The sequence below is a fragment of the Mucilaginibacter rubeus genome, from assembly GCF_014643835.1.
Classification (GTDB): domain Bacteria; phylum Bacteroidota; class Bacteroidia; order Sphingobacteriales; family Sphingobacteriaceae; genus Mucilaginibacter; species Mucilaginibacter rubeus.
In genome coordinates this window covers 1-230686 of the sequence record NZ_BMKD01000005.1, presented here as the reverse complement: position 1 = coordinate 230686, position 230686 = coordinate 1, and the positions used below count along the sequence as shown (strand labels likewise).

The window sequence follows — 230686 nt, the reverse complement described above, 5'->3', positions numbered from 1 at the left end:
GTAGGAAATTTTCCAGATCTTTCCTTCCTCTGTTTCGCTGATGTATAAGGAGCCATCCGGCCCCATGGCCAGCCCCATTGGCCGGTAAGCCGCGTCACTTACGCTTACTACCGTGTTTTTTCCGGTAAAGCCATCGGCAAAAATTTCCCATTGCCCAAAAGGTTTGCCGTTTTTAAAGGGTACAAAGCATACAAAAAAGCCAGCCTGTGGGTAAGGCGATCTGTTGGTTGAACCATGAAAAGCAATAAAAGCCCCGTTTTTATATCTTGCCGGGAACTGATCACCGGTATAAAAAAACAGGTCGTTGGGGGCCCAGTGCGCGGGGAAAGCCATGATAGGCTGGGTGTATTTAGCGCCGTTGCCGGCTTTTATGCCATCGCCGCCATATTCGGGGTTCAGAAGTTTTTTCTTTTTAATGGGATCATAATAGTAGTAGGGCCAGCCTACATCAGTGCCCTTTTTTACTTTTATAAACTCTTCAGCAGGCAGCACCGCGCTTTGCCAGGCGCTGAATATTTTAGGAAACTGCAGACGCAGGTCGTCGCGGCCATGGGCCACCACGTACAGGCAATTGTCGGCAGTATTCCAGTCCATAGCAACAACGCTGCGCATACCTGTGGCATAGCGGATCCCATCAGCCTGTACTTGATTAGGTTTAGCCTCATCAAATTGCCAGATGCCCCCATATTGCTGCAGCAAGGGGCAACTCTTGATCCCTTTTGAACCGGGCACCCTGTTTTGCTCCTGGCAGGCGTTTGAGGGTGCGCCAAATGCCACGTACATGTGCCCGGCATTATCAAAGGCCAATGGCTTAGCGTCATGCTCATGCGGGGCGGTAGCATCATGTAAAATCAATTCGAGCGGGGCATCGGGTACCAATGTTTGCGGATTTAATTTGGTTCGATAAACATTTGCCTCCGAGCTGAAGTACAGGTATCCTTTATGTACGCGCATGCCTGTACCATAGGGGCCTTTATCTTCGTAATTGGCAAACTTTTTAATGATGTCTGCCCGGCCATCGCCGTTAGTATCACGCAGGGCAACGTTGCCGCCGATAGAATCGGGGAAGCGGAGTTTTACATAAACATCGCCATTGGTGTTCACCGCGATATGACGTGCGCGGCCTTCCAAACTATCTACCACCACAACCGCTTTAAATTTGCCGGGCAGGAATAAGCCGCCATTGGTGGTGTCAGCAGCAGGCGGTACAGTGTTATGGCCTATATTTTTAAAACTGATAATCAACAGTGCACACAGCACCAGCATCACGCCGGTCAGAGTTTTTTTGCTTTTCATTTGAGACGAACAGGTTATCTAAATGCAGGATTGGTATTAAACGGCAATGTCCTGCTATAAAAGCGATTTTGCAGGTAAATGTTTAGGAAGATTCATTTTTATTGCCTGAGAGACTAAATATTATAACATGGGCCGGATGTAAGGATATCATATTATCCCAAAAAGTCCTATCTTTTCAACAAAACAAAAGATCCATGCCCGAAACACATCCCGAAAAAAACAAATTAGGCCTGTGGACCAGTACTTCGCTGGTGATTGGCAATATGATTGGCGCAGGTATTTTCCTGATGCCGGCGGCTATGGCTTCGTTCGGGAGTATTGGTTTGCTGGGCTGGGTGTTCTCGGCAATAGGCTCGTTCTTTTTAGCCCGGGTTTTCAGTAACCTGAGCAAGCTGTTGCCCCATGCTACCGGCGGGCCGTATGCCTACACCCGTGACGGGCTGGGCGATTTTATTGGATTTTTAGTGGCCTGGGGATATTACCTTGCTGTGGCCTGCGCCAACGCGGCCATTACTATTTCGTTTGTGAGCGCCTTAAGTACCTTTTTTCCAATATTGGGAAGCAGCAGTGTTATTGCTGTGATTACCGGTTTATGTTCTATCTGGTTATTAGCTTATATCAATACATTGGGCGTCGTTACCGGCGGCAAGCTGCAATTGGTTACCACCATTTTAAAGGTGTTACCACTGTTGCTGGTAGCTATCGGCGGTTTGTTTTTCATTAAGGCGGCCAACTTTAAACCTTTTAACGCCAGCGGGACAGGCATAGTCAGCGCCCTGCAGGCAACCGCTACCATGACTATGTTTGCGTTTATTGGTATTGAAAGCGCCACCGTACCGTCGGGCAGCGTGGCCAATCCCGAAAAAACAGTGGCCAGGGCAACCATGCTGGGGCTGCTCATCACCACCTTTATCTATATACTGGGGAGTGTAAGCGTTATCGGTATTATCCCGGCGGCGCAGCTGCAAAAATCACTTACGCCCTATGCCGATACCGCGGTGATCATCTACGGCAGCAGCGCCCGCTACTGGGTAAGCGCAGGTATTGCCATCGCCGCTTTCGGCTCGCTGAACGGCTGGACGTTATTGCAGGGGCAAGTGCCTTATGCCATTTCAAAAGATCAACTTTTCCCGCCGATATTCAGCCGCACTAATAAAAAGGGTGTACCTTATATGGGTATTATCATCAGCAGTATCATGGTATCACTGTTCATGACCATGAATTATACCAAAGGCCTGGTAACACAATTTAAATTCCTGCTGCTGCTTTCGCTGTTGAGCGTTTTGATCCCCTATTTGTTATCGGCAGCGGCTTACCTGGTTATCCGGGTACGAAAAAGCCCAAAGGCAGGGGGCTGGGCCGGAGCTATAGCACTGGCTATGCTGGCTTTTGCCTATGCGCTTTGGGCTATTGCGGGAGCCGGGCAGGAAGCTGTATATTACGGCTTTTTACTGCTGATGGCCGGGATCCCGTTTTATGTTTGGGCCGCATTCACAAAAAATGCGAATTAGTTTTTCTTAAATATTATAAGGCCCCTGCCTTGATCTCGTCAACTACTGCCGGATCAAGCAAGGTACTGGTATCGCCCAGGTTTGAGGTATCCCCCTCGGCTATCTTGCGCAAAATGCGGCGCATGATCTTGCCCGAACGGGTTTTTGGCAAGCCGGTTACAAACTGGATCTTATCCGGTTTGGCTATCGGGCCAATGATACGGGATACCGTCATGATGATGTCCTTGCGGGTAATGTCCTCATCGCCATGCTTATCGGGGCTCACCACATAGGCATAAACACCCTGGCCTTTAATATCGTGCGGATAGCCAACCACCGCCGATTCAACTACGCTACTATGCATGTTGATGGCATTCTCCACTTCGGCAGTGCCTATACGGTGGCCGGATACGTTCAGTACGTCATCCACGCGACCGGTAATGCGGTAATAGCCGTCCTCATCGCGCAGACAGCCATCCCCGGTGAAATACATGTTTTCGTAAGTGGCGAAGTAAGTGGTGCGGCAGCGCTCATGATCGCCATAAGTAGTGCGCAGCATGCCCGGCCACGGAAATTTGATACACAGGTTGCCGCTTACACCGTTGCCTTCAATCACTTTGCCGTTTTCGTCAACCAACACGGGTTGCACGCCTGGTAACGGCAAGGTAGCATAACCCGGTTTGGTTGGGGTAATGCCGGCGATAGGAGAAATCATGATACCGCCATTTTCGGTTTGCCACCAGGTGTCAACAATCGGGCAGCGGTTTTTGCCGATATTGTCATCAAACCAATGCCATGCTTCTTCATTGATAGGCTCACCTACAGAGCCTAATTTTTTGAGTGAGCTCAGGTCTTTATTATTTACATTGTCCAGCCCAAAACTCATCAGAGAGCGGATAGCTGTCGGCGCGGTATATAATATATTTACTTTGAATTTATCTACAATCTCCCAGAAACGACCGCAATCAGGATAAGTTGGGATCCCTTCAAACATCAGCGTGGTAGCGCCCTGCGAAAGCGGGCCATATACGATATAAGAGTGACCGGTGATCCAGCCGATATCGGCAGTACAGAAATATACCTCGCCCTGGTTGTACTGGAATACGTTGGCAAAAGTATAACCGGTATAAACCATATAGCCGCCACAGGTATGTACCACTCCTTTGGGTTTACCGGTTGAGCCAGATGTGTACAGGATGAAGAGCATATCTTCGGCATCCATTACCTCGGCAGGGCAGCTTGGGTTACCTTGTGTTTCCACTTTTTTGATCTCATCTTCCCACCAAACATCGCGGCCTTTGATCATGGATACCGGCGTGCGGCTGCGGGTAAGCACAATCACTTTTTTAACCGAACGGCATTGTACCAAAGCATCATCAATCACAGTTTTGAGCGGCACTTCCTTGTTGCCGCGTTTGCCGCCATCGCAAGTGATTACGATAGTACATTCAGCATCATTGATCCTATCGGCAATGGACTGTGCAGAAAAACCACCAAACACTACCGAGTGGATAGCACCGATACGCGCACAAGCCAAAACAGCAATAGCCAGCTCGGGGATCATGGGCATATAAATACAAACACGGTCACCTTTTTTTGCGCCGTTATTTTTAAGTACGTTGGCAAACTGGCAAACCTTATCATGCAACTGGCGGTATGTTAAAATGCGGTGATCCTCTTCCGGGTCGTTAGGTTCCCAGATGATGGCCGGTTTATCGCCAAGAGTTTCGAGGTGACGGTCGAGACAGTTTTCGGTAATATTGAGTTTTGCACCCTGGAACCATTTGATCTTAGGCTCCTTAAAGTTCCAGTCCAGTACGGTGTCCCACTTTTTTTGCCATAAAAAATTATCGGCAATGCCGGCCCAAAACTGCTCGGGCTGCTCAACACTTTGCTGGTAAACTTTTTTGTACTCTTCAAATGATGTAATTTTCATCGGTTGGTTGTTTGGTTGATGAAGCTGTTCCGGGTTTAAATTGTTTTTTTTTTTGTTGCCCCGCACCAGTTTCATGCTGGTTTAAATGGTGGGCGTAATTTAATAATTTATGTGTGATGTATATATTAAAATTCTTACTTTTTAAAATATTTTAAAAAGTAAGAATTGGACTATTGCAGGCTTTAGATTTTGGTATTGTTATTGGTTTGTGCAGGAGGCGCGTTAGGGATAGAAGTGGAAAGCCCGCAGCGAACGAGGGGGAGCGTAGGGGCAATGCGAGGACTTGCAACGGATAGCCCGGGCCGCAGGCAACGCCCATGTTATAAACCCGATTGGGAGGGCCATCTCCTTGCATTGGATACCCGGCATGTGGGGCACCGATAAATCCGGCATGGCTTCCTGTTTTGACTGGCCAATAATACACAACCGAATATGCTATGATAATGCGCACAGCCGCCTAAAATTTTGTTACTTTTGCTCATATTGCTATACTAATTTATGAGCGAAGAAAGATCACTGAACTTTATAGAGGAAATTGTTGAAGAAGATTTGGCTGCCGGTAAAAACGACAACCGTGTACTTACCCGTTTCCCGCCCGAACCTAATGGTTACCTGCATATTGGTCATGCCAAGTCAATTTGTCTTAACTTTGGTTTGGCAAAAAAATACAATGGCCTTACCAACCTCCGTTTTGACGATACCAACCCCGTTAAGGAGGATATTGAATATGTTGACAGTATTAAGGAAGATGTAAAATGGCTTGGCTTTGATTGGGCCAATGAGCTTTATGCTTCTGATTATTTCGATCAGCTATACAACTTCGCTGTCGAACTGATCAAAAATAACCTGGCCTATGTTGATGACAGCACAGCCGAAGAAATAGCCGCCCAGAAAGGTACGCCTACCGAACCGGGTACGCCCAACCAGTACCGCAGTCGCTCAGTAGAAGAAAACCTGCAGCTGTTTGCCGATATGAAGGATGGCAAATACCCCGACGGCGCGAAAGTACTGCGTGCTAAGGTTGACCTGGCATCGCCCAACATGCACCTGCGCGACCCATTGATGTACCGTATTAAACACGCTCATCACCATCGTACAGGCGATAAATGGTGTATTTACCCCATGTATGATTTTGCTCACGGACAATCGGATGCTATTGAAGAGATCACACACTCTATCTGTACGCTGGAGTTTGTACCTCACCGTCCATTGTACGATTGGTTTATTGAAAAACTGAATATTTTCCCGTCAAAACAATACGAGTTCGCCCGCTTAAACCTTAATTATACGGTAATGAGCAAGCGCAAATTGCTGCAGCTGGTTAACGAAAACTATGTTGATGGCTGGGACGATCCGCGTATGCCTACCATCAGTGGTTTACGTCGCCGTGGTTATACTCCTGCTTCTATCCGTGAGTTTTGCGAGCGTATTGGCGTTGCCAAACGCGAAAACATGATAGATGTTGGCTTGCTGGAGTTCTGTATCCGCGAGGACCTGAACAAAACCGCATGGCGCCGTATGGCTGTGCTTGATCCGGTTAAGCTGATCCTGGATAATTATCCCGAAGGCGAAACCGAAGTGATGCATGGCGAAAATAACCCCGAAGTTGAAGGCGGTGACGGCGGCAGGGATATCCCTTTCGGCCGTGAGTTGTGGATAGAGCGTGAGGATTTTATGGAGGTTGCACCTAAAAAGTTCTTCCGCCTGGGTATCGGGCTGATGGTTCGCCTTAAAAACGCTTATATCATTAAAGGTGAAAGCATTGTTAAAGATGCCGATGGTAATATCACCGAAATTCATTGCAGCTACCTGCCCGAATCAAAATCGGGCCATGATACCAGCGGCATTAATGTAAAAGGCACCATCCACTGGGTGAGTGTTGAACACGCCAAAACTGCCGAGGTGAGGTTATACGACCGTTTATTCCAGGTTGAAGACCCTTCAAATGAGGATGGCGACTTTAAAGATTATATCAACCCTAACAGCCTGCATGTATTATCAACCGTATACATTGAACCAGATTTAGTTAATGCCGAGTTAGGCAAGCCGGTTCAGTTTATGCGAAAAGGCTATTTTACTTTAGATAAAAACTCGACTGATGATAAACTGGTGTTTAACCGCACCGTTACATTGAAGGACGGTTGGGGTAAAAAGTAATCACCCCTGGCCCCCTTAAAAAAATCATGTCATTGCGAGCGTAGCGTGGCAATCGCACGGAAGAATATCCGCCCTGTATAGCATGCGATTGCTTCGTCGTTCCTCCTCGCAATGACATGTTTTTTGTGTTCCGGACACCCGTGACGACGACAACGGCATAGCCTTGAGTTTTCAGCTTTTAGCTTCTATTCTCCTTTAAATTCAGCCTTCCGTTTTTCCATAAAGGCTGCTACGCCTTCTTGAAAATCTTTTGTGCCGAAGCATTTCCCAAATTCGGTTATTTCAGTTTCGTAGCCGTTAACGCCATCGGTATAAGCGGCATTGATACTGCGGATAGCTGCCGCAAGGGCTAAAGGGGCACGGGATAATATTTTATTCAGGATCTCTTCGGCTTTAGTTAATAGTTCTTCGGGGTTAACTACGTGGGTAACCAGGCCATATTGCAGGGCATCGCCCGCGGTGATCATATCTGCGGTCAGGATCATTTCCATCGCTTTGCCTTTACCAACCAGTTGGGTAAGGCGTTGTGTACCACCATAACCAGGAATCAGCCCCAAAGTAACTTCAGGCAGGCCCATTTTAGCATTGTCAGATGCTATGCGGATGTGGCAGGCCATGGCCAGTTCGAGCCCACCGCCCAAAGCAAACCCATTTACCGCTGCTATTACAGGCTTGCTGCCGTTTGCTATTAAATCAAAAACTGCGGTGTGGCCAGTACGCGAAAGCTGTGCCCCCCCTTCAATATTCAGCGCTGCAAACTCACTGATATCAGCCCCGGCAACAAATGCTTTTGGTCCGGCTCCGGTAATGATGATACCACCTACCTCCGGATTTTGGAAAGCTTCAGTAAAAGCGCTATGCAGTTCGGCCAGCGTATCTTTATTAAGAGCGTTCAGTTTGCTTTCGCGGTTAATGGTGATTTGTTGAACGCGGCCCTTGTTTGCTATCAGTAAATTTTGAAATTCCATAGGTATTAGAAATTGCGGTGTTCATGTACCCAACCGGTTATATATTTTACAATATCCTGCGTACTGGTGCCGGGCGGAAAAAGCTCGCCAACACCCAGCTTTTGCAGCTCAAGCATATCTTCATGCGGAATAATACCACCGCCGGTAACCAAAACATCATCCATTTTTTTCTCTTTAATGAGATTAATGATGCGCGGAAATACCGTCATGTGCGCGCCCGAAAGTATAGAAATGCCAATGGCGTCCACATCTTCCTGCAGGGCTGTATTCACCACCATTTCGGGGGTTTGGCGTAGCCCGGTATAAATAACTTCCATACCTGCATCGCGCAGCGAAGTGGCAATAATGCGCGCGCCGCGGTCATGGCCATCGAGCCCTACTTTGGCAACTAAAACACGGATTGGTCGGTTAAAGGTATTACTCATGAATAACCTATTGGTTTTTGTAAAAGTAATAAGAAAATTATGGAAGTTTATTTATGTTTCATGCAATGTAGGGAAACCTCATAATTCGATCCGTTTTACCAATTTTATATTAAAAAATTTCTACACAAATGCTTTATAAGATCTCCACAATTAATCGAATTACACGAATATAAAATTGATTCAATTCGATTAATACGTAAAAATTAGTGTAAAATTTTTCATTTATTGTTTAATAGCCGGCAAATTCTTCACGGCCTCTAACAATGCGGCTTCTGTAGCTGCGTTAACGTTTACCAGGTAAAACGGCTTGGCTCCTTTTGCTGCTGCCCATCGCCATTCAAACTCATTGATTGATTTCATGTTACCATTATCAAACCACCAGGCAGCGTAAATCTTATCCTTTGCCTTGGTAAGCACTCCTAAATAAACCTGCCGACCGGCAATTACTTCCTTTTTTATCGTACTGAAAATATAACCGCTTCCCTGCCAGCAAATCATGGGGTCATGTTCGGGGCAATAAAATCGAGAGGGTTTCACATAAACCAGCGCACCGGTATTTTCAAATTTAATTACCCCGCTTTCCAGTACCGATTTTTTATAACCGGGTAAGGATACGTTACTTACGCTTTTGTCCTCCAGGTCATCTATCGATTTGATGTTTATAGTTATTACAACCAACGCCACGGCCAAAGCAAGGTGTATCAGCGGGAAGCGCAGTTCATCCGGCGCCAGCCTGATGGTTTTATAAAATCGGAGGTCGATGTACGGCTTTTCGGTTCGTTTCAATACGAAAGAAGAAAGGAACAATAAAGGCAATACCACGTAAATGAGCAGGCAGATAATCCCGGTCAGGTCATGCATCGTTGTACCAGCCGGTATTTTGAAAAAAACCAGCAGCAGGATACGGCAAAGGTTGCACAGGATGTTGAGCGCAAAAGTAAGCACCAACAAAAACAAGATCCACACCAGGTGCAATTGCTTTGCCGCCTGCCGCTGGTAATGAGCTATTATAAACAGGCAGATCATGAACGAGGTGGCAAGCATATGCAAACCTGCGCAGGCCTGGTCCACAGAAAATTCGAAACCTTTAAACCGGATGATGTTGCCTGCAGCGCTGGCTTCCATTCCCATAGATGCAAGCAGAGAGGCTGCTACTTCACTAAGCCAGATCCTTAAAGGAAAGCTGAATGTATTACTGACATATTCGAACGCGGGTGAAATGAGCAATAACAACAGGAACAATACCAGGCTTATTTTTCCTTTTAAGTTCTCAAAGAAAAGCAGTGCAGAAAACAGCAAGGCCAGGAACAAATTTGTTTTAACCGGAAAATAAATGGCAACTGTTGTAAAAACAATGGCCGGGACGAGGTGCCTTAATGAAAGGCTCCCACGCTTTACCTTGCAGATATAAGGCAGCAGCGCCAGGCCAAGCACCGTATTGGCATCCCACTTAAAATAAATGATACCTAACCTCGCTGCAATGCCAATGTATATTAACCAGCAGCTACTGATGATTAGCCTGCTGCCGGTTAATTTAAATGAGATATACTCCTGCAAATTATAGCTCCGGCTGAACATGCTTGCTCTTATATACTAAGAAATTTATCACCGCTATTACAACCAGGATCAACAACCACTCACCGGGTTCGGGTACTGCGCCCGATGATTTTGCAGAAGCGTTTTGAAGGCTGTTCTTATTTTCATCAATCCCGAAGCGTTCATAATCTTTTTGAGTTTCGAGTACAATAAGGCTCGAAACAGGCGAGGCTATAAAAGCCTGGTTAGCCTCATCGATAATATCCGGCTGCACATAGGTTTTATCAAAATAATGCGGACCAACCTTTTTCATAATATCGTTATAAGCAAACAGGCGTAGCAGGTGGTCAGGCGCATTGCCTGCTTTTAAAGTATCGCCAGTTTGTTCAATAACTAAACCCGATTGAGCGAGCACAACATGAGTTGAATCTTCCTGCGAATGGCTAAATTCATGTTTTGTGAGCTTACTTTGCAGCGTTGCTACATCTCCTTCGTTATAAGTGAATACCCGCATCTCTTTCAATGCCTTTAAATAAGGTGTTAGGTTGGTGCCGATATTGTATAACTGCAATTGTTTTGCACCCGGCAGATAGCTGGTTAATGCTTTGCCAAACTCCGATTCGTCAAGGTCGCGCAGGTTAGGAGAGGTTTCGGCGCATTTGGTAATCAGCAATGAACTTTCGGGGTGTTTGATCTCATTAACCGGGAACATACTGAAGTTGAGTTTGCCCATCCTGCTGTAAACATTGTCACGGTTATCTTCAGTCAAAGCCTCAAGCTTGCCATCGTAATAGTAAACTTTTTTGGTTTTGATGGCCGGCCAAAGCTCGTCCAGTTCGCTGGCCGACCAGCTTGCGTTAAGGTCGAGGTAGACGGCTTCCGGGTTAAAGTTTGTGGTTTGAGGCACATAATCTTTCAGCTGATAGCCTTTGCCTGCAAATGCGAACGGCATATCGGCAAGCGGCGGGGCTTTAAATGTGATCTGCTCATCCGGTTGATAAGGCCGGTCGGCAGTATAAACGCCTTCGCTGATCTCATCAAAGTTTGGCATGTGGAGGCTTTCAGGTTTCTTCGAAAAAGATACCTGGATGGCTTCGGTTGCGTCTTCGGGCGATGGGCCATCGAAATAACCGCTTTCATAGGTAAACATATCGCCCTGTTTGCGCAGTGGACTGGTGATCCCCACCCTGAATTTGCGGTTTTCTTCGGGAGTACATGGAAAAATTCGTGCCGTTACTGTATTGCCCTCCTGCCAGTGAATTACCGATGGGTCATGCTGCTCAACACCCACAATCTCACGATAAGCCGATTCGACTTTACCTTTAGTGGTTAATCTTGATTGCTGTTCTTTACCGTCTATCCATAATGATAAAGAACTAACCACCGAACCCTCCGGAACATGGAATGTATAGATGGCTTCTTGTTTGCCCGCCCAGGCCCGTACTCCTCCTTTTTCGGTGTTATGTACGGTTAGTGTTTTTTCGGTATAAGCTAAGCGGTATTCAGGAAAGATTTTAACATTGGTGATCACGTTAGCCGTTTTTAGCTTATCCCCGCTCCAAAGCCGTTCCTGCGCCTGGTGGCGGGAATCATACATGGCTTCTAATATTTTTATCCGCTCCTTTTCGTCAAGGTTTAAGTCGCCGCCAAACAGGCTTGCTATCACTATAAAAGGATCATGCTGCATTGGTTCATCGAATGAGGCTTTATTCCAATCGCCCCAATACCAGCTATCACTAAGGTTGGCAGTTTTATACACGATGCCCGCTTTGATGATCCGTTGCGCTATAGCGTTTTTAGGGATATTTTGACTGATCACCACCCAGGTCGGCAGTTTGCCTTCAGACAGTGTATTGTGATTGATAGCAAGGTTAACCTGGTTATTGATGCTTTTCCATTGCCATATAAATATGCTGCATGCAATGACAGGCACTAACAGGCCAGCCCCCAATGCCATTTTTAAGGACTTGCTGCCCCTTACTGTTCTTTTAATGGTGATAAACGTTACTATAGCCAAACCCATCGGCACAAAAACATGCAGCGAAAGCCCCAGCGCGATAGCTGCAAAAATGCCGATGAGATACATGGAGGTAAGGTATACGCTGTAATAAATAAAAAGCAGGAAAGCCATCCCCAGGAAAAATGTCACCACGTGTTTCATTTTTGAACTGAGCTCATTCATAAATACAGAAAGTATAATGCTGATTGTGGAGATACAGATAACAACCGACAGCCAGGTAACCGAAGTGTTGAAAACAGGGATGCTCAGGTTAAGTGCGAACGCGCTGATGAACCAAAGTGCCAGGAGGAGCACCCAATAATGTAAGCGCCTGAATCCTTTATATATCACCACAAAGAAAAACACAAGTGAGGCGGAGTAATTGAAGCAAAAAGCACCAAAAGCAGTTCCTTCGGTAAGTTCAAAAAGGCCGGACCCCTCCATAAGGAAGAATCCGGCAGATATAGTGATTAGGATTAGGCCAAGTTTAACAACACTATCTTCAAATAAAATTGCTTTAAGGTTTTTCATATTTTATAAATTAAAAGTACTTTGTATTTCAAAGTTTATAGATAAAAAAAATTACAGTTTTTGTTGTTTGATCAAATTTTCGAGGGCAAGGAGGTGCAATTTGAAGGCGGCCCGCCCTTTTTCGGATGCCAGGTAACGTGTATTGGGTTTGCGGCCTATGAAAGTTTTCTCCACCTGGATGTATTCTTCCTTCTCCAGCGCTTTCAGGTGCGATGCCAGGTTACCGTCGGTAAGGTTAAGCAATTCTTTAAGCGAGTTAAAGTCGTAGCTTTCATTAGCAACCAATACGCTCATGATTTGCAGGCGAATGCGGTTTTCAAAGGCTTTATCAAACTGATCTAATGATATCTTCACTTATCGTATCTAAAATGCATTACTGTACCATAAATAATGTGGAGCAGGCCGAAACCCAGACTCCAGAAAATTAAGCCGTAACCCGGCATTACAGCACACAGCAAACCTAATAAAATCTCCAATATCCCCAAGCTTCTAATACCCGAATATGTATAATGGCTGCCTGCAACTAACGACATGCCATAAAATATCAATGTAGCAGGTGCCACAACACCATAATAACCACGATAAACAAGTATAATAGTAAATAAACCGCCGCTTACCAATGGGATTGCCATATTAATGAGCAGGCGTTTGCTTCCGGCGCCCCAAAAAGGCTGACTGTTTTTTTTAGCCTTGCGTACCGATAACCAGATCCCTGTGCCAATAGACAATACAAGCACCGCGATTGCCACGATAAATAATTTTATGATCAGCAATTCTTCATTGTAAGTATGGCGCTCCCTGAGGGTAGTATACTCGCCCTGCAGCAAACTGTATCCTATGCCGGCGCCGGCGAAGGCATAGATGCCTGCCATCACACCCGAAAGGCCGCTAAGCGAAATAAACTTGGCCGAACGCTCCATCAGGTCGCGGATGGAACTTAACTCTGCATGAATATCTTGTTCTTTCATCAAAAGTACTTTGTTGTTCAAAGTTAAATATAAGATTTGATTTTGCAAGAGGGGGATTGAGTTTTCTCAAATTATTTGCATCGCGCATAGTTAACTCACCCGGTCTGCGCTTCGCTGGACCACCCTCTCTTCGCCTTCGGCGGAAAGAAGGTAAGAAAAATAAAAGAATAAATCCCCTCTTTACGCTTGCGTAGAGAGGGGTGACAAGCGCAGCGATGTCGGGGTGAGTTAACACGCCGGCATACTTAATTTAATTTCAGTATTTATTGAAAGTTTAAAATATATTGTATATTTGTTTCAGAAAACACTGAAAATTATGAAAACGCTCAAGAACCACATGATCCTGTTTGATGCAGAATGCCCCATGTGCCGTGCTTATACCGGTGCCTTTGTAAAAACAGGGATGCTTGATGCTGATGGCCGCGCTGCGTACCAGGAAGCACATGCAGGTACCTGCCCTGTTTATGACAGGCAACGGGCTGTTAACGAAATAGCCTTAATTAACCTGAAAAGCGGCGAGGTTACCTACGGTGTTAAAAGCCTTTTCAAAATAATTGCCAATACCTGGCCTGTATTTACTCCCTTATTTGCTTTTAAACCATTCATCTGGCTCATGAGCAAGGTTTATGCTTTTATATCATACAATAGGAGGGTAATTATCCCTGCTGCCGAAACCGGCTTCGAATACCAGCCTGCGTTTAAGCTGCATTATCGTTTATTGTATTTGCTTTTCACCTGGTTTTGTACAGGGTTTATCCTTACCGCTTATGCACATCTGCTTAGGGGGATTGTTCCTTTAGGCAGCCCCTATCGTGAGTACCTGATTTGTGGCGGGCAGATCCTTTTCCAGGGAGCAGCTATATGCAGCTTTGACCGCCGTAACCTGTGGACCTACCTCGGCAACATGATGACCATCTCTTTTGCCGGCAGCTTATTACTGCTGATGGGGTTGGTTGTAAATCACTTTTTTCAATTCGGCCCGCTGATTTACACCCTGTATTTTATGGCGGTAGCAGGTTTAATGCTCCTTGAACACGTCCGCCGTACCAAATTGCTTGGGCTTGGCTGGGTGCTCACCGTTACCTGGGTAACTTATCGTATTGTTTTATTATTACTTATTTTAAACCTTAACTGATCATGAAAGCTTATAAAAAAATCGTACTGGCCGGCGGCAACGGTTATCTCGGTACCGTGCTGGCCAAATACTACCGCGATTTGGCAGACGAGGTGATCATCCTGGCCCGCAAACAAAAACCTGTTGATGGCAATGTACATACCGCTGTTTGGAATGGTGAAACCGAAGGGGGATGGACGGTTCACCTTGCCGGTGCCGATATGCTGATCAACCTGTGCGGCAAAAATGTAAACTGCCGCTATACCGAAAAGAACAAGCGGGAGATCATCCGTTCAAGGGTGGTACCTACCGAACTATTAGGCAGGGTGATCCATAAGATGGAAAACCCGCCAAAGGTTTGGATCAATGTAACTTCTGCCACCATCTATCGGCATGCTGAAGACCGTCCGCAGGATGAGGATACCGGTGAGATTGGTTATGGCTTTTCTATTGATGTTTGCAACATCTGGGAAAACACTTTCTTTAAAACAGATACGCCCCATACCCGTAAAATTGCCCTGCGCATGGGCATTGTGTTAGGCCGAAGCGACAGCGTTTTTCCGCGGTTGCTTAACCTGGTTAGGTTTGGCCTCGGCGGCAAACAAGGCGATGGGCAGCAATACATAGCCTGGGTGCATGAGCATGATGTAGCCCGGAGCACCCAATGGCTGTTAGACCACCCCGAATTAAATGGCATATTTAACTGCACTGCCCCTGAAGCCGCAAAGAATACTGATATGATGCAGATTATCCGCAAGGCTTATGGTGCGCCTTTCGGTTTACCTGCCCCTCAGTGGCTGCTGGAAGTCGGCGCGATGGTAATCGGTACCGAAACCGAACTGATATTAAAAAGCCGGTGGGTAATGCCCAAACGCTTACTGGATAGCGGGTTTATATTTCAATACCCAAAAGCGGAGCATGCGGTGCATGATATTTTGAGTTTGAAGAGGTAGCAGGTTAATAATATGGCAACGCGTGATGAATTTCTTCAACACGGACGCTGCCGGGAGTCTGGGCTTTAAATAGCGAAACTTAATAAGCAGGTATTGGTAAGAATAGTTTTTACTATGAACTAAAACTACTTCAGCCCCCGATATACTTCGCTATCCAAAGTCGGAGACTTCAGCAGTGCAAACATTGCTGAAACATTTAGGGCTATGAACCATCAACTATGATCCATGAACTAAAAATTACTTGAGCCAATGGTATACGATAAAGCTCGCCGTATAAGCCAGCGCGGTCATATAGGCAAACTGGGCAGCGGGCCAGCGCCAGTCTTTGGTTTCGCGGTAAACAACGGCCACTGTACTGGCACATTGCATGGCGAAGGCATAAAACATCATGAGGGAGAAAGCCACCGCTAAGGTAAATACCGGCTCTCCGGTTTGCGGATTTTTAGCCTCGTGCATTTTTTGCTGAACCGATTGCATCTTATCGGCATCGCCCTCCACGCTGTAAATGGTGGCCATGGTGCCCACAAATACCTCGCGGGCAGCAAAGGAGCTGATGAGGGCTATACCTATCTTCCAATCGAAGCCAAGGGGTTTAATAACGGGTTCAATAACATGACCAAATACGCCGGCGTATGAGTTTTCCAGTTTTTCGGATGCGATAACTTTGCTGAGGCTATCCGGCGTCATGGTTTTGGTATATTGAGGCTGGGCGTATTGTTTATCTATCTGGGCAAACCTGTCGCCGGGGCCATATGATTTCATTACCCACAGGATCACCGAGACCGCAATGATCACTTTACCGGCCTGCAGTACGAACGTTTTTGAACGGTCATACATCGTAAAGATCACGTTTTTCCACCTTGGCATGCGGTACACGGGCAGTTCCATAATAAAATAGCCGCGTTCGCGGGCTTTGAGGATAAACTTCATCACAAAAGCCACAATAATAGCCGAAAAGATGCTGAGCACATACATGGCAGTAAGCGCGAGGCCCTTCATATTAAAGATCCACCAAACGTTGCGGTTGGGCACTACCAATGAAATAAGCAAGGTATAAACCGGTAAACGGGCAGAGCAGGCTACCAGGGGGGTAACCATAATGGTGATCATCCTGTCCTTCCAGTTTTCGATAGTACGGGTACTCATGATAGAAGGCACCGCGCAGGCAAAACCGCCGATAAGGGGTACTACCGATTTGCCGTTAAGCCCTACCTTGCGCATCACCTTATCCATCATAAAAGTAACGCGCGACATGTAGCCTGTATCTTCCAAAATAGAAATAAGCGCGAAGAGGATGGCGATCTGCGGGATAAATACCAATACTCCGCTCAGGCCGGCCAATACCCCATCGATGATGAGGCTGCTCAGCGGACCGGCAGGCAGTATTTTAGCGGCGCCGGCCTGCAGCCAGATAAACAGGTTTTCGATGAGCGACATCGGGTATTCCGACCATGAAAAGATAGCCTGGAATATGAACAGTAAGATGGCGAAGAAGATCACAAAGCCAAACACTTTATGGGTAAGGATCTTATCTATCTTGTTGCTTATGGTTTCGTCGTGCGCCGTTTCAGCTTTTTTAACCGTATCGTAAAGCAGGTCGTTGATGAAGTTGTAACGGGCGATGGTTTCCGTAGCCTGCGCCTTTTGCGAGTGGAAAGAATGCTCACGCTCCAGTTGTTCAATCCGGTCGCTTTCGGCTGCTGAAAGGTAGCTTAGCGTTTCGTGCTGGTGGGCAAGTTGCAAGGCTATATATGGATTTTCAACCTGCATCTCCCCTTTTATTTGCGCTATGATGCCCGGCGCGATGCTTTCGATATCAATAGTATCCTGCTGCAATGGTACGCTGTTGGCAAAAGCAATGGCGCTTTTAAGCTTGTCAATGCCTGTATTTTTCCTGGCGGAGATAGGGACTACCGGAACGCCCAGTTTTTTGGCAAAAAGATCAATATTGATTTTGATGCCCGCCTTGTCCGACACATCTACCATGTTAAGCGCCACCACTACGGGGATCTTGAGATCTGCGACCTGGGTATAAAGCAGCAGGTTGCGTTTTAAATTGGATGCATCAAGGATCACCACAACCAAATCGGGCACCATGCCTTTTGATTTATCGGCCAGTACCGAAAATACGATGGATTCGTCTTTACTTTTGGGATAGATGCTGTAAGTACCCGGAAGGTCAATTATTTCGGCTGTGCGGCCGTCAGGCAGGGTACAAAAGCCTGTTTTTTTATCAACAGTAACCCCCGGAAAGTTTCCGATTTTTTGATTTAGCCCGGTTAGTATATTAAAGAGAGTTGATTTACCGGTATTTGGATTTCCTACAAGTGCAACTCTTATATTGGTTTTCAACGCTTACAAACTACTGCAAAATGATGGTGGATGCTTCAAACCTGCGTAAGCTAAGCTGATAACCAGATACGCTGATGGCAATAGGATCGCCAAGTGGAGCGATACGCGAAATGCGAACCTCTTCGCCGGGTAAACAGCCCATCTCCATCAGTTTTACTGACATTTCAAGATCGGTAAATTCCTTTACAATACCAGTTTCGCCTATTTCCAGTTGTGACAGCTTCATCATTTATAATATAAAACGTAGCAAATGTAAGCTTATTTATATTAAATCCAAATAAGATTTGCTATGATGTGCAGATTTTAAATAGGCAGTTGTACAAATGACTTTAGTATGAAGCTTGTACGTATACAGGGGGGGCAGACAGGCAGATTTAGGATATGCAAACAGGTTTTAAATTGTATTGACAATGCTTTACTGACACGATTATGTCAGTGTTCAATTTTTAAAAAGCGGGTGTTCAACGTTTAATTTCTAAAAAAATGCAAGTCGCTGATTATCAATGATGATGTGTTCATGTTGGGTGCTTTGCTAATAGTTAGTAAAATTAAGTATCTGATTATCAGCGATGTTTTTTTTGAAAATAATTCCAAGTGTTTACACTTTAAAAAATTGAACACCCGTAATTGATAGTAAATGTGCTTTGCTGATATAGATTTACCTGGCTAAGCCATCATTTGCACATCTGCACATCTGGAATCGGCAGATTTAATTTCCCCGAAATGCGGACAGCCGCAACCCTTATGGAAAATGCCGCATGATGAACCTGCTGTTAACAGCAGCGCGCCTAATAAAATGACCAGTTTATTTTTTTTCATTTTTTTCCAATTGCCTCAACAGTTAGCATTACACTAAAAATCCCCATACACGCTCCAAGTACATCGCAAAAAAGATCGTTCCAGTCGCCGCTGCGCCAGGTAAAAACAGATGCCTGCAGCACTTCAATAAGCGCCCCGAAAAATACACTGGTTGCCCATATCACGAATGCCCTTGTATACGTAATCTGCCGTGGTTTTTGTTGCCTGATAACGCCAAAACAAACCAATACAATAAGGGTGAAAAACAAACCGCAGTGCGTGAGTTTATCAAAGCCCCTAAAAAACAGCGGGGATTTATCAACAGAATCAAGATGTACCGAGCAAATAATTAAAACAAATAAGGCCCACAAAATAGCGGGCCCATGATATTTTAAAAACAGCTTCATCTTATACGCCGATAACCGTTTTATAATCGCCGGCAGATAAAAGTGAGTCAGCATCGGCAGCATCAGCTACGGTGATCTTTACCATCCAGCCTTCGCCATATGGGTCGGTGTTAACCAGTTCGGGTTGGTTATTTAATGCCGGGTTAACTTCTGTTACGGTGCCGGCAACAGGCATAAACAGGTCTGATACCGTTTTTACTGCTTCAACGGTGCCAAAAACTTCGTCTTTAGCAACCTCTTTACCTAATGAAGTAATATCAACATACACAATGTCGCCCAGTTCGCTTTGAGCAAATTCGGTGATGCCTACGGTAGCTACATTGCCTTCAACCTTAATCCACTCGTGGTCTTTGGTGTATTTTAATTCAGCCGGAAAATTCATGTCGTTAAATTTTGTGTGCTCAAAAATAGTAAAACTTTGGCTTTCGCAATTATTGATATGTAAATTATAAAATCATCATTTTCTATATGGCATAGCAATGATTTATCAGCGATAAATTTGTAATTAAAACTTTCTTTCGGCAGATGCCATCCAGTCATCCAGGGCCTTCCGTTGGTCTGGGTTGTTTTGCAGCCACTTTGCTCCCGCTGTTTTATCGGCGCTTAAGCTAATTAATTTAACTGCTGTTGAAAAGCTTTGAGATTGGGCCAGCTTATAAAAGAAAGCCGCGTAATAATCCCAAAAGAAGGATTGCCTGCCCGGCTTTTCGCCAAGTTTGCCAACCGCCGTAAAAATGTTTTTCAACTGGGTTTCCAGCTGACCGTCAGAAACCGAAACGGCGGCGCTTAGGGTTTTATTTAGTAACAGGGTTTCCGGATCCGCTTTAGCTGCTTTCAGGTCGCCGCCTTTTAGTAAACTTTGCAGGTTGGTATAGGCTTCATCTGCACGGGGTCCCTCCGGGTCAAGTAAAAGGAAACTACACAAACCCATTAATGCCGGTACCCTTTTGTTTTGGTGGAAAGTTACCAGCCCGTATAAGCGTTGGCTATTAGCATGTTTAGGATCGAGTTTAATGGCTTCAATGGCAGCCAGCTCGGCATCGGCATATTTTTGCGCGCGGAAATAGGCTATCCCCAGGTTAAAATACAGCGGCTGATACCCCGGCTTCAATTTAATCCCCTCTTTATAAGCGTCGATGGCCTGTTGGGGTTGACGTGCAGTATCATAAATGCTGCCCATTAATTCATAAGCAGGCCCAGTTAGGTCGCCACCTGTTTTTATCACTTTGTTGAGATAAGGCACCGCTTCCGTACCCTTGCCTGATGCAGCAAGGCTGAAGGCCAGCTGATAGTTGGCCTGCGCGTTATCTGGCTCGGCGGCAAGTGCCTCTTTATATTTTTCAATAGCCGCCGAATAATTTTTTTCGCTGTTAAGTTTGATACCCTCCTTAATAATACTATTGACATCCGTATTTTGAGCATGCGCCAACCCTGTGCTAAGCACGAGGGCCATAATAAACAAGCCTTTTTTCAACAAAACCATACTTAAACATACTAATTGTGCTAACTAACAGAAAATTTTAAAACTTTAATCAATACCTGCTGTATAATTTCTAATTTTCGCATTCGTTTAGTGTGAGATAAATTGATTTATGAGATTAGTGTACAAAAGCCTGGTAGTGTTTGCTGCCCCCCTGTTACTGTTAGCCTGTTCATCCAAAAATAAAAACAAAGACCAATCGCAATCGCAGGTTGCCGCCAGGCCGCTTGATACCACGGCGTTGCTGGCCTACAATCCTAAAAATGCTGATAAAAAGATAGACGCCGTAATGCAGGAGCTGCATCGTACCCGCGGTTTTAACGGTAATGTGCTGGTGGCAAAAAAAGGAAAAATAGTTTATGAAAAAGCCATTGGCTGGGCCGACTACCTGCATCGCGACAGTCTGAAAATAGGCTCGCAGTTTGAGCTGGCTTCGGTAACTAAAACTATGACATCAACCGCCATCCTCCTGCTGATGGAACGCGGCAAATTGAAGCTTGACGATGACGTTAAAAAGTTTTTCCCTGATTTTCCCTACGATGGTGTAACCATTCGCTTGTTACTTACCCACCGCTCGGGTATGATGAATTATGTATATTTTATCGACGATATTTACCGGAAAAATCACCTGAACCAGCGCAAAGGACTTACCAATGCCGAGGCTATGAAAATGATTGCCGATTATAAGCCAACACGTTTCAATGAACCGAATAAACGCTTCCTGTATAACAACTCCAACTTTATGGTGCTTGGTTCCATCATTGAAAAAGTGAGCGGAATGAGCTATGCCCAATTTATGCAGGAAAATGTGTTTAAACCAGCCAGTATGGCACATACCCATGTTTACTCAAAAGCGGTTTATGATAAAATCCCGGTTGATGTGGTGGGGCACGACCGCGGCCAGTGGCGTTATTCGGTAGTGCAGAACTTTTTGGACGGCCCGGTGGGTGATAAAGGCATTTACAGCACGGTTGGTGACCTGTTCCTGTTTGATCGTGCTCTGCGCGCGGGGTTGTTATTAAAACCGGCCACGCTTGATTCGGCCTATGTGCCGCGCAACCCGATGGTGCACGGACATTTCAACTACGGCTACGGCTGGCGTACATTTACAGCACCGGGCGAGGAGGTAATTTATCATACCGGCTGGTGGCATGGGTTCAGGCATATTTACCTGCGGGATATGAAACACGACATTACCATAGTATTGCTTACCAACCTGGCCAACGGGAGTTTATTAAAGCTCGATGACTTGTTTAAAGCTGCTGGCATGCCTATTGTACGTAAAAGCGCATACAATGGTAATGGCGATACCAGTGATGATTAATTTTTTTGGTGAAAGGTTTATTGAGTTGATTTGGTGAGTGGTTTTAATAAACCGATTGATCACCTTTCCTCAATCCGTATTCCAACCATTCACCTAATCAACCACTCACTAAAAACTAGAAAATCATGTTTGATAAATTAATGGAAGCCCAGCAAAAGGCTGGCGAAATGAAAAAACGCCTTGATGCCATCAGTGTATCAGGCACAGCCGAGGGCGGCAAAATAGTTGTGAACGCTAATGCCAATAAAGTGATCCAATCGGTACAGATAGATCCTGATTTTTTAGCCGGTGCCGACAAAGAGGAACTGGAAGAGTTATTGGTTGTTGCGATCAACAAGGCTCTTGAACAAGCCGAAAACATCAGCCAAAGCGAAATGGCTGCCATGACCCAAAGTATGTTTGGTGGTTTAGGCGGCTTGGGTAATATGTTTGGCAAATAAAATTATACCATCCATCTTAAAAATGTCATTTCGATGAGCGAGGGCGGGCAACACCGGCTGTGCGAAGAGAAACCTTATACGCCATGCATAACAAACTGTGCTAAGTGAGTTTACAAGGGCGTACAGGATTTTCTCCCTATTCTGCATGTGCAAGTCTTCCCGGGCTCGGTCGGAATTGACATTAACTTTAAAGCTGCCCCTTGCTTTTTTTTGTTCAAAAAACTGCTGTAACTTTTCTGCCAATAAATCAAATCGGGATTATAAGTGTTTACTTTTGAATTAGGTTAATAAACTATTTTCTATGAAAACTACTTACTATGGCCAGTCGGCCCTTGAGATTGTGACTGGTGGAAAGAAATTACTTTTCGATCCGTTTATAAGCCCTAACCCGCTGGCAAAGGATATTGATATCCACAGCTTGAAGCCCGATTATATTCTGGTATCGCACGGGCACGGCGACCATGTGACCGATTTGTTGGAAGTTGCCAAAAGCAGTGGTGCAAAAGTAGTTTGCATTGCCGAAATTGCCGGATGGCTTGGTACTAAAGGCATTGAAAATGTACATGGCATGAACATTGGCGGTGGCTTTAACTTTGATTTTGGCAGGGTTAAAATGGTAAACGCTATACATTCAAGTACCTTGCCCGATGGCTCGCCGGGTGGTAATCCTGCGGGTTTCTTAATTTATGCAGAAGGAAAAGTGATCTATTTTGCAGGCGATACTGCGCTTACCTATGATATGAAACTCCTGGCCGATGAAAATCTCGACTGGGCATTTCTGCCTATAGGTGATAATTATACCATGGGTGCGGATGATGCCATTAAAGCGTCGGCGTTTATCAATTGTAAAAACATCATCGGCATTCATTATGATTCATTCCCGGTTATTAAAATTGACAAGGATGAAGTAACAGAGAAGTTTATCAAAGCAGGCTTGAATTTGAAGTTGCCGGCTATTGGCGAAACTATTGAGTTGTAAAAAAACACATCAAATAAAATAATCGTCATTGCGAGGTACGAAGCAATCCCCATGAAGCAGAGCGGCTGTACAAGTCTCTCTGTAAAGTTTGGGATTGCTTCGTACCTCGCAATGACGGTTGGAGATATTTTCAAACGTAAACAGCCCCGGCATTTTGCCGGGGCTGTTTACGTTTGATACCACCGGACTTAAACTTCCGGCTTCAGACTAAAGACTTATTTTCTCTTCATCTTCATGGTGTCTTTTTTCATGATGGTATCTTTTTTCATTTTTTTCGTTTTCTTCTTCTTGGTAGTATCAGTTTGCATAATGCCTTTTGAGGGGCGAACTACTGTACCGTGAGCGAAAACGCTGCTGAACGAGATCGCTGCTAAAGCGATCATACATAGTGCCTTTTTCATAGTTGATTATGTTTTAGATGGTTAGTTCTATCTATAACAAATTAACTATGGTTTGTTTTTTTTATTTTTTAATTAAATAACCGTGCCGCTTGGTATTATAGCCCGTTTCTTAACTACAACAATGCCATCCTGCACGGTATGGGTTCCATAGTCACCGTCTTCAAGTTTTTCGCCGCAGTTGATGGTTACGTTATTACCGATGTAAGTATTTTTATCAATAATGGCGTTTTGGATATGGCAATTATCGCCTATACCCATAATTGGCGAACCGCTTTCTTTACATTCGGCAATTTCCTCAAGGGTTTGATAATTGTCGCTGCCCATTACGTAACAGTTTTCGATAATGGTATTAACTCCAATGCGGGTACGAATCCCTATTATAGAATGGATGATCTGTTTGGCATTGATAATACAGCCGTCGGCAACAATAGATTTTTCCATCAGCGTGCCTGATATTTTTGACGGCGGCAACATGCGCGCACGGGTGTAGATCGGGTTTTTATCAAACAGGTTAAACTTGGGGATGTTATCGGTTAAACCCAGGTTGGCCTCGAAAAATGAAGGGATAGTACCAATATCTGTCCAGTAGCCTTCGTATTGATAGCTGGCTACGCGATGGCCTTCAATTGATTGTGGGATGATCTCTTTACCAAAGTCGGTACGCTCGTTGCCTTCAAGCAATTCATATAGCAATTTTCGATTAAAGATGTAGATACCCATTGACGCCAGGTATACACGGCCTTCAGCTTCCATCTCCGGACTAACCTCTGACGCCCAACTTTCAAAATTGCTTTTAGGTTTTTCGATAAATGAGGTGATCATGTTGTTTTCGTCAGTTTTCAGGATCCCGAAACCCGGAACGTCAGCCGCATCAACAGGGATGGTAGCTATCGAAATCTCGGCATTGGTTTCGATATGATGGTTGATCATATCTTCAAAATCCATCTGGTACAACTGATCGCCCGACAGGATCAGCACATACTCAAACTCATGGACCGCCAAGTGGTGTAAGCTTTGCCTCACAGCATCGGCCGTACCCTGAAACCAGGCCACGCTTGATGGTGTTTGCTCTGCCGCAAGAATATCAACAAAAGCATCACTAAAACTGCTGAAGTGGTAGGTGTTTTTGATGTGCTTGTTTAACGAGGCCGAGTTAAATTGCGTTAACACATAAATACGCGTAATACCCGAGTGCAAACAGTTTGAAATGGGAATATCCACCAAACGATATTTACCCGCAATTGGAACTGCCGGCTTTGACCGCGTTGCGGTAAGCGGTGATAAACGGCTGCCCTGGCCGCCACCGAGCACAATGGAGATTACTTTGGATGTCATAAAGTTAGTTTTAAGCTTTCGTATAGTTCAGTGTATTGTTGTGTTGAGCGTGCCCATGAAAAATCAAGGGCCATCATTTGCTTGCGGAGCTGCTGCATTTTTGCGCTATCCTGGTAAAGTTGTTTTGCCCTGAAAACCGAGTGGCAAATATCTTGTACGCTGGCCTGTACAAAGCGGATCCCGTAGCCTCCCTCATCGCCAAAATCAATGACAGAATCTTTCAATCCACCAGTAGTACGTACAATTGGCATGGTGCCGTAACGCAGTGCATAAAGCTGATTAAGGCCGCAGGGCTCTACCCGCGATGGCATCAGCAGGAAATCGGCCCCGGCATAAATCAGGTGCGCCAATGACTCGTCATAGCCAATAAAAGCATTACAATGTTCAGGATATTTATTTTTAAGCTGAAGCAGCGCCAGTTCATTTTCCTTATCGCCGGCCCCTAATATGATAAAGTTTACTTCGCCTTCGTTTTCGAGCAGGCTGCGCTCAATGGCGGCTGGCAACAGGTCGGCCCCTTTTTCAACAACCAGGCGACCGATAAAAGTGAATAACGGTTTTTCGGGATCGAGCTCAAAGCGTTTGCAAATAGCTTCTTTATTAGCCCTTTTGCCTTTGGCCAATGTTTTAGCCGAAAATTTGGTTGGGATCATCGGGTCGGTTTGCGGGTTCCAAACCTCGGTGTCGATGCCGTTCATGATACCGTAGCCCTTTGCCCGTTCAATGTAAAACAGGTACTCCAAACCATTGGAGTTATAAGTAAGCTCCTCCAAATAAGTTGGAGACACCGTTGTATAACGCCAGCTGCATTTAACCGCGGCGGCAAGTGGGTTGATCCCGCCCGCCCAGTCAAGCAAGCCCGTTTTGGTCAGGTCAATTTCAGGTAATAAGGATAGCCTGTCCCAGCCGAAAGCGCCGTGGTACTGGCCGTTGTGTATGGTAAATATGGTTGGGGTATTGGCCAGCCTTGTATATAGTTTGGAATGATAAAGTAAAAACGGGACTAACCCGGCGTGGTGGTCATGACAATGGATCAAATCAGGCGTTTGCTGTGAATAACTGATCCAATCTAAAAATGCCAATTGAAAAGCCATGAACTGGTCGCGCTCATCAGGGTAACTGTAGATATTTTCCCTGTCGAGCAAGCCAGGAATTTTTACTAAATAAAGTTCAAAACCAAGTTTATTTGTTTTCTCTTTCAGTATCTCGAAGAAAAGACGGCGGTTGCCAAGCAAGGTTGCTGCGGCAAAAATAATTTCGAATTCGTTTTCCTGGGTAAACTTACGGTCGTAAAAAGGCATGACAACTGCAGCCTGCAAACCTGCAAGGTTCTGGTACTTAGGCAATGCGCCAACAACATCGGCAAGCCCGCCAACTTTAGCAACGGGATAGCACTCGGCACTCAAATGGTATATTTTCATTCAGGTTTTATTGGCTCAATTTAAGCAAAGATTACCAAAAGAGAAACCCGCGGCAATTAATATAGTTTTGTAAAATTTAGATTAAAAGCGCTGAAATTTTATTACCGTTAAGATGTTATAGTTGTAAAAATGATAGGGAAAAAGGAAAGGGATAAGTATAGGTTAGTGTATTATGAAGAGGGAAAAATAGTCTTATATTGCAAAATGCATCATAAATTATAAATATGTCATTGCGGTGTCCGCCAGGATAGCCCGAAAAATCGTGATGGCGTGTAAAATATATTTAGCGATATTGTGTGTGGGCCGCGTTAGGGATTGCAGTGAAAAGCCCGGAGCGTGCGCCGGACTTGTATGCGGGTAAAGCGAGGACTTGTAGCGGAAAGCCCGGGCCGCAGGCAACGCCCATGTTATACAATCGTTCAAAAGTACAATTAATAATCAGTAGCTTACAGTCATGTAATTATAAGCGAAGCGTGGCAATCACATACTATATAGGTTCGCTCTGTACAGCATGCGATTGCTTCGTCGTTTCTCCTCGCAATGACATTTTAGTCACTTTAACAACGGGCGCTTAATGCGCTTCCAGCCAGTTTAAGCCAGTTCCAATCTCTACCATGATGGGTACCTCGGTTTTGATGGCGTTTTTCATGTGGTGCATAATGATCGGTTTCACGATCTCTACCTCATGATTAGGCACGTCAAACACCAACTCGTCATGTACCTGCATGGTCATACGGGCATCCAGCTTTTGCGCTTTAAATTCCCGGTGAATATTGATCATGGCTATTTTGATCATATCGGCAGCCGAACCTTGTATGGGCGCATTGATAGCATTTCGCTCGGCAAAACCGCGAACGGTTGCATTGGCCGAATTGATATCGCGCAAATAGCGGCGGCGGCCCATCAGCGTGCACACGTAGCCATTTTCGCGGGCGAAGTTCATGGTATCGCTCATGTATTGTTTAATGCCGGCAAACTGCACAAAATATTGCTCGATGATCTCGGCAGCCTCTTTACGCGGAATCCCCAGGCTTTGTGATAAGCCAAAGGCCGACTGGCCGTAAATAATGCCGAAGTTAACCGCCTTGGCGTTGCGGCGCTGATCGCTGGTTACCTCATCAAGCCCGATACCGTAAACGTTGGCAGCAGTAGCCGTATGAATATCATGGTTATCAATAAAAGCCTGCATCATGTTAGGATCCTTGCTGATCTCGGCTATAATGCGAAGCTCGATCTGTGAATAATCGGCAGATACAATGGTATGGTTGCTGTCGCGTGGGATAAAGGCTTTCCTCACCTCGCGGCCGCGCTCGGTACGGATTGGGATATTTTGCAGGTTGGGGTTAACGCTGCTCAACCTGCCTGTCGCGGCGACGGCCTGATTGTATGAAGTATGTACCCTGCCTGTTTTAGGGTTTACCATCTGCGGCAGCGCATCTACGTATGTTGATTTTAATTTTTGCAGCTGGCGGAAATCCAGGATATCGCGCACAATATCACTCTTGGCGGCTAATGAAAGCAATACATCCTCGCCGGTCTGATACTGGCCGGTTTTGGTTTTTTTAGCCTTAGGATCAAGCATCAGTTTTTCAAACAGCACTTCGCCCAATTGTTTTGGCGAGGCAATGTTGAATTTAACGCCCGCCTTTTCGTAAACCGTTTTTTCGTACTGAGCGATATCGGTTTCCAGTTGCTTGCTAAAATCGCGCAGTGTATCGTGGTCTATTTTTACGCCTTCGTACTCCATATCGGCCAGTACGTAAATAAGCGGGTGCTCTATTTCATTCACCAGTTTTTCGCCTTCAACCTCTTTTAGTTTAGGCTCAAAAACATCTTTTAGCTGCAGGGTGATGTCGGCGTCCTCGGCGGCGTATTCTTTTATTTTTTCAAAATCCACATCGCGCATATTGCCCTGGTTTTTGCCTTTGGGGCCTATGAGCTCGGTTATGGAAACCGGTTTGTAGCCAAGGTAATTTTCCGACAGGATATCCATATTGTGGCGGGTATCCGGATCAAGGATATAATGCGCCAGCATGGTATCAAACAGGGTGCCTTTTACTTCAATGTTGTACCACTTCAGCATCAGGATATCAAACTTGATGTTTTGCCCTATTTTGCCGATATTTTCATTTTCAAGCACCGCTTTAAATTCGGTAACAATGCTTTGCGCCCCTGCCTGGTCAGCAGGAACGGGTACATACCAGCCCTGGCCAGGTTTAACAGAAAACGACAGGCCTACCAGTTCGCAATGATTAGGATCGGTACCGGTGGTTTCGGTATCAAAGCAAATGGTTGGCTGCTGCGCTAATATTTTGATCAGTTCGGCCCGTTTTTCAAGGGTGTCGGCCAAATGATACTCATGCGGCGTATTGTTAATATTTTTGGCAGCGATGATCAGGTCCTCACGAATATCTTCCACATCAACCGTCATGGTGGTACGACCAGTTGCCGTTGGATTGCCAAAAAGATCTATCTGGGTTCCGGCAGGCTTTAACTCGGTTATGCTGAAATCATCGCCAAAAACGCGCTTGCCTAAGGTACGGAACTCCAATTCGGCAAAAAGCGGCTCTAATAGTTCCTTACTTGGAGCGCATACTTCGAGGCCTTCTTCATCCAGTTCAACCGGTACATTTAGCAATATGGTGGCCAATTTTTTCGACATCAGGCCCTGCTCTTTAAACTGTTCAACGTTTTCGCGCTGTTTGCCTTTAAGCTCGTGGCTATGCTCAAAGATGTTTTCCATCGAGCCATATTGTTTAATAAGGGCTTTGGCCGTTTTTTCGCCGATGCCCGGAATGCCCGGAATGCCATCTACCGCATCACCCCATAGGCCTAAAATATCTATCACCTGGTCAACACGCTCAATTTCCCATTTCGCCAATATCTCTTTAACGCCCTGTATTTCCATCTCGTTGCCCATGCGGGCCGGTTTGTAAATGAAAATATTATCTGATACCAGTTGGCCAAAATCCTTATCAGGAGTCATACAATAAACAGTGTAGCCCTTTTGCTCAGCTTTTTTTGCAAGGGTACCGATGATATCGTCGGCCTCGTATCCATCGGAGGTGATAACCGGGATGTTAAAACCCAATATGATTTTTATAACATAAGGTAAAGCCTTCGCCAAATCTTCGGGCATGGCTTCACGATGGGCTTTGTAGCCTTCAAAATCGGTATGTCGTTCGGTTGGTGCTTCGGTATCAAAAACCACGGCCATGTGGGTGGGGGCCTCCTTTTTCAAAACGTCCAGCAGGGTGTTGGTAAACCCCATCATTGCCGAGGTGTTTAGCCCGTTTGAGGTAAACCGTGGTGTTTTACTTAAAGCAAAATGCGCCCGGTAAATAAGGGCCATGCCATCCAAAAGAAATAGTTTTTTCATAATATCATTGACACTAATTGCACGAATTTAAGCTAATTGACTCGAATTTTTTGATGCCGGTGTTTATGCAAAGAACACGATTTTTAATGAATTGCATGGTTTTAATTTCATTATCAATTTGTGTAGTTCGGTCACATTCGTGAAAATTCGTGTTTGTTTTATTTGAAGCTGCAATCAGGAATATGATCATTTACCATACCGGTAGCCTGCATGTGGGCATAACAAATAGTACTGCCGAAAAACTTAAAACCCCGCTTTTTCATATCCTTACTGATGGCGTCAGATTCGGGGCTGGTTGCCGGTATTTTGTGCCAATGATTTACGATGGGTTTTCCATCGGGCATAAAGCTATACAGGTATTTATCAAACGAACCAAATTCTTTTTGTATACCGATGAACAGTTTAGCATTGTTGATAGCGGCTAATATTTTAAGTCTGTTACGGATGATACCCTCATCGTGCATTAAGCGCTCAACATCTTCATCGGTAAAAGCTGCCACTTTTTGCACATCAAAATTGGCAAATGCCTTGCGGTAGCCTTCGCGGCGGCGTAATATAGTGATCCAGCTAAGCCCGGCCTGTGCAGATTCTAATATCAGAAATTCAAATAAGGTATGATCGTCATGAACTTCTTTGCCCCATTCCTCGTCATGGTATTTGATATATAATTCGTCGGTGCCTGCCCAGGAGCAGCGGGTTAAGTTGTTAGTTTGATTGCTCATTATATTGTCTTAGGTAGGAATAAATGATTGAAAATTTGGTGATTTTTTGCTGGCCTAACATGTCTATTACATTTTTGATCTCGGGGTAAGGGGTTTCTCCGTCGGCCATAATAAAAATACGTGTTAAACTATTATGTTTTTCGAAGGTAGCTTTGCGCGATTCTTTTATCCATTCGGCTAATTCATCGAGCCTTAATCCCGGTTGATTGTAATAGTCTGTAGCGTTGTAGTAACCCGAAATATATTTTTTGATTTGAGCCAATGGCGTTCCGATCACATCCGTTTCGCCAAATTTATTTATCTCAGCTGGTGTGAAATCAGTGTTGTATTTATTTCCTATTTGTTTGAGTGTTGCTTCGCGTATATCTGGAGCATCAAGCTTTAGCATTAACTTTTTTTGTCCGATAAGTATAGTGGTAATGGTGAAGTAGCTATCAGGATCTGCAGTATTAAAAGAAGACCCCGTTGGCAAATTGATCAAAATAGGATAACGTATTGCGGGACGACCACTCAGCATGAGAAATGATAACACGATCAATAATAAATTGAACATCGGAAACATGTCTACGTCAAAATGCTTTCTGCGGAATTTAGGTCTGTACATGGTGTGAAAAGGTTAAGTAAAGGATTAAACAACGGCATTACAAGGAGCGAATCCTATACTGCTAAACAGGAACTCGCTTCACTCCTTATAACGACGTTGTTGCGTACTTATTTCACTTCATTTAACTCATCCCAATACTCAACAGCCCTGCGGTAATGCGGAATAACTATTGATCCGCCAACCAAATTGGCAATCATAAAGATCTCGTTCATTTCATCATGGTTGACGCCGGCTTCGTGGCATTTGCCGAGGTGGTATTTGATACAATCGTCGCAGCGTAAAACCATACTGGCTACCAGGCCGAGCATTTCTTTGGTTTTAACATCCAGTGCACCTTCGGCATAGCTGGTGGTATCAAGCGCAAAAAAGCGTTTAATGTTGGTATTGGCGGTTTCCATGATCCTGTCGTTCATTTTAGAGCGATAGGCGTCAAATTCTTCTACAAGTTTTCCCACGGGGTGTTGTGTTTGTTAATAAAAATTTAAGCTAATTAAGCTAAAATATTTAGCATTTAAAAGATTGGATCGTTATTTTTATGGCGTTAACCAAATTCTTTACACACTAATTATGGAAAGTTTATCACCTAACATTTTTGTAAACGATATTAATGCAACCATCAGCTTTTATGAACTGCTTGGTTTTAAAGTGGCAATGAGTGTTCCCGAAACCGGGCCCGATCTTGTTTGGGCAATGATGACCAATGGCAGCGTTACCATGATGTTCCAAACGTTTAGCAGTTTAGCCGATGACCTGCCTGAGATAAGCCGAGTTGATGGCGGCTCATTACTGTTGTACATCAACCTGAAAAATATCCGTACCTTTTTTGAAGAGATAAAGGATAAAGTAACCGTATTAAAAGTACTTGAAGCAACCTTTTATGGTGCAACCGAATTCTCGATAAAAGATAATAATGGTTATGTGCTTACTTTTGCCGAGCATGAATAATTAACTTATTGATTAACAAATCGTCATTGCGGAGACGAAGTAATCCCCAAACAGCAGAGCGACTAAGCAAGTTTCTCTGTATAGTTCGCGATTGCTTCGTACCTCGCAATGACGCCTTTTTCATAATATGATCAACTTTAAACGCGCCGACCATATCCAGGTTTGTGTTCCGTTGGAACGGCTGGAAGAAGCAAGGATTTTTTATACCGACGTTGTGGGTTTGCAACGGATAGAACGACCAGCCTTTAATTCAAAGGGCTACTGGTTTCAGATATCAGATATCCAGCTTCATTTAAGTACTGAAGATGCTTTACCGCGCACATCGCGACATACCGCCTTTGAGGTTACTGATATTGCAGAAGCGCGCCGCCATTTGGAAAGCTATGGCGTTGAGTTTTGGGAAGAACCTGTTCTTCCGGATCGCACGCGGTTTTCATTTATCGATCCGTTTGGGAACAGGATGGAATTGCTGCAGTTTACGGAGTGAATTAAATTAACAGATGATGAGATAAAAATATGTCGTTGCAGTAACCATCAGGGAATCCTGGAAAAAAACTAAATGACGTCTCCGCGTTGGTATATTTAAGGTATGGTGCGTAGGGCAGCGTTAGGGATAGTAGCGGATAGCCCACAGCGTGCGGAGACCTTGTGTGTGGGCAAGGCGAGGACTTGTAGCGGATAGCCCGGGCCGGAGGCAACGCCCACATTATCATTAAAAACCAAAATTCACTTTTGATAATCAATAACTTACAATCACGTCATTATAAGGAGAAACGACGAAGCAACCACATATACAGGGCGGTTATGCTTCCGTGCGATTGCCGCGCTGCGCAATGACATGGTTAAATGAGTTTAGCGGGAGTTTACAACGCCAGCTCCACCATCGGGTCCCAAAAATGCGATTTGAAATCCTGGATCTGATCATCAACTACTTTTACTCCTTCACTTTCCAGCATTTCGGCCATGCGGTTACCGCCAAAGTGGGCTTTTGCTGTCAACAAGCCCTGACGGTTTACTACCCGGTGCGCTGGCACCGGAGGTTTTACGTTCCCGGCTGCTGCCTGCATTGCCCAGCCTACCATCCGCGATGAGCCTTTGGTACCAAGATAGGCTGCAATAGCGCCATAGGAGGTTACCCGTCCGGGTGGAATGAGCCGGGCTACCTGGTATACTTTTTCAAAAAAATTAATGTCCTCCATCAGGCGTTTTCAGGAAATGAAAACTTAAGGTAGTTAATGTTTTTGTTATCCTTTAAATATTTTTTCTCGTAGTAAGTTTTGATAGAAAGCACATCGTCTGCATATTCCGAATGATAAAGGTCTTCGGTTCTGGCGTGAAGGTTTAGCTTTAGCTCGTCAATTTTTTCGACGGTATAGGCGTGTAAGCCATCATTATCCGTTTTAAGGTTAACACAGCCGCCCGGCTTTAGCGTGATGATGTATTTATCCAAAAACCGGGGCGATGTCAGTCGCTTTTTTTCGCGGCTTATCTGCGGTTGCGGATCTGGAAAGGTGATCCAGATCTCATCTACTTCGCCGGGAGCGAAATAATCGAGCAGGTTCTCGATCTGAATGCGCAGGAAAGCAACATTGGGCACACCATCTTCAATAGCTGTTTTTGCACCGCGCCAGATGCGGTTGCCTTTATAGTCGATACCAATGAAATTTTTATCAGGGAACATGCGGGCAAGGTTCACGGTATATTCACCTTTGCCGCAGGCCAGTTCAAGCACTACCGGGTTGTCGTTCTTGAAAAATTCGCGGCTCCATTGGCCTTTGAAAGGTTTGCCGGCATCTAATTGCAATACATTACTAAAGGTTTCAACCTCGGCAAAGCGCCTTAACTTATCTTTTCCCACTTTACGTTTTTAAAATAAAGCGCAAAAATATTGAAATTATTTTAACACGAATGATTTGCGTGCTGTAGAGCAATTAAATCGGATTACACGAATTGGTTTAATGGATCTGTATAGCAGGTTTGAGAAATTCGAATAATTGGAAAAATTCATGTAGAAATTATTAACACGAATTGATTTGTTTATCGCTGAACAATTAAATCGAATTGCACGAGTTAAAAAAATGAATTTAATTCTAATTCGTGAAATTCGTCTCAATTCGAAAAATTCGTGTAAAAATTATTATACTACTGCCCCGCCCACCGGCTTAACATAGGGCGCGGGCTTATATTCAGCATCTTCTTTCTTTTTAGTGAACTTGGCGAAAAGCGCTTTTGCTTTGTCCCAAATGCTGCTCACGGTATCCTCATTAACATAATTTGAAGCTTTTTGTGATACCAGGCCAACCAGTGTTTTTACCAAAAAGTTGGAGTGTTTAAAAAGCGTTTTATTCAAGGTAAGCGGAATCACGAACCTGGAGATGAGGTTGAGAATATCGGGATGAAAAAAACTGGTATTTTTTACACCATCAGTATCATTTGAACGCGGGAACAGCGTAAGCACAGTTGAAAATAAAGCAGAAGGACTGTTAACGCGCGCCTTCAAAGCCACCGATTGCTGTTTTTCAAGCGTTTTTAACCTGAATATTTCGGCTTGCAGATCGCTGATGTTGGTGATATGAAGATCCATGGTTTATCTTTTAAATATTTTTTGAATAAAGATGTTGATAAGCGGCCTTTCAAGGTGTCGTTTAAATATCTTGATAAACATGGCTATCAAAAAGTAAAGCACGGCAATACATCCAAAACCCATCCAGTAAGAGTGTAAAATATCGGCAAGAAAAAAGCCTAAAGTAACACTTGCAAAAAGAAAAGCCAGTACCATGCTTATTACAGTCACCAGATCGGCAATGATGCTTGCTAATATGGAGGTACCACCTTCAATAGCTTCGTATTTTAAAAGCTTAAACCGGGTTTCGGCATATTCCTTTAACTGATCAACTATTGGGGGTACTGGTGGTTGAGTCTCTTTTTTATCTTCCATGAGTAAGGTTATATATCCCGGATGTTTTATCCGCATCCGGGATTGGTGTTATACATGCTTATGCGTGCTCCAGGTCGTCCTGGTATTCTTCTTCGGCACCTTTAATTTTCGACTTGATGTTTTCAACAACTTTGTCTTTTAAGCCAACCAGATTGTCAATTTCGGCAGCGGCAGTATCTTTTATCGACTCTCCAAGGTTTTTTAATGATTCGGTAAGCTTGTCGCGGGTTTCATTGCCTTTATCAGGTGCAAACAAAATACCTAACGCTGCCCCTGCTGCTAAACCGGCAAGCAATGCAACAACTACTTTTGAGTTATCATTCATTGTAATATAATTAAAAGTTGAACATTTTATTAGTTACGTGTAAATATCCTGCCAAATATGTGCATTTGGCACAATTATTTTTATTTAAGTATAAATTAACTTTTATCAGTCAAATAAATTTTACCCTGTGTTCACAAAACTATTCAGGGCTGTACGATATATTTTATATGCTGTTAATCCGTTCAAGCCTGTCGGCCGCCATGCGGTTTGTTTCATAAATTTCCATCAGCAGCAGGAAATAGGATAGCAGTACCGGGCCAAACACCAGGCCCAGGATCCCGAAAAGGGGCAGGCCTATAAAAACGCCTATTATCGAAATAATAGGGTGTGTGTTGGCAACGCGTTTATTAATGATCATGCGCAAAAAATTATCAATATTGCCAATGAACAATAAACCGTAAGCCAGTAATGCTACTCCCTGCCAGTTGTGCCCCTGTGCAAACAATACAATGCTTGCCGGGATACATAGCGTTGGTGCTCCTACAACGGGTAAAAACGAAATAAAGATAGCGATAACCCCCCAAAAAATCGGGTCGGGAATGCCAAATATCCAAAATCCGTTGGCGAGTAGTATTCCCTGTGTAAGTGCTATAATTCCTTGGCCTAAAACGTTTGAATAGGTAGAATCGCGCAGGGCATTGGCAAATTTCAATGCGTGCTGCTCCCTGAATGGCGCATATTTCAACAACCCGGCCTCAAATTCACGTATTTGGGTAAACATGAAATACAGTATAATATACAATACCAGCAGGGTCAATATGGTGTTGGCCGCGCTGCCCAGTATAGACGGGAAAAGACCGGTGGCAAAAGTGCCTAATTTTTGTAATGTCTCTTCGGCAAAATGAGGTTGATTAAGGTTTGCGCCGGCAAATGCGTCAATTTTTGAGATCCATTGGTCAATCGGGAGATCTTTAAGGTTGATGCTTGAAATTTTGCCCACAACCATTATGCTTAGTGTTAAGAAAGGGATCACGATAACAATAAGCGATATAAAAATAATAAGCAGGGCCACCAGCGAGCGGTTCCACCCTTTGTTTTCGGCAAGATTAATGTAAAGGGGACGAAAAATGGTGAACAGCACTACTGCGCCAAGAATTGAGCTAAACAAGCTGCTGAGCGCATATAATAAGAAACAGCCAAGTATAATGATACTCGCCAGGATAATATTGTTGCGCTGCTTATAATTGAAGACTGACATGTAGGCTGTTGATTGATACTTGCTTAAACAAAAAAACGCCAAAAAGTTTTAGCGTTTCAAGCATTAATTGCAACGCCTTTAATTGGTATCGTTAAGCAGGGTATTGATCCGGATTGAACTTATTTCTATGGTATCCATGTAAAACAAACAGTCTGATGTTGGATTGGGTATTTCATACCGTAATTGCTCAAGCGCCAGGTGAATGTTTGATAATTGATTTTTTATATCGTGCCTTAATTTGCGCATGGCCTCAGCATCGTCCTTTTCTTCATGAGCACCCATTTTACTTAAGGTTAATGGCCTTCATTTTATTATAGAGGGTTTTGCGGTCGATATTCAGGATCTCGGCAGCTTTGGTTTTGTTGAAATTAACTTCCCTTAATACCCTTATAATTGTTTCATATTCGGCCTCGAGCGCGGCATTTTTAAGGTCATGACGGGGTTCTTTAGCCTCGGGCGCTTCTACCGCATGTGCTGTGGTATGATGATGCTGCGTATAATGATTAGCCGTTTCGTATGATAATTTATAGGTCGACATTTCAAGCGGCAATGCTTTAAGCGTGATCTCATTGCCCTCGGCCAAAAGTGCTGCACGGCGGATCACGTTTTTAAGCTCGCGGATATTGCCCTGCCAGCGGTAATTCATAAAGCAATCCACAACCTCCTGCGAAAACGATTCAACGTTGCGCCCGAGCTCCTGGTTGGCTATTTTTAAAAAATGTTCGGCCAGTAAGATAATATCATGGCCGCGCTCACGTAATGGCGGCATGTAAATGCTAAACTCGTTAAAGCGATGATAAAGATCTTCGCGGAAACGGCCCTTCTGAATCCCTTCCTGCAGGTTCTCGTTGGTGGCTATGATAATGCGTACATCAAGATCTATCTCTTTGGTACTGCCTATTCTTTTGACTTTACGTTCCTGTACGGTACGAAGTAAAGCTGCCTGGATCTCGTACGAAAGGTTGCCCACTTCATCTAAAAATAAAGTGCCTCCGTTAGCCATTTCAAAGTGGCCTATTTTAGTATATAAAGCGCCGGTAAATGAACCCTTTTCGTGACCAAAAAATTCACTTGCCGCGAGCTCCTTGGTTAAAGAGCCGCAATCCATGGCTATAAAAGGCTGGTTATGCCGCGGACTGTTGAGGTGAATGCTTTTCGCTACGGATTCTTTTCCGGTACCACTTTCGCCTAAAATAATAACACTGTAGTTTGTTGGCGCCACCAGTTCTATCTGCCGGGCAAGCTCTTTTGACGCGCGGCTGGTGCCGGTTACAAATTCGGCTGCAAAAACGGTTTTTTTTACAGTGTTAACTTTAGTTTTCTCAGGTAAAATAGTCGCCTGGGGCTCCTCGTCAATTTCAACCAGGGCATGGTGTGTTTCAAGGGCCTTATTAATAGTATTTAATATTTCATCGGGATACAGCGGCTTGGTGATATAATCATAGGCCCCCATTTTAATAAGCTCAACCGCCATTTTAATATCTGAATAGCCGGTGATGATGATAACCCCTGTTTTAGGATATTGAATTTTAATATTGCGGAGCATTTCGCGGCCGTCGGTATCTTCGAGCCTGAAATCACATAGTACAAGTTGATATTCACCATTTTTCAACGCTTCCATCCCCCCGGTACCGCTTGATGCCGTACTAACGTCAAACCCATTCCGCGTCAAAAACTTCGATAGCAATAACGCCACATTAACTTCATCATCAATGATGAGGATCCTTTTCATATTCAGCAATTATTGTGCGGTAAATGTAATATTACGTGTCAAAATACAAACAATGTGCTAATTTATACGATTTATTTAATTATAAAGGTTCATATCAACTAAAAAAACATAATAAAAAAGGGGAGCCCGAATGAACTCCCCTTTTGATATCAAGGTATGTGTAGGGCCATATATTAAAAGCCGTACGCTACACGTAAACCTATAAAGTTAACCTTGCTTGCGTCAACGCCGGTAGCATATTTGGTAGTTGCTTCGTAGCGGATACCAGCATCAATAAAGCTGCTTGCACTTACCGGGAACTGAACACCAATTTGCGGAGCGTAAACAAATGCAGTTGATTTATTGGCACCAACGTCAGATTTGTTTAACAGGAATGCAGCACCGGCTTCACCTTGTACGTAGAAGTTGCTGATCGGGAAGTATTTCAAACCTGCTTTAACCGGGATCAAATGAAAATCGGTAGGGCTAACAGTTGTATTACCTACAACCACATCATTTTTACCAAAGATATTGTTGTAACCTGCGTTAACAGTAACAAATAACTGGTTTGAAACCACCGGGATATCAGCTTGTACCGAACCGCCTAAATTCCACTTGTAGTTATCTTTGAAATCGCCAAGAGGAATGCCTGCGTCAACACCGATGCTGTAACGGATGCCGCTTTTAGTTGTAGTTGATGTTGTAGTAGTGGTGGTAGGTGTAGATGTTTGTGCTTTTGCACCAAATGCTAAGCCTGCAAATGCAAGGGCTAATGCTGAAACTTTGAATAAATTTTTCATAACTATTGTTGTGTTTTTGATATATGTTGTTTTAAACACACAGCAAATTAACAACACAAATCAGATGCGATTTTTCATCCAAAAGTCATGAATATTTAATCGATTGATTAATAGTAATTTATTTTTTGACCCTATTGGTATTTTAGTCAGGGCAGTGTAAAATGCCGTCGTAATTGCTGTTTTTCTGTCAAAATTAACATTGGCTTAACATGTGTTTTTGACCCGAAAAATGATGAATTCTGCGTGAAATTGGGCGAAACGATTAAATATCGAAAAAAAATCCTGTGAATTTAATGTACAATGTGCATCCGGTAATCATTATAGAACCGCCAAAACAAAAAGGGCTTAAGCAAATGCCCAAGCCCTTTAGTTGCTAAAATAATAGCGGATATTATTCTTTATTCTCCAATTCGGCAGCAGCCGGTTCGTCGAGGAACCATTCTACTTCGCCGGATATGGAATCAATAAGCTGCGCCGGATAAAGCTCAATGTCCTCATCATCTTCCAGGATGTGTTTTACAGCTTCGGCCTTGCCTGCGCCGTAAACTAAGAATGCTATTTGAGCAGCATCATTAATAAGCGGTGCGTTGAGGGTAATGCGCCATACCTGCTGGTCTTCAAGCCATACTTCCTTTACGCCGGGTACACGGTCATGCAGCACCGGTGTATAAGGGAATAATGATGCGGTGTGCGAGTTATCGCCTAAGCCTAACAGCACGAGATCAAAGCTTGCTTCGCCATCATCAAAAAACGCTGAGATCACTTCCCAGTATTTGGCAGCGGCTTCGGCAGGGCCAAACGATGTCTCAACCGGGAAAATCTGCGCCGGACTGATCATCAATGGCTCAAACAAGGCCTTTTTTGCCATCAGGTAATTGCTATCCTTATGGTCATGAGGTACGTTGCGCTCATCGCCAAAAAAGAAGAAAACTTTTTCCCAGTTCACCTGGTCGGCGTATGTTGTTGAAGCTAATAGTTCGTATAGCTTTTTAGGTGAGCTGCCGCCCGAAAGCGCCACACTGAACTTCCCGTTTTTGTTAATAGCTTCGGTAGCCAGGGTAACAAAGTGATCTGCCAGCCCGGTTAAAACTTCACCTTCCGTGTTATAGATATTCAGTTTCATCAGCTTTTTATTTTTTACCGTTTACAGGTAAAGTAAACCAATTATAACCATCACGGGCAATTAAAGCTTCTGCAGCTTCAGGGCCCCATGAATCGGCCGAATAATTAGGGAAGTTAAGGCTCTTTTTATTTTGCCATGTGTTTAGTATCGGCATTACCAGTTCCCATGCTGCCTCAACCTGGTCACCACGCATAAACAGGGTTTGATCGCCCATCATGGTATCCAGGATCAGTGTTTCATAAGCTTCAGGCGCCTGGTTGGTATAAGTACCTTTATAGTCAAACACCATATCAACGGCGTTTAATACCATATCGATACCCGGGCGTTTAGCCTGAACCTGCAAACGGATGCTCATCTCTGGCTGAATGCTGATGATCAACCTGTTTTGCTGCCAGCTTTCAGTAGCTTCGGCCGGGAAAATCTGGTGAGGGACATCTTTAAACTGGATAGTGATAACTGAAGATGACTGGTGCATTCTTTTACCTGTACGCAAGTAGAATGGTACACCTTGCCAGCGCCAGTTGTCGATGAAGAACTTAATTGCTGCAAAAGTTTCGGTATTTGATTCCGGATTAACTTTTGGTTCTTCGCGGTATCCCGGTACTTCTTTACCTTTCATCCATCCGCTGCCGTATTGGCCCCTAACTGTTGAGTTACGTACGTCTTCAGCGGTAAACTTGCGCATTGCTTTCAATACGTCAACTTTGCGGTCGCGTACTTCGTCGGCGCTAAAACTGATAGGAGGTTCCATAGCCACGTGGCAAAGCAATTGCAGCAGGTGGTTTTGGATCATATCCCTCATCGCACCTGAGCCATCATAATAGTCGCCGCGTTCTTCAACGCCCAATTGCTCGGTAACTGAAATTTGTACGTGCTCAATATGGTTACGGTTCCATAACGGCTCCATAATGGAGTTGGCAAAACGGAAAGCCATGATATTTTGAACAGTTTCTTTACCCAGGTAATGATCGATACGATAGATCTGGCATTCATCAAAAATGCTTTTCAATAACTGGTTCAGATCTTTTGCAGTTTCCAGGTCGTGTCCAAATGGTTTCTCAATGATGATCCTTACACGTTTTTTATCATCGGCCAATTTAGCTTTTGATATGTTTGAGGCAATGATCGGGAAGAAATTAGGCGCTACCGCAAGGTAAAACAACACGTTTGCCTTAGTTTTCCACTCGGCGTTGTGTTTCTCAATGCGTTTGCCAAATTCTTTGTATGTTTCAAAATCAGTAGCGTCAGATACCTGGTAATAAACGTTTTTTACAAATTCGGCCCATTGTTTATCGTCCGTTTTACCGCTGCGCGAAAACTGGTTGATATCTTTATATAGGTTTTCTCTGAACTGCTCGTCGGTTAGCTTGGTACGACCGGTACCAATAATGGAAAATTGTTTGGGCATCCATCCATCTAAAAATAGATTATATAGGGCCGGCGCAATTTTCCGGGAGTTCAAATCTCCCGTTCCACCAAAAATGATAAATATGGTAGGGTCTGATTTAGCTGTTGTGCTCATTGTTTTGTTTTAATTAATAGCGTCAATTAGTCGTTTGCCGGAGCCCATTGTGTATGGAAGGTGCCTTCTTTACCAATCAGCTCATAAGTGTGCGCGCCAAAATAATCACGCTGGGCCTGGGTAAGGTTTGAAGGCATTCTTTCGCTGCGGAAAGCATCAAAATAGCTCAGTGCTGAAGCATAACCGGGAGCAGCAACACCAGCAGCAATAGTAGCCGATAATACTTTCCTGATGCCTGGTAAAGTACCGGCAACCAATGCCTGTATATCACTGTCAAGCAACAGGTGAGGCAGTGCCTGATCTTTATTGTAAGCATTGTATATGTCATTCAAAAATTCTGAACGGATGATACAGCCGCCTCTCCAGATCTTGGCAATTTCGCCCAAATGAAGGTCATATTTATACTCTTCAGATGCTTTGGTAAGCAGGTGCATACCTTGTGCGTAAGTAACGATGCTGGTGAAGTAGAAAGCCTGCTCTAAAGCAACCAATAACTCTTCTTTATCGCCTTTAAGCTCGATAGGATCATTATAAAGTGTTGAAGCTTTTTCACGCAGTGATTTGTATTTAGACAGGTCGCGCATTGATACAGATGTATCGATGGTTGGGATTGGGGTTACCAAATCCATAGCCACCTGCGACGTCCATTTACCTGTACCTTTAGCTTTCGCTTCGTCTTTAATATCATCTAACAATAAATGATCGGTTCCAGGTGCTTTGTATTTGAAAATATCTTTGGTGATATCTAACAGGAATGACTGTAAACGGCCTTCGTTCCATTTGGTGAATAAATCGCCAATTTCGTCGTTACCTAACTTTAAGCCTTTTTTCAGGATCTCATAAGTTTCGGCAATTACCTGCATGATACCGTACTCGATACCGTTGTGCACCATTTTAACAAAGTGACCTGATGCGCCAGGGCCAATGTAAGTAACACAAGGTTCGCCGTTAACTTTAGCAGCAATTGCTTCAAAAATAGGTTTCATGACAGCATAAGCATCCTTATCGCCACCCGGCATCATGCTTGGGCCACGACGGGCACCCTCTTCACCGCCCGATACGCCCATACCGAAGAAATGCAGGCCTTTAGCCTCCAGTTCCTCAACACGACGGTTTGTATCAGTAAAGTGCGAATTACCGCCATCAATCAGGATATCGCCTTTTTCTAATAAGGGGGTTAATTCCTCAATTACAGCGTCAACAATTTTACCGGCAGGCACTAGCATCATGATAGCCCTTGGTGTGGTAAGGCTCTGTATAAATTCTTTAACATCGGCAAAGCCCTTTGCGGCCCTGTCACCAGCTTCCTGGTTCAATGAATCTACTTTACCGGTATCTTTATCGTGCCCGGCCACCGCGAAGCCATGATCGGCCATGTTCAGCAGCAGGCTGCGACCCATAACACCCAGGCCTATCATACCAAAGGCGTATTTATTTTCTGTTGCGCTCATGTTGTTTTGAGGTTTTCTTTTTTAAGAGTTTCTAAAATTTTCTTAGTGTTTTCGAGGCTGGTGTGCTGAAAAGAACGGATACCTAATTTTTGCGCGGTATCGACAAACATTTTCCTGTCGTCGAAATAAACGCATTGCTGAGGCGATACCTGGGCTATACCCATAGCTAACTGCCAGATACCCGGATCAGGTTTACGCATTTTCACTTCGCATGATGATACAAAGGCATCAAAACATTCATGCAGCTTAAACTTACGTACCCTATAATCGTTCAGTTCCTTGCCCTCGTTGTTCACTGATATAATGCGGAAGCCGCAATCTTTTTTCCAATCTTTCAGGAATTGCAGCATGGGCAATTCAACAGATGTAGAATAGATAAAATCCTTAAAATCTTCGCGTACAAAATCCCTCGGGTGGTTAAATATCACCGTATCAAGGTATTCGTCGAGCGTGATGCTACCAATTTCATATACGTTAAAAATGAAATTATGCAGCGCGTTAACTTCGTCGTAATCAAGGTTAAAACGTTTGGCCGCTTCTTCGCGCGCCTCATGCCCCCATCCGTTCGACAGCAAAATGCCGCCCACGTCAAAAAAAAGGATCTTCAGATCAGCAACTTCCATAGATGTATTTTGTATTAAAGTCGTTAGTCTAAAGTCCTAAGTTCAAAGTCAAAGAGATAATCCCGACTTCGAACTTGGACTTTCGGCTTAAGACTTCGAACTTGATTACTTATTTTTCTGTGTTTCGATAGCGTTCAACAACTTTTCAAATGGTTTGTTGAATTTCTCGATACCTTCGTCTTCCAGTTGCTGGGTTACAGCAGCAAGGTCGATACCTAAAGAAGGTAGTTTGGCTAAGATCTCGGTAGCTTTATCTAAACCGGTTTCTAACGTGTTTGCAGCAACACCATGATCACGGAAAGCGTCAACAGTTTCCAAAGGAACGGTATCAACTGTGTCCGGGCCAATTAATGCCTCAACATATTTGGTATCTTTAAAAGCAGGGTTTTTACTGCCTGTACTTGCCCATAATAAACGCTGTGGTTGTGCGCCTTGCTCGGCAAGTTTTTTCCACCTTTCGCTGCTGAATACCCTTTTATAAATTTCGTATGCTTTTTTAGCTGATGCGATTGCGACCTCACCATACAGCTCTTTTTCGCCTTTTGCTTCAATGATCGGGTCTACAATAACATCAATACGGCTCAGGAAGAAACTGGCTACTGACGCGATGTGGGCAATTTTATGACCTGCAGCTAAATGTTCTTCCAGGCCTGCAATGTAAGCTTCAGTTACTTCTTCGTAACGCTCTAAACCAAACAGCAGTGTAACATTGATGTTGATACCTTTTGCAATTGATTGCTGAATAGCAGCCAAACCTGGTTTAGTACCAGGGATTTTGATCATTACGTTTTCGCGGTTAACTTTTTTCCAAAGTTCTTCTGCTTGTTTAGCAGTACCTTCGGTATCTAAAGCCAGGAACGGAGAAACTTCAAGGCTTACGTAACCATCAACTTTGTTTGATTCTTCGTAAATACCTTTAAACAGGTCGGCAGCAGCCTGGATATCTTTAACAGCTATTTCAAAAAATAGCTTTTCGTTGTCGCCTTCAGATTTAAGAGCAGCGATATCAGCATCGTAATCAGAACTGCTGCTGATAGCCTTTTCAAAAATTGCAGGGTTTGAAGTAACGCCGCGTACGCCGTCAACGTCAATTAATTGTTTAAGTTTTCCTGATGAAATGATCTCACGGTCAATAAAATCAAGCCAGATACTCTGACCAAAACCATGTATCTGCGCTACGTTATTAGTTGCCATAATAGGGTTTGTTTTTGTGTTTGTTAATTATTTTGTTAAAAGCGCGATGAAGGTAGTAAAAATTGCTACCAAATCGGTCTATTATGTAAAGTTCTTAATAAGAATGTCAGTAATTGTAAGATTTATATCATACTTTGTTAACATTTCCGGGGTAAGTCTGCAGTTTTTACCAGTAAATGCCGGTTTTTAGTCTTAAATTAGAATTAGCAAATCAAAAGTCTCATTTTCTTTAAGATTTCGGACTAAAGATGTCGACTTAAGGCTAAATCTAACTGTTCGAGGCCATGATAATATTTACATCAAAGCCGATAAAAAGCCCGCTTTCAATTACACCTGTTATCGATTTAATATCCCTTTCAAAACTTTTACCAATTTCATCGAATTTGCAATCCAATACAAGGTTGCCATTTTCTGAAATTATTGGGCCGTCTTTACCTTTTGCCGGACGGATAGCTATTTCGATGGCCCCTAAACTTTTCAGCTCCTTTTCCACATAAGGCAATGCCTGCGGGAAAACCTCGATAGGTACCGGAAATTTCGAGCCTAATTTATCAACCATTTTCGACTCATCAACTATAATATAACTTACTTCACTTGAGCTGATGAGCAACTTCTCTTTAAACATAGCCCCGCCGCGCCCTTTGATCAGGCTTTTGTCGGGGTCAACCTCATCTGCTCCGTCAAAAAGCCAATCGGGTTTATATTCATACAGTGTTGTAACAGGCAAACCTAATTTGGCGCAAAACATAGAAAGCTCTACCGAAGTAGGGATAGCCTTTACATTCAGCTTTTCATCTTTTACCCTTTGGGCAATGGCCACCAAAGCCAGGTATGATGTTGAACCCGAGCCAACACCTATAATATCGCCATCCTTAACTTTTGCCGCTATTTCGGCAGCTACCTTTTGTTTGCCTTCGATATTGATAATCTTATCGGCCCACTCCAGGTTATTTATCAGGTTGCTGTTCCAGTTCATTTTGATTAGAATCAAGAAGTCAAGAACCAAGAGACAAGAAGAAAAACTTATCTTCTTACCGTTTGATTCTTACTTGTATATTTTTTAAATCAAGAGCCAGGAAAATCTTGATTCCTGACTCTTGATTTCTTGCCTCTATAAAAGAGCTTTTGCTTTTTTAACAACGTTATCAACAGTAAAGCCGAAATGTTTGTAAAGGTCTTCGGCAGGGGCCGATTCACCAAAGGTGGTCATGCCCAGCATATCGCCTTCGTCGGTGATGTATTTGTGCCAGCCCATTGGTGATGCCATTTCAACTGCTAAACGTTTTTTGCTTGCTTTAGGGAATACCGACTCTTTGTAAGCCTCATCCTGTTTTTCAAACAGCTCCCATGACGGCATACTTACCACGCGGGTTGAAATGCCTTCAGCTTCCAGTTTTTCCTGTGCCTGCATAATTAAAGCGACTTCAGATCCGGTAGCGATCAGGATCAAATCAGGGCCTTTGCTGCCTTCTGAAAGGATGTAAGCACCTTTTTCCAGGTTTTCGGCTTTGCCATATTTGTCCTGATCAAGGATAGGTAAGCCCTGACGGGTGAAGATCAGCACAGTTGGGCCGCCTTTTTTCTCGATGGCAACACGCCATGCATGCGCGCTTTCGTTGGCATCAGCCGGACGGATCACGGTTAAGTTTGGTATCGAACGTAAAGAAGCCAATTGCTCAATAGGCTGGTGAGTAGTACCATCCTCGCCCAAGCCGATACTGTCATGGGTATAAACAAAAATCGGGTTTATTTTCATGATGGCTGCCAAACGGATTGGCGGGCGCATATACTCAGAGAACATCAGGAACGTAGCACCAAATGGCAATAAGCCTTTGGTTAAAGCCATACCATTTAAAGCCGAACCCATGGCATGCTCACGGATTCCGAAGTGGAAGTTGCGGCCTGCACGGTTTTCTGATGTAAACGAATCGTACTCTTTCAGGTTGGTTTCTGTTGATGGGGCAAGGTCGGCCGCACCGCCAATAAGGTTTGGCAATGCCGGCGCAATAGCGTTTAATACTTTGCCTGAAGCCTGGCGGGTTGCCATTTTAGGATCTGAACCTTTAAATACCGGCAATTTATCTTTCCAGCCCGCAGGTAGTTCGCCTTTCGCGGCAGCTTCGTATTCGGCTGCTAATTCAGGGAATTTTGCTTTATAATCTGCAAATAATTTGTTCCATTTTTCTTCAACTGCAGCGCCGCGTGCACCTTTTTTGTGATAGTAATCCAGCACCTCGTCGGGTACGTTGAATGATTTTTCAGGATCGAAACCGAAGAATTGTTTTACCAGTTTAATTTCATCGGCGCCAAGCGGCGAACCATGTGAACCTGCAGTGCCCGACTTATTAGGGCTACCATAGGCAATCAGCGAGCGAACGCGGATAAATGACGGTTTCTGAGTTTCGGCTTTGGCATTGATCAAAGCCAGCTCAAGCGCGTGGGTATCGTTTACGTCAGTAAGGTCCTGCACGTGCCAGCCGTATGCGCGGAAACGGGCGCTTACATCTTCATTAAAAGCAATATCAGTGCTGCCTTCAATAGAGATGTGGTTGTCATCATATAAATAGATCAGGTTACCCAATTGCAGGTGACCAGCCAATGATGCCGCTTCGGAAGTTACACCTTCCATCAAGTCGCCATCGCTACAGATGGTGTAAATATTGTAATTGAATAGCTCGAAACCTGGCTTATTGTAACGTGCGGCCAAATGTTTTTGCGCGATGGCAAAGCCCACAGCATTGGCAAAACCCTGCCCCAGCGGACCGGTAGTTACTTCAATGCCCGGAGCCAATCCATATTCGGGGTGACCGGCCGTTTTGCTGTTTAGCTGGCGAAATTGTTTGATGTCATCTAACGAAAGATCATAGCCCATTAAATACAAAAAGTTGTACTGTAAAATACAAGCGTGGCCCGCCGAAAGGATAAACCTGTCGCGGTTTGCCCAATCAGGGTTTTTAGGGTTGTAATTTAAAAACTTTGTCCATAAAACGTGGCCCATTGGTGCCAGCGCCATAGCTGTACCAGGGTGGCCTGAGTTTGCTTTTTGCACAGCATCGGCTGCCAATACCCTTACGGTATCAATAGCCAAGTTTTCTATGTCTTGTTGGTTTTCCATTTTGTTATCAGGTATTGTAGTTAGTGTTAGTTTTTAATTTACTCGGTAGGTGTTGCAATTTTGCGCTTGGTTTTACTTTCGTCCTCGCTGAGCCAAAGCCTCGCGCCACCTTTGATACCATCGGCATTGGTAACTATTTTCATGTTTTTATCAAGCTTAAAAGTAAGCTCATCTGAATTGCCGCCGCCAATGTATAAAGTATCGTAATTGAATACAGTTTTCAATATTTTGAAAACCTTCTTCATTCGTTTGTTCCATTTCTCTTTGCCTTCTTTCTCCAAAGCCTTCTCGCCTATATAGTTATCATAGGTAATACCTTCTTTTATCGGGAGGTGCGCCAGTTCAAAGTGGGGCAATAAATGACCATCCATTAACAAAGCAGTACCAAAACCTGTGCCCAGGGTTATCACCATTTCAAGGCCTTTCCCGGCAACAACGCCAAGGCCCTGCATATCGGCATCGTTTACAACCTGTGTTGGTTTGCCTAATGCTTTTTCCAGTTTTTTGCTTAAATCAACATCAGCCCAATAATCGGTGCCCAGGTTAGGCGCGGTTTTAACAACCCCATTTTTTACATAGCCCGGAAAACCAACCGATATTTTATCATATGCCGGAAAATCCTTCACAAGGGTGTTGATAGCTTTTATAACGTTTTCGGGATTTGCAGGAGCGGGAGTAGGTATCTTGTCGTACTCCATTTTTAAATCCCCTTTTTTATTCAGGATAGTGGCTTTAATGTGTGATCCACCGATATCGATTGAGAGAACCCTTAATTGGGATGGTGTTTTTTTCATTTAGCGTAATTTATTTAGCTGGTTAGCAATTTGGTGAACCCCTTAGTTCCCAGCGCATAAATATCACATTTTAATAATATCAAATTGTTAAATAATGCGATAAAATCAATTTATCCCATTGAAGCAACAAAGGTAAAGTTAGCGTTGCTTTTATTTAACGAGTCAATATTTAAAAGTATTTTACTTATGCGTGGCAAAATCAGTGCAATTAAGGTAAAATGTAAATACCCCGGTTATTTTTTTCAAATGCTTAAACTGTTATTACCTGTTTTAAGTGTAAAAGTTTTTCCTTTCCACACAAAAATGCCCGATGTGTTTTTGGGGAGCGCTATGTTGATACTCCATTTTCCTTTATCGAACACATATTTGGCATAAACTTTTCCGTTAGGGTGAGGCACTTCACCGCTGATATTTCTGATCTGGCCCAAATGCGGCTCAATTTTTATTTTGCTGAAACCCGGCGCGTACGTATCCACGCCTAAAACAGTACGGTAAAATTCAATATTCGGACTTGCACCCCAGGCGTGACAATCGGAGCGGTTATGGTCAAGGTCGGAGATTTCGGCCCAGGTGGTTAAGCCCATTTTGATATTATCCCGCCAGATGTTAAGCCAGTTTAAATAATCATCGCCGAAACCGCCTTTAACCATGGCCTGGTGCAGGTAATATTTAAAGTAGATAGTGCATTTGGTGAGTGTGCTGTCATTCAATAATTTTAAGCTGATGTTATGCGCTGTGGCATTGGATACCATACCTGCTAATATTGCTATAGAATTGGTATGCTGCGAAAATAATTGCTTGTCCTCGGTATCGGCATAAAGTTTTTTGCCAGCATCCCAGTATTTACTTTGGATAGCGGTTTTTAATTGCGCTGCTTTGGCCTTGTACATTTCAGCAAACGCGGGCATTCCCATTTTTGCTTCTATTTCGGCGGCCTGCCGATAGGCCCACATCAACTGCAGATCTAATATAGCCGAAGTGCCTTTGGCGCTTTTAGGGGCCTGGCCAAAATCCCAGCCTTTGTCATTAACCCAGTCAACAAATGTCCAGTACGGGGTATCTTTTAAGGAGCCATCGGCTTGCTGATACTTGCTGAAAAAATTGAGCACATCGCGCATGCCGGGCAGCTTGTCTTTAATAAATAAACTATCGGGCCGGTACATCCAGTAATCATGCAGCATGCCGATATACCAGAGCGAAAAGGTGGAAATAATTTGGGGCGAGAATGAGGGGTGGCGGCTCAGTGTGATGCCCTCGGCCAGACGGGAATGATCCATCTGGTTGATGGCGTTGCGCACCAGGCGGTCATCGCCGCTATTATAAAAAGATACCAGCGCCTGGATGCGGGTATCGCCAACGTATTGCAGCTGTTCGTAGTATGGACAGTCGGTATAGGTTTCACCAGCGCAAAGGCGGGCGGTGCGCCAGCCAATATCCAGCATCTGCTGCATTTCGGGGTTGGAAGTTTCCAGTTTAGCATTCATTTTAAATGGATACCCGGTGAATGTTCCATAGATATCGTCAATAACCAATGGCTCATCTTTGGTGGTTATTTTTACTTCGATATACCTGAAAGTGCGCCATGTTAAGGTAGTAAATGAATTGCCGGAGGCGCCGTCAGCAACTATGCTGTCGCGCCTGCCAACAAAGATCTTTCCATCCACATCATTCCGGTTACCTTTAACCGGGCCTTCCGGGCCACTTAAACTTTTAAAAAGCGATTCGGTATAAGTAATGCCAATACCGGCGTTTTTGCCCTTGCTGAAATTGAGGGTTAAAAACGCGTTAGTTAAATAGGTTTGATCGAGCAATAAAGTAGCCGACGTATTAGCCGGGATAATACCCGCTGTTTTTGTTGCCGGGAATGTAGATGAAACAGTTACCCCATCCGCCTTCCGTAAAACCGGGATCCTTTGCAAGGTCATTTCCATGGCGGGTATTGACGATGGAACCAGCATCCAGCCAAAGGCATTGGTTACGCCTTTGGGATTTCCGTTGTCAATACGGATAGCATTTTTCCAGCTACTGTCATCAAGCCCGGTCGTGTTCCAATCTTTTATAGAGAGGTTTAAATCTATCCGCTCGCCCGGCCCGGCAACATAATAGGGATGCCAGCCTATACCGGTGATAGGCTTAAATGATTTATCACGGATACATTTCCAGGTTTTATTGGTATTGATTATTTCTTCATTTGGCGTATCGCCCTGCATAATGAAACCTGTTTGCAGCGAGATCTGCGCTTCGGGGCGATAATCGCCATCGTTCCAAACCACAGCAGCGATGATATTTTTGCCCGGTTGAAGATATGGTGCCAGATCAACCGTTTCATAATTCCAGTAATAAGTATCTCCGCGTGCAGGGCCTAATGAAACCAAGGTTTGGTTAACATAAAGCTTATACCGGTTATCGGCAGATACATGAACAATAAAGGATGAAGGTTTAGCGGCAAGGTCAATGTTTTTCCTGAAATAATAAACCCCGTATTCCTTTAAAGATTCCTGCGGAACGGTGATCCAGGAGGCTTTCCACTGATGTTTTAAAAGCGCCGGACTGATGGTTTGCGCATAAGCTGATGCTGTAATAAACAGAAAGACTGCAAAAAAGCTGCGTTTTAAGAAAAGCCTCATGAAGTAGCGTGGTTTATAGGTGATTGGCAATTGCCTGCACAGCTAAATTACAATTAAAGCGGGATTTTTGTACACCTGATCAATTTTCGGTTCTTGAAGAAACAGGTAGAAATTTTCACACAAATTTTTTCGAATTAATCGAATTACACGAATTTTTTATTGATGTCGATTTTAAATTCGTGTAATTCGATTAATTGTGGCCGATTTGAAAATCAATTCGTGTAAGAATTTTTCGCCCCAATTTATTCACAAGTCTGATCATTTTAAGGGCCATATCCCCTGCCGTTATCTATCCCGATAGTGGATTGTTTCATAATTCCGTTATCTTTATTTTTTACAAACCTAAAACTATGGATGTATTAGCCGTCTTTTTATTAGTGGTTGTCATTATCATGATGCTGAACCACAAGGGCAGTTTAAACAATAAGATCAAAGAACTTGAATTTAGAATATTCGAACTAAAAGGTATTATTGAACAGCTTAAGATAACCCGGCCGGGTGCTGAAGATGTCAAAAAAGCAGAAGAACGGGCACCTGCAATCATAGCTCCGCCACCTGCACCTTTTATACCAGAACATCCTGTTGAAAAACCGAAAGCTCCTGTTGAGGCAGAGATAAAACCAGAACCTATTACACCTCCAAAAATTGAACGGCAGCCCGAAGTTATTGAAGACAGCCAGTCGATTATCAATCGCCCTATAAAAACACGCGATTTTAGGCCCGCGAAACCTTTGCAGCCCAGGCCGTCTTTCTTTGAGCGCCATCCCGACCTGGAAAAATTCATTGGCGAAAATCTCATCAATAAAATAGGCATAGCCATCCTGGTGCTGGCCATTGGCTTCTTTGTAAAATATGCTATCGATAACGATTGGATAGGCTTAGTAGGCCGCGTGGGCATAGGTATTGTTTGCGGCGGTATTTTGATTGGTGTTGCACACGCACTCCGCAACAGTTATAAAGCGTTCAGCTCAGTATTGGTGGGCGGTGGTCTGGCTGTGTTTTATTTTACCATAACGCTGGCCTATCAACAGTTTAACTTGTTTAATAGCCAAACAACAGCATTCATCATTTTAATTGTGATCACCATTTTTGCAGTGGTACTCTCCTTATTATATGATAAGCAGGAACTGGCCGTAATTGCTTTGGTTGGCGGTTTTGCCAGTCCTTTTATGGTGAGCAACGGAAGCACCAACTATAACGGCCTGTTTATTTATCTGCTGATATTAAATACCGGGCTGCTCATCATTGCGTACTATAAAGCATGGAGGGTGCTTAACATTGTTTCGTTTGGTTTTACGGTAATTGTTTTTTCAACGGTGCTGTATACACTTAAACCTCCTACCTACCATTTCGGCTTTATTTACGCCAGCATTTTTTACGCGCTTTACTTTGTTATCAATATAGCCAACAACGTACGCGAAAACAAAAAATTTATCGCGTCCGATTTCAGCATTTTGCTTCTTAATACCGGGTTATATTTTGCTACCGGCCTGTACCTGTTAACCATGATGCATGCTGAGCAATACCGGGGTTTGTTTTGTATTTGCCTGGCTGTGGTAAACCTGGTGCTTTCATACGTCCTGTTCCGCAATCGTAAGGTGGATACTAATATTTTGTACCTGCTTATCGGCATTACGCTCACGTTTATTTCGTTAGCTGCTCCTATTCAGTTGCATGGCAATAACATTACCATTTTCTGGGCTTCAGAAACGGTGTTGCTTTATTGGCTGTACCTGCGCTCTGGCATTCAGCTCATGAAATATACAGCTGTGTTTTTATGGATAGCCATGTTGCTAAGCTTGCTAATGGACATGTACCAGACTTATAGTAACTACAGTTTGAGTTTAACCATAATTGCAAATAAGGGTTTCATCACTACGCTATTTGCTGCTGTGAGTTCATTTTTACTTTCGGTATTAGTTAAAAAGGACTCAACCAAGGTGGAGCACACCAATGTTTTTACTGAGCAGCTTTTTGGGGTAGCCGCACTTGTGCTTCTTTATTTAAGCGGCCTGCTGGAGATCAACCACCAGTTCCTGAACCATTACCCGGATACCAACCTTAATATTTTATATGCGATGGTGTATACGCCTGTGTTTGTATTTATCTACTATACGTCATCGCCCAAAATACAAGTTATCAATTTTAGCAGCAACACAAAATTTGTGATACTGTTCATCTGCCTGGTTGTTTACCTGTTACTTACACCACAATATTATTCCCTGCAACATTTGATGCTCGAAACTAAGAAGCCGTCGACCAGTCATTTTATGGCACATTGGATTGGTGCTGTATTTATCGGTCTGTTGTTTTACAGGGTGATCCGCTTATGTCAGCAAAATATGAACGAAGGCCTGAAAAAAGCGTTTACCTGGGTATTAAGCGCGGGCGTTGTATTGTTTTTAAGTTTTGAGGTGAGCCTGATGAGCAACCTGCTATTTTTTAGTAAAGCTAATTCTATCGATCAAATAGAAACCGTATACGTAAAAACCGGCTTACCCGTATTATGGGGACTGCTTTCCTTCGCATTGATGTGGCTGGGCATGAGGTACAAACTGCGGGTGATGCGTGTAGCTTCGCTAACGCTGTTCTCGCTCACACTATTAAAATTATTTTTGTTCGATATTAAAAACATCCCGGTTTGGGGTAAAATAGCTGCTTTCTTTTGTTTGGGAGTACTATTGCTTATTGTGGCCTTTATGTACCAGCGAACAGCAAAAAGATCCATTGCCGATGATGAAGCTAAAAAAAATGAATAAGCTAATACTTTTAACACTGCTGCTTTGCGGGGCTATATTACCGGCATCGGCACAAAAAAATTTTAAATATAAAGCCGCGCTGCACAAGATTGACAGCACCGGTTTTTACCGCATTGGCTTACAGCCGGAATTGGTAGCAAAGGCCAAACCCGACCTGTCGGACATTCGCATTGCAGACGCGAAAGGCGACTTTGTGCCTTACATCCAGGCTGGCAGCCTGCCGCAAAGAAGCCAGCAAAGCTTTGTTGTTTTCCCGGAGATCAGTAACACGCCAAAAACCGATACCAGTACTGTTTTTATCATAGAAAATAAAACCGGACTGGTACTCGACCGCCTTTGGATCAGGCTGCAAAACACAGCCGTAAAACGTAAAGTGAACCTGCTGGGCAGCGATGATCTGAAACAGTGGTTTGCCATCCAGGAAGAGATCCCCTTGCAGGAAGCTGTACAAAACAGTGAAGGCACCTACCTGCAATCGTTATCGTTTCCGGCGAGTAATTATCGCTATTTAAAAATCCAGGTAAACGATAAAAACAAAAACCCGGTTAAGTTTTTGGAGGCCGGCATTTATACAGAGTACGCATCAACAGTTCAAAGTTACACGCCTGTTGCGCCTTTAAATATCACCCGTACCGATAGTAATAAAACTACCTTTATCGACATTAAGCTGAACGATAATTACCAGGTAAATAAGTTGCACCTCAATATCAGCGCGCCGAGGTATTATAAACGGAGTGTTACCGTTTACCAGTTTGTAAACAATGGCAGGGAGCTCTTGAGCGAAGCCGAGCTGTCATCAGATAAAACGCCTGATCTGTTAATTGCTGCAAAAACCAATCACCTGTTAATAGAAATAAGCAATGGCGATAACCAACCGCTGAGCATCGGCGAGATCAAAGCGTTTCAATCCGACGAATATTTGATCAGCTACCTTGAAACTAAGCAAAGCTACCGGTTCCTGGTCGGTGACCCCTCGGCTCAGGTCCCGGAATATGATCTTAAGTTTTTTGCTGATAGTATTGGAGGGAACACCCCGGTTATTAAACATGAGGCTGTTGTTAAAAATACCGGCTATGCAGTGGCAGCAAAACCTGCCGGGAAAGATTACACTGTACTGATTTGGGTTGCTATTATTGTTTCGTTAGGGTTGTTGTTGTTGTTGACTTTGAAGATGACCAGGGAGGTGAAGAAAAAGGAAGGGGAAAGATAAAATTTACACCCTTTAAATTTAGGATGAGATTGGATGTAGAGGTTTGCCCATCCCGGCAGACTTATACTTTAGAGCAAATAACCGTCAGCAGAAGCTTAGAGAGTAAATCAAAGTTTTACAAACCATCGACTATGGTTTATGGACTATCAACCACAAATTCTTACATTTGTATTGAGGTAAAAATTGGATAAAGTAAAAGTTTTAGAGAAATATCTACCGGCAGAAGCGGCCCCGCTCATTGCCCGGTGGATTGACTACTTCAAATGTGAATTTAAAATTTCGCGCAACCGTAACAGTAAATTTGGCGATTACCGCTCACCTTATGGCGGCAAAGGTCACCGTATCTCGGTTAATTACGACCTTAACCCCTATGCTTTCCTGGTAACTACAGTGCATGAGTTTGCACACCTGCATACCTGGAACGAGCATAAGCAAAAAGCCAAACCTCACGGAACAGAATGGAAAAACAATTTCAAAAAAATGATGCAGCCATTTTTTGAAAAAGAGATTTTCCCGGCAGATGTTAAAAAGGCTATTGTAAACTACCTGGATAACCCGGCGGCGTCAAGCTGCTCAGATTTGAACCTGTACCGCTCGCTGCGCAAATATGATCCCCCCAAAACATCCGAAGCAATTTTAACGGTAGAAAAGATCCCGCTTAAGGCATTGTTTAAGCTAAAGGACGGTAGAGTGTTCCGCAAAGACGAAAAGCTGCGTAAGCGCTTTAAATGTACCGAAGTAGCTACTAAGCGTATCTATCTGTTTAGCCCGGTAGCGGAGGTGGAGTTGATTGAAGGGGCAACGGCGGCGTAGCATACTTTTTTATTTAAGCCGTTTTAACTAAATTAGCATAAAAGTATTTACAACATGAGTCCTACCATCCCTGCAACTGCTGTCGATATATACCGGAGGCTGCCCGAGGGTACCAGATGCGAAGTGTTGTACAACCAACTCATCATGACCCCGGCACCCAACACCGACCATCAATTCATTTCCGTAAAACTTTCGGCCCTGCTTTATAATTTTTTGGAAGAAACAGGTAAGGGCGTAATACTGCATGCTCCTGCTGATGTTTATTTCGAACAAGAACAATCCGTTTTACAGCCGGATGTACTGGTGATCCTGAATGAAAATAAGTCAATTATCCAAAAGGATGGCATTCATGGTGCACCTGATGTTGTTTTTGAAATACTATCCGGTAATCGTATTCATGACACTTTAAAAAAGAAAAACCTGTACGAAAAAGTGGGGGTAAAGGAATATTTCATTATTGATCCTGAAGATAAAAAGGTGGTCATGTTCGCTTATAATGAAGCGCACCAATACGAACTGGTATATGAACTAACCGGCAAAATCACCTCTGAAGTTTTAGGGTGTAGTTTTAATTTGTAACCGTCGGTATTTGCGTATATGATTCGCTTCTACGGATCGTACTTATCCCAATCAATTTATTCCGTACTTTTACCGCATGGCAAAAGTTATATCATTTGTAAATAACCCTTACCAGGAAAATACTTATGTTTTGTATGATGAAACCGGCGAATGTGTGATCATTGACCCGGGCATGTATACCGCGCCCGAGCAAAACACTGTTGTTAGCTTTATCAAAAACAATAACCTGAAGCCTGTTATGCTGCTCAACACCCATTGCCATATCGATCATGTGCTGGGCAATAAATTTGTGTTCGACCAGTATGGCCTTAAGCCCCGTTTCCACGTTGGCGAGTCGGAAGTATTGGCAGCCGTAGTAGCTTATGCACCATCTATGGGCTTCCGTTACGATGTATCGCCTATGCCAGATGAATTTTTGCCTGAAACCGGCAGTGTTCACTTTGGCAATACTACGCTGCATCTGATATTCGCACCCGGCCATTCACCCGCTCACTTGTGTTTTTATGATAAAGAGGCTAAGATATTGATAGGGGGCGATGTCCTGTTCAGGCAAAGCATCGGTCGCACGGATTTGCCGGGAGGTAACTTCACCCAACTGATTGATAACATCGAAACCAAACTGTTTACCCTGCCTGATGATGTTACCGTTTATCCTGGCCACGGTCCCGAAACAACCATCGGCTACGAAAAACAAAACAATCCGTTTTTAACTTAGTTAACATCATAGCAACGTTTTACTGAGCATAAGCAAAACCTGAACGCATAATTCCCACACAATTGAACACCTCCATTTACATAGCAAAGCGTTACCTGTTCTCGGGCAAAAAAATGCATGCTATCAACATTATTTCGGGTATATCCATGTTGGGGGTGCTCATTGGCAGCGCGGCTTTGCTTATCATTCTTTCGGTGTTCAATGGTTTTGAAAAATTTATCCTTTCGCAATACAGTAATTTTACGCCCGAAATAAAGATAGAAGCCAAGGTTGGCAAAACCTTCAATCCCAATACATCTTATTTCGCCTCTTTGCATAAAGATGCGCGCGTATTTTCATTTACCGAAGTATTGCAGGAAAAAGCCCTGATCAAATATGGCGATAAACCATTTTTAGGTACCGTAATGGGCGTGAGCGATGATTTTTTGAAAAACAACCAGCTCGACAGTACCATAGCCAGCGGCTCATTCACGCTTAAAAGCGGCGATCAAAATTTTGCCGTTATTGGCGCTACCATACAGGGGAGCTTAAGTATTAATGTTCATGACGAGCTTTCGTCCATGCAGATCTATTCGCCGCGGCGCGATGCGGAAAACTCGGCTAATCCTTTAAATGAATTTGTTGTACGCAGCATTAACCCATCGGGCGTATTCGACACACAACAGGAGTTTGATGATATAGCCATAACCCCCATAGAGTTTGCCCGCGACCTGCTTGACCAGCCGGTAAATGTTTCTTCACTACAGCTTAATTTTAAGCGCGGCACCAATATCGATGCCATGCAAAAAGACATCCAGGATAAAATAGGGAAAGACTTTACCGTAAAAAACCGCAAGGAACAAAACAGCGAACTTTACAAAACCCTTAATTACGAAAGCTGGGCGGTTTACATGATCCTTACCTTTGTGCTTATCATCGCAATATTTAATATCATTGGCTCGTTAACCATGCTGGTTATTGATAAGCGCAAGGACATTGCCATTTTAAGCGGACTGGGCGCCAATAAAAATATGATCCAGGGGATTTTCTTTTTTGAGGGAATGATGATCACCGCTATTGGCTGTATTATCGGCATAACGCTGGGCACCATTTTTTGCCTGTTGCAGCAGCATTACGGATGGATAAAAATGGGGGCCAAAATGTCGGTGTTAGACTCGTATCCTATCGACCTTAAAATTAAGGATTTTGGCCTGGTGCTGCTAACCGTTGGCGGCATTTCGGTAATAGCTGCCGGCATCAGCGCCCGTTTAAGTATTAAAGGATTGGATGAAATCAAACAGGATTTGTAAATTTGTTAAATGGGTATGAGGTATATCAAAGTTTTTGTTCTGCTGCTTGTTGTTATTGCTGTTTACGCATGTAATAATGATGCCCATAAAAAAGACGGGGTTACGCTTTATAAAGGCTTGTATAGTGCAGGTCCTGAAATTAAATCATTTAAAGATTGCGATAGCGGCCAGGAGTTTTGGGCTGTTGACAGTTCGGCCCAACTGGAGCTTCAGTATTCGCAGCTCAATTTCGAAAAACCCTACGAACCGGTTTACGTTGAGGTTGAGGGCATCAAATCAAAATCGGGCGATGTTGGTCGCGGGTCTGAATATGACAGTACACTCGTTGTAAAAAAAGTAGTAAAAATAACCAAAGAGATCCCGCAGGACGTATGTAATTAACCCCCTGCCGCCATTGTTAATAAAAGCCTAAAACAATAACTTAGGCTTTTGCATTAAGCATTAAACACTCATCTGCCTTATCGGCGTAACTAACAACCCATGGAATCAAAACGTCAGCAAAAATTTGCCGGAGTAATACAGGAAGACCTTGCAGCTATTTTTCAGCGCGAAGGCATGAATTATTTGCCTAATACACTGGTAACCATAACCAAGGTACGCGTAACGCCCGATTTGGCCATAGCCCGTATATTTTTAAGCTTTTTGGGCAATCCCAATGTGCAAACCGCTTTGCATACCATCAAATCGCACGCTTCGGAAATCAGGTACAAACTGGGCGCCCGCATCAAAGACCAGGTAAGGATCATTCCGCAGCTTGAGTTTTTTGTTGATGACACCAGCGAATACGTTGAGCGTATGGACAAGATCTTTGATAAGATCAGTAAAGAGGAACGCCAGCCCGATACCGAAGAAAACTAATAGTCACTGATGGACCGGCACACGCTGTTTGCTAATTACGTTAACAATCATCCCGAAGCCATTGGCAAAGTGGTTGATTTTGATGCAGATCATGACCGCCTTTACCATTTTGACCTTACCGCCGCCAATAAGGAATTGACGGCTGAGGTTATTAACAAGCCGTGGATGTTTAGCCAGTTAGTAAACGAAAAGCTGCATGACAACCATTGCCGTTACGGTATTGGCGGGTATATGGAACACCGTACCATTTATGCCTTTAGCAGTCATTTTGACACAGATGATGAGCCCCGGCGCCTGCATTTGGGTGTCGATATCTGGAGCGACGCCGGAACGCCGGTATATGCCCCGCTTGATGGCATGGTACACAGTTACCAGGATAATAATACCATTGGTGATTACGGCCCAACCATTATTTTACAACACGACCTTGATGGCTTAACACTTTATAGCCTGTACGGGCATTTAAGCCGTAAAAGCCTGAACGGGCTTTCTAAAGGGGTGCCTGTGTCTAAAAACAGCCAAATAGCAACCATTGGCAATGCCGATGAAAACGGCCATTGGCCACCGCATTTGCATTTCCAGCTGATGTTTGATATGGAAGGTAAACAAGGCGATTATCCCGGCGTAGCTAAGTTTTCGGAAAAAGAGATCTGGCGGAAGAATATACCTGACCCCGGCTTGATATTGAAGTTTCCGAGAGCGGTAAATGTAAGGTAGGCCTCATAAAGACGCATAATTGCGTCTTCCCCACCACCCCATCTGGCGCAAGTTTTTCGTAATTGCCGGTGCTGGGATAACTTTTGCTTCCTGCTGTCATTTTTCCGTTAATACCGTAAACTTAAAATCAAGCGGTTCAAACAGGCGGATAAGCTCATCAATAAAAGTTTGCCCCCATTTTACATACATGAGGCCGAAGTTTTCAGAACGCTCCTGCAGGCTGTCTTTAGGGAAGAGCTCGGCTTTGACAGCGGTTAGCTGCTCCAACCGTACACTGTAATTTCTTTTTTCGGCACGGATCAGCTTCTTTTCAAGGTTATCCATTGCCTTTTTAAGGCGGGCCTGTACAGCCGCAGCTGATGGTGAAAGCGTAGGGTCGATCTTGTATGCGCGGAGTTTTATTTTCTCAAAAAGGTTTTCCATTTCGCGCCATTCTTCGGCAATGCTCAGGTTATGGCCGCTGTGCTTTTTGATCCAATAGGTTTGCAGGGCATCGCTTTGTTTAAACAAGGCAAGTGCATCCAGATCCATACGTGATATCTTGGCAGCTTGTTCTTTCTTGATTACCAAAGCCGAGTTGCGAAGGATGAGGATAGGGAAATCAATTTTGTAATGATCAAAATTGGATTTCAACTCGAGCCAGTAAACTACCTCTGCACCACCACCGATGTAGGCAATGTTTGGTAAAATACATTCCTGGTACAGCGGGCGCATCACCACATTAGGGCTAAAGCGTTCGGGATATTCGGCGATCTCCTTTTTCAGCTCAGCTTCAGTAAACCTGATTTCGGCATTGAGCACATGATAGCTGTCATTCTCGAAAACTATCCGCTCGCGAAGCTGATCTTTCAGGTAAAAGAAATTGATCTCGCGTGGGTTAACCTGGATGTGTACACCAAGCTCATGCAGCTTTTGGTTAGTTTCGGTAATGTTTTTAAAACTATGCTGACCGATGATGTCCTGCTCCATAAAAGGCGCGAACTCTTTTTTAAACTCATGGTCATCGGCATCGATGATCACCAAACCGTACTGCCCAAAAAGTGAGTTAACAAGATATCTTGTAGCGTCGGCAAGCTTATCAAATTTGGTATAGGCGGTTTCAACAATTTCGGCCAGCTCGGTTGCATGGCCTTCCATACCTAAAACGCCTTTGTACTGGTTAAGTGCCTGGCGCATGCTCACCGGGTCGATACGGCCGGTTGCCCCCGAGGCTTCATACCACCAATGTACTTTTTTACCGCCAATGTTGGTATAGTTGATCTCGGCAAAGTCGTGGTCTTCGCTGGCCATCCAGTAAACAGGCACAAAATTTTTATCGGGATGGGCGGTTTTCAATTGCCGAGCCAGTTTGATAGCCGTTGCAATTTTATAAAGGAAATATAAAGGCCCGGCGAAGATATTAAGCTGGTGGCCGGTTGTAATGGTAAAGGTATTATCCTGCTTTAACAGCTCCAGGTTTTGGGCTGTAAGGGCAGTTGAATAAGTACATAATTTACCCGGCTCTTTGCTTAAACACTCATATTGCTTAGTTAAAACACGTACCAGCACTTCGCGGTCAGCAACTACCTTTTTGTTTTTCAGAAATTCGGCAAAACCGGCCATATCCGGACGGTAACCATAAAAAGGGCGTAGTTCGGGTTTATTGTCGATATATTCGGCAACTGTGCTTGAAAAAAAACCGGTGTCTTTATAACTTATACAGGATGCGTCCATTGTTGATTTCGGGTTTTGGATGCTCAGTTCAGATTTCCCCTAAAACAAAACATCAGCAAATAAAATTAAATGCTGATGTCGAAATTAGATTATAAATCGCAAATCGCTTTACAGCCGACCGCAAATTAACATTATTTTACAATTTGTCCATAAAGGTCAAAGTCTTCTGCACTGTCTATCTTTACGTTAACAAAGCTGCCAACGGTAGCATAATCAATGCTTGCATCAATCAAAACTTCGTTATCAACCTCGGGCGAATCAAATTCTGTACGGCCAACAAAATAGCCGCCATCCTTTTTGTCAATCAGCACTTTATAGGTATTGCCGATCTTTTCCTGGTTTTTATCAAAAGAAATGCCCTGCTGGATTTCCATAATGGCATCGGCACGCTCCTGTTTTACTTCTTCAGGTACATCATCAACCAAAGTATGAGCGTGGGTCTTTTCCTCGTGCGAATAGGTGAAACAGCCCAAACGGTCGAACTTGGTATCCTCAACCCATTGTGCCATCTCTTCAAAATCCTGCTGGGTTTCGCCCGGGTAACCGGTGATTAACGTAGTACGCATAGCAATGCCCGGTACACGATCGCGGATCTCGTTCACAATATCAATGGTTTTTTGCTTGGTAATACCACGGCGCATCGATTTCAGCATGTTATCGGTGATGTGTTGCAAAGGCATGTCAAGGTATTTACAGATGTTTTCGCGCTCGTTCATCACATCCAGGATCTCCATCGGGAAACCTGAAGGATAAGCATATTGCAACCTGATCCATTCGATACCGTTCACATCAGATAAACGGCGAAGCAGCTCATCCAGATTGCGTTTGCCGTAAAGGTCGAGACCGTAATAGGTTAAATCCTGTGCAATCAGGATCAATTCTTTTGTTCCGTTTTTAGCGAGTTTTTTTGCATCCTCAACCAATTGTTCAATCGGCGAACTCAGGTGTTTACCCCTCATTAAAGGGATGGCACAAAACGAGCACGGACGGTTACAGCCCTCAGCAATTTTAAAATAAGCAAAATGCGATGGCGTTGTTAATAAACGCTCGCCAATAAGTTCGTGCTTGTAATTTGCACCTACAGAAGCCAGCAGGTTTTGCAGATCATTGGTACCGAAATAGGCATCAACGTTGGTGATCTCGGCTTCAAGCTCAGGCTTGTAACGCTCGCTCAGGCAGCCGGTAACAATTACCTTACCTACTTTGCCCTGCTCCTTAAGTTCGCTGTATTGCAGAATAGTATCTATCGATTCCTGCTTGGCATTATCAATAAAGCCACAGGTATTAATTACTATAATATCATTTTTGCCTACCTTCTCGGCCTCATGCACCACATCAAACTGGTTGCCCTTCAGTTGGCCCATCAATATTTCCGAATCGTAAATATTTTTTGAACAGCCTAACGTAACCACGTTTACACGGGGTTTGGCCTGCTTAACAGATGGACGGGAAATTTCTTTTGTCTTCATTATTTCCAATTGATTTCAGTGATTTTTTTGATTTCACTGATTCCATTTATACAGACAGTCTTTTAATTGAACAACTTACATTGCCAAAGTTAATCAATAAGCCTGTCTTGATTTTACTTGCTTTTAAATAGGATAAGAGTTGCTTTTGGAAAATTATCGGTAAAAAAGGGCCGGTCACTGCTTTTAGTTCAACAATAACTTTGCCTTCAATAAAAAAATCACATCTAAATTCTCCAACACACTTTTCCTTAAAATATAATTCGAATTTCTTTTCTGTTTCGAAAGCTAAACCTTCTATTTGTAACTGATGTTGTAAAGCTTTTGAGTATACTTTTTCGATAAACCCTGGCCCTAAATGTTTATGAACTTCAAAGCAACAGCCTATTATTCTCTCTGTTAATGAATCGTTTTCATAACTTGCCATGGGTAATCGGTGAAATCAAAAAAATCACTGAAATCAAAAAATCAAGCTTTAAACAAGCTGTCAACAAACGCCTGCCTGTCAAACAGCTGCAGGTGATCCATTCCCTCGCCAACACCTATATATTTAACCGGAATCTTAAACTGATCTGATATTCCTATAACCACACCACCTTTAGCTGTACCATCCAATTTGGTTAGCGCCAGGGCGTTTACATTGGTAGCTTCGGTAAACTGCTTGCATTGCTCAATGGCGTTTTGCCCGGTTGAGGCGTCCAGTACCAGCAGTATCTCATGCGGAGCACCGGGGATCACCTTTTGCATCACGTTCTTGATTTTGGTTAGCTCGTTCATCAAACCAACTTTATTATGCAAACGGCCGGCAGTATCTATAATAGCTACATCATCGCCATTGGCCACAGCCGAACGAAGGGTATCATAAGCAACTGAAGCAGGATCGGAACCCATAGCCTGAGCAACAACTTTTACACCAACACGTTCACCCCAAAGTTTAATCTGGTCAACCGCGGCTGCACGAAAGGTATCGGCAGCGCCTAAAACAACCTGGTTGCCAGCCTGCTTAAGCTTATGGGCCAGCTTGCCTATGGTGGTGGTTTTACCTACGCCGTTAACGCCAACTACCATAATTACGTATGGCTTATGATCGCCATATTCAAAATTGCGGAAGTCGTTACTGTTGTTTTCGGCAAGCAGTTGTTGAATTTCATCTTTTAACAGGGTGTTCAGCTCGTTGGTGCTTACATATTTATCCCGGGCAACACGGGCCTGGATCCTGTCAATGATCTTGAGCGTGGTGCTTACGCCAACGTCGGATGTAACCAGGATCTCTTCCAGCTCATCCAGCACATCATCATCAACGGTTGATTTACCGGCGATGGCTTTGGTGATCTTTGAAAAAAAGTTATCCTTGGTTTTTTCCAAACCGGTATCAAGCGCCTGCTGTTCCTGCTGCGTGTTTTCCTTTTTCTTAAAAAAATCAAATAATCCCATGTTCGTTGATATGCAAATGTGCTAATTTCAGATGTGCAGATTGTTTGTTCAATGTACTAATTTCAGTATTCAAATATGTTGCCATATCAAATCACCTTTCTTCATCTGCGCATTTGCACACCTGAAATTTGCACATCTAATTTCATTCAACAAAAAAAGCCCTCTCGTTAAAACAAGACGGCTTCAATATTTTAATCAAAGAGTGATTATATAGTTTTACCTGCAATTGCATCCTTAACTAAATCGTTAGGGACAATTTGCTCTTTGAATGAATAAGCACCAGTTTTAGGTGATTTATTCATGGTGATCACTTTTGAATATTCTTTGCCTTTACCTGCTACTTTCAGCGTTGCAACTACTTTCTTTGCCATGTTGTTTAATTATTGATTTAGTGAATTATTGAGTTGGCTATATCAAGATAAAACTTAATGAGCCAATCAATCCGGTCAACTAATTATTTAATCTCTTTGTGAACGGTTACTTTCCTCAAAACAGGGTTGAATTTTTTCAACTCTAATCTTTCAGTTGTATTTTTTTTGTTCTTAGTGGTGATATAGCGAGACATGCCTGGCATACCGCTTGTTTTGTGTTCGGTGCACTCTAAAATCACCTGAACCCTGTTGCCTTTTTTTGCCATTTTCTTTTTATGTTGTACGTGTCACCTCACGGCTTACGTAATTTTTCAATTTATTATACTGCTAAACTTGAAAGTCAACTACTAAATGTAGCCTTTTTTAACAAATTTATTGATGCAGGCGGTAATACCGTTTTTGCTGATAGTTTTTACAGCAGAAGTAGATACCTTTAAGGTAATCCATTTATCTTCTTCAGGAATATAAAACTTTTTAAGTTTCAAGTTAGGATGAAACCTGCGTTTTGTTTTAACGTTTGAGTTTGAAACGTTGTTACCTACGATAGATCCTTTTCCTGTTAGATCACAAATTCTTGACATGACAAATATTTTTAATTATCAACCCTTTATCCAAAAAGAGTTTGCAAATATCAGACTTTTAAATCAAATATTCAACAGGGATTAAAAAAAATTTCAAAAAAGATTTGCAGTAGTGCCAGGCGCTTATCTATTTAGCTAATAACAGGTTATTCTTACCTGTGTTGCTGTCGTCTGAACTCGAATTGATGGAATTTGATCAATTAACAGAATGCTAAGCAAATTCGATGAATTCTTTTAATTTCATAAATTCGAGTTCAGACAAAATCGGCGAGTAATTTACCGGGTTCTTGAAAATCAATTACTTACGAATTAAGTAACAACTCTGCCACTTCCTCGCCCACCAAACTCCCCATGGCCACGCCCATGCCATTGCATCTCACAGCACAGAAAATATCAGGCTGCACTTGTTTTACTATCGGGCTGATCTCCTGCCCGAAACCCATGATGCCGCTCCACCAATAATCAATCTCTACATTTTGGCCGGGGAGGATCACCTGGTTCAGATAGTTTATCAACTGCTGTTTAACTTCATCGGTATGGCCAAAATTCCAGGTTTCTTCAGCTTTATAATTGAGGTTGCGGCCGCCGCCAAACAACACCCGCCCATCAATATTGCGGAAGTAGTAATAACCCTGGTTAAAATGATAAGTGCCTTTAAGTTTTAAACCGGAAACCGGCTTGGTAACCATTACCTGTCCGCGGCCGGGTACTACATCAAGCTGAGGATATAGCTGGCTTGCAAAAGCATTTGTAGCCAGGATCACTTTGCCCGCTTTAAAAATACCTTGCGAGGTACTTAGCCTGATGTGCTGATCTTCCTGCCCGATAACGGAAATGCCACAATTATTAAGTACCAATACGCCGAGTTGGTATGCTTTATATAATAGAGCACGCATCATTTTGCCGGTGTGAATCTGTCCTTCAAAAGGGTTGTATATGATATGCTTCACTTTATTGAAGCCAAAACCTGCAATTTTTTCATCGGCTACTGAATAAATGTCAGCATGGCCTATAGCATGTTTTAATAATTTGTTAAGGTGATCTATTTGATCAATACACTCACGTGCGTGGCTTTCCTCATGATCCATAAACAGTTCATGCCCGCCATATTGATAATAATCGATGTTAGCATCACCCAAATTTTCCCTTAAACGTTGCAGTCCTTTCCACTTGTAAGCTACCAGGTGCATGGCCTCCGTTTCTGATGAATGATTTATTGCTTCAATTTGCTCCGAAACTGTACCAAAACAGGCAAAACCAGCGTTTTTAGTACTGGCGCCCGATGGTAAGAAGCCGCGTTCCAACACTAAAACTTTTAAGGTTGGTTGCTGTTTTTTTAACTGAAGGGCGGCGCTAAGGCCAACAAGTCCGCTGCCAATAATGATAACATCGGCGTTATCGGTAAAGGCTGTACGCTCCCAGTATGAAAATGATGGCTCCAACATGTTCAAAAATAGCTATTCGGGAAGCAAAAACTTTGAGGTAACCTAATGCTTTTAAACTTTTTGCTCAAAGCGGAATAGTTTTTGAACAAGCGCTGTAACGTTTGTAAGGTTTCAACCTACTTAGTTTTAACTTATATTTATCAATATCATATGAATCACATATCATTAATTATGGGATACATCGCGCCGAACTCGGCCTGGTTCCTGATGATTATTGTTGCCCTGGTAAGCTTTATTGTACAATGGCGGTTCAGGAGTAAAATTAAGCAGTATTCTGAAATTGGCTTAATGTCTGGCTTATCGGGACAGGAAGTAGCCGTGAAGATGCTGCGCGCCCATGGTATCTTTGATGTACAGGTAATTTGTGTTGAAGGACAGCTTACGGATCATTATAACCCCGAAACAAAAACAGTGAACCTGAGTACCGATGTTTTTTACAGCCGCAGCATTGCCGCTGCCGCTGTCGCCGCACATGAATGCGGCCATGCTGTGCAACATGCCGAAGCTTACGGCTGGTTAAGTTTCAGATCGGCTATGGTGCCCGTTATCAACGTGGCATCAACTATTACCCAGTGGACTTTGTTCATCGGCATTATGCTGTTATTCTTTTCAGGTAGCCCTTATGTTTTGGCAGTTGGTGTTGCCGCGCTTGCACTGGTTACATTTTTTAGCTTTATAACCCTGCCGGTTGAGTTTGATGCAAGTCGCCGGGCGTTGGCGTGGCTGGATAACAATTATGCTGTGGTACAAACCGGACAAGAACATGAAATGGCAAAAGATGCCCTCTGGTGGGCTGCCATGACCTATGTAGTTGCCGCGTTGAGCGCTCTGGCTACGCTGGTTTACTATGCATCGTTTTTATTTAACAGGAGGAATTAACCCCCTAACCCCCTAAAGGGGGAAGGATTGTTGTAATTATAAAGGCCTGTTTCATTCGGAAACAGGCCTTTGTGTTTTAAAATGACACTTGCACTCCCCCTTTAGGGGGCCGGGGGGCTTTTAATCTTCATGATCTGTTCATTTAACAGGCCGAAACTTAATGTAATGTTCATGTTACACGGGTAGGTTTGGGTAAAATCATATATCATGAAAAAAATAGCAAGTGTATTTATGGTGCTTTTGATAGTGTCAGCAGCATCCGTTAAAGCCTATGCACAAATCAGTATAGGTGTTTCTGTAAATATAGCACCGCCTGTATTGCCTACCTATACCCAGCCGCCCTGCCCTGTTGATGGATATTTATGGACACCCGGTTATTGGGCTTATGACCAGGATGGCGGATATTACTGGGTTCCGGGAGTGTGGGTGAGTCCACCCAGGGTGGGTTATTTGTGGACGCCTGGTTACTGGGGATACGATGGTGCAGTATACGTTTTTCATGAAGGCTACTGGGGCCCGCACATCGGATTTTACGGCGGTGTAAACTACGGCTACGGTTATGTTGGAACCGGTTATGTTGGCGGACGCTGGGCCGGCAATTCATTTCAGTACAATACCGCTGTTGTGAATGTTAATAACACGGTTGTGCATAATACCTATGTCAACAAAACTGTTATCAATAACAACGTTACCGTTAATAATAACAGTTTTAACGGACCGGGTGGTGTGACCGCAAAACCACAGCCGCAAGAGCAGGCTGCCGAAAAGGAAAATCACATACAGCCTACTGCTGATCAAATTACCCACCGGCAGGTTGCGGTAAAAGACCCAAGCCAATTTGCGAAAAATAATAACGGGCATCCGGCAACCGCTGCCATGAACAAGGTCAACGGAAGCCGTTTTACACCGGAAGGAAGCAGGGCACAACCCTCAGTAAGAGCAAATGCAGCAGCTAATCCGGCTCATGCTGGTAATGCTGCACCATCTGCCGACAATTCCGCTAACAGCCATTCTCCAGCCAGGAGGACAAATGTCGCGGCAGTAAATAATGGTGCCGCAAGGGCTGCCGCTCAGCATAGCAACAGAGCTCCCCGCAGGCAAGCTTTGGCTCCGCGCGAAGAAAGACCGCATAGGGAAAGACAACGATAGCCCCAATCTTAAAACCATATATAAAGAAAAGCCCTAACGGAGTGATTCCGTTAGGGCTTTTCTTTATATTTTTGATTTGTCTTTCTTGTTTCTTGAATCTTGCCGTCTTGACTCTCAATTCAGCCTGTATGGCGCTATCAGATAAAACTCCGGGATTTGTACATTGAAGTTGGCGTTATCCAACAGCCGGACCATGTGGTATTCGCCTTTCATGTTGCCCATGTCGGTTTTAAGGTTACAGCCTGATACATACTCATGGGTATGGCCTGGCTCAATAACAGGCTGCTGGCCTACTACACCTTCGCCTTCCACTTCGCGCTTTGCACCGTTTGAGTCAAATATATACCAGTGACGGCTCATCAACCTGATGGCGTAGTTGGTCATGTTTTCGATGCTTACCTTGTAGGCAAACATAAAATGATCGTTTGCCGGGTTTGAATACTCCGGCTGATATATGGTTTCGATGGAAACCTTAACACCCTCAGTTATAGTGGTAACCATGTGACAAGTATCGTTTATTTCAAATATATGGAAAGGGAGCAAATATTAAGCCATTTCGATGGCATATTTTTCTTCGATCTCGGCCAAAATCTGGTCAACTGCTTCAAGATCAGGGGCGGTAACAAAACGCATCCTGAACTCTTTGAAATGATCTATCCCTTTAAAGTAGTTAGAGTAATGCCTGCGCATCTCGAAAATGCCCGTTTTAGGGCCTTTCCACTCTATTGATTTGTATAAATGGGCCCGGCAGGCTGCAACGCGCTCGGCAATTGTTGGCTTATCCAGGTATTCGCCGGTTTTAAAATAATGCTTTACTTCACGAAAAATCCATGGATAACCAATCGCGGCACGACCGATCATCATGCCGTCAACCTCATATTCCATACGCCACGCGGCGGCCTTTTCGGGCGAATCGATGTCGCCATTGCCGAAAATGGGGATTTTTATCCGCGGATTTTTTTTGATATCTCTGATCAACGACCAATCGGCTTCGCCTTTATACATCTGCGAGCGGGTACGGCCGTGTATAGTAAGTGCCTTGATCCCCACATCCTGCAGGCGTTCGGCAACTTCGTAAACATTTTTAGTGTTATCGTCCCAGCCCAGGCGGGTTTTTACGGTTACCGGTAAATGTGTGGCCTCAACAACCGCTTTGGTCATGGCTACCATTTTATCAATATCCTGTAAAAGGCTTGCGCCGGCACCGCGGCAGGCCACCTGTTTTACCGGGCAGCCATAATTAATATCCATTAAATCGGGATTGGCCAGCGTAGCTATTTCGGTAGCTTCGCGCATGTGGTCAATATCACTGCCGAAGATCTGGATGCCGATAGGCCTTTCGTATTCAAAAATATCCAGCTTTTGCCTGCTTTTTGCCGCATCGCGGATAAGGCCTTCGCTTGAAATAAACTCTGTATACATCATATCCGCGCCGTTTTGCTTACACACATAGCGGAAGGGCGGATCACTCACATCCTCCATCGGCGCCAGCAGCAGCGGGAACTCCCCTAAATCAATATTTCCTATTTGTACAGACATCCTTATCTTTAGCCTGCAAAAATACGAATTTTACATCGAATGATAAAAGCCTCATATCAAAGCCCTCAGCCACAGGGAAGTCAAATAACGCCGTTTTTACAATTTATAATACTGATTGCGCTAACTATAGGGATGCTGATTGTGTGCGGTTTAATAGCTGCCGGGATTATCGGGGTAATATTCGGATCACAAACACTTACGGATACATTTACTTTTAATACCCGAAATCCGCATGTTGGTGCCGCTTTATGGACGTTGCAAATCATCAGTACTACGTTGCCCTTATATCTTGCCCCTGTAATTTTTGCGCGCTTTATAGTAAGGGAACCTGTAGATTATTTGAAGATTACCCCCAAATTTCCACCGGTGCTGTTATTGCTGATCCTCTCTATCATGATCTGTTCATCCCCGGTTATGGAGGTATTAGTAAATGTTAACCAGAAACTGGTTTTGCCGGCCCCATTAAAAAGTTTGGAAGATGCGTTGCGCGCAATGGAGGCCCAGGCCCAAAAAGCCACCGAAGCCATGCTTCAAATGAAGACCATATCCGACATGCTTTTTGCGGTTTTAGTAGTTGGGTTGTTAACTGCCATTGCCGAAGAGTTTTTATTCAGGGGGTGTTTGCAAACCATCATGATCCGGTGGACAGGAAATCCGCATGCAGCTATCTGGATCACGGCTATCCTTTTCAGTGCTTTTCATATGGAGTTTTTTACCTTTTTACCGCGTGTGGCGCTGGGCGTGTTTTTTGGCTATTTTGTAATGTGGAGCGGCAGTATCTGGACAAGTGTTTGGGCGCATTTTTTAAATAATGCCACCCAGGTTGTGATCCTGTATCTGTATTCGCAAAAGCGCATTACGCTTGATCCTAACGATCAGCACGTTTTTAATTACCAGAGCTATGCATTAAGCCTGATAATTATTTTAATTTTGCTTTTTATGTACAGAAATACTGCTAAAGGAAAAAGCCCGCTGTTGAGTTAAATGGAAAAAAACTGGGTCAAAATTTTTACTTCAACTAATTTTTACCAATCAGAAATTGTTAAGCAAATGCTTACCGGGAATCATATTGATACCGTTTTGCTGAATAAACAGGATTCATCGCACCGGAGCTTTGGCGAAATAGAAGTTTACATTCACCAGGAGGATTTTAGTAAGGCTATTGAGATCATGATCCTCAATCAAATTAATATATGAAACAACGCGCCATCACTGGCTTATTTTTTATTATCGTAATGATCGGGTCTAATTTGTTAGGCCCGTATGTATTTAGTGTTTTTTACCTGTTATTGAGCCTGTTTTGCTTGCTGGAGTTTTACAAGCTGGTTAAACAGGGCGGTATGCAGCCCGAGCGTTTTACTGGGGCACTTGCCGGCGTAATCATGTTCTTCTTTTTTGCGGCTAACTGCTATTTCTCGGCATATAAATATATTATCCTGCTGCCCATACTGCTTAGCTTTATTCCGATAGGCGAGTTATATAAAAAATCTACCGCGCCATTCACTAATATTGGCTTCACTTATTTGGGTTTGCTGATGGCTGTTGTGCCGTTCATGTTTTTCCATGCCATGGCTTTTACGCGGGGAGATGGTGTTTTTAACTTTCACGTGCCGCTTGGCTTTTTAATTATGCTGTGGAGCAATGATACCGGGGCTTACCTGGTGGGCAGCAAATTTGGCCGTAACAAGTTGTTTGAAAGACATTCGCCTAAAAAATCATGGGAAGGCTTTATCGGGGGCATCCTGATCTGCGCTTTGGCGGCATATATTTTGAGCCGTTTTTATACAGAATACAATTGTTTTGACTGGATCATTATGTCGCTTATCATCTCAAACTTTGGTACCATGGGTGATCTGGTTGAATCCATGTTCAAGCGCAGCCTTAACGTAAAAGATTCGGGGGGCATATTACCAGGCCATGGCGGCCTGCTCGACAGGTTTGACGGCTTGCTGATGGCCGCGCCAATTGTATATGCATACCTGTACTTAATTTCAAATTAGTAGTTTTGTATTAAACACAATAAATAATGACCATACATAAAGAAGGCTATACCTCACTCGCTATTACTATCCTGTTCATTTTTGTTTTAAATGCGCTCATCCAGTTTTACATGCCAACTGCGCATACGCTGAAATGGATAGTTTATATTTTTTCGGGTGCTTTATTTTTGATCATCCTGCAGTTTTTCCGCAGTCCATTCTTTGATATTGAAACCGCCGAAAATACTATCCTTTGCCCTGCCGATGGCAAGGTTGTAGTGATTGAAGAAACTGAAGAAACCGAATTTTTAAAAGATAAACGTATTCAATTATCGGTTTTCATGTCGCCGGTTAATGTGCACGTGAACCGTAACCCTATTGCAGGTGTGGTAAGTTATTTTAAATACCATAAAGGTAAATACCTGGTGGCCTGGCATCCTAAATCATCAACCGAGAACGAACGTACAACTATAGCTATTGAAAACAGCAAAGGTGTAACTGTATTGTTCAGGCAGATAGCCGGTGCACTGGCCCGCCGCATAGTTTGGTATGTTAAACAAGGGGATATTGTTGAGCAGGGCCAACAGTTCGGTTTTATTAAGTTTGGCTCGAGAGTGGATGTTTTCCTGCCGCTGGGTACTAAGATCCTGGTAAATATTGGCGATGTAGTAAAAGGCGGTCGTACGGTTTTGGCTGAGCTGGTTGATCCGGAGCCTGTAAAAGAAGCTGCAAAGCCTGATGCAATTGTTGTTCCTGAGCCGCCTGCTGCTCCAGTTGAGCCAGCCGTTTTGGTAGAGGAAACACCTACTATGAACAGTATTACTCCTGCTCCGTCACTGGTAGTTGATCATCCTGAGACAGCTGAAAATCCGGCAGTGGAAGAAAGCGCCGCAGAGAAACCTGTTAAGAAAAAAACAGCATCAAAAGCTAAAAAAGTTGATAGTGGTGATGCGGCAAAGGAAGCGGATAGCGAATAATTAGCGTACGTTTTATATAAAGAAAGGCAGATGGGGAACTCATCTGCTTTTTTTGTGCTTTTTCGAAAAGCTATTTAAAATGCGTCATTGCGAGGTAAGAAGCAATCCTCTATTAGTATAGCGGCTATGCAAATTCGCTCTGTAAAGTTGGGGATTGCTTCGTACCTCGCAATTGACGTGGTTTTTATGGGTGTTGCACTGTCGCAGGTTTAGTGGCAGCGTAATCTGTGATTCGATATCGTTGAAACTGAAAGCTTAAGCCATGGTTCACCAAGGGTTACAAACCCGCGGTAGTTTACTTTGATAGCTTGCCTTTGCCTTCGTGTTTGAAAATCAACAGATTAAGAGGATCGTTTTTCAAAAAACATCACATAGCAAAAGGCCTTACCGAAATTATTTCAGAAAGGCCTTTTAATCTTTTATATACCGCTAAGCGGTTGGGTAAATTAAACGCGTTTTGATTTGATACGAGCTGCTTTACCAGTAAGGGCACGCAGGTAGTATAGTTTAGAACGACGAACTTTACCAACGCTGTTAACTTCGATCTTGTCGATGTTTGGAGAGTTAACAGGGAAGATACGCTCAACGCCAATGCCATTTGATACTTTACGCACAGTAAAAGTTTCGCTTACACCAACGCTGTTACGCTGAATAACAACACCTTGGTAAACCTGAACGCGTTCTTTATTTCCTTCTCTGATTTTATAGTGAACACTTACAGTATCACCAGCTTTGAAGGATGGAAGCTGCTTTTTTTCTACTGATTGCTCTTCAACAAATTTTACTAAATCCATGATTTTAAGCTCTTAATGCGATTTTTAGCCCGTAAAAATCGGATTGCAAGTATAGGGATTATTTTCAATAAAAGAAAGCCAAATTTAAAAATTTCCACATTTAGTTTTTTTATTAACAGTAGGTTGTGGTTTTAGCAAAGATAAGGGGATGTTTGCGTGGGTTAACCACCCCTTTTTAAAATTGGACAGCAATGTTAAACCTATTGCCGCTTTGGCGATGTTATTAAACTCATGTTTTTGATTAAATTGCCAATGCTAACCAAGCCTGACATGCGCAACTCAATTGATTCAATTATTGCAAGAGCCTCCAATATTGCCAGGTGGTTATTCTTTATCAACCTTATACCAACAGTTATTGCGGGAGGCGTTATTTTTATCACCTTTAATAAGTTGGAACAAAACTCTTTTAGAAATATTTACGATTGGATAGTCCTAAGCTTAATGTTATCTGGTATAGCATTGCAATATATTTACTATCGACAGACGACTAACACAGACAATGTCCTCAACCCGGTTGGGTGGGTTTTCTCAATAATTGTCAATGCAATTTTTATTGTTAGCTATCTGGTTAGGTTTTTCAGCGCGCCGTCCTTCGGCGCATTGATGATCGTTTATCCTGCTGCTTTTCTTGTTTGCAGCGTAAAAGGGTTAAGATTGATAAGGCATTTCGAATCATCGTATATTTCGTAATGCCATAAATCGGCTTTTTATTTTTCAATAATTCCCAGCACGGGTCTCTTCTCGGTGAAGTAAGCTATAAGTGTGTAGATCAGTCCAATTAAAAGCTGGTTAAATGCAAAATTGATGAGCGTATCGCTGCAGAGTGCGAGTGTTTATGGTTGCCTTTTAACAAAGCGTTGAATTTTGAATAATTATATCCGGAGATAGGCTATAAATTGGTATCATTGATACATGCCATATCATATGCGTTTTAATGTAAAGCAAAACCCCTATTTCCTGTTTTCACCGTTCCTTGTTTATTACGTTTATCGTGTATTGAAATTTAAATATCCTGTGTTGTATGGCGATGAGCCCAGGTACGTAGGTTTTGCATCTAACTTAATTCATGGTTTTTATTCGCCCCCCGCGCCTGATATCAATTTATGGAGTGGTCCGGGTTATCCTGTTGTACTCATGCCTTGTGCCGCCTTGCATTTGCCACTTATTTGGTATTCCTTATTAAACGCGCTTTTCTTTTACCTGTCGGTAGTGTTTTTTAATCAGGCCCTGCGTTATGTGGTTAAGGAAAAACTGGCGATGCTATTTGCCGTTATATGGGCATTTTATATTAATCTTTACCAGTTTTTACCCGCTATTTATACCGAGGTTTTTACTTCATTTTTAATAGTAAGTATTGTATACAGCATCACCTTGTATTATGTGAAACGTAAAACAAGGTACCTTGTACTTTCAGGTTTTCTGATTGGTTTCCTGGCCTTAACCAAAATCATTTTCGGTTATGTAATATTACTTTGTTTGATTATCTGTTTGCTGTTAAGTATCATAAAGGCGATAAGAATATCTTGTATTAATGCGGTATATATCTTCGCTATAGCCTTGCTTACCACGGTACCTTATCTTTCCTATACCCAACACCTTACCGGAAAGATTTTTTACTGGGGAAATTCCGGAGGGATGAGTTTGTACTGGATGAGTTCGCCTTATGATTTGGAATATGGCGACTGGAAGGCTCCCTATCTGTCTAACTCCATACTCCCGATGCCGTTTAAATCAACCGAAGGCGATTCGCTGCTGCAAGCAAATCATGCCAAAGAGATATCTTTTATCATGGCGCATCAAGGTGTTGAGCAGGATGAGCTTTTTAAAAAAGCGGCAATCAGGAATATTAAATCCGCACCTAAAAAATTTGTAAAAAATTACTTCTACAACATCTCGCGAATGCTTTTTGATTTTCCTTATTCATATACCTACCAGGTTACTCAAACAATAAGTAACATTATTACGGGATCCTTGCTTTTGTGGGCTTCCGTTATATGTTTAGTTATAAGTGTAATTAACCGAAAGCAGATCATCTATCCGGTTAAGCTAACAATGCTGCTTTTTACGGTTTACTTTTTGCTTAGCGGCTTTGCAAGTGCTTACGTGAGGCAATTAGACGTTGTGGTGCCGATACTGCTTTTTTGGATAGCCTGTACTATTGATAAACTTCCAAAAATGAGCCTTAAGTTTAAAGAAACGGCTGTTTAATCTTTATCCAAAAGATCCGGCCGTCGTGCTTTTGTGCGCTCTAATGCCTGCTCGTGGCGCCATTTTTCTATTTCGGGAGTATTACCTCCTAAAAGGATCTCGGGGACCTTGTGCCCGTTCCAGTCGGCCGGACGGGTATAAACAGGGGCATCCAGAAGGTCATCCTGGAATGAATCAGATAATGCGGATGTTTCATCACTCAACACGCCGGGGATTAGCCTTACTACGGCATCAACCAGTACGGCGGCGGGCAGTTCCCCGCCCGAAAGTACGTAATCGCCTATCGAGATCTCGCGGGTAACGTAAATGTCGCGGATGCGTTGATCGATACCTTTGTAATGACCGCAAAGGATAATGATATTTTTTTTGATGGAAAGCTGGTTAGCGATAGCCTGATTGAGGGTTTCGCCATCGGGCGACATGAAGATGATCTCGTCATAATCACGCTCTGATTTTAGCTTTTCGATGCATGCCGCAAAAGGTGGAATGGTCATCACCATACCGCTGCCTCCACCGTAAGGATAATCATCCACGCTTTTTTGCTTATTGGTGGCATAATCCCTCAGGTTATGAACAACAATTTCAGAAATCCCCTTTTTCTGTGCACGCTGTAAAATAGAATGTGCAAAAGGGCTTTCAAGCAAACTGGGCAATACAGAGATGATATCGAAACGCATATTTTCTTCAGACTCAGGATAAAAGAATCAGGATGCAAGATTACTGAAAAATGTCCTCTCTCCGAAATTGTCTTGATTCCTGAGTCGTGCAATCTTGCTTCAATGACTATCCTCTATGCTGATAAATTCCCCATAAATTACCCGCCGGGTCAGTAAAATGTGCGGTAATTTCCGGGAAATCCTTGCCAATTGGTTGAACAATGATACCTCCATTAGCCTCTATCAGCTTAAGTGTTGCTTCTGCATCATCAACCATAATAGAGATCAGCAACCCTGCTTTGCCCATCGGTTCGCGACCTGTTACCCACATACCGCTTACTTCGCTTACCCCGTCATCAAACGAGGCGGAGCCGTGATTATCCGTACGGATGTGCCAGCCGAAAACAGTTTCAAAAAACTTTGTGGATATGCTGATATCAGTAGCTGGAATCTCGATATAACATATTTTGCCGTTGCCGTAGGTGGGTTGCTTTGCCATGGGGTTATTGGGTTAAAGTTTTAAAATCTACGCAAAAATTATGTCATTGCGAGGAGAAACGACGTGGCAATCGCATGCTATACAGGGCGGCTATGCTTCCGTGCGGTTGCCGCGCTACGCTCGCAATGACATGGTTTATAAAAGTATTTTGTTTAAATAACCTTCTCAATCATCCACCGATGCCCGAAAGGGTCAATAAAGTCACCCTGGCGGTAACCATAGTCCCAATCTGTTACTTCCGAAGCTATTGTTGCGCCTGCCTGCCTCGCAGCTTCCATCACAGCATGCACATCATCAACAAAAAGACCGATGGTTACAGTGGTAGCCTTTGTAGTATCGGGGCAAAGCACAGCCGTTCGTTCGGTTTCTTCATGCAGGTGAAAAATAGTTCCGTCTATCGAAAGCTCCGATACATGGATGCTGCCATCATCATTGCTAAAACGCCTGAGTTCTACCGCGCCCAAAGCTTTAATGTAAAAGCTGATATCGGTTACACCATGCGGAATGGCTAACTGCGGTGCGAAGCTTGGTTTTGTTGCCATGGTTATATTGGTTTAATTAATCCTCTTCGTCTAACGAAAAAATATCTTCAACAGGTTTGCCAAATACACGGGCTATTTTTAAAGCCAGCACGGTAGATGGCACGTACCTGTTGCTTTCGATGGTATTGATGGTTTGCCGCGACACCCCGATAAGCTCTGCAAGCTCGGCCTGGGTTATGTTTTTGATGGCGCGCTCAACCCTAATGTTATTTTTCATGCCTGCCCCTCTTCCTTATTGATGAGGCGGTTGTTCTGAAAAATTTTCCACCTGAAACGCACAATGAAAAACACAAGCGGTACCAATAAATTTAAAAACAAAATATGTTCGGTGTCTTTACTTAATATTAAACTCACAACCAAAAGTATATAATTTACATAAATGGCCCATTGCAATGAGTCGAGCCGGAGTTTAAAGATCTGTTCGTCTTCAATGCGTTCTTTTGCGAAAGCGATAAAGAATAAACCTATGGCCATGAGCAGTGTGGTAGTCATGAAAAAGATATGATGGCTGTTAAACAGGTCGTCGCTTACAGGTTCTTCATGCATGCTAAAGCCCATCTCTTTTTTAAACATTACGATGGGGATATGGATCAGGAAAAGTGCAAGTCCCAAATATCTAAACCAGTGCGGAAATAAGAAGTGTGATTTCATGATTGTAAAGTTTGCTCGAAACACAGGATGGCTGTATTCTGAATTTTTCTTATTGAATCAAGTATAGTTTAATTTGATTCTTTTGCGAGGCTTCTATTTAATAAAAAAACCTTCCATCTAAACCGGATGATAAAGAATATCAAAGGAGTAATGACATTGTAGGCTACAATTTCGAGAAATTTAAAGCCATGTATCAAAACGACTAAGATCAGAAAAAGGCAATAGTTTACATATATCGCCCATTGTAATGAGTCCAATCGCAGCTGTGAAATATGCTCATCTTCATCTTTTTCTTTGGAGAAAGCTATAAGCAATAATCCGATGATAACGATGATAATATTAAAGTCGTTTGTGATATTCATCCAGATATTGGGAGTATCTCCTGTTTGGGCGAAGCCCTGGGGATAAATAAATTTTAAAGCAACGGCTTTTAATATATCTATGACAAAACACAAGTAACCGATTAGCCGACAATAATGCGGAAATAAAAAGCGTGATTTCATAATTGTAAAGTTTGGCTTACCAAAAGTAAAATAAACTTTACAAATGTCAAATATTTTTGACAAGTATTTTTTAAAATTCCGTTAAAAAAAAATGCCCGTGAGACGGGCATGAGGGAATCTTATTTCTTTAATCTAAAAGCCTTTACTCTCAAACTTAACCGTCCAGGTAAATATCCAGCAACCCTTCGGGCAGGTCAATGTAAATCTCACCGCCTTCAACATCAATACCTTTAATGATCTCTAAGTTAAGCGGGAAAAGTACTTCCTTATTTTTGTATTGAACTGTGGCTATCAATTGCTGGGGATATTCCTGCACCGATAATATTTCGCCCAGTTCACCGTGGGTTTCATCTATAGCAATAAAGCCTTCCACGTCATTCAGGGTAAATTCGCTCTTTTTCTTTTTAGGTTTTAGCTTACCTGGCAGGTAGATATCCCGCTTTACCAGGGTTGATGCTTTTTCAATGGTATCAACATCTTCCAGGTTTAAGTAGGCGTTGTTTTTTTGCAGGTACTTTATTGATGATACAAAATAAGGGATCATTTTACCCGCAATGTCAATAAACACCGCGTTAAATTTAATGGCTTCAATGCCATCAAAATCAACGTAGATCTGTAGCTCGCCCTTTAAGCCTTTGGTTTTTAGGACGCTGCCTATCCTGAAATGCTCTTCGGTTTTCATTTAAAAATATAATTAAACAATAATGGCGAAGCTGTTTGCCTCGCCATTATTCGGATTTAAGAAATCAAACGTATAGATTCAAGATAAATTACTTTTCCTGCGTTCTGTACGCTTTTTTCAAAATTATTCTGCGCTTTCAGTTTCTTCAGTTGCTGCATCTTCTGCAGGAGCTTCTTCTTCGGCAACAGGAGCGTTTTTAGCAGCAATAGCAGCAGCTTTTTCTTCGCTCTTTTTAGCTTCGGCAGCTAAAGCGGCTTTACGGGCTTCGTCTTTAGCAACATTAAGGCTGGTTTTTTTACCGGTGATTTTGCTGTCTTTCTGGTCAAGCCACTCAGCAAATTTAGTTTCAAGTTGCTCTTCGGTTAAAGCACCTTTTTTAACACCGCCTTGTAAGTGTTTTTTGTACAGCACACCTTTGTATGAAAGGATAGCACGACAAGTATCGGTAGGCTGGGCACCGTTGTTAACCCAATCTAAAGTTTTGTCGAAATTGATGTCAATAGTTGCGGGGTTGGTGTTTGGGTTGTATGAACCTAAACGCTCAATGAAGCGTCCATCACGTGGAGCGCGTGAGTCTGCTACTACGATGTAATAAAAAGGTTTGCCTTTTTTACCGTGTCTTTGTAGTCTGATCTTAGTTGCCATTGTAAATTTTTATGTATTCAACATTATCCCCGGAGTTCTTTCTGCGGGGATGCAAAGGTATTAATTTTTATCATAATTAAAAATGGTTGATAATTAATTATTTATGGTTGAAGTGAATGGTTGATTGGGTTGACTGCTGAATGGTTGTTTTTGCAGGGCATGATTTGGTTTATTCAGCTGTTTTTTAAACTTAACATTGCAATAATTTAAAAAAATCGGAACTTACCCGCCATGAGCATTAACAGAAAAATACGGATAGCTATTGATATGGATGAAGTTATTGCCGATACCATTGGCAAATTCATCAGTATGTATAAAGAACGGCATGGCGAAGAAATAAGCCTGGGCAATATGGAAGGTAAGGAGTTTAGGGAGATCCTGCCGCCGCACTTAAGCGAAACCTTGCGGGTTTATATTAATGAACGGGGCTTTTTCAGGGATATCCCGGTAATGCCGGATGCACAGGAAGTAGTGAAGGCCCTGCACGAAAAGTACGATGTGTACATAGCATCGGCTGCTATGGAGTTCAAGTACTCGCTGGAGGATAAGCAGGAATGGCTGGAAGAACATTTTCCATTTATTTCGTGGACAAACATTATTTTTTGCGGGCACAAGATTTTGGACGCGGATATCATGATAGATGACCGGATCAAAAACTTCGCCACCTTTAATGGCCGGAAGATCCTGTATACCTCACCGCATAACATGATGCTTACCGACTATGAGCGGGTAAATACCTGGAAGGAAGTTGCAGCGAAATTATTGTAGTTGTTTGTTTATCATGTAAATAGCCATATCTTTAAGTATTCACAGCTTTTTTATATGTTTAACCCAAACCCGGCTGCAACCGGAAATTGTACAATTGTTTTTGATATCGATGAACAGAAATACCTGTTTGTAAGTGAAAGCTTTTACAGCCTTTTTGAAGTAGGCGCTGATCACCTTCGTCAAAATGTTGATTTTTTGATTGGACTGGTAAAAGGTGAAACGTTTGCCGGTGTAAAGCAACTTACTGAAGGGCTTGCTATGAACGAGTCGATCCAAATAACTTATCACCTGGAGGCCAGCCAAAAGCAGCTAACCGAAAAACGGACACTTGCTACTGATGGGCTCACCAGTCATAAAATCATATTAAGTAACATTACCTCTGCCCTGGAAGGTGTACGTACCCCGATCCCTTTTATCAAACCCGGGCTAAGCGAGCAGTTCCTCAATTCGCTTATTGATTCGCAAACAAATTTCCTGGTACGGATAGATATTAATGGCAGATTTAGCTTTGCTAACCGCAGGTTTTTTAAAACCTTCGGTTATGATGAGGCTGACATAGTAGGTCATCACTTTTCAAAAACAACCATTCCGGAAGATGCGCAGCTGTGCCAGGAGGCTTTTGTGGAATGTATTAATAATCCCGGCAAGATCGTCAGGCTCGCTCACAAAAAGCCTGCTAAAAATGGGAGCCTGCATGATACCGAATGGGAGTTTGTATCCATCGCCGACGATAACGGAATGGTAGTTGAAATACAGGGCATAGGCAGGGACATTACATCTCAAATGCAAATGCGGGAAGAGGCTTTGCATATGAAAGACAGCCTTGAAGCATTGATCAATAATACCCGTGACCATATCTGGTCGGTTGATAAGGAGTTGCGTTATTTGTACATGAACCAGGCCTATGTTGAGCAGGTGACTCATTTAACGGGCCAAAAACCTTTTAAAGGTGAATACTCCTATAAACATCAGGGCTTTGGCAAGCAATTAATTGACGACTGGACTGTTTACTATAACCGTGCTTTAAGCGGAGAAAGGTATGATATTATCAGTGAAAGCATCGATCCGGTAAATGGGCAGCGTTTGTATTATGAAGTTAATTTTAATCCTATTTACACCGCTGCAGGCGATATAATAGGTGCAGGTTGTTTTGGTCATGATATTACCGAAAGGCTCAAAATACAGAAAGAACTCGTGAGTCAGAACGATCGTTTAAGAAATGTTGCTTCTTTAAGCTCGCACGAGCTGCGCCGGCCTGTGGCAAGCATGCTTGGGCTTATCAGCTTAATGGACCATGAAGATTTTTTTAACCCCGAAAACAAGGAGATCATAGCGCACCTGTTTACTGTGAGTGCTGAAATTGATACAGCGATAAGGCTTGTTGTTGACAGTACTATTGCCAAATAAAATAGCCCCGGCTTGATTAAGACGGGGCTGTTTTTATTTATCGTTTTAGCTTAAATTACATAGAAAGCATTTCAACCAGTTTAATCATGTTTGGATCAATGCCCTGGTGGTGTTTAATAGCATGCTCAAACGGGGTATAAGCAATTTCACCATTGATAAGGCCTATCATTTCGTTGCGGTGCCCATCTCTTAAAGCTTCAACTGCGGCAGCGCCGACACGGCTTGCCAATACCCTGTCCATACAGCTTGGCGCACCGCCGCGTTGTATGTGACCTAAAATAGAGATCCGGGTATCATAATTAGGGAACTTTTCCTGCACTAACCTGCCCACTTCAAACGCGCCCCCCGCATCTTCACCCTCGGCAACAATTACTATACGCGATGTTTTATCTTTACGGCCAAATTCAAGGCGGTTTAACAAACCTTCGAGCCCGGTTTTGCTTTCGGGGATCAGGATAGCCTCGGCACCGGTAGCAATACCGGTACGTAAAGCGATAAGGCCCGAGTCGCGGCCCATTACTTCAACAATAAATAAACGGTCGTGTGATTCTGCAGTATCCCTGATCTTGTCAACAGCGTCAACAACAGTGTTAATGGCGGTATCGTAACCAATGGTAAAATCGGTGCCTACAAGGTCATTGTCAATTGTACCTGGTAGGCCAACCACCGGAATATCATATTCGCTGCCAAAAACTTTAGCGCCGGTAAAAGTACCATCGCCGCCAATGGCTACCAATGCGTCAACTTTATTTTTTACCAGGTGCTCATATGCTGCCTTACGACCTTCGGGGGTTCTGAACTCATCACACCTTGCAGTTTTAAGGATTGTACCACCACGCTGGATGATGTTTGAAACGGATTTACGGTTCATGGTAAAAAAATCACCTTTGCCCATGCCGTCGTAACCACGGCGGATCCCCGTGACTTCAATTCCGTAATACATGGCGGCACGTACCACCGCCCTTATGGCAGCATTCATTCCGGGGGCATCACCACCTGAAGTAAAAACGCCGATATTTTTGATCTGAGTCATTTTTTTGTTTTGTTATGAACAGGCTAACCTATTCATAACTAATTAGGGTTGTAAATATTGTTCATTATTCAAACGCCGCGCCTAACCAATAAAACGCGGAATTTGAATTTTGCGCGAATTTACACTTATTTTTTTAACCCGATCTCTATTTTTTGTAAGCGGCTATGCCACTGTCTAAAAATTTAAGATAGCTGGCTATGTCATAATTTGCAGGTGACGGTGCAATTTCTGCACCTGACGCATCTTTAAGTAGGTTGCCATTGCTGTCGAGCATTACATATAACGGTTGAGAATTTGCATTGAAAGTACCCGCTTCTAAATCGCTCCATTTACCGCCCAGGGTTGTGATTTTCTTGCCACTATATTTTGATGTGAATTGTTCGGCAGCCGGTAACTCGGCTTTGTCATCAACAACCAGTTGCAACAGCACAAAATCATTTTTAATGCGGCTAAACACCTGCGGATCTGACCATACGTTGGCTTCCATTTTACGGCAGTTAACACAGTTAAAGCCAGTAAAGTCAATGAGTATCGGTTTATGCAGGGCCTTTGATACCTGTAAAGCTTGATCATAATCATACCATGCATCCAACCCTTTGGTTTTGATGCGGGTATAGTTGGCAGCATACTTGCGTTCGCCAATGCTCGCGGGTATGGCCGCTGATGGACTTGCTGTTGATGAACCAGAACCATCAGGAATAGCTGACAGGTTAAAATCCTGGGTAGCCTCCGGAGGTAAAAACGCACTAATGGATTTTAAAGGCGCACCCCACAAGCCCGGGATCATATAAATAACAAACGCAAATACGATTATAGCCAGGAACGTGCGCGGAATAGTAAGGAATTTTACATCGCTATCATGCGAAAACTTGATCTTGCCAATCAGGTAAAGCCCGATCAGTAAGCCAATGGCTATCCACAACGATAAAAATATTTCCCGGTCAAACCAGTTCCAGTGATAAGCCAAATCAACGTTTGATAAAAACTTCAAAGCAAATGCCAGTTCAAGGAAACCCAATACAACTTTAACGCTATTAAGCCATCCGCCCGATTTAGGCAGGGTTTTCAGTGCCGAAGGGAATAAAGCGAATATGGTAAAGGGCAGTGCTAAAGCCAGAGAAAAGCCGAACATGCCCATTGCCGGGCCAAGGCGATCACCTTTTGAGGCTGCATCAACCAGCAATGTTCCTATAATAGGGCCTGTACAGGAAAACGAAACAACAACCAATGTTGAAGCCATAAAGAAGATGCCTGCAAGGCCACCTTTATCCGAATTTGCATCCAGCTTATTGGCCAGCGAACTTGGTAGTGTGATTTCAAACGCGCCCAAAAAGGAAATACCAAAAACAATGAGCAGCAGAAAGAAGAATATATTAAATATGCCATTCGTGGCCAGTTCATTAAGCGCGTCCGAGCCAAAAATGATAGAAATCAGCAAACCTAACGTAACATAAATTACAATGATTGATACCCCATATATAAGCGATTGCATAACAGCTTTGCTCTTGCTGCCGCTTTTTTTGGTAAAAAAGCTTACGGTTAAGGGCAGTAAAGGATAAATACATGGCAAAATTACCGCGGTGAAACCGCCAAGTAACCCCTCAATAAAGATTTGCCAAAGTGATTTTGGCTTTTCTGCTGTTTTTGAAGCAGCAGCAGGCGCTTTTGATGCCTTTGCCGCTTCTGCCTTTTTTACCGAATCGGCTTGCTTTTTCCTGATAGCTAAGCTATCGGCAGCAGTGGGAATATCCGTAAATGTAACATCGGCAGCTGACACAGAAGTGTCGGCTGCTTTTTTTTGCACAGCATAAGCAGGGTTTGCTCCGGTTATGTTAAAAATAATGAGGGTAATTAATGTGATAAGCCCGGCGCGCAGGTAAGCACCTTTATTTAATAATTTCATGACTACTGTTAAGGTGTGCTGAATTATTTACCTAAAGGGATAGTGAAATCAACATCTTCCGGTGGCAGGCATTTCATATCGTTACAGGTCATGTAGGTTAGTTTGCCAGTAACTGCTGTTGCTTTGGGCGATTTTAAACTGATTTTTTGGCTAAAAACAACTTCCTTTTCAAAATAGCTTACATTCATGCTGAATGATTTTTCGTATTTGGTTACCGGCGTAGGCTCGGTAGTTTTGCCAACGGCAGCATATAATTTTGATGGGGTAAAATCAAATGAAGTTTTTATTGGGCCGCCGTCTTTTACGGTTTGTGAGTAAATGTGCCAGCCGCTTTGTATCGTTGCTTTTAAAAATACTACAGCTTCTTTTTCATTTACCTTTTTTGCCGCGTATGACCACCTCACCGGCGATTCGATCTGAGCGTAAGCGCCAACGCTGATGATAAGCGCGGTTACCAATACCAATAGTTTCTTCATTTGTGCTTTACTTTATTATTTATTAAAAAATTTCAATTCTTTAAGGTTAAACTCTAATTGCTGTCCGTTAGTATCTTCAATAACCAGCAAGCCATTTGGCAGTACATTTTTTACAATGCCATTGAACTGCTCGCTGTTTGACTCAAAACTTTTAACCTCGTTTAACCAGTATAGTCGGCTTAAGTAAGTATTCCTTACAAAATCAATTTGTCCGGCCTTCAGTTTCAGGTAGTATACTTCAAGCTTTTTGCAAATTTCCGATAATAACAGTGTTAAATCATAATCCTTTTGTAAGATTTGTTTTACAGAGGTGGCATTTGAGGCGCCGGGCGGAAAATTTTCCTGGTTTATGTTCAATCCTATGCCAATAACCGAGTCTTTGAGCTGCCCGCCCTGTATAGTATTTTCGATGAGCATGCCACCCAGTTTCCTGTCGGCATAGTAAATGTCATTAGGCCATTTTATTTTTAGCTCATCACCTAATAATAGATGCAGGGCATCATACACCCCTAAACTTACCGCGCGGTTCAAATCAAACTGGGCATCAACAGGTAAAAAATGGGGTTTTAATAAAAGGCTGAACGTAAGGTTTTTTCCGGGTTCGCTATGCCAGGTATTTTGTTGCTGGCCCCGGCCGGCGTATTGCTCTTCTGCCATAATGACCGTACCTTCGGGTACTGGCTTGGAATTTGACAGTAGATTTTTAAGAAAACTATTTGTTGAGTCAACTTGTTTAATTGTTACTAAATTTTGACCAACAAATAATCCTGAAAATATGTTATTTTGCAAAGTGTAATAATTTTATACTCAAAAACGTTCAAAACTAATTCTTTTTGATGGTAAAAAACAAAGTGTTAAGTGAATCTGCCTATATTTCAGAGTTGGCAATACATGGTATCCAGGAAAAAAAAGGCAATGATATTATTAGGTTAGACCTTCGTAATATATTCAGTTCGGTATCAGATTATTTCGTGATCTGTCATGCTGATTCGTCGACACAGGTAAAAGCTATAGCAAATAGCATTGAGGATGAAATTTTCAAAGCCACCCAAGCCGAGCCCTGGCGCAAAGAGGGAATTGAGCATGGCGAGTGGATATTGCTTGATTATGTGGATGTTGTGATCCATGTGTTCAGGACCGATAAACGTGAGTTTTATGGAGTGGAAGATTTGTGGGGCGATGCAGATATTAAATATTATAAAAGTGCATAAACATCCGTCACAAAAAGGCTCAACGCATAGTCTTACTGTTACCGCGTAAAATTTAAATTATAGATTGTAAGTTTGAGCTCGTAAAAAGAAATGAAAGATATTAAAGATTCTAAATCAGAAAATCCAAGACCTATCCGTAAAATTGTGAACAAGAAGCCCTCGCCAAAACCGCCCAAGTTCAATATCATGTGGCTATATGGTATTGTTATTTTGGCCTTTTTACTGATTCCGGCCTTGTTAAACGGCGGATCGGGCAAACCGGTTACTTTCCAGGAATTTGAAGCAAACATGCTTCGTACAAATGATGTTCAAAAAATTGTAGCTTATAAAAGCGGTGACCTGGTAATGGCCGATGTTTACATTAAACAGCAAAGTTTGTCAAAACCATATTTTGTTAATAACACCTCTAAAGAAAAAAACTTTTTTAATACCAGTACCAACAGCGGTCCGCAGTTTACTTTTACAGATGCCTCTTATGAAAGCCTGAAAAAGTCTATCGCCGATGCTCAAAAAGATGTACCTGATGATCAAAAAGTATCTTTACAATTTGAACAGGGACATGAAAGCCTGTTATCAAACTGGTTGGTACAAGGTGTTATCATGGTGATATTGTTTGCCGGCGTGTGGATCTTTATCATGCGCAGGATGAGCGGTGGTTCGGGCGGTGGTCCGGGCGGCCAAATCTTTAACATCGGTAAATCAAAAGCTACCCTGTTTGATAAAGAAGCCCAGGTAACCGTTACATTTAATGATGTTGCCGGTTTGGAAGAAGCCAAACAAGAGGTAATGGAAATTGTTGATTTCCTTAAAAATCCGAAGAAATATACTAACCTGGGTGGTAAAATTCCTAAAGGCGCGCTATTGGTAGGTTCGCCAGGTACCGGTAAAACCTTATTGGCCAAAGCTGTTGCAGGCGAGGCGCAGGTACCTTTCTTCTCGCTTTCAGGATCAGACTTTGTGGAGATGTTTGTAGGTGTAGGTGCATCACGTGTACGTGATTTGTTCCGCCAGGCTAAAGACAAAGCTCCTTGTATCATATTTATTGATGAAATTGATGCTATCGGTCGTGCCCGTGGTAAAAATAATATCGTAGGCGGTAATGATGAGCGCGAAAACACCCTGAACCAATTGCTGGTTGAAATGGATGGTTTCGGTACCGATTCGGGTATCATCATCTTGGCTGCAACTAACCGCCCTGATGTACTGGATTCAGCGTTATTGCGTCCGGGACGTTTCGACAGGCAGGTATCTATCGATAAACCGGATTTGATTGGTCGTGAGCAAATTTTCAAAGTTCACCTGAAACCAATTAAATTATCTGATGGTGTTGATGCCAAGAAATTATCGGCACAAACCCCTGGTTTTGCCGGTGCTGAAATTGCCAACGTTTGTAATGAGGCTGCGCTGATTGCTGCCCGTAAAAACAAGGAGTCGGTTGATATGACCGATTTCCAGGATGCTATCGACCGTGTTATTGGTGGTTTAGAAAAGAAAAACAAGATCATCTCTCCTGAAGAGAAACGCATTGTTGCTTACCACGAAGCTGGTCACGCTATTGCAGGCTGGTTCCTTGAACATGCCGATCCTTTGGTTAAGGTATCAATTGTGCCTCGTGGCGTCGCTGCGTTAGGTTATGCCCAATATCTGCCAAAAGAGCAGTTTTTGTACACTACCGAGCAATTGCTTGACGAAATGAGTGTATCTATGGGCGGTCGTGTTGCGGAGGATATCGTTTTCGGTAAAATTTCTACCGGTGCACTGAGCGATTTGGAGCGTATCACCAAACTTGCTTATGCCATGACCAAAATTTATGGTATGAACGATAGTGTTGGTAATGTATCATTCTATGATCCGCAGGGCGAGTACCAGTTTAACAAACCATACTCAGATACTACTGCCGAAATGATTGACGCTGAAGTACGAAAGCTGGTTGATGTGGTTTATCAAAAAACCAAAGACTTGCTGAATGCTAAACGTGATGGCCTTGAAAAGATAGCTCAGAAACTATTGGAAAAAGAAGTTCTTTTCCAAAGTGATCTGGAAGAAATTTTGGGTAAGCGTCCGTTTGACGAGCGCACAACTTATGATAAGTTTGTAAACGGTGAAGCCGCGTTAAATCCGGATGTGGATAACAATGCTATTCCAGACTCGCTGACTAATCCTGAACTTTCAAGAATAGAAAGCGAAGATCCGAAACTTTAATTTTTAAATTATAATACAAAGCCACCGGCAAAGCTGGTGGCTTTTCTTTTTTAGCCATGAGGGATATCACTACATCAAAAGAAAAACTGCTTAAAAAAATCAGGAAAGCACTTTTGGAGAAAAGGGATAACCCATACCCTCAACTGGAAGACCAGCCCCTTTATCCTGCAACGGATGAAATGCCCGAGGTAGTCTTCGCCGAACAGTTTACCAAGGTAGCAGGCCAGTTTGTTTTTTGTGAGGATGAGCTGCAATTTATTGAAAACCTGCTTACCCTTGCCGAAGAACGTAAATGGCACAAAATTTACTGCTGGGAACCTAAGTTGCAGGAGATCCTGAACCAGTTTGAATACCCGCACTACGAAACCGATAAAGACTTTGAACAAGCCGAAGTTGGTTTTACTCTTTGCGAGGCTTTGATTGCCCGTAACGGAAGCATCCTGCTTTCAAACGGTAATATGGCCGGCCGCAGGTTAAGCATCTATCCATCGGTGCATATTGTACTGGCTTATACTTCGCAAATGGTTATGGACTTAAAAGATGGTTTTAAACTCATCAAAACCAAATATGGCAACCAACTGCCATCTATGATCAGCACGGTAACCGGCCCAAGCCGTACTGCTGACATTGAAAAAACTCTGGTATTAGGCGCCCACGGCCCTAAAGAGCTTTTTGTTTTTATGCTGGAAGGGTGACCGCTGATTTTTTTGATTACGATGATTTTTCTGAACCATGATTTTTAGGATTGGAGGATTGGTCGGATTTTTCTGCTGTCTGATTTTTTACCTTTCGCCTTTTACCTTCACCTTAAAATAGTTCCTCCAAACCACATTCCTCCAATACTATTCGTTCACTTTGATTTAGCTTGTTGTATTCCCATTTTACGAGGCGGATGTGGCCGTCTGAGATTTCAATGCCTGTTATATCGCCGTCATCATAACAACAGCAACCGCTATTGAAATAGCTTGGGTTGCATGCGCTAAAATCGGGAGCCACATCACCCTTCACTTGCCGATTAACGATCTGTTTATTTAGTTCATCGGCCAGGTTATCGTCTCCGGCTTTCCTTGCTTTCGCGATATCGTTATACAGTTTTTCGAGATGGGTTAATGACCTGAATACCGGTTGATGTGTGTGCCCGGTTATTAGCAGCGTGTTTTTTTGCCTCTGGCTCCATTCATACATAATGCGGTTATGATCTGTTTTGAGCAAGTCGTTATTTGCCGGGGTATTAATATTAACCTTCAGATATGCCTGGAAAGGTGCCCATACATTGGATACAAACCATTTACTGAACCAGTTGCCATCGCTTTGCAAATCGCCCTGGTGGCCATGCGTCATGAATATATTCAGTGGTTTATCATTAACGGTTGTTTGTAGTACCGCTCCTTCATAGATCTTAATTACTTCATCATAAATTTGCTTTAATCCAACTGCCGCTAAAGGGTCATTGTCCCAAAACAGATCATGATTGCCAAATATTTTCATGAATTCTTTACGTTGTATGAACCGTTTTTCGCTTTCAAATGTGGCTTTGTTGTGCTTTTTTATGGTGATGAATAAGTTTTCCCAAAGCTCCTCGCTGTCGCCAAGATTGATGTAGAAAAATTGTTGGCTGTAGTAATAATCAAGTGCTGTAAGGTAGTTCTTCTCGGCGAGGGCGAAAATGTCCATATCATCACGGGCGCCCTTGTGTTGATCAGAAAAGATAATGAATTTACCTTTTTCTGCATCAAAGGGTATTAAAAGGCCTTTTTTACCCGACCCGGTTAGCAGGCTTTTGTATAACCGGTTCAATGATCTGTTAACCCGCTTCTTATCCGGTCGTGACGAGAGCCTGTCGGCCAACCGGGTAACCGGCTTAGTTAACAGTTTTTGTAAAAACTTACGCATGACTTTTTAACGTATGATATAGTGTATTGTGTTTTAAGTTGACAGTTACTTTTACCGTGTTTAAACGGGATGTAATACAGTGAAATAACGGATAGGTTGTTTTATTATAATTAGTTAGATTAGGCCTGATTTAAAGACACCCTAAATTATATGGAACCTATTGACTTAAAAACAGCCAGGGAAATGGTAGCCCGCTATAAGCAAACCCGAAAAGCGGTTATTGACAAACATCATGAGGTTAATGATACCGAATCTACATGGCTCCCGATAGACAAACTGAAGGAGTTTATTAATAATCTGCCGCCGGAAGCTACTGGAGTGAGGATACATTTTGGAGTGCATGATGCGGATCATAAAAATGCACCGCATCAAACATCGGTTGCCATAGTTGGTACAGTGGCAGGGAAAGGTGTGGATCAGCATATAGATGCTATACAGAGTGATGATGTGGCAAGCCTGGCGGTAAGTGGGTTAGCTGCTTTAAAATCAAGCAAGGATTGCCCGCCGACATGTCAATCCTGATAAATTTGTAAGCTGCATGAATGCTATTATATATTATTTTAGCGTTCATGCTTGATTCCCTTTATTATGTGATGTTTGTAGTGGCTTTTATATGTTGTATATTCACATATAAGTCGCTTGACAAAAATTTTAAATGGTTTTTGCCTTTCTTAGCTTTTGGGGTATTTTATAATTATCCGGCTATTTTTCAACTGCTTATTATTAACCATACCAACGCCTGGTGTAATAACTTCAATGACATACTGGAGTTTATTTGTTATACAATGTTCATCATGTCATTTGATGATCGGACAAAACGAAAAAAGTTTGTATATATAGCTGCGGGTGTTATTGTTGGGTTAACGCTTATTGATATATTTCTCATTCAGGGTTTTTGGCATAGAGCAACTATCGCGATAGTTATACAGAATATATTTGGCCTTTGGCTTGTTTGTGATTATTACTATAGATTATTGAATGATGATAATGACGAATACATAGAATTAATATCACACCCCCCGTTTTTGGCGATAACGGGGATTTTTTTCTATTATTTGGCAATGACATTTTATTACTCTTGTTTCAGCTTCATGGTGTATAAAAACAATTATCATTTTTATCTGATAGCAATGACATTGTTAGATCTTAACTCATTAATGCTATACGGCCTATTTTCATTTTCCTTTATATGCTTTTTCAGGAAGAACAATTTATCCTCATAATAATAGCGGGTACTGCTTTATTGCTTCTGTTAGGGGTGTTCATGGTTAGCTTTATGCTCATGTACCAAAAAAAGCAGAACAAAAACCTGCTTGAGCGCGAAAACCTAAAGGCCTCATTTAAGCAGGAAATGCTTAAAACGCAGATAGAGATTCAGGAGCAAACGCTTAACGATATAAGCCGTGAGATCCATGATAACATTACACAGGTTTTATCATTTGTGAAATTGAACCTGGGCCTGCTTAACAATAGCCTTGATGATGAAAAAAAAGCCCGTGTAAATGAGAACCGCGAACTGGTTTCGCAAACCATTAATGATTTGAGGCACCTTTCAAAAAGCATGAGCTTTGAGCATATCAGCTCACAGGGGCTTATAAAAACCCTCGAAACCGAAACCGAACGTTTAACCCGCAGCGGTATCATCAATGTTATTTTTGCCGTTGAAGGTGATGTATATAGTTTAGGCGAGCAGCGCGAACTGGTGATATTCCGGATCTTCCAGGAAGCGGTAAATAATACTTTGAAATACGCTAAGGCAGCTAACCTTAAAATCGGTTTGTATTATACTGCACAAATGTTTAATTTGCTCATCGAAGATGATGGTGCTGGTTTCAATACCGAAAAGGTTGATAATAAGGGCGGTTCGGGATTGCGGAACATTGAAAACAGGGCAGCTTTAGTAGGCGCGGACGTAATTATTGCCAGCTCGCCTGGTAAGGGTTGCCAGATAAAATTGTCGTTCAATCCCCTGGTACAACAAATTTATGCTAAAGGAACCCATTCAAATAGCCTTAGTTGATGATCATAAACTCTTCAGGAGCGGTATGGCTGCTCTTGTCACCAATTTTAAAAGATACAATATACTATTTGAGGCCGCAAACGGTCAGGAACTAATTGATACGATAAGCAAAGGCATAGTCCCTGATATTATACTGTTGGATATCAGCATGCCGGTTATGGATGGGGTTGAAGCTGCACAGGTGCTGCGGGCCAAACATCCCGGTGTCAGGATTATTATTTTATCCATGTTCGAAGATGCCGAAAAGGTGCTGATCATGGTAAAAATGGGTGTAAAAGGCTACCTGCTTAAAGATTCGGAGCCGCATGAAGTTGAAGACGCCCTTTTGAAAGTTGCGCAGGGAGAGCTTTATTACCCCGAGTTTGTAACCCGTCATCTGATCACTAACTTTAACAGTAAGTTAGAAAACATAAAGCTTAATCCCCGCGAGATCGAGTTCCTTCGTCTTACCGGTACCGAACTTACTTATAAAGAAATTGCCGAAACCATGAACATCAGCGTGCGCACCGTTGATAGCTATCGCGACCAGCTTTTTGAAAAACTCCAGATCAAAAGCCGCGTAGGGCTGGTTTTGTATAGCATAAAAAATAAACTGATTGAATTGTAATTTGCTAATAAATTTAGCAAATTTGTTCGATGTCACATGAGGAAAATCCGGATTTTTTTAAAGGACGAGGGGCGCAGGTAAATACGCACAATAAGTTTCTGAAAAACAAGTATGTACTTGATCATATCGAGGGTATTGACGAGCCTTTGCTTGAAAATAGCAACACGCAGCTTTTTGAAGAAACTCCAAAAAAAATAGTAAGCGAATCCAATAGTCCCGATCTGAGCCATATGTACTCGATCAACCCGTACCAGGGTTGCGAGCATGGCTGCATTTACTGTTATGCACGTAACACCCATGAATATTACGGTTTTAGCGCCGGGCTCGATTTTGAACGCAAGATCATCATTAAACCTAATGCCCCCCAGTTGCTTGAGCAATATTTCAACAAAAAAAATTATAAGCCCGTTTGCATCATGCTATCGGGCAATACGGATTGCTATCAGCCTGTTGAACGTAAGCTCGGTATCACCCAGGCGTTGCTTGAGGTTTTCTGGAAGTATAAAAACCCGGTTAGCATCATTACCAAAAACAATGTGATACTGCGCGATATCGACTTGCTTGCTGATATGGCTAAGCTGAACCTGGTGCATGTAAATGTTTCTATTACCTCGCTTAACGAGCAGCTGCGCCAAAAACTGGAGCCACGTACAGTAACTGCAACCGGCAGACTGGCGGTGGTGCAGAAGCTATCAGAAAGGGGCATTCCGGTACGGGTAATGGCTGCTCCTATTATCCCGGGTTTAAACAGTAATGAAGTGCCTAATATCATTAAAGCTGCCGCCGACAGAGGCGCTTTAGCCGCCGGTTTTACCATGGTGAGGCTCAATGGCAGCATAGCCGAAATTTTTAGCGACTGGATCTACAAGGCTTTTCCAGATCGCGCCGAAAAGGTATTGAATATGATCCGCTCGACACATGACGGCAAGTTGAATGATAGCGATTACGGTCGCCGGATGAGCGGCGAGGGCAAGGTAGCCGAATCCGTTCACCAGATGTTTAAAATGGCTTGCAAACGCTTTATGAGCGATAGGCAGATGCCAGAATATGATTATAGTTTATTTGTACCAAGGAAAGGGAAACAGACGAGTATGTTTTGAAGAGGATATTTATGTAAAAAACATTAAATTTGTTATGAAAGGATTGATATGGTATTGGTATTAAAAAAGGGAGCATCCAAAAAGGATATAGAGGCTATTGAAAAGGCGCTTTATAAGGAAGCCCCATCTATGGGTTTCGACGCAAAAAAATACAATGGAAAAGTACCATTAAAAGAAGATCCATTGACCATTCAAACTAAATTAAGAGATGAGTGGGAAAGAAATATTAGTTGATATGAACATTATATTGTACTTGCTGGATGGGAAAAGTTATTGCAGGGTAAGCAGATCTATATTTCATTTATAACCGAGCTGGAATTAATAGGATTTAAAAACCTTTCAGATCGCGATGAAAAACAAATACACAGCTTATTAAGTGATTGTTCAATTATTCAGATGAATAACAAATTGAAAGAACAATACGTAACAATAAGAAAAAAATATAGTTTAAAACTACCAGATGCTATCATAGCGGCAACAGCCATTTCATTCAATCTGCCGTTTATAACATCTGATAAACAATTCAAAACTATAAATAAGCTAAAGCTTGTTTCTTATGAGATTTGAATTTTTTAACCCTAAGCCGTCAACCCCAACGCCTATCCCCACCCCAAAAACATAACACAACAAATCGCCCCACAAAAAGCCCTCACCTAAAACGAGCCTGCCAAACAGGGTATGCCTCAGGTCATTTATCCAGGGCGCTTTATAAAGCTGGCTAAACTCTATCACGAAGCAAAACGCCAACGCAGCTACAACAGTAAACATACGGGGCTTGCTAATAAACAGGAACCGCATAATAAAGTAAACCATGGCAGCCCATAAAATATCGCCAATAAATAAAGGGATAAATTTAAAGTGACGGGATAGCAAGCCGAAGATAATGGTTGCTATTGTTAATATAAAGTAGGTTATCCTGGTTTTAGGCATAAAATAAATATCGGCTAAATAAATGCAACAAAAAAGGCACCCATTGGGCGCCTTTGATATATTTAACTTTATAAATGGTTGCTTATGCTTCTTCAGCTTCTAAAGCCATTTGCTCGTCAACAAGGATACGTCCGCAATGCTCGCAAACGATGATCTTTTTACGCTGACGGATGTCTGACTGGCGCTGAGGCGGGATTTGGTTAAAGCAACCAGAGCATGAATCACGCTGGATAGTTACAACCGCAAGACCGTTTTTTGCGTTTTGACGTAAACGGGTGTAAGCAGTTAATAAACGCTCTTCGATGTTATCCATAGCTTTTGCAGCCTGGGCATTCAACTCGGTTTCTTCTTTTTCAGTTTCGGCAGTAATGGTGCCTAATTCTTCTTTCTTGGCGTCAAGGTCGGCCTGGCGGGCTTCCAGATCGGCCAATGCTTTTTCGTAAACCTGGGTTTTGTTGGTGATTTCGAAGCCGTATTCGCGAATCTTCTTTTCACTTACCTGTATATCTAAGCCCTGGATCTCAATTTCTTTTGAGATTGCATCATATTCGCGGTTGTTTTTAACCTCGTTAAGCTGGCCTTCGTATTTTTTGATGTTTGCCTGAGCTTCTTTGATCAGGTTTTTACGGGTAACTATGTCATCTTCCACATCGTCAAGTTCACCTTTGATCTTTTGGATGCGGGTTTCAAGGCCTGCAACGTCGTCCTCAAGGTCGGCAACTTCCATTGGCAATTCGCCCCTTACCTGGCGGATCCTGTCAATCTTGGTGTGGATAGTTTGTAGTTCGTATAAAGCTTTAAGCTTTTGTTCTACGGTTTGTTCCATTAAATAAAATATTTGACGGGGTTTGTATTTACTTCTGTTAAACGGACGGCAAAGATAGGGAATTTTTTTCTAATTATTTCATACAATAATTGCTGCGTAAATTGTTCACTCTCAAAGTGTCCGATATCTGCAATAACTATCTTTCCTTCGGCATCAAAAAACTCATGATACTTGTAATCGGCCGTGATAAAAACGTCGGCTCCTGCGGCTATGGCATGCTTTAGCAAAAAGCCCCCCGAACCGCCGCACACAGCTACTTTTTTAACGTGTTTGCCCAATAATTTAGTATGCCGTATCACATGCGTGCGCATCTTATCCTTTACATGAAGCAGGAAACTTTCTTCATTAAGCGGCATTTCCAACTCGCCTATCATACCCGAGCCTACCTGCTGGTGCTGGTTGGTTAAATTGTAAAGATCATAGGCAACTTCTTCATACGGATGGGCCAGGATCAAAGCCATCAGGATCTTGCTCTCCAAATTGGCCGGATACACCGTTTCAATGCGGATCTCATCTTCCTTGTGGCGTTTGCCAATTTCGCCCACATAAGGGGTTGCGGCATCATTGCCTTTAAATGTCCCTGTTCCCTGTGCATTAAAACTAACCTCGCTGTAATTGCCAATGTTGCCTGCTCCTGCATTAAACAAAGCATCGCGTACAGTGTCGGCATGGTTTAGCGGAACGTAAGTAACCAGTTTTTTGATCAGGTTATGTTTGGGCAGCAGTATTCGGCTGTTTTTTAAACCCAAAGTTTCACAGATACGGGCATTAACACCGGTCATGATGCTATCCAAATTGGTGTGAATAGCGTATATGGCAATACCTTTACGAATAGCTTTTTCAACTACCCGTTCCACATAGGTTTTGCCGTTGAATTTTTTTAACCCCTTGAAAACGATAGGGTGGTGCGATATGATCACCTGGCAGCCGGTAGCAATAGCCTCATCAACCACAGCTTCGGTACAGTCAAGAGAGATCAGGGCCTGGCTTACCTCCTGCTCCGGGTTGCCAACTATCAGGCCAGAATTGTCATAATCTTCCTGATAGTTGAGCGGTGCGAGGCTTTCAAGGTAAGCGGTTAGGGCAGATAGTTTCATTAAGTTTTTTTAGAGATAAATAGCCGCTTTGTTTAGCTGCTCATTTTAGCCATTTGGTAGCTTTCATAAGCCATATTCTTATTATACTCCAAAGTTATCGACTTATTGTTGATCAAATCCACAATAGTGCCAATCCAGCAAAAGCCTACTGTTAGCAAATAAACAATACCCATCCCAATCTGGCCTAATACAAAGCGCTGAATGCCGGCAAAACCTACAAAACCAAGCAAGGTAAACAACAATATATCCTGCGAGTTTTTGCGCTTATTGCTGTAAACCATGTAAAAATATTTTTTCTGGCTTTCTGTAAGATCGGGGGTGGCGTGCTGTAAAAATCCCAACTCTTCCGGCGAAAAACCGGCAAACGTACTATGCGGGTCCTGGTACATGTTCATATAGGTAAGGCTTATTAAAAAGTAATAAGCCAAATTTAAATATTTACCGCATTAAAACTATAGGTTAAAAATGATTTAAAAATTCTTTTCCATACATAGGGGTAAACAATAGTGAGGTTGTAATACCTGTATGAAAGTTTTAGTAACCGGGGCAACAGGGTTTATTGGCAGGCAGCTCACGTTATCGCTGGCTATGCAGGGCTATGATGTTAAAGCCTTATGCCGTAATACCGATCACCCTTATTTAATAGAGCATAAAAATATCGAACCGGTTACCGGCAATATCCTGTACCGGCAAAGCCTGGGCAGGGCAATGCAGGGCTGCCAGCAGGTGTATCATACAGCCGCCATGGCCAAAATGTGGTGCCGTAACCCCGATGATTACCATGAAACCAATGTTGTTGGTACCCGTAACGTGCTTGAAGTTGCGGCAGGTGCCGGTGTACAGAAAATAGTTTACACCTCAACCTGCGGTGTTTGGGGCCCAACAGTAAAACATCCCATGAGCGAGAATGATCCAAGAATAGCTGGTTTCCCCATTGCTTACGAGCGTACCAAATACCTGGCCGAGCTTGAAGTGCAAAATTTTGCAAAGCAGGGAGGGATTTACATCGTTACAGTAAATCCATCACGCGTATATGGCGAAGGGCCTGTTACCGAAAGTAATACAGTAGGTAAAATGGTTTCGGCCTATTTACGCGGCAAATGGCATTTTATTCCTGGCAATGGCGAACAGGTAGCCAATTATGCTTTTTTAACCGATGTGGTTGATGGACATTTGGCGGCTATGAATAATGGAACCAGCGGCGAACGCTATATTTTAGGCGGAGAGGATATTAGTTTTAATGATTTTTTCAAAACAGTACATCAGGTATCAGGTAAACAACATCGTCTCATTCATCTGCCGTTAAAGACTATTGAATTTTATAGCCATTTTGAAAAGCTTAAATCACAGCTTACCGGGCTGCGCCCTTTCTTTTTGCCTGAGTTTGCCGAACGTTTAAAGTATGATCAAAAATACAGCAGCAATAAAGCCATAACGCAGCTTGGTTACCGGATAACCCCTTTTACAGAGGGGATGCATAAAACCATTAATTACCTTCAACAAGCCTGAAGCATGATAGATCAGACAGCCATTATAACCGGAGCCAGCGAAGGGTTGGGTAAATCGTTTGCCATTGAACTGGCGTCGCGGCAAATAAACCTGGTACTGGTATCATTGCCAGCTACCGGATTGCCTGAGCTGGCATCCTTTATCCGTAAAAACTTTGAGGTTAAAGTGAATTATTTGGAAATTGATTTAACACTTGCCGAAAGTTACCCTGCAATTTTTAATTACCTTAGTGATGAGCAAATTACGGCCCACCTGCTCATCAATAATGCGGGTTTAGGTAACTGGTCGTGGTTTGAAGATTTGAACATTGGGTTTTATAAAAAGCAAATTGAACTGAACGTGATTACACCTGTACTGCTTACACGCTTGTTCCTGGCCCAGGCCGATGTCTCTGCTACCTCTTATATATTGAATGTAGGGAGTTTGGGCGGCTTGTTTGTGGTGCCTAAAAAGCAGGTTTACGGTGCTACCAAATCATTTATCAGGTATTTTACCAAATGTTTGCAGCTGGAACTTCATGGCTCAAATGTGAAGATCAGCTTGCTTAGTCCTGGAGGGATCAATACCAAGCCCGAGTTGCTGGTAATGAATAATAAACTCAAAGGCATATCAAAGGCAACCATTATGGAGCCCGGGCACGTAGCACGTATAGCGGTGGATGGTTTGCTGAAAGGGAAAAAAGAGATCATCCCGGGTGTGGTAAACCGGATGCTTGTTTTATTAAACAGTTTGCTGCCTGCCGGTGTTAAAGAAATCATTATAAGGCAGCGACTGGCCACCATTATTAAAAGCTGACAGCATGATCATTTCATTACTTACCTATCGGCATATTAAAAACCTTTGCAGCTTTTTTAAGCGCACCCGCAATAGTTTTAAGCTTATTAATAATGAGCGGATCGTTATTATTTCGGGCAGCATGCGCGGATTGGTATTGTATTTTGACCGCGATGCATGCGAGGTGAAAAATGGAGAAACAGATTTTATCAGTATTGATATAACGCGCGATTTTTCGGTTGAGATGCTGATGCGGATCCTGGTTAATCACAACATGATAACTCCTGTTTTTGAAGGTTGATTGCCCTCCGGGTGCCCGCGTTTCAATTTTCCTGAGCTATTTCATCTGATGCGGAATTTTAAATTCGTACACCCGTTGTAACGTATCCGAACGATATTATCTGTCTATGTTTTTAATAAATTGATTATTAATGGTTTATATCATGGCTCGAATTTTGAAGACACAAAACCCCAGATCTTCGTTAGTAACCTTTAGCCTTTGTAATCATGATCAGAACTTACTTTAAACTTGCCTACCGCAATTTAATTAAGGATAAAGCTTATTCTATTATTAATATATCAGGTTTAGCTGTTGGCCTTGCAGCAAGTATCCTGATATTGCTTTGGGTACAAAACGAAACAAGTTATGATCAGTTCCATAAAAATGCAGGGCAATTATACCGTATAAACTGGGATGTTGATGGTTTAACTGTGGCCGGTACCCCTACCGCAATGGCCGCATCCGTAAAATCACAATTGCCGGTTGTTAGAAATGCGGTGCGCATCAGCCCGAAGAGTTACCTGTTTGAAGCCAACGATAAAAGGTTTATAGAAGACAAAGTAATTTATGCCGATCCTAATTTCCTGGATGTATTTTCATTTCCGCTTGTAAAAGGTGATCGTGCAGAAGCTCTAAAGCAAATAGATGGCGTTTTAATAACAGAAGCAACAGCCGCGAAATATTTTGGCGATCAAAATCCCGTTGGTAGGTTTTTAAAGAAAGACCATAGTGAAAACGTAATAGTGACCGGGGTTTTAGCCAACATCCCTGCTAACTCGCACATGCAATTTGATTTTGTAATGCCAACAGCAGCATTGTACAGAACTAACCCAAAGGTTGAAAAATATCAATGGGAAGCGCCGTATTTTCATACTTATCTTCAGTTAGATGAAAATTTTGACCCAAGCCCTGCCAATTTAAAAAAATTGGAAAGTCAGATTTTTCAGATCTATCATAAATACGAACCGCAAATGAAAAGCGCGTTCCATCTTCAACCCGTTACCCAAATTCACATGGCCCCGGCGATAGAGATGGATTTACCCGGACACGGTAATGCGCTGTACCTAAAAATGTTTTTTGTTGTAGCTATTTTAATACTTGCCGTTGCCTGTATCAATTTCATGAACCTGGCTACTGCGCGTTCGGCCCGAAGGGCTAAGGAAATTGGTTTGCGTAAAGTAGCCGGAGCGCAAAGGTTTCAATTGATATTCCAGTTTTTAAGTGAAGCCGTGTTCATTGCTTTTTTATCGTTGTTGCTGGCACTTTGGATAGTGATTTTAGTTCTGCCACAGTTTAATCAGTTAGTTGGTAAGCAACTCGCAGTTAATTTCGGTGATGCGAAGCTCTGGCTTAGTTTGCTGTGTATTGCCTTGGTAACCGGGGTGATATCGGGCAGTTACCCGGCGTTGTTTTTATCCGGTTTCAACCCTGTTAAAGTGCTTAAGGGGAATGTGAAATCAATGGGTGGTAATTTAATTTTTCGCCACGCTTTGGTGGTTACCCAGTTTGTGGTTTCGGTGGTGTTGCTGATAGGTACGGTGGTTATTTACCAGCAACTTAAGTTTGTAAGAGAAAGGAACCCCGGCTTTAATAAATCCAGCCTTTTGTATATGGATATAAATGGCGATATGGCTAATAAAGAGGCTTTATTGCGAAACGAGTTGAAACAGGATCAGCTTACCAGTGATTTTACCATTACCAGCGAGCTTCCTATCGATGTAGGATCTGGCGCAAACGTTTCATGGCCGGGCAAAGATCCCAAAACACTTGGTAACCCGACACCCGGGTTATATGTAAGTGAGAATTTTGCCCATCTATTCGGATTGAAATTACTGGCAGGCCGTTTCTTTTCCGAATCAATTAAAACCGATTCAGATAATTGTGTCATTAACCAAAAACTATTGAGCTTGATGGGCTTTACTGATCCTGCGGCAGCCATTGGCAAACCGATGACATTGCACAATAAACCCAGTGTTATTATTGGTGTGGTTAAAGACTTTAATTTCAAACCTGCCCAGTCGGCCATTGAACCCCTGATCATTGCTTTAACAGGTGGTGGCGGTAATGTGGTTATACGAACTAAGCCCGGAGCAACCTTTGCAACTATAAAGGCTCTGGAGAAAATGAGTAAAGAAATTAGTCCTGCTTATCCTTTCAGCTTCAATTTTGTTGACCAGCAAATGGCAAGCCTTTACCATGGAGAGCAGCAGATGGGTAATATTTTTAAACTATTTGCGGCAATAGGCATTTTTATTTCATGTCTTGGTTTATACGGTTTATCGGCGTTTATTGCCGAACAGCGTACCAGGGAAATAGGCGTACGCAAGGTATTGGGCGCATCGGTATTTAACCTGGTTTATTTATTATCATCCGGAATTACCAGGTTGATCCTGATAGCTATCTGTATAGCATTACCGGTTGCGTGGTACGCGGCAAATACCTGGCTGGCTGGATTTGCTTATCATATTAATGTTAGCTGGCTGATATTCTTGGTGGCATCGGGGTCAGCTTTGGGTATAGCCTGGCTTACGGTTAGCTATGAATCTATCAAAGCCGCAACCGTGAACCCTATTAAGAGCTTAAAAACTGAGTGATGCTTGCGTTACATAAATGAACACCCAATTGTCCGTATCCGAACGATAATGTGCTGTTGCTTTCATTTAAGTTGTTGACATGTAGCTATTTGTGATATTGGCACTGTTTTGCATGCCACACAATTAAATAAAACGGATTTTTATGCTGAAGAACTATATCAAAACCGCCTGGCGGAACCTTGTCCGCAATAAGTTTTATTCGGTGATCAATATTGCCGGGTTAACCCTGGGCCTCGCCATTGGGATCCTGATCCTGCTTTGGGTGCAGGACGAATTTAGCTTTGATAGCTTTCATAAAAACGCATCAAATATTTACCGGGTAGAGCTTTTTGGCGGTACAGGGGCCAGCAAGCAGATCTGGCAAACAACAGTGGCACCGATGGGGCCGCTGGCTAAACAGGAACTGCCCGTTGTGCAAGATCAGGTGCGCATAACCAATAACTGGTTTTTCTCATTATTTAAATACCAGGATAAAATTTTTAACGAGCAGGCGGTAGGCTTTGCTGATCCCTCCCTGTTTACTGTTTTTGATTTTCCGCTGATTGAAGGTAACAAGGCAAAGCCTTTTACGAACGATAATTCCGTAGTGATTACAAAAAGAACGGCAAAAAAATATTTCGGTAATGAAGATGCTTTAGGAAAAGTTATTGTGGCCGATAATAAAGAGAATTTTACTGTATCGGGCGTTATTGATGATTTCCCGCTTAACTCAAGCATTAATTATGATATGATCATGTCCATGAGCTATCATATCAAATATATGTTTACCAACAATAAGGTTGATCTGAACCATGATTTCAGCAATTACGCTTATGAAACCTATTTGTTGTTGAAACCGGGCACTTCTTTAAAAAAGCTATCGGCCGATTTGAATAAAGTTCACCTGAAACGGAAGCCTGAAGATACCGATGCCGATTACCTCTTGCTGCCCGCAACTAAAATGCATCTTTATAATGCGGACGGCACCGACCGGGGGATCAGCACTGTACATATCTTTATCATTATCGCCTTAGTAATATTAGTGATTGCCTGTATCAACTATGTTAACCTTTCAACCGCGCGGGCCATGCTGCGCGCCAAGGAAATAAGCATGCGAAAGATCATCGGCGCGGCAAAAACACAATTGTTTATGCAGTTTGTGGTAGAAACAGCTTTGCTGTTTATCCTTTCGTCGGTTTTAGCAGTGTTGGTAATTTATAACGTAATTCCTGTATTTAATGAAATTGCGGGTAAGCAACTGGTATTTAATCTTTCCAACTACCATATCTGGTTGGTTATTGCGGGTACCATCACTGCTACCCTTGTATTGTCCAGTATTTACCCGGCGCTACTGCTTTCATCTTTTGAACCATTAAAAGCACTTAAGGGTAAAATATCCAATGGTATTGGAGATGTGCTTTTCCGTAAGATCCTGGTAGTGGTGCAGTTTACCTTTTCAGTAATATTGATCATCAGTACCATTGTGATCACCAGCCAGCTTAATTACATCCGGTCTAAAAATTTAGGCTATGATAAAAGTCATGTGTTTGCTTTTTGGATGCGCGATATGAAAGATCATTATGATGCTGTTAAAGCCGAACTTTTGAAACAACCGGGGGTTGAAGCCGTAACGCGTTCAAGCGGCAATATTGTTAATAATGGTGGTATTTCCGGCGATAACGATTGGGATGGTAAAGCCACCGGTCAAACGTTTATTGTACATCCCCAGGGAATTGATAAAGATTTTATTTCTTTTTTCAAGATAAAAATGGCTGCAGGTCGCGGTTTTGATGGCTCGGTGAGTGATTCGGCTCATTATATCCTGAATGAGGCTGCAATTAAGGAGTTAGGTATGAAAGACCCGATAGGCAAACGTTTCAGGTTGCGTAAAACCGAAGGAACTATCATAGGCGTGGTAAAGGATTTTCACTTTGCAAGTATGCGTGAAAAAATTGGGCCGATGGTGTTTTTCTACGCCCCGGATACGTATGCTTCACTGTATATTAAAACAACCGGCGATGGTGCGCCAAAAGCCATAGCAGCTGCCGAAAAAGAGTTTAAACAATACAATGGGCAGTTTCCGTTTGGTTACACTTTCCTGGATGACATATTCAACAAGCTTTACCAGGGCGAACAGCGGGAAGGTACATTGTTTAACTATTTTGCGGGGATAGCTATTTTAATCTCCTGCCTTGGCCTGCTTGGTTTGGCAGCTTACACCGCTCAGTTACGTACCCGCGAAATTGGTGTGCGGAAAGTTTTGGGTGCCACCGTAACAAATGTTGTTGCCCTCTTAGCAAAAGATTTTATTAAGCTGGTGCTTATTGCTATCGTTGTGGCTTTCCCGATTGCCTGGCTGGCTATGAGCCACTGGCTTGATGCATTTGCTTACCGAGTCGTCATAAGCTGGACAGCCTTTGTATTAGCTGCTGTGATTGCTGTATTGATCGCTTTTATCACTATCAGTTTTCAATCGGTTAAGGCCGCGTTGGCTAACCCGGTTGATAGTTTGCGGAGGGAATAATAGTTGGTTCAAATTGGTAGAGACTCGTCACATGCGTTTCCCGAATGACTGGTTTTGCGTTGATTGCTTATCTGTCCTCATGGGAGACGCATGTGACGCGTCTTTACTTTGAAACTTAAAACAATTCCACCAACCACTCTAAAGCCATTCCTCTTGATCCTTTGGACTGTTGGGCACTCCACTTATTAAATATTTTTTGCTCTTGATATTTTGCTTTAATTTTAAAGCGCTATTCCAACATGGCGTTTTTATGAAAATATTCTTTAGCCTGATCCTTACCCTTTTTGCAGTTAATTCATTTGCTCAAACTGAGAGTGAATTTCCCAATCAAATACATACAGTTAAGTCCGGTAAGCTTGTAAGAATAACCGGAACTAAGGTTTATATGCAGATACCTAAAGATTATCAGTATATAAAAGAGTTGGCCCGCTATCAAAAAAATGATAAGTTGTATATACAAGTTGTTGAATCAACTGCTGCAAATTTTAATAATGCCAAGACTGGTTTTACGAGGGAAGCAATTGAAGCCAAAGGGGCAAAAATTGATGTTGTAAAAGGCATTAAATTAAATCAGTTTGACGGCATTTTTGGCGATGGACCTTCCAAATATCCCGGCGAAACAAAAGTGATGTTAGTTTTTGGTGACGAAACATTTGTTACCTTGATTGCGGGCGTTTGTAAAACAGCAGACGGACAAGGAAAAAAGGAGTTATTAGATATCTTGAGATCAGTTTACTATGACAAGGAATTGAAATCAGATCCGCTGGAATTGGCTAATTTTGAATTTGATCATTCCATCACCAATTTTCAATATGCTATGACCGCTTCAAATATGTTTATGTATAATGAAAATGGTAAAGCTGATGTGAACAACTCGCTGGCCAATTCTTTTATCATTGCGTCACTCCCTAAAGTTACTGAAGAGAAAGCGAATGAGTTTGCCAATGATATGCTTTGGCGATACGAAAAAAAGGGTATCAAGCTTGACAATAAAACAATAAGCAAAACCAAAATAGGTAATTATACTGCCTATGTTTTAAATACTAAAACAACACTTAACGGAACGGCTGGTGTAATGTACCAGGTAGCATTGGTAGGTGAAAATTCCAGTCTTCTTTTTATGGGAAGTGCTTACAGCAATACAAGCAATTACCTTGTTAAGTTTAAAAAAACAGTAGAGTCGATAAAGATTAAGTGATTAGTTTAAAACAACTCCACCAACCGCTCTAAAGCCATTCCTCTCGATCCTTTGATCAGGATAGTTGAATTGGTAATAGGCTGTGCTTTCAAAGCAGCAATGGCACCTTCGGCAGTTTCATAAAACTTGTCCATGGTCAATGGTCCATGATCCATGGACTGCGAAGCACCTAAAAAATCCTTTCCGATAAAGATGCGTTCATCAACAGCGGTATCCATAGCTTTGCGGATAACAGATGCATGTTCAACAGCCGCTTCCGGCCCCATTTCAAACATATCGCCCAAAATAAGTACCTTCCTTTTTGCTTCAATTTTGCCCACGTTTTCAATGGCTACAAACATGCTGCTTGGGTTGGCATTGTAATAATCGCAAATGAGCGTATTAGTAGCTGTTTGTACAATTTGCGAGCGGTTATTTTTAGGCTGATAACTCTCGATGCCGGCGTTGATTTCATTAGCCGGTAAACCGAGATATGTTCCGATACATATGGCTACTAAAATATTGGGCAGGTTATAAGTACCAGTTAGCTGGGTTTTAACTTGATAGCTGTCGCCGGTTTTATTATTGGTCCACTCCAAAGTAAGTAAGGGAGAGTTTTCCAACAGTTCACCGCTAATGAGATTATCAATGGCATCAGTACCATAATACTCCACATGACGCAAACGACGGGCCGCAGCCATCTCCATTAAAACAGTATCATCGCTATTGATAAAGACAGCACCATCTGTTTTGCTTACTCTCCCTTTAGGGGGCAGGGGGGCAAAATAATCATACAACTCTCCTTTACCCTTCTTTACACCTTCAACTCCGCCAAAACCTTCCAGATGCGCTTTACCAACATTGGTAATTAAGCCAAGCGATGGTTGAGCAATACTGCAAAGCATCTCGATCTCTTTTTGGTGATTGGCCCCCATTTCAATAACGGCCACCTCGTGGCTGGCATCAATGGTTAAAATTGTAAGTGGTACACCAATATGGTTATTTAAATTGCCTTGGGTAGCCTGGGTTTTAAAATGCTGCGATAATACGGCGTTGATCAGTTCTTTGGTGGTGGTTTTTCCGTTGGTACCTGTAAGTCCGATAACCGGGATGTCAAGCTGGCGGCGATGATGGCGCGCTAAATCCTGCAAGGTAGTTAAAACATCCTCAACCAATAAATACTGTTCGCACAGTTGATATTCGGCGTTATCAATTACTGCGTAAGCTGCACCGGCCTCAACTGCTTTTTGTGCAAAAGTGTTGGCGTCAAACTTATCGCCTTTGAGGGCGAAGAACAGACTGCCAGGCACTATCTTCCGGGTGTCGGTGCTAATTACGGGGTGTTTGAGGTATATATCGTACAGTTGGGTTGTGGTAGTCATGTGTGTTGAACAAATACAATTCAAAAATATGTCATCATTAGCTTGCGCACGTTTGCAACGAGTGCTTAACGTGGCTCGGCGATTGTATCGCCGGGCTTGCGTTTTAAACGCAAGCCCATTTTAAGCGCTCGTTGCAAACGAGCGCAAGATTGTTCTTTCAAACTTAACAAAAATTATTCCCCCTTGTTCATCCAGCCAATTACAGCTTTGATTTCACCGTAGCTGTAATCATCGCCTAAAACTTCTTTTAAGGGCGATAGTCTTTCAGTTCCATAACTTTCAACGGCGTCGGCAATAACAGCGATCTTTTTCTGCGGAACTATTTCGGTGATATCCAGATCGCCGTTTTGTACATAATAACTCAGGTGTGTTTCTATGGTAGCTGTAGTGAACCCGCGCTCAGCAGCTATTTCGGCAACGGTTTTTCCGGAGCGATATAGGTTAAACGTTTCGGCTTTAGTATCATTGCTTCGCGAAGAAGATTTGGTTTGCCCCGGTGATTTCGCCTTCCGCTCCCGTTTAGGCGATTTCTGTTTTATTTTTGAGCCGAGGCCTTTTTCAGCACAATAAATCTTAACCGGTTCAAGCAGTTCGCGACCATAACGGGCCAGTTTAATATCGCCAAAACCAGAAATCATTCGCAGTTCATCCAAACTTTGCGGTAGGTAGGTAGCCATTTCCTGCAGTGTAGCATCGGATACAATAACATAAGCCGGTACATTTTCACCCTCGGCAATGCCCCGCCTAACTTCCCTTAACCGGTTGAATAACGGAATCTCATAAGGCAGGTTTTCTTCATGGTGAACCTCTTCAACTTTTTCTATCTCAATAAACTCAACCTTTTGCCCGCCCTTTAATACGTCGGTGCTCTGCGCGGTAAGTTTTAATACCGGGTATTCATCGCCGTCGGTTTGCAGATAGCCCATACTAATCAACTCGCGGATGTGGTGCTGCCAGTCGGCCTTGCTGATATCTGCACCGATACCGTAGGTTTTTAACTGCTTATGTTCTTCACGGATCTTATCGCTTTTTGATCCCCGTAAAAAATCAATCACATAGTTAGCCCCGAAACGTTCATTTAACCGGGCTACCGCCGAGAGCGCTTTTTGAGCGATCAGCGTGCCATCAAAACGTTTATATTCGGTTAAGCAAACATCGCATGAGCCGCATTTGGCAGGAAATTCCTCATCAAAATATTTCATCAGGTATTGCCGGCGGCAGGAGAGCAGCTGGCAATATTTAACCATATCATTAAGCTTGTTAAGCATAATGCGGCTTTGCTGCTCGTTACCCTCTACTTTGGCAAAAGCCTGCAGCTTCATAGCATCGCCGGGCGAGTAAAGCAACAATGCTTCCGATGGAAGCCCATCGCGCCCTGCCCGGCCTGTTTCCTGGTAATAGCCTTCAATGTTTTTAGGCAGATCAACATGCACTACATAACGCGCGTTTGATTTATTGATGCCCATACCAAAGGCGATGGTAGCTACAATGATTTTGATATCATCTCGCAAAAATGCTTCCTGGTTACGGGCTTTTATTTCGTTGCTTAATCCGGCATGGTAGGCTTCTGCAGCAAAGCCTTCATCTTTTAAATCCTCGGCCAAGGCCTCGGTAGATTTGCGGGATAGGCAATAAATAATCCCCGACTCATCCTTATGTTCATTTAAAAAGGCGATGAGCTGTTTAAAGCTGTTCTTTTTAGGCGCCACGCGGTAAGTAATATTTGCCCTGTTAAATGAGGATACAAATATTGCCGGCTTATGAAGGTTGAGCTTTTCAAGGATATCTTTTTGCGTAAGCTTATCGGCTGTAGCCGTAAGTGCTATAACCGGCACCGACGGAAACTCTTCCTTAAGCCCGGCAAGCATTAAATACTCAGGCCTGAAATCATGTCCCCAAGAGGAGATACAATGTGCCTCGTCAATAGCTATCTGTGCAACTTTCAGCGTTTTTAAAAAAGGAATAAGCTTACTTTCTTTATTTTCTTTGCTTTCGGCACTGAACAAACGTTCGGGGGCAAGGTAAAGTAGTTTGATCTCATTGTTTCGGAGCCGGTTTACAAGCACCCTCGTTTCCTCGGGATTTAACGACGAATTGAGGAAAGCCGCAGGGATGCCGTTAACGTTCAGGCTATCTACCTGGTCTTTCATCAGCGCAATAAGCGGTGATATTACAATGGTCAGCCCATCGAGCAGAACAGCAGGTAACTGGTAGCACAATGATTTGCCGCCACCGGTAGGCATCAGCGCCATTACATCCTGCCCCTTAAGTATATTTTGAATGATAGCCTCCTGCTCATGCCTGAAGGTACTATAACCAAAGTATTTTTGCAGGGCCTGGATAGGTGTCATGTTTGTTAATTGCAGATATGCAAATGTGCAGATTTCAGATTATAAATGTGCGGATTTCAGATGTGCAAATTTTAGATAATGCGCATCCTATTTGTTTTGTGTTTTTATAAATAAATTCAGTATGATTTCTAATCATTTACATATCTGCACATCTGAAATTTGCACATCTAACAATTTGCCAATATTTTTCTGCATATTAGCTTATCTCTTTTCTCCTATATATCTATTATTTATTTATGATAAAAAAACATTTACTCCTTTTTGTATTTGTAAGTTTTTTTTGCCCGGCCTTTGCGCAAAAGATCCAATCGCCGCAGGAGTTCCTGGGTTATAAACTGGGTGAGCATTTTACTCCACATTATCGTATCGCCGAATATTTTAGATACGTTGCGTCGGTTTCAAAAAATGTAAAACTTCAGCAGTTTGGTACTACCAACGAGGGCCGGCCTTTACTGGCGATGTTCATCGCTTCTGATGAAAATATTGGCAGGCTGGAAGAGATCCGTCATAATAACCTTAAACTGGCCGGGATTGAAAGCGGTGGCGGCAGCACTGCCATGCCTGTTGTTACCTGGCTAAGCTATAATGTACATGGTAACGAGCCTGCATCAAGCGAAGCTTCGATGTGGACTTTGTTTGACATGGTTGATCCGGCAAATGCTGCTACTAAAGCCTGGCTTAAAAATATGGTTGTTGTTATCGATCCTTGTTTAAACCCCGATGGGCGCGACCGCTATGTTAATTTTTATAATTCGGTAGTTGGCGCTGCGCCAGATCCCAGCCCAACATCGCGCGAGCACGTTGAACCATGGCCGGGAGGCAGGGTAAACCATTTTTATTTTGACCTTAACCGTGATTGGGCCTGGCAGCAGCAAAAAGAAACCCAGGCCCGCGTAGGCTTATACAACCAATGGCTGCCGCAGGTTCATGTTGACTACCATGAGCAGGGTTACAACGCACCTTATTACTTTGCCCCTGCTGCCGAGCCTTACCATAAAGATATTACCCAATGGCAACGCCAGTTCCAGATCACCATTGGTAAAAACAATGCCAAGTACTTTGACCAGAACGGCTGGATGTATTTTACAAAATACGAGTTTGATTTACTGTACCCATCATATGGCGATACTTATCCTTTATACAATGGCTCTATCGGCATGACGTATGAGCAAGGTGGTATCAGTGCCGGTTTGGCTGTGGTTACCCGCAGTGGCGATACCCTTACCTTGGTGCAACGTGTGGCCCATCACCATTCAACAAGTTTAAGCACGCTTGAAATAGCCGCGTTAAATACTCAAAAGCTTTTGGATGAGTATAAAAAGTTTTTTGACAACAGTCGGGCCAATCCCCCGGGCGATTACAAAACCTATGTTATTAAAAACGATAACAATAATAAAATTAACGCGTTGGCAAAAATGCTGGGCCGCAACGGCATCCAGTATGGTTTTGGCTTAGCTAATAAAACCGTTACTGGCTTTAACTATGTTACCCAAAAAACGGAGCAATATAATGTTGGCGCAAACGATCTGGTAGTTAATGCCTATCAGCCTAAAGCAGTATTACTGCATGTGCTTTTGGAGCCCAAAACTTTTATCCCGGACTCTAATACATATGATATTACAGCATGGTCGCTTCCATACGCTTATGGTTTAAAGGCCTATGGGTTAAAAGAATCATTTAAGCCTGCCAGCACCGAGTGGAGTGTTGCTGCACCTAAGCCGCTGGTAAATACCCATGCCTATGCTTATGTATCGGCATGGCAATCGGTTAACGATGTGAAATTTTTGGCCGCTTTGCTTAAAAAGAAGATTAAAGTGCGTTATGCCGAAAAGCCATTTGAAGCAGGGGGCAGGCAATTCACAGCAGGTTCATTAATTGTTACCCGTGCAGGCAACGATCTGGCCGATTTTGACCAGGTGGTTACTCAAACCGCTGCATCACTTAATCAGGAGATCACCCCTATTTCAACAGGCTTTGTTGATAAAGGATCGGATATCGGTTCGGATGCGGTAAGGTATATCCATCAGCCTAAAATAGCATTGATTGCCGGAGATGGTATAAACTCCGAAGCAATGGGTGAGGTTTGGCATTTGTTTGAGGCACAAATTGGATATCCGGTCACTTTAATAAGGTACCAGGATTTAAGTCGCACAAAACTGGGCGAGTTTGACGTAGTGATTTGCCCCGATGGGCGTTATGAAGATTTTCCTTCAGAGAAATTACAGAACTGGATCCGTGATGGCGGTAAGCTGATAGCCGTGGATAATGCTGTATCATTACTGGTTGATAAAAAAGGCTTCCTGATTAAGCATAAGGAAGAGAAAAAAGAAGACAAGGATAAAGAAAAGGACAAGGATAAAACCGTTAAATTATATGGAGATCGCGACCGGTTAGCGCTTAGCGAGTCCATCCCCGGTGCTATTTATAAACTGAACCTTGATAATACACATCCGCTTGGCTTCGGTTTGCCGGATTACTACTATTCATTAAAGTTGAATGATGATATCTATGATCTTTTCTCTGGCGATGATGGCTGGAACGTAGGCACTATAAAAAAGGATAGTTACGTATCAGGCTTTGTGGGTGCCGAATCAAAAAAGAAGATCATAAACGGTTTGCTGCTTGGCGTACAGCCCATGGGCCGCGGTTCGGTAGTTTATATGGTTGATGATCCGCTGTTCCGCAGCTTCTGGGAAAACGGTAAGCTGTTATTCAGTAATGCCGTATTTATGGTGGGACAGTAACCCCCCAGCCCCCTGAAGGGGGAGCAGCGACATCGCTTTAAAAGTAAAGGGCTTGTTCCATTTTGGAAACAAGCCCTTTACTTTTAACTTATAGCCATGCTAATCAAAGGCTCCCCCTTCAGGGGGCTGGGGGGTTAATTATTCCCCTTTACCCTTCCTTTTTCATCATCGGCGCCGCTGCGGTGCTGACGCATTTTGATAGAACTGTTACCAAAGTTATAAGTAAAAGTAAGGCGCATTACCCGGGTATCATTTTTTTGTTTGATAACAAAGTTATTGTTCACCACCTGGCTGCTCAAGTCATTGCGGCGGATGTTGAAGATGTCATCGCATGAAGCTTTGATGTTGAATTTCTTTTCCATGAATGATTTACTGACACCCATATCTACTGAGTAGCGTGGTCTGATCTTGTAAATGCCGTAGGTTAATGATGATTGATAATCGCCGGTTACTTCAAAGCGGTAGCCTGCAAACTTGAATGTTTGTGTTGTACGGCCCTGGAAAGCCCATTGCCCATCATTGAACTTTTGACCAGCAAGGGTATCCGACTTAAAGCCCAGGTAAAACGCGGTTGCGTTAACATTGCCCTCCCACCATTTGGTAATGGTGAATGGTGTGTTGATGTTGACATTGTAACCGGTTTGTGTTTGCAGGTTTTGATGTGTTTCAAATGAACGCTTGCCTTCTGTTAAAATCAGCTCTGTAATAGCATCGGTTGTGTGACTGTAACCAAGGCTTACATTGATAGTTTTATTATAAGTATAATTAAGCTCAAAATTTTGAGTGTATTGCGGGTTCAGGAACGCATTACCTTGCGAATAAGTGTAAGGGTCAAGGTAATAAACAAAAGGGTTCAGATCGTCATAGCCCGGACGGTCGATACGGCGGCTGTATGAAAAGCTTATCTCGTTTTTATCATTAATGGTTTGGTTAATAAACACGCTTGGGAACAGGTTTAAATAACTCCTCTTAACAGGTGTACTGCCAATCAGGTTACCTGTAGACCGGGTTTGCTCGGCACGTAAGCCTAATTGTACCGAGAATTTTTTGAACTGTTTGTTCAGGTTCAAATATCCGGCGTTGATTTTTTCGGTATAAATAAACCGGTTGGTACGTGTAGTATCATTAATATAAGCACCGTTGCTGAAGATCTGCGCTTGCAGGTCATTATCGGTTTTAACACTGCTGAATTTTACCCCGGCTTCCAGTTTGATGGTTTTGGTAAGCGGTTTGGTGTAGTCAGCCTTACCGGTGTAGATGCTTATGGTTGAAGGTGTTTGGTTACGCAGCATTTGTGGTTCATGCTGTATACTTCCATCAGGTAAAAAATAATCGGTATTGTACATGGCATTGGAGTTGTTTTTGAATTTAGAGTAATCCAAATCAATGCTCAGTTCCTGGCCGCTGGTATCAAGCTTAAGCCTGTCGTTAAGGTTAAGGGCAAAGTTTTTATAGGTTTGCCTGATATCTGATGTAGTGCGCAACGATGAATCAGGCACCCCAAATTGTTTGCCGATAATTGTGCGGTTATCATTCAAGTCTTTTTCGCTGTTTGAATAGCCGCTTACCACAAAACCTATGGTATGTTTTGGGGTTAGGTCATAATCGGCACCTAAACGATAGTTGTTGTAATGGTTGATGCTTGGCAGGCTTGATTTCTGGTTGAAATAAGTTTTATTGCCAAGCGAATCAGTAATGATACGGTCAATGCCAATATCGTGGCCACGTTTGTTATCACCCCTACTTAATGAGGTAAATACATTGAGATTGCCTTGTTTGTGATTAAGGTTTAGGCTGCTGTTATCGCGCCAGTATTTGCTTTTGGCACCACCTACAGTGATACTGCCGTTTGTGCCCGATTGTGTATTCTTTTTTAATTTGATGTTGATGATCCCTGAGTTGCCTGCTGCATCATATTTTGCCGATGGGTTGGTAATGATCTCGATAGATTTAATGGTATTGCCATCAGTTGAACGTAATAAAGTAGCCAGCTGCGCTGCCGTAAGATAGGTTAGCTTGTCATTGATCATGACAGTTACGCCTTGTTTGCCTTTCAGGCTGATGTTATCGTCCTTATCAACAGTAACGCCCGGTGCACGTTCCAAAATTTCCATGGCTGTGTTGCCAGCTGCAAGTACGCTGTTTTCAACGTTCATTACCGTACGGTCAATTTTACGTTCAATGAGCGGTTTGGTAGCAGTAATAGTTACTCCCTTTAATTCGGTACTGCCTGTGTGCAGGTTTAAAGCAGGAGCTGTAACATGCGGTGTATTTGCAGGCACGGTGAAGCTTTTGCTTACAGCTTTTTGATAGCCAACAACAGTGGCTTTAATAATATAGTTGCCCGCTTTTATGTTGTCAAAAACATAAACACCGGCATCGTTACTTAAGGCTCCTTTAACCACGGTTGAATCAGATGCGCGCAAAAGGCTTACAGTTGCATAATCAAGTGGTTTGCCCTGTTCATTGAGTAAGGCCCCGGATACCTTGGCGGCAGGCGCGGCCTGCTGGGCAAAGGATACACTACAGCTGATAGCAACAAGCAGCAGTGTATAAAATATGTTGTGTATGATAGCTTTCATTTTTAGTTCGGTTTAAAAGTAAGGGCAATACAATGCCGTTAAAGGATTGCTCCTTTTTTAAAATTTGTAAATAAGTGTGTTTAGTTTCCGGCGTGCTTTTTCCGGTTTTTTAGGGTTTAGTAGTTATGAGATATAGGCGATTGTTTTCATTGTGTTAATGCTTTTAATTTAAATTTAGCAAAACAATCCCACCTGGCTTTTAGGCCATTTTTTAACGATTATTAAATTTATGTTGCCGGATTACCCGGAAATGGTAATTGTGTTGCTTTTTACATTAAGATGCAAAAACAGGGGTGTTGGTTACAGATTATTTTCACTTTTTAATGCGGGCATTAAATTTTTTGCCATATCCTTAATAATCCGGAAGGTAATTGGCATTTCATTTTGGCGGGTAAAGTTTGATTTGAGGTTGGTTACCCTGCTGTTTAAAAGCGGATTACCGCTTGTTTGAAGCAGGGGGTAGAAGGGTATAATAAGCCCGCTAAAAATTAGCAGGCTTATATATTTAAAAAGTATTTTCACAGGGAAATGGTTTATTGTGCTTTTGCTGTATCGGCGGGGCTTGCCGGTAAGGTATCCTGTTCCTGTTTGAGCGCCTTTAGGCTATCTGCTTTGAATTTGGCTGCCTTTATCGGGTCAACTTTGCATTCCAGCCCATTGGTGGTCATGATATAGGTGGCTGTGGTAATGCCATCACCATCGCTTTTGCACTCATATATATTGAAGTTGATGTTACGGTCGAGTTTTTGATCAATAATGATCTTAGCGTTAAGCGGTACTTTTAGGGTTAGATGTAATTCCTGCCCGCGCCATAAAAAGCCTTTAGGCATTTCCAGGTGGCGATCGAAATTCAATACCGAATCTTTTTGCTCAAAGCGATAGGAAGCGCTGCGGGCGTTGATCAAGGCTTCTTCAAGATTGCTGCCGCGAGCGCTGAATGTTTCGATGAGCACCGGTTGCGGCACATCACTCTTTTCAATATCGATGTTAACGTTGCGGTTTGGCATGTCATCGCCATTAAAATCATCATCTAAAATGATCATGCCTTTAAAGCGTTCATTTATTTTAAGGCGGGTACTATCCTCATTACTTAAATACTTGGTGTCATTCAGCTGCAGGTAATACGTGTTGTTTGCAGTTGGCTTAAGTTTAACTGTTTGCGTAAACTTACCACCCTCACGGAAGCTGGCCGCTGTTTTTACGCCATAGTATGAAACTGCGCCCAGCGAGGCCAACCAGATACATAATAAGGTGGTACCAATTGAGCGGTTAAATGAAGCCTTTTTAAACAGGAAGCCTATCGTTGATAAAATAATGGCTAATAAAGGTATAGTTAGTACTAAAAAGCCGCTCGCCATAAAAATGCCATTGGCCTGGTGATTAGTTATGTTGAACGGAAACAGGTTGTAGATGCCCATATTACCAGCCGCAAATAAAGCGACAAGCGAAACGATGAGCGCTATGGTCATGCCAAGGCAGGCCAATAAAACAGCTGCAGCCAATAGTTTGCCAAGTAAACTGCCCGTACCCCTTAAAAAGGCGCCAAGATGTTCAAAGATATCGCTGATCAGATCGCGAACCTGGTAAATGAACGGTTTGGCTTCATGTTTAAAGTTTTGAAGGTTTTCGCGTACAGTGCTCAACTCTTCTTCAAAGTTCTTTTTAAAACCCTTCAAATCCTGCTTTTCACCCTTCATAGCCATACGGTCGGCACGGGTTATGGCTTTCGGCACAACCATCCATAATATAATATATATAACAAGGCCCATGGCGGCAAAAGGCACCAGGATAACAAAGGCCAACCTTACCCAGGCCGGGTTAATGTCAAAATAATTGGCAATACCAGCGCATACACCACTGATGAGGTGATCGTCCGGATCGCGAAAAAGCCTGCGGCGTTCGGTATTGTACTCAAACGGATTGCCACCCGCAGCTTTGGCGTCGGTTTCAGCAGTTTCAAAATCCTGTACGCTGCCCATTTGTTCTGTAACTTCCTTAACGTCGGTCTCAACAATAACTTGTTTGGCATCTCGTGCCAGGATCTCGTTAAACATTTCGGCAATGCGGTTTTCAATGTCGGTTGTGATCTCCAGGCTATCGGCCGAAGTAGAAAAATGACGCTTTACATCCGTCATATAGTTCTTCAACACTTCGTAGGCATCTTCTTCAATGTGAAAAACCATGCCGTTTATATTTATGATAATTGTTTTGTTCATGATTATAGTGAGTTTGTAGGTTTTTCTATTTTCTATCGCCGATAGCTGTTTGAACAGCAAATACCAGCTCCTGCCAGGTTTTATCTAATTGTTCAAGTACGGCACGGCCTTCGTCCGAGAGCACATAGTACTTTCGGGGCGGCCCGGAAATTGACTCCACCCAGTTATAGGTGAGCAGTCCGTTATTTTTTAAACGGGTTAAAAGAGGATACAGAGTACCCTCAACTACAAGCAGTTGGGCTTTCTTAAGTTCAGCAATTATGTCTGATGCATATGTTTCGCCCTTAGCTATGATGGAGAGGATGCAATACTCCAGTATGCCTTTCCTCATTTGGGTTTGGGTGTTTTCGACGATCATAATACAAAGATATATGTTTTAGATTGTATTATGCAATACATAGTACTATAATTATTATTCTTTTAGCTAAAACTTGGCTTTTTGAAAAAAAAATGACGTTTTCAAAGAAATTACTTGACTTTTTGATAACGTAACATTACTTTTATGATTAATTAACTATTAACTGATCTTATTATTAACGAAATGAAAAAACTTCTACTCGTAAGTTTGTGCTTACTTGTGTTGTCTATGACGCAAGTATTCGCACAAAACCGTACAGTTACTGGTACGGTTACGGCCAAAGACGACGGCCTACCCATTCCGGGAGTAACAGTAAAGATTAAGGGTACAACCATAGGTACCCAAACCAGTGCAGCCGGTAAATTCTCTCTCAGCGTACCGGCAAATTCAACGCTCACATTTTCATTCGTTGGTTACACGTCACTTGACAAGGCGGTTGGAACTTCATCAATTGTTAATGCAGTTCTTGAACCCTCAGCTAAACAGTTGGGAGAGGTAGTTGTGACTGGCGCTCTTGGTATTAAAAGGGCAGCCCGCGAAACGGGTTACTCTTCAACCAAAGTAGGCGGTAAAGAACTTACCCAATCAAACGTTGTTAACGTTGCTAACGGTTTAACTGCAAAAGTTGCCGGTTTAGCGGTATCAACTATTGATAACAGTATCGACCCTCAGGTGAGGATTACCTTACGTGGTAACAGGTCGGCCCTGGGTAACAACACCGCGCTTATCGTTGTTGATGGTGTGCCAATCCCGGGCGGATCATTATCATCAATCAACCCGAACGACATCGCCGACATTAACATCCTTAAAGGTGCCGGTGCGGCCGCACTTTATGGTTCGGAGGCAGCAAACGGTGCGATGATCATCACTACTAAGAGAGGTACAGATGCTAAGCCCGTGATTACTTACAGCAATTCGTTCCAGCTTCAGGACGTTGGTTTCTTCCCTAAACTACAAAACCAATACGGTATCTACGGTGGTGAAGGCGCTCCTTATGTTGATCCTATTACCGGTTTCTCGCTGTACACTCCTTATGAAAACCAGCAATATGGTCCGCTGTATGACGGTCACATGGTGCAGGTAGGTTACCCTGCAGGTGGCCCTAATGGTCCGGTATTGATGGTTCCGTACTCTGCTCAGAAAAAAAATCCTATCAAAGCTTTCTTCAACACAGGTATTGTTGAACAAAACAACATTAGCTTCTCTCAGGGCGATGCCAAAAACTCATTTTATTTCTCTGCTCAGAACGCTTACCAAAAAGGTGTAGTGCCAAGCGATAAAAACAACCGTACGTCCGTGAGTGTGCGTGGCGCTAAAAGTTACGGAAACTTTAAAGCCGATTTCTCGGTTGAATACACCCGTACAGATATCAGTACTTACGGTACAGGTTACAATGGTTCATTGTTGTATACCAACCTTATCCAGTGGCCATCATTCCTAAATATCAAAGATTTCAGGGACTCTAACAACGGGACTTTCGCAAACCCAAGCGATTTTTATGATGCTTACGCCATCAACCCTTACTGGATCACTGATAACTCAAGGATCAACAAACAAAGGGATGTGTTCTTGTCAAACTTAACCTTGTCATACACCGTGAACAAATGGGTTGATCTGAACTACAGGGTTTCGCATAACTTTGGTATCGACCAGGAAAAAACCACACGCCGCGAGGTAAACTTTACGCCTTACAGCATCAGCGATCCGCTGGGTGCAGGTAGTGTACAAAGTACCTTTACTACAGGTAAAGCCCCGGGCCAGGTAAATGATTACTACCAATATGGTGATGGTACCGCCAATGGCGATGGTTACGCCAGGTTACAAGGGGATGCGATAGTGACTATCCACCATAAATTTTTCAATAACGACCTTGGTGTTAACTTACTTTTAGGTAATACCATTACTCAAAAATACCGTAAATCTATGAACACAGGTAGCAACAACCTGTTGATCAAAGACTTTTACAACATCAATACTATTGGCGGTATAGCTAATGCTGCCGAATCTGAATTTAAAATTCGCCAGGTTGCATATTATGCGGCTTTAAACTTAAGCTACAAAAATTACCTGTTCCTTGAAGGTACAGTAAGGAATGAGCGTGATTCTCGTTTAAGTACTGCAAACAGGTCGTTTTATTATCCATCAGGTAAAGTATCGTTCATCCCAACGGATGCCCTCGACTTCCTGAAAAACAACAAAGTTTTAAGCTACTTAAAATTATATGGCGAGGTTAGCCGTGTGGGTAACATCTCAATTGATCCTTACAACTTAACTGATACCTACAGCGTTACCTCTGGTTTCCCTTATGGTTCGTTAGGTGCTTTAACTGCAGGTTCAATTCACTATAACTACGGTTTGAAACCAGAATCGATCAACGAGATTGAGTTTGGTGCTGAGGCTTCATTCTTTGACGGCCGCATCAGTGCAAAAGCCACATACTACAAACAAAATAGTAAAAATCAAACCCTTAAAGTTAGTACCTCTGCGGCTACAGGTTATCAGCAGGTATTATTGAACGCTGGTGAAATTGAGTCAAAAGGTGGTGAATTTGAATTAACCGCCGATGTGTTAACCAAAGCTAAAAACAAAGTTGGTTTACGTTTAGGTGGTAACTTATCAATTAACGATTCGAAAGTGATATCGTTATTGCCGGGTATCAACTCGTTACAAATTAATAACAACGTTTTTGCAGTGGAGGGGCAGCCTTTCCCGGTTTACAAAGGTTCAGATCTGTTGCGTGATCCTCAGGGCCGTGTAATTGTAAGCGGAACTACCGGTTTGCCATCGGTTGATCCTACTTTAAGAAACTTTGGCCGTACAACTCCTAAATACATCCTTGGTGTTAATGCCCAGGTTAGTTACGACATCGTAACCTTATCGGGTGTTGGTGAGTTCCGCGGCGGTTACATCATCTACAACGGTGTTGGTTCAACCTTAAACTTTGGCGGTTCATCACAAATTTCAACCGAAGCGGGCCGTTCACGTTTTGTGTATCCTAATTCGGTTATCCAAACTTCGCCGGGTGTTTACACGCCAAATACCAATGTCACTGTTGCCGATGGTAACTATGGTTTCTGGCAGAGTTCTGCTTATAACACCGCAAACGGACCAAGGGTATCGAGCGCTGCATTCTGGAAAATCCGTGAAATCGCACTTAATTTTGACCTAACTAAATTTATCCGTACAACAGGATTCATCAAAGGTTTAAGCTTTGCATTAACTGGTCGTAACCTGGCGTTATGGACTCCGAAAAGCAACCCTTGGGGTGATCCTGAGTTCAGTAACTCTGTTGGTAACGATGTTGGTACAAACAGTGCTTCGCAAACGCCTGCAACCCGTGTTTACGGTGCTGATCTTCACGTAACGTTTTAATTAGTTTAAAAGATAAAGAGATGAAAAAATATTTTTATATAATGGTAGGTCTGGTTACCATCGGTTTATCCGGTTGTAAAAAAGACTTCTTAGAACTTTCGGTGAACCCGAATACGCCGTCGGTCACCACTCCGCAATTTACGTTGGCTGGTGCACTTAAAGTAGCGTCGGATATCGTTAATATCAATTACCCTCACTACGGCGTTTGGGCAGGTCAGTTATCACCGAGTGGTAACTACGTGCCGAGCCCGCAGTTGCAGCAATACCAGTTCACTACGGATAACTATCAGGTATTTGCCCCGCTATATGCAAACTTAACCAACTTTAACACGCTGGAAACTATTTCTGCTGATGCTTCATTTGCAAAATTCAGGGCGATTGCCAAAATCATGAAAGCGTATGATTTTGAACAGCTGGTTGATAATTATAACAACGTTCCTTACACAGAGGCATTTAACTCGTCAAAAACGCTGTTCCCCAAATATGATAAAGGAGCTGATATTTATGCCGACCTTATTAAACAAATCGATGCAGCTATCGCATTAATTGACGGTAACGCTTCAGCTACCAGCCCTGATATTTCAGATATCGTATTTAAGGGTGATATGGCTAAATGGAAATTGTTTGCCAATACTTTAAAATTACGTTTAGCTGTTCGCGGTAAACTAACTGCTACATTACCAGCTTCGGGTGATGCTAACTATCTTAACGCAAGTGTGAAAGCCGCTACCCAACCTGGTTATACCAATAGCGACGCGGTAGGTGGCCAGCAAAGCCCATTCTGGAGAAGCTTTGGTTTTGATCAGAATGGTAACCCAACCGGTAACAACGCGTACTACCGTGCTAATGCATACGAATTAGGTATATTAACGGCAACTAATGATACATTAAGGGCCAGGGCGTTTTATGCTGCAATAGCTAACGATCCGAAGAAAATCAAACGTGTTGGTATCATATTTGGCGATGATTCTGCTGTTCCGAATGCGGGTACAAGCGCTATCGGTCCTGGCTTGTTGAAATCAGCTACACAGGATGGTATCCTGATGTCATCAGCCGAGTCGTACTTCCTTCAGGCTGAAGCTGTATTAAACGGAACCATTACAGGTAATGCACAAGCACTATATGAGAGCGGTATAAGAGCTTCATTTGTTGCTTTAGGCCTTAGTGCTGATGATGCTGTTACCTACTATAGCCAGCCGATTGCTAATGTAAGCTGGGCAGCGAGCACTAATAAACTTCAGGCTATCATTACTCAAAAATGGATTTCATTAACCGGTTACGGAAGCCTTGAAGCTTATAACGAGATCAGAAGAACAGGCTATCCTGCTGTCCCAAGATCAATTGATTCAAAAGCAATTGGTACAGGTTTGCCAACCAGGGTGTTTTATCCAACTTCTGAGTATCAGCAAAACGCCGATAACGTAGGTAAAGAAGGAACCATTGACCCATTCAAATCAAAGATTTTCTGGGCTAAATAATTAAAAAATAGACAGATATGAAAAAATTTATATATTCGAAGCTAACGGGCGTTGTCCTGTTGGCGGGCGTAACATTACTTAGCTCGTGCCTTAAAGATGACAGGTACGTAGACTTTGGGGCATCAAAACCTATTGCCGAATTACCGATAAGCGGTTTGACAAATTTTAGTAAAGATGCGTTCACCGAAGCGGGCGATACTATTGTTAGGCAGTTTGCAGTTAATATTGCATCGCCGTCAATCCCAACAACTGATACGAAAGTAACTTTGGCAGTTGATAACTCGGTTATTGCAGCTTACGCGAAAATTGATAACAGCGTTTCTTATGTAGCTATGCCTGCAAACGCTTTTGTGTTTACCGATGTCTCTGTAACTATAGCAAAAGGTACCCGCACAAAAATTGTTTCGGTTACTATTTATAAAAATAAGTTAGATCCGTCTTTAAGTTACATGCTTCCAATTGTAATAAAAGACGCTTCAGGAACCACTATCAGCGGTAACTTCGGTATCCATTATTATCACGTAATTGGTAACCACTTTGCCGGCGTTTATAAATGGGATTATTTACGTTACAATAACAGTTCAGGCACAGGAACTCCAACAACTGATTCCAAAGGACAGTCGGCCACTTTGTCTCCGGTTACTCCAACTCAATTTGAAGTTGCTTCCGGGTATTTGGGATTACGCTATGAAGTTACATTTACGCAGAATGCGGGTACTTATTCTAACTTCGCAGTAGCGATAAATGCTGATGACGCAGCTGCTTTGGCTGATGGAACTTTGGCCGGAGCAAAAATATCGATCAGTTCGCCTGCCGAAATAGTGTCTGTTGATCCAATAGCTCAGAAATTTATTTTCAAGTTTAAGGTTCATAATAATGATAACGGATCAGATAGATCGCTTCAGGATACTTACTATAAATAAAATTTATTTGATGAGATTAATAAACAGGTCGCCAATCGGCGACCTGTTTTGCTTTAATAGATATCGGCTTTTACCTTTGCTTTCAATATGAGGTTGCAAAAGCTATGCATTCAAATTTGCCTGTTTTTTGAGGTGAAAATGATATTAAATTTTGATAGGTATTTCGGGATATCTTAATATTAAATTAATGTGATTATTTTTTATCAACACTATATTTCCCTGGCCCAATAAATATTAAACCGGCAAACGTAACAGCATCTTCAATGGCATGAGCGGCATCGCCCAGGCCACCGCCTGTACGTAGATGCGTTAACGCTGCAACTACAAGGGTTATAAAAATTAGGATACAAACCGGCCTGAATGCCAGCCCGATGATCAGCAGAAAGCCTCCAAAACATTCTGTAACAGCTGCAAGTAATCCCCAAACCGCCGGCCAGAAATGGATTCCTACATATTTCATTGATTCGCCAATATCTTTCCAGTTTTGGGTACCACCCATCAGCTTGGGATAGCCATGATAGATAAACATAATACCAAGTCCGATGCGGATGATCAGTAACCCCAAGTTTTTGTAATTGCCTAAATTGCCTAAAAGTGCCATTGTATAGATGTTTTGCTGATATGAGGGGCTTAAGGTAATAAAAATGTTGGAGGGTAGTAAAATATGGGACTTAATTCCCAGGGAAATCGCGTTTAAAATAATTCGATCTGTTTTACTAATCTCATACTGAGAAATTTTTACACTAATGCATTGCAAGTTCTCAACAATTAATCGAATTACACGAATCTTAACTTAATTCAATTCGTGTAATTTGATTAATACGTAAAAATTAGTGTCAAAATTTCTCAGTTATTGTTTTTCAATCCACATGTGGTTAAAAGCGATTTTCTTGACTTAATTCCGTTTTTGAACGGACATAAGCTTCTTAATGGGAGCTACGCAATTCTGCGCTTTTTCTTCCTTAAGTTAACGGCTACCCGGCTCCGGTTCATCAACGAATTAGGTAACCCTGTGTTCTTGTTAAATGGTTGATTGTTAGTATTTTGTATATTAAAAATCGAAATTGTGTTAACCCTGTTAACCCCCTTTTAGCCCTGAGTTAACGGCTATGTACTCGCATAAAAAGAATCGTGCTTGCCTGCTTTTTTGATTGTGGCTCATAGCCGGTGCTTCTCAATCTACCATATTTAAACTATTGTGCTTATATTACTATCTCCAAACAACCCGTATGAAAGCAAGCCTTATTTTATCACTATGTGTGTGTTCGCTGCAAGCTATAGCTCAAAAAAATGCCTTACGTACACAGGTAAATACCAAAGCCGATGCCCTGCAGGAACAGGTAATAACCTGGCGGCGTGATTTTCATGAACATCCCGAACTGGGTAACCATGAGGTACGCACATCGGCCATTATCGCCAAACATTTACAATCATTAGGTATTGAGGTAACAACCGGCATAGCTACTACCGGTGTGGTTGGGGTGTTGAAAGGCGGGCATCCGGGACCGGTTGTGGCTCTGAGGGCGGATATGGACGGGTTGCCGGTTATTGAGCGTACACCTGTGCCATTTGCATCTAAAGTAAAAACTACTTATAACGGACAGGAGGTTGGCGTGATGCATGCCTGTGGGCACGATTCGCACATGGCCATACTGATGGCGGTTGCGCAGGTGCTATCGTCAATGAAAGCAGACTTGCACGGAACCGTAAAATTCATTTTTCAACCCGCCGAAGAGGGCGTTGAACCCGGTCAGAAAGGCGGGGCAGAGCAAATGGTAAAAGAGGGCGTGCTGGAAAACCCCAAAGTTGACGTGGTTTTTGGTTTGCACATTAATTCGCAAACGGAGGTTGGCAAAATAACCTACCGGCCGGGTGGTACCATGGCTGGGGTTAATGATATGCAGATCATCGTAAAAGGGCGGTCGGCCCACGGAGCTTATCCATGGTCGAGCGTTGACCCTATTGTAACCTCTGCCCAGATCATCAATAACCTGCAAACCATAGTGAGCCGCAATATCAATGTAACCGAAAACCCGGCAGTGGTAACTATAGGTGCTATAAAAGGTGGTAACCGCTCAAACATAATCCCCGAATCGGTTGAAATGCTGGGTACCCTCCGCTCCTTCACCCCTGCTGATGAAAAAATGCTGGTTACCAGGGTAACCGAAATTGCCACCAAAACAGCCGAAGCGCAGGGAGCAACAGCTACGGTAAAAATACCCTACAGCAACCACTATCCTGTAACTTATAACGACCCCGAGCTGACCCAAAAAATGCTGCCGAGCCTGCAGCAAACTGCCGGTGCCGCTAATGTGCTGTTGCGCCCTCCTGTAACCGGCGCCGAAGATTTTAGCTTTTACCAGGAAAAGGTACCGGGCTTGTTCATATTTTTGGGCGGTATGCCAAAGGGAGGCGATCCGCTGAAAGCACCATCGCACCATACGCCCGATTTTTATATTGATGAAAGCGGCTTTAGTTTAGGTGTAAAAGCCTTGTGTAACATGACCATTGATTACATGAATAACAAAAGGTAAGTTACTTGGTACCCGATAGCTCTTTTTAATTGCTGCTGAAACAATAGTGATCAAAAAGTATTTTTACAACGGCTTATTCGTATATTGAACGGCTTTAATAGCATAGTGTGAAATTGTTAAGATCATGAAAAAGCATTTACTACCCCTTTTATGCCTGTGCATGTTTATGAGCAGTTTGCCTGGTGTTGCAGCTTCGGCAGAAATGGTGCTGCCTGCGGATACGGTAGCTAAATTAAAGCCCGAGGTACGCCAGGTTGTTGAAACGGTAATAAAAGCTTCCGGCACTTTCAGTATCGAAGCAGTATCCGATCTTTATGCTCCTAATGCCGTAGTGGCCGATGAACAGCCTCCTTTTTCGTGGAACGGGCAACTGGCCGGTGTGCAATGGATAAATTCGGTACAAAAAGCGGTTAAGGATTTTAAAATCAGGGATTTTAAAGTCGATTTGCAGCGTATCAAAACTTTTCAGCAAACCGACGAAATAGTTTACCTCATAGCTCCTGTTGAATATACCGGCCTTGTGAACGGTGAGCATTTTGAAGAACAGGGGGCCTTTTCGTTCGTATTAAGGATAGTGAGCGGTAAATGGCTCATTAAAAGCCAGGCTTGGGTACCGCGCAACGGCATGTAAAACACCAGTCTGTATCATAGGCCGGCCTACTTTTGCAATCTGAATTTAAAATTAAGATTGACAAACTTCCCTTTAGAAAAGGCCTTGGTTTTATTTATAACTTAGCTTTCATGAACGCTATCCTGCATATATTAAATGGCGATGCCGCGTTAGATGGTTTTGATCAAACCGGACTCGACGGGGATGTTATGGTTTGGCGCGAGGTGTTTTCTGAAGGCCCTTTACAGGAAAATATCCTTTCAGGAAGTTTCTGGAGCGCACGCCGCGATTGGATTGGGACAACATTCGATGCCCCGGCTGATGAATATCAGCATAAAGTAATAGATGAACTGGGCAAACTAAACAGCCGGTATACCGAGATTAACCTGTGGTTTGAATTTGATTTGCATTGCCAGGTAAACCTGCTGGGTGTATTGGAAATGCTTTCGCTGAAAACCGATATGTCGGCCCCGGCCATTTATCTCATTTGCCTGGCCGATTGCGTTCAGTTTGATAATAAGAAAGGCCTGGGTGAATTAACCGGCGAACAATTTGAAGAATTGTATGATGCCCGCGAGCGCCTGAACGAATGGGAGCTCGGGCTGGCCGCTGATGCCTGGAGGCTATATGTTAATAATGACCTCGCCGGGTTAGAAAAATGGCTCAATGAAAATACCTTTTGGGGCGGCCTCCCGCTGCTTAAGCCCGCACTACAGGCACACCTTAAACGGATGCAAACCAATGCTGATGGATTGAGCTATATCGAACAAAAACTACTGGATATTTATAATGGCGGCGCTAAAACCAAGACGGCCATTTACCACGCGTTTTGGAAAAATGAAAGCATTTTTGGCATGGGCGATAGTGAGATCGATATCTACCTCAATAAACTGAAGGAAAAAGGATTGATTGAGGTATAAATTGTGTCATTTCCTGACTGAGCAGAGAGAGGCTGAACATTGGGCGAAAGAGAAATCTTATATGCCCGGCTTAAACGCCTTGGATAGCCGCTTGATATAGTGCATAAGATTTCTCACTCGTTCCTCGTTTCGAAATGACAATGATCAGTATGATTCCTACGGAACCGTGACGGCTATCGTTGGCGACCTTTCACTCTCATTCTTCATCCTATCTAATGCTGTGACTACATAAAGATAAGTTTTACCCTTAATAACAGTATTATCGTCATACCCCTGCGTGGGATCGTATTTGATTTTGAGAATATTTTTAGGATTGTCGATGTCTATCTTTTCACCATCGTTAAAACGGTAGATCACATAGCCGTAAACAGGCTCTTCATCTTTAGCTAAAGTTGGAGTAAGCCACCTTACTGCTACACTTCTACCTACGGCTTTGGCCGTAACCTGTTGAGGGGCGTTAGGCGGTATCGAATCGCGCCATAGCATTACCGGCGGCAGTGCAGGGTATTGGTAATAATTGTCGCGGAGCGAGTCGGTAAAGCCAAGCGGGTTGCTGGTGAGCGAATTGGAACTAAAGTAAACACTGCCCTGAACCCTTGGGTTGTTGCGAATAAGTTCTATTTGCTGAGGTAGCTGAGCCGGGTTTCTGAAAGCCTGAACTTTGCGCTCATTGATGCGGTAAGCCGCCTGGCCTACATATAAATGCCTGCCATAAGTATTGTCGCCCCACCAGTCGAGCAGCTTTTGAAAATCGGCAGCACGGTTGCCTATCTGCCAGTAAAGCTGCGGATTGATATAATCTATCCAGCCTTCTTTTACCCATTTGCGGGTATCGGCATAATTTTCATAATACGAGGAACCGCCATTGGTTTCGGAACCTTCCTCATTCTGCGCTTTATTAGCCCAGATGCCAAAAGGACTTACACCAAATTTGATGTTAGGATCATGCGCGTGAACGCTGTCGGCAATCATATGTATCAGCAGGTCCACATTGTGGCGGCGCCAGTCTTTAATATTATCGTAACCCTCGCCGTACTTTCTAAATGTTTCCTCGTCGTTTATTTTTTGCCCGGCAATTGGATAAGGATAAAAATAATCGTCCATGTGTACGCCGTCTATGTCGTAATTGTCTACAACATCCAGTATTACCTGTACAATATAGTCACGCACTTCGGGCAGGCCGGGGTTAAAAGTTTTAATGCCGCCGTAGGTAAAGAACCACTCAGGCTTTATTTTGGTAATATGCTGCGGACTAAGCGCTGCAAAGTTGCCGTCAAAAGTAGCGCGGTAAGGGTTAAACCAGGCGTGCAGCTCCATGCCGCGTTTATGTGCTTCGGTAATGGCAAATTCAAGCGGGTCATAGTTGGGGTTGGGGGCCTGGCCTTGTTTACCGGTTAAATATTTCGACCAGGGCTCACGGCTTTTGGCATAAAATGCATCGGCAGCGGGCCGCACCTGCAGCATAACCGCATTGATCCCGGTTTCCTGGTGCGAGTTTAGTATATCTATAAGCTCTTGTTTCTGCTTTTCTGATGGAGCTTTGGAGTTGGTTGGCCAGTCGATGTTAACCACGGTGGCTATCCATACTCCCCTGAATTCGCGCTTAGGCTGCACTTTTACATCAACCGGTGCCGGTACAAGATCGGCCGGCTGCGCATTAACTGTTAAACTTGTAAACAGGATTATAATCAGGAGTATGAACCGTTGGTATATATGCATCAAATAGAATTAAATTGAAAGTTGCAAAGATATAAACTCATAACGTAGCAGGTTTATTATGAAGTATAAAAATTGAAGCCTTATTGTGTTTTAAACATTTTGTAGTTATTTTAGCTCAACGCCTAAAACAATTGATGTAATAATTTTTTAAAAAATCATATTTTTAGTGTTTTAACGTTCAATATGTTAACCATTAAGGATAAACGCATCTGTATATACTTGCAGGAAAGCGCTTTACATCAATTAACAGTTGATATTTCGTTAAAAACTAAACACTATAGCTAAGCTTTTGTTATACCACTTGCTTAACTATGCTAAAACTTAACATTTAATTGCTATGGAAAACCAATCTGGGCAACAACAACCTAAGAAAAACTCAAACGTCATTTATTTTCTTATTGTAGTAGTGCTTGCTTTATTGGGTACCGATGTGTATCTGTACCTGCAAAAAAACAACTCCGATAAAAAAATAGTTTATCAGCATGATGAGCAAACAAGGCTGCAAACCGAGCTCGACAGTCTTGAATCGCAGGTTGAACAGGTCACTGCAGGCAAAGCCAAGATGACCGCGGCACTAACCGCCAAAAACGATTCGTTAAAATCTACCATTAAAGTTTTGAGGGCTAAACTGGCCAAAGGTAAACTTACCGCACAAGAACTTGCCAAAGTACAGGAAGATGTAAAACAACTCCGTTATTTTGTAACCAAGTATACTGCCGACATTGATGAGCTCAAAAAACAGAACACATCGCTCACCACCGAAAGGGATACTTTAAAAACCAATTTGGCAACGGTTGCCAAAAAGGTGGATACGCTATCCAAACAAAATGAGGATCTTGGTGCTAAGGTGAAAGTAGCCCAGGCACTCAAGCTGGCAACATCAGATGTGGTGGCCTATAAAATAAAAGGCAGCGGCAAAGAGGTGGATGTAACCCGTGCAAACCCAGCCAAAAAACTGAAGATCAACTTCACTGTGGCCAGCAATACTCTGGCTACAAAAGCTATGCATGATATTTATGTACGCGTCATTGATCCAACCGGAAACCTGATTACAGCACCTGATTCAGGAACTTTCAGCGCCGATGGCCAGGACCTGCAATACACCTACAAAACATCCATTGATTTTAAGGATGATGGCACACAATACACCATCGACTGGATAAACCCAACCCTTCCATTCCAGAAAGGCACTTATACCATTATGCTTTATGCTGATGGTGGTACTATGGGTAAAACAGGTATTACACTTAAATAATCATCGGCACTAATTTTTCGAATTAGGTCGAATTTCACGAATTACACAAAGAGGCCCGGTTTGCGTAGCAAACCGGGCCTCTTTGTGTTTTGTCTGATGTTCAGACGAAACTGTTATTGCAAGATGGCGGAATTATGAATTGTTTTTAATTCGTGTAATTCGACCTAATTCGAAAAATTAGTGATCATTACATTTTCATCAATGCCGGGCTTATCCTTAAATAAACTTCAAAGCCAACAGGTGCGCTACCGTAAATCGGCTTTAACGCCGATGGTGAAACATTGAGCGTAGCCTGTACGCCGCCGGTAACATTGGTGTTTTTGAAGCTGCTTAAAATACGGTTTGCTCCCAGGGTTACAGCATTGATATTAAAGTTGGGGTTAAGCGGGTAGGCATCGTGCATGTCCAGTTCTTCGGCGTCTTTTTGCACAAATTCATATCGGCCATAAACAGCGGTTTTGTTGAGCTGTAAAGTATTCTCCAACAAAACAGACGGCTGCGTTTTATGATTGTCCGAATAATGGTTTTGTCCGTAAACCAGTGTAGTTGCTACATAACTGTTTTTGCTTAACATTTTGGTATGGATGGCTGATGCAGTGAACCTGTTGACGTTTTGCCCCGGCTCAGCTTCTTCCGCGCTGTGGATCCATCCGTCTGATACCTGCACGGCCCATTCTTTGGATGGATTATAGGATAAACGTGCCGAGTATGAATCAAATCGCATTTTATCAAAATCATAGCGGTGCTCATCCGGCTCACGGCCGGTAAATATGGATCCTTCCAGCTTTACATTTTTGATACGGAAGCCCAATGTTGCGACACCAAAAGTGATATGTGTAGCATCCTGATAATGATGACCAAGCGGCGCATCGGGGTCATTGATGGCCGAAAGGCGGTGCATAAACACCGGCGGACCTAAAGCCGGCTCTCCCGGGTAACCGAACGAGAGATAGAGGTCAGCATCCTTAGCCACGCGCTGGGTATAAGCTATACTCAACTCAGCAAAGAGATCATGCGGGTGCTGTTTGTCCACCAATTTTTGTCCTTTGTATGATTCGCCGGTTTGATACAGGAGGGGATAACCGCCGTTGCCCACCAAAAAGGGATCGAACGAGAACATGGTATTAATGGAGAACAGCCCATTATTGCCTACTTTTCGCTGGGTCATGAACATAAGCCAGTTGGGTACATCAATCCTTTTACTGCCACCTCTCTTGCCCGAATTAAACAGGTCCTGGTTGTTATACCGCGCAAAAAAGCTACCATATACCATGCTCATCCATTTTTTACCATGGATTATGTAGGCATACAGTGGAGTTTCATCAGGCGCCCATGAGGTACCCGAACCGTCGCGGTTCATGGGGAGATCGCGCGAGAACTGGCTCGTCATCATCATATGGTGCATGGACGTATCCTTTTTCATATTGCCCATATCCATACCATCCATAACCATAGGTTTGGTGCTGTTCATGCGCATATTCTTTTTTGTGGTATCGCTCATCTTCATATCGTGATGGTGCTGGGCGGATGCGCCCACGGTAGCCAGGCTTAGGGCAACGAACACAATATATGCTTTCATAGCAGTGTAGGTTAAAGATTAAAAAAGTTGTACTCCAGCCTGATGAGGTACATGTTTTTAGTATTCCGTTGCATCTCATTATAGATAGGCGTACGGTACGAGAAATCAAGCCGGCAGGTACTGTTAAAGATCAGTTGCAAAGCGGGTGCAACATCCAGATAACTTTCGCTATGCCTTGGGTTGATTTTGCCCAGCAGTTCACAATACAAGTTTAAATTTACCTGCTTGTAGTCGCGATAATTACGTGGCAAAAGCAAATAGCCGCCAGATAAGGTATAAGCCGCGGCATTACGTACTCTATTGGTTGAAATTTCATAGTTCCCGCTGTTATTAAAAGCCCGCAAATAGCTTGCCGAACCTGAAAGTGCCAGCTTATGTAGTAGCTGGGTGAAAACCACACCGCCCTGTGCACCGCTGTTATCACCTTCTAAAGTGATCTCCCGGTTCACTATAGGGTTGTTAATACTCGATAGCTTGGCAAAAAATGCGCCCCTGAAATGCTTTTGAACGGTATCGATAGATAGGAACCGGTACTTGGCGTACACGCTGCCACCTTCAAAGTGCTGGCTTGAATTATAATAATCAGACATATAAACCGAGCCATGCACCATCAAATGCCGGCTAACGCCATACATGGCTTCAATAGTACTACGGTTTTTGTACGATGGCTTAAAATATCCCTGGTTTTCCACGCGAATGCCCAATGAGCCGGTTGCCATATTGCTGGCAGGTTCTGTATTTACATACAGTTCCTGCGCCAATACGGAGCGTGCCATTGCCATAAGGCAAACAGCCAATAATATCCTCTTCATAAAAAAAATGATGTTAAATGAAGAATTTAGATAGCTAAATGATAAACGCGGCCACTTGCAGGGGCAGTATCGGTAACCTGGCCAAGGTATTTTTTTGATACCGATTTGGGTGCGAAACCGTTGTCAACCACGGTAAAGCTCACATCGCCGGTGAATGATTTATCGGCAGCGTTAAGCAGGCGATAAGTATCGCCCCCGTAGTTAAATGCATTCTCGGCAACTTTGGTATTGGCAAAATTATAAGTGGCTTTTAAACTGTTAACCGAAAATCCGGAACCCTGAACCTTTTTGCTGATCTGCTCAAAATTTACCGGCACGTCATTTTTAAAGGTAATGAGGTAAGTGTTACGGATCAGATCAGTTTTGATTTCGCCAATAAACGGCAGTGTGCGCAATGCTTTTTCGGTTGATTTGGCGCAAAGGGCGCAGGTAAGGCCGCTAACTTGGAGTTCGGCTTTGGTAAATTGAGCTTTAGCTGCTGTTACAGAAAACGCAAATATGATGATGAATATTTTTAAAGTTTTCATGTTGATCGTGTAATTAATTGTTAGAGAATAAACTGCTGATAAGGTTTACCGGGTTTAACAATTAACAGATCAAATGCGGAAGATACAGTTGCGAATAAATGCGGCGATGCCCTGAACCGATGGATCGGGAGGGCCGCGGTCATAAAATTTGTCGGAAGAAGAAGATGGTAAGGCCGGAAATAGGCTATCGAATGACCAACTTGGCAGTTCAAAGCCAAATATCTTTGCTAAAAACGAAGTTGATTCGCCCTGGTGAGCGTCTTTTACTTTTACTTCAACCTGTTTATCCTTGCAGCATTTCATTTTGCCGCCTTTTTGGTCCATTTTGCAGTTAACCGCCGGGGCATCAATTTTTACAGATGCTACATAATCGCCGCAAATATGGAAATTAAGAGCAAAGCCCAATACTGTAACCGTGTACAGCATAGTGAGTAATATCGCTCCTGATCTTTTTACCATACTGCAAAAGTAGGTGATTAACTTGTTGATTACAAAATGTTTTTATCAGTTGGGACAACACATCGTTTAACAAATGTGCAAATAGTGATTTTGGCATATACCAAAAAGCCCCGGCTTTGCGCCGGGGACTTCTTCTTTAAACTATTAACTGATCTTATTATTACGATGTGTTACTGGGCAGCCTGTTTTGCCTGCTCCTTCATTTTTTCGTTTGCCACAATGGTGATCTCAACCCTGCGGTTTTGTGCGCGGCCATCGGCAGTGGTATTATCGGCAATTGGTTCACTTTCGCCTTTGCCGGTCACTGTCATACGTGATGAGGCTACATTACCCGCAACTAAATATGATTTTACAGCATCCGCCCTTTTTACTGAAAGGGTTTTGTTGTAACTGTCAGACCCTGTATTATCGGTATGGCCAATGATGGTGATATTAGTTTCCGGATTTTTTTGTAACGAAGCTGCAAGGTTTTGCAGGTTAGTTTGAGCGGCAGGTTTTAAATCTGATTTATCGGTATCGAATAAAATACCTGAATCAAATTTAACCAAAATGCCTTCACCTTCGCGGGTTACTGTGGCGCCCGGCACTGTTTGTTTAATTTCGGCAGCTTGTCTGTCCATATTACGGCCGATAAAAGCACCTGCGGTACCACCTACAGCACCACCTATAATAGCACCTAATGCGGTATTACCGGCAGCTTTACCAATAAACGCACCTACTGTACCACCGGCACCTGCGCCAATGGCAGCACCTTTTTGTGTTTTTGTAAGTGAATTACATCCTGAGCCTAATATGCCTGCTGTAGCTAATGCTATACCAAGGGTGGCTACTTTTAATTTAAGCGTTCTCATCGTACTTGTATAATTATGTTATACCGTGCTTTTTACAAAGCAGATGCCAAAAAAAGCGGATGGCAGTATTATATACTGCTTCCTTTAAAAGAACACCCTCCATCAATCATAGCAACATTTTTTTAATGATAAGTAAAGTTAATTTCAATGAAGTAAAGAATACCGGATTATTGATTTTTGCAACACTGCCCGATTTTTAGTACAAAGCAGCAGTAAAATTTTTGCTACAGTACAATTTGGCATACCTTTTTGCAGTTTTAGGAAATTACTATCAGTGTAGCAGGGAAAATAAGTTTAAAGGTGCTCCCTTTATCTTTTTCAGAAATTACATTGATTTCAATATCATGAAAGGCCGCTATTGATTTTACAATAGGCAGGCCCAATCCAAAGCTATCTTGTTGTAATGACTGTCTGAATTTTTTAAAGCGGTTAAAGATCAGCGGGATGGCGTCTTCATCTATACCGATGCCGGTATCAGCTATACTGATCATATACTTATCATTTACAGCAATGCCTGTTACCTTAATGCTGCCGCCCTCATGATTGTATTTAATGGCATTGTTGATAAGATTAAAAAACAGGTTAAAGAGTAAAAATTTATTGATGTTGACAAAATGCCAGTTGTCTGGCATCAACATTTCATAGCTGATGTTTTTATCCTGCAGGCGAATGGAGATCTCGTCATAAACCTCCTGCAATAGTTCGGATACCGATACCTTGTCTTCTTTTAAAAACTGTTCGTTCTCTATCTGGGAAATGAGCAGCAGCGTTTTCGTAATGCTCTTCAACCTGTTCAGGATCTTTTGCATTTCCAATAACCTGCCTTTAAGCTCATCGTTGATATCCTCCTCCTCAAACATATTCTCGATTTTTGACTGAAGAATAGAGATGGGTGTCATAAGCTCATGCGATGCGTTGGAAATAAACTCCCGCTCTTTATGAAACTTATCGGCAATGGTTTCGATCATGTTATGGATACTGATATCCAAATGCTGAAAATCTGATGTGGTAGTACGTACCTGCCGGTAGGTATGAAAATTAGGAAACTTTTGCCCTACAAGCTTAGTTTTAATAATAAGCCGTAAAGGCTTAAGCACATAGGTTGAATATACCTGGTCGGCCAGTACGGTCAGCAAAATCATTCCCAGCAATACCTGGAAAGCTATATTTTGCAGCGGGACGCTGGTTTCATCCAAAGTATCTACACTTTTGCCAATTTCCAGCAGGTAATTTTTGTTCTTAACCTTAAAGGTATGGCTTAGTATGCGATACTCTAAGGTATCCCCCTCACTAAAAAGGCGCTTACCTCTTTTTATAGTATCCAGGAAATAATCGGGGTCAACTTCGTCGAGGCTGATATATTCTTCCTTGAGCGGGAGGTAGCTGCCGTAGCCTTCGCCGTTTTCGATGTAGGTTTCAATGCCCTTGCTTTTTACAATTTGCAGCAGCTTGTTTTTTTGTTTGATAAGCTTGCTGTCGACATAATTACGGCTGATATTTTTGATCAATACAGGAACAAGCAATACAAACAGTATCACGATAACCAGCTTGGAGATGGCGTTAAAAAGGGTAAGTTTTGTTCCTAATTTCAAATACTCAGGCGTTGATCTTTATTTTATAACCCAAACCACGTACCGTTTCCAGCCAGTCGGGCGGGGCATAGGCATTTAATTTTTTACGGATATTTTTAATATGCGCGTCAATATAATTGCTGTCATAATCATTATTTACCACGCTGCCCCAAATATGCTCGCTCAGCTGCATGCGGGTAAGCGTACGGTTTTTATGTAATATCAGATAGGCTATGAGGTCAAATTCTTTTTTGGTAATGGTATTAACAACGCTGTTATAATAGGATATAGTACGTGCGGTAAGGTCGATCAGGAAACCACCCAGTTCAACAATGTTATTTTTAACACCAAACTTACGCCTGATGATGGCCTGCATACGGCTTTGCAGCTCAAGCAATGAAAAAGGCTTAGGCAGATAATCGTCGGCGCCAAGGTCGAGGCCTTTGATCCGGTCGTTGATCTCTGCACGGGCGGTGAGTATAATACATGCCGCCTCCGAATTAGTCTTTTTTGATTCCCTAAGCAGATCAAGGCCGTCATAATCGGGCAGGCCCAGGTCTATCAATATAAAATCATACAGATTTGTGGCAATTTTTTCGGATGCCGAAGTGCCGTCAAAACAAACCTCGCAGATATAGTTATAGTTTGAAAGAAAAATTTCAAGTTCGTGGGCAAGTGCTGTTTCGTCTTCTATTATTAAAACATTCATGTATTATGACTAATAAAAAACGTAGTAAAAAGTTAAATTATAAAATGACTCGCGCCGGTTAAGCAATACTCCTTCTACGTTAACTGGGATAGAATATTTGTACGAAAACTCAAACGTGTAATGCGGCCGGTTATAAGCCACCGGGATTTTGAAGCTGTAATTAAGCATGTTGAACCGGCGGTTACGGCTCGCATAACGCGGGTCATATTGTATAGAAATATTGGCGGCCTCGTCCCTGAAATGATGATCAAGTGAATAGCGCTGAACAAAATTCTGCGTGCCCAGGATGAAATTAAAGGAAGGGTTAAAGGAAAGAAAATCCTGGTCGTCAAAAATGCTCCAGCTGCTTTCCCAGTATTTTGAATTGCTTATCGTTAAAAAAATGTCGTTCGATTTGCCGAAAAGATAATCAAGCACAGCACTTGTTTTCAGGTAATGCCAATCGTATGAATTTTTAAAATTGATATCATTTGAGGAGGCCGACTTGATAACCTGTGCTGCATCCCTGGCAAAAAAGAACCGCGTATAACTTACTGAGCCGGAAAAGGCTTTCGAAAATTTGTAAAAATACCCTCCGCCCAAATCAACCTCATCAACAGGGGCATAACCCAAAACCTTGAAAGCCGACCCATATAAAAAGATACCCGACTTGGTATTATAAATCAGATCGGCAGTAACAAAAGGATATTTTACCGGGCCGGTACGACCAAAAAACAGCACGTCGCTGCCATAACTTACCCCGGCCGAAATTGACCGCTTACGAATAATGGTATCAGAATCGGCTACTAAGGGGTGCTTACCGGCAAAAAGGCGCAAATCAGTATCCGCACCAAATACGGTACCGCTTGCAGCCATAAAAAAAAGTAAGCAAAGGTATTTCATCAATATGGTAAATTGTTTAACCAGTTTAACTGCCATTTCTCCTCGGTATTTCGGGCGGGCGCTCCATGCCTTCGGGGCGGCGCTGCCTTTTGGGTTTGGGCTTAGGCGGTACGGCATCATCGTCAACAGTAGCCGGCTTAGCCTGCCGCTTTGCTTTGGCTATTTCTTTGATTTTTTTCTTTTCATCCTCCAGTTGCTTTTTGGTTTTGGTAGTAGTATCAGCCGCTAATAAAGTATACGACAACGCACCCGGTTTTTTGTTACCGGCATGAGCAAGCGCATCAATGTTTTTTGTAAGGGCATTGGCAAATGATATACGTGTTGCAAATATCAATAACAGGACAATATACGCAAACCACTTTATCATTGAGGAGAAGAAAAGGTAAAAATAAGGCTCAAATAAAGGACAATTTAAATGTTTACACCAAAATGAGAAAGGTACAACAAATAACAATTCATTTGCAGGAGCACTTGTAAAAATGCCGATGCAAATGAATTATCCGAATCACAATTATGATGAAAGGTTTATGAGTGTACTTTAATGTTTGAAAGTCAGAGAGCGATGTCTTTTGACGGATAAACCCGGTTTTGATCATCAATAATAACGCAGGCCACCTGGTTAAGCTGATTGATCATGTATAGGCCGGCGTTAACACCTATGGTGAGTATTGGTGTGGCCAAAGCGTCGGCAAATTCGGCGGTAGGGCTAAGGATGCTTACGCTTGTAATACCGCTAACCGGAAAACCTTTTTTAGGGTTAAATACGTTGGTGAATTTTTTATTGCTGATACTTGCATATTTTTCGGCATTAACCGATGTTGCAAAAGCAAGATTACTGATCTCCAAATCAGCAAAGGGTTGGTTTAGCTGGCTAATGTCGGCATCGGCAACAGTCCAGGGCTGCAGGTTTGGCTGTAAGCCCCATGCAAGCAGGTCACCACCAAAATTGATCACGCCGCTGCTTACACCGTTCATTTGCAATACATATTTGGCCCTGTCGGCGGCGTAACCTTTGCCGTTTGCGCCAAAACCTATGCGCATCCCTTTTTCTTTTAGAAAAACAGTTTGTTTTACAGCATCAAGCACTATGTTTTTATAGCTGGCCAGTGGAAGCGTACGTTTGGCAGTTTTTACCGAATTGTTTTCGGCTGTGGTTTCGTTAAACGCGTTATCAGCCAGGTAAGTAATATCAAAAGCGCCGTAAGTAAGTTCTGATATTTGCAGTGCCCTGTTAATGAGCCTGAATGTTTCACCATCGGCTTTAACCGGGGCAACACCGGCATTACGGTTTATGTGGTTGATGCTGCTGTCATCGCTAAAAGCCGAAAGCAATTTTTCAACCCTGTTAATTTCATCAATGGCAATGTCAATTTGCTCATCGGCCAGCAGGGGGTTATTGCCCACTACACTAATCTCAAATTTATCGCCCATTAAACGTATGTTGCGTTTGTAGACTGTTAAATTATCGGTTAAAGTTTTTATAGCCAGCATAATAATAATCTTTTAAGTATCTAAAAATGAACACACAATGCACCGTAAATTACCTTACGCGAGTTTGATCAATTACGCTACATCACTCCTTTACAAAAACTAAAGTAGCGGCGCTTTATGAAATTGAGATGAAAAAGGATTTTTAATTAATATAATTAACTGATTTTGACATTTTTTAACACTTAAGTGATAAAAAGAGTTAAAGCGGACAGAAGCGCTAACTGAAGAGGGCAGTGTTGAAGCAACATCGAAATAAAATATCTTTTTTCCTCTGCTTTTATAAATCTTCAGCAGGATATGGTGTTGAAGATCCTGAAAGTAATATAGTCCATATAAAACCTGATTATGTCCATTTATCAGCTTGTTTTATTATCGAAAATTACGGACCAATTATCAATCAAAGAAAAGTTTATGAGAAAGAATCAAATCCTTTCAGCGATAGCTGTGACACTGGCTTGCGCTGTTTTGTCCTGTCGTAAAAATGCTGTCCCTCCTGCACAGCAACGAGTGAATCAGCCAGTTATAAATTCCGTTCAAAGCGGGGGAAGCATAACTGTAGGAATAGGAAGCCCCCTCCAGAAGATTGACCTTATAGGGGCGGGCTGCTATTTTTATAGTGGGCACCTGGTAAACGGGATAACTAATTTTACTGATGCAAGCAACTGGCTTTGGCATGACCTTAATGTAAATGTTTTTAAAATTGTACTTAGAGCTGATGGAGTGGAGGATGTGAATGATAACACAGACCCGAATAACACAGATTTTTCTAAATTTAATTTTACCGGCAATTCTAACCTGGTTGACCAGATAACAGCGTTAAAAAAAGCGCAGCTTACAAATCCGGCTATTAAAGTTTGGGCTATTGTATTATCTCCGCCTAAATATTTGAAAACTAACAATAGCGTTAATAATGGAGGAACGCTTAATGCCAGTGTAACCAATGCTTATAGCGAGTTCGGCGAATTTTTGTATGCTCATATTAAAAATCTAAAAGACAATGGAATAACTGTTAATTATTTGAGCTTAATGAATGAGCCCGATTACCCGTCTTCGGGTATAGCATATGAATCGGCGGAGTTTACCACAGCGCAAGCTCAAAGTGTATATACAAGCACTGCCGGATGGCTTAAAACTAAATTACAGTCATTGAGTATCTCTGTACCTGTTTTTGCATCTCCGGATTGTATTGATGTAACCCATACCGGATCATATGTTTCGGGGCTTAATGCCTCGGGGAACGTAAGTCTTTTCACCACTCATCAATATTTAAATAGTTCGGCTGCTAACTTTTCAGCGGCCTCTTCATCAGCGGGTGCCAAGGGCCTGTATATGACGGAGTGGCACGCTGGCTTTGGTATGGGAACTACACCGGATGAATTAACGGCTGCCCTTGACCTTGTTAATAAATTTCACGATGCCTTTAGGGGCGGAGCGAAAGGCTGGCTGTATTTTGAATGGGGTAATCCTGAAACTAATTTTGGCGGGCTGCTGTATACTCCCTGGGGAGCGCCGGCGGTACGAAAGAAAAATTACTACGTTTTTCAACAATATACGGCTAACCTGCTTAACGAAAATTATATTCCTACAACCTTAACCGGCATAACGAACTTTGGAGCGGATAACGTAAGCGCTTTTACAACCTCAAACAAGGCCGATATTAATGTAGTTAACTGGAATACCGATCCCCAAAACAGGGTTAGGCTGTACTTTGGCGGCAATATAAGTACAATAAGGATTTACAGGACCAGTGCAACGGAAAATAACGTGTTGATTTGGAGCCAGGATAATGTGAATCAAAATTATTACGATGTTGATTATGCCGGAAAATCTTTCACTACAGTAAGGGTGACATGGTAATCGGGTCATGAATTTTCCCTTTTCACGTTCAATGGTCCGTTTTTTTGGTAATTCAATTTAAGGTTTTCATAAAACAAACGCCTATAGCCCGGTAAAAACCAGGCTGTAGGCGTTTCAATAATTTGAGTAAAATTTATTCCAGCGTTATTTGCCTCCTGATACTTTCTTCAAGTGAAATGAAGGTTTCGGTACGTTGAATACCTCTTACACCCTGGATCTGCTCGTTCAAAACTTCACGCAGGTGAGTGGTATCATGACATACAATTTTAGCAAAAATGCTCCATTCGCCGGTAGTGTAATGCAACTCGACAATTTCTTTAATTGTTTTTAATTGCTTTACAGCTTCATTATACTGTGATCCTTTTTCGAGGTAAATACCCAGGAATGCAGTGATGTCATATCCTAACTTTTGCGGATCTACCTCAAGGCTGGCCCCTTTTATTACACCCATCTCCTCTAACTTTTTCATCCGCACGTGTATGGTTCCGCCAGAAACAATCAACTCTTTAGCTATCTCGGTGTATGGAGTGGTAGCATTTTTCATTAATATTGATAAAATCTGGATGTCAAGATTATCAATTTCTAAATTTTGAGCTTTTCTGTGGGACATAAATTTGAATATCTATATTGAAATACAAGTTTAATTAAAATTCGATTAAAAATAAAATATTTTTGTTGAAATATTTGCAAGAAATAGATAGTCCTATTAAATTTGTATCAAGCAAAAGGGAAATGCTTAATGTTCTTTAAAGTAAAAACAATGTTGGGTGGTGAAATTTTTGGCAGACACACCTCCTTGTCCCGGTGGCGGAGATCATGGAAAACCCGAAGCGGGCTAACCACTCTGTGAAGGTTCGAATCCTTCCCCAACAGCGAGTTTAAGTACAAAGTCAGAAGTCTTAAGTCAAAAGACTTAGAACTTCAGACTAATGACTTAAGACTTACAACACTGTAGGATGGTGAAATTTTTGGCAGACACACCTCCTTGTCGCGGTGGCGGAGAAATTGGGAAACTTTTAGCAATAAAAATAACCACTCCGTGAAGGTTCGACTCCTTCTCCTACAGCTCTTCTCATAATTTAGGTTTATAATTGGTTAGTAAAGGCCCCTGCCCATCAGGGGCTTTGCTGTTTTTACAGCTTTTTTATTTTGCACTCTCCAAAATATTGTAATCAGCCTAAGCCAATTCGCATAACATCATCCGGATAGCTTCACGGGCACCTGCCGAAAAAAGCAGGAAAGGAAATAACCTTTCTATATATGACCGGACGCAGCAAAAACCGTCAAAATTACAGTAAAAAATAATGTGTCAGTTTTACACATTGGATATTGTTTCGTAAAGATTTAGTTATAAATTTGGTTGGCAACAATTTATTGCAATCGATTGTGGTATATTGCTGCCTTAAGTCCTGAAACCGATCCGAACACCAATTAACCCAATCTGCAATTAAGTCGATATGAAAAAAATCGTCCTGATGGTTCTTGTGGCATTTAGCTGCATTTACTTATCCTGTAACAAAACACGCCCCAATAAACCGCGCGTGCTTATCTTTTCAAAAACCATGGGCTTTCACCATGCATCCATCGATGCAGGCATAGCCGCTATCAAAAAGCTTGGCGCCGAAAATGGCTTTGAGGTAGACACTACAAAAAACTCGGCAATGTTTAACGAGGATACCCTCAAAAAGTATTCAACTGTTATTTTCTTGAGCACCACCGCCGATGTACTTGATTACAGGCAGGAAGCGGCTTTTGAACGTTATATTCAGGCGGGAGGCGGTTATGTAGGCATTCACGCCGCCGCCGATACAGAATATGACTGGGGGTGGTATGGTCGCCTGGTTGGCGCCTGGTTTTATGACCACCCGGGTATCCATGATAAAAACCCGAATGTACAGCCCGGCACTTATAATATAGTTGATGCCAACAACGATGCAACTAAAGATCTGCCTAAAGTATGGAAACGCACCGATGAGTTTTATAGTTTCCGCAAGCCATTAGCCACAGATGTACATGTACTCATTACCCTTGATGAAAACAGTTACAAAGGAGGGAAGCGTATGGGTAACCACCCTGCCACCTGGTATCATGATTTTGACGGGGGCCGTGCATTTTATACAGCCATGGGCCATACCGACGAAAGTTATAAAGAAACAGGCTACCTGAAAATGCTGCTTGCCGGTATTAAATATGCCATAGGCGAAAATAAGGAATTGGATTACAGCAAGGCTAAAACCCAACTGCCACCCGATGAGGATCGTTTTAAAAAGACACAATTATCAACCGGCGAATTTTTTGAGCCAACCGAGATGACCATATTGCCGAACCTTGATATTATGGTGATCCAGCGCCGCGGCGAGATCATGCTGTACAAGCACGATACCCAGAAGGTAAAACAGGTTGGTTTTTTTGACGTGTATTGGAAAGCCCATGTGCCCAATGTAAATGCCGAAGAAGGGATGCTTGGCCTGGCTAAAGACCCAGAGTTTGAAAAAAACAACTGGATTTACATTTATTACAGTCCTGCCGATAGTTCGGTAAACCGCCTTTCAAGGTTTACGTTTAAAAACGACACACTGGATAAAAAAACCGAGAAAGTTATTTTGGAGGTAAAAGCACAGCGCGAGATCTGCTGCCACACAGGGGGCTCAATAGCCTTTGGTCCGGGGCCTGATAAAACCCTGTTCTTCTCGGCCGGGGATAATTCAACTCCGTTTAATGAAAAAGGACAGAAATATGTAAGCAGTGGTTATGCTCCGCTTGATGACAGGCCGGGTCACCTGCAATTTGATGCACGCCGCTCGGCCGGTAATACCAATGACCTTCGCGGTAAAATTATGCGTATCAACCTTAAGGATGATGGTACATATGAAATCCCCGAAGGCAACCTGTTCCCGAAAGGTACGCCAAAAACCCGCCCGGAGATTTATGTAATGGGCGACAGGAACCCATACCGGATTTCGGTAGATCAGAAAAACGGCTACCTGTACTGGGGCGAAGTGGGTCCGGATGCGCATAATGACAGCCTTGACAACCGTGGCCCCATGGGGTACGACGAGGTTAACCAGGCTAAAAAAGCGGGTAACTTTGGCTGGCCATATTTTGTGGGCGATAACAAACCGTACCATCTTTATGATTATGCCACAGGCAAATCGGGCCCGGCGTTTGATCCTAAGCACCCGGTTAACAACTCGCGTAATAACACAGGTTTAACCGATCTGCCGCCGGCGCAACCTGCATTTATCTGGTACCCTTATGGTCCATCGGCAGATTTTCCGCAGGTTGGCGCAGGTGGCAGGAACGCTATGGCTGGTCCGGTTTATTATACCGATATGTTCCCCGAAGAAACCCGCCTGCCTGATTATTATAACGGCAAGTTTTTAGCATACGACTGGATGCGCGGCTGGATAAAGGCCATCACGCTAACTCCTGAAGGTGATTTTGACAAAATGGAACCTTTCTTCCCTAAGCTGAAGGTAAACTCCATGATTGATATGGAAGTTGGTCCAGATGGCAGGCTTTATGGGTTGGAGTACGGCAGTGGCTGGTTCTCGCATAACCCGGATGCTGGCCTGTTCCGCATTGACTATATTTCAGGCAACCGTCCTCCCGAAATTTCATCTTTCAAAGCTGATAAAACATCAGGCGTGCTGCCTTTTACTGTTAAGCTGACTGCCAAAGCCGCTGATCCGGAAAAAGATAATATTTCTTACACCTGGAACCTGGGTAATGGTGTAACTAAAGAAACAACCACCCCATCGCTTAGCTATACTTACACAACAGTTGGCGATTACAAAATTACTGTTGAAGCAAAAGACGATAAAGGTGCAGCAAGCAAAAGCGCGCCGGTTAGTATTTACGCGGGTAATGAGCAACCAACTGTTACTATCGCTATTACAGGCGGCAATAAGTCATTTTACCTGCCTGGTGTGCCATTCAAATACGCGGTTAACGTAACCGATGGACCTGACACCAAAGCGATAGATCCAAAACGCATTTATGTTGGGCTTGATTATATCGAAGGCTTTGATAAAGCACAATCAGCCACGCAGCATGAGCAGGGCGAGCCCGAAAATCGTGGCAAAACCCTCATGCTCACTATGGATTGCAAAAGCTGCCACAAAGAAGATGGCAAATCCATAGGCCCGTCATTTGTTCAGGTTGCGGGCAGGTACAAAAAAGATCCTAATGCCATGGCCAAACTCACCCAAAAGGTAATTAAAGGTGGTGCCGGTGTTTGGGGTGAAACCGCAATGTCTGCCCATCCAAACATTAAGCAGGGCGACCTTGATCAGATCATTAACTGGGTGCTTTCCCTCGATAACAGCAATCAGAAACCTTCGTTAGCTGCATCTGGCACTATTATGCCTGCTCCGCCTGAAAAACAACAAGCGGCGGCACTGGTACTATCGGCCAAATACACAGATGACGGCGGTAATGACATTAAGAAGTTGACCGGAAGCGCCATTGTATCATTAAACAGCAGTACTTACCAGTTTAAAGGCACCGAAAAATTCAACGGGTTTACCGCCTTTAAATACAATGGCATTAACCTGATGATCTATCCGGGTACCGACGGTTGGTTTGCATTGGAGAATATCGATTTAACAGGCGTACGCTCCATTAACCTAACCAATTTCTGGCAAGCGCCACCTACTGCTCCGCTTAATTTTGAATTAAGGCTCGATTCGGAAACAGGAACCCTTGCAGGTAAAGGAAGTATGCCTGTGCCTGCTAAGGATGCTAAAGGCGGTGCTGTTCACCTTGTACTTACGCCGGTTACTGACGGTAAAATGCACAAGCTGTTCTTCATATACAAACCGGCAAGTAAAGCCGCTATGACAGCAGGGGTAACATCAGTTGTGTTTAGTGCGAAGTAACCCAGCCCCCTCTAAATCTCCCCCGGAAGGGGAGACTTCAAAAAAAGCCAAGCCATCTCCAAAGGAGACGGTTTGGTGAGGCTTAACGTAAAACGCCCCTGCAGGTTAACCTGCAGGGGCGTTTTACGTTTCCAACGTTCGTGTCCTCACGAATGTCAATTAACAAGTCCTCACTAACTTCAAACTTAAAAAATCTTGAAGCCCACACTCAGTGCCCAAAGGTTTTGGCGTTTAGCAAAACTGTCGCTCACTTTGGTTAAGCCGCCCTCGTAACGCAAATCGGCAGTGATTGAACCTATATCAACACCGGCCCCGGCCTGGAAACCAATATTGCTTTTATTAAAATCATTGAATGCATTACCTACGTTATTACTTACGCTGGTGCTTTGATCAAGCGTGTAAGTATAAATAGGACCTGCCATAATGCGGAAGTTCAAATCTTTTTCGCCAAATGATTTACCAACCAATAACGGCACATTGAGGTTAGTGAACCTCACTTTACCGCTAAAAGCAGTGTTGTTATCATTTGATTCAAATTTACCGCCGGTGCCGCTCAGGTAAAGCTCTGGCTGTAAGTAAACGCCGTTGCCTACGCGGGCAAATAAACCAGCCTGGTAGCCGGTCAGGTTTTTGTCGTTAAAATTATCGGAGCCAATTTTTGAAAAATTGACACCCCCCTTTACGCCTAAAGAAAATTGTGCTTTTGCACTGATGCTTACAGCTATCAGCAATACTGCACTTAATAGATACTTTTTCATGATTTTCGATGTTAAATGTAAAGCCATAAACGCACGTTATCCTTTAAATTGTATACGGCCCTACGCTATTAATTTACTTTGGTTATAATCCGGCCCATATTTGAACCGTATTACGTATTATCAATACACGAGCCAAACAATTAGCAGTAGCAACTTGGTATTTTTTATATTTTTGCTGAAAATAAATTGAACATGGCTGAAATCAGTATTACCAACAAGGATTGGGAACGCGTAAAAATTAAGATTCAACGTAAATACAACCACCTTACAGACGAGCAGTTAAAATACAGCGAAGGACAGGAAGAAAGCTTGATTACCAAACTGATGGACCTGGTAAACCGAGATCGCAAATATGTGGTTTTTACCCTAAAAAAGGCCCTGGTTAATATTGATACCAACCGACTGTAAAATAGACACTGCGGTTATACAAACTGGATAGCTTTTTTGTATTTTTATTTTTTTCGAGGATAAATGATGAAACAGGGTTTAGTGTTCAAAAAAGAATACAAAAGAGCAGGCTTATTTGCAGGTATTGCATTGCTGGCCGCGGGCATAGTGGGTTTTAATGACGACCTGTTCCAGATCTCGAAGAACCTTGATGTTTTTGCCTCTGTTTATAAAGAGGTTAATATCAATTATGTTGATGACATCAATTCGGCCAAGCTTGTAAAAACCGGTGTTGATGCTATGCTCGATGGCCTTGACCCTTATACCGAGTTTGTGCCCGAATCAGAAATTGAAGATTATAAGCTGCATTACGTAAGTACCCAATATGGCGGCATTGGTGCCAGTATTTTTTTGCGTAACGGTAAAGTATTTGTATCGGAAGTGTTTGCGGGCTTCCCGGCCCAAAAAGGAGATGTACACCCCGGCGATCAGCTCCTGAAGATAAACGATGTTGACCTTAACGGCAAAAATAATGACCAGGTGAGCCAGTTGCTGAAAGGCTCAAAGGGCGCGGCCATAAAATTGTTCATAAAACGGGATAATACACCTCAGCCATTTGAAAAGAACCTGGTTCGTGACGAGATCAAACAGCCCAATGTATCGTACTTTGGCATGGTTGATGGCAACATGGGGTATATTAAACTGGATAAATTCCTTGAAAATTCCGCTGCCGAAGTTACCAATGCCCTCGGGGAGCTAAAAAAGAAAAATCCCAACGGTATCATTCTTGATCTTCGCTCAAACGGCGGCGGCATATTACAGGAAGCCGTAAAAATAGTGAACCTTTTTGTGCAGAAAGATGTGGAGATCGTATCGCAAAAAGGGAAGATAAAGGAAAAGAACTTTACTTACAGCACCATCAGCGCACCGCTCGAACCCGATTTGCCTTTGGTGGTATTGGTAAACAGCCATTCGGCATCGGCAAGTGAAATTGTTGCCGGCGCCCTGCAGGACCTCGACCGCGCGGTGATTATCGGGCAGCGCAGTTATGGCAAAGGCCTGGTACAGCAAACTTTCAATTTACCATACAATAGCCTGGTAAAAATTACCATTGCCAAATACTATGTGCCTTCGGGCCGTTGTATCCAGGAGCTGGATTATACCCACCGTAAGGATGATGGCAGTGTGGTAAAAGTGGCCGATTCGCTGATCCATGAATTTAAAACAAAAAACGGCCGTTCTGTTTATGACGGCAGCGGTATTTACCCGGACCTGTTTATCAAACAGGAAAAATTTGCCAATGTTACCCAGGCATTGGTGGGCAAACTGCTGATATTTGATTATGCCACCGTTTACCACGATAAGCACGTTAAAATTGCCGATGCCCGTTCGTTTACGCTATCTGACGGTGAATACAATGACTTTATAAAATACCTGGCCGATAAAAACTATAGCTACACCACCGCATCCGAAAAATTGTTAAGCTCCTTAAAAGTTGAAGCCACCAAGGATAAACAGTTCAACGATATCCAGGCCGAGTATGAAGGCTTGAAAACCAAACTTATTGCCAGCAAAAAGAATGACCTCATTCAACACAAGGACGAAATAAAACAAGTACTTGAAAACGAAATAGCGTCACGCTATTACTACGAAAAAGGACGCTACGAAACCAACTTTAAATACGATAAGGAACTTGCGCAGAGCGTAAAAACCATGCAGGACAAGGCCCAATTGGTATCAATACTAAAAGGCGAAGGCACCTATAAAGTTATCGGAAAACCTGTATTGGCCATGGCAGCTAAAAAAGCAGCCGATAAAGATAACGACGACGAATAGGCTGAACACCAGTTTGTTTCAATTCAAAATACACATTGCATCCAATTAGTTACCCCTTGCAATAGGTAAGGGAGTTAAACTTTTATGGCCTGTTATTGTCATATACTTACAAACAAACAATAACACCAAATGAAAAAGATAATTTTAACAGCTGCCATATTATTAAGCAGCTTAACCGTAAAAATAGCCGGCGCGCAAATAAGCTTAAATATCAACATAGGCAGTCAGCCGGCATGGGGGCCTGTAGGTTATGACCATGTAGATTATTATTACCTGCCCGATATTGACGCTTATTACGATATCAATGCCCACCAGTATGTTTATTTTGATAATAATGTTTGGGTGCATGGCGCTATGTTGCCGCCGCGCTTTGGCAACTTTGATGTATATCGCAGCTACAAGGTAGTAGTTAACGAGCGCACCCCTTGGGTTAGGAACGATGTTTACAAACGTAAATATGCCTCGTACAAAGGCCGTCATGATCAGGTTGTAATTCGTGATAGCCACGATGAAAAATACCGTAACCATTGGGTTGAACGTAAAACCATACGCAGGGTTGACGTAAAACAAAAATCAAACGGTAATAAACGCGGACATGATGGTCACGACAATCACGGCAATGGCCACCGCGATTAAGTTTTTGTATTGTTATAATTTTGATTGTTTTTATGAAGGACTGTCCCCCAAAAAGGACAGCCCTTTTTTCTTGCAATTCCCCTTATATCTTCCCTTAAGGGGCATAGTTGGCCTTCGGCACAAAAGTTGCCCCTTTATGTCACATTCCGGTTAACTTTAATAGTTTACCTGTATAGGTTAGCTATAAACGGACATTATATTCGTTACTTAGCTAACCGATTTATTGTTAAACGATTTAAATCAAATTACACTATGAAATATCGAATATCCATTTTGGCCCTGCTTGTAACAGCAGTATTAGGCCAAAGCTGTGTAAGCAGCAAAAAATACAAAGAGCTGGATGCTAATTACACACAATTGCAGAACAGCACCAAAGACCTGAGCATTAAATACCAAACCAGCGAACAGGCCCTTGCCGTGGCACGTGGCCGTAACAAAAGCCTTGAAGAGCAAATTGAGCAGCAAAAAACAAATGTAACCGCTTTGCAGGATGCCTTGAACAAATGTTTAAACTCAAGCAGCCAGGGCAATGTGAATATATCAAAGCTGGTTGATGAGATCAATGCTTCAAACCGCTATATACAGCAGTTGGTTAACGCTAAAAACAAAAGCGATTCGCTTAACATGGTGTTGACCAACAACCTTACCCGCTCATTAACTCCGCAGGAAACCCAGGATGTTGATGTAAAGGTATTGAAGGGAGTGGTTTACATTTCATTATCTGATAATATGTTATATAAATCAGGTAGTTATGAAATATCTGATAAGGCAGGTGCTACTTTAAGCAAGATAGCCAAGATTATTATGGACTATAGCAATTATGATGTGCTGATTGAAGGTAATACGGATAATGTTCCTATTTCGCAGAAAAATATCCGCAACAACTGGGATTTAAGTGCTTTACGTGCCTCATCAGTAGTGCAGGCCCTGCAAACCACTTACCAGGTTGATCCTAAACGTTTAACTGCCGGCGGCCGTGGTGAGTATAATCCTATCGCGGATAATTCAACCCCGAGTGGTAAAGCACAAAACAGGCGTACTCAAATTATCATAACACCAAAATTGGATCAGTTTATGGACCTGATAGGCAAAGCACCAGCCGATCAGCCCGCGCCGCCTAAACAATAATTGTAGTTTAGCTATCAATTTCAAGCCACCCGGTTGGGGTGGCTTTTTTGTGCGGCTATTTTCGTATGTTTTTGCAGACAGCATTGCAAGGGCTGAAGCAGGGCGCCGGGAGGGCCGGAAAGCTTTTATTTTCCATACAATTATTAACCGAATGATAACAAAATACAATTTTTTTAATTTGGAATATTGCTCATTTAATTAAGACGGAAAATAACTAACATTTGCTGTGTTACAATTAATTGAGCTTGCTTCATTACACTAAGGTTGCCATTACAATGGCATTTGTTTTGAATAAATGGAGCAACAGATATTGAGACAGGTTAAACCATGGGCTTTAACCGTAGTCATATAAATATAACTTATTACACGCGTTATGAAAAAGATGATTTTATCGGCAGTTATTTTGTTAAGCTGCTTTACTGCAAAAATAGCTTCTGCACAGGTTAGTATTGGTTTAGGGATCAACATAGGCAGCCAGCCCGATTGGGGGCCTGTAGGCTATGATCATGTTGACTATTATTACATGCCTGATATTGATGCTTACTACGATGTGCCAACCCATAATTATATTTACTATGAAAACAACGTATGGGTACACCGCAGGTATTTACCTGTAAGGTATCGTAACTATAATGTTTACAATGGATATAAAGTTGTGGTAAATGAGCGTAACCCATGGATACGCAACGCATACTACAGGGATCATTATTCCGGCTATCGCGGCCGTCATGATCAGGTGATCATCCGTAACAGCCGTGATGTAAGATATGCCAATCACTGGCGCGGCGGCGATCGCGGATGGCATGGCGGTAACCCAAACAGAGGCGGATGGCACGGCGGCGGTGATCATGGTCATGGTGGCGGGCACGGTGGTGACGGCGGACATGGTCACGGTGGTGGTCACGGGCATCACTAATAAACATTATTATATAGCAAATAGGCTTCCTGACAAGGAGGCCTATTTTGTTTCTAAGGCATATCTATAAGGTCATTGAGGCTCAGTTTAAGGCATATTTACCTTCCAGCCTTCAAATGGTTTTACCGTAGCACAAATGGGACTGCCGTCTTTTGCTGTTCCCGGAAAGCTCGTTATAAGGAATGCAGTCGAATGGTGGCCAAGCTGGGTTATCATGTCCCAGGTTACTCCGGAAAGCGGAACTTTAACTCTGCGGCTCCAGCCTCCCACCTGGCCTGCATATTCACCAACGTCAATATAAAGGAATTGACTTGCGGGCTGTCCCTGTACAAACGGCCCCGAAAATCGAGGATCATTGATCTTCTGCGGATCGCTTTTTAATTGGATCGTCAGATTAAATTGGATATCCAGCCCATCGGATCGTTGTGTCTGAATGGTTTCATATCTGTTTCCGCTGCCCTTTTGAATTCCGAAATCTACCCCCGCCGGAGGATTTTGCAGAATAATACAAAGTTGAATATCCATATACAATTATAATTAAAACCAATCTTCAAAAGTTTTATCCGGAGTATTTTCTTTTAAGCTGAGGCACTACCTAACGTTCAGGATGTAATAAGCGCTTTACTTTTGCTTATGTTTGTGTTTTATCAAATTGATTACTGATGTATACGCTTTCGGAAGAAAACTATTTAAAAGCTATTTATCGCCTTGCATTACAAGGGAAGGATTTTAAAATAACGCCCACCGCCATTGCCGAATCGCTCAGCAATAACCCGGCCTCGGTGGTAGATATGATCCGTAAGCTTACCGAAAAACAATTGATAGAATATGATAAAAAGAATGGTGTAAGGTTAACCCAGCAGGGCTTAAAGGATGCTACATTAATTGTACGCCGCCATCGACTCTGGGAAGTTTTTTTACTGGAGAAATTAGGCTATCACTGGGATGAGATCCACGATATTGCCGAAGAACTGGAACACATTAACGACGCCACCCTTGCCGACAGGCTGGATAAATTCCTGGGATTTCCTGAATATGACCCGCATGGCGACCCTATACCAAAGGCGAACGGTAAAGTGCCTAAATCCTATTCCGTAAGCCTTTCTGAGCTTAAACCTGGTGCCCAAAGTCATGTTGCCGCCGTGCGCGACACCAGCAGTTCATTTTTGCAATACCTTCAACGGCTGAACATAGGGATAGGCACAAAAATTCAGTTGATTGAAAAAATTCCGTACGACAATTCGCTGGTGATAAAAATTGAAAACCGCGGGGATACCACGGTTTCGCAAAAGTTTGGCGAGAATATATTGGTGGACTAATTTAGGTTAAAGGCGAAAGGATAAAGGTTCAGTTAATCTTTACAAAAAAAGCCTTTTACCTTTCGCCTTTGTCCTTTTACCTCTTTTATGGTTTCCCCGTTACTCTTGATGATTCGGCAAGTTCACCATCAACGTCTACATCAAAGTAGAGGCGGTAGATCTCCCATTCATTTTTGGGTTTGTAAAACATAAACGTCATGCGGGCCGGTTGGCCTTCGTGTTTAAGCAGATAGCTGTACAGAACCAGGCTATTTGAAGCCTTGCGTTGCATGATCAGGTCCTTGCCGAGATATTTGCCTATTACACTGCGCATGGAATCTATTTTAACAATAATCCCGGTAAGTCGGGTTGAATCCATCTGCTTGTTGCTTTTAAAAATATCAATCACTGCACGGGCCGTGCCTTGCTTGTCGTATTCTTTAAAAAACTTATCAATAAAGGTTTGTACCCCGGTTACCGGAGCCGCAGCCGGAGCTGCGGTAGCAGCGGCCGCCTGGGTTTGTGCCGAGGCGACATTGCCGGTGAATACCAGCGCCGATACGATAAAAAATAAGGGTTTAAATGCTTTAAAGTAGGTGTATCGCATGTTCAAAAATGTTAATTTTTAAAAGTAGGCATTTTTTGCAAATCCCCCAATAATAGCTGTTAAGATGATTGAAATGTGGCAAAGCGGGCAGCTAAAATAAAGTTTCTAAAAACAAAGAGCCCGGTATGAAATACCGGGCCTAATTGAATATTTTGTTTAAGAAAACGATTACTTGGTAACGTACATTACTTCTTTAACCGCTTTGATCACCCTTTCAGGATTTGGCAGGTACTCCTGGATCAAAGTTGGAGCATAAGGAAGCGGAACATCGCCACCCATGATACGCAGGATAGGAGCATCAAGGTAATCAAACGCGTCTTTTTGAACTTTGAAAGCAACCTCGGTAGCAATTGAACCTAACGGCCAGCTTTCTTCAATAATTACCAGGCGGTTTGTTTTCTTTACCGATTCGATAACTGTAGCATAATCGATAGGGCGTACAGTACGCAGGTCGATCACTTCAGCGTGGATACCTTCTTTTTCAAGTTCGGCAGCAGCAGCGATAACCACTTTCATGATCTTGCCAAAGCCAACTAAAGTAACGTCAGTACCTTCTTTAACAACTTTTGCTTTACCCAATGGGATATAGTAAGTTTCTTCAGGCACTTCACCTTTATCGCCATACATTAATTCCGACTCCATAAAAATAACCGGATCGGGATCAAGGATGGCTGATTTTAATAAACCTTTAGCATCGTATGGGTTTGATGGTACAACCACTTTTAAGCCAGGGCAGTTGGCATACCAGTTTTCAAAGCACTGGCTGTGCTGTGAGCTAAGCATACCTGCATTACCGGTAGGGCCGCGGAAAACAATCGGCACCGAAAACTGGCCGCCGCTCATTGACATCATTTTGGCAGCGCCATTGATGATCTGGTCAATAGCTACCAGTGAAAAGTTGAAAGTCATGAACTCGATGATAGGGCGTAAGCCGTTCATTGCCGAGCCAATGCCGATACCGGCAAAACCCAATTCAGAGATGGGCGTATCTATAACACGCTTTGCGCCAAATTCGTCCAGCATTCCCTGGCTTACCTTGTACGCGCCGTTATATTCGGCAACCTCTTCACCCATCAGGTATATATTCTCGTCGCTGCGCATTTCTTCGACCATGGCCTCTCTTAGCGCTTCTCTGAATTGTATTTCTCTCATTATCGTAAAATGATGTTTTTTTGCGAACGCAAATATAAACACTAATGTGTTAAATGCAATTAACCGTGGTATTGGTTTGATTTTTAATACATATATTTTACATTTTAAATCGAAAAAAAACTGATAGTGTCCATTTAATTCAAAAATTAACAATGGCTTATTCTAAAAATGGCAATCAAATAACGTTTTCCGATGATAACAGCATTGATTTTGAATATCCAATCGAGGAAATTTTTGAAGTTGACGGTATTTTAGTTGTTACATTGAAAATACCCAACAATGTTCGTGATCGTCGTAATGTTTTTGCCTTTAGCAGAACCGGCGATTTTTTATGGCAGATAAAAGATGTACCGCTCTATCACAACGGCGATTTCTGCCCCTTTATAGGAGCACTTGTCAATAAGCAAAACGAATTTGTATTATTTAACTGGTGCGATACCGCTGTTATCATAGATCCGCAAACTGGTGATGTTATCAGAACATATCAAACAAAGTAGCTTTGTTTATATCTTGATCCGGATATTGATCTTATCCAACAGCCCTGTAAGCCATACCATTACAAAAGCAAATATAATACACTTGATTAAGCCCCCGGTGCCCTGGCTCAGGTATTCGGGGTAGCCTATCCTGCTCATTTCATACATGGGATAAAACAGGAAGGGCACTATGTAACAGGTAAAAGTGTTGGTGCCGGCGGGCTCTATCACCTTAAACCAGTTGTATTTATTTTTAACATCAACCAGGAAAATAAAGAAAGCATATACCACCAAACTAATGCCGGTACAAATGAGCACCCATGAAGGGGTATCGCGTTCTTTAGAGATGCCGCCACTAAAATAGCGCACGATAAAGCCCAGGTTAAACAAAATTATTGCAATCAGGATCATGGCCACCCAAAGCATCTTCATTTCGTTATTGGCCTTGAGGCGCATGTACAATACCGAAATAAATACCCCTGCCATGGTGAACGATTGCATGGCGCCATTACCCGCAATCCAGATATAGCCCTGCAGCTTGTCGATAAAATCAAGAAAGCCGAAATGCACATCCAGGTTAAAAAATATGAAGAACATCCAGGCCGCCAGTTGTACCCATAAATGCCCGTCGGAATAATAATAGATAAGCGCACAAAGCATGTATGACCAGCCTATCAGGCCTAAAATACCCCACCAGGTAAAGTGAAGCCAGGTATGTCCGGGGTCGCTGGTACGATAGAGGGCTGCCATGCCTGCAAGTAACAATATGCCGAAGCCCTGCAGCATATAGCGTTTAGTGGCTGACGTATCCTTACCGTAATCTAAAAAAATAAAGAAGAAGCTGAATGTAACCAGGCTTTCCCAAACGGGTTTGGGTAACAGGGTGGTAGCTTCATTGTAGGTTTCCATGTTGGCATGAAAGAAACCTATAAAAATGAGCGCGAACGAGCGGCTCACTATCCGTGATAGTAGCTTGAAATTGTCGCCCTGCTTTAACCTGTTTTGAAAAGCAAAGGGAATTGAAAGCCCGACTATAAATAAAAACGCGGGGAAAATAGTATCTGCCAAACCCAGCGCATCAACATTTGAGCCCGCGTGTTTAAGCCATGTTGGGGTATTCGGAATGCCATCCAGGTCATTCACAAATATCATGAGGAACATTGTTACAGCGCGGAATGCATCTATTGAACGTATGCGGCTAAGAAAATTATTCATTCAGTCATGTAAATGCAACAAGCAGCGTAAATGTTTTAATTTAACGGTAATTAAATTGAAACATTACTATTACAAGGCTTTTTTAATCTCTGTCGCGGCTTAGCTTGCTGAATAAAAGTGGATTTTCATTAAGTTCGAGTCCTTCCCTGCGGTTTTTGACAATGTGGATAGCTGTAAACAGCGCTTCGCGGAAGGAGACCTCAGAAGCCTGGTTTTTTCCTGCTATATCATACGCAGTTCCGTGATCGGGCGAGGTGCGCACAAAGTTTAGCCCGGCTGTAAAATTAACACCTGTTTCAAAGGCGATCTGTTTAAAAGGGATCAGGCCCTGGTCGTGATACATAGCCAGTACAGCATCGAACTGCAGGTAAGTGCCATTGGCAAAAAAACCATCGGCCGAGTATGGGCCAAATGCCAGTATATTATTTGAGCGGGCTTCTTCAATAGCAGGTATAATGATATCTTTTTCTTCGCTGCCGATGAGGCCGTTATCGCCGGCGTGGGGGTTAAGCCCCAATACGGCTATTTTTGGCTTGCGCACCCAGAAATCATTTTGCAAACTATGGTTCATTAGCTTCAGTTTGGCCAATATTTTTTCGGCGGTAATGCTTTCGGCAATTTTTGATACCGGGATATGACCTGTAACCACGCCAACGCGTAAAGTATCGCTCACTAAAAACATCAGCGATTCGGCAGCACCATCGTATTGCTGCAAATATTCGGTATGGCCGGGGAAGTGAAACTGCTCACTTTGGATATTGTCTTTATTGATGGGGGCGGTAACCAATGCATCTATATAACCTTCTTTCAGGTCATAAACAGCGCGCTCCAATGATTTAAAAGCGTACTTGCCTCCTGCTTCCGTAACCTGCCCTATATCAATCTTTACATCTTCCTCCCAACAGTTGATCATGTTAGGTTTGCGAAAATGAGTTTGTGAAGGATCATTGATCACCAAAAAATTAAGCTCATTAACCTGGGTCGCGCGGCGGTGGAACGAAGCCACTTTGGTATGCCCGTAAACAATAGGCGTACAATAATCATAAATCTTACTATCGGCCAAAGTTTTAATAATTATCTCTAAACCGATGCCGTTTACATCGCCAATGCTGATCCCAATTTTTAATTTATCGCTCATTTTTATATATTGATTTCACTGATTAGTTCGTGATTTCACCAATTACTTGATGATTTTCACTGATTCTAATTGTGATTGTTTATTATTTAAATTTACACCAAATCGGGCGTTAAGCGTTAGACTTTAGGCCTTTAGCTTTAAGCTTTCATCTCGCAAATAAAAGATTTTAAGCTTATAGTTCCTGATAAAAGCACAAATATGATTTAATTTGCTCAAATATTTGATTAATAATGACATTGGTAAGGGCAAAAAAACATTTAGGGCAACATTTTCTTACTGATAAAAACGTAGCAGCAAAGATAGTTGACAACCTGAAACCCGAAGGGCGTTTCGGCCATGTGCTTGAGGTGGGGCCGGGCATGGGTGTATTGTCTGATTTCCTGCTGCAAAAAAGTGAGTATGAAACCTCACTCATTGATATTGATACCGAATCGTACGATTTTCTGAAAAAAAAATACCCGCAATTAGGTACCCGCCTTATCAATGCCGATTTTTTGGAGCTTGATTTTAAAAGCATTTTTCCCGAAAACTTTGCCATTATCGGTAATTTCCCCTATAACATCTCATCGCAAATACTTTTTAAGGTGCTTGACAACCGCCAGCAGGTGGTTGAGGTAGTGGGCATGTTCCAGAAAGAGGTTGCTGAACGCTGTGCCGCCAAACCAGGCAGCAAGGAATATGGTATACTCAGCGTGTTTTTACAAGCCTATTATAAAGTGGAATACCTGTTTACGGTGAAGGCCGGTGTATTTAATCCTCCGCCCAAGGTGCTTTCGGCAGTGATCAGGCTTACACGCAACGATAAACAAACACTTGATTGCGACGAGAAGCTATTTTGGCAGATAGTAAAAGCGGGTTTTAATCAGCGCCGCAAAACCCTGCGCAACGCCATATCATCACTCATCAACAAAGAAAAATTGACTGATGAACCTGTCCTCGATCTTCGTGCGGAAAGATTGAGTGTAGAGGATTTTGTAAAACTTACTAACGCGGTTTCAGCGAGCAGGTAGGTAATTAAGGTTTCAGTCCCCTCCCAATCACCGACAAAAGGGAAGAAATGAGGTCTCTATATTTTTAACCCGCTACTAAAACCTGCAAATGCTGCTAAAAAATCAATGCTTATTTCCAAATCCAAATTCCCTGTATGAATTTGGCACATCATCGGTATTGCTGAAGGCAAAGGTGAAAGTAGTGCTCCAGTTTTCATAATCGGCTTTTTTATCCTGCGATGGTTCAACATGGGTTGAACTGACCATATATACCCCCTCACGGCTCAGCTTAAAAAATACCAGGCCGTTGCTGTCGCTCAATAATTTTTGCGGAACGATGGTGCCGTTCAAAGTACGTACATATTGCATCACCACAGCATCTTTCATAGGTTTACCTCTAAAAAGCACTTGAGCGGTAACATCATCGCCATAGCTTGATTTATAAGGGTTTTGCTGTATTACAATTTCATATTCCTCACCCAGGGGTTTATCAAAGTCCTTACCGTTAGCTTTATCAACAGAAATAAGGGTTTTGCTTGACTGGTGATACTTTTCAACAAAGTATTGCTGACTACTGGCCCGGGCTTCTTCGGCCATTTTATCAAGGCCTTCACTTTCAAGTGCTCTGATAAATTTATTCCTTTCCGATTCTGTTTCATCATCCCTTACCAGTTCAAAAAGTGCAAGACCGGAGTTTTGCAGCTCATAGACAAGCAGACTGCTATCGGCAGAGTTACTGACTTTTGAAAGGTCCGTTTTCTTTGAGCCTTCATACAGCATAAATTTAGTTGCCTTTGCTGTGGCAAACTTAAATTCATTTTCGGGTTTAAACTCGTTGCCGCTCAACAAGTGCAGGTTAAGCTTATCGCCTTTGTGAACGTAAAAATTATGTGGCAATAAGAAAAAATCCTGCGAACTGGCCGCAAAGCCGATCATGAGCAGTAATATAATGATGAAAATAGAGGTGCGCTTCATAGTTTTTGGATAGTATCACCAAACATACAAAGTTTTAAAAACTTCAGTAGTTTTACGTTATGATTTTTGACAGGAAAAACCTCGATAATGATACTTTGCTGGAATTTTATAAAAAAATGCTGTTTCCGCGCATGGTTGAAGAGAAGATGCTGATCCTGCTGAGGCAGGGCCGCATTGGCAAATGGTTTTCGGGTATTGGCCAGGAAGCCATAGCAGTTGGCAGCGCCCTTGCTATGAATGCCGACGAATATATTTTGCCTATGCACCGCAACCTCGGTGTTTTTACATCGAGAAATATCCCTTTGTCGCGGTTAATGGCGCAATGGCAGGGTAAACCCTCGGGCTTTACTAAAGGGCGCGACCGCTCCTTCCACTTCGGTACCCAGGAGTATAAGATCATTGGGATGATATCCCATCTCGGTCCGCAGCTTGCCCTGGCCGATGGCATTGCCTTAGCGGATGTATTATCGGCTAAAAAAAAATCAACCCTTGTTTTTACCGGCGAGGGTGCCACCAGTGAAGGGGACTTTCACGAAGCACTTAACATAGCTTCTGTTTGGAAACTGCCGGTAATATTTCTGATCGAAAATAATGGCTATGCCCTTTCAACCCCAACCAACGAACAATATAATTGCCGCGAACTGGTTGATAAAGCCGTAGGCTACGGTATTGAAGGCCGCCGTATTGACGGCAATAACCTGCTTGAAGTTTATAACACCATAACCTCACTTAATAAAGCTATTCGTGAAAATCCGCGCCCTGTTTTGCTGGAATGTATGACCTTCAGGATGCGTGGCCATGAGGAAGCATCAGGCACCAAATATGTTCCCACTAATTTATTTGAGTGGTGGGCAGGAAAGGACCCGGTTACAAACTTTGAAAAGTACCTGATTACCGAAGGGGTTTTGTTTAAAGACATGATCTCTGTTATCCGTAAGGAGTTCGCCGCCCTTATTGAAACCGAAATTGAAAAGGCTTATGCCGAAACAGATATTATACCGGATGTGGCCACCGAGGTGCAGGATATGTACAAGCCTTACAGCTTTCCTGCTGTACAGCCAAAATCATCGCCGGTTACCAGTAAGCGCTATATAGATGCTATTAGCGACGGGCTTAAACAAGCTATGCGCAAACACCCCAACCTGGTGATCATGGGACAGGACATTGCCGAATACGGCGGCGCATTTAAAATCACCCAGGGCTTTGTTGAGGAGTTTGGTAAGGCGCGTGTACGTAACACCCCCATTTGCGAATCGGCAATTGTTGGTGCAGGCATGGGACTTGCGCTTAACGGCTACAAAGCTGTGGTTGAAATGCAATTTGCCGATTTTGTTACCTGCGGCTTTAACCAGGTTATTAACAACCTGGCAAAAACGCATTATCGCTGGGGGCAGAGCGTTGATGTGGTAATACGGATGCCCGCGGGTGCAGGTACCGGCGCAGGCCCCTTCCACTCGCAAAGCAATGAAGCCTGGTTTACCAAAACTCCCGGCTTAAAAGTGATTTATCCGGCTTTTCCGGCAGATGCCAAAGCCCTGCTGCTTGCCGCCATTGACGATCCTAACCCGGTAATTTATTTTGAACACAAATACCTGTACCGCAGTATCAGCGCCGATGTGCCCGATAATGATGTAATGATAGAGATAGGCAAGGCTAATGTGATTAAGCAAGGCGAAAAGGCCAGTATAATTACATTCGGCCTTGGTGTACACTGGGCATTGGAGTATGCAGACAAGCGTCCCGATCAATCCATAGAGATCATCGACCTGCGCAGTCTGCAACCCTGGGATCAGGAAGCGGTGGAAACCAGTGTTAAAAAAACAGGCCGGGTGCTGATTTTGCATGAAGATACACTCACCAATGGTTTCGGCGCCGAAATTGCGGCCCATTTGGCCGAACATTGCTTTAAATATCTTGATGCCCCCGTAATGCGTTGTGGTAGCCTCGATACAGCCATCCCCATGAACAAAGCTTTGGAAGATCAGTTTTTGGCCAAGGCGCGATTGGAAGAAAGCATGGAACGGCTGCTGGCTTATTAGCAGGGCCCCCGAGCTATACTTCTATTCCTTTAGGTTTCATGTAGCGCTGGGCAGCACCGTTAAATATTTCGTTAACTCTTGATCTTAACTGATTATTGGCGATCAATTCGGGTATAATAAAAGACTATACTGCTTATTTCATTGCCTTTTAGGTGAAACACATTGAGTTTTTAGAAGAAGCATAACTACGGTTAATATTAAAAGTGTTTCAATTATTTTTCAATAAAAAAGGATTGTTCAACGGGCATTGCCGTTTGCAGTTTAGGCTCATGGCTATTACCATATTGCCAGGCTACCACGGTAACTTTTACCGGGAAACGGCTTCTCGGCGGAATAGCTGTAATATTTAATGTATTGCCTGATAGCTCCGCCGGGCCTTCTAATACATAAAACCCCACAGACACCTGTGCATCTGAGCTGGCATCCAATTTTATTCCCTTTGCATGTGCCTTTTGGTTGGGGACCGGAAAAAATGTAATATGCTGCTCCTTCCCCGCTGTATTGTGTGGTGGCACAAGCATTTGTGATTGCTGTACGGCCGGTTTATACTCAGCATCTCCAGGATGGGTAGCAGCAAACCACAACTCATAACTATGCGGGTTCTCCCAAAAACCGGCCTGCGGGCTCAATCTGAAAGTGGAATCATTTATCTTGATAACCGGGCCTGTAATGCGGTTAATAGCAATAGGAATATTCCCGGCAGCATGCCCTATAGCGGAACCAACCGGCATGCCAGCCCAAACAGGTAAGCGGGGACTGCCCCCGGGCACCGTATCATAAAATGCAGCATGGAGTTTAAAAGTGATGCCATCGGCTTCAGGTTCAAATTTCAGGTTTACTTGCTGGTGCGTATTACGCTGTTCAACCATCCCGCCATGCTGTACATAACCTATGAGCTGTGGTTTTTGATTACGATGTTTTGCCTGGTAGGTTATTGTTGCCCGAGCTGTTTCTTCATCAAAATACCAAAAAGCTTTTGAAGCATCGCCCTTGTACCTGCCTACAGGTGCTGCATCCGCGGCGGGCAATTCATTATAGCGCCATTTATCAACCAGCCAGCCGGTTTTTGTCGGATCGATATCAATCAATTTCGGAACATTACCCGGAGGTACATTTTTTGGCAAGCGGTACTCCATGGCTTTTTTAATGTAGAAGGCCAGGTAACCGGTTTTTTCAGGCGTGGTAGCGAAATGCCCCTGTGCCGGGTTGGATAGCATACTCAACGGCAGCAGCGGATGTTCCTGTCTTTCTTTTAATCCCTCATCGCTCCAGGTGTTGGCAGCTTCGTATTCGCCCATTGTTTCTAAACAAGGGACATAATCCAGGCTTTGATCTTTACGCCAGATATCGGGAGCAAAAATGTTTCTTACATATGGCCATTGCCCGCTTACTGAGATGCAAGCAAGCGTACGCGAAGGGTTCCAGACACCAAAATAATAAGGCGCGCTTGCCGCTGCCGAATGCCCGATAGGGATCACCGGCGCTGTTTTCAATTCGCTATAACCTGAAATATCAGCGAGGTCATTGATCAACGTGTTAAACTGATCTCCGGCGCCCTCATTAAACAAAAACTTAAGATTGAAAGCCGGGCTAACCCAAATCTCCGCAACACCCAACTTGCCCATTTCCTTTCTGAATTGAGGATCTTCCAATATGGATTGCTCCTCCATATTGTTCTGGGCGAATATGACCGCCTTCACTTGCTTACAATTCGGCGATATCCATAAAAAAGCCCTTGACGGATCCCGCTTGGTACCAGCAGGCTTAACCGCCACAGACCATTGCCAAACAGCCGCTTGTGCTACCGGCAGATCTACCAACATCAGCGAGCTTAAAAAAATAAAATAGAGACAATACCTTCTCATAATTTTAATTCAATACAATTTCAGCATCGGCGCTTGCCGGCATATTAAAACACCATTGTTTATTGAAGCCCTGGTTTACCGGCTCGGCTTTTATCGTTACATTATTGAGTGTGATAGTATGGTGTGCAGGCAATATGTGGGTTGATATGTTTCTCCGGGCACTTTTCATTAGTGTTTAACTTTATAAAATTTAGCGCCGAATAAAAAGATCACCGCGTAGCAGATGATCGGAAGGTAATAAGCGTGAGCGACACTATGATTGGCTATCTGCCCCATTATCATTGGAAATACCGCGCCTCCTACTACCCCCATCGCTATAAAAGATGAAGCCTGTTGTGTATGACTGCCCAGGTTTTTGATCCCCAAACTAAAAATGGTGGGGAACATAATGCTAAAAAAGAAGTTGATCATGAGCAGGGCGATGTATGACGTCCAGCCCAGGCTCTGTGCAACTATCAGGCACATTAAGATGCTGCCGCAGGCAAATGCCGCTAATAATTTATTGGGCGCTATATAAGTCATTAATGAAGTGCCCACAATACGTCCCAGCGCCATCATCCCCATAAAAATAATCATAAAGTAACCGGCCTTTTCATTACTGAAATGCATAATATCCACACCGTAGTTGATAAAATATGCCCAGGTGCCGGCCTGTGCCGCCACGTTAAAAAACTGTGCCGCAACTGCCCATACAAAATGCGAATGCTGATATAGTTTTTTTGATGGCTCCACGTCCACGTTAACCGCATCAGGATCGATGGCCGTAGTTTCTGCATGAGGATCTGTTAAAACCGGAATTTTCAAAAACATAAAAGCAACCGCTATAAGTATAATCACGCAACCAATGGCCACATACAGCGTTTTTACAGAGGTAAGATCGGTTGAACGCACCGTGTCCGAACCTAAAAGGAAATAAGAACCGATGGCCGGACCGATCATGGTACCTACCGCGTTAAATGTTTGCGCGAAGTTTACACGCTGGTCGCTCCGGCGCTGATCGCCCAGGGCGGCTGCAAAGGGATGCGCAACAGTTTCTAAAGTAGCCATACCGCAGCCCATAATAAATAAGGCTATCCTGAAAAAAGTAAATGAAGCCGCGTTGGCTGCAGGGACAAAAAGAAATAAACCCAGGGCAAATAAAATCAGGCCCAGGATTACGCCCGGTTTATAACCAAACTTCTTTAGAAAATATCCTGCGGGAATACTCATAATAAAATAAGCCCCAAACACGGAGAACTGGATTAAGCCGGATTGAGATTTGGAGAGATTAAGCACATTTTGAAAATGCTTGTTCAGCACATCGCTCATGGAATGCAGTAAACCCCACATTAAAAATAGCGAGGTTACAAATACAAAGGTTACGATGAATTTTTTCTCGGTAAAAGCTGGTTTATTGGTCATATTGTTGTTAAAATTAATTACCCGGATGATTGGCGTTAAATAAGATATTAAGTCCCCGCCTGCTATCAAAAGCCGCAGCAGCACCCATCAGCGCCGCGTCTTCTCCCAATAAAGCTAATTTTATTTTTAAACTTTCAGCATATGCCGTTAACCTGGCGGTAAGTTCATCCAGAAACATGCCCGACGCTTTTGCAATATTGCCACCGATAACAATTACATCAGGACGTTTGGTTTGGATAATATCCCGGAGGAATAACGACAGGTTGAATGTAAACTCATCAAAGATGTTCCGGACCACAGCGCTGTGTTTGGACATTGATATCAACGAGCTCACTCCGGTAGTGGACAGTCCGGTTGTTTCATGATATCGCCGTAAGAACCATCTTGTAGAGAAATAATCATCTGCAATGCTATCTTTATAAGGTCCGCCGCCCAGGTTTAAATCTTTCACAATGCCATCAATGCTCAAAGCTGAACCAAACCCTGTGCCCAGCGTAAGCCCAAGAACCTTACGGGAGCCGGTGCCTGCTCCCGCTACAACTTCCCCTTGTAAAAATGCTTCGGCATCATTTCGGAACAGGATATTTGTAGCATCTATCCTGAGCTCTTCCGACAAGTATAACTTAATATTTAAACCATAAATGGCCTCATACTTATGCAGGTCTTTGATCAGTGAAATCCCATTTTCATAATCAAACGGGCCAGGCATGGCCAGGGCAACCTGCTGAGCCGGAGATCCGAATTTTTCATAAGCCTGTGTTAATGCTTCCGCCCAGGTTTTAAGTATTTCAGTTGCCGTTCCATGGGAGTCCACAGTTAACCGGGTACGGGTATCTTCAATGATCATTTTTTTTTCCAGATCAATGACCGCTGCCGTAATATGCGTACCGCCGATATCTGCACTGATTACATAATTATTTTTATTCTGTTGGCTCATGTATGCTATATATATTATGGATTATTTTTCCGGAGTTAAGTAAACCGCCTCTCCGCCTGATGGCAGCAGGGCAAGTTTTAATACTGTTTTACTGTTAACAGTTTTACTGCTGACCCTAACATGCGTCTCAGTATTCACCGACGGGTCATCGCTGTAAATAGTCGCTTTATACTTTTTACCGGGTTCTAAAAAACTTAGGTCAAGTTTGATTTCACGTGCATCATTGTTTGTGATAGTACCTACAAACCAATCTTTTCCGCTCCTGCGGGCTGTAGAAATGTATTCGCCAGGTGTTCCCTGCACTATTTTCGTTTCGTCCCATGTGGTTGGGATCTTGTCCCAAAATTCCAGTTCGTGCTCATTATGCTCCGCCGATGGCTTGTCATACCAATACAACGTTTGCAGCGGGCTGTAATAAATTGCGGCCAGCGCCAATTGATGGGCATGGGTAGTTTTAATACGTTTATTAAAATAACAGAAGGTATAATCGGCTGCTCCGGCAATGTATCGCGTAAAAGGCAGCACGGTATTGTGCGTGGCATCGGGCATTTCCTCGTTGCCACGGATCCCTTCGGCCGACATCAGGTTTGGCCAGGTACGCTGCTCGCCGGTTGGCCGCCAGTCGTCATGAATATTTACCATGATCTGGGCAGCGGCCGCCTGTTGAATTGCTTTTTCCACCCAGGTTGTCCAGCGGTGCGAGCCCTGCTGCACAAAACCAAATTTTACGCCTTTTACACCCCATTTATGATAAATGGCAAATAAACTATCACTTTGGGCTAATAAACCCTGCTGATTAACATATAACCAAACACCAACGCCCTTATCCTTGCCATATTTGATTATACCGGAGAGGTCAAAATCAGGTATAGCAACCTTGGTAGCATCCGAGCTAAAGCTAAATGCCGGTCCGTACCATTTCCAATCAAACAGAATATATTGCAGGTTATGCTTTACCGCGAAATCAATATTGGTTTTTGCATCATTTGTTGTCATGGCCATTACCCGCATGATTTTACCGGGTTTAATCCAATTAGTATTGGCTATTGCCGATGGCTCATTAAGATTTAACATCATGTAATTATGTTCAATCAGGTCGCCCGGTTTTTCAGCTATCATGATTGCCCGCCATGGCGTGCCTATCGGCGAGATGAGCTGCGCCCCGCCAAACATAGAGGTTACCAGGGTGGATGGTTTATCGGCACTCAGCTTAAATTTGGTGCGTGCATAATCAATTAGTTGTGCTTCCCCCAGCGCTGCAAAAAGGCCGTTAGGCAATTCGATGGTTAACGGCCGTTCGCTTTCGCCGGGCCAGTTTTTTAGCGACAGTTTGTAATACGGCGCTTGTGCCCAATTGGCAAACCAGGCCTGGGTGCCTTCAGGCAGGTGAAACTCGGTGTTTTCCGCAGTGATGTTGTAGTAGGTTCCTTTAGGGTTTTCGGGGAAATAATACCGGAATGCAACCCCCTCGTTATAAACCCTTACCTGCACCTGCATTACATAAATGGGATTGTCATCCTTTACCAGCGTAATATTGATTGCGTTGTAATGATCCCGGATCATAGCCCGCTCTCCGGTAACTGGTGCCCATGTGGTATCATGCCGGGATGAATCAACGCCGGTGATCAACAGGTTTTCGCACCAGTTTTTATGCTGATCTACCTTCAGCGCCATTGCTTTTTCTGAAAGGTCATTATCCAGTTGCAGATCGAGAACCGACTGCAGAATTACCGGTTTGTTTTTATAATCCACGCTATAGTACATGGCATGTTTCCCGGCCTCAACTTTTTGACGAAACCTGAATGTTATATTTTTATCCGGCGACCGAAGGCTAAGTACAGAATCTTTTATTCCCTGTCCCCGAACCACACTGATAAAGCAGCTTAACCATAAACCGGTAATCAATATTATTGCGTTTTTTTTCATGTCAGATAGTATTTATCCAGGTAAGACAAATAATTTCACGATTTATAATCATATGAAAAGCAATTAGCAGTAATAATTATAAAGTTGATTCCGATCTTCTTGAGAGATAGTATATTACAGATAGGTAAGGGTAGATAAATAGGAGCTAAAAAAGTGAGAGCCTGACATGTGCGAGCATGTGCCAATTGAACCGGCCACTTTTAACCGCCCGTTGGCAGCCTTCATGGTTGAATTTTCGGCCCAGGGTATGATTCTCCTTCCGGAGAGTTCATCAAACTCTCATCTTAAATGCCCGGGCTTGCCATAAGCTCTTCAACGTTGCAAAAGCCTAACCGGGAGGAGCGTTGTTTCATGCGCGATTCAGGGTTTGCCCGATAGGTAAACGTAATAGGCAACAGTGCCACCCTTGCTTCCTGAATAAAAATAATTTGATAAGCACTTACGCAGCATTCGAAATATACTTCACCAGGCTTCTTTTGGCCACCGGCAGCAGTGTTTGCTCAAGCGGAAAAGTGATATCGCTGTGTACATAGTAAACCGCGGGGTTGGGCATAAACTTGTTCCGGTTTATGAGATGCAGTTTAATACTTTCGGGGGTATTGGTGATACTTTGTTCGTAGGCATCAACAAAAGCTACGTTAATGCCCCGGTATTTATCATCCTTACCTTCAAAAATAGTGATCTGGTACTCGTAGACCCGGTTGGTGCGTTCTTTGCCATTCTGTAACGAAAAATAACCGTGATAGGGCATTAAAGGGATAATGCCCACCGGATCAATATTCACATGGCTTTCTACAAAATCATAAATGTCCCTGCCGGTTTTTATAGCCGGGTCCATTTTGCCTAAGGCATAGGTAATGATCTGCTCTATCTCCTGCATGCTTTGATCATCCATAATGATCTTTTGATAGGTAAGCTTTACGGCGTCGATATCAGCCTGTGTTAAGCGTTGCGGAAAAGCCTGCTGTAACAGCGATTTATTCTTTTTAAAATCGATGAGGTTATTGTAATGAAATATCAGGTCGGCCAGGTTGGGATATAACCGGCTGTTATCAAAGTGACTATTAATTTCCTGAAGGTAACTTAACAGGATATATTTTTTGTATTCAAAATCAATATGACCTTCAATAAACCAGTTTGCGCCTAATTGCCTCATTTTTCAGCCTCCTTTTGATAGCTTAAATTAAACAAAAAACACCAACTTTGCAATATGCCCTATGGAACCCTTTATTTAATTCCCGTACCGCTGGCCGATGACGCGGCTGCAAAATCATTTACACCATACCTTACTGATACCATAAACAGTATCAAGGAGTACATCGTGGAGAATGAAAAAACCGCCCGTCGCTTTTTAAAAGAGGCCGGCTTGAAAACCCCGCAAAGCGAGCTTTTGATCCATGATTATGGCAAGCATAACCGCGACATGGGTAAGGCTGACTTTTTTAAAGGCCTGCAAGCAGGTAATGATGTGGGTTTGATGAGTGAAGCCGGCTGTCCCGGTGTTGCTGATCCCGGTGCCGAGATTGTGGATAAAGCCCACCGCATGGGCATTAAGGTTGTACCCCTGGTTGGCCCAAGTTCTATTTTGCTGGCGCTGATGGCTTCAGGCTTCAGCGGACAAAGTTTTGCATTTCACGGCTATCTGCCTATTGATAAAGTGCTTCGTGCTAAAAAGATCAAAGAGCTGGAAAGCACAGCCATAAAGCTTGATCAAACCCAGCTATTTATCGAAACACCTTTCCGCAATAACCCCATGCTTGAGGAGATCCTGAAAACAGGCAATCCCAAAACCAAGCTTTGTATAGCCCGCGACCTGACCTCCGCAACTGAGTTTGTGCAAACTAAAACCATTGCCGAATGGCAAAAGAAAGTGCCTGACCTGCACAAGCGCCCAACCATCTTTTTACTCTATCACGGCAATAAATGACCATAAGCCAGCAGCATACCCCGGTTGTAATAGTAGGCGCCGGTCCGTCAGGTTTGATGATGGCCGCCCAGCTTTTGCGCTATGGTGTGCAGCCGGTAATTGTTGATAGCAAGCAGGGACCAACCACCCATTCAAAGGCGCTTGCAGTTCAGGCACGGTCTATGGAGATTTATCGGCAGATGGGCATTGTCGATAAAGTGCTCAATGATGGTAAACGGGGAGGAGGTGTACAGTTTAACCAGGACGGTGAAGAGGTTGCCAGTCTTTCGCTTGCCAATGTTGGCGAAATGCAAACGGCTTTTCCATTTATCCAGATGTACCCGCAGAGCAAAAACGAGCGGTTATTGCTGGATTTTATTACCCTCAACTGCTGCCCGGTATACTGGAACACATCGCTGCTGTCACTAAGCCAGGATGCTGATAAGGTAACACTGAAACTGCAAAGCGGCGAGGATAAAGAAACCATTACCTGCGATTGGCTGGTTGCGGCAGATGGTGCCCATAGCACTGTGCGCAAGCAACTGAATATTCCTTTTAATGGGGATACCTACCAGCACCAATTTTATTTGGCCGATATAAAAATAGACTCCGACTTTGGCGATAAGGTTAACCTGTTCCTCTCAAAAAAAGGTTTCGCGGGCTTTTTCCCCATGCCCGATGAACGGAGCTATCGTGTGGTAGGCAACCTGCCCGATGAGTTTGATAAAAAAGACGAGCTTCAAATTGAAGAGGTGTTACCGCATTTGCGGGATGTAACCCAACAACAGATCATTGTTGAACATACCAACTGGTTCACTACCTACCGCCTGCATCACCGCATGGCCGATAAATTCAGGAAGCAGCGCTGCTTTTTAATTGGCGATGCCGCGCATATCCACTCGCCGGTTGGCGGCCAGGGGATGAATACCGGTTTGCAGGACGCCTATAACCTGGCCTGGAAACTGGCAGGTGTGGTTAATAACCAGCTTAAGGTATCGGTGTTAGATAGCTATGCGCAGGAAAGGATGCCTGTAGCAAAAGAATTGCTCAATACTACCGACCGGATCTTTAAAATGATCCTGTCGCGTAACTGGTTCATTAACTTATTAAAGAAATATTTGCTGCCTGTTGTTTTAAAATGGGTATGGAGGAAGCCCAGCCTTCGCGAAGCCTTTTTTAAACGGGTATCGCAAACCGGTATCTCCTATCGCGATAGCGCCATAAACCTTAACTTAAGCCATGCCAGCCAGATCAAAGCAGGCGACAGGCTTCCTTATCTCAAAGTGTTCGACGAAAAACGGGAGGTGGAAACCGACCTGCATGAATGGTGCAGTAAACCGGGTTTTACGCTCATCTGTTTAGGCAAGCTCAAAGAGCTCGACCTGTTTACCATCGCCAAATGGATAACCCAAAACTATGGGGCCAGTCTCAACTTTTTTTACCTGCCGCCTTCAACAAAAAATCAACACATTTTCGATGCTTTCGCCATCAAAGAAAACCAAAAGAAAGCCCTCATCATACGCCCGGATATGCATATCGGTTTTTTAAATGATGTGGTGGATATTGATATGATGGATAATTATTTGCTGAATGTAGCGGGGATGAAGTCCATAGACGATGGTCAATAGTCCATAGCTCTTGAAGTTAAAAGTCACCTGTAGAAGTCAAAGCCTCATTTCTGTCACATTTACCATGGACTATCGACTATTGGCCATGGACTAATAAACCACCATCACCCAGCCGCTCATTAAATTCCAATTCTTTAAATCTATTATATAGTAATATATTCCTGACGGAATATCTCGGTAATGCTCACCACAGGATCGCCAAGGCTTTGCGCGTTTGTTTTGCGAACTGATAAAAAGAAAAAAAAAAGGCTGATTAGGGGGAGTAACTTTTTTGCTTCCAACGGAATACTGTTTTTAAAAAAGCGCCTGCATGTAACTACTAACATACAGACGCTACTATCGCAACTATTATGAAAAGGGGTATTAATAAACCATTTATGGGGTTATAATTGGTTTATGATATAAATATGGGGGCAAAGCCGGTTTTTATCAATAATGTATCGATGAATAGCGCTTTTGTATTGGTGAATGTAAAAGGAGTGGAAAATAGTTTAAACGCCTGTAAATAACCAGTTAATCAGTATCTGATCCGTTTGGATAACCGTAAACAGGGCAGCTCCACCAGGCGATAAAACAGGTAAGCAAAACTGATACTCACAGCAATGCCTGTTAAAAATTCAAACGCCCTGAATCCAAATGTTTTTGGCAGGTGCATACCCATAAAAGCTACAAGACTGCTCCCAACAACATCATGGGTAAGGTATAGCGAAAAAGAGATTTTGGAAAAAAACGCAATAACCGGATAGCGTTTTAACGGCAGTATTAAAAGGACAAGTGCCAGAAGGCCGGCAGCCATAGGAAGCCACCCCGCACCATATAAACCAATGGCAGTTACAGCTACGCCATATATCAAAACCTCAGCTACCCCCTTTTTACCTGTCAGGTACAGGTAATATAATATCCCAAGAGCAAAAAAAGGAAAAACGTTTAACAGTGTTGATCCGGGTACGGGTATAAATAAAGGCAATAAGCAAATCAGGGGCAGGGAGATGGCGCCCCATTTTTTTATAATAATTGGAAAGAAAACGCCGATGAACAGGTAATATTGCAACTCAATCCCCAGCGTCCAGTAAACGGGGTTTAGGTATGGGCGACCAGTAAAATTGTTGATATAAGCTAAGTGGGTTAATATGTTACTGATATCGGGCCGATAATTTGTGTTTAATAAATACCCGGCCAAAATGGTTAATAATATGGAGGCTATGTAAGGCGGCTCAATGCGTGCTATTCTTTTTAAAATGTACTTGGGGAATAAGGCCCAGCTATAATTTTCAGGAATAGCCCAGCAAATTATAAAGCCTGACAACAGGAAAAACATTTGAACGCCCAGCCAGCCGTAGTGCAGGCCGGGTAATGATTTGCCGCCAAGATGAAACAAAGCTACCGCCAATGAAGCTATTGCCCTGATATAATCAACCTGCTGGATATGTTGCCTGGTTTTATTCTCTGTTAAAGTCATTATATAAAAGCCAGTTGATTAATTGTTATTGATAAGCCAATCATGATAATTGCATTCATTTTACTTCTGTTTCGACCAGTTGCGTGCAAAATCATTATAGCTTTCGCTTACCGGCAGCTCAACATTTGTAAGCCGCACCTTACGATTTTGAATAGACCGGATCTTGTTGACAGGTACGATATAGCTGCGGTGAATGCGCTGAAATTTGGCGGAGGGCAATTTCTCCAATACCTTTTTCATGGGTATCAGCGTAAGGATGGTTTTATCATTAGTGATATGGATCTTGATATAATCCTCCATACTTTCAATATATTCAATAGTATCCAGATCTATTTTAACCATGCGGTATTCGGAGTATACATACAGGCTTTCGTCAGTTTCGTCGTCGGTGGGCTTGTTTTTGTACTTGTAGTAATCAAACGCCTTTTCAACAGCTTTGGTGAAGCGTTTAATATCTATCGGTTTTAAAATATAATCAATCGCTTCCAGTTCAAAACCCTCATACGCAAACTTTTTATAGGCGGTAGTAAATATTACCATGGGTTTAGTCTGCAAAGAGCGCACAAGGTCAATGCCGGTAACATCGGGCATGTTGATATCAACAAAAAGAAGATCTATTGGGGTGTTTTTTAAAAATTCGGCGCCGGTTATAGCATCTTCAAAAGTATTAACCATTTGCAATGCCGGGAAGCGTGATACATATTCGCTTATAAGCCTTAAGGCCAGCGGTTCATCATCAATGGCTATACATTTAAGCACCATAATTTAAGTTTGTAAAGTAAGTTGAACAATATACTCATTATTCAGGCTGCTTATATTGAACAAATGCCTGCCAGGATATCAATGTCCAGGCGCTGTTTGGTGTTGTTTATGCCGATGCCGGTATGCTGGTAATCACTTTTCCGTAAACCAAAAACCCGGTTTTTGCAGTAAAATGAAATATTGCGCTCATTAATATTAATTCTAATATCAATAGCAGCAGGTTCGCGCTTGCTTACGCCATATTTGCACTGGCCCCGGGTATTTAAAAAAACAGCGGAAAGGCCATGAACAGTCTTAACTTAAAAGTCTGTAGTTTAAGTAGTAAGTAAAGCGTACAGGTCAACACGTCAAAGCTTCGATTCAGACTCAAAACTTACCCATGAATAGTTTCACCTTTACCGTAGTTCTGAATTACCTGGGCTTCATACTCCAGAAATTGTTTCCAGCGGGCTTCAACATCAATTTCTTCAGCGTATTTTTTGGCCAGCCGAATAAACATAGAGTAGTGGGTTGCTTCGCTTACCATTAGTTCGTGGTAAAAAGTTGCCAGTTGTTCATCATTAATATTTTCGGACAGCACTTTGAAGCGTTCGCAGCTCCTGGCCTCTATCATGGCCGAAAACAGCAGCCTGTCAATTAGCTGGGCTTCGCGGCCTCCGCCGGTGATGATAAATTTTCTGAGCTCGTTCACATAGTTGTCCTTCCGCTCGCGGCCGAGAATATAACCGCGTTCCAATATAATATCATGTACGCGTTTAAAATGATCCATTTCTTCCTGCACCAGCAGGGCCATTTCCTGTACCAATTCGCTCAGGTTTGGGTTTTGAACAATAAGGGTAATGGCATTGCTGGCAGCCTTTTGTTCACAAAAAGCATGATCGGTCAAAATTTCTTCAATATTGCTCTCTACCACGTTTTTAACCCAAAGCGGATCGGTAGGCAACTGCAGTTTTAGGATGGTTTTCTCACTCACAGTACAAAGATAGTTTTTGGAGGTGAAAGGTTAAAGGCGAAAGGTAAAAGGTATTTTTACCGTGGAAATTAAAAAATGAAGACCATCTTTATGGGATAGCCTTCGTTATTGGCGCTTGATCCGGTATGAGTACCGGTTGCCGTGTTTAGCACATCATGCCGGCAGTAAAAACCATACCAGCAAGGTTTTTCTATAGCATTAGTTAAATCAACTAAAACTAAGCAGATCAATTGTAAATACCAAAACCGAATTTGCGGGGATGCTTCCGGCCGCACTATTGCCGTAGCCTTCTCTTGAGGGGATCACCAAAATAATCCGACCGCCGGTTTTTACATACGGCAGGCCCGATTGCCAACCCTTGATAAGGCCCTGCAGGCTTTGGTTAATGGTGCCCGAGTCAAATGTAGTTCCATCCAATAGTTTGCCGGTATAAGTTACTTTAACAGTCGATTTAATGGTTGGATTTGCACCTGTTCCCTGGATTACTATCTTGTAATAAACACCAGAGCCATCAGCAGTAGTATGAAAAGCAGTGTCAGTACCGATATAAGCTTTAATAGCGGCATCATCCGTGGCTGCCTGTTTTGAGGCATCGAATTTGTCTTTTGAGCACGAGGTGAGGATCACCAATGGGGCGAATACGAATAATAGAAATTTCTTCATTAGTTAATAGTTCTGTTTGGATTAATTTGACGCGCAAAAGCTACAGAACGCTACAATAATTGAACTTATTTTGGGAAGATTAGTTAAATTCTGTTAAATCGACGGTGAACACCAATACCGAATTTTCGGGGATGCGGCCTACGCCATTGGCACCATAGGCGAGGCCCGAGGGTACAATGAGCAATACGGTGCCGCCCGCTTTTACCAACGGGATGCCTATTTGCCAGCCTTTAATCAAACGGTCTAACGAGCTTGAAAAACCGCTTGCTTTATCAACCACCATATCATTTAACAGCGCTGCGGTATAATTTACAGTGACCAACGAATTTTCGTTAGGATTTCTCCCCTTGCCTTCGGATAAAACCTGGTAATAAATACCGGAGGGGTGTTTCTGCACTTTGATCTGCGGGTTGGCCTTCAGGTAAACGCGTATCAGCGAATCATCTGTTTGGGCTTGTTTAGCACGGTTTAATTTCGCTGAGTTATCACATGACATCATCAGTGTAATAATAACCGCGCTTAGCAATAGAACGTATTTTTTCATGAGGGTTGGCCAAATAAAAGCCCCCTTTGCAATAAAGGAGGCTCAGTGTATGTTTTGGGTTGGTTAAACCGTTGTTTTTATTTTTAGTTCGGTCATTTGTGCTTCGGCAATGGTTGATGGTGAATCGATCATCACATCGCGGCCCGAATTATTTTTAGGAAATGCGATCACATCGCGAATTGAATCCAAACCTGCAAATATCGATGCCAAACGATCGAAACCAAAAGCAATACCACCATGTGGAGGTGCTCCATATTCAAAAGCATCCATCAAAAAGCCAAACTGTTTTTGTGCTTCCTCCGGCGAGAAACCAAGGTGCTTGAACATCAATGATTGCAAGCCGCGGTCGTGGATCCGGATAGAGCCACCACCAATTTCGGTACCGTTGATCACCAAATCATAAGCATTGGCACGTACAGCTCCCGGTTCGGTATCCAGCATGGCAATGTCTTCGGGTTTTGGCGAGGTGAACGGATGGTGCATAGCATGATAACGGCCACTTTCTTCGTCCCACTCCAGCAACGGGAAGTCAACAACCCATAGCGGCGCAAAAGTATTTTTATCGCGAAGGCCTAAACGGTTACCCATTTCTAAACGCAGTTCGTTCAGTTGTTTACGCACCTTATCAGCGCCACCGGCCAGGATCAGCATCAAATCGCCTTTTTCGGCATTGAAAGCAGCAGCCCAGTTGGTCAGCTCATCTTCACTATAAAATTTATCAACCGATGACTTCAGGGTGCCATCCTCATTGTAACGGCAATAGATCATGCCGGTTACACCAATTTGCGGGCGTTTTAACCACTCGGTAAGCTCATCAACCTGTTTACGGGTATAACCTGCGCAGCCTTTGGCGTTGATGCCAACAACCAGTTCTGCATTGTCAAAAATGCTAAATCCTTTGCCTTTAACAATATCATTCAGATCAACAAACTCCATCCCAAAACGTAGGTCGGGTTTGTCAGATCCGTATAAACGCATAGCATCTGAATACAACATGCGCGGCAGTTCAACCAAATCAATACCCTTTACAGTTTTGAACAGGTGACGTGTAAGGCCTTCAAAAATATTCAGGATATCTTCCTGGCTCACAAACGAAAGCTCGCAGTCGATCTGGGTAAACTCTGGCTGGCGGTCGGCACGTAAGTCCTCATCCCTGAAACATTTTACGATCTGGAAATAACGGTCAAAGCCGCTTACCATCAATAATTGCTTAAAAGTTTGGGGCGATTGCGGGAGGGCGTAAAATTCACCTGCGTTCATGCGGCTTGGCACCACAAAGTCACGCGCGCCTTCTGGAGTCGATTTGATCAGTACCGGGGTTTCTACCTCGATAAAATCAAGCTTATCTAAATATTTACGCACTTCCTGCGCCATTTTGTGGCGAAGCACCAGGTTGTTGCGGATAGGGTTACGGCGCAGGTCGAGGTAGCGATATTTGGCACGCAGTTCCTCGCCGCCATCGGTTTCGTCCTCAATCAGGAACGGCGGCAGCTTGGCGGCATTAAGCACTTCAATATCAGTAACGGCAATTTCAATTTCGCCGGTTGGGATTTTGGTATTCTTGCTGGCCCGTTCAATTACATCACCGGTAACTTTGATCACAAACTCACGACCAAGCCCGCGGCTTTTTTCGCGCAGGGTAGCATCTGTATCTGTGTTAAATATCAATTGGGTTAAACCATAACGGTCGCGCACATCGATAAAAGTGGTACCGCCCAAATCGCGCGATTTTTGTACCCAACCGCATAAAGTAACGGTTTGGCCTAAATGGCTGATATTTAATTCGCCGCAGGTATGAGTTCTAAGCATAACAATGTTTTATAAAAGTCTGCAAAAGTAGGGTTTTAGTTGGAAGTCTGGAAGTCCGAAAGTCGGAAAGTCCGAAAGTAACAGTATTCTTTCTGCATAATCTATAGGCTTACTGGCTTTTGAGTGCAGATATTCAGCTTTCGGACTTCCTGACCATTGACTTTCGGACTTAAATCCTATCTTTGCCTCAATAATTCTCAAGGGGTGCCTTGCTTTGGTTGCAAAACAAACTGCAGATTGTTTTACCAAACTGAAAGACGGGCTGAGATCATACCCAGGGAGTAAGTCAATAAGTACTAAGTTTTAAGCCTTAAGTCAAAGCGACTTTGGACTAACGACTTCCGGCTCACGACTTCCTCCCACACCTGATCCGGATAATGCCGGCGGAGGGATAAAGGTAAATAAGTTAAGTGTACTGCCGCGTTACCCTGGCGCGCAGATGGTTTAACTCAATTTTTGTTTTACAATATTTTGAAAAATTTATTTGTGGCTGTTATGGCCCTGTTGTTGCCTGTTATGGCATCGGCCCAGATTTCCATTTCGGGGAAAGTGACCAATCAATCCGGCGAAGCATTGCCCGGCGCAACTATTACTATTTCAAACCCTCAGCAAAGCACCGTTACCGACGCTGCAGGTAAGTATAGTTTTAACGATCTGAAAAAAGGCAATTATGCCGTTAAAGCAAGCTATATCGGCTATCAACCTTTAACCAAAAGTGTTACGCTTGCTGCTAATCAATCAATTAACTTTTTATTGGGCGGCAGTACATTTACTGCCGATGAGGTTACTGTAACCGCTACCCGTGCAGGTAAAAACTCACCTACAGCATTCACTAACCTCAGCAAAAAAGATCTCGAAAAAAACAACTTTGGCCAGGACTTGCCTTACCTGCTTAACCAAACGCCATCGGTAGTGATCAACTCGGATGCAGGTACAGGTATAGGTTACACAGGGATCCGCATCCGCGGATCAGACGCATCACGCATTAACGTAACGGTTAACGGCATTCCTTTAAATGACGCGGAAAGCCAGGGCGCATACTTTGTCGATCTGCCCGACTTCGCATCATCTGTCAACACCCTGCAGATCCAGCGTGGTGTGGGTACCTCAACCAATGGAGCAGGTGCCTTTGGTGGTAGTATCAACGTACAAACGGCTACCCGCAGGGATACCGCCTATGCTCAGCTCGATAACTCGGCAGGTTCATACGGTTCATTAAAAAATACAGTAAGCGTAGGCACCGGTTTGCTTGGCGGCAAGTTTAGCATAGATGGTCGCTTATCGCGCATCCGTTCCGACGGGTATATCGCCCGTGCATCGTCCCGGTTAAAATCCTTTTTTGTAAGCGGAGCTTATTATGGTGATAACAGTACTTTAAGATTAAACGTGTTCTCGGGCCATGAACGTACCTACCAGGCCTGGAACGGCGTAGCCGATTATGTAATAGGCGATGATACCCGCCCGGATAACCGTACTTATAACGAACTGGGAGATATGGGTAACGGAGCCTTTTATAAAGACCAGGTTGACGATTACCTGCAAAACCATTACCAGTTGCTATACGATAAAAAGTTTTCGGATAAACTGTCGTTCAGCGGGGCCCTGCATTACACTCATGGCGAAGGTTATTACGAAGAGTACAGGAAAGGAGATGCTGTGAGTAATTATGGTTTATCACCTGTTATTTATGGTACCGATACCATTTCAATCACTAATCTTGTTCGCAGGCTGTGGCTTAATAATGATTTTTATGGTGTTACTTATGCCTTAAAATATCAGCCTACTACCAAACTGAACTTCAACCTTGGCGGCGCCTATAACGAATATAAAGGTGCGCATTATGGTAATATTATTTCTGCCGAAGAAAGCATAGGCGTTGGTCCTAACTATCAATACTATCGGGATGATGCCAAAAAGAAGGACTTTAATATTTTTGGCCGCGCCGAATGGCATGTAGACAAATTTTTGTTGTATGCAGATATGCAATACCGTCACATTAATTATTCATTTTACGGTATCGACAAAAACCTGAATAATGCCCAGCAAACAGCGCAGTTAAACTTCTTTAACCCTAAAGCAGGTGTTACTTACCAGTTTAATGAGCACAGTAATGTGTATGCCTCCTTTGCGGTGGGCAACCATGAGCCCAATCGCGATGATTATGTCGACTCGCCTCCGCAAAACCGGCCGAAACCAGAAAACCTGAAAGATTTTGAGGCCGGCTACCGCCTCAGCTCACCTGTTTTTAGCGGGGAGTTGAATGGTTTCTACATGCTATATAAAAATCAACTGGTATTAACCGGCTCATTGAATGATGTAGGCAGCCCGGTGCGTACCAACGTAAAGGACAGTTACCGAGCGGGTTTGGAGTTTAGTGGAAAAGTCAAAATCACTGATCAGTTAAACTGGAGCGCTACCGCAACCCTCAGCACTAACAAGATTAAAAATTATCACCAGTTTTTCTCTAATTATGACGATGGCTCGCTGGTTGAGGAAACTTTTGCCAAAACAGATATTGCCTATTCGCCGTCATTCACCGGTTCAAGCGTAATCAGTTACAGCCCTGTTAAAGGCGGGGAAATTGCTTTCATCAGCAAATATGTAGGCAAGCAATACTTAGATAATACCATGAACCGTAATCCCGAAGGTTTTGGCATAGCACCTGATAATGCTGCTAATCCTTATGCTGCCAACCGTTTGCTGAACAGCTTTTTTGTGAACGATGTGAGGTTGAGGTACAGCTTCAGTGTTCGCTCGGTTAAAAACATTACCGTTGGCCTGCAGGTTAATAATATCTTCAGCGAGAAGTATGAAAATAATGGTGCTACCTACCCGGATATTGAGGGCGGGCACGTAATTAACTACAACTATTACTTCCCGCAGGCCCCGCGAAATTTTATGGCATCGTTGAGTCTGGGATTTTAAATGAGCACTAATTTTATATCGACACAAATTTTACGAATTGGATCGAATTTCACGAATTGAGGATTAGGATATGAATCATTGGCTCGACCTGTTCATTGAACAAATAAAGGAAACTACCTGGCTGCAATGGCTTGCTGTTGCGCTGGGTGTTACCGAGGTGCTGCTGGCCCGCGTAAATAACATATTGTTGTACCCGGCAGGAATATTGGGTACGGCCATCTCGATATTTCTGCTGATGGAAGTTCATTTATATGCCGAATCGGTACTGAACGGCTACTACATTGTAATGAGCGTTTATGGCTGGATCTACTGGATAAAGAAGCGTAACGAGCCTCCGGTAAAAATTACCTACTCCACCAAAAATGAATGGATAATAAGTTTGGCGATCAGCATTGTGGGTTGGGTGGTATTTTATTACATGATCAAAAACCTACCTGCTAAGTATTTTACACCGTCAAATGTGCCCGGCTGGGATGCTTTGGTATCCTCTACCGCCTGGGCAGGTATGTGGTTACTGGCACGCCGTAAAATGGAGAATTGGATTTTTTTGAACATTTCCAACTTCTTCGCGGTGCCGCTTCTGTTTTACAAAAAGCTGCCTATGTTTGCCATGCTCACCATCTTCCTGTTTATTATAGCGATATGGGGCTATTTTGAGTGGAAGAAACAGGTAGAGGCAGAGCGGGTGGCGGTTGGAGATTAGAGGTTAGGAAAAATGTTCAATGGCCAGGTTGTACCAGGTGTTCAATTTTAAAAAGTGTAAACACCCGGCGTTTTTTGAAAAATAAACATGGTTGATAGTCAATGCTTTACGAATTGGTTGAAATTCAATTTTAATCAAATTGAACGCCTTGGTTTTGGTAATCAGCACTTTGTGTTTTTAAGGAGCCGAATCATTGAACACCCGTTTTTCAAAAATTGAACACTGACAAAATACTGTCAGTATCTTTTGTTATCCTGATGGTAAATTGAGTATTGTCTGTTACGCTTTAAGCCTTTTGCTTTCAGCTTTAAGCTAAATAAAAAATGCATCCATCACAAAATTTAAAACCCGAATGGGTAGATATCATCCGGAAAGCAGCTCCTGCAGCTGAGCAGGCCGGCAAGCTGCACCCCGATCAGCTGGCACTTATTTATGAGCAGGGCTGGTTTAAATTTTTAGTGCCGCAGGCTTATTCCGGTCTGCAATTGGCCTTGCCGCAAATGGTGCGCCTGGAAGAAAGTTTGGCCTGGGCCAATGGCAGTTTGGGTTGGGTTGTGACTCTTTGTGCCGGTGCAGGTTGGTTTGGTGGATTTCTGGATCCGGCTTTAGCCGCAGAGATCATGGCCAATCCGCAATTATGCCTGGCAGGTAGCGGTGCATCAACAGGTACAGCTACCATCAGTGGTGATGGCTATATGATCAACGGAACGTGGAAATATGCCAGCGGTGCACATCATGCCACACATATCACTGCAAATTGCATCATTAAAAAAGGCGATGAAACTGTTTTGAATGATGATGGTGAGCCACTGATATTACCTTTTATTTTTGATAAAAAAGATGTACATGTTTTCCCGGCCTGGAAATATGTTGGCATGATGGCTACCGGGAGCGATGCCTATGAAGTAAAAGACCTGTACGTTGATAAAAACCGCTGTTTTAAGATCGATCCGCAATACACAGTTGTCAATGAGCCGTTGTACCGCTACCCCTTTCTGCAATTAGCCGAAGCAACGCTGGCTGCTAACCTTTCGGGATTAGCTGTTCATTTTCTTGACCTGTGCGGACCGGCCTTTGAGGAACGGATGAAAAACCCGCGTTTAACCAAACCTCAAAAGGTATACATTCAACAACTTCTGGCCGATCAGATCATTTTACTCGATGAAGTCCGCGCCGAATTTTACCAGGCTGTTGATTACTCATGGAACAACTTTGACTCGGCCGATAATAACTGCTTACAGGAAGTAAGTTTAATGAGCCGGAAGCTGGCCAAAGTTTCGCGCGAAAGTGTGGATAGGCTTTATACCTACTGTGGTTTATCCGCCGCCAACCCCGATACGGAAATTAACCAGGTATGGCGGGACCTGCATACCGCAGGTCAGCATTCGCTGTTAACCTTTGAATCGATTGATTAAAAGATATTCAGTTAGCTCGTTCGTAACCCCGTAAAAAATCGGAATGACGTTTGAAATTTATTTAAAGATGGTGCATGGGGCTGCGTTAGGGATGGGAGCGGATACCGGCCTGTGGCTAAGGCCTTGTGCAGTATGAGCGTACAGCCCGGGCCGCAGGCAACGCCCATATTTATAAATCAATTAAAAAACGCACCCGATAATCAATAACTTACATTTACGTCATAACGTCCCTTCAGAGCCTCTCGCAGAGAGACCCTGAGGGAACATAAACTTGATTCCGGTAAAACACACCTTTCGCCTTTTACCTTTATCCTTTCACCCCAAATCAAACCTTCGCAAACTTCTTCACCGTTTCGGTTACATGTGCCAAATGGTGGTTGCTGTGCCATGCGTACAGGGCCAGTCCTTTTTTCAGCGATATCGTTTCGCCCGAGGCCGGGTGAACAAATGTGCGTGCCCATTCGTTTTCGGTGAAACTTTCAAACAGGGCTACAAAATGCTGATGGATGCCTTCCAGCATTTTTAATGAAGGTTCAACCGGCAGGCGGTAATCTGGCAGCAATGCCCAGTCGGCCTCTTCATATGGCTTTATGGTTGGGTTATTTTCGGTAAGGGCAAGCTTAAAGCGGGTAATGGAATTCATGTGGCTATCGGCCAAATGGTGGATCACCTGGCGCAGTGTCCAGCCGCCGGTGCGGTATGGGGTATCCAGCTCCTGGTAATTAAGGCCGGCAATTGCATGTCTCAGTTTCCCGGGCAGGGTAGCGATATCTTCAATCCAGCCGCGCATATCTTCGGCAGTGTACGAAGCCGGGGGCGCAAACTTCCCGATAGGGTATTTCATTTGTTCGTCTGTCATCATAAATGTTAAAAAAATTTAAATTAGGTATTATTTTATACTACCACAAGCTTTTGGCCTATTTTAGCGTTCTGTAGATTGTTAATTTAACTGATGATAAAAAAGTTACTGGCCGTACTTTTAGTTTTTAACTGTACGCTATCCTTTGCACAAACCATTAAAACCGACATATTAGTTGTAGGCGGAAGCGCAAGCGGAACAGCGGCCGCCATACAAGGCGCACGAAGCAAACTAAAAACCATGCTGGTTGAACAGGGCCCCTGGCTTGGCGGCAGCATGACAGCCGGCGGGATGTGTATAATTGAAGGTAACCGCAATTTACCAACAGGCATCTGGGGCGAGTTCAGGCGCAGAGTGCGTGATTTTTACAGCAAAACCCCGGGTTATGATACGGCTTACAATGCTATGCTGAGATTTGAACCCTATACCGGGGCAGCTATCCTCAAAAAAATAACCGATACAGTAAAAAACCTCACCGTAAAATTAAATACCCCATTTACAGGTATTAAAAAAGATGGCACCGGTTGGGATGTAACTATCACCCTCGACGGGAAAACCGCTACCGTAAAAGCCAAAGTAGTTATTGATGCTACCGAAACCGGCGATGTGGCCGCCAAAGCAGGCGAAACCTATGTTTATGGTTTTGAGAGTAAAAAGCAAACTAACGAAGCCCTGGCGCCAGATAATGAATCGGCACAGTTGCAGGACCTTAGCTGGATTGTTATTTTGAAAGATTTTGGTGCCGCGACAGATAAGACCATTGCCAGGCCCGAAGGCTATGATGCCGCGGCGTACACTTGCCTTAAGGGTAAGAATATTAAAAAAATGCTTGATGATGGCAGGCTGCCCAATGATAAATACATGATCAAATGGGCCGAATGCGGAAACCAGTTCCCAGTTGCCCCTGATAATTTAAAGCCGGAAAACCGGGAAGCTTTTTATGCCAAAGCACGCTTGCATACTTTAGGATTGATCTACTATCTGCAAACCGAACTGGGCTACAAAAACCTCGGTTTGGACGAAGACTTTACTACCCCCGATCATTTGCCATATCTTCCATATTTGCGCGAGGCAGGTCGCGCGACAAAAGGTTTGGTGAGGATGATGCTGGATGATGTGTACAAACCTTACGACCGCGAATCAAAACTTTACCGTACAGCCATTGCCGTTGGCGATGCCTCGCCGGGGCAGCATTATACAGATGCCAATGCTCCGAAAGTTATTTACCCGCCTTTCCCTGCTTATGGCGTACCGCTGGGGGCTATTGTGCTTAAAGACCTCGATAATTTACTGGTAACGGAAAAAGCCATGTCGGTAACGCACCTGGTAAATGCCAGTACCATGTACCCCTCGGTACAAATGGCCATTGGACAGGGTGCCGGTGCAGCCGCAGCCTATTGCGCCTTTTTTAAAACCACCACCCAAAACTTAAATGTGCGGATAATCCAAGGCGAACTGCTCGACTTTAAAGCCTGGATCATGCCCTTTGCCGATATTAAACCAACCGATCCGTATTTCAGGGCAATACAACAAATAGGTGCTTCAGGGTTACTAAAAGGCGTACAAAAAACGGAGGGCAATACTGCGCGTTTGTTATTTCAGCCTGATTCCTTAGTTGCCACAGCCGAAATCAAACCAACGCTGGAAGAGATTTATACCCGGGGCTTTTTATGGTTTAATAAAGAGAAGCCCGGCCCGGTGTTCACGGTAGGAAACCTATTATCGTTTATCAGCGAAACTACGCTAACCGATCCGCATACTTTAGAAATTGCCATGCAAAAGGCCTGGAAAGATCAATATAAATTCAGTTCTGATTTTGATATGAAACGGCCGGTAACCCGTCGTGAATTTGCTATACTGGCCAACAGGTTTTTTAATCCTTTTGCGCGGTCGGTGGATATTGCGGGGAGGATGGTGAATTGACGATCATTTAAAAATATCATTTTGACTTAAAAAGAGAAGTGCTGTTCGAAGTCTCTGACTTCGAATTAAGTATGCCTGTAGTCTGAGACGATAAAACCCAAAACATTTCCTGTAGTTACAAACTACAAATATAATGGTCCAAAGTCAAAGACTTCGGGCAGTGGGGGTGACATGATTAAAAACGGGTGTCATGCTGAGTGATTTAAATCCGTTGGATTCTGAAGGAGCAATGACATCTCCTCCACGTCATTGCTGAGTTACGAAGCAATCTCTTATAGGCAGACAAGGTGCTTAGTGGTATTGAACTTACATCGTCGCGCTCTTGGCCGCGCGGGGCCAGATACTTTTGTCTTGACACAAAAGTATCCAAAAAGTCAAGTCAGCAGATAGGCTTCTTTGCGCTCACCCACTCCACAACCCGTCGCGCCGGCCTTTGCCCTGCAAAACGGGCAGAACCACGGGCTGCAATTATTTTGCCCGCTACGCTCGCGCTTTCCCAATGCTTCTGCAAAAACTTGCTATGCCCCTTCCAGCGCTCAAGGCCACCATTGTTCTGCCCGCTTTCATCCGAAGCTTACCTGCTGACGGGAACATTCTTTATTTATTATGTCATGGGTAGCCTGTCGAAGCATAGCGGGCTGGGTCTCTGCGCGCGACCTTCGACAGGCTCAGGGTGACAGGCCCTCTTTTGTCATTTCGCTTTGAGAGCCCGCCGGATTTAAACGCCACTCATGACAAAAAACAGGTAATGATAAACCGGTCTCGGCAATCGTTAACATGCCCCTGCAGAACCAAGTTTTTATAACTCCAATTCCAACTGATCCCCCGGCCCAAGCTCTTTATCATCCCGCTGCTTAACCGGCAATTCGCCAAAGTTTGAAAGCGAAATGCCCAACAGCCGCACTTTTACATCATCAACACCTGTGGCAGCCATCAATTGTTTGGCCGTATGGCTGATTGTTTCCAGATCATTTACCGGGGTTGGGAAGGACTGATTGCGGGTAATCTGTTTAAAATCGTGGTATTTTACCTTGAGGGTAATGGTGCGGCCTTTCAATTCATATTTAAGCAGCCGGTTATGTACCGTGATCGCTATCTTATCCAGTTCAGCCTCCATTTCCTCAAGTGTTGTCAGGTCATAAGCGAAAGTATCTTCGGCGCCCAGGGATTTGGTTTCGCGGTGGGGTTGCACTTCGCGGTTATCAATGCCGCGCACTATCTGGTAGTAAAATTTGCCAACCTTGCCAAAGTGTTTTACAAGGTCACTTTCTTCCATTCGTTTCAGATCGGCTCCGGTGTGCAGTCCCATCTGTTTCATTTTTTGAGCGGTCACCTTACCTACACCAAAGAATTTTTCGACAGGCAGCTGCTCCATAAAGTTTTCGATGCTTGATGGTCCGATAAACTTCAGGCCATCGGGTTTATTGATGTCAGATGCTATTTTGGCTACAAATTTATTGATAGACACTCCTGCCGATGCGGTGAGCTGCAGTTCGTCTTTAATAGCCTGTTTGATAAGTTTGGCTATTTCGATGGCCGAGCCGATGTCCTGCTTATCGTTGGTTACATCCAGGAAAGCTTCATCTAAAGAGAGCGGTTCTATCAGGTCGGTATAACGGCTAAAGATCTCCCGGATATGTTGTGATACCTCCCGGTATACATTAAACCTTGGCCTTACAAACAAAGCATGCGGGCAAAGCTGTAATGCCTTTTTCGATGACATTGCCGATCGGATGCCAAATTTTCGGGCCTCGTAACTGGCGGTGGCTACCACACCTCCCCGACCTTCGGGCAAGCCGCCCACCACCAAAGGTTTACCCCGGTATTCCGGAAAATCCCGCTGCTCAACCGACGCGTAAAACGCATCCATATCAATATGGATAATTTTACGATGGGTATTGGGTGATTGCTCGGTCATGGTGATAAGAACAAATATAGGCGGGTTGCAGGTTTGCTGCAATTGAGCTAAGGCTGCAATTGTGGGGATTGAGCAGAGAGTGGCTGGATATGCTCGAACAGCTTCCATTTTATAAACTGCTTAAAGAGCAGAAAAAAGGACGGATCAAAACAAAGAAAGTTATAATAATTATTTGATAATCAATAGATTAAATGTTGTCTTTAGGGGTAGACAAAAAGAAAGGCAGAACCCTTCACCGGTCTGCCTTTCAAAAAAATAGAAATAAAACTATGATAGCAAAAATACATAAAGTTTGCCTTTACGGGCAAACTACGTTCTGCCCTCAATCTCAAAAAAACAAACTCATTTTTATTGCTTTCGCTTAAATTGACGGTTATGCCCGGAAGGGAGTTGGGTGGGGCCTTAACTCACACTCGTTACCGTTTTCTTCAGTTCTGTTTCCAGGTTTTGAAGCTCGGTATTTAACGTGCGGCGATTGGCCGTGCCTTCATCGTGGATCCGTTTTACCTCAGTAAGGGTTTCAATAAGAGATGAAGTGGTCTTTTTCAGTGTATCTAACGATACTACCGTTTTTTCATTTTCGCGGGCTACATCAATACTGTTTTGTTTCAGCATTTCGGCATTCTTTTGTAAAATGGTATTGGTGGTATCCGAGATCTTTTTCTGCATCTCCACATTCTCTTTCTGACGGTTGAGGGCAACAGCTATGGTGAGCTGGTTTTTCCAAACCGGGATAGTGGTTGATACGATAGATTGCGCCTTTTCGGCAATGGTGGTATTGTTGTTCTGCACCACACGGATCTGCGCCAGCGACTGCAGCATGATAAAACGAACCACTTTCAGGTCGGCAAGGCGTTTATCAAGGCGGTTCACAAAATCGCGCAGATCGGCAATTTCATAGTCCTGGTAGCCTGTCGGGTTACCGTCCATCACAGCCAGTTTTTCGTTAAGCTCATTGTATTTGAGCTGCCCGGCAATGATCAGGTCTTCCATTTGCTTGATATAAGTAACGTTGCTGTCAAACATGGTTTGCAGCGAGCTGTTATCCTTTAACGAATTAACACGGCCTGCCTTGATCTTATTGGTGATCTTATCGATGTTATTAACCACGGTATCGTATTTCTGGAAAAGCTTTTTGGTATCAACCACCAGCTTTTTCATGAAGGGGATATGTGATATAAATGAGGTGAATGCGTTTTGGTTCAGCTCGTCAACGTCAATATAATTAAGCTCGGTAAGTAACTCGTTAATCAGCCCGCCTACCTCGCCAGAGTTATAGGTGCGTACTGAAGTAAGAAAGTTGTTGCTGTATTTCTCCATGGAGTTTTGTACCTCAACACCATAGTTCAGTATCGAGTTAACATCGGCTGGATTGATATCTTTCCCCATTTCACCGTACTTTTGCAGGTCCTGGTTTGGTATAGCGTCAAGGTTTACATTCCCCTGCTTATCTACCTTCATTGGTACATTGCTGCCTGGTGAAGCTGCCGCCGGAAGGTCCAGATTGGTTGGAGTGATCAGCGGTGGTATATTCAGATTTAGTTCATCATTGTTTGGTGCACTTTCCATAATCTTATTATTAATGATTTAGTAGTACTTAATTAGCTGATCTTAAGCGCCACCCGGCTTAATACTTAAGATCAATGAATTAAACTTTTACAAGTAGGTTGCGGTTACAGTTTTCACTGTTTCTTCCAATTTACGGTCGCGGGTTGGTTCGCCGATGGCATTAAATTTCCACTCGCCGTTCTTTTTGTAAAACACGCCCATCACCATAGATACATGGCCTGCAAAATCCTTGCTGTGCGCAATATCATAAGTAGCGAAGATTTCGTTAACACGGGTTGGCGTACCTTCATAAATACGGATAGAGGCAAACGGTATAGTGCCGAAGTCCTGGCCACGGAAGCTGTTTAACACAAAGGCTACATAGCTTATGGTTGGGCTCAGCGTAGCAAAATCAACGGTGATCACTTCATTGTCCAGGCCGTCGTTGCCGGCCATATCGCCGGTTAGGTCATCACCGCTGTGCCTTACAGCGTGGTCTTTTGAACGCAGGTTTCCGAAGTAGATTACATCAACCAAACGTTTGCTTTCATCATATAAAATGCAGCTGGCATCAAGGTCAACGGCCTCTTTGGTAGTGCCAAAGCCAAACAGGCCTTTTCTTTCTATCGCGCCCCAGTTTATCCCAACGCATACATTTTGTAATTTGCTGCCGTTACTTTTTTCAAGGCTGATCCGCTGTCCTTTTTGAAGATTGATAGCCATAATTTTAGTTGTATTTGTTTAAATAATCCTGTAAGCCGCCTTTCATACCGGCACCCACAGCTTCAAATTTCCAGTTGTTATCTTTTTTGTAGATACGGCCAAATTCAACCGCGGTTTCTATCGAAAAGTCTTCTTCCAGTTCGTATTTCAAAATATCGACGTTAGTAGCCGAGTCAAAAATGCGGACAAAAGAGTTGCGTACCTGACCAAAGTTTTGGCGGCGGCTTTCGGCCTCATGAATGGTTACCACAATGCAGATCTCAGTAGCACGCGGATCGATCTTTGAAAGATCAACAATGATCTGCTCATCGTCACCGTCACCTGCACCGGTCAGGTTATCGCCGGTATGCTCTACAGCACCATCCGGAGATTTTGAGTTATTATAGAAAACGAAAAATTCGTCGGCCAGTATTTTCTTATTATCGCCTATGATGAACACCGAAGCGTCCAGGTCAAAGGCCGAGCCTGTTGATGAGCTGTTTGTATCCCAACCAAGGCCTATCGTAAATTTAGGGGCACCAATAGTTTCCCTTTGGCCTTTTTGCAAGTTAATTGCCATGCTGAATTAGTTTATTATTGTTTATTAATAGGTTTTGTTTAATAAAGTTTAAGTTAGGTGTATAGGCTTCAATGGTATGATAACCATTACCCAAAGCCATATCATACAGCAAGTTTATGAAATTGCTGCCTTGATCTTGTATAAAGATGCAAAAACTTTCGTGATCGTAATTTAAAATATATTTTACTATGCGGGTGTTGATGCAAAAATTAGTGCCCTTAATGATATCATTTAAATGGTAAATGTTTTTAACATGATGATAGTTAAGATAATTCTCAATATTGGGGTGGATGTTTTTGTTCACCAGTTCGGCAAAGTACAGCATGTAAATATCGTTCTGTAAACCGTATTCATTTACCATTTTCATGATCATGCGTTCGTGACTGCCGGTTATCTTGATATCATCTAAAAAAAGCAGGGTTTTGTCTTTAAGAAAATCCTTATCAATATGAAACGAATCGTTACCTATTAAATTAATCCTTTGCTCAGCATCCAGCTCGCCATAATCTTCTTTGTAGGTTATGGTACGGTGAACCTTGGTTTCCTGCACTACAGGGTAACCATGATGGGCCAGCCAGCGGTTAAGCCTGCACACAAAGTGGTTTTTCATTGCAAAAGTAGCCGTAGGAATAAATGAGTATGGGCTTGATATAACTACGATCTGTTTTTCTATTGGCTGTTTAGTTAAGATTTCGCTGATAAAGCCATCGGCCAGATCGGTGCCGAAGTAGCGGGATACCTCGCCATCGCCAAATTTAAAGCGACTGTAATCATCGGCATCGAAACCAAAATGTGTTGCGCTGTTGATATGATGTAATGAGTAGGTAGCTTTCATAAACTTAATAAGGTTAAAATGGATAAGTTGTTTGAATTGATGAGCAGGCTATCAAGGCCTGCATCTTTAGCCCCCGCTATATCTGCCGCCGGGTTATCGCCTATATGTATGATACCTGACCGGTCTATCTGCTTTGGTTTATTACACTCTTTAACTTTTTGCACCATCAGCTTAAATAAATCCCCGTTTGGTTTCGACATCCCCTCCTCGTCCGAATAGATCTGAAAGTTAAAGAACGTATCCAGCCCTAATTTAACCATTACCTTGCGGAGCGTTTGTCCTTTTATAAAGCCTGTATTACTTAAAATACTCAATGAGCAATCACCTTTTTGTTTTAGATGCTGCAGCACCTCAATTGTTACAGGTGAGTAAAGCACCGGCAGATAGTAAAACAGCAGGGTTTCCATGTCGGCATACAGCTTATCGATATTAACATCGGCAAGCGGATATTGGTTATCATTAATTGTGCTGATCACCATCAGGTACATTTCATCCGCGTCAATGTTTTTACCAGTACGTTCGTTCACGGCATTGCACATGAGGTCAACCTGCCTGAAAGCCCGCGCTACCTCATCAATACTTTTACCCGCCGGATTAAAATCCCGGTGAAAGATCTTGGTACGTTCTATTTTAAAGTATGGGTTTGATTTGATGAGCGTGAGCCAAAGATCAAATGAGTAATGTTGGTACATTTATGTTTAGGTAGAATTAAACTTAACCAAAATGTCATTGCGAGCGTAGCGTGGCAATCGCTTGCTATACAGAGCGGCTATGCTTACGTGCGATTGCTTCGTCGTTCCTCCTCGCAATGACATGTTTTTATATTAATAGTTCCGAAGCAATTCCGAAAGACTATCAGTACTATGCGGATCACCTATGGCACGGAATTTCCAGGTGCCGTCTTTGCGGTATACTTCCGCAAAGGTCATGGAACACATGCCGTTGTAAGTTGAATCGCCGGAGAGACTGAATTTTGCGATCTCTTTACCATGGCTGTCAACCGCGCGGATGAAAGCATTCTCCACCATGCCAAAGTGTTGATTGTTTTTACGCCCCTGATAAATAGCTACCAGGAAAAGGATGCGGTCATATTTCGGATCGAGCGAATCAAGCTTTACGATGATTTGCTCGTCATCGCCCTCACCGGCCCCGGTGCGGTTATCGCCGGTAAGCCAGATGTGTCCCGAAGGATGGCGCATCGAGTTAAAGTAAATCACATCTCCCTCGAACATATTGATAGTACGCCCATTAGCGGTTTGTTTGGCATAGCCGCGATTCGCTACTTTACCGTTCTTGTCCAGCAAAAATGCAATCGCATCCAAATCATATTCTGCCTCTTCGGCACCGCCAAACAGCTTGCCTAAAAAGCCGCCATGGGTTTTCCTAACGTCCCAGCCCAAACCTATAGTTACTGATGACAGGTCGAAGCTTTCGCCTTTATCATTTTTACGCAGGTCAATTGTTTGACCTTTTACCAAATTTATAGCCATTGCCTTATTTGATTATTTGCCCTTTAAAATATTTACTTAAAAAGAAGGCGAGGTCTTCTTTGTAACCCACACCAGATGCTTCAAATTTCCATGCGCCACCGCGTTTGTATAATCTGCCAAACTCAATGGCTGTTTCGATAGAAAAATCCTCACCCAATTCATATTTGCATACTTCGGCACCCGTTTGGTTATCTAAGATACGAATGTATGAGTCACGCACCTGGCCAAAATTTTGACGACGGGCTTGTGCTTCGTGAATAGTTACCACAAACAGGATCTCCTGGATGCGGGCATCTACTTTAGTGAGGTCAACAGTGATCGATTCATCATCGCCGCCGTCGCTGTTGCCGCCTGTTGGGTCATCGCCGGTATGATGTACCGATTGCTCGGGCGAGTCGACATTATTATAGAATACAAAAAATTCATCCTGGGGTACCAGTCGGTTAGCATCGATCATGATAGCCGATACGTCAAGGTCGAAGTCATAACCTGTGCCTTCGTTTGGGTTCCAGCCCAAGCCAACTGTCATTTTTGAAAGGCCGATATCAATTTTCTGCCCTTTTTGTAAGTTAATAGCCATTTTAGTATGTGTTATTTTTAGGTAAAACCTGTGTAGCCTATTGGGTTTTGCGCGGCGCTGCAGGTATTGAGCCGGAGACAAACCGGCAATTAAACGCTTAATCTAAGGTAGATGTTTTATTGAGGTGATATTGTAAAATTGTCTACACAAAAATAAGACGATGACAGGGGGCGGTTGTTACAGAAGAGGGGGAGATAATTTAGTTGCGTAATACGCAATTATTTAACAATGGTTGTTGCATCTGTTTTAGCTCATTCGTAATAGTACGTTGTAGTCGCCCAGTCGCTTTTTTATGTAACACGATTAATACACTTGCTGTAGCGTATTAAGGGAGAGTGATTTGGTAATTAAGTGAAAGTCATGTAAATTCCGTTTTTATAAAAACCTAAATGGTAAAAAAATCACTCCTGGCCCTAGTTATCACCTGGGGCATAATGGCAAACGGTCATGTTTCTGCACAAACGGGTCCCGATAGCACGGGTTTAGGCCTCGTAATTGCTAATTATCACACTGCTATAGGGCAACAATCACACTTATATAACGGGCCCGAATATGAGTTTTATGATCCCATAATAAAAGGTAACGCATATGTTTTTGACAATAAGTCATTTACGGCTGGAGATGTAAAATACGGGGCAGCGGTTTATCGCGACGTCCCGATGTTATATGATCTGAATAAAGATTTGGTGGTTATACTGCTTTATAACCACTTTACAAAAATTTCATTACTAAGCGAGCGTGTGCCGGAGTTCTGGCTGCTTAACCATCATTTTATACGCATTACTACCGACTCAACAGGCCAGGCCCGCCTTGCTACCGGTTTCTATGATCAATTATACCAGGGAAAAAAGATCGGGATCATTGTAAAAAGGGCCAAGAGTATCCAAACCAGCACGGGAAACAACACCATCGAATCTTTTTTTAGCGAAACCAAAGATTATTATGTTAAAAAAGGGGATAACTATTTCAGCTTTAGCGGAAAGAGCGGACTGTTAGATATTTTTAAGGATAAAAAGAAGGAGTTGCGGCAATATATAAAAGCCAATCATATCGACTTTCGCGAAAATCAGGAACAGGCTATAGTGGATGTAACTACTTATTATGATCATTTAACTAATTAATGCGGCGTGCCTTATTATTTAATAACAGGGCAAAAAATAATATAGCATTAATGTATACGGCAGGAAAATAAAATAACCGGATGAAAAAAATTTACTTTCTAAGTTTCTGTTTTTTGATTTTAATTAAACTGTGCCAGGCCCAGCAGGGTCCGGTAAAATCAATCAGCGTAAACTTTCAACAAGCTACGATTGAGCAGTTTGTAACAGAGCTGGAAGCAAAATCAGGCTTTCATTTTTTTTACGACGCCATGCAGTTTGACAGTTTGAAAATAACTCTGCAGGCAACCAATAAACCTATTGAAACCATATTGAGCCAGGCTTTTAAAAACACCGGTTTTAGTTTCGCCATAACCAAACACCAGCAGGTGTTTTTAACTAAAGGGCGCGAAATACAAACCGGACTGGCGGTAGGTTATTTTGGCATTACAACTGCCAATGCAACTGCAGCAAATATAAGTGTATCCCCGGCTAATGCTGATCTTGATAAAGATAAAAAGATACCCGAAGCAACAACCGAAAATAAGCTATACGAAATAGGGATCAAAACCAACACTATTGAGGCGGGTACGGCAACGCTTTCGGGATATGTAAAGGAAGCAAAATCGGGCGAATCTGTAACAGGTGCCAGCATATATGTAACCAATACCAAAACGGGTGTAGCTACCGACCAGTTTGGCTATTTCACTATCAAATTACCCAAAGGCAGGCAGGTTTTAAGCGTTAGGGGCGTTGGCATGCGCGATACCCGCAGGCAGATCATCCTTTATTCGGACGGTAAGATCATTATTGAAATGCAAGAGCAGGTAACCAGCCTTAAAGAGGTAAAGATCTCTGCCGAGAAAGTGGCTAATGTGCGTAATGTTCAACTAGGGGTGAACAGGCTTGATATTAAAAGCATTAAACAAGTACCTACGGTATTTGGCGAAGCCGATATATTAAGGGTAGTGCTTACCCTGCCCGGCGTTCAATCAGTAGGCGAGGCTACCACGGGTTTTAATGTACGCGGGGGCTCGGCCGATCAGAACCTGATCCTGATGAATGACGCCACCATTTATAACCCCTCGCATTTTTTCGGCTTCTTTTCATCATTTAACCCCGACATAGTTAAAGATATCGAACTATATAAAAGCAGTATCCCCGAAAGGTTCGGCGGGCGTTTATCATCGGTGTTGGATGTTACCAATCGTGAGGGTAATAAAAAGAAATTTACAGGTTCGGCAGGCATTGGTTTAATCACCAGCAGGCTTAATGTTGAAGGGCCTATCATCAAGGATAAAACCTCGTTTTCATTCGGAGGCCGTACCACGTACTCCGACTGGCTCCTTAAACTCCTGCCCGATGCCTACAAGCACAGTTCGGCTTCATTTTATGATCTTAACCTGGATATAAGCCACCAGATTGATGATAAAAACAACCTGTATCTAACCAGTTATATAAGCAGAGATAAATTCAGGCTTAATAGCGATACTGCTTATAGTTACAGCAACAGGAATATCAACCTAAAATGGAAGCATAATTTTAATAATAAACTATTCAGTGTTATTACGGCCGGGATAGACAAGTACCAATATGATGTTTCAAGCGCCGATAACCCGGTAAATGCTTATAAGCTGAATTTTGATATTAACCAAAGTAATTTTAAAACGGATTTTACCTATTACCTTAACCGCAAAAATACTGTCGATTTTGGGTTAAGTTCCATTTATTATAAGCTCCATCCGGGCAGCTTTCAGCCTCTTGGCGCCCAATCATTGGTAGCTCCTGATGTCGTTTCCACACAACAGGCCCTGGAAAGCGCCTTATATCTGGGCGATAAGTTTGACGTGACCGACGATCTGTCGATAAGCGGTGGTGTAAGGTATTCGATCTACAATTTCCTGGGGCCGCAAACAGTGTATAACTATGCGCCTAACCTGCCCAAAACAAGCGCCAACCTGTTGGATAGTACCTATTACGCAAGTGGTAAGTTTATTAAAACTTATTCGGGGCCCGAAATCAGGCTTTCGGCCAGATATCAACTGGGCGATAACCTATCGATCAAGGGCGGCTATAACACACTCAGGCAGTATATTCACCTGTTATCAAACACAACTGCCATATCCCCCACTGATGTTTGGCAACTGAGTGATCCCAATATCAAACCTCAATATGGTGACCAGGTATCATTAGGCCTTTATCATAATTTAAAATCAAACACCATTGAAACGTCGGTCGAGGTTTACTACAAACGATTAAGGGATTATCTCGACTATAAGAGCGGCGCTAACCTCGTATTAAACCATCATATTGAAACGGATGTGGTAGGTACAAAAGGCAAAGCATATGGAATTGAGTTTTTAGTAAAAAAAGCCACCGGGAAAGCCAATGGGTGGATCAGCTATACTTATTCGCGCACGTTTTTAAGACAAAATGATCCTAATGCCGGCGATTTGATTAATGGGGGGGCTTATTATCCTGCAAATTTTGATAAGCCACATGCTTTTAATTTTATTGGTAACTACAGGTTTTCACATAGGTTCAGTGTTTCTTTAAATCTTACTTACAGCACGGGCAGGCCTATTACCCTGCCTATTGCCAAGTATGAGTATGGTGGTTCCGAGCGGGTATTTTATTCGGACAGGAACCAATACCGCATCCCGGATTATTTCAGGTCGGATTTTTCAATGAACATAGAGGGCAACCATAAAGTGCACCAATTAACCCATAACTCATTTACAATAGGGGTGTATAACTTAACCGGCAGGCAAAACGCGTATTCGACATTCTTTACAGAGCAGGGAGGGGTCATTAACGGGTATAAGCTGTCCATATTTGCCAAGCCTATTCCATTTATTAATTACAATATCAGGTTTTAATTGAAAGCGATGAAAGGAAAACGATATATATTAATTTTATTATTGCTGGGGGGCATATACAATGCCTGTAAAAAGCCTTATAACCCTAAAATTGTTGACTCTCCCAATCATTACCTGGTTGTTGAAGGGGTAATAAACAATGGCAGCGATTCAACCATAATAAAATTAAGCAGAACGGTTAACATCTCAGGCAATGTAAGCACAAGCGGAGTTGATAATTGCGCGGTATCTGTTGAAGCCGAGGGGGGAACAGCATATTCACTTACACCCCGGGGAAATGGGACTTATGTTATACCGGCGCTTAACCTGGATGTGTCAAAAAAGTACCGTGTGCATATTATCACTAACGATAATAAAGAGTATGCGTCTGACTATGTTGAGGTAAAAAAGACACAGCCAATTGATAGCATAGGGTTTAATATTAAAAATGGCAACATGCAGGTTTATGCAAATACGCACGATGCTTCCAATAGCTCCCGATATTATAGGTGGAGTTATGAAGAAACGTGGCGCTTTCATGCTAAATATCAATCGGCCTATATGGTTGATCCTGTGGCTAAAGCAGTTGTTTTTCGGCCACCCAGTGAGTATAATTATTACTGCTTTGCGGGGGCCAAATCCAGTACCATAGTTATAGGATCATCAGCTAAGCTGTCACAAGATGTAATATACCAGCAACCGGTAACAACCATAGCCTCAACATCTGAAAAGATTGAAATGCGTTATTCCATTTTTCTGAAACAGTATGCGTTAACCAAAGAAGCTTATCAGTTTTGGGAAAATATGAAGAAAAACACGGAGCAATTAGGAAGTATATTTGATGCGCAGCCATCGCAGTTAACAGGGAATATCCACAATCTTAAAGATCCGGCTGAGCCTGTTATTGGCTATATAAGTGTAACCAACATTCAATCGAAAAGAGTATTTATTGACAATGCCGATCTCCCTCGCGATTGGGCGCCTACATATCCATATGATTGCGGTCCCCTTGATACTGCACTCTTTTTTAATCCCAAAACCAAACAAAATGATGTACTGGGCATCATAATTAATGGTAATGCAATACCTGTGCTTGATATAACCGAGAAAATGAACGTAATAGGTTATACTTATTCATCAATTGAATGTACCGATTGCAGGATCAGGGGACGAGTACAAACTCCCTCATTTTGGAAAGAGAGATAAAAAAGTTTATGAATGATGCCATGAAAATAAATCAATAAGGTTTGGCTATGAATGAAATTAAAAAACTTGCTGTGGTTCCGATGATTTCCGGCATGTTACTGTTGTCAGTGAACGGGATGGCGCAAACTATAAGCCAAATCTCCGACAGCTTTAACAAATACTATCAGGCTACTGTACAGGAAAAGATTTTTGTACATACTGACAAAAGCGCCTATATGACCGGCGAAATTTTATGGTTTAAAGCGTATAACGTTGACGCTACTTATCATAAGCCGCTTGGTCTTAGCAAAGTTGTATATGTTGATGTATTGGACAACAAGCAAAATGCCATAATCCAAACTAAAATAGAAATGAAAAACGGCCTCGGGAGTGGCTCTGTTTATATACCAGTATCGGCAAGCAATGGTAATTATAAGTTAAGGGCCTATACCAACTGGATGAAAAATTTTACTCCTGATTATTATTTCGAAAAGAATATTACCATTATTAATCCTCTAAAATCTCCCGAAGCCATAACTAAAGTACAGGCACCGGGCTACGATGTTCAGTTTTTCCCGGAAGGGGGAGATTTGGTCGCGGGTATTAACAGTAAAGTTGCTTTTAAGGTTACGGCATCAGACGGTACAGGCTTAAGTGAATGCAGAGGTTTTATTGTTGATCAGAAGCACGATACGGTAGCGCGCTTCCGGCCATTGAAATTTGGTATTGGCAGCTTTTTATTCACCCCGATAGCCGGGAATGTTTATACGGCTGTTATTAAATCGGGCAATACCCCGGCTGTTACCAAAGAGTTACCTGCCGTTGAAAGTCGGGGTTATGTAATGGCTGTAAAAGATGCAGGTAGCACACGGGTGGAGATCACAGTAAAAGGCGCCGGCGCTGAAGCTGGCGAATTATATCTGTTTGCTCATACAGGCCAATCGGTTAAAGCCGGCATGACAGCACCTTTTAACAACGGCAGTGCCATTTTTACGCTTGATAAAGCTAAATTGGGCGAAGGAGTGTCGCACTTAACAATTTTCAATAGCGCCAGACAACCCGTGTGCGAAAGGCTTTATTTTAAACGTCCCAAACAAAACCTCATTATCGAGGCCTCTGCTGATCAGCCTTCATATACCCGCCGTAAAAAGGTAAGTGTGGACATCGCTGCCAAAGATTTTTCGGGGCGCGTAAAACCTGCTAACCTGTCAATGTCGGTTTATAAGATTGACTCATTACAAAATATTGATGCCGGCGAAATATTCAGCTATCTGTGGCTCAAGTCAGATTTACGTGGAAATATTGAATCGCCAGGCTACTATTTCAAAAATTCCGATGCTGAAGCCGACACAGCCCTTGATAACCTCATGCTAACACAAGGGTGGCGAAGGTTTCAATGGGATAATGTATTTGGTAATAAACAGGCGGCATTTAGTTTTTTGCCAGAGTATGACGGGCACCTGATTACCGGTAAAATAACCAATACGCAAACCGGTGGTATTGCCAAAGATGTAGTAGCTTATTTAAGTGTCCCGGGAAAACGGGTACAGCTGTATGCCGCAAAAAGCGATTCGACAGGCAGGTTGATTTTTAATACAAGACAACTTTATGGTCCCGGCGAAATAGTAGTTCAAACCAATTCAGAACGGGATACCACCTATCATATTGATATTTTAAGCCCTTTTTCTGAACAATTCGCAAAATCCCCAATATTAAAATTTAACCTAACCCGGGGCATGCAAAGTGCCATTGAAGAACGAAGCCTGGGCACGCAGGTTCAAAATATTTATTTAGGCAATAAGATCAAGCACTTTTATGAGCCGCAGGTTGATAGTTCGGGTTTTTATACAACCCCCTATAAAACCTACCTTTTGGATAACTATACCCGCTTTACTACAATGGAAGAGGTATTGAGAGAGTATGTAAAGGAGGTTTGGGTTAACAGATCGCAAAAACGGTATCACATCAAAGTATTGAATGGTAATGGATTTTTAGATGGCGACCCCTTAGTGATGCTTGATGACGTACCTGTTTTTAACATAGATAAGGTTATGGGTATTGACCCGTTGAAAGTTCGTAAGCTGGAAGATGTTCCGTACCGGTATTATTGGGGACCATCTGTTTACGAAGGAATCTTAAGCTTTACAACTTATAAGGGCGATCTTGGCGGTGTTGAAATAGACCCAAAGGCAGTAGTGCTCGATTATGAAGGTCTGCAATTACAACGTGAGTTTTATTCTCCGGTATATGACACTGAACAGTCAGTAAAAAACAGGTTACCCGATTTCAGAAACCTGCTTTATTGGGGGCCGGATATCAATACTTCAGCCGCTGGTAAAAATCAGTTGTCGTTTTATACGTCTGATCAAACAGGGAAATATATAGGAATTGTACAAGGGGTTACGTTACAAGGTGACATCGCAAGCCAATATTTTAGCTTTGAAGTGAATTAACTACTATTAAATTTCTACAGGATTTATATTTTGTGATTCCTGATTTAATGTTGAATATCAGTAATTTACAGCCACCAAAAAAGGCACACCGCACAAAAAAGTGCTTAATTTTCAAAATAATGAACTTTTTTGAAAAAACAATTTGTGTAGAATAAAATGGTTTGTATATTTGCACACCCAAACGGAGGAGTGGTAGTTCAGCTGGTTAGAATACATGCCTGTCACGCATGGGGTCGCGGGTTCGAGTCCCGTCCATTCCGCTAAAAGCCTTACTGAAAAGTAAGGCTTTTTTGTGTTTTAAGCTTTTTTTATTTTAAGTTCTACAATTTGTGTAGATCAAAAAGGTTTGTATATTTGCAACCCCAAACGGGGGGAGTGGTAGTTCAGCTGGTTAGAATACATGCCTGTCACGCATGGGGTCGCGGGTTCGAGTCCCGTCCATTCCGCTAAATCAATATTAAAATTGAGCAAAACCCGTCAAATGATATCATTTGACGGGTTTTTTGTTTTCGGGACACACCAAATTGTTCATCTGGAATCATAATTCAGGTGAGTAATTCGGTGAGTCAATTAAAGTAGCTCAATGACTCACCAATTCTATTGCAACTGTTTGATATGTAGCATGTTCGGTAAATGAACATCTTGCGCTCAAGTGATGAGAAAATTAATTTTGATTCACTATTAATCCTCATTATTATGAGAACAAACGTCAGTCTGCTTTTCTATTTAAAAAAGCCAAAGCACTACCAATCAGGCCCCATGCCCGTTTACCTCCGGTTCACTGTTGATGGTAAACGATCAGAAACCGCCAGCGGAAGAACCTGTGAGCCCTCCCGCTGGAACAACAAAGCCGGAAGACTTACCGGAATGAAAGAAGATGTCCGTGCTTTAAACAATTATCTCGATGGATTACAATCTAAAGCATTTGATTGCCACCGGATCATGACCCTGCATGATGAACTGATCACTGCCGAAACCTTAAGAAACAAGTTTATCGGAAAGACAGATAACGTAAGAACAGTTACAACTGTCTTCGCAGATCATAACCAAAAAATGAAAAACCTGGTAGGGCAGGAATTTGAGAAAAGCACTTTGCAGCGCTATGAAACTTGCTTGATGCACATCAAAGATTTTATGCAATGGCAGTTCAACGTATCGGACCTGCCTGTTACCAAGATTAGCTTTTCTTTTTTAAATGATTTCGAATACTATCTAAGAAGTATTCGCAGATGCGGTAACAACTCAGCTATCAAATACATTAAAAACTTTGGAAAGATTGTTAGAATATGTCTTGGTAACGGATGGTTAACCGTCGACCCTTATCTCAACTATAAACCTAAAACTTCAAAGGTTAACCGGGTAGCACTAACGAAAGACGAACTCAAAGCCATTTTGGAGAGAGAAATGCCAGTAGAGCGGCTGAAACTGGTTAAGGATATTTTTCTGTTTAGTTGTTATACCGGTCTTGCTTACGTTGATGTGAGTAAGCTTAAACGTTCTGAAGTACTAAGGGGAATCGATGGTGAAAACTGGATATATACGAACCGGAAAAAAACCGATACATTATCCCGGATTCCCTTGCTCCCTGCTGCGCTCGAAATTATGGAACGATACCAGGAAAACCCGCAATGTCAATGCGATGACAGGGTATTGCCGGTATTAAGCAATCAGAAGATGAACGCCTATCTTAAAGAAATCGCCGATTTGTCTGGGATCACTAAAGTACTTACTTTCCATATTGCCAGGCACACATTTGCCACCACCATCACGCTGAATAATGGGGTGCCGATAGAAAGCGTTGCTAAAATGATGGGGCATACCAATATCAAAACGACGCAGATCTATGCCAAGGTGATGGATCATAAGATCAGTGAGGATATGAGTCTGCTGAAGCAAAAGTTAGCTGCAAGTTGATACATAATCGAATACGGGATAGTCTGCTATCCCGTGTTTCTTAACTTATAAGAAGGTTCTAATATTTTAAAGATGAAGACGACAATGGCAAATAATGACTTAATACCCGAGGAGATCGTAGTAAAACAGATTTACTACATAAGAGGCCAAAAAGTAATGCTGGACAGCGATCTGGCAACGCTCTACCAGGTAGAAACTAAACAATTAAAGAGACAGGTCAGAAGGAATATAGAAAGGTTTCCAGGCGAAGATTTTATGTTTGAACTTACACCAGATGAGTATAGTTTAATTTCAAGGAGCCAAAATGGCACCATGAAACAAGGTTATAATATTAAATATGCTCCGATGGTTTTCACGGAATTAGGTATCAGCATGCTTTCAAGTGTTTTAAACAGCGCAGCTGCAATTCAGGTAAACATCAGGATTATGCGAATTTTTATTCGCTTACGCCAAATACTTATAGATAACACAGAGTTGAAGCTGGAAATAGAGCGTATCAGAACAAAACTTGAAAGCCAGGATAAAAATATTGACTTGCTATTCGGCTATCTCGATGAACTGATCGAAAAAAAATCACAGCCGATGGACAGAAAAAGAATAGGTTATATGCCGGATACTGATAGCTTTTAAAAAACAGGCATTCAATTCACCTTTATATACTTAGGAACACTGGCATGGATTTCCATGCCAGTGAATCCTTTATGCTATCTGTGCATCAATTGTTATAGTCTTGCCGCAATCAAAATTGCTATGCTCGTCCTGGTGTACATATCCGAGTTGATTGGTCAGCAGCTTAGTTTTCCCGATATTAAATTCAGGGGTAGCATCGTGATGATGGCCGTATATCCAGTAATCAACGCCGCTGTCCTCAATAAAAGCATCTAAGTCGGTGGCAAAAGCTTCATTTAAAACGCTGTCTAAATATTGTTTGGGATAATGCTGAAATGTAGGCACGTGATGCGACACAACGATGTTCCTGATATCCTCATTGCGGTTATCCGCTCCAGCCTTTAATGCATTTTCGAGAAATGCAAGGGAATCAGAATGCATCTGGTTGTATTTTTCTACCGAGAACCACCGACCTTCATCTTTGATCACCCTGAAATCCATCATCCCCCGTTCGATATAACGGGCTTTATATTTCGATATTTTCGACCATAGTGTAGTAAAATGGATCTTGACGCGGTTCAATTCAATAGTAGAATTGTTAAGCAGCGTCACGTTGGATCGGATCGACTCACGAAAAACACCTGACCTGTTGGCTATATCGAAATGGTAAAATTCGTGATTACCAGGAACCCAATACGTATGATCATAACTATCGGCAAGTAAACTAAAGAAATCACCATGACGGTCAATTTCCTTCAATGGTATTATATCTCCCGCCAATAAAAGGATATCTCCATTTATCTGCAAAGGGTTTAAAGCCATATAATTCCGGTTTTCCGGGAATTCCAGGTGAAGGTCTGAGGCTATCTATAAATGCATAATTGTAAATGTATTTAGTATTTATTTAACGATGGTACACTCAAGCTTCAGAAATCACTCTTATCTGCATCTTTCAACCATTCATCCTCAGCCGGGCTATAAGGATCCAGCCAGTCTGCTTTGGCATTCGCCCAGGAAAACCATTGCGGATCGGGATCCGGCATAGCCAATGTATATTCCCGGATGAGTTGAGCTTGCTTCCAGCGTTCGGCATCCCTCATCAATTCTTTAAAAGCTTCTTTTTCCTGTTTCTTTCTGGCTTCAAATTCAGCTTTTTCTTTTCTTTCCCGTTCCCAGTTTGCCTGCCAGATCCGCGCTTTCTCCAGGTAAAGTTCTTCCTCTTTTGCGGCCAGTTCCAGCTTTGCCAGTATTTTGGGTAATTGCTCTTCCAGCAAAACAGCTTTGAGATCCTGCCATTCCGATTTTAGCCTCGTATCAATTCTGAAAACAACTTTCCCGTTCGGGTGCCACTCGTAATTACGATAGGATTTATCATATACCTTCACCTTGGTTGTCCGCTCCCGAAATGTCACTTTCAATCTAATATCGCGTATCACAACATAATTGCCATCGTCATGCAGTTCAAAAAAATAACCGCGTGCCCTCACGCATTTGATCAGCGTATCCATAAAGCGGAGTGCACGCCCTACGTTAGCAGGTGAGACTTTGATATCCAGTTCCCGCTTTGCCGTGATTACCATGCCCGGAAAATTCGGATCAGTCAGCCTTTTCAAGCTCTCCCTGGCAGCGAGCGTGACCGGCTCGGGCCTGACGAGGCGATCAGGCACCCTGAAAGGCAGCTTTTCGGATGCCACTTTTCTGGTATGAATTTTTAGTTGACAAGCCTTTTTTACCGGTGCTCCGGCGGGTCTTTCTTCAAATACAGCCGGTTTATAAATTTTGCCGGTTACGGGCAGCACGGGCTGTTTCAGTTTATGCCCTGCCTGGATCTTAGCCCATTGTCCCCGCTTGGGAACAGGAACGTCCATGCGGATACATAACTTGCGAAAGCCAACATCTGATATGAGATATTTCTTCGCGATCAGCGTCATGGGTGTTTCCCAAACAAGCCGGTACAACTCTTCACGTGTAAATGTGATCATAATACCGGGGCTGCTGCTTTTAATTCTTCGGTATCGAACTCACCCAGGCTGCGCAGGTATTTCAATGTGATGACCACTGAGGAATGTCCCATGATCTTTTGCACCATATAAACATCCTTTGTTCGGCGAAACACGTCAATTGCAGCCGTATGCCGGAAAGAATAAAGGGTTTGTTTGGGATAGATCAGGCCGTGGCTTAGCATTTTCTTTTTTTCGCGGTTCCATTGCTTTCCGAAATAGGTTTGGTTGAAAGGTTCGCTAATACCACTGAAGATATTGTCCTCCCTTTTTAACCCCTGCAATACCGGATCCAGTTCATCCCTGACGTAATCCGGTACGTAAACCACACGGATCTTGCCGCCTTTGTTTTCTGAGCCATCGAGATGAATCTCCGTATTGTCTTTCCTGAAGTGTTTCTTGGTTAACAACCTGATCTCTTCATGCGGGCGTAATAAGCAACCGTAAGTCATCAGGCAGCACCGGTAAAGATTGGTGTGGTTAGCTTTCAGGAAAGTAAATACAGGTTCTAACTGCTCTTTTTCGTAAGCCAGATGGAGTGTTGCTTTAACCCGCCTGGATTCAGTTCTTTTCGCGGCTATCAAATCCTCGTCGATCATTCTTGAAGCGAGGTTAAAAAGAATATTCAGCTCCCGCCGCCTGTTCATATAATAGGTTGCAGAAGAACCGAAAAGCTGTAAGAACTCTTCGATCCTGGAGGTGGTCAATTCCCGGATCGACATTTCACGTCCTTCCGCTCCAAGAAACTCCATGAAATGGTTGAAGGCGTAGCGTAAATTGTTTTTGTGGTGCTTGCTTAGATCGGATTCGAGCTTTTTATTCAAGGCCTGCTGGAACAGCAGGCCGATTGAATCGTTTTTATTTGATTTGTTCATCCAACAAAAATCCTGTGATACCGCGAGGCGAGCCGCAAACTCGTTTGTAAATTTCCAAAAGTCTTACAAGTCTAATAACGGAAGATATCCATTGAGTGGCATAGCAAACCAGAAAGGATAATTGTTATTCTGTTAATTCAATTCTTTTTAATTCTTTCTTGTAAAACTTTTCGACCTGTACTGTCAAACGGCGAACGGTATCAATGATGTTATTTACGGCGAATATATTGAGGGAACTTTCATAATTTGCAACTTTGGTGTAGCGGTCACATAAACGTTGAAAATTCTTTTTGCCAATGGTTGTGTCTAATTCAAAAATGTTGGCGAAATCATCGGATAACATCCGTGTTAAAGTCAATAGCTTCTCGAGGTCATCAACCGGCTGTCTGAAGCCGATGGCCAATTGCAGCACACATTTGAGTGCATACCCTGAGACCTGGCTTAAAAAGTAGGTTGCTATCCCGCAATCGTAATCTCTGGCAATCCGCTCGGCATCTGTCAAAAATGCTCTGCCGATTTTATTCCATTTGGTCCAGATCGCTCTCATCGCCTCTTTTTGCTTCTCGGCTGACTGAATCTGGAACGGGGGCAGTATAAATCCATCTTTAGAATAGATATTAACTCCCTCGGTAAAAACATAATTCCAGAAACGGCCATCGGATTTTATACCTTCAACTGCACTTCTGACACTGTAAATAATCGGATACACCTCGGTTTCTTTTGTAATCGAATCTGCCAGTTTTCTTTTCCACACCGCATCTTCATTGTCTGTCAAGATTAGAAGGAAAGTGAAATTTGGGGATTTGGCCTCACCGAGGTAAATGATCGCTGACAATGATTGTTCAAGATCAAATATCCCTCCTGCAAGTTTCGTATAATCATCCCTGCGGGGCGAGGCGGACTCTGACATTCTGATTGATTCGAGGTTAACAAGATTTTGCTGTTTTAGTCGAATGTCCTCGGCTGGAGGGGGATGATCTTCAGTGCTAACAGTATCATTATCTCTGGATTTATACTTTTTGCTTTCATAAGGGTAACCACTTTCAATTTGATTGAGCAGCCACGCGGCAGAGTGCAGTTTACAAAGATTATTGTATATGCTCTCCATCTTCAAGATGATGCTTTCATTATTGAGTTCGTAGTCTTGTAGAGCTGCATACAGCCACTGTTGCAGATGATCGCGGTAAAGTTCCACGCCTATCTCTTCATACACTTTAGTTAAAGCAAAAAACGGATTCAACAACTCTTTTTCATATAGATCATTAGGAAAGTAAGCCCATTGCTGTTTGGCTTCCTGTAGCTCCTCAAATGTTATGATATCAGGGCCTTCATCAACACAATCAATTTTGCGAGTAGTCCACAGTACATGGCACGCTTCGATCAGGCGAAACCATTGGCGAACGCTGTAAACTAATTCGCCCGGTCCCCTCTCGCCGATATAATAATCATCAGAGAGGGCCGACTCCTTCAACTTGGTTAACTGTGTTTTTTCAAAACAAGGGTGGTCTGCGAAAAAAAAGAATTCTGAAAACGCAGCATAAGGATTCTGTATCTCCTCGAAATACAGATTTTTAGGATAGTGTTCCCAAGGTACGTAATGACGAAAATACATATAGTTTGATTTAGCTGGCGATGACTTTCATCGCCGGTACAAACTTTTACATATTGTGGTTTCTAACCTAATCGCCCCCTGTACTATGTAATACCGTTGAAGGGATAAATTACTCAATATTATTTCTATATTAGATAAAGCAAGGCTTTTTATTATTTTGTTTAATTTTGAACGAACGCTATATAATAACTTATGAACACGACTGACACATCAAAAAATATACATCAAGGCCGCAACGTTAAACGCTTTCGTGAAATGATGGGACTGAAGCAAGAAGCACTGGCAATTGCGCTTGGTGACGAATGGAGTCAGAAAAGGGTGTCTTTATTGGAACAGAAAGAAGTTATTGAAGATGATATATTAAGGCAGGTGGCTGAAATCCTAAAAGTGCCTGTTGAGGCGATCAAAAGTTTCACAGAGGAAGCAGTTTTTAACATAATCGGTAATACCTACCACGATACTTCGAGTTCAGTTCAATATCAATGCACCTTTAACCCTATTGATAAATTAATTGAGTTATTCGAGGAAAACAAAAAGCTATACCAAGAGTTACTTAAAAGCGAGCGTGAAAAAATCGAAATCTTTAAAAATAAAAGTTAGTAATAATTTCAACTTTGCTAATAACCTAAACAGTTCAAGCCTTTTATCGGTTGATCTGTTACTTCATGCGTAACCAACTTTGAACACCATGAAAGTAACAATCGGAAAACACGCTCTTACAAAGGGGCGTCACCGCCTGTTTTTGGACTACTATCCACCAATCGTAAACCCAAAAACAAATAAGCAGACCGCCTACGAAAACCTTAAACTCTTCGTATATGACCATCCGGCTACTTCCGGCGAAAGAAATCATAACAGGACTACGATGGAACTGGCAACAACGATCTGCGCGAGCCGCCAGCTCGAATTACAGGCTCAGAAACATGGAATGTCTCCAAGTTTCAGGAAACACGAAAGTTTTATTGCCTATTTCAGAAAACTTGCCGATCAGCAACGTGGTTTGAACTGGCATAACTGAGATAGCAGTGTTAGGTATTTTCAACTATTTGCCGATAGGGCAGATTTAACCTTCTGAACTTGACCTTTCCCTCTGCGAACAGTTCAAACGTTTCTTACTAAGTGAACCCAAGTTGCGCGAATCAAGGCGTGGCATCGGGCATAACAGCGCACTGAGTTATTTCAATAAATTCCGTACAGCATTAAAACAAGCCTGGCGTGAAAAACTCATCAACGATGATCTGCATGCCTTGTCGCCCGGACTAAGAGAAATTGAAGCAGAAGTGGAGTATTTAACGATGGATGAAATACGGAAATTGCTTGAAACGCCCTTAAATGATGATCTGTATAAAAGAGTGGTATTACTTGCAATTTTAACAGGTCTTCGGTTTTGCGATATTAAATATCTTACCTGGAAACAGGTTCGCGGTGAACGGGATAACTACTACCTACAATTCCGTCAGCGCAAAACATACAAACCTCAGCACGTTTACATTTCTAACCAGGCATTTGATTTAATGGGAGAACGTGGCGGTCCTGAAAAAACTGTCTTTCCAAAAGTTAACTATAATTACACCCGGAATATGCTCAAAGCCTGGCCAAGGGAAGCGGGCATAAACAAACACCTGACGTTTAGTTGCCTTCGGCATACCTATCAACCTTACAACTCGATCATGGCACAGATATCTATACTATATCAAAACTATTAGGGCACAGGCACCTTAAAACCACGCAGCGATATACTCGTGTAATGGACAAGGCAAAGAAAGAAGCAGCGAGCCGGATTGTCCTCGACTTTTGATCTGCGCACACCCAGTCATATCACCGCTTAAACACCTGGAGCTGTTAGCAGGGAAACTGTCAAGGGCCGGCGATAGTCGGTTTACTTGCCCTTGACAGTTTTCATGCGTAGCTATCTTTGTAACTGCGGTGCGATGACTAATCAATATTCAGCGGGCGGTAAGGCAGGTGTGTATGAGGAACGAATACACTCCTGCACGTGCGGCGGTAAGGCTGGCGGCGTAATGGAACCCGGAGCGCGTGGTGTAATGTAGCCACCTGCCGCAGTCGCATGGGCTTCGTGGTCTTTACTTAATAATAAGAATAACTATCTTTCTCTCGCAACTATAATTCACTCGCAATCCACTGTAATTTTGTTCGTCAATTGTACTTTAACGGTCGCCTATAAGATCTTTTTCCAATTGATTGCAAACCATAGGTGAGGAGGAAGATGTTTTATCCAGCCAACGTTTAAAAATGTTGCTTTAGTTGCACGAATAGCATTTTACAAATTAAGCAATTTAACCAGTTTGGTATAACTTGATATAGACCAAGCTAATGCATTCCTTCATTTATCAATTTTGGCTCGAAAATGATTATTACAAACGAGGTAATTTTGTCTTATCTATATTGTCCGCACAAGGTGTATCTAAAATTAAGCGGGAATGTCGGTAGATTGTCTGCTATATTGAGTTCATCAAACGGGAGCTTGCCTATTTATCCAGCAAGTTTTTTGATTTCAATACCCTCATGATTTCTGTAAGATCCGCCTCCAGGTTGTTCACGCGTTTATACATATCAGTCGGGTGCCGGAACTTATTATTGATATGGCCCACTGCAAACCAGATCTCAACCACTTCATCAGGGTAGATCTCCTGGTTAGGGTACAGGTTACGGTTGTCCAGGGCATCGGATTTGGCGACGATAAAGCCATATTTCTGGATCCTGTTCAGTAGTCTCTTGATCAGTATTCCCCGGTCCCTGGTTACGATGATGTGCACATGATCTTCTACGATATCCTCGAACTTTTCCACGAAACGCCCTACTACGATTTCTTTGTTTTCGAGTGTTGGGAACATACTGTCGCCGTCTACCTCGAATGCCCGGTGCGTCCCGTTGTTCAGGTAAGGCAAGCTAAAAGATGCAAGTTTCTCCATATACTCCCGGTCTGCGTATCCCTTGGGATACCCAGCGGAGGCCCTGACGGGCACATACAAAATGGTCTCGTTGCCGTCGTTATCTACGCTGATAACCTGGATCGGAGAAATTGGAGGGTGGCTGGCCTGAAGCTGCTTGAAGCTACCGGTACGCCTGACCGTACTGGTCGCAATTCCTGTTTTTTCTTTGTCATCAAGGGGGGCGTTTCCATCCTTTTCATCAAGCAGCATCGCCCCATCGCCCGTGATAAGCCAGGTTAGACTAATGTCTAAGTATGTCCTGCAGATCTTTTCCAGTATGGCGCTTCCGATGCCGCCGTCCCGTTGCTGAGACTTCTTTATATAGCCATTTCCCAACAATAATTGCCTCTCAGCCTTTGAGGGAGAAATCTTTTTGTGGGCTAAAAAAATTAAAAGCCTGTCTATGGGCCTGTTAGGCATAATCTGATAATATTATTAGACTTTTGTCGAATTTTATTTGCAAATAATAGACAATAGTCTAATATTTGTATGTGCAAAGGAACATTATTATGAGCAAAAATAAAAATATTAAATCCACTTATATCAAGAAAAACGGTACCGACTCGTTGCTACACACACGTACAGCGGGTGATACCGACCGGGGGGGCAAAGGATGCGTTGCCGCCGGTGTAAATCATGCGCTGACCTTTACTCACCATCAACCTGTTTAACACACTTGAATATGACACTAAAACTAACCATCCGGCAGGCGGAAGCGTTGCACAACCTTTTCCGGGAGATCGTGAACCAGGATCCTGCCCCTGATATTACAGAAAGCCTAGTAAAAGACCTGCTGAAGTCGGTCTTCAGAAAACTGGAGGCGAAACTGGCAGCGAGGCTTAAAGGGGATGGCTATAGTATATTGCTGACTGATATGGAGGCCAAAGCATACTATCTTTATTTTAGCCAGCGTTACCTCGGGGAGGGGTGGAGATACGAACAGGCATTCATCAATGACCAGCTGAACCTTTTAAATAAGCTTTACGCATGAGCAAGGTACACGGGACAGGCAACGCCACGCAAAGACAGCGGTTACAGCGGCTGCCGGTTGAGGACTGCAAACCTTTTAAATATGCGCTGCGTCAGCAGGGATAACACCATATAACAATCCTACTGTAACTTTTAAAAGGATCAGCTTTTGAATGACCCGGGCCGGACATTATTGTTGATAATTTCGTTTTACTTTTATTTTATATCTAAACCAACTATGGCACTCGGTAAACAATTGATTTCCAATATACTCTCGGAACCATTAAAAAAAGAAGGCGTTAAGCACGTAAAAGGCATTTTTAAAGCGCGCCGCGATCATGATATTGTATGCCGCCTGTATTTTCATTACAAGATCAAAGGCCTGCAATATGAGCGCGCGGTTGAAAAACTGAATACTGAATTTTACTTGGGTGAAACAACAATTTCCCAGATCATTATGCAGGAGCGTGATGTGCTCGAAAAGCTTAAATCGGAGGAAGCGGACAGCAAATACCTTCAGAAGCTCCTACCTCACTTCAACTGGTCATAAACGTTATACCTGGCGGAGATCCTCATGACAAGGCCGCAATTGCCGCGGGCCGAATTCAAATTGAAACGGACAGAAACAAGAACCTGACATATGGATATACAACAATACCACGAGGCTTTGGAGTTTATAAATTATTCCGTCGTGGAAGCGCTGGGCTTCAAACCGGCCGGCGCCTCCTCTTTTCTTATAGGAATTTCGGAAATATACCGGCTCGGAAATATAAGCATAGCGTTTACCGCCGGTGATGAGATCTTTGTAACCGTAAGCGATGAGGTGAGAGATATCAGACGGACCACCGAACTGTTAGCCCTCTTAAACAAAAAAGCCGCTGGGTAAAGCGGCTTTTTTGTTTTAAGATAATTGCAATGACAGTACCATATCGGGACGCTGACCCGTGTGTCCGACCTGCATGGCGGTGTCGTCGACGAAGCCAAAGCCGAAACGCAGCGCTCGGACCCGGATATCAGTCCGCTTTCTGCGTTTGTTCTTGGCACGGACCCTGCTCATGGGATTAAAATACTGCTGGTCGCACCAGCCGTGCAGGGCCTGATTGATCTTGTGTTCAAGATTGAAATAATCAGCTGCAGTAGATCCGCTGTCCGGCCCCGGCCCCGGTGCCGCCATGGCCAGTAATAATTCAAGTATGGCGTCCCCCTGCTGGATGGATTTCTTGTTGTCCGTATAGTTAATATCGATCCGTCCAAGCAATACGCAGGGAAATAGAACCGGACTCGCATTTTCTTCGCCCCATTCCAGCTGCCCGATATCCATACCGATAAATTGTAAATCAGGGATCGTGGCAAGCCGCTCCTGTACGCTCGAAAATACATTGGCCAGGATGGCATCTGTTTGTGATGTGCTCATTTATTTATTTTTTTGTTAATATACTGTTAGCCAGTAACCCATAACGCTGGAAAAAAATCCTTAGCAGTATTTTATCGGTAATGCCGGGCTCTTGGTATTCAAAGATGTCTGTTTTACCGCTTTCCCGCCAATCGCATATTCTGATGATTAATGCGCTGTGCATCATTGGCTGAAACGATAGCTATCATCCTGAAAAAAGGCAGACAATGGGGAGCTGTCTGTAGGTGCTGTCTGCATCTGTATACTGTGTAATATCTGCAGCAACCGAAAAAGCGTCCTGCGCAGTTCTGCAAAAAACAAAGCGGCGAAATAGTTACAAGTGCATTCATTCCGACGCGCCCGGCGGCAGGCCCGCGTTTTCACCGTCAGTTTCGGCCGGTCTTATTAACAGTTTTAATACGCTATAAAATAAGCAGCGGAGCCCTGCTGTTCCCAGGCACTTTGATTATCGGTTATTCCGACAAATGCAGCTTCCGGACAAATGCTATACCTGCATAATCCCGGTAGGGGTGCTGGAATCCGGGTTGTCTCATTATTAACCGGATGCCGGAGGGGCGCCTCCCTGATATTGAAATCTGCGAGTTTTGATTGCTAAAAATATTAGTAATTGCTTCATTTTGAGCATGGTGCTTTTTCTATTGAAATGAATAAAAAAACGAATGATTAACGCAACTTTTATCATTGCCAAAAACGCTGTCAATCAATCATAAACACGGTTTTTTATCTCCGAAATAGCGCCGTACGTTTGTCATGAAGCCGCTTGGAAAAGTAGCGGAAAAAAGAAAAATGACAACCTGTAGCGACGGCTTGGGAATCCCGGAAACAGGGAAAAGCACCAGCTGCTTTATCAAAGGGCCGCCCGCCGCAGGGGCAGGAAATGCCTACCGGTCGTAAGTGTACCCGCGCCTTAATAGTCCCCCGATACGGTCAGGGGCGGCGCGGTTAAAAAAAAGAAAAATGAAGATCTATATAATAAAAATATGTACCATGATAAGTTCTCTGCTAACGAGGATGCTCGTAACTTTTGACTACGAGGACCTGCGGACCCTTTTTCAAAGCATTGCTCCCTCCTGTAAGTACAGCCTGACAAGACCGCTGCTCGTGGTGAGCCTGACGTTCCCCGGTCTTTCGGGGCTGGCCTCACTCGTTCCGGATATCCCGCTGGCGCTCGGTATCCAGACAGCTGCCCTGATCATGATGCTGATGGCCTTTGTGGTAGAGTTGTTGAGCGGTATAGCAGCATCCAGAATAAAAAAGGAACGTTTCAGCAGTTTTCGCCTCTCCCGGTTTTCATTCAAGGTTTTTATATACCTGGTGCTCATCGCGGTCCCGTACCACTGGTCGCAGAATTACGCGGCTAAGGGGGAGGCGGTCATGGCGGAATGCTTTGACTGGCTGCAGAACTTCCTGATCATCCATATCGCGCAGGAAAACATGGTTTCCATACTGGAAAACCTGGCAGTAATTGAAGGCAAGGAAAAGTCAGCCTGGATCGAATCAATCAAAACTAAAATAACATCATTATGGCGATAAATAAACACACGCTCAGTGAACGCGGATTAAATATAATAAAGTCGTTCGAGGGGCTGAAATTAACCGCGTATCAGGACGAGGCGGGTAAATGGACGATAGGTTATGGGTGTACTTACTATGCAAACGGCAAGGGGATACAACCGGCGGACCGGCTGCCCAACAAGGAATGCGCTGCGGATCTGCTTTCAGCGGTTTTAAAAGACTTTGAGCGGACGGTTAACAGGGTGGTGAGTGTGCCCGTCAACCAGAATCAGTACGACGCGCTGGTCAGCTTTCATTACAATACCGGCAGCCTGCCCTCAAGTACCCTGCTCAAAAAGCTGAACAAGGAAGATTATACTGGTGCCGCGGCGCAGTTCCTGGTCTGGAACAAGGTAACCGATCCCGGAACGGGAAAGAAAAAAGTCAGCGAAGCGCTGGTTAAAAGACGTGAAAAAGAAACGAAACTGTTTAACACCCCTGCCTGAATAAATGAACAATATTTTAAGAGTTATAGGCGGTCTTTTTGCAGGCCTTTTGCAAAAACTGACCGGGCTCACGGCGCTCAGGGTACGCCTGCCCGAAGGCATAGCGATCAGTAACCAGCAAATCGATTACTGTATCACCGTGGTGAATAATATCAAGAAGGCCCTGAACGGTGACCTGACAGCCGGACGGGCCTCGCTGCTCGCCGGCCCCGCCGATGAGCGTATGAGGAAGATGATTGAAGAAGCATTGCCAGGCATATTATCGGGGCTCACTTTTTCGGCCGGTAACCAGCCAGCCGGTCATGGTGATCTGCTCAGCGGACCGCTTGATAAAATAAAATCCGCCGCTGATGCGGATAAGGACCATCTGTACCATGCGCTGGCCGCCAGGCTGATGACGGTCGTTGGCGAAGGCCGTTTAAGCTGGAGCGAGGCGGTGAGTATACTTGAAATCTATTTTAAGCAAATATTCAATAAACAATAAACCATATAAAATGAAAATCGAAAAGAACCAAGCGTTCATCAAGGCCCTCAGTGATGCCGGGGTCACGCAAGCTTCGCTCGAAGTACTGTTTGCGACCCGCCCTGAACAGGAAAGCGTCTTTGTGACCTCAGGCGGACTGGCCTTTTTCTCTGAAAGCCCCGCCGGTAGTCATTCGCAAAAGCTTGCCTGCGCGGATTTTATTGAAGTTACCCGCGGAGAGACACTATTCGGGGAAGCTTTAGGAAAAGACCAGGCGAAAGCAGCTGCCGGCACAACGAAGAACACTTTAGCGGAGGCTTTTGCCACCGTGGACGATGAGAGAATACCATTTCAAAACAGCCTGATAGAAAAGGCAACCCAATCAATTAAAGGAGATAAAAACTAATGATTCCTGCAGTAAATGTGCAACTGGCCAAGGGCCAGTTAGGCGGTTCTACCGCAACCAACGACAATATAACAGGCGTTTTGCTTACCGGTTCCGGAACTGGAACACTACCGCTGCTTACCCCGGTTAAGCTTGTAAGCTTAGCAGACGCCGAATCCAGGGGCATAACCGAAGAGGCCGAACCGGAGGCCTACCAGTTCGTCCGTGAATTCTACAGTATTGACGGTACACAGGGATGCCCGGTATACCTGATGCTCGCTGCCGCGGCGACAAGCTTAACGACGCTTTGCGATGTTACCGTAGCAACCGGTCTGAAAAAACTGATCGATTTCGGCGGCGGAGACATCCGTGTAGCCGCCGTTGCACGCACCCCGGTTACCGGATATACGCCCACTGTATCCAAGTTTATCGACAGCGACGTGATTGCCGCGGTTCCGAACGCGAAAGCTTTCGCCCTGGCAATGTTTGCCGCACACAAACCGTTGCGTATCCTGCTTGCAGCCCGCGTTAACGATGTGACAAGCAGCACGATTGACAATCCAAATGAACTAACTGCCAATAACGTAGGCCTGGTGATCGGCGGAACCGCAGCCAACGGCGTTACGTCTCTGGGCCTTGTGCTTGGCAGAATCGCCGCTACCGCACCGCATGTCAATATCGGCAGGGTAAAAGACGGGGACCTGCCGATTAGTAACTATTTCATCGGAACGCAAAGTATATTGCCTGACCTGGACAATCCCGACCAGGCTTATTTCAGGCAGCTTGACCAGCTGATCGATGCAGGATATATCACGGTCAAAAAGTATGATCAGAAGGGCGGTTTGTTTATCAGCAACGACCCGATGGCCAGTCCTGAAACAGATGACTACAACAGCCTTACTTTTGGCCGTGTGATCGACAAGGCGGCGATCGTTGCCTACCAGACTTATGTTAATGAGATCAATGATGACATCGATCTTGATGACAACGGCCGGATTGAACCGGTTGTGCTGAAGGCACTCGAGGCTTCTATGGTAAATGCACTTAACCTGAATATGGCGGAGAGCATGAGCAGCGACCCGGTTGTTTATATCGATGACACCCAGCAGATCACGCAAACCTCTACCCTGCAGGTTGAAATAGGCATCCGCCGTAAAGGATACAGCAAATTAATCAATATCAAACTGGGTTTCAATAACCCGCAAAACAACAATTAAAGATGGCAAATTATGTAAACAGTCAGGAACTGGAATGGAAACACGCGGACCTCAGTTTTCTTGGTGTAACGATCCGTGGCCTCCGTGGCTTTAAATACAAAAAATCTACCGAAAGCGAGCACCTGTACGCGGCAGGCGACCAGCCGGTCGGTATCCAGAGCGGCAATAAAAAGATCGAGGGCAGCATCAAATTGTTGAAATCAGAGCTTGATCGCCTGAATAAAGCGGCCAGAACCGCGGGTTATGCTGATTTCAGCGAAGTGCCTTACCAGGCGATCGTTGCGACTTTCCATTATAAAGAAGCCTTCGGCCGCGATAAGCAGACAGACATCATTTCCGGCATCAAATTTACGGAATGGGAGAAAGGCATGGAACAGGGCGCCAAGATGATGGAGATCGACTGCCCGTTCATTGCGCTGAGCTTAAAGTCTGAATAACAGTATTTTTAATAAAATAAATTAAAAAAATCGGATCGTGAAAACAAGAGATATAATGCCCCGCAATGCCGGGAATGTTACGCCGGAATTGCTTGCTGCCTGGAAAAAAGATTATCCCGGCGGCGTTTTTGAACTCGTAGTTCATAGCGGCGAATTTGAAACCATTCACAGTGAAGACAGCAAAGTACCCCTCAGGGTGCCTGTTGTTCGCTATAAAGGTTATATGCGCAAGCCGACCAGGGACGAGATGCGCGAACTGACCTCTAAGCAGACCGACCCGGTTACCTACACGGAGATCGTGTTGGATACCCTGTGGCTGGGCGGCGACGAGGAGATCAAAACCGAAGATGAGGTTTTTTACAGCATTATGCCAACCGTTCAGAGCGTACTGGACATCAAGTCATCGGAGCTAAAAAAATTATAGAGGCCGCCCGTGGCGATGTTAGTAGCAACTATCTCGGATTCATTGATACCACGATAGCCTACTACACCACCTATGATCCCTCAACATTATCCGATGAGCGTTGGGCGGAAGTTTATAAACAAATTGAACAATTACGAAAAGAAGAAGCTAAACAATATGGCTAACATTGTCGAATTTACTGTCCAGATACGTGATATTGCTTCCGGCCCGATGCGATCATTGACCAACAACGCGAACTCGGTATTCAATAACATCAGTTCCAGAATCAGCCGCGTCAGTGCTCAGGTACGGCGACTGGATTCGCAGATCCAGGGTTTGACCCGGAGCCGCCAAATCTCGATCGACACCAGTGAGATCAGGAAGGCAAGCCGGCAACTCGCCGCGCTGGAAGCCCAGTGTATCAATCTCTCCAAAACAGAAGATAAAGCGGAAGGCGGCAAAAAAGATAAAAAGGAGAGCAAGGTAAAGGACTGGCTCGATAAAGGCATCGGCAAGATGTTCGAACTGGGGACAGACCTCATTGAAAAGGGAATGTCCAGAGATAGAGAAGGCGATGCTATAGAAATCATGGGCGGTAAAAAGGGAGGTAAGCTAAAGAACGACCTCAATACATTCGCGGACCGCAACGGGATGGGTGATGATGTATTTAAAGACGGCAGGAAGCTGCTGGCTTCCGGAATAGTACCTGAGAATATTATACCGGGGCTAAAAATGCTCGGCGATGTGGCCCTGGGCGATTCAGGGCGAATGAAAGCGCTTACCGATGTGTTCGCTGAAACGGCGAGTACCGGTAAACTGGCTGCCGGCGACCTCCCTAAATTTATCGACGCCGGTTTTAATCCGCTGCTTGAGATGAGCCGGAAAACGGGCCGGACTACCGCCGAACTCAGGGAAGATGTAGATAAAGGCAAGATCAGCTTCCAGGCACTTGCAGAAACGCTGCAATACGCTACGGGCCCGATGGGTACATTTCATAATGGAATGCAGCGTATGGGAGAAAGCCCGGCAGGTAAAATAGCGGCGCTCCGGGAAACAATTCAGTCGTTGGGTGTTTCCATTGGAATGGCGTTGCTGCCCGCCCTTGGCTTTGCTGCTGATCTGCTCAGCCGCTTTGCAGGCAACAAGCCGCTTATGTATGAGATCGCAGCCGGGATCGGAGCGATGGCAATTGCCTGGGGCTTATATTCTGCCTGGACACAGCGCGCGGTAATATGGCAGGCCATACTCGATGGATTGATGCTTTGGCCTATCGTGCTCGTGGGAGTACTGGTAGGCGGGCTCGTATGGCTAATCAGCAATCTGGAAGGTGTAGGGAAAACATTTACATCTATCTGGCAGATCATCAAAAGCGGTTTTGGTTTAGCCAAGGTGCTTTTTAGAGAATCATTCCAGGAATGGGTTTATACATTCGATTTTCTCTATCTTAAAGCCAAAAGTATCTTCCAGTATATCGGCCAGCTGATCAGCAACACCGCCCGGGCTATTGACCTGGCTCTAAAGCGAGACTTTTCGGGCGCAAAAAGTGTACTCACCGCTCACATCAGTACAGATGCAGACAAAGAGATCAGTGCGCTGAACAGGAAACGTGCAGCCCAGTTGGCCGAAAACAGCAGGGAGTTCGCCGGGCATTTGCAATCTGTAAAGGCCGGTTGGAACGGGATAGGTATTAAATGGAATAAACGTAAAAACGAAAACGGCAGTTCCCCGTCCGAAAAGTGGATACCCACAGGAGTAACAACGCACGCTGCGTTAGGATCGGCAGGAACTGTTCCTGCAACGGTCGGCGAGACTGCCAAGGGAATCGGCGGCGGCGGGCAACGGAACCAGGTCATCAATATCGCCAAGCTTGGCGTGGATCAGATCAGCCTGCATGCTGCCAGCGTTACGGAAGGCGCAGCCGAGATCCGGGCCATATTCATCGAAATGTTTAACCAGGTAATTAACAGCGGTAATGCCGCAGTAAACCCCAACTAATGTTAACAATAAACCAATCAGATACTGTCTTTGACATCGCAGCCATTTTCAGGCAGTTGTACGGCTATAAGCCTGCCCAGATCCCGGAGTTGCCGTCTGCAGCGGCAGAGCGTTCCTATAATTTCAGCCCGCGTGCGCCAATGCTGACGAACCCTTATGGTAATTCCTATTACAGCGGCGAAGATACAATAGGGCGCGAGGTATTCTGCCCGCTGACCATTATGGTCGGCCAGATTGAATATTTTTTCCCCTATACCGTCATCGGCTTTGAACGCGAAAAAATGATCAAGGAAACAGAAATGTCGGAGGCCGGAGGAACGGCCAAGCAGATCATCAGCATGAAGGACTGGAGCATCTCGGTCAAAGGTTTCGTGATCGGATATCAGGAACAATTACCCGGTGACGAGCTGCAGGCGCTCAAATATGTGTTTCAGAGCAAAGAGGAGGTTCGGTTGAAATCAGCTTATTCAGACCTTTTTCTTTCCGCAGATGATCGCGTGCTGATCTACAAGCTGTCCATTCCTGAAAAACCAAGGGTGATAGGCGTCCGTGACTTCGCAATGGAAATGAAAAGCGACAGCATTTTAAAATTAACGATCGATTCAAATTCAAAGTAATGGCTTTTGTACTGAACAGCATTATCAACATAGGCAATTACAGCTTTGCCGGTGGCGTCAACGACCTGGTGATCAAAAAGAACATTCATACGATCGTCGACAGCGCAGTTCTCAAAATACCCGGTGCCGTCCGGATCGTCAGGGAGATCCCTGCCATCAGGGACGCACTTGGTTTCGCGGGGTTGGGAGAACCGGGCAGTGCCGCTAACCGTCGGGCTGAAAGTATCGATATAGCCAAACTATTCAGGGAGGGTGACCCGGTCAGCATCGACCTTGGATACAACGGTGTGCTGCAGAACGAGTTCCGGGGCTTTGTCAGACGGGTCAATATTACCACGCCGGTCAGCATTGAAATGGAAGGCTATGCATGGCAGCTCCGCAACAGGAACATACTGGCCAGCTGGAAGAAAACCACGCTACGCGAGGTTCTGGGGCAGGTTATAGCAGGGACAGATATCGTTTTAAGCCCGGACATACCGGACATGCCGCTGATCAATTACCGGATACCGAACAGGAACGGGCTCCAGGTGCTGGAGTCCCTGAAGGATCAAATGTTCCTGACGGTTTATTTTGATGATAACGTTCTGTATGCCGGCACGGAGGAAACCAGGACAACAGTGACCGGGGGTATTACTGAAAGCATGACCAACCTGGAACAGGTGACTTATAAGATAGGCTATAATTGTGCCTCCGATCAGCCAGACCTGAAGATCAGATCAGCTAAGGAAACCAAGGTACTGGTCAGGATAAAACAGCATAGCCGGACCGGCGCTGTCACCACTTATGAGGCTGGAGATCCGGGAGGTGCAGTAGAGGAACGCAATATCCCGTTTACCGGCCACCCGGACAGCCTGGCCTCCCTCGCGAAAAACGGACTTAAGCAACTGAAATATGATGGTTATGAAGGTTCGCTTTCGGGCTTGCTCGAACCCTTTTGCAAACCCGGCTGGAAGGCAGTCATTTTTGATGCCCGGTATGACGGTGGCCGGGCTGGTACCTACTTTATAGAGGGTACCGAGGTTGGTTTCGGGGTTAACGGGGGAGAGCGAAAGGTCCAACTAACCTACCGTTTGTCGGAAAGTTCAACTAACACGGAGGTCAAATGAATGAATTAAATAAACTAAGAAGGTCGTTTGTAAAGCTCGCCCATGCAGGCGGCCCGGTGAGTTTTCATGATGCTGTTGTCGTTGCAGTGGATCAGGACGCTTTTACCTGTGACGTACTGCTGGATGAGGCAGAGGTCTACGGCGTGCGGCTGAGAGCGGTGATGAGTGACAGGAAAAGTATTGATGTGTTGCCGGTCGCGGGCTCTCCGGTAGTGATCGGGAAGCTGGCAGATGATGATTATATCGTGATCGCCTGCGATCAGATCGCCATGTACCGGATAACGACCGGGAACACAGTTCTGCGGGTCGACCCTGAAGGTTTATTGGTCAGTAAGGGCGGAGATACCCTGGGGAAGATCCTGAATGACCTGGTCCGCGGCGTATTAAGTATCGCTGCTCCGAAGGACGTGCCCGCTATAACCGAATTGATTGAACGCATAAATGATCTTTTACCATGAGCCTGGATACACAAGATTTTAAAGCGGGCCTGAAAGAGGTCTATACCCGGACCTATGAGGCATCCGGGGACAGAGATGCGGCGCTGGACGCTTTTATCGATGCTTTTGCAGATAGGTTGGAAGCATATATCAGGACAGCCGACATCATATACAACAATGGTTTGACAGCCGGGAGCAACCCGGTAACAGGAACTTTTAACGGGCATTTACAATGATTGATTACCTGATGGATGACAATGACGATCTGCTGATCGTAAACGGCGACTTCGTTCGCGGTGAAAGTAACCAGCAGCAGCAGCGGAAGCTGTTGCTGGCTGAAAAGGGAGAATACCGGCAGGCGCCGCTGGCTACGGTTGGTACGTTCCAGTTTTTGAATGATGAAGGAAGTATCGCCGGTGAGGATTTGCTGCGTGAGATTAGGCTTCGCTTCAGTCAGGACGGCGTGGCGATCCAGGGCATGGGATTTGAAAACGGCTTTTTAAATATCAGAGGAGACTATGTCAAATAATAAGATAATTAAGGCAGGCCAGGCACTGGCCGATATCGCCACGCAGTACACGGGGACAGCGGAAAACGTGTTTGCGCTTGCTGCCCTGAACAGAATTGGGATAACGGATGCGCTGAAGCCAGGGGCAACGATAGATGCGGGTAGGGTAAGCGTATTTGAAGTAGCCAGCTACTTCGCGACCTACGGCATCAGCCCCGCTTCGTCGGTCGCTGATGTACAGGTGCTTGCCCCCGCCGGGATAGAGTATTGGATAATTGAATACGATTTTATAGTAAGTTAATATGGCACAAACAATAGAATACTGGAACGGCCAGATCATCAGCAAGGTAAACAGCGATGAAACACTGGCGGCACTGGACCACACCAGCGCGGTGGCTGATTTTAAATTATGGGCTTATATTGTGGCCTTCGTAGCATGGACGGTCGACGTACTTTTTGACCTGCGCGCTGCCGAGATCACCGACACGCTGGCCGCCAAAAAACCGCATACGCTGAACTGGTATCGGGAACTGGCGCTGCGCTTTCAATACGGGCAGATGCTCCTGCAGGATACTGATCAGTACCTGAACAGCGGCCTCAGCGATACGCAGATAGCAGCCCAGAAAATTATCAGCCAGGCGGCGGTTACAGAAAATACCGATGGCTCCGTCAGGATGAAAGTAGTGAAACAGGCAGGAGGCGACTACGGGCAGCTTTCCGATGACGAAAAGCTCGCGTTCAGTGCCTACGTCTTTGATACCAAGGATGCCGGGGTACGTGTTCACGTGGATAGCCTGCCTCCCGATGATCTTAAACTGGTACTGGATGTTTACTATGATCCGCTGGTACTCGACGGCGCAGGAGCCCGCATCGACGGAAACGGAGACACTCCGGTCATCGACGCGGTTAACGCTTACCTGCAAAACCTGCGGTTCAACGGAGAATTTGCCAAGACGCGGCTGATGGACCAGCTGCAGGCCGTGGAAGGCGTCGAGCTGGTGGGGATTTTAAGCGCGCAGTCGCGATATGGTATCCGTCCCTTTTCCGAGATCCAGGAGCGGCTCATACCGGATGCCGGTTACCTGAGGGTTATAGAGGATGGTTTCACCATAAATTATTACCCGTATGCCTGATTATGATAAGCTTTTCAATATCGGCTATGACAGGCTGATCATGGAATCCATACCCGGTTTCAAACGAAAACCGGTGCTATTCGCCTGGCTGCGCGCACTGTGCAGCCCCTTTGTACTGCTTTACAACCGGTTGATGGTACGCCGGGCGGCAGATCTGTACAACCTCATGCATGATGGCAGGGTCTTCAGCCTCCGGGCGGTGATGAACGACCGTTTTGATACCACTGGGCGGCGTATCTCCATAGCTGACGCTTTCGCCTTTGACCGGACCTTTATTTTCCGGACTGATGAAAACAAACCTTTGTTTGCCGGTACAATAGCGCTTCATAACCCCGGGGATTACGGCGATACGGGTGTAGACTTTATCGTCAACGTGCCCTCCGCGGTCCCGCTCAGTGCGCAGGACCTGGTAGAAATGAACGCCCTGGTGAGGTACTACAAACTGGCAGGAAAACGATTTTTAATATACAGAACGATATGAACAGATATGATTTTACACAGCCTGGCGGTTTCCCGTTTGACCAGGGTGTTCTTCAATTCATGCAGGATTGCATCAATACCGCGGCTTCGGCTGCAAACCTTTCGGGACCAATGTCGATCTTATCCGGCTGCGTGGCCAGCGGCGGGTCGGTCAGTAACGGCGTAGTGGTCATTAACGGAGAGATCCTGCCTTTTACGGGCGGTGTCGCACAGGCCAAAGTCATCATTATGGAAGAAGCTACCTCGCTGACTTTCGAGGATAATGTCTCCCGGACGGTAAAGTATGTCCGTACAGCTAAATTCGGCGATAACGGTGTAAGCAGTTATCTATGGGCGAATTTTAAAAGAAATACGGCAGAAGGCGTGCTGGCCCGCCTTGATCGCTTAGAGGGGCTGCTAAGGCCATTTGCTGGCCCCGGAGGTATGGTTTGGTGGAAGGGGTCGATTGAAAATATTCCGGCTGGTTGGCAAGAGGTTGTTGATTGGCGGGGTAAATTGCCGATGCATTGGGATCCGGCCGATGCTGACTTTGACACAGTGGGAAAAATTGGCGGTGCAAAAGATGTAACCATGACGCTGGATAATTTAATAAAGCACACTCACCCTACTAATCGACCGCGTACCGATCATATCGGTGATCAGTATGAAGGCAATTCTTTGAAGAGCGACGATGATCGCGGCTTATATTCGGGAGATGTTATTGCTACTGGCCCTGCCGGAAGTGAAACGCCTACTCCAATGAAAACCATTAACCCCTACGTAACAGGCATGTGGATTGAGCCGATTCTCGGCTTTTTTGACTAAAAAAATTATAATACCATTATAAAGATGACAAGAGCACAATTAAAAGCATTTTTTACGAGAGGCGCAAAGCCTACCGCCGGGCAATTCGCTTCGTGGATTGATTCGTTTTGGCACAAAGATGACGATACTCTGCCTATTAGTAAGATTGGTGGCTTGTCTACCACGCTGGCCGGGAAAGCTGCAAACGAAGATTTACAAAATGAGGCTACCACTCGCGCAAGCGCCGATGAGGATTTGCAAATGCAAATTGATGAACTGACAGAAAGCGGCGGCATAGGATATACAGCCGAAGATGTGGCTAATAAAAATATAGCAAATGGATACGCCGGGTTAGATGAAACTGGTAAAGTTTCGGCAAGCCAGTTACCCAGCTACGTAGATGATGTGCTGGAGTTTGCCAATTTCGTAGCATTACCCGCACCGGGCGAAGCTGGTAAAATTTACATTACCACGGATAATAATAATGAATACCGCTGGAGCGGTTCAACCTATATTCAAATCGTTGCATCACCGGGTACTACTGATGCCGTGCCCGAAGGTGCAACAAACAAGTACTTTACCAATTCAAGAGTTTTAAACTCCATTTTAACAGGTATCGGCTTTGGCACATCAACAGCCGTAGCCGCTACCGATAGCATATTACAGGCGTTTGGAAAATTGCAGGCTCAAATAACGGCTCTGTTTAAAATTCCGACTGGAGGTACAGCCGGGCAAATACTCGCAAAAAACAGTAACGCCGATGGTGATTTGCATTGGATAAATGCACCTGTAGACGGCGCACAAGGCCCGGCAGGTGTTGGAGTGCCAACCGGCGGTACTGCTGGTCAAATACTGGCGAAAAACACTAATGCGGATGGTGATACACATTGGATAAACGCGCCATCTGGAGGCAGCGGCGGTTCGTCCGAACCTTCCGGCCAAATTAAATCATTTAGGGTTGATTACGGCGCTGTGGGCGATGGCGTAACCGATGATACAGCGGCGGTTGCAAATGCTTTAGCTGCCAATAAGAGGATATTTGACAAGGGTGATTTCTTGGTCACTGCTTTTGATAATACAAACGGGGTAACTATAGACGGCGATGTCAGGATTTTAAAGCAAACCACATACCTTAAACAGCAGATAAATAGCTATGCTGATAAATACCAAAGGGTATTCGGTGAAGAGTATTTATCATCATTTCACAAAAAGCTATTAGCTAAATCAGCTGTTAAGGTAATTCTTTCAGGAGATAGTACAACTGCGGGAACTGGCGCAAGCTCAAACACATATCACCCGGATATACTTCTTAATCAGATAACTTTAAATAATCGGATTAACAACGTAACTTATGTTAACAGCGGTATAGGAGGCCAAGGTACTCCTTATTGGTTATCGACTTCTTTATCGGCAGATTTGGCTCAAAATCCTGATGTGTATATTTTACGTTGGGGAATAAATGATAGTTGGGCCGGTGGCACTCCCGAAGCTAATGCTACTGCTTTTTTAAGCCGCTTGGATACTGGACTATCTACCATAAGGAGCACAACGGGGTTTGATTATCGGCATTTAGCTATTATTATCCAATCGCAAAATCCAACGACAGATGATTCTAATGGGCATCAGGGACAGATTTTTAATGAGCTTGTTAATAGTGGCTTAAGAGCATTAGCCAGAAAATACCAATGTGTTTATCAAGACATTTACGGCACTTTTCAGGATAGTGTACACGGGCAGGATTACTTAACAGCCATAAATGTATCATTACCCAACGAATTAGTTCACCCGCAAGACCCTCTATATGTAGCAATGGCCAATAAGACATTTGATGTTTTATTCCCTGAATACTTCAGAGGCGATGGTGTTGTTGATGCCGGGCAATCTGGGCGTTTGTTTTCAGCGTTACCGTCTGCGTATAGCAAAGGTATTACACACGAATATGTCGAATCGTCTAACGGGTGGCCTATCAACGGATTTCTCATAACTCATCACCTTAGTAATGACATGTATAGGCAAGAATTGGCGTCTTTCGATGCAACCAATAACGGTAAGCTTTACGTTCGTGTCGGATGGTCAGTATCGGGTTGGCAATCTTTCTACATTTTATCACCTGTTCCAACAGCCCTTGTTTATGACGGTACTCCGAGTGGTATAACACTTTCTAAACTTCCTACTGCGTTTCCAACGGGGATATGTACTGATTATGTTTCTTCCTCTGATGGGTGGCCTATCAATGGAATGCTGATAACTCATAAAGCGAGTATCGGTACCGTTAAACAAACGTTGTCTTCTTATGACACCGCGACAAATGAATACGTAAGGGTAGGATGGTCATCGTGGCAGGCATGGAAACAAGTAAACTTAACATAACAGAACAACAAAGCCCCTAATTATTAGGGGATTTGTTGTTTAAAATGGGTTTCATTTTTGGCATAAGATGAGCGCAGCCAGCAAAGTGCATAAATGTTGATAAATCATAGATGCTTTTTAATGCACTTTGTTCAGTTTCATCAATTCGTATGGTTTCCTTTTTAGTTAGCTTCCTTGCAATCTTATCGTATAGAGATTCTAAGGCAGATACCTTTTTGTTAAATAAGAATGGATAAAATGCGGCAAGGATATTTATAACGCAAAAATTAAAATTTGATGGTAACCAGTTAACCATGCCGTCTTTAACAAGTTCAAAGGACATTGCAGGGTTCTCAAAATTCCACTCTCCTCCATGGGTATCTTCATAGTTGTTGTATATACTTTCAAACTTATCTCTGTGATAAGCAGGAGAGCAAACAAAAATACCAGCTTGCAAAACTTGATTTAGTTGATTATTTGGCAAGCCTCTATTGATATAATAAGCACTGGGTGTTTTGTTATCAATAAATTTTACGTTGTTTTTTTTCCAGTCATCATATAGGCGCTGTAATGAAATGTCAAATATTTCTTTTGTTGGTATTGTGTATTGGTCAACTCCTCCAACCATGTTTAAAGGTACATTTGTGGTAATATCTTGTGCGTTAGAATTATTAATTATCACATCGCAATCAACCCAAACTATTTGGTCATAATTTTTTGACCATGGTTGTGATAAAATGAGAAGTTTTTGCCATGATGGTGACCGTTTGTTTGCTCTTTCAGATTTGTCGAGAGGTTCGTTTATGACAATAAGTTTAAAATTGAACATGTCGCAATACTGCTGCCAGTTCTCCCGACAATATTTTTCAAATAATGTCTCGTGCTTTTGGCCTATCGCCAAAGTGACAATTGCTTTTTTCATATTTGGTTATAAGTGGCTAAATTATAGTTTTATCGATAATTAAATATTGCAGTTTTCGATTATTGAATAATAGCCATTTCTATTTATGATTAAGTGATCTAATACACCTATATCAATTAGGCGCGCTGCGTTCATTAGGCGTTTAGTACCCTCGTAATCTTCAAGCGATGGCTGAAGCTCTCCAGAAGGGTGATTGTGTGCTATAATGATACTTGTAGCCATGCAACTCAATGCGCATGAGAGGTGCGTAAACACTGGAAGCTCAAACGCAACTACGTTCGATATTAAGTTTACACTCTCCATGAAATAACTTCGTTTCGCCCATTTAAGAAAAGTGTATTTTACGCGCGGCAGGCTGATAAGCTTTTCAATGTTATTTTCCCGCCAATTTTTCGACCAGTCTTAAACAATAATTTTGTGCCTGGGAATGTATTCACAGCTACTCAATCACCATCCGATTATCCCTTGGGGTTGAGCCAATTCGAGGCGAGCTCAACATTTCCGGTTCAGGGGCAAGTAATCACATTCAGGTCAACAAACACCATTTCAACAGGTTTTTCAAGTGATCAGAACCTTAAAGGGTTTAGTGTTACTCCGATGAATTCAAGCGCGCAAGCAGCAATTATAGCCAGTATATCTGTGATCAGCGGGGTTAATATTAGATTAAGCTATGATTCCTCGGCTCCGGCAGTAATAGGATCTACTTTCGCTTGGACTGCATTTCTTTGATCGTTAATGGTTGTTTCAGATGGTTCTGTCCAGCTACACGATTGGTCCCAACCCGTTGAGGGGCCTTCGTCAAGCGCAATCATTTTTTTGCCACACCATTGGCAAGTACGTTCATTTGGTTTGTATATCCAGTAATGAATATTATGCTTACAAATAAGATTTTTAATATACAATAACATACCTTAGCTATTAAACCATTAATTAATACTTTAATATACCCAATTTAAAACTATTAACAAAATTACTTTTTTCATGTTTGCTTTATTATAGTCAAACGGGGTATTTTAATTGGCGTAGACAGATTGATGACTATGTAAATGATTGATTAGCATTGAAGCCCCTTTAAACCGTGGCCGTTGCGCAACAGGGCTTAAAATGGCTGAATAATTAAATTGCAAAGCAAAAGATTATTCGGCCATTTGCTTTTACAGGCAATGCTGAAAGCAGTTAATATGTTTGCTATCTTCAATAAACA

At 43.3% G+C, this 230686-nt stretch carries 218 protein-coding genes, 3 tRNA genes and 2 pseudogenes (1 of these 223 cut by a window edge); 102 read left to right on the top strand and 121 right to left on the bottom strand.

Annotation, left to right across the window (positions count from 1 at the left end):
* A protein-coding gene (locus tag IEX80_RS17900) for a PQQ-dependent sugar dehydrogenase (RefSeq protein ID WP_188833662.1) crosses the window boundary here: on the bottom strand, positions 1-1296 show its 5' portion. It extends 456 nt beyond the left edge of the window; 1296 of the gene's 1752 nt are visible here — the first part of the coding sequence; it begins with the start codon at positions 1294-1296; its stop codon lies beyond the left edge, outside the window.
* A gap of 194 nt (positions 1297-1490) precedes the next feature.
* On the opposite strand from IEX80_RS17900, the gene IEX80_RS17895 reads away from it, so the two are divergent.
* Positions 1491-2807 (top strand): amino acid permease, encoded by a 1317-nt coding sequence (locus IEX80_RS17895; protein ID WP_090532403.1) that lies wholly within the window; start codon positions 1491-1493, stop codon positions 2805-2807.
* A gap of 13 nt (positions 2808-2820) precedes the next feature.
* On the opposite strand, the gene acs is transcribed toward IEX80_RS17895, so the two are convergent.
* Positions 2821-4788, bottom strand: coding sequence for an acetate--CoA ligase (gene acs / locus IEX80_RS17890; protein WP_262892457.1), 1968 nt, complete (start codon positions 4786-4788; stop codon positions 2821-2823).
* Positions 4789-5220: 432 nt separating this feature from the next.
* Between acs and IEX80_RS17885 the strand changes: the two genes are divergently transcribed.
* Positions 5221-6879 (top strand): glutamine--tRNA ligase/YqeY domain fusion protein, encoded by a 1659-nt coding sequence (locus tag IEX80_RS17885; protein WP_188833660.1) that lies wholly within the window; start codon positions 5221-5223, stop codon positions 6877-6879.
* Positions 6880-7064: 185 nt separating this feature from the next.
* On the opposite strand, the gene IEX80_RS17880 is transcribed toward IEX80_RS17885, so the two are convergent.
* From IEX80_RS17880 to IEX80_RS17855, 6 genes are all read right to left on the bottom strand, one after another.
* Positions 7065-7847 carry an enoyl-CoA hydratase/isomerase family protein gene (locus tag IEX80_RS17880; RefSeq protein WP_188833659.1) on the bottom strand — a complete coding sequence of 261 codons (783 nt, stop codon included), beginning with the start codon at positions 7845-7847 and terminating at the stop codon, positions 7065-7067.
* Between the two features lie 5 nt (positions 7848-7852).
* Positions 7853-8272 (bottom strand): cobalamin B12-binding domain-containing protein, encoded by a 420-nt coding sequence (locus tag IEX80_RS17875; protein WP_091166978.1) that lies wholly within the window; start codon positions 8270-8272, stop codon positions 7853-7855.
* A 222-nt stretch (positions 8273-8494) separates the two neighbouring features.
* A complete protein-coding gene (xrtN, locus tag IEX80_RS17870; protein ID WP_188833658.1) occupies positions 8495-9850 on the bottom strand; it encodes an exosortase N in 1356 nt (451 codons plus the stop codon).
* Positions 9831-12338, bottom strand: a complete 2508-nt coding sequence (locus IEX80_RS17865; protein ID WP_188833657.1) for an XrtN-dependent VIT domain-containing protein — start codon at positions 12336-12338, stop codon at positions 9831-9833. Before IEX80_RS17865 ends, xrtN begins: the two co-directional genes overlap by 20 nt.
* Before the next feature lie 51 nt (positions 12339-12389).
* Positions 12390-12692 carry a winged helix-turn-helix domain-containing protein gene (locus tag IEX80_RS17860; protein ID WP_091166986.1) on the bottom strand — a complete coding sequence of 101 codons (303 nt, stop codon included), beginning with the start codon at positions 12690-12692 and terminating at the stop codon, positions 12390-12392.
* On the bottom strand, positions 12689-13306 hold the full coding sequence (locus tag IEX80_RS17855; protein ID WP_188833656.1) for a hypothetical protein: 618 nt from the start codon (positions 13304-13306) through the stop codon (positions 12689-12691). Before IEX80_RS17855 ends, IEX80_RS17860 begins: the two co-directional genes overlap by 4 nt.
* Before the next feature lie 316 nt (positions 13307-13622).
* On the opposite strand from IEX80_RS17855, the gene IEX80_RS17850 reads away from it, so the two are divergent.
* On the top strand, positions 13623-14441 hold the full coding sequence (locus IEX80_RS17850; protein WP_188833655.1) for a DCC1-like thiol-disulfide oxidoreductase family protein: 819 nt from the start codon (positions 13623-13625) through the stop codon (positions 14439-14441).
* Between the two features lie 2 nt (positions 14442-14443).
* The gene (locus IEX80_RS17845; protein ID WP_090532387.1) at positions 14444-15373 is read left to right on the top strand and encodes a TIGR01777 family oxidoreductase; all 930 of its coding nucleotides are present in this window, start codon (positions 14444-14446) and stop codon (positions 15371-15373) included.
* A 237-nt stretch (positions 15374-15610) separates the two neighbouring features.
* On the opposite strand, the gene feoB is transcribed toward IEX80_RS17845, so the two are convergent.
* From feoB to IEX80_RS17815, 6 genes are all read right to left on the bottom strand, one after another.
* Positions 15611-17725: a ferrous iron transport protein B gene (feoB, locus tag IEX80_RS17840; protein WP_188833654.1), complete on the bottom strand. Its 2115-nt coding sequence runs from the start codon at positions 17723-17725 to the stop codon at positions 15611-15613.
* A gap of 10 nt (positions 17726-17735) precedes the next feature.
* On the bottom strand, positions 17736-17951 hold the full coding sequence (locus IEX80_RS17835; RefSeq protein ID WP_090532383.1) for a FeoA family protein: 216 nt from the start codon (positions 17949-17951) through the stop codon (positions 17736-17738).
* A 440-nt stretch (positions 17952-18391) separates the two neighbouring features.
* The gene (locus IEX80_RS17830; RefSeq protein ID WP_188833653.1) at positions 18392-18544 is read right to left on the bottom strand and encodes a hypothetical protein; all 153 of its coding nucleotides are present in this window, start codon (positions 18542-18544) and stop codon (positions 18392-18394) included.
* Positions 18541-18930 carry a VanZ family protein gene (locus IEX80_RS17825; RefSeq protein WP_188833652.1) on the bottom strand — a complete coding sequence of 130 codons (390 nt, stop codon included), beginning with the start codon at positions 18928-18930 and terminating at the stop codon, positions 18541-18543. The genes IEX80_RS17830 and IEX80_RS17825 overlap by 4 nt, the downstream gene beginning before the upstream one ends.
* Position 18931: 1 nt before the next feature.
* Positions 18932-19312, bottom strand: coding sequence for a glycine cleavage system protein GcvH (gcvH, locus tag IEX80_RS17820; RefSeq protein ID WP_090532379.1), 381 nt, complete (start codon positions 19310-19312; stop codon positions 18932-18934).
* Between the two features lie 123 nt (positions 19313-19435).
* Entirely contained in the window at positions 19436-20413 is a 978-nt protein-coding gene (locus IEX80_RS17815) for a tetratricopeptide repeat protein (protein WP_229701669.1), read from the bottom strand.
* Positions 20414-20522: 109 nt separating this feature from the next.
* Here IEX80_RS17815 and IEX80_RS17810 point away from each other — a divergent pair, with 109 nt between their 5' ends.
* From IEX80_RS17810 to IEX80_RS17800, 3 genes are all read left to right on the top strand, one after another.
* Positions 20523-21734, top strand: coding sequence for a serine hydrolase domain-containing protein (locus tag IEX80_RS17810; RefSeq protein ID WP_129568956.1), 1212 nt, complete (start codon positions 20523-20525; stop codon positions 21732-21734).
* A gap of 125 nt (positions 21735-21859) precedes the next feature.
* Complete coding sequence (locus tag IEX80_RS17805; protein ID WP_176625932.1) at positions 21860-22174, top strand: YbaB/EbfC family nucleoid-associated protein; 315 nt, start codon at positions 21860-21862, stop codon at positions 22172-22174.
* Positions 22175-22475: 301 nt separating this feature from the next.
* A complete protein-coding gene (locus tag IEX80_RS17800) occupies positions 22476-23153 on the top strand; it encodes a metal-dependent hydrolase (RefSeq protein ID WP_188833650.1) in 678 nt (225 codons plus the stop codon).
* A 215-nt stretch (positions 23154-23368) separates the two neighbouring features.
* On the opposite strand, the gene IEX80_RS17795 is transcribed toward IEX80_RS17800, so the two are convergent.
* The 7 genes from IEX80_RS17795 to IEX80_RS17765 form a co-directional block, all read right to left on the bottom strand.
* The gene (locus IEX80_RS17795; RefSeq protein WP_188833649.1) at positions 23369-23554 is read right to left on the bottom strand and encodes a hypothetical protein; all 186 of its coding nucleotides are present in this window, start codon (positions 23552-23554) and stop codon (positions 23369-23371) included.
* A 72-nt stretch (positions 23555-23626) separates the two neighbouring features.
* Positions 23627-24889 (bottom strand): glucose-1-phosphate adenylyltransferase, encoded by a 1263-nt coding sequence (locus tag IEX80_RS17790; protein ID WP_090532368.1) that lies wholly within the window; start codon positions 24887-24889, stop codon positions 23627-23629.
* Complete coding sequence (locus tag IEX80_RS17785) at positions 24886-26310, bottom strand: glycogen synthase (protein ID WP_188833648.1); 1425 nt, start codon at positions 26308-26310, stop codon at positions 24886-24888. Before IEX80_RS17785 ends, IEX80_RS17790 begins: the two co-directional genes overlap by 4 nt.
* A gap of 571 nt (positions 26311-26881) precedes the next feature.
* The gene (polA, locus tag IEX80_RS17780) at positions 26882-29689 is read right to left on the bottom strand and encodes a DNA polymerase I (protein ID WP_188833647.1); all 2808 of its coding nucleotides are present in this window, start codon (positions 29687-29689) and stop codon (positions 26882-26884) included.
* 158 nt (positions 29690-29847) lie between these two features.
* Positions 29848-30411 (bottom strand): DNA-3-methyladenine glycosylase I, encoded by a 564-nt coding sequence (locus IEX80_RS17775; protein WP_188833646.1) that lies wholly within the window; start codon positions 30409-30411, stop codon positions 29848-29850.
* The gene (locus IEX80_RS17770; RefSeq protein ID WP_090532362.1) at positions 30395-31015 is read right to left on the bottom strand and encodes an ExbD/TolR family protein; all 621 of its coding nucleotides are present in this window, start codon (positions 31013-31015) and stop codon (positions 30395-30397) included. Before IEX80_RS17770 ends, IEX80_RS17775 begins: the two co-directional genes overlap by 17 nt.
* A 107-nt stretch (positions 31016-31122) precedes the next feature.
* Positions 31123-31470, bottom strand: a complete 348-nt coding sequence (locus tag IEX80_RS17765) for a carboxymuconolactone decarboxylase family protein (RefSeq protein ID WP_090532360.1) — start codon at positions 31468-31470, stop codon at positions 31123-31125.
* A 112-nt stretch (positions 31471-31582) separates the two neighbouring features.
* Here IEX80_RS17765 and IEX80_RS17760 point away from each other — a divergent pair, with 112 nt between their 5' ends.
* On the top strand, positions 31583-31960 hold the full coding sequence (locus tag IEX80_RS17760; RefSeq protein ID WP_188833645.1) for a VOC family protein: 378 nt from the start codon (positions 31583-31585) through the stop codon (positions 31958-31960).
* A 127-nt stretch (positions 31961-32087) separates the two neighbouring features.
* Positions 32088-32447: a VOC family protein gene (locus IEX80_RS17755; RefSeq protein WP_090532356.1), complete on the top strand. Its 360-nt coding sequence runs from the start codon at positions 32088-32090 to the stop codon at positions 32445-32447.
* Between the two features lie 376 nt (positions 32448-32823).
* Here the strand turns inward: IEX80_RS17755 and IEX80_RS17750 are convergent, their stop codons facing one another.
* From IEX80_RS17750 to IEX80_RS17665, 18 genes are all read right to left on the bottom strand, one after another.
* Positions 32824-33159: an MGMT family protein gene (locus tag IEX80_RS17750; RefSeq protein WP_188833644.1), complete on the bottom strand. Its 336-nt coding sequence runs from the start codon at positions 33157-33159 to the stop codon at positions 32824-32826.
* Positions 33159-33818 carry a tRNA (guanosine(46)-N7)-methyltransferase TrmB gene (trmB, locus tag IEX80_RS17745; protein ID WP_090532351.1) on the bottom strand — a complete coding sequence of 220 codons (660 nt, stop codon included), beginning with the start codon at positions 33816-33818 and terminating at the stop codon, positions 33159-33161. Before trmB ends, IEX80_RS17750 begins: the two co-directional genes overlap by 1 nt.
* A gap of 279 nt (positions 33819-34097) precedes the next feature.
* Positions 34098-34544 carry a hypothetical protein gene (locus IEX80_RS17740; protein WP_090532349.1) on the bottom strand — a complete coding sequence of 149 codons (447 nt, stop codon included), beginning with the start codon at positions 34542-34544 and terminating at the stop codon, positions 34098-34100.
* Between the two features lie 3 nt (positions 34545-34547).
* On the bottom strand, positions 34548-34898 hold the full coding sequence (locus IEX80_RS17735; protein ID WP_167516304.1) for a phage holin family protein: 351 nt from the start codon (positions 34896-34898) through the stop codon (positions 34548-34550).
* A gap of 58 nt (positions 34899-34956) precedes the next feature.
* Positions 34957-35223, bottom strand: a complete 267-nt coding sequence (locus IEX80_RS17730; protein WP_090532345.1) for a YtxH domain-containing protein — start codon at positions 35221-35223, stop codon at positions 34957-34959.
* Positions 35224-35386: 163 nt separating this feature from the next.
* Positions 35387-36421 carry an AI-2E family transporter gene (locus IEX80_RS17725; protein WP_090532343.1) on the bottom strand — a complete coding sequence of 345 codons (1035 nt, stop codon included), beginning with the start codon at positions 36419-36421 and terminating at the stop codon, positions 35387-35389.
* Between the two features lie 78 nt (positions 36422-36499).
* The gene (locus tag IEX80_RS17720) at positions 36500-36703 is read right to left on the bottom strand and encodes a hypothetical protein (RefSeq protein ID WP_090532342.1); all 204 of its coding nucleotides are present in this window, start codon (positions 36701-36703) and stop codon (positions 36500-36502) included.
* Position 36704: 1 nt separating this feature from the next.
* Complete coding sequence (locus IEX80_RS17715; protein ID WP_188833643.1) at positions 36705-38153, bottom strand: sigma-54-dependent transcriptional regulator; 1449 nt, start codon at positions 38151-38153, stop codon at positions 36705-36707.
* Between the two features lie 173 nt (positions 38154-38326).
* Positions 38327-38932: an outer membrane beta-barrel protein gene (locus IEX80_RS17710; RefSeq protein ID WP_188833642.1), complete on the bottom strand. Its 606-nt coding sequence runs from the start codon at positions 38930-38932 to the stop codon at positions 38327-38329.
* Positions 38933-39323: 391 nt separating this feature from the next.
* Entirely contained in the window at positions 39324-40055 is a 732-nt protein-coding gene (gene pgl / locus IEX80_RS17705; RefSeq protein WP_090532338.1) for a 6-phosphogluconolactonase, read from the bottom strand.
* A gap of 7 nt (positions 40056-40062) precedes the next feature.
* On the bottom strand, positions 40063-41577 hold the full coding sequence (zwf, locus tag IEX80_RS17700) for a glucose-6-phosphate dehydrogenase (RefSeq protein ID WP_090532336.1): 1515 nt from the start codon (positions 41575-41577) through the stop codon (positions 40063-40065).
* A gap of 26 nt (positions 41578-41603) precedes the next feature.
* Positions 41604-43028, bottom strand: coding sequence for an NADP-dependent phosphogluconate dehydrogenase (gene gnd / locus IEX80_RS17695; RefSeq protein WP_188833641.1), 1425 nt, complete (start codon positions 43026-43028; stop codon positions 41604-41606).
* Positions 43025-43651, bottom strand: a complete 627-nt coding sequence (locus IEX80_RS17690) for an HAD family hydrolase (RefSeq protein WP_129568969.1) — start codon at positions 43649-43651, stop codon at positions 43025-43027. Before IEX80_RS17690 ends, gnd begins: the two co-directional genes overlap by 4 nt.
* Before the next feature lie 105 nt (positions 43652-43756).
* A complete protein-coding gene (gene tal, locus IEX80_RS17685) occupies positions 43757-44845 on the bottom strand; it encodes a transaldolase (protein WP_188833640.1) in 1089 nt (362 codons plus the stop codon).
* A gap of 268 nt (positions 44846-45113) precedes the next feature.
* Positions 45114-45821, bottom strand: coding sequence for a ribose 5-phosphate isomerase A (gene rpiA, locus IEX80_RS17680; protein WP_176625903.1), 708 nt, complete (start codon positions 45819-45821; stop codon positions 45114-45116).
* 135 nt (positions 45822-45956) lie between these two features.
* On the bottom strand, positions 45957-47960 hold the full coding sequence (gene tkt, locus IEX80_RS17675; RefSeq protein WP_188833639.1) for a transketolase: 2004 nt from the start codon (positions 47958-47960) through the stop codon (positions 45957-45959).
* A gap of 38 nt (positions 47961-47998) precedes the next feature.
* Positions 47999-48754: an ROK family protein gene (locus IEX80_RS17670; protein WP_090532325.1), complete on the bottom strand. Its 756-nt coding sequence runs from the start codon at positions 48752-48754 to the stop codon at positions 47999-48001.
* Positions 48755-48996: 242 nt separating this feature from the next.
* Positions 48997-51381 carry an alpha-L-rhamnosidase-related protein gene (locus IEX80_RS17665; RefSeq protein WP_188833638.1) on the bottom strand — a complete coding sequence of 795 codons (2385 nt, stop codon included), beginning with the start codon at positions 51379-51381 and terminating at the stop codon, positions 48997-48999.
* Positions 51382-51731: 350 nt separating this feature from the next.
* On the opposite strand from IEX80_RS17665, the gene IEX80_RS17660 reads away from it, so the two are divergent.
* From IEX80_RS17660 to IEX80_RS17620, 9 genes are all read left to right on the top strand, one after another.
* Positions 51732-54140, top strand: coding sequence for a DUF2339 domain-containing protein (locus tag IEX80_RS17660; RefSeq protein ID WP_188833637.1), 2409 nt, complete (start codon positions 51732-51734; stop codon positions 54138-54140).
* Positions 54133-55350, top strand: coding sequence for a hypothetical protein (locus IEX80_RS17655; protein ID WP_175490068.1), 1218 nt, complete (start codon positions 54133-54135; stop codon positions 55348-55350). The genes IEX80_RS17660 and IEX80_RS17655 overlap by 8 nt, the downstream gene beginning before the upstream one ends.
* A gap of 183 nt (positions 55351-55533) precedes the next feature.
* Positions 55534-56163 carry a SprT-like domain-containing protein gene (locus IEX80_RS17650; RefSeq protein WP_090532317.1) on the top strand — a complete coding sequence of 210 codons (630 nt, stop codon included), beginning with the start codon at positions 55534-55536 and terminating at the stop codon, positions 56161-56163.
* Positions 56164-56217: 54 nt separating this feature from the next.
* Positions 56218-56742, top strand: a complete 525-nt coding sequence (locus tag IEX80_RS17645) for a Uma2 family endonuclease (RefSeq protein ID WP_090532315.1) — start codon at positions 56218-56220, stop codon at positions 56740-56742.
* A gap of 76 nt (positions 56743-56818) precedes the next feature.
* Positions 56819-57457, top strand: coding sequence for an MBL fold metallo-hydrolase (locus tag IEX80_RS17640; protein WP_090532313.1), 639 nt, complete (start codon positions 56819-56821; stop codon positions 57455-57457).
* A 62-nt stretch (positions 57458-57519) separates the two neighbouring features.
* Positions 57520-58746: an FtsX-like permease family protein gene (locus IEX80_RS17635; protein WP_090532311.1), complete on the top strand. Its 1227-nt coding sequence runs from the start codon at positions 57520-57522 to the stop codon at positions 58744-58746.
* A gap of 15 nt (positions 58747-58761) precedes the next feature.
* The gene (locus tag IEX80_RS17630; protein WP_090532839.1) at positions 58762-59127 is read left to right on the top strand and encodes a hypothetical protein; all 366 of its coding nucleotides are present in this window, start codon (positions 58762-58764) and stop codon (positions 59125-59127) included.
* Positions 59128-59226: 99 nt separating this feature from the next.
* On the top strand, positions 59227-59604 hold the full coding sequence (gene rbfA, locus IEX80_RS17625) for a 30S ribosome-binding factor RbfA (protein WP_090532309.1): 378 nt from the start codon (positions 59227-59229) through the stop codon (positions 59602-59604).
* 9 nt (positions 59605-59613) lie between these two features.
* Entirely contained in the window at positions 59614-60321 is a 708-nt protein-coding gene (locus tag IEX80_RS17620) for a peptidoglycan DD-metalloendopeptidase family protein (protein ID WP_090532307.1), read from the top strand.
* 96 nt (positions 60322-60417) lie between these two features.
* On the opposite strand, the gene bshC is transcribed toward IEX80_RS17620, so the two are convergent.
* The 8 genes from bshC to IEX80_RS17580 form a co-directional block, all read right to left on the bottom strand.
* Entirely contained in the window at positions 60418-62034 is a 1617-nt protein-coding gene (gene bshC / locus IEX80_RS17615) for a bacillithiol biosynthesis cysteine-adding enzyme BshC (RefSeq protein ID WP_090532305.1), read from the bottom strand.
* Between the two features lie 131 nt (positions 62035-62165).
* Positions 62166-63503 carry a 30S ribosomal protein S12 methylthiotransferase RimO gene (gene rimO, locus IEX80_RS17610; protein WP_090532303.1) on the bottom strand — a complete coding sequence of 446 codons (1338 nt, stop codon included), beginning with the start codon at positions 63501-63503 and terminating at the stop codon, positions 62166-62168.
* A gap of 46 nt (positions 63504-63549) precedes the next feature.
* Positions 63550-63927 (bottom strand): GxxExxY protein, encoded by a 378-nt coding sequence (locus IEX80_RS17605; protein ID WP_090532301.1) that lies wholly within the window; start codon positions 63925-63927, stop codon positions 63550-63552.
* A gap of 41 nt (positions 63928-63968) precedes the next feature.
* Positions 63969-64934, bottom strand: coding sequence for a signal recognition particle-docking protein FtsY (gene ftsY, locus IEX80_RS17600; protein WP_090532299.1), 966 nt, complete (start codon positions 64932-64934; stop codon positions 63969-63971).
* Positions 64935-65140: 206 nt separating this feature from the next.
* Positions 65141-65305: a DUF4295 domain-containing protein gene (locus tag IEX80_RS17595; RefSeq protein WP_090532298.1), complete on the bottom strand. Its 165-nt coding sequence runs from the start codon at positions 65303-65305 to the stop codon at positions 65141-65143.
* 83 nt (positions 65306-65388) lie between these two features.
* A complete protein-coding gene (rpmG, locus tag IEX80_RS17590; RefSeq protein ID WP_022830075.1) occupies positions 65389-65571 on the bottom strand; it encodes a 50S ribosomal protein L33 in 183 nt (60 codons plus the stop codon).
* Between the two features lie 81 nt (positions 65572-65652).
* Positions 65653-65886 carry a 50S ribosomal protein L28 gene (rpmB, locus tag IEX80_RS17585; RefSeq protein WP_022830076.1) on the bottom strand — a complete coding sequence of 78 codons (234 nt, stop codon included), beginning with the start codon at positions 65884-65886 and terminating at the stop codon, positions 65653-65655.
* 302 nt (positions 65887-66188) lie between these two features.
* A complete protein-coding gene (locus tag IEX80_RS17580; RefSeq protein ID WP_188833636.1) occupies positions 66189-67331 on the bottom strand; it encodes an NAD(P)/FAD-dependent oxidoreductase in 1143 nt (380 codons plus the stop codon).
* 150 nt (positions 67332-67481) lie between these two features.
* Here IEX80_RS17580 and IEX80_RS17575 point away from each other — a divergent pair, with 150 nt between their 5' ends.
* Together IEX80_RS17575 and IEX80_RS17570 are read left to right on the top strand one after the other, a co-directional pair.
* Complete coding sequence (locus tag IEX80_RS17575; RefSeq protein WP_090532294.1) at positions 67482-68210, top strand: zinc metallopeptidase; 729 nt, start codon at positions 67482-67484, stop codon at positions 68208-68210.
* A 207-nt stretch (positions 68211-68417) separates the two neighbouring features.
* Positions 68418-69359: a YXWGXW repeat-containing protein gene (locus IEX80_RS17570; protein ID WP_229701668.1), complete on the top strand. Its 942-nt coding sequence runs from the start codon at positions 68418-68420 to the stop codon at positions 69357-69359.
* Between the two features lie 114 nt (positions 69360-69473).
* On the opposite strand, the gene apaG is transcribed toward IEX80_RS17570, so the two are convergent.
* Entirely contained in the window at positions 69474-69860 is a 387-nt protein-coding gene (gene apaG / locus IEX80_RS17565) for a Co2+/Mg2+ efflux facilitator ApaG/CorD (RefSeq protein WP_188833635.1), read from the bottom strand.
* A gap of 45 nt (positions 69861-69905) precedes the next feature.
* On the bottom strand, positions 69906-70898 hold the full coding sequence (gene dusB / locus IEX80_RS17560; RefSeq protein ID WP_188833634.1) for a tRNA dihydrouridine synthase DusB: 993 nt from the start codon (positions 70896-70898) through the stop codon (positions 69906-69908).
* Between the two features lie 39 nt (positions 70899-70937).
* On the opposite strand from dusB, the gene IEX80_RS17555 reads away from it, so the two are divergent.
* The 4 genes and pseudogenes from IEX80_RS17555 to IEX80_RS17540 form a co-directional block, all read left to right on the top strand.
* Positions 70938-71882: a CPBP family intramembrane glutamic endopeptidase gene (locus IEX80_RS17555; protein WP_090532289.1), complete on the top strand. Its 945-nt coding sequence runs from the start codon at positions 70938-70940 to the stop codon at positions 71880-71882.
* Positions 71883-72095 (top strand): putative signal transducing protein, encoded by a 213-nt coding sequence (locus IEX80_RS17550; protein WP_090532286.1) that lies wholly within the window; start codon positions 71883-71885, stop codon positions 72093-72095. It abuts the gene before it with no gap.
* The gene (locus tag IEX80_RS17545) at positions 72092-72898 is read left to right on the top strand and encodes a phosphatidate cytidylyltransferase (protein ID WP_188833633.1); all 807 of its coding nucleotides are present in this window, start codon (positions 72092-72094) and stop codon (positions 72896-72898) included. The genes IEX80_RS17550 and IEX80_RS17545 overlap by 4 nt, the downstream gene beginning before the upstream one ends.
* A 26-nt stretch (positions 72899-72924) precedes the next feature.
* Positions 72925-73578: pseudogene (locus tag IEX80_RS17540) on the top strand (phosphatidylserine decarboxylase family protein); the annotation flags it as partial.
* A gap of 722 nt (positions 73579-74300) precedes the next feature.
* Here IEX80_RS17540 and rplS read toward each other — a convergent pair.
* Positions 74301-74648: a 50S ribosomal protein L19 gene (gene rplS, locus IEX80_RS17535; RefSeq protein WP_090532282.1), complete on the bottom strand. Its 348-nt coding sequence runs from the start codon at positions 74646-74648 to the stop codon at positions 74301-74303.
* A 924-nt stretch (positions 74649-75572) separates the two neighbouring features.
* On the opposite strand from rplS, the gene IEX80_RS17530 reads away from it, so the two are divergent.
* A complete protein-coding gene (locus IEX80_RS17530; RefSeq protein ID WP_188833632.1) occupies positions 75573-76856 on the top strand; it encodes a glycosyltransferase family protein in 1284 nt (427 codons plus the stop codon).
* On the opposite strand, the gene trmD is transcribed toward IEX80_RS17530, so the two are convergent.
* The 8 genes from trmD to IEX80_RS17490 all read right to left on the bottom strand — a co-directional run bounded on the left by trmD (position 76853) and on the right by IEX80_RS17490 (position 81034).
* On the bottom strand, positions 76853-77533 hold the full coding sequence (gene trmD / locus IEX80_RS17525) for a tRNA (guanosine(37)-N1)-methyltransferase TrmD (protein WP_090532266.1): 681 nt from the start codon (positions 77531-77533) through the stop codon (positions 76853-76855). The two genes, IEX80_RS17530 and trmD, sit on opposite strands and share 4 nt — an antisense overlap.
* Positions 77534-77639: 106 nt before the next feature.
* Positions 77640-78011: a VOC family protein gene (locus IEX80_RS17520; protein ID WP_188833631.1), complete on the bottom strand. Its 372-nt coding sequence runs from the start codon at positions 78009-78011 to the stop codon at positions 77640-77642.
* Positions 78012-78163: 152 nt separating this feature from the next.
* Positions 78164-78553, bottom strand: a complete 390-nt coding sequence (locus IEX80_RS17515) for a VOC family protein (protein WP_090532262.1) — start codon at positions 78551-78553, stop codon at positions 78164-78166.
* Between the two features lie 16 nt (positions 78554-78569).
* Positions 78570-78770, bottom strand: a complete 201-nt coding sequence (locus tag IEX80_RS17510) for a helix-turn-helix transcriptional regulator (protein WP_090532259.1) — start codon at positions 78768-78770, stop codon at positions 78570-78572.
* Positions 78767-79204 carry a hypothetical protein gene (locus IEX80_RS17505; RefSeq protein ID WP_090532257.1) on the bottom strand — a complete coding sequence of 146 codons (438 nt, stop codon included), beginning with the start codon at positions 79202-79204 and terminating at the stop codon, positions 78767-78769. Before IEX80_RS17505 ends, IEX80_RS17510 begins: the two co-directional genes overlap by 4 nt.
* A gap of 68 nt (positions 79205-79272) precedes the next feature.
* On the bottom strand, positions 79273-79707 hold the full coding sequence (locus tag IEX80_RS17500) for a hypothetical protein (protein WP_090532254.1): 435 nt from the start codon (positions 79705-79707) through the stop codon (positions 79273-79275).
* A 154-nt stretch (positions 79708-79861) separates the two neighbouring features.
* Positions 79862-80389, bottom strand: coding sequence for a ribosome maturation factor RimM (gene rimM, locus IEX80_RS17495; protein WP_090532251.1), 528 nt, complete (start codon positions 80387-80389; stop codon positions 79862-79864).
* 123 nt (positions 80390-80512) lie between these two features.
* Positions 80513-81034 carry a 30S ribosomal protein S16 gene (locus tag IEX80_RS17490; RefSeq protein ID WP_090532249.1) on the bottom strand — a complete coding sequence of 174 codons (522 nt, stop codon included), beginning with the start codon at positions 81032-81034 and terminating at the stop codon, positions 80513-80515.
* A 231-nt stretch (positions 81035-81265) separates the two neighbouring features.
* Here IEX80_RS17490 and IEX80_RS17485 point away from each other — a divergent pair, with 231 nt between their 5' ends.
* Together IEX80_RS17485 and IEX80_RS17480 are read left to right on the top strand one after the other, a co-directional pair.
* Positions 81266-81802: a 5' nucleotidase, NT5C type gene (locus IEX80_RS17485; protein ID WP_188833630.1), complete on the top strand. Its 537-nt coding sequence runs from the start codon at positions 81266-81268 to the stop codon at positions 81800-81802.
* A 54-nt stretch (positions 81803-81856) separates the two neighbouring features.
* Positions 81857-83209 carry a PAS domain S-box protein gene (locus IEX80_RS17480; RefSeq protein WP_188833629.1) on the top strand — a complete coding sequence of 451 codons (1353 nt, stop codon included), beginning with the start codon at positions 81857-81859 and terminating at the stop codon, positions 83207-83209.
* 55 nt (positions 83210-83264) lie between these two features.
* On the opposite strand, the gene pfkA is transcribed toward IEX80_RS17480, so the two are convergent.
* The 4 genes from pfkA to IEX80_RS17460 all read right to left on the bottom strand — a co-directional run bounded on the left by pfkA (position 83265) and on the right by IEX80_RS17460 (position 87410).
* Complete coding sequence (gene pfkA, locus IEX80_RS17475; RefSeq protein ID WP_090532241.1) at positions 83265-84242, bottom strand: 6-phosphofructokinase; 978 nt, start codon at positions 84240-84242, stop codon at positions 83265-83267.
* A gap of 145 nt (positions 84243-84387) precedes the next feature.
* Positions 84388-86145, bottom strand: coding sequence for a protein-disulfide reductase DsbD family protein (locus tag IEX80_RS17470; RefSeq protein ID WP_188833628.1), 1758 nt, complete (start codon positions 86143-86145; stop codon positions 84388-84390).
* Positions 86146-86168: 23 nt separating this feature from the next.
* Positions 86169-86621 (bottom strand): protein-disulfide reductase DsbD domain-containing protein, encoded by a 453-nt coding sequence (locus IEX80_RS17465; protein WP_188833627.1) that lies wholly within the window; start codon positions 86619-86621, stop codon positions 86169-86171.
* 15 nt (positions 86622-86636) lie between these two features.
* On the bottom strand, positions 86637-87410 hold the full coding sequence (locus IEX80_RS17460) for a biotin--[acetyl-CoA-carboxylase] ligase (RefSeq protein WP_188833626.1): 774 nt from the start codon (positions 87408-87410) through the stop codon (positions 86637-86639).
* A 47-nt stretch (positions 87411-87457) separates the two neighbouring features.
* On the opposite strand from IEX80_RS17460, the gene rsfS reads away from it, so the two are divergent.
* The 3 genes from rsfS to IEX80_RS17445 all read left to right on the top strand — a co-directional run bounded on the left by rsfS (position 87458) and on the right by IEX80_RS17445 (position 90729).
* Positions 87458-87832, top strand: coding sequence for a ribosome silencing factor (gene rsfS, locus IEX80_RS17455; RefSeq protein ID WP_176625848.1), 375 nt, complete (start codon positions 87458-87460; stop codon positions 87830-87832).
* 90 nt (positions 87833-87922) lie between these two features.
* Positions 87923-90034, top strand: a complete 2112-nt coding sequence (ftsH, locus tag IEX80_RS17450; protein WP_188833625.1) for an ATP-dependent zinc metalloprotease FtsH — start codon at positions 87923-87925, stop codon at positions 90032-90034.
* 56 nt (positions 90035-90090) lie between these two features.
* Positions 90091-90729: a LutC/YkgG family protein gene (locus IEX80_RS17445; RefSeq protein WP_188833624.1), complete on the top strand. Its 639-nt coding sequence runs from the start codon at positions 90091-90093 to the stop codon at positions 90727-90729.
* Positions 90730-90841: 112 nt separating this feature from the next.
* Here IEX80_RS17445 and IEX80_RS17440 read toward each other — a convergent pair whose 3' ends face one another.
* Positions 90842-91927, bottom strand: coding sequence for a metallophosphoesterase (locus IEX80_RS17440; RefSeq protein ID WP_188833623.1), 1086 nt, complete (start codon positions 91925-91927; stop codon positions 90842-90844).
* A 150-nt stretch (positions 91928-92077) separates the two neighbouring features.
* Here IEX80_RS17440 and IEX80_RS17435 point away from each other — a divergent pair, with 150 nt between their 5' ends.
* The 6 genes from IEX80_RS17435 (at position 92078) to IEX80_RS28005 (ending at position 96221) form a co-directional block, all read left to right on the top strand.
* Positions 92078-92449 (top strand): hypothetical protein, encoded by a 372-nt coding sequence (locus IEX80_RS17435; RefSeq protein WP_176625840.1) that lies wholly within the window; start codon positions 92078-92080, stop codon positions 92447-92449.
* A gap of 667 nt (positions 92450-93116) precedes the next feature.
* Positions 93117-93947: a sensor histidine kinase gene (locus IEX80_RS17430; protein ID WP_188833622.1), complete on the top strand. Its 831-nt coding sequence runs from the start codon at positions 93117-93119 to the stop codon at positions 93945-93947.
* Entirely contained in the window at positions 93913-94554 is a 642-nt protein-coding gene (locus IEX80_RS17425) for a response regulator transcription factor (protein WP_188833621.1), read from the top strand. Before IEX80_RS17430 ends, IEX80_RS17425 begins: the two co-directional genes overlap by 35 nt.
* Positions 94555-94583: 29 nt before the next feature.
* On the top strand, positions 94584-95654 hold the full coding sequence (locus IEX80_RS17420) for a PA0069 family radical SAM protein (RefSeq protein ID WP_188833620.1): 1071 nt from the start codon (positions 94584-94586) through the stop codon (positions 95652-95654).
* Positions 95655-95702: 48 nt separating this feature from the next.
* On the top strand, positions 95703-95888 hold the full coding sequence (locus tag IEX80_RS17415; RefSeq protein ID WP_090532215.1) for a hypothetical protein: 186 nt from the start codon (positions 95703-95705) through the stop codon (positions 95886-95888).
* A 39-nt stretch (positions 95889-95927) separates the two neighbouring features.
* The gene (locus IEX80_RS28005) at positions 95928-96221 is read left to right on the top strand and encodes a type II toxin-antitoxin system VapC family toxin (RefSeq protein ID WP_188833619.1); all 294 of its coding nucleotides are present in this window, start codon (positions 95928-95930) and stop codon (positions 96219-96221) included.
* On the opposite strand, the gene IEX80_RS17405 is transcribed toward IEX80_RS28005, so the two are convergent.
* From IEX80_RS17405 to IEX80_RS17390, 4 genes are all read right to left on the bottom strand, one after another.
* Complete coding sequence (locus tag IEX80_RS17405; protein WP_188833618.1) at positions 96195-96584, bottom strand: ribosomal maturation YjgA family protein; 390 nt, start codon at positions 96582-96584, stop codon at positions 96195-96197. The genes IEX80_RS28005 and IEX80_RS17405 overlap by 27 nt on opposite strands.
* An 82-nt stretch (positions 96585-96666) precedes the next feature.
* Positions 96667-97410 (bottom strand): zinc ribbon domain-containing protein, encoded by a 744-nt coding sequence (locus IEX80_RS17400; RefSeq protein ID WP_090532210.1) that lies wholly within the window; start codon positions 97408-97410, stop codon positions 96667-96669.
* Positions 97410-98507: a Nif3-like dinuclear metal center hexameric protein gene (locus tag IEX80_RS17395; RefSeq protein ID WP_090532208.1), complete on the bottom strand. Its 1098-nt coding sequence runs from the start codon at positions 98505-98507 to the stop codon at positions 97410-97412. Before IEX80_RS17395 ends, IEX80_RS17400 begins: the two co-directional genes overlap by 1 nt.
* Positions 98508-98539: 32 nt before the next feature.
* Positions 98540-98902: a TM2 domain-containing protein gene (locus IEX80_RS17390; protein ID WP_090532206.1), complete on the bottom strand. Its 363-nt coding sequence runs from the start codon at positions 98900-98902 to the stop codon at positions 98540-98542.
* A gap of 130 nt (positions 98903-99032) precedes the next feature.
* Here IEX80_RS17390 and IEX80_RS17385 point away from each other — a divergent pair, with 130 nt between their 5' ends.
* The 6 genes from IEX80_RS17385 (at position 99033) to IEX80_RS17360 (ending at position 107365) form a co-directional block, all read left to right on the top strand.
* On the top strand, positions 99033-100016 hold the full coding sequence (locus tag IEX80_RS17385) for an NAD-dependent epimerase/dehydratase family protein (RefSeq protein ID WP_090532204.1): 984 nt from the start codon (positions 99033-99035) through the stop codon (positions 100014-100016).
* A 3-nt stretch (positions 100017-100019) separates the two neighbouring features.
* Positions 100020-100811, top strand: coding sequence for an SDR family NAD(P)-dependent oxidoreductase (locus IEX80_RS17380; protein ID WP_090532203.1), 792 nt, complete (start codon positions 100020-100022; stop codon positions 100809-100811).
* A 4-nt stretch (positions 100812-100815) separates the two neighbouring features.
* On the top strand, positions 100816-101091 hold the full coding sequence (locus tag IEX80_RS17375; protein WP_188833617.1) for a hypothetical protein: 276 nt from the start codon (positions 100816-100818) through the stop codon (positions 101089-101091).
* Between the two features lie 206 nt (positions 101092-101297).
* The gene (locus tag IEX80_RS17370; RefSeq protein ID WP_188833616.1) at positions 101298-103664 is read left to right on the top strand and encodes an ABC transporter permease; all 2367 of its coding nucleotides are present in this window, start codon (positions 101298-101300) and stop codon (positions 103662-103664) included.
* Between the two features lie 142 nt (positions 103665-103806).
* Positions 103807-106167: an ABC transporter permease gene (locus IEX80_RS17365; RefSeq protein WP_188833615.1), complete on the top strand. Its 2361-nt coding sequence runs from the start codon at positions 103807-103809 to the stop codon at positions 106165-106167.
* Between the two features lie 385 nt (positions 106168-106552).
* Positions 106553-107365, top strand: a complete 813-nt coding sequence (locus IEX80_RS17360; RefSeq protein WP_229701667.1) for a hypothetical protein — start codon at positions 106553-106555, stop codon at positions 107363-107365.
* Positions 107366-107370: 5 nt separating this feature from the next.
* Here IEX80_RS17360 and IEX80_RS17355 read toward each other — a convergent pair whose 3' ends face one another.
* Positions 107371-108726, bottom strand: a complete 1356-nt coding sequence (locus IEX80_RS17355; RefSeq protein WP_188833613.1) for a UDP-N-acetylmuramoyl-tripeptide--D-alanyl-D-alanine ligase — start codon at positions 108724-108726, stop codon at positions 107371-107373.
* A 173-nt stretch (positions 108727-108899) separates the two neighbouring features.
* A complete protein-coding gene (recQ, locus tag IEX80_RS17350) occupies positions 108900-111077 on the bottom strand; it encodes a DNA helicase RecQ (protein WP_188833612.1) in 2178 nt (725 codons plus the stop codon).
* A gap of 236 nt (positions 111078-111313) precedes the next feature.
* On the opposite strand from recQ, the gene IEX80_RS17345 reads away from it, so the two are divergent.
* Positions 111314-113821: a M14 metallopeptidase family protein gene (locus tag IEX80_RS17345; RefSeq protein WP_188833611.1), complete on the top strand. Its 2508-nt coding sequence runs from the start codon at positions 111314-111316 to the stop codon at positions 113819-113821.
* A 134-nt stretch (positions 113822-113955) separates the two neighbouring features.
* On the opposite strand, the gene IEX80_RS17340 is transcribed toward IEX80_RS17345, so the two are convergent.
* The 3 genes from IEX80_RS17340 to IEX80_RS17330 all read right to left on the bottom strand — a co-directional run bounded on the left by IEX80_RS17340 (position 113956) and on the right by IEX80_RS17330 (position 118977).
* Positions 113956-116403 (bottom strand): outer membrane beta-barrel family protein, encoded by a 2448-nt coding sequence (locus IEX80_RS17340; protein WP_188833610.1) that lies wholly within the window; start codon positions 116401-116403, stop codon positions 113956-113958.
* A gap of 533 nt (positions 116404-116936) precedes the next feature.
* The gene (locus tag IEX80_RS17335; protein WP_188833609.1) at positions 116937-118619 is read right to left on the bottom strand and encodes a PspC domain-containing protein; all 1683 of its coding nucleotides are present in this window, start codon (positions 118617-118619) and stop codon (positions 116937-116939) included.
* A gap of 25 nt (positions 118620-118644) precedes the next feature.
* Complete coding sequence (locus IEX80_RS17330) at positions 118645-118977, bottom strand: PadR family transcriptional regulator (RefSeq protein ID WP_090532189.1); 333 nt, start codon at positions 118975-118977, stop codon at positions 118645-118647.
* 228 nt (positions 118978-119205) lie between these two features.
* On the opposite strand from IEX80_RS17330, the gene IEX80_RS17325 reads away from it, so the two are divergent.
* From IEX80_RS17325 to IEX80_RS17315, 3 genes are read left to right on the top strand one after another with little or no spacing between them, the layout of a single operon-like run.
* On the top strand, positions 119206-122349 hold the full coding sequence (locus IEX80_RS17325) for a SusC/RagA family TonB-linked outer membrane protein (RefSeq protein WP_188833608.1): 3144 nt from the start codon (positions 119206-119208) through the stop codon (positions 122347-122349).
* A gap of 20 nt (positions 122350-122369) precedes the next feature.
* The gene (locus tag IEX80_RS17320) at positions 122370-123827 is read left to right on the top strand and encodes a SusD/RagB family nutrient-binding outer membrane lipoprotein (protein WP_188833607.1); all 1458 of its coding nucleotides are present in this window, start codon (positions 122370-122372) and stop codon (positions 123825-123827) included.
* Positions 123828-123844: 17 nt separating this feature from the next.
* Complete coding sequence (locus IEX80_RS17315; protein WP_188833606.1) at positions 123845-124750, top strand: DUF1735 domain-containing protein; 906 nt, start codon at positions 123845-123847, stop codon at positions 124748-124750.
* Between the two features lie 193 nt (positions 124751-124943).
* Here the strand turns inward: IEX80_RS17315 and IEX80_RS17310 are convergent, their stop codons facing one another.
* Positions 124944-125351 (bottom strand): DoxX family protein, encoded by a 408-nt coding sequence (locus IEX80_RS17310; protein WP_188833605.1) that lies wholly within the window; start codon positions 125349-125351, stop codon positions 124944-124946.
* Positions 125352-125979: 628 nt separating this feature from the next.
* On the opposite strand from IEX80_RS17310, the gene IEX80_RS17305 reads away from it, so the two are divergent.
* From IEX80_RS17305 to IEX80_RS17295, 3 genes are all read left to right on the top strand, one after another.
* Positions 125980-127284, top strand: coding sequence for an amidohydrolase (locus tag IEX80_RS17305; RefSeq protein WP_188833604.1), 1305 nt, complete (start codon positions 125980-125982; stop codon positions 127282-127284).
* Positions 127285-127408: 124 nt separating this feature from the next.
* Entirely contained in the window at positions 127409-127915 is a 507-nt protein-coding gene (locus tag IEX80_RS17300) for a Cif family virulence factor (protein ID WP_188833603.1), read from the top strand.
* Positions 127916-128025: 110 nt separating this feature from the next.
* Positions 128026-128814, top strand: a complete 789-nt coding sequence (locus IEX80_RS17295; RefSeq protein WP_188833602.1) for a DUF1835 domain-containing protein — start codon at positions 128026-128028, stop codon at positions 128812-128814.
* Between the two features lie 156 nt (positions 128815-128970).
* Here the strand turns inward: IEX80_RS17295 and IEX80_RS17290 are convergent, their stop codons facing one another.
* Entirely contained in the window at positions 128971-130533 is a 1563-nt protein-coding gene (locus IEX80_RS17290; RefSeq protein WP_188833601.1) for a glycoside hydrolase family 10-like protein, read from the bottom strand.
* Positions 130534-130870: 337 nt separating this feature from the next.
* Between IEX80_RS17290 and IEX80_RS17285 the strand changes: the two genes are divergently transcribed.
* A complete protein-coding gene (locus tag IEX80_RS17285) occupies positions 130871-131788 on the top strand; it encodes a DUF8428 domain-containing protein (protein ID WP_176625787.1) in 918 nt (305 codons plus the stop codon).
* Between the two features lie 187 nt (positions 131789-131975).
* On the opposite strand, the gene IEX80_RS17280 is transcribed toward IEX80_RS17285, so the two are convergent.
* From IEX80_RS17280 to IEX80_RS17235, 10 genes are all read right to left on the bottom strand, one after another.
* Positions 131976-133367, bottom strand: coding sequence for a hypothetical protein (locus IEX80_RS17280; protein ID WP_188833600.1), 1392 nt, complete (start codon positions 133365-133367; stop codon positions 131976-131978).
* A gap of 11 nt (positions 133368-133378) precedes the next feature.
* Positions 133379-134179 (bottom strand): hypothetical protein, encoded by an 801-nt coding sequence (locus IEX80_RS17275; protein ID WP_188833599.1) that lies wholly within the window; start codon positions 134177-134179, stop codon positions 133379-133381.
* Between the two features lie 26 nt (positions 134180-134205).
* On the bottom strand, positions 134206-134706 hold the full coding sequence (locus IEX80_RS17270) for a heavy-metal-associated domain-containing protein (protein WP_188833598.1): 501 nt from the start codon (positions 134704-134706) through the stop codon (positions 134206-134208).
* Between the two features lie 69 nt (positions 134707-134775).
* A complete protein-coding gene (locus tag IEX80_RS17265; protein WP_188833597.1) occupies positions 134776-135165 on the bottom strand; it encodes an HYC_CC_PP family protein in 390 nt (129 codons plus the stop codon).
* Positions 135166-135335: 170 nt separating this feature from the next.
* Positions 135336-136016, bottom strand: coding sequence for a YiaD family glycine zipper/OmpA-like lipoprotein (locus tag IEX80_RS17260; RefSeq protein ID WP_188833596.1), 681 nt, complete (start codon positions 136014-136016; stop codon positions 135336-135338).
* A 257-nt stretch (positions 136017-136273) separates the two neighbouring features.
* Positions 136274-137608, bottom strand: coding sequence for a sensor histidine kinase (locus IEX80_RS17255; RefSeq protein ID WP_188833595.1), 1335 nt, complete (start codon positions 137606-137608; stop codon positions 136274-136276).
* 4 nt (positions 137609-137612) lie between these two features.
* Positions 137613-138296: a response regulator transcription factor gene (locus IEX80_RS17250; RefSeq protein WP_090532151.1), complete on the bottom strand. Its 684-nt coding sequence runs from the start codon at positions 138294-138296 to the stop codon at positions 137613-137615.
* A gap of 9 nt (positions 138297-138305) precedes the next feature.
* Positions 138306-139214 carry a hypothetical protein gene (locus tag IEX80_RS17245; protein WP_188833594.1) on the bottom strand — a complete coding sequence of 303 codons (909 nt, stop codon included), beginning with the start codon at positions 139212-139214 and terminating at the stop codon, positions 138306-138308.
* A complete protein-coding gene (locus IEX80_RS17240) occupies positions 139204-139545 on the bottom strand; it encodes a hypothetical protein (protein ID WP_090532147.1) in 342 nt (113 codons plus the stop codon). The genes IEX80_RS17245 and IEX80_RS17240 overlap by 11 nt, the downstream gene beginning before the upstream one ends.
* A 185-nt stretch (positions 139546-139730) precedes the next feature.
* Positions 139731-140669, bottom strand: coding sequence for an FAD:protein FMN transferase (locus IEX80_RS17235; protein WP_090532145.1), 939 nt, complete (start codon positions 140667-140669; stop codon positions 139731-139733).
* A 411-nt stretch (positions 140670-141080) separates the two neighbouring features.
* Here IEX80_RS17235 and IEX80_RS17230 point away from each other — a divergent pair, with 411 nt between their 5' ends.
* Positions 141081-142526, top strand: a complete 1446-nt coding sequence (locus IEX80_RS17230) for a glycoside hydrolase (RefSeq protein WP_188833593.1) — start codon at positions 141081-141083, stop codon at positions 142524-142526.
* Positions 142527-142659: 133 nt separating this feature from the next.
* Here the strand turns inward: IEX80_RS17230 and IEX80_RS17225 are convergent, their stop codons facing one another.
* Positions 142660-143136, bottom strand: a complete 477-nt coding sequence (locus IEX80_RS17225) for an Lrp/AsnC ligand binding domain-containing protein (RefSeq protein ID WP_090532141.1) — start codon at positions 143134-143136, stop codon at positions 142660-142662.
* Positions 143137-143287: 151 nt separating this feature from the next.
* On the opposite strand from IEX80_RS17225, the gene IEX80_RS17220 reads away from it, so the two are divergent.
* Together IEX80_RS17220 and IEX80_RS17215 are read left to right on the top strand one after the other, a co-directional pair.
* Positions 143288-143399 (top strand) — tRNA-Asp (locus IEX80_RS17220).
* Between the two features lie 584 nt (positions 143400-143983).
* On the top strand, positions 143984-147406 hold the full coding sequence (locus IEX80_RS17215) for a ThuA domain-containing protein (protein WP_188833592.1): 3423 nt from the start codon (positions 143984-143986) through the stop codon (positions 147404-147406).
* 185 nt (positions 147407-147591) lie between these two features.
* Here IEX80_RS17215 and IEX80_RS17210 read toward each other — a convergent pair whose 3' ends face one another.
* Positions 147592-148164 carry a porin family protein gene (locus IEX80_RS17210; RefSeq protein ID WP_176625773.1) on the bottom strand — a complete coding sequence of 191 codons (573 nt, stop codon included), beginning with the start codon at positions 148162-148164 and terminating at the stop codon, positions 147592-147594.
* 192 nt (positions 148165-148356) lie between these two features.
* On the opposite strand from IEX80_RS17210, the gene IEX80_RS17205 reads away from it, so the two are divergent.
* From IEX80_RS17205 to IEX80_RS17185, 5 genes are all read left to right on the top strand, one after another.
* Positions 148357-148572: a hypothetical protein gene (locus IEX80_RS17205; protein WP_090532134.1), complete on the top strand. Its 216-nt coding sequence runs from the start codon at positions 148357-148359 to the stop codon at positions 148570-148572.
* A gap of 63 nt (positions 148573-148635) precedes the next feature.
* Entirely contained in the window at positions 148636-150387 is a 1752-nt protein-coding gene (locus IEX80_RS17200; RefSeq protein WP_308421703.1) for a S41 family peptidase, read from the top strand.
* A 129-nt stretch (positions 150388-150516) separates the two neighbouring features.
* Positions 150517-151023: a hypothetical protein gene (locus IEX80_RS17195; protein WP_188833591.1), complete on the top strand. Its 507-nt coding sequence runs from the start codon at positions 150517-150519 to the stop codon at positions 151021-151023.
* 252 nt (positions 151024-151275) lie between these two features.
* Positions 151276-152151 (top strand): OmpA/MotB family protein, encoded by an 876-nt coding sequence (locus tag IEX80_RS17190; RefSeq protein WP_090532131.1) that lies wholly within the window; start codon positions 151276-151278, stop codon positions 152149-152151.
* A 373-nt stretch (positions 152152-152524) separates the two neighbouring features.
* Positions 152525-153067: a hypothetical protein gene (locus tag IEX80_RS17185; RefSeq protein ID WP_217633192.1), complete on the top strand. Its 543-nt coding sequence runs from the start codon at positions 152525-152527 to the stop codon at positions 153065-153067.
* Positions 153068-153154: 87 nt separating this feature from the next.
* Here the strand turns inward: IEX80_RS17185 and IEX80_RS17180 are convergent, their stop codons facing one another.
* The gene (locus IEX80_RS17180) at positions 153155-153592 is read right to left on the bottom strand and encodes a DUF5990 family protein (RefSeq protein ID WP_090532129.1); all 438 of its coding nucleotides are present in this window, start codon (positions 153590-153592) and stop codon (positions 153155-153157) included.
* Between the two features lie 137 nt (positions 153593-153729).
* Here IEX80_RS17180 and IEX80_RS17175 point away from each other — a divergent pair, with 137 nt between their 5' ends.
* Positions 153730-154386, top strand: coding sequence for a metal-dependent transcriptional regulator (locus IEX80_RS17175; protein WP_188833590.1), 657 nt, complete (start codon positions 153730-153732; stop codon positions 154384-154386).
* A gap of 85 nt (positions 154387-154471) precedes the next feature.
* Here the strand turns inward: IEX80_RS17175 and IEX80_RS17170 are convergent, their stop codons facing one another.
* Entirely contained in the window at positions 154472-154972 is a 501-nt protein-coding gene (locus IEX80_RS17170; protein WP_188833589.1) for a hypothetical protein, read from the bottom strand.
* Between the two features lie 168 nt (positions 154973-155140).
* On the bottom strand, positions 155141-156124 hold the full coding sequence (locus tag IEX80_RS17165; protein ID WP_090532123.1) for a pyruvate dehydrogenase complex E1 component subunit beta: 984 nt from the start codon (positions 156122-156124) through the stop codon (positions 155141-155143).
* Between the two features lie 152 nt (positions 156125-156276).
* On the opposite strand from IEX80_RS17165, the gene IEX80_RS17160 reads away from it, so the two are divergent.
* A complete protein-coding gene (locus IEX80_RS17160) occupies positions 156277-156621 on the top strand; it encodes a DUF7957 family protein (RefSeq protein ID WP_188833588.1) in 345 nt (114 codons plus the stop codon).
* Positions 156622-156627: 6 nt separating this feature from the next.
* On the opposite strand, the gene IEX80_RS17155 is transcribed toward IEX80_RS17160, so the two are convergent.
* Both IEX80_RS17155 and pdxA read right to left on the bottom strand, forming a co-directional pair.
* Positions 156628-157815, bottom strand: coding sequence for a DUF5009 domain-containing protein (locus tag IEX80_RS17155; protein WP_188833587.1), 1188 nt, complete (start codon positions 157813-157815; stop codon positions 156628-156630).
* An 82-nt stretch (positions 157816-157897) separates the two neighbouring features.
* Complete coding sequence (pdxA, locus tag IEX80_RS17150) at positions 157898-158953, bottom strand: 4-hydroxythreonine-4-phosphate dehydrogenase PdxA (protein ID WP_188833586.1); 1056 nt, start codon at positions 158951-158953, stop codon at positions 157898-157900.
* A gap of 230 nt (positions 158954-159183) precedes the next feature.
* Here pdxA and rsmA point away from each other — a divergent pair, with 230 nt between their 5' ends.
* Entirely contained in the window at positions 159184-159963 is a 780-nt protein-coding gene (rsmA, locus tag IEX80_RS17145; protein WP_188833585.1) for a 16S rRNA (adenine(1518)-N(6)/adenine(1519)-N(6))-dimethyltransferase RsmA, read from the top strand.
* 102 nt (positions 159964-160065) lie between these two features.
* Here rsmA and IEX80_RS17140 read toward each other — a convergent pair whose 3' ends face one another.
* On the bottom strand, positions 160066-160917 hold the full coding sequence (locus tag IEX80_RS17140) for a DUF4198 domain-containing protein (RefSeq protein ID WP_188833584.1): 852 nt from the start codon (positions 160915-160917) through the stop codon (positions 160066-160068).
* Positions 160918-160976: 59 nt separating this feature from the next.
* Here IEX80_RS17140 and IEX80_RS17135 point away from each other — a divergent pair, with 59 nt between their 5' ends.
* Positions 160977-162956, top strand: a complete 1980-nt coding sequence (locus IEX80_RS17135; protein ID WP_188833583.1) for an alpha-ketoacid dehydrogenase subunit alpha/beta — start codon at positions 160977-160979, stop codon at positions 162954-162956.
* A gap of 212 nt (positions 162957-163168) precedes the next feature.
* Here the strand turns inward: IEX80_RS17135 and IEX80_RS17130 are convergent, their stop codons facing one another.
* The 6 genes from IEX80_RS17130 to IEX80_RS17105 all read right to left on the bottom strand — a co-directional run bounded on the left by IEX80_RS17130 (position 163169) and on the right by IEX80_RS17105 (position 170241).
* Entirely contained in the window at positions 163169-164821 is a 1653-nt protein-coding gene (locus IEX80_RS17130) for a hypothetical protein (RefSeq protein ID WP_229701666.1), read from the bottom strand.
* Positions 164822-164825: 4 nt separating this feature from the next.
* Positions 164826-164990: a hypothetical protein gene (locus IEX80_RS17125; protein ID WP_175490065.1), complete on the bottom strand. Its 165-nt coding sequence runs from the start codon at positions 164988-164990 to the stop codon at positions 164826-164828.
* Complete coding sequence (fucP, locus tag IEX80_RS17120; protein ID WP_176625756.1) at positions 164990-166222, bottom strand: L-fucose:H+ symporter permease; 1233 nt, start codon at positions 166220-166222, stop codon at positions 164990-164992. Before fucP ends, IEX80_RS17125 begins: the two co-directional genes overlap by 1 nt.
* Positions 166223-166235: 13 nt before the next feature.
* Positions 166236-167159, bottom strand: a complete 924-nt coding sequence (locus IEX80_RS17115; RefSeq protein ID WP_188833582.1) for an ROK family protein — start codon at positions 167157-167159, stop codon at positions 166236-166238.
* Positions 167160-167180: 21 nt separating this feature from the next.
* Positions 167181-169085: a glycoside hydrolase family 97 protein gene (locus IEX80_RS17110; RefSeq protein ID WP_188833581.1), complete on the bottom strand. Its 1905-nt coding sequence runs from the start codon at positions 169083-169085 to the stop codon at positions 167181-167183.
* A gap of 439 nt (positions 169086-169524) precedes the next feature.
* On the bottom strand, positions 169525-170241 hold the full coding sequence (locus tag IEX80_RS17105; RefSeq protein ID WP_090532103.1) for a hypothetical protein: 717 nt from the start codon (positions 170239-170241) through the stop codon (positions 169525-169527).
* A gap of 54 nt (positions 170242-170295) precedes the next feature.
* Here IEX80_RS17105 and IEX80_RS17100 point away from each other — a divergent pair, with 54 nt between their 5' ends.
* Positions 170296-171012: an SAM-dependent methyltransferase gene (locus IEX80_RS17100; protein WP_090532101.1), complete on the top strand. Its 717-nt coding sequence runs from the start codon at positions 170296-170298 to the stop codon at positions 171010-171012.
* Positions 171009-172619 carry an FAD-dependent oxidoreductase gene (locus tag IEX80_RS17095; protein WP_090532099.1) on the top strand — a complete coding sequence of 537 codons (1611 nt, stop codon included), beginning with the start codon at positions 171009-171011 and terminating at the stop codon, positions 172617-172619. The genes IEX80_RS17100 and IEX80_RS17095 overlap by 4 nt, the downstream gene beginning before the upstream one ends.
* Before the next feature lie 517 nt (positions 172620-173136).
* Here the strand turns inward: IEX80_RS17095 and IEX80_RS17090 are convergent.
* The 6 genes from IEX80_RS17090 to aspS all read right to left on the bottom strand — a co-directional run bounded on the left by IEX80_RS17090 (position 173137) and on the right by aspS (position 178829).
* Positions 173137-174078 (bottom strand): acyltransferase family protein, encoded by a 942-nt coding sequence (locus IEX80_RS17090; protein ID WP_090532094.1) that lies wholly within the window; start codon positions 174076-174078, stop codon positions 173137-173139.
* Between the two features lie 60 nt (positions 174079-174138).
* Positions 174139-174840: a LytR/AlgR family response regulator transcription factor gene (locus IEX80_RS17085; RefSeq protein WP_090532092.1), complete on the bottom strand. Its 702-nt coding sequence runs from the start codon at positions 174838-174840 to the stop codon at positions 174139-174141.
* A 373-nt stretch (positions 174841-175213) separates the two neighbouring features.
* A complete protein-coding gene (locus IEX80_RS17080) occupies positions 175214-175813 on the bottom strand; it encodes a MiaE family protein (protein WP_208057661.1) in 600 nt (199 codons plus the stop codon).
* Positions 175814-176020: 207 nt separating this feature from the next.
* Positions 176021-176476, bottom strand: a complete 456-nt coding sequence (locus IEX80_RS17075; RefSeq protein ID WP_090532090.1) for an FKBP-type peptidyl-prolyl cis-trans isomerase — start codon at positions 176474-176476, stop codon at positions 176021-176023.
* Positions 176477-176555: 79 nt separating this feature from the next.
* Positions 176556-177020 (bottom strand): FKBP-type peptidyl-prolyl cis-trans isomerase, encoded by a 465-nt coding sequence (locus IEX80_RS17070; protein WP_090532088.1) that lies wholly within the window; start codon positions 177018-177020, stop codon positions 176556-176558.
* Between the two features lie 63 nt (positions 177021-177083).
* The gene (gene aspS, locus IEX80_RS17065) at positions 177084-178829 is read right to left on the bottom strand and encodes an aspartate--tRNA ligase (RefSeq protein ID WP_176625737.1); all 1746 of its coding nucleotides are present in this window, start codon (positions 178827-178829) and stop codon (positions 177084-177086) included.
* Positions 178830-179300: 471 nt separating this feature from the next.
* Here aspS and IEX80_RS17060 point away from each other — a divergent pair, with 471 nt between their 5' ends.
* From IEX80_RS17060 to IEX80_RS17050, 3 genes are all read left to right on the top strand, one after another.
* Positions 179301-181754, top strand: coding sequence for a TonB-dependent receptor (locus IEX80_RS17060; protein WP_308421702.1), 2454 nt, complete (start codon positions 179301-179303; stop codon positions 181752-181754).
* A 70-nt stretch (positions 181755-181824) separates the two neighbouring features.
* On the top strand, positions 181825-182457 hold the full coding sequence (pnuC, locus tag IEX80_RS17055; protein ID WP_188833580.1) for a nicotinamide riboside transporter PnuC: 633 nt from the start codon (positions 181825-181827) through the stop codon (positions 182455-182457).
* A 323-nt stretch (positions 182458-182780) separates the two neighbouring features.
* Entirely contained in the window at positions 182781-183872 is a 1092-nt protein-coding gene (locus tag IEX80_RS17050; RefSeq protein WP_188833579.1) for an acyl-CoA dehydrogenase family protein, read from the top strand.
* Positions 183873-184197: 325 nt separating this feature from the next.
* On the opposite strand, the gene IEX80_RS17045 is transcribed toward IEX80_RS17050, so the two are convergent.
* Positions 184198-184734, bottom strand: a complete 537-nt coding sequence (locus IEX80_RS17045; protein WP_188833578.1) for a YfiT family bacillithiol transferase — start codon at positions 184732-184734, stop codon at positions 184198-184200.
* 90 nt (positions 184735-184824) lie between these two features.
* On the opposite strand from IEX80_RS17045, the gene IEX80_RS17040 reads away from it, so the two are divergent.
* Complete coding sequence (locus IEX80_RS17040; RefSeq protein ID WP_188833577.1) at positions 184825-186654, top strand: FAD-dependent oxidoreductase; 1830 nt, start codon at positions 184825-184827, stop codon at positions 186652-186654.
* A gap of 799 nt (positions 186655-187453) precedes the next feature.
* On the opposite strand, the gene dinB is transcribed toward IEX80_RS17040, so the two are convergent.
* The 8 genes from dinB to IEX80_RS17000 all read right to left on the bottom strand — a co-directional run bounded on the left by dinB (position 187454) and on the right by IEX80_RS17000 (position 194307).
* Positions 187454-188572 (bottom strand): DNA polymerase IV, encoded by a 1119-nt coding sequence (gene dinB / locus IEX80_RS17035; RefSeq protein ID WP_090532825.1) that lies wholly within the window; start codon positions 188570-188572, stop codon positions 187454-187456.
* 402 nt (positions 188573-188974) lie between these two features.
* Positions 188975-190141 carry a toxic anion resistance protein gene (locus IEX80_RS17030; protein WP_188833576.1) on the bottom strand — a complete coding sequence of 389 codons (1167 nt, stop codon included), beginning with the start codon at positions 190139-190141 and terminating at the stop codon, positions 188975-188977.
* Positions 190142-190228: 87 nt separating this feature from the next.
* Positions 190229-190843, bottom strand: coding sequence for a TerD family protein (locus IEX80_RS17025; protein ID WP_090531247.1), 615 nt, complete (start codon positions 190841-190843; stop codon positions 190229-190231).
* A gap of 4 nt (positions 190844-190847) precedes the next feature.
* Positions 190848-191402 (bottom strand): TerD family protein, encoded by a 555-nt coding sequence (locus IEX80_RS17020; protein WP_188833575.1) that lies wholly within the window; start codon positions 191400-191402, stop codon positions 190848-190850.
* Positions 191392-192237, bottom strand: coding sequence for a phosphoribosyltransferase family protein (locus IEX80_RS17015; protein WP_090531238.1), 846 nt, complete (start codon positions 192235-192237; stop codon positions 191392-191394). The genes IEX80_RS17020 and IEX80_RS17015 overlap by 11 nt, the downstream gene beginning before the upstream one ends.
* Entirely contained in the window at positions 192234-192929 is a 696-nt protein-coding gene (locus tag IEX80_RS17010) for an HAD family hydrolase (RefSeq protein WP_090531236.1), read from the bottom strand. Before IEX80_RS17010 ends, IEX80_RS17015 begins: the two co-directional genes overlap by 4 nt.
* 132 nt (positions 192930-193061) lie before the next feature.
* Positions 193062-193727 (bottom strand): TerD family protein, encoded by a 666-nt coding sequence (locus tag IEX80_RS17005; protein ID WP_090531234.1) that lies wholly within the window; start codon positions 193725-193727, stop codon positions 193062-193064.
* A gap of 4 nt (positions 193728-193731) precedes the next feature.
* Complete coding sequence (locus tag IEX80_RS17000; protein WP_090531232.1) at positions 193732-194307, bottom strand: TerD family protein; 576 nt, start codon at positions 194305-194307, stop codon at positions 193732-193734.
* A 389-nt stretch (positions 194308-194696) separates the two neighbouring features.
* Here IEX80_RS17000 and IEX80_RS16995 point away from each other — a divergent pair, with 389 nt between their 5' ends.
* The 8 genes from IEX80_RS16995 to IEX80_RS16960 all read left to right on the top strand — a co-directional run bounded on the left by IEX80_RS16995 (position 194697) and on the right by IEX80_RS16960 (position 204444).
* A complete protein-coding gene (locus IEX80_RS16995; protein ID WP_176625721.1) occupies positions 194697-195428 on the top strand; it encodes a hypothetical protein in 732 nt (243 codons plus the stop codon).
* 113 nt (positions 195429-195541) lie between these two features.
* The gene (locus tag IEX80_RS16990; RefSeq protein ID WP_229701665.1) at positions 195542-198283 is read left to right on the top strand and encodes a TonB-dependent receptor; all 2742 of its coding nucleotides are present in this window, start codon (positions 195542-195544) and stop codon (positions 198281-198283) included.
* A gap of 9 nt (positions 198284-198292) precedes the next feature.
* Positions 198293-199468 carry a DUF4249 domain-containing protein gene (locus IEX80_RS16985; protein WP_188833573.1) on the top strand — a complete coding sequence of 392 codons (1176 nt, stop codon included), beginning with the start codon at positions 198293-198295 and terminating at the stop codon, positions 199466-199468.
* 47 nt (positions 199469-199515) lie between these two features.
* Positions 199516-201900 (top strand): hypothetical protein, encoded by a 2385-nt coding sequence (locus IEX80_RS16980; RefSeq protein ID WP_188833572.1) that lies wholly within the window; start codon positions 199516-199518, stop codon positions 201898-201900.
* A 186-nt stretch (positions 201901-202086) separates the two neighbouring features.
* Positions 202087-202160: transfer RNA gene (locus IEX80_RS16975), tRNA-Asp, on the top strand.
* Between the two features lie 112 nt (positions 202161-202272).
* Positions 202273-202346, top strand: a tRNA-Asp gene (locus tag IEX80_RS16970).
* A 250-nt stretch (positions 202347-202596) separates the two neighbouring features.
* The gene (locus IEX80_RS16965; RefSeq protein ID WP_188833571.1) at positions 202597-203814 is read left to right on the top strand and encodes a site-specific integrase; all 1218 of its coding nucleotides are present in this window, start codon (positions 202597-202599) and stop codon (positions 203812-203814) included.
* Between the two features lie 72 nt (positions 203815-203886).
* Positions 203887-204444 (top strand): ORF6N domain-containing protein, encoded by a 558-nt coding sequence (locus tag IEX80_RS16960; RefSeq protein WP_229701664.1) that lies wholly within the window; start codon positions 203887-203889, stop codon positions 204442-204444.
* 69 nt (positions 204445-204513) lie between these two features.
* Here the strand turns inward: IEX80_RS16960 and IEX80_RS16955 are convergent, their stop codons facing one another.
* From IEX80_RS16955 to IEX80_RS16940, 4 genes are all read right to left on the bottom strand, one after another.
* The gene (locus IEX80_RS16955) at positions 204514-205290 is read right to left on the bottom strand and encodes a metallophosphoesterase (RefSeq protein WP_308421704.1); all 777 of its coding nucleotides are present in this window, start codon (positions 205288-205290) and stop codon (positions 204514-204516) included.
* Between the two features lie 59 nt (positions 205291-205349).
* Complete coding sequence (locus IEX80_RS16950; RefSeq protein ID WP_188833570.1) at positions 205350-206405, bottom strand: hypothetical protein; 1056 nt, start codon at positions 206403-206405, stop codon at positions 205350-205352.
* On the bottom strand, positions 206402-207298 hold the full coding sequence (locus IEX80_RS16945) for a tyrosine-type recombinase/integrase (RefSeq protein WP_188833569.1): 897 nt from the start codon (positions 207296-207298) through the stop codon (positions 206402-206404). The genes IEX80_RS16950 and IEX80_RS16945 overlap by 4 nt, the downstream gene beginning before the upstream one ends.
* A 124-nt stretch (positions 207299-207422) precedes the next feature.
* Positions 207423-208910, bottom strand: coding sequence for a hypothetical protein (locus IEX80_RS16940; protein WP_188833568.1), 1488 nt, complete (start codon positions 208908-208910; stop codon positions 207423-207425).
* 192 nt (positions 208911-209102) lie between these two features.
* On the opposite strand from IEX80_RS16940, the gene IEX80_RS16935 reads away from it, so the two are divergent.
* The 4 genes and pseudogenes from IEX80_RS16935 to IEX80_RS16925 all read left to right on the top strand — a co-directional run bounded on the left by IEX80_RS16935 (position 209103) and on the right by IEX80_RS16925 (position 210616).
* Positions 209103-209510, top strand: a complete 408-nt coding sequence (locus tag IEX80_RS16935; protein WP_188833567.1) for a helix-turn-helix transcriptional regulator — start codon at positions 209103-209105, stop codon at positions 209508-209510.
* 88 nt (positions 209511-209598) lie between these two features.
* Positions 209599-209928, top strand: coding sequence for a hypothetical protein (locus IEX80_RS16930; RefSeq protein ID WP_188833566.1), 330 nt, complete (start codon positions 209599-209601; stop codon positions 209926-209928).
* 64 nt (positions 209929-209992) lie between these two features.
* Positions 209993-210139, top strand: a pseudogene (locus IEX80_RS27925) (phage integrase SAM-like domain-containing protein); the annotation flags it as partial.
* 66 nt (positions 210140-210205) lie between these two features.
* On the top strand, positions 210206-210616 hold the full coding sequence (locus IEX80_RS16925) for a tyrosine-type recombinase/integrase (RefSeq protein WP_262892455.1): 411 nt from the start codon (positions 210206-210208) through the stop codon (positions 210614-210616).
* A gap of 783 nt (positions 210617-211399) precedes the next feature.
* Here IEX80_RS16925 and IEX80_RS16920 read toward each other — a convergent pair.
* The gene (locus tag IEX80_RS16920; RefSeq protein ID WP_188833564.1) at positions 211400-212284 is read right to left on the bottom strand and encodes a S24 family peptidase; all 885 of its coding nucleotides are present in this window, start codon (positions 212282-212284) and stop codon (positions 211400-211402) included.
* 89 nt (positions 212285-212373) lie between these two features.
* Between IEX80_RS16920 and IEX80_RS16915 the strand changes: the two genes are divergently transcribed.
* The 4 genes from IEX80_RS16915 (at position 212374) to IEX80_RS16900 (ending at position 213719) form a co-directional block, all read left to right on the top strand.
* A complete protein-coding gene (locus IEX80_RS16915) occupies positions 212374-212535 on the top strand; it encodes a hypothetical protein (protein ID WP_188833563.1) in 162 nt (53 codons plus the stop codon).
* 11 nt (positions 212536-212546) lie between these two features.
* Positions 212547-212855, top strand: coding sequence for a hypothetical protein (locus IEX80_RS16910; protein WP_188833562.1), 309 nt, complete (start codon positions 212547-212549; stop codon positions 212853-212855).
* A 216-nt stretch (positions 212856-213071) separates the two neighbouring features.
* On the top strand, positions 213072-213383 hold the full coding sequence (locus IEX80_RS16905) for a hypothetical protein (RefSeq protein WP_188833561.1): 312 nt from the start codon (positions 213072-213074) through the stop codon (positions 213381-213383).
* 90 nt (positions 213384-213473) lie between these two features.
* Positions 213474-213719, top strand: a complete 246-nt coding sequence (locus tag IEX80_RS16900; protein WP_188833560.1) for a hypothetical protein — start codon at positions 213474-213476, stop codon at positions 213717-213719.
* 15 nt (positions 213720-213734) lie between these two features.
* Here the strand turns inward: IEX80_RS16900 and IEX80_RS16895 are convergent, their stop codons facing one another.
* Positions 213735-214247 (bottom strand): hypothetical protein, encoded by a 513-nt coding sequence (locus IEX80_RS16895; RefSeq protein ID WP_188833559.1) that lies wholly within the window; start codon positions 214245-214247, stop codon positions 213735-213737.
* Between the two features lie 1104 nt (positions 214248-215351).
* On the opposite strand from IEX80_RS16895, the gene IEX80_RS16890 reads away from it, so the two are divergent.
* The 18 genes from IEX80_RS16890 to IEX80_RS16805 all read left to right on the top strand — a co-directional run bounded on the left by IEX80_RS16890 (position 215352) and on the right by IEX80_RS16805 (position 228581).
* A complete protein-coding gene (locus tag IEX80_RS16890; protein WP_188833558.1) occupies positions 215352-215780 on the top strand; it encodes a phage holin family protein in 429 nt (142 codons plus the stop codon).
* Positions 215771-216247 (top strand): lysozyme, encoded by a 477-nt coding sequence (locus tag IEX80_RS16885; protein ID WP_188833557.1) that lies wholly within the window; start codon positions 215771-215773, stop codon positions 216245-216247. The genes IEX80_RS16890 and IEX80_RS16885 overlap by 10 nt, the downstream gene beginning before the upstream one ends.
* A 4-nt stretch (positions 216248-216251) precedes the next feature.
* Positions 216252-216731: a hypothetical protein gene (locus IEX80_RS16880; RefSeq protein WP_188833556.1), complete on the top strand. Its 480-nt coding sequence runs from the start codon at positions 216252-216254 to the stop codon at positions 216729-216731.
* Between the two features lie 10 nt (positions 216732-216741).
* Entirely contained in the window at positions 216742-217116 is a 375-nt protein-coding gene (locus tag IEX80_RS16875) for a hypothetical protein (protein ID WP_188833555.1), read from the top strand.
* The gene (locus tag IEX80_RS16870) at positions 217116-218312 is read left to right on the top strand and encodes a DUF2586 family protein (protein WP_188833554.1); all 1197 of its coding nucleotides are present in this window, start codon (positions 217116-217118) and stop codon (positions 218310-218312) included. Before IEX80_RS16875 ends, IEX80_RS16870 begins: the two co-directional genes overlap by 1 nt.
* A gap of 2 nt (positions 218313-218314) precedes the next feature.
* On the top strand, positions 218315-218749 hold the full coding sequence (locus IEX80_RS16865) for a hypothetical protein (RefSeq protein WP_188833553.1): 435 nt from the start codon (positions 218315-218317) through the stop codon (positions 218747-218749).
* Between the two features lie 37 nt (positions 218750-218786).
* A complete protein-coding gene (locus IEX80_RS16860) occupies positions 218787-219173 on the top strand; it encodes a hypothetical protein (protein ID WP_188833552.1) in 387 nt (128 codons plus the stop codon).
* Between the two features lie 72 nt (positions 219174-219245).
* The gene (locus IEX80_RS16855; protein ID WP_188833551.1) at positions 219246-221147 is read left to right on the top strand and encodes a hypothetical protein; all 1902 of its coding nucleotides are present in this window, start codon (positions 219246-219248) and stop codon (positions 221145-221147) included.
* Positions 221147-221764 (top strand): DUF6046 domain-containing protein, encoded by a 618-nt coding sequence (locus IEX80_RS16850; RefSeq protein ID WP_188833550.1) that lies wholly within the window; start codon positions 221147-221149, stop codon positions 221762-221764. The genes IEX80_RS16855 and IEX80_RS16850 overlap by 1 nt, the downstream gene beginning before the upstream one ends.
* Positions 221764-222870 (top strand): hypothetical protein, encoded by a 1107-nt coding sequence (locus tag IEX80_RS16845; RefSeq protein ID WP_188833549.1) that lies wholly within the window; start codon positions 221764-221766, stop codon positions 222868-222870. The genes IEX80_RS16850 and IEX80_RS16845 overlap by 1 nt, the downstream gene beginning before the upstream one ends.
* A 161-nt stretch (positions 222871-223031) precedes the next feature.
* Complete coding sequence (locus tag IEX80_RS16840) at positions 223032-223328, top strand: hypothetical protein (protein ID WP_188833548.1); 297 nt, start codon at positions 223032-223034, stop codon at positions 223326-223328.
* Positions 223325-223543, top strand: coding sequence for a hypothetical protein (locus IEX80_RS16835; RefSeq protein ID WP_188833547.1), 219 nt, complete (start codon positions 223325-223327; stop codon positions 223541-223543). The genes IEX80_RS16840 and IEX80_RS16835 overlap by 4 nt, the downstream gene beginning before the upstream one ends.
* Entirely contained in the window at positions 223540-223836 is a 297-nt protein-coding gene (locus IEX80_RS16830) for a hypothetical protein (RefSeq protein ID WP_121230637.1), read from the top strand. The genes IEX80_RS16835 and IEX80_RS16830 overlap by 4 nt, the downstream gene beginning before the upstream one ends.
* Positions 223826-224116, top strand: coding sequence for a LysM peptidoglycan-binding domain-containing protein (locus IEX80_RS16825; protein ID WP_188833546.1), 291 nt, complete (start codon positions 223826-223828; stop codon positions 224114-224116). The genes IEX80_RS16830 and IEX80_RS16825 overlap by 11 nt, the downstream gene beginning before the upstream one ends.
* Before the next feature lies 1 nt (position 224117).
* On the top strand, positions 224118-224948 hold the full coding sequence (locus tag IEX80_RS16820) for a nucleotidyltransferase (RefSeq protein WP_188833545.1): 831 nt from the start codon (positions 224118-224120) through the stop codon (positions 224946-224948).
* The gene (locus IEX80_RS16815; protein ID WP_188833544.1) at positions 224941-225429 is read left to right on the top strand and encodes a hypothetical protein; all 489 of its coding nucleotides are present in this window, start codon (positions 224941-224943) and stop codon (positions 225427-225429) included. Before IEX80_RS16820 ends, IEX80_RS16815 begins: the two co-directional genes overlap by 8 nt.
* On the top strand, positions 225426-226232 hold the full coding sequence (locus IEX80_RS16810) for a hypothetical protein (RefSeq protein WP_188833543.1): 807 nt from the start codon (positions 225426-225428) through the stop codon (positions 226230-226232). Before IEX80_RS16815 ends, IEX80_RS16810 begins: the two co-directional genes overlap by 4 nt.
* 24 nt (positions 226233-226256) lie before the next feature.
* The gene (locus IEX80_RS16805; RefSeq protein WP_188833542.1) at positions 226257-228581 is read left to right on the top strand and encodes an SGNH/GDSL hydrolase family protein; all 2325 of its coding nucleotides are present in this window, start codon (positions 226257-226259) and stop codon (positions 228579-228581) included.
* A gap of 16 nt (positions 228582-228597) precedes the next feature.
* Here the strand turns inward: IEX80_RS16805 and IEX80_RS16800 are convergent, their stop codons facing one another.
* On the bottom strand, positions 228598-229482 hold the full coding sequence (locus IEX80_RS16800) for a hypothetical protein (RefSeq protein ID WP_188833541.1): 885 nt from the start codon (positions 229480-229482) through the stop codon (positions 228598-228600).
* 39 nt (positions 229483-229521) lie between these two features.
* On the bottom strand, positions 229522-229785 hold the full coding sequence (locus tag IEX80_RS28000) for a JAB domain-containing protein (protein WP_188833540.1): 264 nt from the start codon (positions 229783-229785) through the stop codon (positions 229522-229524).
* Between the last annotated feature and the right edge of the window lie 901 nt (positions 229786-230686).

What these genes read in the sequence shown, in the direction of transcription:
- IEX80_RS17895 (WP_090532403.1), top strand. Translation starts at nt 1,491, where the DNA reads ATGCCCGAAACACATCCCGAAAAAAACAAATTAGGCCTGTGGACCAGT.
- IEX80_RS17885 (WP_188833660.1), top strand. Translation starts at nt 5,221, where the DNA reads ATGAGCGAAGAAAGATCACTGAACTTTATAGAGGAAATTGTTGAAGAA.
- IEX80_RS17880 (WP_188833659.1), bottom strand. Translation starts at nt 7,847, where the DNA reads ATGGAATTTCAAAATTTACTGATAGCAAACAAGGGCCGCGTTCAACAA.
- IEX80_RS17875 (WP_091166978.1), bottom strand. Translation starts at nt 8,272, where the DNA reads ATGAGTAATACCTTTAACCGACCAATCCGTGTTTTAGTTGCCAAAGTA.
- xrtN (WP_188833658.1), bottom strand. Translation starts at nt 9,850, where the DNA reads ATGTTCAGCCGGAGCTATAATTTGCAGGAGTATATCTCATTTAAATTA.
- IEX80_RS17865 (WP_188833657.1), bottom strand. Translation starts at nt 12,338, where the DNA reads ATGAAAAACCTTAAAGCAATTTTATTTGAAGATAGTGTTGTTAAACTT.
- IEX80_RS17855 (WP_188833656.1), bottom strand. Translation starts at nt 13,306, where the DNA reads ATGAAAGAACAAGATATTCATGCAGAGTTAAGTTCCATCCGCGACCTG.
- IEX80_RS17850 (WP_188833655.1), top strand. Translation starts at nt 13,623, where the DNA reads ATGAAAACGCTCAAGAACCACATGATCCTGTTTGATGCAGAATGCCCC.
- IEX80_RS17845 (WP_090532387.1), top strand. Translation starts at nt 14,444, where the DNA reads ATGAAAGCTTATAAAAAAATCGTACTGGCCGGCGGCAACGGTTATCTC.
- IEX80_RS17835 (WP_090532383.1), bottom strand. Translation starts at nt 17,951, where the DNA reads ATGAAGCTGTCACAACTGGAAATAGGCGAAACTGGTATTGTAAAGGAA.
- IEX80_RS17830 (WP_188833653.1), bottom strand. Translation starts at nt 18,544, where the DNA reads ATGAAAAAAAATAAACTGGTCATTTTATTAGGCGCGCTGCTGTTAACA.
- IEX80_RS17825 (WP_188833652.1), bottom strand. Translation starts at nt 18,930, where the DNA reads ATGAAGCTGTTTTTAAAATATCATGGGCCCGCTATTTTGTGGGCCTTA.
- gcvH (WP_090532379.1), bottom strand. Translation starts at nt 19,312, where the DNA reads ATGAATTTTCCGGCTGAATTAAAATACACCAAAGACCACGAGTGGATT.
- IEX80_RS17815 (WP_229701669.1), bottom strand. Translation starts at nt 20,413, where the DNA reads ATGGTTTTGTTGAAAAAAGGCTTGTTTATTATGGCCCTCGTGCTTAGC.
- IEX80_RS17810 (WP_129568956.1), top strand. Translation starts at nt 20,523, where the DNA reads ATGAGATTAGTGTACAAAAGCCTGGTAGTGTTTGCTGCCCCCCTGTTA.
- IEX80_RS17805 (WP_176625932.1), top strand. Translation starts at nt 21,860, where the DNA reads ATGTTTGATAAATTAATGGAAGCCCAGCAAAAGGCTGGCGAAATGAAA.
- IEX80_RS17800 (WP_188833650.1), top strand. Translation starts at nt 22,476, where the DNA reads ATGAAAACTACTTACTATGGCCAGTCGGCCCTTGAGATTGTGACTGGT.
- IEX80_RS17795 (WP_188833649.1), bottom strand. Translation starts at nt 23,554, where the DNA reads ATGAAAAAGGCACTATGTATGATCGCTTTAGCAGCGATCTCGTTCAGC.
- IEX80_RS17790 (WP_090532368.1), bottom strand. Translation starts at nt 24,889, where the DNA reads ATGACATCCAAAGTAATCTCCATTGTGCTCGGTGGCGGCCAGGGCAGC.
- IEX80_RS17785 (WP_188833648.1), bottom strand. Translation starts at nt 26,310, where the DNA reads ATGAAAATATACCATTTGAGTGCCGAGTGCTATCCCGTTGCTAAAGTT.
- polA (WP_188833647.1), bottom strand. Translation starts at nt 29,689, where the DNA reads ATGAAAAAACTATTTCTTTTGGATGGCATGGCCCTTATTTACCGGGCG.
- IEX80_RS17775 (WP_188833646.1), bottom strand. Translation starts at nt 30,411, where the DNA reads ATGAGCAATCAAACTAACAACTTAACCCGCTGCTCCTGGGCAGGCACC.
- IEX80_RS17770 (WP_090532362.1), bottom strand. Translation starts at nt 31,015, where the DNA reads ATGTACAGACCTAAATTCCGCAGAAAGCATTTTGACGTAGACATGTTT.
- IEX80_RS17760 (WP_188833645.1), top strand. Translation starts at nt 31,583, where the DNA reads ATGGAAAGTTTATCACCTAACATTTTTGTAAACGATATTAATGCAACC.
- IEX80_RS17755 (WP_090532356.1), top strand. Translation starts at nt 32,088, where the DNA reads ATGATCAACTTTAAACGCGCCGACCATATCCAGGTTTGTGTTCCGTTG.
- IEX80_RS17750 (WP_188833644.1), bottom strand. Translation starts at nt 33,159, where the DNA reads ATGGAGGACATTAATTTTTTTGAAAAAGTATACCAGGTAGCCCGGCTC.
- IEX80_RS17740 (WP_090532349.1), bottom strand. Translation starts at nt 34,544, where the DNA reads ATGGATCTTCATATCACCAACATCAGCGATCTGCAAGCCGAAATATTC.
- IEX80_RS17735 (WP_167516304.1), bottom strand. Translation starts at nt 34,898, where the DNA reads ATGGAAGATAAAAAAGAGACTCAACCACCAGTACCCCCAATAGTTGAT.
- IEX80_RS17730 (WP_090532345.1), bottom strand. Translation starts at nt 35,223, where the DNA reads ATGAATGATAACTCAAAAGTAGTTGTTGCATTGCTTGCCGGTTTAGCA.
- IEX80_RS17725 (WP_090532343.1), bottom strand. Translation starts at nt 36,421, where the DNA reads ATGTCAGTCTTCAATTATAAGCAGCGCAACAATATTATCCTGGCGAGT.
- IEX80_RS17720 (WP_090532342.1), bottom strand. Translation starts at nt 36,703, where the DNA reads ATGGGTGCTCATGAAGAAAAGGACGATGCTGAGGCCATGCGCAAATTA.
- IEX80_RS17715 (WP_188833643.1), bottom strand. Translation starts at nt 38,153, where the DNA reads ATGAAAAGGATCCTCATCATTGATGATGAAGTTAATGTGGCGTTATTG.
- IEX80_RS17710 (WP_188833642.1), bottom strand. Translation starts at nt 38,932, where the DNA reads ATGAAAAATTTATTCAAAGTTTCAGCATTAGCCCTTGCATTTGCAGGC.
- pgl (WP_090532338.1), bottom strand. Translation starts at nt 40,055, where the DNA reads ATGAAACTGAATATCTATAACACGGAAGGTGAAGTTTTAACCGGGCTG.
- zwf (WP_090532336.1), bottom strand. Translation starts at nt 41,577, where the DNA reads ATGAGCACAACAGCTAAATCAGACCCTACCATATTTATCATTTTTGGT.
- gnd (WP_188833641.1), bottom strand. Translation starts at nt 43,028, where the DNA reads ATGAGCGCAACAGAAAATAAATACGCCTTTGGTATGATAGGCCTGGGT.
- IEX80_RS17690 (WP_129568969.1), bottom strand. Translation starts at nt 43,651, where the DNA reads ATGGAAGTTGCTGATCTGAAGATCCTTTTTTTTGACGTGGGCGGCATT.
- tal (WP_188833640.1), bottom strand. Translation starts at nt 44,845, where the DNA reads ATGGCAACTAATAACGTAGCGCAGATACATGGTTTTGGTCAGAGTATC.
- rpiA (WP_176625903.1), bottom strand. Translation starts at nt 45,821, where the DNA reads ATGAACTGGAACAGCAACCTGATAAATAACCTGGAGTGGGCCGATAAG.
- tkt (WP_188833639.1), bottom strand. Translation starts at nt 47,960, where the DNA reads ATGGAAAACCAACAAGACATAGAAAACTTGGCTATTGATACCGTAAGG.
- IEX80_RS17670 (WP_090532325.1), bottom strand. Translation starts at nt 48,754, where the DNA reads ATGAAAAAAACACCATCCCAATTAAGGGTTCTCTCAATCGATATCGGT.
- IEX80_RS17665 (WP_188833638.1), bottom strand. Translation starts at nt 51,381, where the DNA reads ATGAGGCTTTTCTTAAAACGCAGCTTTTTTGCAGTCTTTCTGTTTATT.
- IEX80_RS17660 (WP_188833637.1), top strand. Translation starts at nt 51,732, where the DNA reads ATGGATGTATTAGCCGTCTTTTTATTAGTGGTTGTCATTATCATGATG.
- IEX80_RS17655 (WP_175490068.1), top strand. Translation starts at nt 54,133, where the DNA reads ATGAATAAGCTAATACTTTTAACACTGCTGCTTTGCGGGGCTATATTA.
- IEX80_RS17645 (WP_090532315.1), top strand. Translation starts at nt 56,218, where the DNA reads ATGAGTCCTACCATCCCTGCAACTGCTGTCGATATATACCGGAGGCTG.
- IEX80_RS17640 (WP_090532313.1), top strand. Translation starts at nt 56,819, where the DNA reads ATGGCAAAAGTTATATCATTTGTAAATAACCCTTACCAGGAAAATACT.
- IEX80_RS17630 (WP_090532839.1), top strand. Translation starts at nt 58,762, where the DNA reads ATGAGGTATATCAAAGTTTTTGTTCTGCTGCTTGTTGTTATTGCTGTT.
- rbfA (WP_090532309.1), top strand. Translation starts at nt 59,227, where the DNA reads ATGGAATCAAAACGTCAGCAAAAATTTGCCGGAGTAATACAGGAAGAC.
- IEX80_RS17620 (WP_090532307.1), top strand. Translation starts at nt 59,614, where the DNA reads ATGGACCGGCACACGCTGTTTGCTAATTACGTTAACAATCATCCCGAA.
- bshC (WP_090532305.1), bottom strand. Translation starts at nt 62,034, where the DNA reads ATGGACGCATCCTGTATAAGTTATAAAGACACCGGTTTTTTTTCAAGC.
- rimO (WP_090532303.1), bottom strand. Translation starts at nt 63,503, where the DNA reads ATGAAGACAAAAGAAATTTCCCGTCCATCTGTTAAGCAGGCCAAACCC.
- IEX80_RS17605 (WP_090532301.1), bottom strand. Translation starts at nt 63,927, where the DNA reads ATGGCAAGTTATGAAAACGATTCATTAACAGAGAGAATAATAGGCTGT.
- ftsY (WP_090532299.1), bottom strand. Translation starts at nt 64,934, where the DNA reads ATGGGATTATTTGATTTTTTTAAGAAAAAGGAAAACACGCAGCAGGAA.
- IEX80_RS17595 (WP_090532298.1), bottom strand. Translation starts at nt 65,305, where the DNA reads ATGGCAAAGAAAGTAGTTGCAACGCTGAAAGTAGCAGGTAAAGGCAAA.
- rpmG (WP_022830075.1), bottom strand. Translation starts at nt 65,571, where the DNA reads ATGGCAAAAAAAGGCAACAGGGTTCAGGTGATTTTAGAGTGCACCGAA.
- rpmB (WP_022830076.1), bottom strand. Translation starts at nt 65,886, where the DNA reads ATGTCAAGAATTTGTGATCTAACAGGAAAAGGATCTATCGTAGGTAAC.
- IEX80_RS17580 (WP_188833636.1), bottom strand. Translation starts at nt 67,331, where the DNA reads ATGTTGGAGCCATCATTTTCATACTGGGAGCGTACAGCCTTTACCGAT.
- IEX80_RS17575 (WP_090532294.1), top strand. Translation starts at nt 67,482, where the DNA reads ATGAATCACATATCATTAATTATGGGATACATCGCGCCGAACTCGGCC.
- IEX80_RS17570 (WP_229701668.1), top strand. Translation starts at nt 68,418, where the DNA reads ATGAAAAAAATAGCAAGTGTATTTATGGTGCTTTTGATAGTGTCAGCA.
- apaG (WP_188833635.1), bottom strand. Translation starts at nt 69,860, where the DNA reads ATGGTTACCACTATAACTGAGGGTGTTAAGGTTTCCATCGAAACCATA.
- dusB (WP_188833634.1), bottom strand. Translation starts at nt 70,898, where the DNA reads ATGTCTGTACAAATAGGAAATATTGATTTAGGGGAGTTCCCGCTGCTG.
- IEX80_RS17555 (WP_090532289.1), top strand. Translation starts at nt 70,938, where the DNA reads ATGATAAAAGCCTCATATCAAAGCCCTCAGCCACAGGGAAGTCAAATA.
- IEX80_RS17550 (WP_090532286.1), top strand. Translation starts at nt 71,883, where the DNA reads ATGGAAAAAAACTGGGTCAAAATTTTTACTTCAACTAATTTTTACCAA.
- IEX80_RS17545 (WP_188833633.1), top strand. Translation starts at nt 72,092, where the DNA reads ATGAAACAACGCGCCATCACTGGCTTATTTTTTATTATCGTAATGATC.
- rplS (WP_090532282.1), bottom strand. Translation starts at nt 74,648, where the DNA reads ATGGATTTAGTAAAATTTGTTGAAGAGCAATCAGTAGAAAAAAAGCAG.
- IEX80_RS17530 (WP_188833632.1), top strand. Translation starts at nt 75,573, where the DNA reads ATGCGTTTTAATGTAAAGCAAAACCCCTATTTCCTGTTTTCACCGTTC.
- trmD (WP_090532266.1), bottom strand. Translation starts at nt 77,533, where the DNA reads ATGCGTTTCGATATCATCTCTGTATTGCCCAGTTTGCTTGAAAGCCCT.
- IEX80_RS17520 (WP_188833631.1), bottom strand. Translation starts at nt 78,011, where the DNA reads ATGGCAAAGCAACCCACCTACGGCAACGGCAAAATATGTTATATCGAG.
- IEX80_RS17515 (WP_090532262.1), bottom strand. Translation starts at nt 78,553, where the DNA reads ATGGCAACAAAACCAAGCTTCGCACCGCAGTTAGCCATTCCGCATGGT.
- IEX80_RS17510 (WP_090532259.1), bottom strand. Translation starts at nt 78,770, where the DNA reads ATGAAAAATAACATTAGGGTTGAGCGCGCCATCAAAAACATAACCCAG.
- IEX80_RS17505 (WP_090532257.1), bottom strand. Translation starts at nt 79,204, where the DNA reads ATGAAATCACACTTCTTATTTCCGCACTGGTTTAGATATTTGGGACTT.
- IEX80_RS17500 (WP_090532254.1), bottom strand. Translation starts at nt 79,707, where the DNA reads ATGAAATCACGCTTTTTATTTCCGCATTATTGTCGGCTAATCGGTTAC.
- rimM (WP_090532251.1), bottom strand. Translation starts at nt 80,389, where the DNA reads ATGAAAACCGAAGAGCATTTCAGGATAGGCAGCGTCCTAAAAACCAAA.
- IEX80_RS17490 (WP_090532249.1), bottom strand. Translation starts at nt 81,034, where the DNA reads ATGGCAACTAAGATCAGACTACAAAGACACGGTAAAAAAGGCAAACCT.
- IEX80_RS17485 (WP_188833630.1), top strand. Translation starts at nt 81,266, where the DNA reads ATGAGCATTAACAGAAAAATACGGATAGCTATTGATATGGATGAAGTT.
- IEX80_RS17480 (WP_188833629.1), top strand. Translation starts at nt 81,857, where the DNA reads ATGTTTAACCCAAACCCGGCTGCAACCGGAAATTGTACAATTGTTTTT.
- pfkA (WP_090532241.1), bottom strand. Translation starts at nt 84,242, where the DNA reads ATGACTCAGATCAAAAATATCGGCGTTTTTACTTCAGGTGGTGATGCC.
- IEX80_RS17470 (WP_188833628.1), bottom strand. Translation starts at nt 86,145, where the DNA reads ATGAAATTATTAAATAAAGGTGCTTACCTGCGCGCCGGGCTTATCACA.
- IEX80_RS17465 (WP_188833627.1), bottom strand. Translation starts at nt 86,621, where the DNA reads ATGAAGAAACTATTGGTATTGGTAACCGCGCTTATCATCAGCGTTGGC.
- rsfS (WP_176625848.1), top strand. Translation starts at nt 87,458, where the DNA reads ATGGTAAAAAACAAAGTGTTAAGTGAATCTGCCTATATTTCAGAGTTG.
- ftsH (WP_188833625.1), top strand. Translation starts at nt 87,923, where the DNA reads ATGAAAGATATTAAAGATTCTAAATCAGAAAATCCAAGACCTATCCGT.
- IEX80_RS17445 (WP_188833624.1), top strand. Translation starts at nt 90,091, where the DNA reads ATGAGGGATATCACTACATCAAAAGAAAAACTGCTTAAAAAAATCAGG.
- IEX80_RS17440 (WP_188833623.1), bottom strand. Translation starts at nt 91,927, where the DNA reads ATGCGTAAGTTTTTACAAAAACTGTTAACTAAGCCGGTTACCCGGTTG.
- IEX80_RS17435 (WP_176625840.1), top strand. Translation starts at nt 92,078, where the DNA reads ATGGAACCTATTGACTTAAAAACAGCCAGGGAAATGGTAGCCCGCTAT.
- IEX80_RS17430 (WP_188833622.1), top strand. Translation starts at nt 93,117, where the DNA reads ATGCTTTTTCAGGAAGAACAATTTATCCTCATAATAATAGCGGGTACT.
- IEX80_RS17425 (WP_188833621.1), top strand. Translation starts at nt 93,913, where the DNA reads ATGCTAAAGGAACCCATTCAAATAGCCTTAGTTGATGATCATAAACTC.
- IEX80_RS17420 (WP_188833620.1), top strand. Translation starts at nt 94,584, where the DNA reads ATGTCACATGAGGAAAATCCGGATTTTTTTAAAGGACGAGGGGCGCAG.
- IEX80_RS17415 (WP_090532215.1), top strand. Translation starts at nt 95,703, where the DNA reads ATGGTATTGGTATTAAAAAAGGGAGCATCCAAAAAGGATATAGAGGCT.
- IEX80_RS17405 (WP_188833618.1), bottom strand. Translation starts at nt 96,584, where the DNA reads ATGCCTAAAACCAGGATAACCTACTTTATATTAACAATAGCAACCATT.
- IEX80_RS17400 (WP_090532210.1), bottom strand. Translation starts at nt 97,410, where the DNA reads ATGGAACAAACCGTAGAACAAAAGCTTAAAGCTTTATACGAACTACAA.
- IEX80_RS17395 (WP_090532208.1), bottom strand. Translation starts at nt 98,507, where the DNA reads ATGAAACTATCTGCCCTAACCGCTTACCTTGAAAGCCTCGCACCGCTC.
- IEX80_RS17390 (WP_090532206.1), bottom strand. Translation starts at nt 98,902, where the DNA reads ATGAACATGTACCAGGACCCGCATAGTACGTTTGCCGGTTTTTCGCCG.
- IEX80_RS17385 (WP_090532204.1), top strand. Translation starts at nt 99,033, where the DNA reads ATGAAAGTTTTAGTAACCGGGGCAACAGGGTTTATTGGCAGGCAGCTC.
- IEX80_RS17380 (WP_090532203.1), top strand. Translation starts at nt 100,020, where the DNA reads ATGATAGATCAGACAGCCATTATAACCGGAGCCAGCGAAGGGTTGGGT.
- IEX80_RS17375 (WP_188833617.1), top strand. Translation starts at nt 100,816, where the DNA reads ATGATCATTTCATTACTTACCTATCGGCATATTAAAAACCTTTGCAGC.
- IEX80_RS17370 (WP_188833616.1), top strand. Translation starts at nt 101,298, where the DNA reads ATGATCAGAACTTACTTTAAACTTGCCTACCGCAATTTAATTAAGGAT.
- IEX80_RS17365 (WP_188833615.1), top strand. Translation starts at nt 103,807, where the DNA reads ATGCTGAAGAACTATATCAAAACCGCCTGGCGGAACCTTGTCCGCAAT.
- IEX80_RS17360 (WP_229701667.1), top strand. Translation starts at nt 106,553, where the DNA reads ATGCAGATACCTAAAGATTATCAGTATATAAAAGAGTTGGCCCGCTAT.
- IEX80_RS17355 (WP_188833613.1), bottom strand. Translation starts at nt 108,726, where the DNA reads ATGACTACCACAACCCAACTGTACGATATATACCTCAAACACCCCGTA.
- recQ (WP_188833612.1), bottom strand. Translation starts at nt 111,077, where the DNA reads ATGACACCTATCCAGGCCCTGCAAAAATACTTTGGTTATAGTACCTTC.
- IEX80_RS17345 (WP_188833611.1), top strand. Translation starts at nt 111,314, where the DNA reads ATGATAAAAAAACATTTACTCCTTTTTGTATTTGTAAGTTTTTTTTGC.
- IEX80_RS17340 (WP_188833610.1), bottom strand. Translation starts at nt 116,403, where the DNA reads ATGAAAGCTATCATACACAACATATTTTATACACTGCTGCTTGTTGCT.
- IEX80_RS17335 (WP_188833609.1), bottom strand. Translation starts at nt 118,619, where the DNA reads ATGAACAAAACAATTATCATAAATATAAACGGCATGGTTTTTCACATT.
- IEX80_RS17330 (WP_090532189.1), bottom strand. Translation starts at nt 118,977, where the DNA reads ATGATCGTCGAAAACACCCAAACCCAAATGAGGAAAGGCATACTGGAG.
- IEX80_RS17325 (WP_188833608.1), top strand. Translation starts at nt 119,206, where the DNA reads ATGACGCAAGTATTCGCACAAAACCGTACAGTTACTGGTACGGTTACG.
- IEX80_RS17320 (WP_188833607.1), top strand. Translation starts at nt 122,370, where the DNA reads ATGAAAAAATATTTTTATATAATGGTAGGTCTGGTTACCATCGGTTTA.
- IEX80_RS17315 (WP_188833606.1), top strand. Translation starts at nt 123,845, where the DNA reads ATGAAAAAATTTATATATTCGAAGCTAACGGGCGTTGTCCTGTTGGCG.
- IEX80_RS17310 (WP_188833605.1), bottom strand. Translation starts at nt 125,351, where the DNA reads ATGGCACTTTTAGGCAATTTAGGCAATTACAAAAACTTGGGGTTACTG.
- IEX80_RS17305 (WP_188833604.1), top strand. Translation starts at nt 125,980, where the DNA reads ATGAAAGCAAGCCTTATTTTATCACTATGTGTGTGTTCGCTGCAAGCT.
- IEX80_RS17300 (WP_188833603.1), top strand. Translation starts at nt 127,409, where the DNA reads ATGAAAAAGCATTTACTACCCCTTTTATGCCTGTGCATGTTTATGAGC.
- IEX80_RS17295 (WP_188833602.1), top strand. Translation starts at nt 128,026, where the DNA reads ATGAACGCTATCCTGCATATATTAAATGGCGATGCCGCGTTAGATGGT.
- IEX80_RS17290 (WP_188833601.1), bottom strand. Translation starts at nt 130,533, where the DNA reads ATGCATATATACCAACGGTTCATACTCCTGATTATAATCCTGTTTACA.
- IEX80_RS17285 (WP_176625787.1), top strand. Translation starts at nt 130,871, where the DNA reads ATGGAAAACCAATCTGGGCAACAACAACCTAAGAAAAACTCAAACGTC.
- IEX80_RS17280 (WP_188833600.1), bottom strand. Translation starts at nt 133,367, where the DNA reads ATGAAAGCATATATTGTGTTCGTTGCCCTAAGCCTGGCTACCGTGGGC.
- IEX80_RS17275 (WP_188833599.1), bottom strand. Translation starts at nt 134,179, where the DNA reads ATGAAGAGGATATTATTGGCTGTTTGCCTTATGGCAATGGCACGCTCC.
- IEX80_RS17270 (WP_188833598.1), bottom strand. Translation starts at nt 134,706, where the DNA reads ATGAAAACTTTAAAAATATTCATCATCATATTTGCGTTTTCTGTAACA.
- IEX80_RS17265 (WP_188833597.1), bottom strand. Translation starts at nt 135,165, where the DNA reads ATGGTAAAAAGATCAGGAGCGATATTACTCACTATGCTGTACACGGTT.
- IEX80_RS17260 (WP_188833596.1), bottom strand. Translation starts at nt 136,016, where the DNA reads ATGAGAACGCTTAAATTAAAAGTAGCCACCCTTGGTATAGCATTAGCT.
- IEX80_RS17250 (WP_090532151.1), bottom strand. Translation starts at nt 138,296, where the DNA reads ATGAATGTTTTAATAATAGAAGACGAAACAGCACTTGCCCACGAACTT.
- IEX80_RS17245 (WP_188833594.1), bottom strand. Translation starts at nt 139,214, where the DNA reads ATGGCAGTTAAACTGGTTAAACAATTTACCATATTGATGAAATACCTT.
- IEX80_RS17240 (WP_090532147.1), bottom strand. Translation starts at nt 139,545, where the DNA reads ATGATAAAGTGGTTTGCGTATATTGTCCTGTTATTGATATTTGCAACA.
- IEX80_RS17235 (WP_090532145.1), bottom strand. Translation starts at nt 140,669, where the DNA reads ATGCTGGCTATAAAAACTTTAACCGATAATTTAACAGTCTACAAACGC.
- IEX80_RS17230 (WP_188833593.1), top strand. Translation starts at nt 141,081, where the DNA reads ATGAGAAAGAATCAAATCCTTTCAGCGATAGCTGTGACACTGGCTTGC.
- IEX80_RS17225 (WP_090532141.1), bottom strand. Translation starts at nt 143,136, where the DNA reads ATGTCCCACAGAAAAGCTCAAAATTTAGAAATTGATAATCTTGACATC.
- IEX80_RS17215 (WP_188833592.1), top strand. Translation starts at nt 143,984, where the DNA reads ATGAAAAAAATCGTCCTGATGGTTCTTGTGGCATTTAGCTGCATTTAC.
- IEX80_RS17210 (WP_176625773.1), bottom strand. Translation starts at nt 148,164, where the DNA reads ATGAAAAAGTATCTATTAAGTGCAGTATTGCTGATAGCTGTAAGCATC.
- IEX80_RS17205 (WP_090532134.1), top strand. Translation starts at nt 148,357, where the DNA reads ATGGCTGAAATCAGTATTACCAACAAGGATTGGGAACGCGTAAAAATT.
- IEX80_RS17200 (WP_308421703.1), top strand. Translation starts at nt 148,636, where the DNA reads ATGATGAAACAGGGTTTAGTGTTCAAAAAAGAATACAAAAGAGCAGGC.
- IEX80_RS17195 (WP_188833591.1), top strand. Translation starts at nt 150,517, where the DNA reads ATGAAAAAGATAATTTTAACAGCTGCCATATTATTAAGCAGCTTAACC.
- IEX80_RS17190 (WP_090532131.1), top strand. Translation starts at nt 151,276, where the DNA reads ATGAAATATCGAATATCCATTTTGGCCCTGCTTGTAACAGCAGTATTA.
- IEX80_RS17185 (WP_217633192.1), top strand. Translation starts at nt 152,525, where the DNA reads ATGAAAAAGATGATTTTATCGGCAGTTATTTTGTTAAGCTGCTTTACT.
- IEX80_RS17180 (WP_090532129.1), bottom strand. Translation starts at nt 153,592, where the DNA reads ATGGATATTCAACTTTGTATTATTCTGCAAAATCCTCCGGCGGGGGTA.
- IEX80_RS17175 (WP_188833590.1), top strand. Translation starts at nt 153,730, where the DNA reads ATGTATACGCTTTCGGAAGAAAACTATTTAAAAGCTATTTATCGCCTT.
- IEX80_RS17170 (WP_188833589.1), bottom strand. Translation starts at nt 154,972, where the DNA reads ATGCGATACACCTACTTTAAAGCATTTAAACCCTTATTTTTTATCGTA.
- IEX80_RS17165 (WP_090532123.1), bottom strand. Translation starts at nt 156,124, where the DNA reads ATGAGAGAAATACAATTCAGAGAAGCGCTAAGAGAGGCCATGGTCGAA.
- IEX80_RS17160 (WP_188833588.1), top strand. Translation starts at nt 156,277, where the DNA reads ATGGCTTATTCTAAAAATGGCAATCAAATAACGTTTTCCGATGATAAC.
- IEX80_RS17155 (WP_188833587.1), bottom strand. Translation starts at nt 157,815, where the DNA reads ATGAATAATTTTCTTAGCCGCATACGTTCAATAGATGCATTCCGCGCT.
- pdxA (WP_188833586.1), bottom strand. Translation starts at nt 158,953, where the DNA reads ATGAGCGATAAATTAAAAATTGGGATCAGCATTGGCGATGTAAACGGC.
- rsmA (WP_188833585.1), top strand. Translation starts at nt 159,184, where the DNA reads ATGACATTGGTAAGGGCAAAAAAACATTTAGGGCAACATTTTCTTACT.
- IEX80_RS17140 (WP_188833584.1), bottom strand. Translation starts at nt 160,917, where the DNA reads ATGAAGCGCACCTCTATTTTCATCATTATATTACTGCTCATGATCGGC.
- IEX80_RS17135 (WP_188833583.1), top strand. Translation starts at nt 160,977, where the DNA reads ATGATTTTTGACAGGAAAAACCTCGATAATGATACTTTGCTGGAATTT.
- IEX80_RS17130 (WP_229701666.1), bottom strand. Translation starts at nt 164,821, where the DNA reads ATGAGAAGGTATTGTCTCTATTTTATTTTTTTAAGCTCGCTGATGTTG.
- IEX80_RS17125 (WP_175490065.1), bottom strand. Translation starts at nt 164,990, where the DNA reads ATGAAAAGTGCCCGGAGAAACATATCAACCCACATATTGCCTGCACAC.
- fucP (WP_176625756.1), bottom strand. Translation starts at nt 166,222, where the DNA reads ATGACCAATAAACCAGCTTTTACCGAGAAAAAATTCATCGTAACCTTT.
- IEX80_RS17115 (WP_188833582.1), bottom strand. Translation starts at nt 167,159, where the DNA reads ATGAGCCAACAGAATAAAAATAATTATGTAATCAGTGCAGATATCGGC.
- IEX80_RS17110 (WP_188833581.1), bottom strand. Translation starts at nt 169,085, where the DNA reads ATGAAAAAAAACGCAATAATATTGATTACCGGTTTATGGTTAAGCTGC.
- IEX80_RS17105 (WP_090532103.1), bottom strand. Translation starts at nt 170,241, where the DNA reads ATGAGGCAATTAGGCGCAAACTGGTTTATTGAAGGTCATATTGATTTT.
- IEX80_RS17100 (WP_090532101.1), top strand. Translation starts at nt 170,296, where the DNA reads ATGCCCTATGGAACCCTTTATTTAATTCCCGTACCGCTGGCCGATGAC.
- IEX80_RS17095 (WP_090532099.1), top strand. Translation starts at nt 171,009, where the DNA reads ATGACCATAAGCCAGCAGCATACCCCGGTTGTAATAGTAGGCGCCGGT.
- IEX80_RS17090 (WP_090532094.1), bottom strand. Translation starts at nt 174,078, where the DNA reads ATGACTTTAACAGAGAATAAAACCAGGCAACATATCCAGCAGGTTGAT.
- IEX80_RS17085 (WP_090532092.1), bottom strand. Translation starts at nt 174,840, where the DNA reads ATGGTGCTTAAATGTATAGCCATTGATGATGAACCGCTGGCCTTAAGG.
- IEX80_RS17075 (WP_090532090.1), bottom strand. Translation starts at nt 176,476, where the DNA reads ATGAAGAAATTTCTATTATTCGTATTCGCCCCATTGGTGATCCTCACC.
- IEX80_RS17070 (WP_090532088.1), bottom strand. Translation starts at nt 177,020, where the DNA reads ATGAAAAAATACGTTCTATTGCTAAGCGCGGTTATTATTACACTGATG.
- aspS (WP_176625737.1), bottom strand. Translation starts at nt 178,829, where the DNA reads ATGCTTAGAACTCATACCTGCGGCGAATTAAATATCAGCCATTTAGGC.
- pnuC (WP_188833580.1), top strand. Translation starts at nt 181,825, where the DNA reads ATGAATCATTGGCTCGACCTGTTCATTGAACAAATAAAGGAAACTACC.
- IEX80_RS17050 (WP_188833579.1), top strand. Translation starts at nt 182,781, where the DNA reads ATGCATCCATCACAAAATTTAAAACCCGAATGGGTAGATATCATCCGG.
- IEX80_RS17045 (WP_188833578.1), bottom strand. Translation starts at nt 184,734, where the DNA reads ATGATGACAGACGAACAAATGAAATACCCTATCGGGAAGTTTGCGCCC.
- IEX80_RS17040 (WP_188833577.1), top strand. Translation starts at nt 184,825, where the DNA reads ATGATAAAAAAGTTACTGGCCGTACTTTTAGTTTTTAACTGTACGCTA.
- dinB (WP_090532825.1), bottom strand. Translation starts at nt 188,572, where the DNA reads ATGACCGAGCAATCACCCAATACCCATCGTAAAATTATCCATATTGAT.
- IEX80_RS17030 (WP_188833576.1), bottom strand. Translation starts at nt 190,141, where the DNA reads ATGGAAAGTGCACCAAACAATGATGAACTAAATCTGAATATACCACCG.
- IEX80_RS17025 (WP_090531247.1), bottom strand. Translation starts at nt 190,843, where the DNA reads ATGGCTATCAATCTTCAAAAAGGACAGCGGATCAGCCTTGAAAAAAGT.
- IEX80_RS17020 (WP_188833575.1), bottom strand. Translation starts at nt 191,402, where the DNA reads ATGGCAATTAACTTGCAAAAAGGCCAAAGGGAAACTATTGGTGCCCCT.
- IEX80_RS17015 (WP_090531238.1), bottom strand. Translation starts at nt 192,237, where the DNA reads ATGAAAGCTACCTACTCATTACATCATATCAACAGCGCAACACATTTT.
- IEX80_RS17010 (WP_090531236.1), bottom strand. Translation starts at nt 192,929, where the DNA reads ATGTACCAACATTACTCATTTGATCTTTGGCTCACGCTCATCAAATCA.
- IEX80_RS17005 (WP_090531234.1), bottom strand. Translation starts at nt 193,727, where the DNA reads ATGGCTATAAATTTGGTAAAAGGTCAAACAATTGACCTGCGTAAAAAT.
- IEX80_RS17000 (WP_090531232.1), bottom strand. Translation starts at nt 194,307, where the DNA reads ATGGCTATTAACTTACAAAAAGGGCAGAAAATTGATATCGGCCTTTCA.
- IEX80_RS16995 (WP_176625721.1), top strand. Translation starts at nt 194,697, where the DNA reads ATGGTAAAAAAATCACTCCTGGCCCTAGTTATCACCTGGGGCATAATG.
- IEX80_RS16985 (WP_188833573.1), top strand. Translation starts at nt 198,293, where the DNA reads ATGAAAGGAAAACGATATATATTAATTTTATTATTGCTGGGGGGCATA.
- IEX80_RS16980 (WP_188833572.1), top strand. Translation starts at nt 199,516, where the DNA reads ATGAATGAAATTAAAAAACTTGCTGTGGTTCCGATGATTTCCGGCATG.
- IEX80_RS16965 (WP_188833571.1), top strand. Translation starts at nt 202,597, where the DNA reads ATGAGAACAAACGTCAGTCTGCTTTTCTATTTAAAAAAGCCAAAGCAC.
- IEX80_RS16960 (WP_229701664.1), top strand. Translation starts at nt 203,887, where the DNA reads ATGAAGACGACAATGGCAAATAATGACTTAATACCCGAGGAGATCGTA.
- IEX80_RS16950 (WP_188833570.1), bottom strand. Translation starts at nt 206,405, where the DNA reads ATGATCACATTTACACGTGAAGAGTTGTACCGGCTTGTTTGGGAAACA.
- IEX80_RS16945 (WP_188833569.1), bottom strand. Translation starts at nt 207,298, where the DNA reads ATGAACAAATCAAATAAAAACGATTCAATCGGCCTGCTGTTCCAGCAG.
- IEX80_RS16940 (WP_188833568.1), bottom strand. Translation starts at nt 208,910, where the DNA reads ATGTATTTTCGTCATTACGTACCTTGGGAACACTATCCTAAAAATCTG.
- IEX80_RS16935 (WP_188833567.1), top strand. Translation starts at nt 209,103, where the DNA reads ATGAACACGACTGACACATCAAAAAATATACATCAAGGCCGCAACGTT.
- IEX80_RS16930 (WP_188833566.1), top strand. Translation starts at nt 209,599, where the DNA reads ATGAAAGTAACAATCGGAAAACACGCTCTTACAAAGGGGCGTCACCGC.
- IEX80_RS16925 (WP_262892455.1), top strand. Translation starts at nt 210,206, where the DNA reads ATGGATGAAATACGGAAATTGCTTGAAACGCCCTTAAATGATGATCTG.
- IEX80_RS16920 (WP_188833564.1), bottom strand. Translation starts at nt 212,284, where the DNA reads ATGCCTAACAGGCCCATAGACAGGCTTTTAATTTTTTTAGCCCACAAA.
- IEX80_RS16915 (WP_188833563.1), top strand. Translation starts at nt 212,374, where the DNA reads ATGAGCAAAAATAAAAATATTAAATCCACTTATATCAAGAAAAACGGT.
- IEX80_RS16910 (WP_188833562.1), top strand. Translation starts at nt 212,547, where the DNA reads ATGACACTAAAACTAACCATCCGGCAGGCGGAAGCGTTGCACAACCTT.
- IEX80_RS16905 (WP_188833561.1), top strand. Translation starts at nt 213,072, where the DNA reads ATGGCACTCGGTAAACAATTGATTTCCAATATACTCTCGGAACCATTA.
- IEX80_RS16900 (WP_188833560.1), top strand. Translation starts at nt 213,474, where the DNA reads ATGGATATACAACAATACCACGAGGCTTTGGAGTTTATAAATTATTCC.
- IEX80_RS16895 (WP_188833559.1), bottom strand. Translation starts at nt 214,247, where the DNA reads ATGAGCACATCACAAACAGATGCCATCCTGGCCAATGTATTTTCGAGC.
- IEX80_RS16885 (WP_188833557.1), top strand. Translation starts at nt 215,771, where the DNA reads ATGGCGATAAATAAACACACGCTCAGTGAACGCGGATTAAATATAATA.
- IEX80_RS16880 (WP_188833556.1), top strand. Translation starts at nt 216,252, where the DNA reads ATGAACAATATTTTAAGAGTTATAGGCGGTCTTTTTGCAGGCCTTTTG.
- IEX80_RS16875 (WP_188833555.1), top strand. Translation starts at nt 216,742, where the DNA reads ATGAAAATCGAAAAGAACCAAGCGTTCATCAAGGCCCTCAGTGATGCC.
- IEX80_RS16870 (WP_188833554.1), top strand. Translation starts at nt 217,116, where the DNA reads ATGATTCCTGCAGTAAATGTGCAACTGGCCAAGGGCCAGTTAGGCGGT.
- IEX80_RS16865 (WP_188833553.1), top strand. Translation starts at nt 218,315, where the DNA reads ATGGCAAATTATGTAAACAGTCAGGAACTGGAATGGAAACACGCGGAC.
- IEX80_RS16855 (WP_188833551.1), top strand. Translation starts at nt 219,246, where the DNA reads ATGATCCCTCAACATTATCCGATGAGCGTTGGGCGGAAGTTTATAAAC.
- IEX80_RS16850 (WP_188833550.1), top strand. Translation starts at nt 221,147, where the DNA reads ATGTTAACAATAAACCAATCAGATACTGTCTTTGACATCGCAGCCATT.
- IEX80_RS16845 (WP_188833549.1), top strand. Translation starts at nt 221,764, where the DNA reads ATGGCTTTTGTACTGAACAGCATTATCAACATAGGCAATTACAGCTTT.
- IEX80_RS16840 (WP_188833548.1), top strand. Translation starts at nt 223,032, where the DNA reads ATGAGTGACAGGAAAAGTATTGATGTGTTGCCGGTCGCGGGCTCTCCG.
- IEX80_RS16835 (WP_188833547.1), top strand. Translation starts at nt 223,325, where the DNA reads ATGAGCCTGGATACACAAGATTTTAAAGCGGGCCTGAAAGAGGTCTAT.
- IEX80_RS16830 (WP_121230637.1), top strand. Translation starts at nt 223,540, where the DNA reads ATGATTGATTACCTGATGGATGACAATGACGATCTGCTGATCGTAAAC.
- IEX80_RS16825 (WP_188833546.1), top strand. Translation starts at nt 223,826, where the DNA reads ATGTCAAATAATAAGATAATTAAGGCAGGCCAGGCACTGGCCGATATC.
- IEX80_RS16820 (WP_188833545.1), top strand. Translation starts at nt 224,118, where the DNA reads ATGGCACAAACAATAGAATACTGGAACGGCCAGATCATCAGCAAGGTA.
- IEX80_RS16815 (WP_188833544.1), top strand. Translation starts at nt 224,941, where the DNA reads ATGCCTGATTATGATAAGCTTTTCAATATCGGCTATGACAGGCTGATC.
- IEX80_RS16810 (WP_188833543.1), top strand. Translation starts at nt 225,426, where the DNA reads ATGAACAGATATGATTTTACACAGCCTGGCGGTTTCCCGTTTGACCAG.
- IEX80_RS16805 (WP_188833542.1), top strand. Translation starts at nt 226,257, where the DNA reads ATGACAAGAGCACAATTAAAAGCATTTTTTACGAGAGGCGCAAAGCCT.
- IEX80_RS16800 (WP_188833541.1), bottom strand. Translation starts at nt 229,482, where the DNA reads ATGAAAAAAGCAATTGTCACTTTGGCGATAGGCCAAAAGCACGAGACA.
- IEX80_RS28000 (WP_188833540.1), bottom strand. Translation starts at nt 229,785, where the DNA reads ATGGAGAGTGTAAACTTAATATCGAACGTAGTTGCGTTTGAGCTTCCA.